General features: G+C 58.6%; 195 protein-coding genes, 2 tRNA genes and 2 pseudogenes. 108 read left to right on the forward strand and 91 right to left on the reverse strand.

Features of this window, described 5'->3' with window-relative positions; genetic code table 11:
- Window positions 1-301 (forward strand): hypothetical protein (locus Q1W15_RS02560; protein WP_300720017.1); only part of this gene is annotated, 301 nt, incomplete at its 5' end.
- A gap of 21 nt (window positions 302-322) precedes the next feature.
- Window positions 323-451 (forward strand): hypothetical protein, encoded by a 129-nt coding sequence (locus tag Q1W15_RS02565; protein WP_300720018.1) that lies wholly within the window; start codon window positions 323-325, stop codon window positions 449-451.
- Window positions 452-524: 73 nt separating this feature from the next.
- On the opposite strand, the gene Q1W15_RS02570 is transcribed toward Q1W15_RS02565, so the two are convergent.
- Complete coding sequence (locus tag Q1W15_RS02570) at window positions 525-2,072, reverse strand: TerC family protein (RefSeq protein ID WP_300720019.1); 1,548 nt, start codon at window positions 2,070-2,072, stop codon at window positions 525-527.
- Between the two features lie 310 nt (window positions 2,073-2,382).
- Between Q1W15_RS02570 and Q1W15_RS02575 the strand changes: the two genes are divergently transcribed.
- Entirely contained in the window at window positions 2,383-2,844 is a 462-nt protein-coding gene (locus Q1W15_RS02575) for a GNAT family N-acetyltransferase (protein ID WP_300720020.1), read from the forward strand.
- 51 nt (window positions 2,845-2,895) lie between these two features.
- On the opposite strand, the gene Q1W15_RS02580 is transcribed toward Q1W15_RS02575, so the two are convergent.
- Together Q1W15_RS02580 and xerC are read right to left on the reverse strand one after the other, a co-directional pair.
- Window positions 2,896-3,090 (reverse strand): PLDc N-terminal domain-containing protein, encoded by a 195-nt coding sequence (locus Q1W15_RS02580; RefSeq protein ID WP_300720021.1) that lies wholly within the window; start codon window positions 3,088-3,090, stop codon window positions 2,896-2,898.
- Window positions 3,091-3,174: 84 nt separating this feature from the next.
- Entirely contained in the window at window positions 3,175-4,020 is an 846-nt protein-coding gene (gene xerC / locus Q1W15_RS02585; protein ID WP_300720233.1) for a tyrosine-type recombinase/integrase, read from the reverse strand.
- 600 nt (window positions 4,021-4,620) lie between these two features.
- Between xerC and Q1W15_RS02590 the strand changes: the two genes are divergently transcribed.
- The 4 genes from Q1W15_RS02590 (at window position 4,621) to Q1W15_RS02605 (ending at window position 9,991) form a co-directional block, all read left to right on the forward strand.
- A complete protein-coding gene (locus Q1W15_RS02590) occupies window positions 4,621-4,911 on the forward strand; it encodes a hypothetical protein (RefSeq protein ID WP_300720022.1) in 291 nt (96 codons plus the stop codon).
- A 281-nt stretch (window positions 4,912-5,192) separates the two neighbouring features.
- The gene (gene mgtA, locus Q1W15_RS02595; protein ID WP_300720023.1) at window positions 5,193-7,907 is read left to right on the forward strand and encodes a magnesium-translocating P-type ATPase; all 2,715 of its coding nucleotides are present in this window, start codon (window positions 5,193-5,195) and stop codon (window positions 7,905-7,907) included.
- 78 nt (window positions 7,908-7,985) lie between these two features.
- Window positions 7,986-9,650: a Na/Pi cotransporter family protein gene (locus tag Q1W15_RS02600; RefSeq protein ID WP_300720024.1), complete on the forward strand. Its 1,665-nt coding sequence runs from the start codon at window positions 7,986-7,988 to the stop codon at window positions 9,648-9,650.
- The gene (locus tag Q1W15_RS02605) at window positions 9,638-9,991 is read left to right on the forward strand and encodes a DUF2493 domain-containing protein (RefSeq protein WP_300720025.1); all 354 of its coding nucleotides are present in this window, start codon (window positions 9,638-9,640) and stop codon (window positions 9,989-9,991) included. Before Q1W15_RS02600 ends, Q1W15_RS02605 begins: the two co-directional genes overlap by 13 nt.
- 60 nt (window positions 9,992-10,051) lie before the next feature.
- Here the strand turns inward: Q1W15_RS02605 and Q1W15_RS02610 are convergent, their stop codons facing one another.
- Window positions 10,052-10,684 (reverse strand): LysE family translocator, encoded by a 633-nt coding sequence (locus Q1W15_RS02610; protein ID WP_300720026.1) that lies wholly within the window; start codon window positions 10,682-10,684, stop codon window positions 10,052-10,054.
- A 148-nt stretch (window positions 10,685-10,832) separates the two neighbouring features.
- Here Q1W15_RS02610 and Q1W15_RS02615 point away from each other — a divergent pair, with 148 nt between their 5' ends.
- Window positions 10,833-12,227: a PLP-dependent aminotransferase family protein gene (locus Q1W15_RS02615; protein WP_300720027.1), complete on the forward strand. Its 1,395-nt coding sequence runs from the start codon at window positions 10,833-10,835 to the stop codon at window positions 12,225-12,227.
- Window positions 12,228-12,434: 207 nt separating this feature from the next.
- Window positions 12,435-14,057 carry an acyl-CoA synthetase gene (locus Q1W15_RS02620; RefSeq protein ID WP_300720028.1) on the forward strand — a complete coding sequence of 541 codons (1,623 nt, stop codon included), beginning with the start codon at window positions 12,435-12,437 and terminating at the stop codon, window positions 14,055-14,057.
- A 42-nt stretch (window positions 14,058-14,099) separates the two neighbouring features.
- Here the strand turns inward: Q1W15_RS02620 and Q1W15_RS02625 are convergent, their stop codons facing one another.
- The 4 genes from Q1W15_RS02625 to galU form a co-directional block, all read right to left on the reverse strand.
- Window positions 14,100-14,390 carry a putative quinol monooxygenase gene (locus Q1W15_RS02625; RefSeq protein ID WP_300720029.1) on the reverse strand — a complete coding sequence of 97 codons (291 nt, stop codon included), beginning with the start codon at window positions 14,388-14,390 and terminating at the stop codon, window positions 14,100-14,102.
- 30 nt (window positions 14,391-14,420) lie between these two features.
- Window positions 14,421-14,663 (reverse strand): DUF465 domain-containing protein, encoded by a 243-nt coding sequence (locus tag Q1W15_RS02630; protein WP_300720030.1) that lies wholly within the window; start codon window positions 14,661-14,663, stop codon window positions 14,421-14,423.
- Between the two features lie 158 nt (window positions 14,664-14,821).
- A complete protein-coding gene (gene gorA / locus Q1W15_RS02635; RefSeq protein WP_300720031.1) occupies window positions 14,822-16,180 on the reverse strand; it encodes a glutathione-disulfide reductase in 1,359 nt (452 codons plus the stop codon).
- A 133-nt stretch (window positions 16,181-16,313) separates the two neighbouring features.
- A complete protein-coding gene (gene galU, locus Q1W15_RS02640) occupies window positions 16,314-17,153 on the reverse strand; it encodes a UTP--glucose-1-phosphate uridylyltransferase GalU (protein ID WP_300720032.1) in 840 nt (279 codons plus the stop codon).
- 205 nt (window positions 17,154-17,358) lie between these two features.
- Here galU and Q1W15_RS02645 point away from each other — a divergent pair, with 205 nt between their 5' ends.
- From Q1W15_RS02645 to Q1W15_RS02655, 3 genes are read left to right on the forward strand one after another with little or no spacing between them, the layout of a single operon-like run.
- A complete protein-coding gene (locus Q1W15_RS02645; RefSeq protein ID WP_300720033.1) occupies window positions 17,359-17,547 on the forward strand; it encodes a hypothetical protein in 189 nt (62 codons plus the stop codon).
- Between the two features lie 26 nt (window positions 17,548-17,573).
- Complete coding sequence (locus Q1W15_RS02650; RefSeq protein ID WP_300720034.1) at window positions 17,574-17,855, forward strand: hypothetical protein; 282 nt, start codon at window positions 17,574-17,576, stop codon at window positions 17,853-17,855.
- A 24-nt stretch (window positions 17,856-17,879) separates the two neighbouring features.
- Window positions 17,880-18,287 (forward strand): SgcJ/EcaC family oxidoreductase, encoded by a 408-nt coding sequence (locus tag Q1W15_RS02655; protein ID WP_300720035.1) that lies wholly within the window; start codon window positions 17,880-17,882, stop codon window positions 18,285-18,287.
- Window positions 18,288-18,330: 43 nt separating this feature from the next.
- Here Q1W15_RS02655 and Q1W15_RS02660 read toward each other — a convergent pair whose 3' ends face one another.
- The 3 genes from Q1W15_RS02660 to Q1W15_RS02670 form a co-directional block, all read right to left on the reverse strand.
- The gene (locus Q1W15_RS02660) at window positions 18,331-19,257 is read right to left on the reverse strand and encodes a c-type cytochrome (protein ID WP_300720036.1); all 927 of its coding nucleotides are present in this window, start codon (window positions 19,255-19,257) and stop codon (window positions 18,331-18,333) included.
- Window positions 19,254-19,904, reverse strand: a complete 651-nt coding sequence (locus Q1W15_RS02665) for a c-type cytochrome (protein ID WP_300720037.1) — start codon at window positions 19,902-19,904, stop codon at window positions 19,254-19,256. The genes Q1W15_RS02660 and Q1W15_RS02665 overlap by 4 nt, the downstream gene beginning before the upstream one ends.
- 187 nt (window positions 19,905-20,091) lie before the next feature.
- On the reverse strand, window positions 20,092-20,442 hold the full coding sequence (locus tag Q1W15_RS02670) for a hypothetical protein (protein ID WP_300720038.1): 351 nt from the start codon (window positions 20,440-20,442) through the stop codon (window positions 20,092-20,094).
- A gap of 204 nt (window positions 20,443-20,646) precedes the next feature.
- Here Q1W15_RS02670 and Q1W15_RS02675 point away from each other — a divergent pair, with 204 nt between their 5' ends.
- The 7 genes from Q1W15_RS02675 (at window position 20,647) to Q1W15_RS02705 (ending at window position 25,499) form a co-directional block, all read left to right on the forward strand.
- Window positions 20,647-20,949 carry a DUF1883 domain-containing protein gene (locus Q1W15_RS02675; protein ID WP_300720039.1) on the forward strand — a complete coding sequence of 101 codons (303 nt, stop codon included), beginning with the start codon at window positions 20,647-20,649 and terminating at the stop codon, window positions 20,947-20,949.
- 34 nt (window positions 20,950-20,983) lie between these two features.
- Entirely contained in the window at window positions 20,984-21,157 is a 174-nt protein-coding gene (locus tag Q1W15_RS02680) for a hypothetical protein (protein ID WP_300720040.1), read from the forward strand.
- Window positions 21,158-21,168: 11 nt separating this feature from the next.
- Complete coding sequence (alkB, locus tag Q1W15_RS02685; RefSeq protein WP_300720041.1) at window positions 21,169-21,822, forward strand: DNA oxidative demethylase AlkB; 654 nt, start codon at window positions 21,169-21,171, stop codon at window positions 21,820-21,822.
- A gap of 119 nt (window positions 21,823-21,941) precedes the next feature.
- Complete coding sequence (modA, locus tag Q1W15_RS02690) at window positions 21,942-22,709, forward strand: molybdate ABC transporter substrate-binding protein (RefSeq protein WP_300720042.1); 768 nt, start codon at window positions 21,942-21,944, stop codon at window positions 22,707-22,709.
- Window positions 22,710-23,390 carry a molybdate ABC transporter permease subunit gene (gene modB, locus Q1W15_RS02695; protein WP_300720043.1) on the forward strand — a complete coding sequence of 227 codons (681 nt, stop codon included), beginning with the start codon at window positions 22,710-22,712 and terminating at the stop codon, window positions 23,388-23,390. It begins immediately after the preceding gene.
- A 2-nt stretch (window positions 23,391-23,392) separates the two neighbouring features.
- Window positions 23,393-24,481 (forward strand): molybdenum ABC transporter ATP-binding protein, encoded by a 1,089-nt coding sequence (gene modC / locus Q1W15_RS02700; RefSeq protein ID WP_300720044.1) that lies wholly within the window; start codon window positions 23,393-23,395, stop codon window positions 24,479-24,481.
- An 82-nt stretch (window positions 24,482-24,563) separates the two neighbouring features.
- Entirely contained in the window at window positions 24,564-25,499 is a 936-nt protein-coding gene (locus tag Q1W15_RS02705; RefSeq protein WP_300720045.1) for a LysR family transcriptional regulator, read from the forward strand.
- Between the two features lie 3 nt (window positions 25,500-25,502).
- On the opposite strand, the gene surE is transcribed toward Q1W15_RS02705, so the two are convergent.
- Window positions 25,503-26,279: a 5'/3'-nucleotidase SurE gene (gene surE, locus Q1W15_RS02710; protein ID WP_300720046.1), complete on the reverse strand. Its 777-nt coding sequence runs from the start codon at window positions 26,277-26,279 to the stop codon at window positions 25,503-25,505.
- Window positions 26,280-26,385: 106 nt separating this feature from the next.
- Window positions 26,386-27,360, reverse strand: a complete 975-nt coding sequence (hemB, locus tag Q1W15_RS02715; protein ID WP_300720047.1) for a porphobilinogen synthase — start codon at window positions 27,358-27,360, stop codon at window positions 26,386-26,388.
- Between the two features lie 193 nt (window positions 27,361-27,553).
- Here hemB and Q1W15_RS02720 point away from each other — a divergent pair, with 193 nt between their 5' ends.
- The 4 genes from Q1W15_RS02720 (at window position 27,554) to Q1W15_RS02735 (ending at window position 31,507) form a co-directional block, all read left to right on the forward strand.
- Window positions 27,554-27,850: a helix-turn-helix transcriptional regulator gene (locus Q1W15_RS02720; protein ID WP_300720048.1), complete on the forward strand. Its 297-nt coding sequence runs from the start codon at window positions 27,554-27,556 to the stop codon at window positions 27,848-27,850.
- Window positions 27,851-27,904: 54 nt separating this feature from the next.
- Entirely contained in the window at window positions 27,905-28,915 is a 1,011-nt protein-coding gene (locus Q1W15_RS02725; protein ID WP_300720049.1) for an NAD(P)-dependent alcohol dehydrogenase, read from the forward strand.
- Window positions 28,916-28,995: 80 nt separating this feature from the next.
- Window positions 28,996-29,478 carry a YbaK/EbsC family protein gene (locus tag Q1W15_RS02730; protein ID WP_300720050.1) on the forward strand — a complete coding sequence of 161 codons (483 nt, stop codon included), beginning with the start codon at window positions 28,996-28,998 and terminating at the stop codon, window positions 29,476-29,478.
- A gap of 157 nt (window positions 29,479-29,635) precedes the next feature.
- Complete coding sequence (locus Q1W15_RS02735; protein ID WP_300720235.1) at window positions 29,636-31,507, forward strand: DUF3857 domain-containing protein; 1,872 nt, start codon at window positions 29,636-29,638, stop codon at window positions 31,505-31,507.
- Between the two features lie 86 nt (window positions 31,508-31,593).
- Here Q1W15_RS02735 and pgm read toward each other — a convergent pair whose 3' ends face one another.
- On the reverse strand, window positions 31,594-33,234 hold the full coding sequence (gene pgm / locus Q1W15_RS02740) for a phosphoglucomutase (alpha-D-glucose-1,6-bisphosphate-dependent) (RefSeq protein ID WP_300720051.1): 1,641 nt from the start codon (window positions 33,232-33,234) through the stop codon (window positions 31,594-31,596).
- Window positions 33,235-33,487: 253 nt separating this feature from the next.
- Here pgm and eco point away from each other — a divergent pair, with 253 nt between their 5' ends.
- Window positions 33,488-33,973, forward strand: a complete 486-nt coding sequence (eco, locus tag Q1W15_RS02745) for a serine protease inhibitor ecotin (protein ID WP_300720052.1) — start codon at window positions 33,488-33,490, stop codon at window positions 33,971-33,973.
- Between the two features lie 54 nt (window positions 33,974-34,027).
- Here eco and Q1W15_RS02750 read toward each other — a convergent pair whose 3' ends face one another.
- From Q1W15_RS02750 to Q1W15_RS02765, 4 genes are all read right to left on the reverse strand, one after another.
- Window positions 34,028-35,179: a PQQ-dependent sugar dehydrogenase gene (locus tag Q1W15_RS02750; protein WP_300720053.1), complete on the reverse strand. Its 1,152-nt coding sequence runs from the start codon at window positions 35,177-35,179 to the stop codon at window positions 34,028-34,030.
- Window positions 35,180-35,707: 528 nt separating this feature from the next.
- Window positions 35,708-36,160: a hypothetical protein gene (locus Q1W15_RS02755; RefSeq protein WP_300720054.1), complete on the reverse strand. Its 453-nt coding sequence runs from the start codon at window positions 36,158-36,160 to the stop codon at window positions 35,708-35,710.
- Between the two features lie 248 nt (window positions 36,161-36,408).
- Window positions 36,409-36,723, reverse strand: a complete 315-nt coding sequence (gene hdeA, locus Q1W15_RS02760; protein WP_300720055.1) for an acid-activated periplasmic chaperone HdeA — start codon at window positions 36,721-36,723, stop codon at window positions 36,409-36,411.
- Window positions 36,724-36,860: 137 nt separating this feature from the next.
- Window positions 36,861-37,136, reverse strand: a complete 276-nt coding sequence (locus Q1W15_RS02765) for a DUF2798 domain-containing protein (RefSeq protein WP_300720056.1) — start codon at window positions 37,134-37,136, stop codon at window positions 36,861-36,863.
- Between the two features lie 129 nt (window positions 37,137-37,265).
- Here Q1W15_RS02765 and Q1W15_RS02770 point away from each other — a divergent pair, with 129 nt between their 5' ends.
- Window positions 37,266-38,186 (forward strand): LysR family transcriptional regulator, encoded by a 921-nt coding sequence (locus Q1W15_RS02770; protein WP_300720057.1) that lies wholly within the window; start codon window positions 37,266-37,268, stop codon window positions 38,184-38,186.
- Between the two features lie 39 nt (window positions 38,187-38,225).
- Here Q1W15_RS02770 and Q1W15_RS02775 read toward each other — a convergent pair whose 3' ends face one another.
- Together Q1W15_RS02775 and Q1W15_RS02780 are read right to left on the reverse strand one after the other, a co-directional pair.
- Window positions 38,226-42,473 (reverse strand): DUF6543 domain-containing protein, encoded by a 4,248-nt coding sequence (locus Q1W15_RS02775; protein WP_300720058.1) that lies wholly within the window; start codon window positions 42,471-42,473, stop codon window positions 38,226-38,228.
- A gap of 257 nt (window positions 42,474-42,730) precedes the next feature.
- A complete protein-coding gene (locus Q1W15_RS02780) occupies window positions 42,731-43,183 on the reverse strand; it encodes a hypothetical protein (protein WP_300720059.1) in 453 nt (150 codons plus the stop codon).
- Window positions 43,184-43,389: 206 nt separating this feature from the next.
- Between Q1W15_RS02780 and Q1W15_RS02785 the strand changes: the two are divergent.
- From Q1W15_RS02785 to Q1W15_RS02795, 3 genes and pseudogenes are all read left to right on the forward strand, one after another.
- Window positions 43,390-43,608 (forward strand): annotated as a pseudogene (locus Q1W15_RS02785) (site-specific integrase); the annotation flags it as partial.
- A 20-nt stretch (window positions 43,609-43,628) separates the two neighbouring features.
- Window positions 43,629-45,215, forward strand: a complete 1,587-nt coding sequence (locus tag Q1W15_RS02790) for an ABC-F family ATPase (protein WP_300720060.1) — start codon at window positions 43,629-43,631, stop codon at window positions 45,213-45,215.
- 139 nt (window positions 45,216-45,354) lie between these two features.
- Window positions 45,355-46,539: an MFS transporter gene (locus tag Q1W15_RS02795; RefSeq protein ID WP_300720061.1), complete on the forward strand. Its 1,185-nt coding sequence runs from the start codon at window positions 45,355-45,357 to the stop codon at window positions 46,537-46,539.
- 1 nt (window position 46,540) lies between these two features.
- Here the strand turns inward: Q1W15_RS02795 and Q1W15_RS02800 are convergent, their stop codons facing one another.
- A complete protein-coding gene (locus Q1W15_RS02800; protein WP_300720062.1) occupies window positions 46,541-47,572 on the reverse strand; it encodes a dienelactone hydrolase family protein in 1,032 nt (343 codons plus the stop codon).
- A gap of 161 nt (window positions 47,573-47,733) precedes the next feature.
- A complete protein-coding gene (locus Q1W15_RS02805; RefSeq protein ID WP_300720063.1) occupies window positions 47,734-48,345 on the reverse strand; it encodes an FMN-dependent NADH-azoreductase in 612 nt (203 codons plus the stop codon).
- A gap of 128 nt (window positions 48,346-48,473) precedes the next feature.
- Here Q1W15_RS02805 and Q1W15_RS02810 point away from each other — a divergent pair, with 128 nt between their 5' ends.
- Together Q1W15_RS02810 and Q1W15_RS02815 are read left to right on the forward strand one after the other, a co-directional pair.
- Complete coding sequence (locus Q1W15_RS02810) at window positions 48,474-49,382, forward strand: LysR substrate-binding domain-containing protein (protein WP_300720064.1); 909 nt, start codon at window positions 48,474-48,476, stop codon at window positions 49,380-49,382.
- Complete coding sequence (locus Q1W15_RS02815) at window positions 49,379-49,738, forward strand: MmcQ/YjbR family DNA-binding protein (protein ID WP_300720065.1); 360 nt, start codon at window positions 49,379-49,381, stop codon at window positions 49,736-49,738. The genes Q1W15_RS02810 and Q1W15_RS02815 overlap by 4 nt, the downstream gene beginning before the upstream one ends.
- A 4-nt stretch (window positions 49,739-49,742) precedes the next feature.
- Here the strand turns inward: Q1W15_RS02815 and Q1W15_RS02820 are convergent, their stop codons facing one another.
- Window positions 49,743-50,141, reverse strand: coding sequence for a DUF1294 domain-containing protein (locus Q1W15_RS02820; protein ID WP_300720066.1), 399 nt, complete (start codon window positions 50,139-50,141; stop codon window positions 49,743-49,745).
- Window positions 50,142-50,176: 35 nt separating this feature from the next.
- Window positions 50,177-51,007: an undecaprenyl-diphosphate phosphatase gene (locus Q1W15_RS02825; protein ID WP_300720067.1), complete on the reverse strand. Its 831-nt coding sequence runs from the start codon at window positions 51,005-51,007 to the stop codon at window positions 50,177-50,179.
- Between the two features lie 257 nt (window positions 51,008-51,264).
- Between Q1W15_RS02825 and Q1W15_RS02830 the strand changes: the two genes are divergently transcribed.
- From Q1W15_RS02830 to Q1W15_RS02860, 7 genes are all read left to right on the forward strand, one after another.
- The gene (locus Q1W15_RS02830; RefSeq protein WP_300720068.1) at window positions 51,265-52,899 is read left to right on the forward strand and encodes a methyl-accepting chemotaxis protein; all 1,635 of its coding nucleotides are present in this window, start codon (window positions 51,265-51,267) and stop codon (window positions 52,897-52,899) included.
- Between the two features lie 218 nt (window positions 52,900-53,117).
- Window positions 53,118-54,143 carry a LacI family DNA-binding transcriptional regulator gene (locus Q1W15_RS02835; RefSeq protein ID WP_300720069.1) on the forward strand — a complete coding sequence of 342 codons (1,026 nt, stop codon included), beginning with the start codon at window positions 53,118-53,120 and terminating at the stop codon, window positions 54,141-54,143.
- A gap of 80 nt (window positions 54,144-54,223) precedes the next feature.
- Entirely contained in the window at window positions 54,224-55,006 is a 783-nt protein-coding gene (locus Q1W15_RS02840) for a TIM barrel protein (RefSeq protein ID WP_300720070.1), read from the forward strand.
- Window positions 54,999-55,952, forward strand: coding sequence for a sugar kinase (locus Q1W15_RS02845; RefSeq protein ID WP_300720071.1), 954 nt, complete (start codon window positions 54,999-55,001; stop codon window positions 55,950-55,952). Before Q1W15_RS02840 ends, Q1W15_RS02845 begins: the two co-directional genes overlap by 8 nt.
- A gap of 66 nt (window positions 55,953-56,018) precedes the next feature.
- Window positions 56,019-57,314 (forward strand): MFS transporter, encoded by a 1,296-nt coding sequence (locus tag Q1W15_RS02850; RefSeq protein WP_300720072.1) that lies wholly within the window; start codon window positions 56,019-56,021, stop codon window positions 57,312-57,314.
- Between the two features lie 20 nt (window positions 57,315-57,334).
- Window positions 57,335-58,336, forward strand: coding sequence for an NAD(P)-dependent oxidoreductase (locus Q1W15_RS02855; RefSeq protein WP_300720073.1), 1,002 nt, complete (start codon window positions 57,335-57,337; stop codon window positions 58,334-58,336).
- A 256-nt stretch (window positions 58,337-58,592) separates the two neighbouring features.
- Window positions 58,593-58,871, forward strand: a complete 279-nt coding sequence (locus Q1W15_RS02860) for a DUF1652 domain-containing protein (RefSeq protein ID WP_300720074.1) — start codon at window positions 58,593-58,595, stop codon at window positions 58,869-58,871.
- 80 nt (window positions 58,872-58,951) lie between these two features.
- Here the strand turns inward: Q1W15_RS02860 and Q1W15_RS02865 are convergent, their stop codons facing one another.
- A complete protein-coding gene (locus tag Q1W15_RS02865) occupies window positions 58,952-61,426 on the reverse strand; it encodes a UvrD-helicase domain-containing protein (protein ID WP_300720075.1) in 2,475 nt (824 codons plus the stop codon).
- A 259-nt stretch (window positions 61,427-61,685) separates the two neighbouring features.
- Here Q1W15_RS02865 and Q1W15_RS02870 point away from each other — a divergent pair, with 259 nt between their 5' ends.
- Window positions 61,686-62,381, forward strand: a complete 696-nt coding sequence (locus Q1W15_RS02870; RefSeq protein WP_300720076.1) for a pirin family protein — start codon at window positions 61,686-61,688, stop codon at window positions 62,379-62,381.
- 19 nt (window positions 62,382-62,400) lie between these two features.
- Here Q1W15_RS02870 and punC read toward each other — a convergent pair whose 3' ends face one another.
- Window positions 62,401-63,582, reverse strand: coding sequence for a purine nucleoside transporter PunC (gene punC / locus Q1W15_RS02875; RefSeq protein ID WP_300720077.1), 1,182 nt, complete (start codon window positions 63,580-63,582; stop codon window positions 62,401-62,403).
- A gap of 118 nt (window positions 63,583-63,700) precedes the next feature.
- Between punC and punR the strand changes: the two genes are divergently transcribed.
- The gene (gene punR, locus Q1W15_RS02880) at window positions 63,701-64,633 is read left to right on the forward strand and encodes a DNA-binding transcriptional activator PunR (RefSeq protein ID WP_300720078.1); all 933 of its coding nucleotides are present in this window, start codon (window positions 63,701-63,703) and stop codon (window positions 64,631-64,633) included.
- A 55-nt stretch (window positions 64,634-64,688) separates the two neighbouring features.
- On the opposite strand, the gene Q1W15_RS02885 is transcribed toward punR, so the two are convergent.
- The 5 genes from Q1W15_RS02885 to Q1W15_RS02905 form a co-directional block, all read right to left on the reverse strand.
- Window positions 64,689-65,717, reverse strand: coding sequence for a hypothetical protein (locus Q1W15_RS02885; protein ID WP_300720079.1), 1,029 nt, complete (start codon window positions 65,715-65,717; stop codon window positions 64,689-64,691).
- The gene (locus Q1W15_RS02890; RefSeq protein ID WP_300720080.1) at window positions 65,714-66,706 is read right to left on the reverse strand and encodes a hypothetical protein; all 993 of its coding nucleotides are present in this window, start codon (window positions 66,704-66,706) and stop codon (window positions 65,714-65,716) included. The genes Q1W15_RS02885 and Q1W15_RS02890 overlap by 4 nt, the downstream gene beginning before the upstream one ends.
- Before the next feature lie 832 nt (window positions 66,707-67,538).
- A complete protein-coding gene (locus Q1W15_RS02895) occupies window positions 67,539-68,054 on the reverse strand; it encodes a DUF4174 domain-containing protein (protein WP_300720081.1) in 516 nt (171 codons plus the stop codon).
- Between the two features lie 200 nt (window positions 68,055-68,254).
- The gene (locus tag Q1W15_RS02900; RefSeq protein ID WP_300720082.1) at window positions 68,255-68,836 is read right to left on the reverse strand and encodes a DedA family protein; all 582 of its coding nucleotides are present in this window, start codon (window positions 68,834-68,836) and stop codon (window positions 68,255-68,257) included.
- 44 nt (window positions 68,837-68,880) lie between these two features.
- The gene (locus Q1W15_RS02905) at window positions 68,881-69,927 is read right to left on the reverse strand and encodes a DMT family transporter (protein ID WP_300720083.1); all 1,047 of its coding nucleotides are present in this window, start codon (window positions 69,925-69,927) and stop codon (window positions 68,881-68,883) included.
- Window positions 69,928-70,208: 281 nt separating this feature from the next.
- Between Q1W15_RS02905 and Q1W15_RS02910 the strand changes: the two genes are divergently transcribed.
- Window positions 70,209-70,295 (forward strand) — tRNA-Leu (locus tag Q1W15_RS02910).
- A 446-nt stretch (window positions 70,296-70,741) separates the two neighbouring features.
- Entirely contained in the window at window positions 70,742-71,323 is a 582-nt protein-coding gene (locus tag Q1W15_RS02915; RefSeq protein WP_300720084.1) for a hypothetical protein, read from the forward strand.
- Between the two features lie 34 nt (window positions 71,324-71,357).
- Here Q1W15_RS02915 and Q1W15_RS02920 read toward each other — a convergent pair whose 3' ends face one another.
- Together Q1W15_RS02920 and Q1W15_RS02925 are read right to left on the reverse strand one after the other, a co-directional pair.
- Entirely contained in the window at window positions 71,358-71,723 is a 366-nt protein-coding gene (locus Q1W15_RS02920; protein WP_300720085.1) for a hypothetical protein, read from the reverse strand.
- Between the two features lie 98 nt (window positions 71,724-71,821).
- Window positions 71,822-72,409, reverse strand: coding sequence for a YfbU family protein (locus Q1W15_RS02925; protein WP_300720086.1), 588 nt, complete (start codon window positions 72,407-72,409; stop codon window positions 71,822-71,824).
- Between the two features lie 572 nt (window positions 72,410-72,981).
- On the opposite strand from Q1W15_RS02925, the gene Q1W15_RS02930 reads away from it, so the two are divergent.
- Window positions 72,982-73,572 carry an SDR family NAD(P)-dependent oxidoreductase gene (locus Q1W15_RS02930; protein WP_300720087.1) on the forward strand — a complete coding sequence of 197 codons (591 nt, stop codon included), beginning with the start codon at window positions 72,982-72,984 and terminating at the stop codon, window positions 73,570-73,572.
- A 339-nt stretch (window positions 73,573-73,911) separates the two neighbouring features.
- On the opposite strand, the gene Q1W15_RS02935 is transcribed toward Q1W15_RS02930, so the two are convergent.
- On the reverse strand, window positions 73,912-74,211 hold the full coding sequence (locus Q1W15_RS02935; RefSeq protein WP_300720088.1) for an RcnB family protein: 300 nt from the start codon (window positions 74,209-74,211) through the stop codon (window positions 73,912-73,914).
- Between the two features lie 445 nt (window positions 74,212-74,656).
- On the opposite strand from Q1W15_RS02935, the gene Q1W15_RS02940 reads away from it, so the two are divergent.
- From Q1W15_RS02940 to Q1W15_RS02970, 7 genes are all read left to right on the forward strand, one after another.
- On the forward strand, window positions 74,657-75,130 hold the full coding sequence (locus Q1W15_RS02940) for a hemerythrin domain-containing protein (protein ID WP_300720089.1): 474 nt from the start codon (window positions 74,657-74,659) through the stop codon (window positions 75,128-75,130).
- A 400-nt stretch (window positions 75,131-75,530) separates the two neighbouring features.
- The gene (locus Q1W15_RS02945; protein WP_300720090.1) at window positions 75,531-75,953 is read left to right on the forward strand and encodes a nuclear transport factor 2 family protein; all 423 of its coding nucleotides are present in this window, start codon (window positions 75,531-75,533) and stop codon (window positions 75,951-75,953) included.
- Window positions 75,950-76,711: an SDR family oxidoreductase gene (locus tag Q1W15_RS02950; RefSeq protein ID WP_300720091.1), complete on the forward strand. Its 762-nt coding sequence runs from the start codon at window positions 75,950-75,952 to the stop codon at window positions 76,709-76,711. The genes Q1W15_RS02945 and Q1W15_RS02950 overlap by 4 nt, the downstream gene beginning before the upstream one ends.
- A complete protein-coding gene (locus Q1W15_RS02955) occupies window positions 76,708-77,955 on the forward strand; it encodes an NAD(P)/FAD-dependent oxidoreductase (RefSeq protein WP_300720092.1) in 1,248 nt (415 codons plus the stop codon). Before Q1W15_RS02950 ends, Q1W15_RS02955 begins: the two co-directional genes overlap by 4 nt.
- Complete coding sequence (locus Q1W15_RS02960; protein ID WP_300720093.1) at window positions 77,952-78,743, forward strand: DUF1365 domain-containing protein; 792 nt, start codon at window positions 77,952-77,954, stop codon at window positions 78,741-78,743. The genes Q1W15_RS02955 and Q1W15_RS02960 overlap by 4 nt, the downstream gene beginning before the upstream one ends.
- On the forward strand, window positions 78,730-79,998 hold the full coding sequence (locus Q1W15_RS02965; protein ID WP_300720094.1) for a cyclopropane-fatty-acyl-phospholipid synthase family protein: 1,269 nt from the start codon (window positions 78,730-78,732) through the stop codon (window positions 79,996-79,998). Before Q1W15_RS02960 ends, Q1W15_RS02965 begins: the two co-directional genes overlap by 14 nt.
- Window positions 79,995-80,498 carry a DUF2878 domain-containing protein gene (locus tag Q1W15_RS02970; protein ID WP_300720237.1) on the forward strand — a complete coding sequence of 168 codons (504 nt, stop codon included), beginning with the start codon at window positions 79,995-79,997 and terminating at the stop codon, window positions 80,496-80,498. Before Q1W15_RS02965 ends, Q1W15_RS02970 begins: the two co-directional genes overlap by 4 nt.
- A gap of 1 nt (window position 80,499) precedes the next feature.
- On the opposite strand, the gene Q1W15_RS02975 is transcribed toward Q1W15_RS02970, so the two are convergent.
- The 3 genes from Q1W15_RS02975 to Q1W15_RS02985 all read right to left on the reverse strand — a co-directional run bounded on the left by Q1W15_RS02975 (window position 80,500) and on the right by Q1W15_RS02985 (window position 82,589).
- Window positions 80,500-81,024: a DUF3833 domain-containing protein gene (locus Q1W15_RS02975; RefSeq protein WP_300720095.1), complete on the reverse strand. Its 525-nt coding sequence runs from the start codon at window positions 81,022-81,024 to the stop codon at window positions 80,500-80,502.
- A gap of 19 nt (window positions 81,025-81,043) precedes the next feature.
- Entirely contained in the window at window positions 81,044-81,595 is a 552-nt protein-coding gene (locus Q1W15_RS02980; protein WP_300720096.1) for a chalcone isomerase family protein, read from the reverse strand.
- 124 nt (window positions 81,596-81,719) lie between these two features.
- Window positions 81,720-82,589 (reverse strand): LysR family transcriptional regulator, encoded by an 870-nt coding sequence (locus Q1W15_RS02985; RefSeq protein WP_300720097.1) that lies wholly within the window; start codon window positions 82,587-82,589, stop codon window positions 81,720-81,722.
- A gap of 122 nt (window positions 82,590-82,711) precedes the next feature.
- On the opposite strand from Q1W15_RS02985, the gene Q1W15_RS02990 reads away from it, so the two are divergent.
- On the forward strand, window positions 82,712-83,710 hold the full coding sequence (locus Q1W15_RS02990) for an NAD(P)H-quinone oxidoreductase (protein WP_300720098.1): 999 nt from the start codon (window positions 82,712-82,714) through the stop codon (window positions 83,708-83,710).
- A gap of 85 nt (window positions 83,711-83,795) precedes the next feature.
- Here the strand turns inward: Q1W15_RS02990 and Q1W15_RS02995 are convergent, their stop codons facing one another.
- The 7 genes from Q1W15_RS02995 to Q1W15_RS03025 all read right to left on the reverse strand — a co-directional run bounded on the left by Q1W15_RS02995 (window position 83,796) and on the right by Q1W15_RS03025 (window position 91,159).
- A complete protein-coding gene (locus tag Q1W15_RS02995; RefSeq protein WP_300720099.1) occupies window positions 83,796-84,818 on the reverse strand; it encodes a substrate-binding domain-containing protein in 1,023 nt (340 codons plus the stop codon).
- A 294-nt stretch (window positions 84,819-85,112) separates the two neighbouring features.
- The gene (locus Q1W15_RS03000) at window positions 85,113-85,883 is read right to left on the reverse strand and encodes an SDR family NAD(P)-dependent oxidoreductase (RefSeq protein ID WP_300720100.1); all 771 of its coding nucleotides are present in this window, start codon (window positions 85,881-85,883) and stop codon (window positions 85,113-85,115) included.
- A 45-nt stretch (window positions 85,884-85,928) separates the two neighbouring features.
- Window positions 85,929-86,633 carry an ABC transporter ATP-binding protein gene (locus Q1W15_RS03005; protein ID WP_300720101.1) on the reverse strand — a complete coding sequence of 235 codons (705 nt, stop codon included), beginning with the start codon at window positions 86,631-86,633 and terminating at the stop codon, window positions 85,929-85,931.
- Window positions 86,626-88,407, reverse strand: coding sequence for an ATP-binding cassette domain-containing protein (locus Q1W15_RS03010; RefSeq protein ID WP_300720102.1), 1,782 nt, complete (start codon window positions 88,405-88,407; stop codon window positions 86,626-86,628). Before Q1W15_RS03010 ends, Q1W15_RS03005 begins: the two co-directional genes overlap by 8 nt.
- A gap of 11 nt (window positions 88,408-88,418) precedes the next feature.
- Window positions 88,419-89,294, reverse strand: coding sequence for a branched-chain amino acid ABC transporter permease (locus Q1W15_RS03015; protein WP_300720103.1), 876 nt, complete (start codon window positions 89,292-89,294; stop codon window positions 88,419-88,421).
- Between the two features lie 65 nt (window positions 89,295-89,359).
- Window positions 89,360-90,571, reverse strand: coding sequence for an ABC transporter substrate-binding protein (locus Q1W15_RS03020; RefSeq protein ID WP_300720104.1), 1,212 nt, complete (start codon window positions 90,569-90,571; stop codon window positions 89,360-89,362).
- Window positions 90,572-90,814: 243 nt separating this feature from the next.
- Window positions 90,815-91,159: a DUF2834 domain-containing protein gene (locus Q1W15_RS03025; RefSeq protein WP_300720105.1), complete on the reverse strand. Its 345-nt coding sequence runs from the start codon at window positions 91,157-91,159 to the stop codon at window positions 90,815-90,817.
- 118 nt (window positions 91,160-91,277) lie between these two features.
- Between Q1W15_RS03025 and Q1W15_RS03030 the strand changes: the two genes are divergently transcribed.
- Entirely contained in the window at window positions 91,278-92,084 is an 807-nt protein-coding gene (locus Q1W15_RS03030) for a helix-turn-helix domain-containing protein (protein ID WP_300720106.1), read from the forward strand.
- 499 nt (window positions 92,085-92,583) lie between these two features.
- On the opposite strand, the gene Q1W15_RS03035 is transcribed toward Q1W15_RS03030, so the two are convergent.
- From Q1W15_RS03035 to Q1W15_RS03055, 5 genes are all read right to left on the reverse strand, one after another.
- A complete protein-coding gene (locus Q1W15_RS03035; protein WP_300720107.1) occupies window positions 92,584-93,855 on the reverse strand; it encodes a phosphatidylserine decarboxylase family protein in 1,272 nt (423 codons plus the stop codon).
- A 60-nt stretch (window positions 93,856-93,915) separates the two neighbouring features.
- Entirely contained in the window at window positions 93,916-95,277 is a 1,362-nt protein-coding gene (potE, locus tag Q1W15_RS03040) for a putrescine-ornithine antiporter (protein WP_300720108.1), read from the reverse strand.
- Between the two features lie 224 nt (window positions 95,278-95,501).
- Window positions 95,502-96,413 (reverse strand): N-carbamoylputrescine amidase, encoded by a 912-nt coding sequence (gene aguB, locus Q1W15_RS03045; protein WP_300720109.1) that lies wholly within the window; start codon window positions 96,411-96,413, stop codon window positions 95,502-95,504.
- 342 nt (window positions 96,414-96,755) lie between these two features.
- The gene (gene umuC / locus Q1W15_RS03050; protein ID WP_300720110.1) at window positions 96,756-98,036 is read right to left on the reverse strand and encodes a translesion error-prone DNA polymerase V subunit UmuC; all 1,281 of its coding nucleotides are present in this window, start codon (window positions 98,034-98,036) and stop codon (window positions 96,756-96,758) included.
- A complete protein-coding gene (locus Q1W15_RS03055) occupies window positions 98,026-98,454 on the reverse strand; it encodes a LexA family transcriptional regulator (RefSeq protein ID WP_300720111.1) in 429 nt (142 codons plus the stop codon). Before Q1W15_RS03055 ends, umuC begins: the two co-directional genes overlap by 11 nt.
- 290 nt (window positions 98,455-98,744) lie before the next feature.
- Here Q1W15_RS03055 and Q1W15_RS03060 point away from each other — a divergent pair, with 290 nt between their 5' ends.
- Entirely contained in the window at window positions 98,745-99,305 is a 561-nt protein-coding gene (locus Q1W15_RS03060; protein ID WP_300720112.1) for an acyltransferase, read from the forward strand.
- Window positions 99,306-99,334: 29 nt separating this feature from the next.
- On the opposite strand, the gene Q1W15_RS03065 is transcribed toward Q1W15_RS03060, so the two are convergent.
- The gene (locus tag Q1W15_RS03065; protein ID WP_300720113.1) at window positions 99,335-99,961 is read right to left on the reverse strand and encodes a hypothetical protein; all 627 of its coding nucleotides are present in this window, start codon (window positions 99,959-99,961) and stop codon (window positions 99,335-99,337) included.
- A 184-nt stretch (window positions 99,962-100,145) separates the two neighbouring features.
- On the opposite strand from Q1W15_RS03065, the gene Q1W15_RS03070 reads away from it, so the two are divergent.
- Window positions 100,146-100,499, forward strand: coding sequence for a VOC family protein (locus tag Q1W15_RS03070; protein ID WP_300720114.1), 354 nt, complete (start codon window positions 100,146-100,148; stop codon window positions 100,497-100,499).
- Between the two features lie 81 nt (window positions 100,500-100,580).
- Here Q1W15_RS03070 and Q1W15_RS03075 read toward each other — a convergent pair whose 3' ends face one another.
- The gene (locus tag Q1W15_RS03075) at window positions 100,581-102,140 is read right to left on the reverse strand and encodes a L,D-transpeptidase family protein (protein WP_300720115.1); all 1,560 of its coding nucleotides are present in this window, start codon (window positions 102,138-102,140) and stop codon (window positions 100,581-100,583) included.
- Between the two features lie 141 nt (window positions 102,141-102,281).
- Between Q1W15_RS03075 and Q1W15_RS03080 the strand changes: the two genes are divergently transcribed.
- Window positions 102,282-102,995 carry a murein L,D-transpeptidase catalytic domain family protein gene (locus Q1W15_RS03080; RefSeq protein WP_300720116.1) on the forward strand — a complete coding sequence of 238 codons (714 nt, stop codon included), beginning with the start codon at window positions 102,282-102,284 and terminating at the stop codon, window positions 102,993-102,995.
- A 41-nt stretch (window positions 102,996-103,036) separates the two neighbouring features.
- Here Q1W15_RS03080 and ggt read toward each other — a convergent pair whose 3' ends face one another.
- Window positions 103,037-104,812 carry a gamma-glutamyltransferase gene (ggt, locus tag Q1W15_RS03085; protein ID WP_300720239.1) on the reverse strand — a complete coding sequence of 592 codons (1,776 nt, stop codon included), beginning with the start codon at window positions 104,810-104,812 and terminating at the stop codon, window positions 103,037-103,039.
- 312 nt (window positions 104,813-105,124) lie between these two features.
- Between ggt and Q1W15_RS03090 the strand changes: the two genes are divergently transcribed.
- From Q1W15_RS03090 to alr, 4 genes are all read left to right on the forward strand, one after another.
- Window positions 105,125-105,634, forward strand: coding sequence for a sigma-70 family RNA polymerase sigma factor (locus Q1W15_RS03090; protein ID WP_300720117.1), 510 nt, complete (start codon window positions 105,125-105,127; stop codon window positions 105,632-105,634).
- The gene (locus tag Q1W15_RS03095) at window positions 105,631-106,611 is read left to right on the forward strand and encodes a DUF4880 domain-containing protein (RefSeq protein ID WP_300720118.1); all 981 of its coding nucleotides are present in this window, start codon (window positions 105,631-105,633) and stop codon (window positions 106,609-106,611) included. The genes Q1W15_RS03090 and Q1W15_RS03095 overlap by 4 nt, the downstream gene beginning before the upstream one ends.
- Before the next feature lie 111 nt (window positions 106,612-106,722).
- The gene (locus Q1W15_RS03100; protein ID WP_300720119.1) at window positions 106,723-109,131 is read left to right on the forward strand and encodes a TonB-dependent siderophore receptor; all 2,409 of its coding nucleotides are present in this window, start codon (window positions 106,723-106,725) and stop codon (window positions 109,129-109,131) included.
- Window positions 109,132-109,608: 477 nt separating this feature from the next.
- The gene (gene alr / locus Q1W15_RS03105) at window positions 109,609-110,838 is read left to right on the forward strand and encodes an alanine racemase (RefSeq protein WP_300720240.1); all 1,230 of its coding nucleotides are present in this window, start codon (window positions 109,609-109,611) and stop codon (window positions 110,836-110,838) included.
- Between the two features lie 115 nt (window positions 110,839-110,953).
- On the opposite strand, the gene Q1W15_RS03110 is transcribed toward alr, so the two are convergent.
- The 5 genes from Q1W15_RS03110 to Q1W15_RS03130 are packed head-to-tail and all read right to left on the reverse strand — an operon-like array spanning window position 110,954 to window position 116,341.
- Window positions 110,954-111,865, reverse strand: coding sequence for an SMP-30/gluconolactonase/LRE family protein (locus tag Q1W15_RS03110; RefSeq protein ID WP_300720120.1), 912 nt, complete (start codon window positions 111,863-111,865; stop codon window positions 110,954-110,956).
- 14 nt (window positions 111,866-111,879) lie between these two features.
- Complete coding sequence (locus Q1W15_RS03115) at window positions 111,880-112,842, reverse strand: ABC transporter permease (RefSeq protein WP_300720121.1); 963 nt, start codon at window positions 112,840-112,842, stop codon at window positions 111,880-111,882.
- A complete protein-coding gene (locus tag Q1W15_RS03120; protein ID WP_300720122.1) occupies window positions 112,839-113,843 on the reverse strand; it encodes an ABC transporter permease in 1,005 nt (334 codons plus the stop codon). Before Q1W15_RS03120 ends, Q1W15_RS03115 begins: the two co-directional genes overlap by 4 nt.
- Complete coding sequence (locus tag Q1W15_RS03125; protein ID WP_300720123.1) at window positions 113,840-115,294, reverse strand: sugar ABC transporter ATP-binding protein; 1,455 nt, start codon at window positions 115,292-115,294, stop codon at window positions 113,840-113,842. The genes Q1W15_RS03120 and Q1W15_RS03125 overlap by 4 nt, the downstream gene beginning before the upstream one ends.
- A gap of 24 nt (window positions 115,295-115,318) precedes the next feature.
- Window positions 115,319-116,341: an ABC transporter substrate-binding protein gene (locus Q1W15_RS03130; RefSeq protein ID WP_300720124.1), complete on the reverse strand. Its 1,023-nt coding sequence runs from the start codon at window positions 116,339-116,341 to the stop codon at window positions 115,319-115,321.
- A 270-nt stretch (window positions 116,342-116,611) separates the two neighbouring features.
- Here Q1W15_RS03130 and Q1W15_RS03135 point away from each other — a divergent pair, with 270 nt between their 5' ends.
- Together Q1W15_RS03135 and Q1W15_RS03140 are read left to right on the forward strand one after the other, a co-directional pair.
- Window positions 116,612-117,886 (forward strand): GAF domain-containing sensor histidine kinase, encoded by a 1,275-nt coding sequence (locus Q1W15_RS03135; RefSeq protein ID WP_300720125.1) that lies wholly within the window; start codon window positions 116,612-116,614, stop codon window positions 117,884-117,886.
- Window positions 117,867-118,610, forward strand: coding sequence for a response regulator transcription factor (locus tag Q1W15_RS03140; RefSeq protein ID WP_300720126.1), 744 nt, complete (start codon window positions 117,867-117,869; stop codon window positions 118,608-118,610). The genes Q1W15_RS03135 and Q1W15_RS03140 overlap by 20 nt, the downstream gene beginning before the upstream one ends.
- Window positions 118,611-118,817: 207 nt before the next feature.
- On the opposite strand, the gene Q1W15_RS03145 is transcribed toward Q1W15_RS03140, so the two are convergent.
- On the reverse strand, window positions 118,818-121,613 hold the full coding sequence (locus tag Q1W15_RS03145) for an RHS repeat-associated core domain-containing protein (RefSeq protein ID WP_300720127.1): 2,796 nt from the start codon (window positions 121,611-121,613) through the stop codon (window positions 118,818-118,820).
- A gap of 395 nt (window positions 121,614-122,008) precedes the next feature.
- Between Q1W15_RS03145 and Q1W15_RS03150 the strand changes: the two genes are divergently transcribed.
- Window positions 122,009-122,320, forward strand: a complete 312-nt coding sequence (locus Q1W15_RS03150; RefSeq protein WP_300720128.1) for a hypothetical protein — start codon at window positions 122,009-122,011, stop codon at window positions 122,318-122,320.
- A gap of 83 nt (window positions 122,321-122,403) precedes the next feature.
- Here Q1W15_RS03150 and Q1W15_RS03155 read toward each other — a convergent pair whose 3' ends face one another.
- The gene (locus Q1W15_RS03155) at window positions 122,404-123,297 is read right to left on the reverse strand and encodes a LysR family transcriptional regulator (RefSeq protein WP_300720129.1); all 894 of its coding nucleotides are present in this window, start codon (window positions 123,295-123,297) and stop codon (window positions 122,404-122,406) included.
- Between the two features lie 127 nt (window positions 123,298-123,424).
- Between Q1W15_RS03155 and Q1W15_RS03160 the strand changes: the two genes are divergently transcribed.
- Window positions 123,425-124,123 (forward strand): CoA transferase subunit A, encoded by a 699-nt coding sequence (locus tag Q1W15_RS03160; RefSeq protein ID WP_300720130.1) that lies wholly within the window; start codon window positions 123,425-123,427, stop codon window positions 124,121-124,123.
- A 34-nt stretch (window positions 124,124-124,157) separates the two neighbouring features.
- Complete coding sequence (locus Q1W15_RS03165) at window positions 124,158-124,817, forward strand: CoA transferase subunit B (RefSeq protein WP_300720131.1); 660 nt, start codon at window positions 124,158-124,160, stop codon at window positions 124,815-124,817.
- A gap of 115 nt (window positions 124,818-124,932) precedes the next feature.
- Here Q1W15_RS03165 and Q1W15_RS03170 read toward each other — a convergent pair whose 3' ends face one another.
- Window positions 124,933-125,481: a cysteine hydrolase family protein gene (locus Q1W15_RS03170; RefSeq protein WP_300720132.1), complete on the reverse strand. Its 549-nt coding sequence runs from the start codon at window positions 125,479-125,481 to the stop codon at window positions 124,933-124,935.
- A gap of 103 nt (window positions 125,482-125,584) precedes the next feature.
- On the opposite strand from Q1W15_RS03170, the gene Q1W15_RS03175 reads away from it, so the two are divergent.
- Window positions 125,585-126,559 carry a GlxA family transcriptional regulator gene (locus Q1W15_RS03175; RefSeq protein WP_300720133.1) on the forward strand — a complete coding sequence of 325 codons (975 nt, stop codon included), beginning with the start codon at window positions 125,585-125,587 and terminating at the stop codon, window positions 126,557-126,559.
- Window positions 126,560-126,640: 81 nt separating this feature from the next.
- Here Q1W15_RS03175 and Q1W15_RS03180 read toward each other — a convergent pair whose 3' ends face one another.
- On the reverse strand, window positions 126,641-127,690 hold the full coding sequence (locus Q1W15_RS03180; protein ID WP_300720134.1) for an ABC transporter substrate-binding protein: 1,050 nt from the start codon (window positions 127,688-127,690) through the stop codon (window positions 126,641-126,643).
- A 215-nt stretch (window positions 127,691-127,905) separates the two neighbouring features.
- Here Q1W15_RS03180 and Q1W15_RS03185 point away from each other — a divergent pair, with 215 nt between their 5' ends.
- The 5 genes from Q1W15_RS03185 (at window position 127,906) to vgrG (ending at window position 133,382) form a co-directional block, all read left to right on the forward strand.
- The gene (locus tag Q1W15_RS03185; protein WP_300720135.1) at window positions 127,906-129,867 is read left to right on the forward strand and encodes an FAD-dependent oxidoreductase; all 1,962 of its coding nucleotides are present in this window, start codon (window positions 127,906-127,908) and stop codon (window positions 129,865-129,867) included.
- A 102-nt stretch (window positions 129,868-129,969) separates the two neighbouring features.
- Window positions 129,970-130,587: a cupin domain-containing protein gene (locus Q1W15_RS03190; RefSeq protein WP_300720136.1), complete on the forward strand. Its 618-nt coding sequence runs from the start codon at window positions 129,970-129,972 to the stop codon at window positions 130,585-130,587.
- 182 nt (window positions 130,588-130,769) lie between these two features.
- On the forward strand, window positions 130,770-131,510 hold the full coding sequence (locus tag Q1W15_RS03195; RefSeq protein WP_300720137.1) for a M12 family metallopeptidase: 741 nt from the start codon (window positions 130,770-130,772) through the stop codon (window positions 131,508-131,510).
- A gap of 302 nt (window positions 131,511-131,812) precedes the next feature.
- Entirely contained in the window at window positions 131,813-132,250 is a 438-nt protein-coding gene (locus tag Q1W15_RS03200) for a YqaA family protein (RefSeq protein WP_300720138.1), read from the forward strand.
- A gap of 163 nt (window positions 132,251-132,413) precedes the next feature.
- Entirely contained in the window at window positions 132,414-133,382 is a 969-nt protein-coding gene (gene vgrG, locus Q1W15_RS03205) for a type VI secretion system tip protein VgrG (RefSeq protein ID WP_300720139.1), read from the forward strand.
- Between the two features lie 7 nt (window positions 133,383-133,389).
- Here vgrG and Q1W15_RS03210 read toward each other — a convergent pair whose 3' ends face one another.
- Window positions 133,390-134,574, reverse strand: a complete 1,185-nt coding sequence (locus Q1W15_RS03210; RefSeq protein WP_300720140.1) for a sugar transporter — start codon at window positions 134,572-134,574, stop codon at window positions 133,390-133,392.
- Window positions 134,575-134,904: 330 nt separating this feature from the next.
- On the opposite strand from Q1W15_RS03210, the gene Q1W15_RS03215 reads away from it, so the two are divergent.
- Complete coding sequence (locus Q1W15_RS03215; RefSeq protein ID WP_300720141.1) at window positions 134,905-135,963, forward strand: aromatic ring-hydroxylating dioxygenase subunit alpha; 1,059 nt, start codon at window positions 134,905-134,907, stop codon at window positions 135,961-135,963.
- 88 nt (window positions 135,964-136,051) lie between these two features.
- Window positions 136,052-137,002: a PDR/VanB family oxidoreductase gene (locus Q1W15_RS03220; protein ID WP_300720142.1), complete on the forward strand. Its 951-nt coding sequence runs from the start codon at window positions 136,052-136,054 to the stop codon at window positions 137,000-137,002.
- A 4-nt stretch (window positions 137,003-137,006) separates the two neighbouring features.
- Here Q1W15_RS03220 and Q1W15_RS03225 read toward each other — a convergent pair whose 3' ends face one another.
- The 3 genes from Q1W15_RS03225 to Q1W15_RS03235 all read right to left on the reverse strand — a co-directional run bounded on the left by Q1W15_RS03225 (window position 137,007) and on the right by Q1W15_RS03235 (window position 140,552).
- Complete coding sequence (locus Q1W15_RS03225) at window positions 137,007-137,720, reverse strand: GntR family transcriptional regulator (protein WP_300720143.1); 714 nt, start codon at window positions 137,718-137,720, stop codon at window positions 137,007-137,009.
- Window positions 137,721-137,875: 155 nt separating this feature from the next.
- On the reverse strand, window positions 137,876-139,108 hold the full coding sequence (locus Q1W15_RS03230) for an OprD family porin (protein WP_300720144.1): 1,233 nt from the start codon (window positions 139,106-139,108) through the stop codon (window positions 137,876-137,878).
- Between the two features lie 112 nt (window positions 139,109-139,220).
- Window positions 139,221-140,552, reverse strand: a complete 1,332-nt coding sequence (locus Q1W15_RS03235) for an MFS transporter (RefSeq protein WP_300720145.1) — start codon at window positions 140,550-140,552, stop codon at window positions 139,221-139,223.
- Window positions 140,553-141,125: 573 nt separating this feature from the next.
- Here Q1W15_RS03235 and Q1W15_RS03240 point away from each other — a divergent pair.
- Window positions 141,126-142,355: an MFS transporter gene (locus Q1W15_RS03240; RefSeq protein ID WP_300720146.1), complete on the forward strand. Its 1,230-nt coding sequence runs from the start codon at window positions 141,126-141,128 to the stop codon at window positions 142,353-142,355.
- Here the strand turns inward: Q1W15_RS03240 and nikR are convergent.
- Window positions 142,276-142,737, reverse strand: a complete 462-nt coding sequence (gene nikR, locus Q1W15_RS03245) for a nickel-responsive transcriptional regulator NikR (RefSeq protein WP_300720147.1) — start codon at window positions 142,735-142,737, stop codon at window positions 142,276-142,278. The genes Q1W15_RS03240 and nikR overlap by 80 nt on opposite strands.
- A gap of 105 nt (window positions 142,738-142,842) precedes the next feature.
- Between nikR and nikA the strand changes: the two genes are divergently transcribed.
- The 7 genes from nikA (at window position 142,843) to Q1W15_RS03280 (ending at window position 149,744) form a co-directional block, all read left to right on the forward strand.
- Window positions 142,843-144,405 (forward strand): nickel ABC transporter substrate-binding protein, encoded by a 1,563-nt coding sequence (gene nikA, locus Q1W15_RS03250; protein WP_300720148.1) that lies wholly within the window; start codon window positions 142,843-142,845, stop codon window positions 144,403-144,405.
- 3 nt (window positions 144,406-144,408) lie between these two features.
- Window positions 144,409-145,350 carry a nickel ABC transporter permease subunit NikB gene (gene nikB / locus Q1W15_RS03255; RefSeq protein ID WP_300720149.1) on the forward strand — a complete coding sequence of 314 codons (942 nt, stop codon included), beginning with the start codon at window positions 144,409-144,411 and terminating at the stop codon, window positions 145,348-145,350.
- The gene (gene nikC, locus Q1W15_RS03260; RefSeq protein WP_300720150.1) at window positions 145,347-146,192 is read left to right on the forward strand and encodes a nickel ABC transporter permease subunit NikC; all 846 of its coding nucleotides are present in this window, start codon (window positions 145,347-145,349) and stop codon (window positions 146,190-146,192) included. Before nikB ends, nikC begins: the two co-directional genes overlap by 4 nt.
- A complete protein-coding gene (locus Q1W15_RS03265) occupies window positions 146,189-146,962 on the forward strand; it encodes an ATP-binding cassette domain-containing protein (RefSeq protein ID WP_300720151.1) in 774 nt (257 codons plus the stop codon). Before nikC ends, Q1W15_RS03265 begins: the two co-directional genes overlap by 4 nt.
- Window positions 146,959-147,768, forward strand: coding sequence for a nickel import ATP-binding protein NikE (nikE, locus tag Q1W15_RS03270; protein ID WP_300720152.1), 810 nt, complete (start codon window positions 146,959-146,961; stop codon window positions 147,766-147,768). Before Q1W15_RS03265 ends, nikE begins: the two co-directional genes overlap by 4 nt.
- Before the next feature lie 55 nt (window positions 147,769-147,823).
- The gene (locus Q1W15_RS03275; RefSeq protein WP_300720153.1) at window positions 147,824-148,240 is read left to right on the forward strand and encodes an Ivy family c-type lysozyme inhibitor; all 417 of its coding nucleotides are present in this window, start codon (window positions 147,824-147,826) and stop codon (window positions 148,238-148,240) included.
- A 136-nt stretch (window positions 148,241-148,376) separates the two neighbouring features.
- Window positions 148,377-149,744, forward strand: coding sequence for a CoA transferase (locus Q1W15_RS03280; RefSeq protein ID WP_300720154.1), 1,368 nt, complete (start codon window positions 148,377-148,379; stop codon window positions 149,742-149,744).
- A gap of 57 nt (window positions 149,745-149,801) precedes the next feature.
- Here Q1W15_RS03280 and Q1W15_RS03285 read toward each other — a convergent pair whose 3' ends face one another.
- Window positions 149,802-150,902 (reverse strand): polyamine ABC transporter substrate-binding protein, encoded by a 1,101-nt coding sequence (locus Q1W15_RS03285; RefSeq protein WP_300720155.1) that lies wholly within the window; start codon window positions 150,900-150,902, stop codon window positions 149,802-149,804.
- 506 nt (window positions 150,903-151,408) lie between these two features.
- On the opposite strand from Q1W15_RS03285, the gene ssuD reads away from it, so the two are divergent.
- From ssuD to mgrA, 4 genes are all read left to right on the forward strand, one after another.
- Complete coding sequence (ssuD, locus tag Q1W15_RS03290) at window positions 151,409-152,554, forward strand: FMNH2-dependent alkanesulfonate monooxygenase (RefSeq protein ID WP_300720156.1); 1,146 nt, start codon at window positions 151,409-151,411, stop codon at window positions 152,552-152,554.
- Between the two features lie 88 nt (window positions 152,555-152,642).
- Window positions 152,643-153,821, forward strand: coding sequence for an acyl-CoA dehydrogenase family protein (locus Q1W15_RS03295; RefSeq protein WP_300720157.1), 1,179 nt, complete (start codon window positions 152,643-152,645; stop codon window positions 153,819-153,821).
- 8 nt (window positions 153,822-153,829) lie between these two features.
- A complete protein-coding gene (locus Q1W15_RS03300) occupies window positions 153,830-154,930 on the forward strand; it encodes a sigma-54-dependent Fis family transcriptional regulator (RefSeq protein ID WP_300720158.1) in 1,101 nt (366 codons plus the stop codon).
- A 39-nt stretch (window positions 154,931-154,969) separates the two neighbouring features.
- Window positions 154,970-156,007 carry an L-glyceraldehyde 3-phosphate reductase gene (mgrA, locus tag Q1W15_RS03305; protein WP_300720159.1) on the forward strand — a complete coding sequence of 346 codons (1,038 nt, stop codon included), beginning with the start codon at window positions 154,970-154,972 and terminating at the stop codon, window positions 156,005-156,007.
- Window positions 156,008-156,167: 160 nt separating this feature from the next.
- Here mgrA and Q1W15_RS03310 read toward each other — a convergent pair whose 3' ends face one another.
- From Q1W15_RS03310 to Q1W15_RS03325, 4 genes are read right to left on the reverse strand one after another with little or no spacing between them, the layout of a single operon-like run.
- A complete protein-coding gene (locus tag Q1W15_RS03310; protein ID WP_300720160.1) occupies window positions 156,168-157,598 on the reverse strand; it encodes an FAD/NAD(P)-binding protein in 1,431 nt (476 codons plus the stop codon).
- Window positions 157,599-157,624: 26 nt separating this feature from the next.
- Window positions 157,625-158,998: an LLM class flavin-dependent oxidoreductase gene (locus Q1W15_RS03315; RefSeq protein WP_300720161.1), complete on the reverse strand. Its 1,374-nt coding sequence runs from the start codon at window positions 158,996-158,998 to the stop codon at window positions 157,625-157,627.
- Entirely contained in the window at window positions 158,988-159,449 is a 462-nt protein-coding gene (locus Q1W15_RS03320) for an acyl-CoA dehydrogenase (protein WP_300720162.1), read from the reverse strand. The genes Q1W15_RS03315 and Q1W15_RS03320 overlap by 11 nt, the downstream gene beginning before the upstream one ends.
- Before the next feature lie 16 nt (window positions 159,450-159,465).
- On the reverse strand, window positions 159,466-160,668 hold the full coding sequence (locus tag Q1W15_RS03325) for an SfnB family sulfur acquisition oxidoreductase (protein ID WP_300720163.1): 1,203 nt from the start codon (window positions 160,666-160,668) through the stop codon (window positions 159,466-159,468).
- Window positions 160,669-161,062: 394 nt separating this feature from the next.
- On the opposite strand from Q1W15_RS03325, the gene Q1W15_RS03330 reads away from it, so the two are divergent.
- Window positions 161,063-162,289, forward strand: a complete 1,227-nt coding sequence (locus Q1W15_RS03330; RefSeq protein WP_300720164.1) for an acyl-CoA dehydrogenase family protein — start codon at window positions 161,063-161,065, stop codon at window positions 162,287-162,289.
- 558 nt (window positions 162,290-162,847) lie between these two features.
- Here Q1W15_RS03330 and Q1W15_RS03335 read toward each other — a convergent pair.
- From Q1W15_RS03335 to Q1W15_RS03360, 6 genes and pseudogenes are all read right to left on the reverse strand, one after another.
- Window positions 162,848-163,033 (reverse strand): annotated as a pseudogene (locus Q1W15_RS03335) (Arm DNA-binding domain-containing protein); the annotation flags it as partial.
- A gap of 217 nt (window positions 163,034-163,250) precedes the next feature.
- A tRNA-Gly gene (locus Q1W15_RS03340) sits at window positions 163,251-163,326 on the reverse strand.
- Between the two features lie 65 nt (window positions 163,327-163,391).
- Window positions 163,392-163,949, reverse strand: a complete 558-nt coding sequence (pgsA, locus tag Q1W15_RS03345; protein WP_300720165.1) for a CDP-diacylglycerol--glycerol-3-phosphate 3-phosphatidyltransferase — start codon at window positions 163,947-163,949, stop codon at window positions 163,392-163,394.
- 32 nt (window positions 163,950-163,981) lie between these two features.
- Entirely contained in the window at window positions 163,982-165,805 is a 1,824-nt protein-coding gene (gene uvrC, locus Q1W15_RS03350; RefSeq protein WP_300720166.1) for an excinuclease ABC subunit UvrC, read from the reverse strand.
- Between the two features lie 2 nt (window positions 165,806-165,807).
- Window positions 165,808-166,446, reverse strand: a complete 639-nt coding sequence (gene uvrY / locus Q1W15_RS03355) for a UvrY/SirA/GacA family response regulator transcription factor (RefSeq protein ID WP_300720167.1) — start codon at window positions 166,444-166,446, stop codon at window positions 165,808-165,810.
- A gap of 131 nt (window positions 166,447-166,577) precedes the next feature.
- Window positions 166,578-166,943 (reverse strand): helix-turn-helix transcriptional regulator, encoded by a 366-nt coding sequence (locus tag Q1W15_RS03360; protein WP_300720242.1) that lies wholly within the window; start codon window positions 166,941-166,943, stop codon window positions 166,578-166,580.
- Window positions 166,944-167,024: 81 nt separating this feature from the next.
- Here Q1W15_RS03360 and Q1W15_RS03365 point away from each other — a divergent pair, with 81 nt between their 5' ends.
- From Q1W15_RS03365 to Q1W15_RS03390, 6 genes are all read left to right on the forward strand, one after another.
- Window positions 167,025-167,267 carry a DNA-binding protein gene (locus tag Q1W15_RS03365; protein WP_300720168.1) on the forward strand — a complete coding sequence of 81 codons (243 nt, stop codon included), beginning with the start codon at window positions 167,025-167,027 and terminating at the stop codon, window positions 167,265-167,267.
- A 659-nt stretch (window positions 167,268-167,926) separates the two neighbouring features.
- Complete coding sequence (locus tag Q1W15_RS03370) at window positions 167,927-169,015, forward strand: 3-deoxy-7-phosphoheptulonate synthase (protein WP_300720169.1); 1,089 nt, start codon at window positions 167,927-167,929, stop codon at window positions 169,013-169,015.
- Window positions 169,016-169,245: 230 nt separating this feature from the next.
- Complete coding sequence (locus Q1W15_RS03375; protein WP_008150918.1) at window positions 169,246-169,527, forward strand: peptidylprolyl isomerase; 282 nt, start codon at window positions 169,246-169,248, stop codon at window positions 169,525-169,527.
- A 119-nt stretch (window positions 169,528-169,646) separates the two neighbouring features.
- On the forward strand, window positions 169,647-170,417 hold the full coding sequence (locus Q1W15_RS03380; RefSeq protein WP_300720174.1) for a 3-hydroxybutyrate dehydrogenase: 771 nt from the start codon (window positions 169,647-169,649) through the stop codon (window positions 170,415-170,417).
- 148 nt (window positions 170,418-170,565) lie between these two features.
- The gene (locus Q1W15_RS03385) at window positions 170,566-171,672 is read left to right on the forward strand and encodes an enoyl-CoA hydratase/isomerase family protein (RefSeq protein WP_300720176.1); all 1,107 of its coding nucleotides are present in this window, start codon (window positions 170,566-170,568) and stop codon (window positions 171,670-171,672) included.
- A 3-nt stretch (window positions 171,673-171,675) separates the two neighbouring features.
- The gene (locus tag Q1W15_RS03390) at window positions 171,676-172,827 is read left to right on the forward strand and encodes an acyl-CoA dehydrogenase family protein (RefSeq protein WP_300720178.1); all 1,152 of its coding nucleotides are present in this window, start codon (window positions 171,676-171,678) and stop codon (window positions 172,825-172,827) included.
- Window positions 172,828-172,908: 81 nt separating this feature from the next.
- On the opposite strand, the gene Q1W15_RS03395 is transcribed toward Q1W15_RS03390, so the two are convergent.
- From Q1W15_RS03395 to Q1W15_RS03415, 5 genes are read right to left on the reverse strand one after another with little or no spacing between them, the layout of a single operon-like run.
- Window positions 172,909-173,682 (reverse strand): enoyl-CoA hydratase, encoded by a 774-nt coding sequence (locus Q1W15_RS03395; RefSeq protein WP_300720180.1) that lies wholly within the window; start codon window positions 173,680-173,682, stop codon window positions 172,909-172,911.
- 16 nt (window positions 173,683-173,698) lie between these two features.
- On the reverse strand, window positions 173,699-174,826 hold the full coding sequence (locus Q1W15_RS03400; protein WP_300720181.1) for an acyl-CoA dehydrogenase: 1,128 nt from the start codon (window positions 174,824-174,826) through the stop codon (window positions 173,699-173,701).
- 9 nt (window positions 174,827-174,835) lie between these two features.
- The gene (locus Q1W15_RS03405) at window positions 174,836-176,029 is read right to left on the reverse strand and encodes an acetyl-CoA C-acyltransferase (RefSeq protein WP_300720182.1); all 1,194 of its coding nucleotides are present in this window, start codon (window positions 176,027-176,029) and stop codon (window positions 174,836-174,838) included.
- 10 nt (window positions 176,030-176,039) lie between these two features.
- Complete coding sequence (locus tag Q1W15_RS03410) at window positions 176,040-176,807, reverse strand: SDR family NAD(P)-dependent oxidoreductase (RefSeq protein WP_300720184.1); 768 nt, start codon at window positions 176,805-176,807, stop codon at window positions 176,040-176,042.
- Between the two features lie 27 nt (window positions 176,808-176,834).
- A complete protein-coding gene (locus Q1W15_RS03415; protein WP_300720186.1) occupies window positions 176,835-178,499 on the reverse strand; it encodes an AMP-binding protein in 1,665 nt (554 codons plus the stop codon).
- Window positions 178,500-179,215: 716 nt separating this feature from the next.
- Here Q1W15_RS03415 and Q1W15_RS03420 point away from each other — a divergent pair.
- Entirely contained in the window at window positions 179,216-179,545 is a 330-nt protein-coding gene (locus Q1W15_RS03420) for a hypothetical protein (protein WP_300720187.1), read from the forward strand.
- Window positions 179,546-179,627: 82 nt separating this feature from the next.
- Here the strand turns inward: Q1W15_RS03420 and Q1W15_RS03425 are convergent, their stop codons facing one another.
- Window positions 179,628-180,332, reverse strand: coding sequence for a YoaK family protein (locus Q1W15_RS03425; RefSeq protein WP_300720188.1), 705 nt, complete (start codon window positions 180,330-180,332; stop codon window positions 179,628-179,630).
- A 182-nt stretch (window positions 180,333-180,514) separates the two neighbouring features.
- Here Q1W15_RS03425 and Q1W15_RS03430 point away from each other — a divergent pair, with 182 nt between their 5' ends.
- Together Q1W15_RS03430 and Q1W15_RS03435 are read left to right on the forward strand one after the other, a co-directional pair.
- Entirely contained in the window at window positions 180,515-181,189 is a 675-nt protein-coding gene (locus Q1W15_RS03430) for a histidine phosphatase family protein (protein WP_300720190.1), read from the forward strand.
- Window positions 181,190-181,357: 168 nt separating this feature from the next.
- Entirely contained in the window at window positions 181,358-181,582 is a 225-nt protein-coding gene (locus Q1W15_RS03435; RefSeq protein WP_300720192.1) for a YgdI/YgdR family lipoprotein, read from the forward strand.
- A 38-nt stretch (window positions 181,583-181,620) separates the two neighbouring features.
- Here Q1W15_RS03435 and Q1W15_RS03440 read toward each other — a convergent pair whose 3' ends face one another.
- A complete protein-coding gene (locus Q1W15_RS03440) occupies window positions 181,621-182,634 on the reverse strand; it encodes an AraC family transcriptional regulator (protein WP_300720193.1) in 1,014 nt (337 codons plus the stop codon).
- A gap of 187 nt (window positions 182,635-182,821) precedes the next feature.
- Between Q1W15_RS03440 and Q1W15_RS03445 the strand changes: the two genes are divergently transcribed.
- From Q1W15_RS03445 to Q1W15_RS03465, 5 genes are all read left to right on the forward strand, one after another.
- Window positions 182,822-183,505, forward strand: coding sequence for a response regulator transcription factor (locus tag Q1W15_RS03445; protein ID WP_300720195.1), 684 nt, complete (start codon window positions 182,822-182,824; stop codon window positions 183,503-183,505).
- The gene (locus Q1W15_RS03450) at window positions 183,483-184,889 is read left to right on the forward strand and encodes a HAMP domain-containing sensor histidine kinase (RefSeq protein WP_300720197.1); all 1,407 of its coding nucleotides are present in this window, start codon (window positions 183,483-183,485) and stop codon (window positions 184,887-184,889) included. The genes Q1W15_RS03445 and Q1W15_RS03450 overlap by 23 nt, the downstream gene beginning before the upstream one ends.
- 144 nt (window positions 184,890-185,033) lie before the next feature.
- Window positions 185,034-185,840: an ABC transporter substrate-binding protein gene (locus Q1W15_RS03455; protein ID WP_300720199.1), complete on the forward strand. Its 807-nt coding sequence runs from the start codon at window positions 185,034-185,036 to the stop codon at window positions 185,838-185,840.
- A gap of 74 nt (window positions 185,841-185,914) precedes the next feature.
- Entirely contained in the window at window positions 185,915-186,643 is a 729-nt protein-coding gene (locus Q1W15_RS03460) for an amino acid ABC transporter permease (RefSeq protein ID WP_300720200.1), read from the forward strand.
- A gap of 3 nt (window positions 186,644-186,646) precedes the next feature.
- On the forward strand, window positions 186,647-187,330 hold the full coding sequence (locus Q1W15_RS03465) for an amino acid ABC transporter permease (protein ID WP_300720201.1): 684 nt from the start codon (window positions 186,647-186,649) through the stop codon (window positions 187,328-187,330).
- 72 nt (window positions 187,331-187,402) lie between these two features.
- Here the strand turns inward: Q1W15_RS03465 and Q1W15_RS03470 are convergent, their stop codons facing one another.
- The 4 genes from Q1W15_RS03470 to Q1W15_RS03485 are packed head-to-tail and all read right to left on the reverse strand — an operon-like array spanning window position 187,403 to window position 190,915.
- A complete protein-coding gene (locus Q1W15_RS03470) occupies window positions 187,403-188,074 on the reverse strand; it encodes a methionine ABC transporter permease (protein WP_300720203.1) in 672 nt (223 codons plus the stop codon).
- Window positions 188,071-189,051: a methionine ABC transporter ATP-binding protein gene (locus tag Q1W15_RS03475; protein WP_300720205.1), complete on the reverse strand. Its 981-nt coding sequence runs from the start codon at window positions 189,049-189,051 to the stop codon at window positions 188,071-188,073. The genes Q1W15_RS03470 and Q1W15_RS03475 overlap by 4 nt, the downstream gene beginning before the upstream one ends.
- Window positions 189,048-189,863, reverse strand: a complete 816-nt coding sequence (locus tag Q1W15_RS03480) for a MetQ/NlpA family ABC transporter substrate-binding protein (RefSeq protein ID WP_300720207.1) — start codon at window positions 189,861-189,863, stop codon at window positions 189,048-189,050. Before Q1W15_RS03480 ends, Q1W15_RS03475 begins: the two co-directional genes overlap by 4 nt.
- Window positions 189,864-189,877: 14 nt before the next feature.
- Entirely contained in the window at window positions 189,878-190,915 is a 1,038-nt protein-coding gene (locus tag Q1W15_RS03485) for an isopenicillin N synthase family oxygenase (RefSeq protein WP_300720209.1), read from the reverse strand.
- Window positions 190,916-191,332: 417 nt separating this feature from the next.
- Here Q1W15_RS03485 and Q1W15_RS03490 point away from each other — a divergent pair, with 417 nt between their 5' ends.
- From Q1W15_RS03490 to Q1W15_RS03525, 8 genes are all read left to right on the forward strand, one after another.
- Entirely contained in the window at window positions 191,333-192,151 is an 819-nt protein-coding gene (locus tag Q1W15_RS03490) for a transporter substrate-binding domain-containing protein (RefSeq protein WP_300720210.1), read from the forward strand.
- 10 nt (window positions 192,152-192,161) lie between these two features.
- Complete coding sequence (locus Q1W15_RS03495; RefSeq protein WP_300720212.1) at window positions 192,162-193,934, forward strand: aconitase family protein; 1,773 nt, start codon at window positions 192,162-192,164, stop codon at window positions 193,932-193,934.
- Window positions 193,927-194,592, forward strand: coding sequence for an amino acid ABC transporter permease (locus Q1W15_RS03500; RefSeq protein WP_300720214.1), 666 nt, complete (start codon window positions 193,927-193,929; stop codon window positions 194,590-194,592). Before Q1W15_RS03495 ends, Q1W15_RS03500 begins: the two co-directional genes overlap by 8 nt.
- A 10-nt stretch (window positions 194,593-194,602) precedes the next feature.
- The gene (locus Q1W15_RS03505; protein WP_300720216.1) at window positions 194,603-195,253 is read left to right on the forward strand and encodes an amino acid ABC transporter permease; all 651 of its coding nucleotides are present in this window, start codon (window positions 194,603-194,605) and stop codon (window positions 195,251-195,253) included.
- Window positions 195,246-195,968 carry an amino acid ABC transporter ATP-binding protein gene (locus Q1W15_RS03510; RefSeq protein ID WP_300720218.1) on the forward strand — a complete coding sequence of 241 codons (723 nt, stop codon included), beginning with the start codon at window positions 195,246-195,248 and terminating at the stop codon, window positions 195,966-195,968. The genes Q1W15_RS03505 and Q1W15_RS03510 overlap by 8 nt, the downstream gene beginning before the upstream one ends.
- 9 nt (window positions 195,969-195,977) lie before the next feature.
- Window positions 195,978-197,006, forward strand: coding sequence for a proline racemase family protein (locus tag Q1W15_RS03515; protein ID WP_300720220.1), 1,029 nt, complete (start codon window positions 195,978-195,980; stop codon window positions 197,004-197,006).
- Window positions 197,007-197,206: 200 nt separating this feature from the next.
- A complete protein-coding gene (locus tag Q1W15_RS03520; protein WP_300720222.1) occupies window positions 197,207-198,124 on the forward strand; it encodes a dihydrodipicolinate synthase family protein in 918 nt (305 codons plus the stop codon).
- Between the two features lie 90 nt (window positions 198,125-198,214).
- On the forward strand, window positions 198,215-199,789 hold the full coding sequence (locus Q1W15_RS03525; RefSeq protein ID WP_300720224.1) for an aldehyde dehydrogenase (NADP(+)): 1,575 nt from the start codon (window positions 198,215-198,217) through the stop codon (window positions 199,787-199,789).
- Between the two features lie 106 nt (window positions 199,790-199,895).
- Here the strand turns inward: Q1W15_RS03525 and Q1W15_RS03530 are convergent, their stop codons facing one another.
- Window positions 199,896-200,903: an Ldh family oxidoreductase gene (locus tag Q1W15_RS03530; RefSeq protein WP_300720226.1), complete on the reverse strand. Its 1,008-nt coding sequence runs from the start codon at window positions 200,901-200,903 to the stop codon at window positions 199,896-199,898.
- Window positions 200,904-201,008: 105 nt separating this feature from the next.
- A complete protein-coding gene (locus Q1W15_RS03535; protein WP_300720228.1) occupies window positions 201,009-202,364 on the reverse strand; it encodes an NAD(P)/FAD-dependent oxidoreductase in 1,356 nt (451 codons plus the stop codon).
- Between the two features lie 118 nt (window positions 202,365-202,482).
- Between Q1W15_RS03535 and idi the strand changes: the two genes are divergently transcribed.
- Complete coding sequence (gene idi / locus Q1W15_RS03540) at window positions 202,483-204,198, forward strand: isopentenyl-diphosphate Delta-isomerase (RefSeq protein ID WP_300720229.1); 1,716 nt, start codon at window positions 202,483-202,485, stop codon at window positions 204,196-204,198.
- On the opposite strand, the gene mtlD is transcribed toward idi, so the two are convergent.
- Window positions 204,182-206,311, reverse strand: a complete 2,130-nt coding sequence (mtlD, locus tag Q1W15_RS03545; RefSeq protein WP_300720230.1) for a bifunctional mannitol-1-phosphate dehydrogenase/phosphatase — start codon at window positions 206,309-206,311, stop codon at window positions 204,182-204,184. The two genes, idi and mtlD, sit on opposite strands and share 17 nt — an antisense overlap.
- A gap of 541 nt (window positions 206,312-206,852) precedes the next feature.
- Here mtlD and Q1W15_RS03550 point away from each other — a divergent pair.
- On the forward strand, window positions 206,853-209,042 hold the full coding sequence (locus Q1W15_RS03550) for a TonB-dependent siderophore receptor (RefSeq protein WP_300720232.1): 2,190 nt from the start codon (window positions 206,853-206,855) through the stop codon (window positions 209,040-209,042).
- Window positions 209,043-209,235 lie beyond the last annotated feature (193 nt).

Raw genomic sequence — 209,235 nt, forward strand, 5'->3', positions numbered from 1 at the left:
AGGTCAATCGACCTTTGTCGAAATAACCCGCCGCACACGTTCATCCAAAGACCAATGTTCCTGGGACGATAAATACTTCTCCAAAGCCGAGAAAAAAGAAGCGGGCTGTTTGCCGCAAACGAAGGACTACGGCTATATCGCCTATGTCAAAGGCGACCCTGATGCCAAGGAAGACACGCCCAACCTGCTGCTCTACGTGATGCAAGACTCGCAGAACGCGCCTGACGGTAAGCCAACCATTGGCAAGGATGAACTTCGCAAGATGGCCGATACCATCGCTGCGTCGATCAAGCGCCGTTGAGTTCACTGGAGTGCAACAAACATGAATCTGCTGCGCATTGGCCAAGGGTTGAAGGTCATCTCGTTCAATGTGCAAACGGGAATGGCGGCAGTGACATCCACTTTTACCAAGCAGTTAAGCGGTCAACTCTACACATCGGGCGCGTATTGACGGTTTACGGCGATGGCAGCGTGGCTACGACACATCCTTTATAGGGGCGTAGGATGTGTCGCACGCGCCGGGTTTAGACCTTGGCCAGCAACACCCGTGTCACACGTCGGTCTTCCACCTCGACGACCTTCATGCTCCACCCTTCCCACTTGAGTGTGTCACCGATCACCGGCAGGCGATCCAACAAGCTCATGACCATGCCGGACAAGGTTTGATAGTCCTCGGTAGGCTTGGCCGGGAAACCCGTGTGCTGACGAATCTGGCTGAGGTTCAAGGCACCGCTGACCAGGTAGCCGTCACCTTGAGGGACAATGTTCGGGCCTTCGATTTCACTGGCGTCGGGCAATTCACCGGCAATGGATTCCAGAATGTCGGTCATGGTGAGCAGGCCGATAAAATCACCAAATTCGTTCACGACAAAGGCAATGTGGGTCGATTCTTTGCGCATCTGTTCCAGCGCATTGAGTATCGAAAAGCTGTCGAGCAGGTTGATCGCCTTGCGTGCCATCGCCTCCATATCCGGCTCATGCCCCGCCAACAGCTCTTTGAGCAACTCCTTTTTATGGATAAAACCCAACGGTTCATCGATGCGGCCTTCACGAATCAGCGGCAGGCGCGAGTACGGCGAGTGCATCAGCACCCTGCGTATGGTGTCGGGGGTGTCGGCCAAGTCGATATGGTCGATCTCGGCCCGTGGGGTCATCACGGTACGGATCGGTTTTTCGGCCAGTTGCAGTACCCCGCTGATCATCACGCGTTCGCGGCGGTGAAACACCTGGGCCTCATCGTCGCCATCCAGCATGTCGGCAATTTCTTCACCGACTTCGTCGGCGCTCAGTTTTCGACCGCCCAGCAGGCGCATCACGGCATGGGCGGTGCGGTCACGCATGGGGCGCACACCTTGCAGGCTGCGTTTGCGTCGCGAACGAGCAATCTGGTTGAACAGTTCCACCAGAATCGAGAAGCCAATCGCGGCGTACAGGTAGCCTTTGGGAATATGGAAGCCCAGGCCCTCCGCCGTGAGGTTGAAGCCGATCATCATCAAAAAGCCCAGGCACAGCATGATCACGGTCGGGTGGCTGTTGACGAACCGGGTCAGCGGTTTGCTGGCGATGATCATCAGGCCGATGGACACAATCACTGCAATCATCATCACCGCAAGGTGTTCGACCATGCCCACCGCGGTGATAACGGCGTCCAGTGAGAACACGGCGTCCAGCACCACGATTTGCGCGACGATGGGCCAGAACATGGCGTAGCTGGTGGACGAGGTGCGTTCGGCCACGTGCCCTTCCAGGCGTTCATGCAACTCCATCGTTGCCTTGAACAACAGAAACAGACCACCGAACAGCATGATCAGGTCTCGGCCTGAGAAGGTTTTACTGAAGACTTCGAACAACGGTTCGGTGAGCGTGACCATCCACGAGATACTGGCCAGCAGGCCCAGCCGCATCAACAGTGCCAGGGTCAGGCCGATGACGCGGGCGCGGTCGCGCTGCTCGGGTGGCAATTTATCGGCCAGGATGGCGATAAACACCAGGTTATCGATGCCCAGCACCAGTTCCAGCACAATCAGGGTCAACAGGCCAAGCCAGGCCGTAGGATCTGCAATCCATTCCATAAAGGTTATTCAAACTCTCGAAAGGTCAGGGGGAACGAATAGCGCGCACAGATACGCCGAGCAACGGGCAAAATGCCGGGCTCTGACTGAAATGAATGGGGCGACGCGGGTTCAGATAATGCGGCTGAGCGCAGGGTTAACGCAGGAAGCGAGAAGCGACTGGGAGGCTCCAGGAGGGTGTTCATATAAGCCTTTATAAAATACGGGAGGTAATCCTACAGTGATTTCGGCTACTTTCTATGAGGATAGTTATTACAAAGATTTACATCAATTCGCTAAGATCAGCGGAGCCATTTCCCAGGACACCCTTATGACCGTTCAGGTTCGAGCCGCACTCCCCGAGGATGCCGTCGCGATCAGCCAGGTGATTATCGCGGCTCTGCGCCAATCCAATGCGCAGGATTACCCGCCCGAAGTGATCGCTCAAGTGGCGCAGCATTTCGCACCCTCCCACGTGCTGAGCCTGATAAACGGACGCCGCGTGTATGTCGCCACCGTCAACGATCGCGTGATAGGCACCGCCAGTCTCGATCAGAGCGTGGTGCGCAGTGTGTTTGTTGACCCTGCGCTTCAAGGCATCGGTATTGGCAAGCAACTGATGGCCACACTCGAACGCGCGGCGGCGTGCGAGGGCGTCTGTTTGCTGCAGGTGCCCTCCTCGATCACGGCCGAGGGGTTTTATGAAGCTTTGGGGTTTCGCAAAGTGCGCGATGAATTCCACGGTGCCGAACGCACCATCATCATGGATAAACCGCTGGACCCTGCGAACTAGCGGCTTTTTAACGCGACTTTGCGAAATACGCCCTAAATAAGGGGGGGATTTTCAGCGCGCCGAGACGCGCTTGGGGCCGAACCCCAGCCAGGCCAGCATGCCGAACAGCGGCAGGAAAATCACAATGGCCAGCCACATACCCCGCGTGCTGGACGATGCGCCGCTGCGCAAAATGCCTCTTATAGCCCATAGCTCCAGCAGTACAAGAATGACGGCAAGCGCGATCCAGACATGTTCAATTTGCATACATCACCTCCAGGTAGTCAGTCTTTAGGCGAGTGTGAGGGCTGAGGGTTCAGTCTTTTTTCAAAAGGCTTGCCAGGCGGATACTTACAATTCGAACCGATCCGTCGCGTTGCGCCGTTCGTTGTCGTCGCGCATGTCGTAGCTGACAGTGGTGGCGATATTGGCGTGATGCGCGAGTTTTTGTGCAATCGAGACGTCGTATTCCTCAATGACGCGGGTGATAAACGAACGGCGGAAATCGTGGGGCATGATGTTTACGCCCACCTGCTGGCCGCGCTGTTTGGCGATGTAGTAGATGGCATGCTTGGTAATGCGCTCGCGGGTGATGTGATGGCCACGGCGGATACGGTTAAACAGGAACACGTCGTCGCTGCTCCCCTGCGGCAGGTTGGCCCGGCGAAAGTCCAGCCAGGCTTGCAGTTTTTCAAAGGCCCAGGCGGGAGCAAACTTGATCAGTTCCTTATTACCCTTGCCCATGACCCGCAAGCTGCGCTCGGCCACATTCACCTGGTTAAGGTCCATGTTCACCGACTCGGACTTGCGCATGCCCGAGCCATACAGAATCGCGATGATCGCCGCATCACGCAACCCTTGCGGGCGCGGGTCGGCGGCGCATACGTCCATCAACTCACGAATCAGGCTACGGCGCAGGTTGCGCCCCTTGGTCAGGCGCGAACCCCCGCCGGCATGCACCGCGCGGATTTTCAGCAGGTGATCCTGTGTGATCAGGCTTTGCTGCCAGGCCTGGTTCATCACACCACGAATGGCATTGACGTACAGCGATGAGGTGTTGGGCGCGTAGCCATCTGTGCGCAGGGCGGCCACCAGTGCGGTGATGTGGCCAGGTTGCAGATGGTGCCAGGGGAAATCTTCGATGGCGATGTCTTCTACCCCCAGCCGATCAGCTGCGTCCTGCAATACATAACGCATAGTCTGACGGCTCGACGGAGCCAGTCGCTCAAGGTAAAGCGCTACAGGCGTGTGAACCTGGGCGAGCTGAAGCGGTGAAATCTGCGTTGCTGCGGGGTCAATCGTTGACACAACCACTCTCGATACGGGCTGAAACAGCGCTTAATATAACCCAGTCCACTCAAATATCCGTGCAGTGATAACGGCCGATTACACATCACGTGGTTTTTCATGCCGCTGTTGCTGGACAGAACTCTTCGCGGGGAGGGTGATGTCTTATGATTGTCATTATTACGTCGGGCCCTATCGAAGTTGGAACAGTTCAACTTCCCTCTTCCTGAACCATGGCTGTATGAGGGGCACTTTAATGGCATTTAACGTTGACTTAAGTTGCTGTTTTAAGTAGATTGCGCAGGCCGAACACTTCGGCCTTTTTTAAACCTCACAAAAGAAGCCAATGGACACAGTATCTAGACGCTGTCCGGTCACCGTGTATACGGAGATCCGGGCGCTTAACCCTGACATTGACGGGACTCGCCTGCACGGCGAGGTCAATTGCGCTAGAGCTTGACGCTCCAACGTAACGGCCTCCCCGGCACCGGTCCGGTCGCGAGGTGTGTTATGACCTTTAAAGCATTTGTTCTACCCGGCGTTCGCGCTTTCAGCGCCCGCATGCGTGTGAAACTGGCCCGCGAGCCTGCATTCGCTGCCCGTACACCCTTCTCTACTCACGTTCTCGCCGCAAAACCTGCGCAGCGTCATGTGCATTGGCGCGTCAGCCCGGCCACCGGCCAGCTGGAGCAGCGCTGGAGCCTGAGCGATTCCCAGGACCCTCAGAGTTGTGGCTTTTCAAGCCTGCTTGCCCGCGCACGCCTGTTGTTGAGCCTCAACAACAACGCCCGCGCGGCCTGATAATCGGATAATTGAAGCCAGAGCTTTTGATGCTTGAAAGTTCCGACAACGGTTAAGGTTCGATTTAAACATTGTTTATAAAACTGGAGTTCTTTATGAACCATTCCAGCTGTTTCCCGCTGCCCGCCGAATAAATAGCGTTGTTGTAACGCAGTATCAACCCGGCCTTAACAACTTATAGAACCGATCGCCAAGTGTGCAACTGGGCCCGCTGAAACTCGCCTTTGCAAAAGCCAGTTTTCGGCGCGCCTTGTTCCGTTAAGCGACAGGAGCATCACCCCATGAGCGCACTAAAAAACAGCAATGCACGGAATAAAAACAGCGCCAGCGACAGTGCCACATTGTCCATGCGTGCCGCCAGGGAAGCACAAAACGGCTTGTCGGCAACCCTGGCCAATGTGCGGGCGACCACCGATGGCCTGACCGCCTCGGATGCCCAAGAACGCCTGCAGCGTGAAGGCTACAACGAAGTGGCCCACGACAAGCCGCCCCACGCCCTTGTGCAATTCATGCTGGCCCTGCATAACCCCTTTATCTACGTGTTGTTGACCCTGGGCATTATCAGTTTTGTGACGGATTACTGGCTGCCGGAGCGCGACGGTGAAGAAGGCGATTTGACCAAAGTCATCATCATTGGCCTGATGGTCAGCCTTAGCAGCTTGCTGCGGTTCTGGCAGGAACACCGCTCGGCGAAATCTGCTGAGGCCCTTAAAGCCATGGTACGCACCACGGCTACCGTGTTGCGTCGCGAGCGCGCCGGGGTCAAGGCTCAAGTGCTTGAGGTCCCGATGCGTGAGCTGGTAGCGGGAGATGTGGTGCAGCTATCGGCCGGTGACATGATTCCAGCCGATATTCGCCTGATTGAGTCCCGCGATTTGTTTATCAGCCAGGCTGTGCTGACAGGCGAAGCCTTGCCCGTGGAGAAGTACGACACTTTGGGGGATGTGACGCAAAAATCCGCCTCGGGCAAGGCGACCGATCAGAGCAACCTGCTGGACCTGCCCAATATCTGTTTTATGGGTACCAACGTGGTCAGTGGTACGGCCCGAGCCGTAGTGGTTGCCACCGGGCCGCGTACCTACTTTGGTTCGTTGGCCAAAGCCATTGTTGGCTCACGCACGCAAACCGCGTTCGATCGGGGGGTGAACAGCGTCAGTTGGTTACTGATCCGCTTCATGCTGGTGATGGTACCGATTGTGTTTTTCCTCAATGGGTTCTCCAAGGGCGATTGGGGCGATGCTTTTCTGTTTGCCCTCGCCGTAGCGGTCGGCTTGACCCCCGAAATGCTACCCATGATTGTCAGTGCCAACCTGGCCAAAGGGGCCACGGCCATGGCCAGGCGCAAAGTGGTGGTCAAGCGTCTGAATGCCATTCAGAACCTGGGCTCGATGGACGTGTTGTGCACCGACAAGACCGGCACCCTGACGCAGGACCACATCATCCTGGAGCACCACGTCAATGCGCACGGGCAGCGAGATGAATCAGTACTGGCCCTGGCCTGGCTCAACAGCCATCACCAAAGCGGTATCCGCAACCTGATGGATCAGGCCGTGGTGCGGTTCTCCGAGCTGGACCGCACCTTCAAGGTGCCCTTTGCCTACAGCAAGGTCGATGAATTGCCTTTTGACTTTGTGCGTCGTCGCCTGTCGATCGTGGTCAAAGACAGCCGCGGCGATCACCTGCTGGTGTGCAAGGGGGCCGTGGAAGAGATGCTCGACATCTCGACCCATGTAATGGAAGGCACCAGCGCAGTTGCTCTTGACCCGGTACGCCGCCAGCAATTACTGGCGATGGCCACTGAATACAACGAAGACGGATTTCGCGTGTTGGTGGTGGCCACACGGGATATCCCCCGGGCGCAATCGCAGCAGCAATACACCCCGAGCGATGAGCGAGATCTGGTCATCCGCGGGTTTCTGACGTTTCTGGACCCACCAAAGGAAACCGCAGGCCCGGCGATTGCTGCGCTGCAGGACATCGGAGTAGCGGTCAAAGTGTTGACCGGGGATAACGCTGTGGTCACAGCCAAAATCTGCCGCCAGGTAGGGTTGGCACCTGGCACACCGTTGCTGGGCCCGGACATTGAAGCGATGGACGACGCTACCCTGCAACGTGAAGTCGAGCAGCGCACGGTATTCGCCAAACTCACTCCGCTGCAAAAATCCCGTGTGCTCAAGGCGCTGCAAGCCAATGGCCACACCGTTGGCTTTCTCGGCGACGGCATTAACGACGCCCCGGCCCTGCGTGATGCTGACGTCGGTATCTCGGTGGACAGCGGTACGGACATTGCCAAGGAATCGGCCGACATCATCCTCCTGGAAAAAAGCCTGATGGTGCTGGAGGAAGGTGTGCTCAAAGGCCGCGAAACCTTCGGCAACATCATGAAGTACCTGAACATGACGGCCAGTTCAAACTTCGGCAACGTGTTCTCCGTACTGGTGGCCAGTGCTTTTATCCCGTTTTTGCCGATGCTGTCGATCCACCTGTTGCTGCAAAACCTGATGTATGACCTCTCTCAGTTGGCCTTGCCCTGGGACAAGATGGACAAGGAGTACCTGCAAAAACCGCGTAAGTGGGACGCCAAAAACATCGGGCGCTTCATGATCTGGATCGGGCCAACGTCGTCGATCTTCGATATCACCACATTTGCCCTGATGTGGTACGTGTTCTCGGCCAACAGCGTTGAAATGCAAACCCTGTTCCAGTCGGGTTGGTTTGTTGAGGGGCTGCTGTCGCAAACCCTGGTGGTGCACATGCTGCGGACCCGCAAGATCCCGTTCTTCCAAAGTACTGCGGCTTGGCCCGTAACCCTGATGACGTTGATGGTGATGGTGCTGGGGATCTACGTGCCCTTCTCCCCGCTCGGCACGATGGTGGGCCTGGAGCCGCTACCGCTGGCGTATTTCCCTTGGCTGGTCGCGACGCTGTTCAGCTACTGCTGCGTGGCACAACTGATGAAAACGCTGTACATCCGCCGCTTCAAGCAGTGGTTCTGATCTGATTCGGCTGTGCGGGTGCCTTGGGGTGCCTGCATGGCGCGTTCTACATAAATGTTTGTTCCGTGGAGATTCCTTATGTCGGGAACCACTCTCTTGCTCAACCTCGCGGGGGCCATCGCACTGTTGCTGTGGGGCACCCATATGATTTCGACCGCACTGCTGCGCGGGTTTGGCACCCAATTGCGTCACTGGATGGGCCGTCATTTAAGTAACCGTTGGATGGCATTGATGAGCGGCATCGGTATTACCGGCGTGCTGCAAAGCAGTACGGCAGTCAGCCTGATGGCCACCTCGTTTACCGCTGCGGGCACCCTGAGCCTGGCCCCAGCCCTGGCCGTGATGCTGGGGGCCAATATCGGCTCCACCCTGGTGGTGCAACTGCTGAGTTTCGACACGTCGCTGGCAATGCCAGTGATGCTGCTGGTGGGCGTGGTGGTATTTCGGCTGCGCGATGACGACCGCTTTGAAAGCGTGGGCTGTGCCCTGATCGGCCTGGGGCTGATGTTGCTCGCACTGGGCTTGCTCAGCGCCAGCCTGGCGCATATGGAAGCGACGCCGGTGTTTGCTGCCGTGATGCAAAGCCTTGAGGGCGACCTGATTATCGCGGTGCTCAGTGCCGTGCTGCTCACCTGGGTCTGCCATTCCAGCGTGGCCGTGGTGCTGTTGATCGCCTCGTTGGCCGGTGCCCACATGATGACGCCGGTCACCGCCATTGCCTTGATGCTCGGTGCCAATATCGGCGGTGCCTTGCCTTCGGTGCTCAGTGCGGGTTCAACAATGGCGCGACGCTTGCCCGTGGGTAACCTGCTGGTGCGGGTGTTTGGCGCGTTGCTCGTACTGCCGTTCGTGGGATTGATCGCGCAAAAAATGGCCTTGACCGGTATCGGCCCAGCGTATCAGGTGGTGTACCTGCATACCGCGTTTAACGTGGCGCTGGCTGTGCTGTTTATCGGCTTGACCGAACCGATGGCGCGCCTGTTGAGCCGTCTGTTTCCCCAGCAGGAACGTCCGGCAGATCCCGGCATGCCGCAGTACCTGGATGAAGCCGGGCTGGAGGTGGCCAATATCGGGCTGTCCAATGCGGTGCGCGAAAGCTTGCGCCTGGCCGACATGGCGCTGCTGATGCTTAATCAAGTGCTGCAGCTGTTTGAAAAAACCGAGCAAAGCAGCTTTGATAAAGTCCGCCAGCTGGATCACTCCGTAGACCTGTTGAGTGCGGCCATTCGCGCCTACCTCGCAGACATCGGCCAGGATGGCTTGAGCGATGCCGACGCTGATCGTGCTCAGGAAATTCTGATGTTCGTGATTAACCTGGAGCATGCCGGCGACATTCTTAACAACCTGGCACACCTGGCCATCCGCCGGGCCCGTCGCGGCGAACACTTCAGCGCGTTTGAATTACGGCATATCCAGGCGATGCACCTGGCGTTACTGGACAGCCTGAACCTGGCGATTACCGCGTTTCTGCGCGAGGACGCGCAAGCCGCCAGTGCATTGGTTGGCCATAAGGAAACGGTACGCAAACTGGAAGCCAGCGCCAGCCGCGAGCACTTCCGAGCCTTGCAGAGCGACAAGAGCGCATGGGCCGAGTCCGGTGACATCTTCCAGCGCGTACTGCGCGACTACCGGCGCGTGCATCACCACGTGGCGGCGCTGGGTTACCCGGTGCTGGAGCGCTGCGCCGAACACAATGGCTTTATCGCCCAAGGTGCACGGGATACGACCGAATGCGCCTCTTGATTTGTGCGGGGCGCTATTACGCTGACACGCGCAGGTGTCATCGCGTGCTGGATGCGTACTTGCGTATCCGCCCCGTGACCGTGCTGATTCACGGCGGCAGCCAGTTTTTGGGCAGTGCGCTGGAAGACTGGGCCCGGGACGCAGGGGTCGACGTGGTGCGCTACCCGCCAAACTGGAAGCTTCACGGCAAACAAGCCGAGCGCCAGCGCAATCACTTTATGCTCAAGGACAGTCGCCCCGAGGTGGTCATTGCCCTGCCCGGCGCAGAAGACACCCGCGAACTGGTCGCCCAGGCCCGGGCGGCCGGGGTGCATGTGTTGACCGTTGATACAGAGGCTTAGGTAATGTAAGAACTGTAGATTTACCCAGTGATACGGCGCTGAAAGCCTTTCATACAGCCCCTAAAACCCGCGAGCCAACAACACCGCCACGGCCAATAACATGATTGCAGTCGCCCGTTGCAACACACGCTGACGCGACGGGCTCTGCAGCAGCCGTCGAATCCGCTGACCGAAATAGCAATACAGGCAACCGCTGGCAAACTGTAGCAGCAAAAACGCCAGCCCCAGCGCGGCCAGGTCCAGCGCCCGGGCATCGCTGCCCTGCCCGGCGAACTGCGGAAACACGGCACTGAACATCACTATGGCTTTGGGGTTGGAAAAACCGGTGAGCAGCCCCTTGGAGAAACGGCCCCTGAAATCGTTGTCCAGAGGCGTAGTGGGGGCTTCCAGCACCAGCGTCTGACGCGTCCACTGCTTATAGGCCAAATACAGCAAGTACCCCACGCCGACCAACTGAATGGCGCGGCTGATCATTGGGTTGCCCTTGATCAGTTCGGCAAACCCCACCGCAAAAATCAGAATCGATAACAAATACGCCGTGCTGGCCCCCAGTTGCACCGGTAAGGAGCGCTTCAAGCCTTCCTGCATGCCAAAGCCCATCAGCAACAAGGTCATGGGGCCTGGGCTGAAGGTGATCGTGGCGCAGAAGAATAGAAAGTAGAGGAAGGAAGTGAGTGTCAGTTGTGTTGCCATTGCCTTGATTGCATCCCGTAGCCCGTGCTCGAACACTTGCGAGCGGTGCGCCAGTTTAGGCGGGCTGACACGAGAAAAGGCAGATGAACATCGGGCTAACTTGACCGTACTTTACTGGTAGCATGACCGGTAAAGTGCGAGGTCATTGATGCCCATTCCCCTTATCGAGTTTCAGACCGGCCTGCCTAAAGTCCAGCAAATCGTCAGCGCCCTGTGTGCCGCCATGGACCAGGGCCAACTGGCCCCGGGTAGCCAATTGCCGTCGGCCCGGGAAATGACCCAGGCTTGGGGGGTTAGCAAGTTCACCGTTGTCGAAGCCCTGGATCGCTTGCGTGGGCTGGGTCGCATCACTTCGAGCCAAGGGCTGGGCTACTTTATTGCCGCCCAGGCCCCTTCGGCCGCACGGGCCATTGCCCGGGACCTGCTGCCGCAAGATTTGACCAGTGTGTTGCGTCGTTCATTGACCGGCGCCAGCGGCGCGTTGCGGCCGGGCAGCGGCCACTTGCCCGAGCACTGGCTGGAGCCCAGCACCCTGCGTACTCACCTGCGCCAACTCAGCCGCTCACAAGCGCTGCGCCTCACCGCGTATGGCGACCCGGCAGGGTATTTGCCCCTGCGCCTGGCACTGCAACAAAAGCTGCTGGCCCAAGGCATGGATGTGGCCGTCGAGCAAATCATCACCACCGCCAACACCGTGCTGGCACTGGACATGCTGCTGCGCTTGCGCATTCGCTCCGGCGACACCGTACTGCTGGACATGCCCTGCTACTTTAACTTTCACAGCAATCTGGCGTTGCACGGCGCGCGGGTTGTGACCCTTGCCCGCGACCAGCAGGGTCTGGACCTGCAGGCGCTGGAAGCGCTGTTTCACACCCATCGCCCCACCCTCTATTTGACCACTGGCCTGCTGCAAAACCCCACCGGGCATTCTTTTACGCCGAGTCAGGCCTATGGGTTGCTGGAACTGGCCAAGCGATACGCTTGCCACATCATTGAAGATGACCTGTATGGCGATTTACACCCCAACCCGCCGCCCCGGCTGGCAGCACTGGCAGGGGTTGAGCACGTCACCTACCTCAGCGGCTTTTCCAAGACCCTGAGTGCCAACCTGCGGGTGAGCTATGTGGTGGCCCCGCCACAGACCGCCGCCAACCTCAGCCATATGAAGCTCATGTGTGGCGGCATGACGTCGCAAATGCTCGAACAACTGGTGTGCACGATGCTCACCGATGGCAGCTACCACAAGCATCGAAAACGCGTGGTGCAAGGCTTGCTGGCCAGCGGTGTGCGGGTCGCCCGCGAATTGCAGGCGCTGGGCTTTACCTTGAGCGCGCCCTACACCGGCGGCATGTTTATCTGGGCGACCCTGCCGCCAGGGCTGGACGCCGAAGCCCTGGCACAACGTGCGCTGGTTCAGGGCCTTGTGCTTGCACCGGGAATTTTGTTCGGGTTCGACCCCAGCTTGCATCGCCTCATGCGATTTAATGTGGCCCACACCGACACACCTGAAGTGTGGAGCGCGCTGCAAACACTGCTGGCCTGACGCCAACGGTGTTCCCGGCGCGTGTCGATATCAAGCACCAGCCCCTGCGCATCGCGGGTTAAAACACGCTGCCTATAGTGCTTAGGTATAACTTCCCCATTAATTGCCGGGTGGGCTATAACTCAGGCCGGACATCAAGCTGCCCCCCTTCGCCACCAGCAGAGCGGACAGTTACAGAGCTAACAATCAGCCACCGGAATGACCTCCATGTCTATTTTTGAACACGGCCTTGAGCCGGCTGCGGTTAACCACAGCGCCCTGACGCCCCTGAGCTTTATCGAGCGCACCGCCAGCGTCTACCCCGATTACCCCGCCGTTATCCATGGCTCTATTCGCCGTACATGGGCGCAGACATACAGCCGTTGCCGACGTCTGGCCAGCGCCCTGGCGGCGCGCGGTATCGGCAAAAATGACACCGTTGCGGTGATGCTGCCCAATATTCCAGCCATGTTGGAAGCGCATTTTGCAGTGCCCATGATCGGTGCCGTGCTCAATGCCCTTAACGTGCGTCTGGATGCCGAAGCCATCGCCTTTATGCTGGCTCACGGCGAAGCGAAGGTCCTGATTGCCGACCGCGAGTTCCATGATGTGATCCACGCCGCGCTGGCCATGCTCGACCATCCGCCGCTGGTGATTGACGTGGATGACCCGCAATACGCGCAAGGCCAGCCCGTCAGTGCGTTGGACTACGAAGCGCTACTGGCCGAAGGCGACCCCGAATTCGATTGGCAGTGGCCTACAGACGAATGGCAGGCCATTGCCCTCAACTACACCTCCGGCACCACGGGCAACCCCAAGGGCGTGGTGTACCACCATCGGGGTGCCTACCTCAGTTCGCTGGGTAACCAGATGGTCTGGGCCATCGGCAATCACCCGGTGTACCTCTGGACCCTGCCGATGTTTCACTGCAACGGCTGGTGCTACCCGTGGATCATCACTGCCTTGGCGGGCGTGCACGTGTTCTTGCGCCGGGTGGACCCGCACACAATCCTCACGCTGATAAACGAGCATCAGGTCACTCACCTGTGCGGTGCACCCATCGTGCTGAACGCGCTGGTCAACCTGCCCGCCTCGGCCAAAGCCACTATCGACCACCCGGTGCATGCAATGGTCGCGGGCGCGGCACCTCCGGCCAAGGTGATTGGTGCGGTGGAAGAAATGGGCATCAAGGTGACGCATGTGTATGGCCTGACCGAAGTGTATGGCCCGGTGACCATCTGTGCCTGGCATGACACCTGGGACGCCCACGACCTCGACCAGCGCGCCCGCATCAAATCCCGCCAAGGTGTGCGTTACCCGACACTGGAAGGTGTGATGGTGGCCGACCCGAAAACGTTGCAGCCCACGCCGCGTGATGGCGAGACCATGGGTGAGATTTTTATGCGCGGTAATACAGTGATGAAGGGTTACCTGAAGAACCCCAGCGCCACCGCTGAAGCGTTCTCGGGGGGTTGGTTCCACACGGGCGATCTGGCGGTGTGCCACCCGGATGGCTACATCGAAATACGCGACCGCTTGAAAGACATCATCATTTCCGGAGGCGAGAACATATCGACCATTGAAGTGGAAGGCGTGTTGTATCGCCACCCTGCGGTGCTGGAGGCGGCGGTAGTGGCGCGGCCGGATGAGAAATGGGGAGAAACCCCGTGTGCCTTTGTCACGCTCAAGGCCGATCACCCGACCGTGCACGAAACTGACATCATCGCGTTTTGCCGTGACCATCTGGCAGGGTTCAAGGTGCCACGCACTGTGGTTTTCACCGCGTTGCCCAAGACATCGACGGGTAAAGTGCAAAAGTTTGTGCTGCGAGACAGGGCCAAAGCGCTGTAAACCCTGAATAAAAAACGGCGGCCGTGGCAGGCCGCCGTACAGTTACACTTCGTTCAGCACCAGCACTTCGCGGTGGTCCAGCAGCTCACCCACCGCGGTGACCATGGCCTGGTAATGCGCAGTGGTCTTGTGAAACTCGATGGCCGCGAGGTCCTTCCAGCCTTCAATAAAGACAAACCGCAGCGGCTCGCTGGGGTCAACGTGCAAGTCGTAAAACACGCAGCCTTCTTCTTTGCGCGAGTTTTCTACGCAAGCCAGCAGCGCTTGTTTGACCACTTCCCCTTGGCCGGGCTTGGCCCGCAGGATGGCGACAATTTTGATAACGTTGGACATTTAGACTTCCTGGTAAAGGTACGACACGTACTACAACGATCTTTTTACACGCTCAGCGATTTCGTCTTTGACGGTCAATCGAGTTTCTTTGAGTTTATTCAGCGTTTCGTCTGATACGCCAATAGCATTGTTGGCTTCAGCCTTTAGAACTTCTTGATCGGCCAGTGTGTACTTGGCAATCAGTGCGGCCAAGTGCGGATCTTTGTTTTTAAGTGCTTCGACTTCGTCTTTGGCGACGCCCAGGTCCTGAAACAGATCGTGTTTAACTGGCATATCTGCACCTCATTAAAATGGCGGTGTCGGCTTTAGACTCTCAGGATGAGTCCGCTGTAGGAAATCGCCTTGCGATAACCTCCCCTTAGCAATAGCACGCAACCGCTCATGCATCAACGCGGCCTGGTGGATAGGCCGCGTTGAAGACCGATGCAGGCCTAGCGTTTGGCCGGGGTACGCATCGTAACGAACTCTTCAGCGGCCGTTGGGTGCACCCCAATGGTCTCGTCAAAATGCTGCTTGGTTGCCCCGGCTTTCAACGCAATGGCCAGGCCCTGCACGATCTCGCCTGCTTCTGGCCCCACCATATGGCAGCCCAGCACCTTGTCGGTGTCAGCATCGACCACCAGTTTCATCAGGGTGCGCTCCTGGCAGCCGGTCAGGGTGAGTTTCATGGGGCGAAAGCGGCTTTCGAATATCTGCACGCGGTGCCCGTCTTCGATGGCCTGCTCCTCGCTCAAGCCCACGGTGCCGATGTTGGGCAGGCTGAACACGGCGGTCGGGATCATGCGGTAATCCACCGGGCGGTACTGCTCAGGCTTGAACAAACGCCGGGCAACCGCCATGCCTTCAGCCAACGCCACCGGAGTGAGTTGCACGCGGCCAATCACGTCACCAATGGCCAGAATCGACGGTTCGGCACTTTGGTACAGGTCATCGACTTCGACAAACCCGCGCTTGTCCAGTTTTACGCCGGTATTTTCCAGGCCCAGGTTATCCAGCATCGGGCGCCGACCGGTGGCATAGAACACACAATCAGCAATCAGCTCACGGCCATCCTTAAGCGTGGCTTTGAGGCTGCCGTCGGCCTGCTGGTCGATACGGGCGATGTCGGCATTGAATTGCACGTCCAGGCCGCGCTGGGTCAGTTCCTGATGCAAGTGCTTGCGCACCGCCCCGTCGAAGCCGCGCAGGAACATATCGCCGCGGTACAGCAGCGATGTTTGCGCGCCCAGGCCGTGGAAAATGCCGGCGAACTCAACGGCAATATAGCCGCCGCCCACCACCAGTACGCGCTTGGGCAGTTCCTTGAGGAAGAACGCCTCGTTGGAACTGATGGCGTGTTCATGGCCAGGGATGTCCGGGATTTGTGGCCAGCCGCCTGTGGCGATCAGAATGTGTTTAGCCGTGTGGCGCTGGCCGTTGACGTCCACTTCATTGGGCCCGGTCAGACGGGCATGGCCTTCGATCAGGGTCACACCGCTGTTGACCAGCAAGTTGCGATAAATCCCGTTGAGGCGGTTGATCTCGCGGTCCTTGTTGGCAATCAGGGTGGCCCAGTCAAACTCAGCTTCGCCCAGGCTCCAACCAAACCCTGAGGCCTGTTCGAAGTCTTCAGCGAAGTGCGCGCCGTACACCAGCAGCTTTTTAGGGACACACCCGACGTTGACGCAGGTGCCACCCAGGTAGCGGCTTTCAGCAACGGCCACCTTGGCACCAAACCCGGCAGCAAACCGTGCCGCACGCACACCGCCAGAGCCTGCACCTATTACAAACAAATCAAAATCGTAGGCCATTTCTTTCTCCTAAGCAGGACGTCAGCATAATCGTTCCCGCGTGATTGGCCAGCGCGAGCGTGAACCAAAGTAAAAAAACAAAAAAGCCACCCTGGGGTGGCTTTCTGTTGAAGCGGGCTACAACGCGGCAGAATTAATACGCTTTGCCGGTTTTGTAGAAGTTCTCGAAGCAGAAGTTGGTCGCTTCGATGTAACCTTCAGCGCCGCCGCAGTCAAAGCGCTTGCCTTTGAATTTGTAGGCAATTACACAACCGTCCTGGGCTTGCTTGAGCAGAGCGTCGGTGATCTGAATTTCGCCGCCCTTGCCTGGCGCGGTTTCTTCGATCAGCTTGAAGATGTCCGGCGTCAGGATGTAACGGCCGATGATCGCCAGGTTCGACGGGGCATCTTCCGGCGCCGGCTTTTCAACCATGTCACGTACACGGATCAGGCCATCGCCGATCTCGTCACCGGCAATCACGCCGTACTTGTTGGTTTCAGCCGGGTCTACTTCCTGGACCGCGATGATGGTGCAACGGTACTTTTTGTACAGGTTGACCATCTGGGTCAGCACGCCGTCGCCTTCGAGGTTGACGCACAGGTCATCCGCCAGCACCACAGCAAAAGGTTCGTCACCGATCAGCGGGCGGCCGGTCAGAATGGCGTGCCCCAGGCCTTTCATTTCGGTCTGACGGGTGTAAGAGAACGAGCAGTTATCCAGCAACTTGCGGATGCCTACCAGGTATTTCTCTTTATCAGTGCCCTTGATCTGGTTTTCCAGTTCATAGCTGATGTCAAAATGGTCTTCCAGTGCGCGCTTGCCACGTCCAGTCACGATGGAAATTTCGCTTAAGCCAGCATCCAGTGCTTCTTCAACGCCGTACTGGATCAGTGGCTTGTTCACCACCGGCAGCATTTCCTTGGGCATGGCTTTAGTCGCTGGCAAAAAGCGAGTGCCGTAACCGGCTGCAGGGAACAAGCATTTCTTGATCATATGAGTCCTTAACAGGGCTGTACGTTCGAATTTGGCGCAGTCTAATGAGGCGGCATCAACGTTACAATGCCCCCAATAGCAAACTGATGCCAACGTAGATAAAATTTGTGCCAGTTAGTTCATTTCTAACATTTTTTTCACATTTATCACGGTTTTTTCAAGGTTGTGATTAACTCATCCGCCCTTTCTACAAGGTCCTAACTCGATGTTGGCCACACAGAACACTCACGGTTTTTTGATAAAAAAGGTCAGCCCGGATGAATGGTGGATTATCGATGCCACTGACACCCGTCTAGCGGGGCCCTTTCCTACTGAACTTATGGCCACCGAAGTCGCCTCAGTATTGGTGGATCAACCGGCTCCCCCTGCGCGCCGGCGTAACAGCAAACCCTGACCTTTCCTTTACAGAAGACGCCTTCGATGAATAAGTCAGTGCTCTTGATAACCGTTTTGGGCCTTGGCGGTTGCGCCTCGACATCCCCCACTTATCTGGCTGATGGCCAACAGGGGCTGAGCATAGACTGTTCCGGTGAAGCCATGTCGTGGGCCAAGTGCTACGAGCAAGCGGATGAATCCTGTGCGGCCAAGGGATATACGCTTGTAGGCACCGATGGAACCCCTGCCCCCCGCGAGGCTGACAAGACCTTGAACATGGACATTGGCAATTTCAATAGCCGGTCGATAGTGGTGAAGTGCAAGTAACTTTCAATATTCAGGAGATCAGCCATGGACACGCTTGCTCACACGCTACAACAGACGATCGCTGCGGCTGACCGAGCCATTACCGCGCAAGACTACGACGCCCTCATGGCGTTTTATACCGACGATGCGACCCTGGTGGTCAAGCCGGGCTTGAATGCCAGCGGCAAGGAAAGCATTCGTCGTGCGTTCGTCGCGATTGCGGAGTACTTCAACCACAGCATCGTTGTTACGCAGGGCAAGATGCAGGTTATCCCGGGCGGTGATACGGCCCTGGTCATCATGGAAACCTTATTGGAAGTCACCGGCAAAGACGGTACAAAAACACAGATAGCGCGCCGTGCCACCTACGTGTTCCGGCAGATATCAGGGCAATGGTTGTGCGCAGTCGACAACTCCTATGGCACAACGCTGCTTGACGACCCTGTCGAATAAAGATGTAACCGCTGAAGTAATGCTCCAGCGGCTACAGGTGCACTTATTGGGTACCCACCCCGATCATCACCCCATTAACCTTCTGACCGTACACGTTAACGCCATCATTGGCGTGAAACTTAACGCGTGTTTTCTCAACAGAGCCGTCGATCAGGCGTGGATCCTGCGGCCGCTCATGGGTGTTGATATACGCTGCCACATCCCAGGCCTGTTCATCGGTCAAAGTGTTGGCCTTACCCAGCGGCATGTTGTGTTTGATGAAAGAGGCGGCCGTGTTGATACGGTGCATACCCGCCCCCCAGTTGTAGGAGTCTTTGCCCCACAGCGGTGGCATCACGTAATCCTCGCCGGCCTTTTGCCCTTGGCCGCTGTCACCATGGCAGATGGCACATTGGTTTTTGTACACGTCCGCCCCGCGCACCAGATTGTAGCCGCCCTTGGGCTCTGGTACATCGGGATAGCCGCGCCCGGGTAACTCGACCCCCACCGGTGCCTGAGTAGACAGCCAGTAGGCATACACCGACAGCGCTGTAATCTCGCGACTGTCCGCAGCCGGTGGCGTGCCGCCGTTCATACTGAACTGAAAGCAGCCCTGCAGACGTTCAGCAAAGGTGTTGACCTTGTCGTTTTTCTTGCGGTACGCCGGGTACATCGGATAGGCCCCCCACAGCGGGGCCGAGTTGGCCATGCGCCCCTGATCCAGGTGGCAGTTGGTGCAGTTCAACCCGTTGCCCACGAACTGGGGTGCCTGGCGTTTGGTGTCCACAAACAGGGCGTAACCGTCCATGACCATTTTGCCGTAAGCGTTGTCAGGCAAGTCACTTTGTAACGGGGGCTGAAAGTAGGTCGTGCCGTGAGTATCCGCGGCGGGGGTTTTGATTTGGCTCTGGTCTTCCATCGCGATTTTGGTCGCGTAGGCCATGGGGCTCAACAATAAGGAAACGGCCAGGGTCGGCAGCAGAATTTTCATGGGGTGACCTCCTTATGGCCGACCGTAGAGAAGTAATCGGCCACCGCCTTGATTTCGTCCTCGGTCATGGACTTGGCGATATGGCCCATCAAATCGTTGGGGTCGTTTTGACGCGAGCCGTCACGCCAGGCGTTGAGTTGTGCCACCAGGTACATCGAAGGCTGGTTGGCCAGTGGCGGAAATGCACTGCCTACGCCCACGCCACCCGGGCCGTGGCAACTGACGCACTCGGGGATATCGCGTTCCCAGGCTCCACGCAGGGCCAGCTTTTCGCCGAGCCCTTCAGGCATGCGACTGCGGTTGATCGCGGGTACCGCAGGCACAGGCATAGCGGCAATCGCCGCTGTGACCGAAGCGATCTCTTCGTGGGTCAATGACTTGGCCAAAGGCTGCATCACGGGGCTCGCCCGCTTGCCGCTTTGAAAGTCGTGCAGTTGTTTACTCAAGTAATCGGCAGAAATACCGGCTAATCGCGGAAAACCGGCCGGTGCCAGGCCCATTCCGTCCATACCGTGACACGCCACGCAAGCGGTCGCACCCGGTTGGGCGCCGCCTTGCAGGTAAATGTTAGGGGCAGGTTGGGCGTTTACGCTGGTTAGCGTAAACAGCATCAGGCCGCTCAAAAGCGTTCGGTTAAGTGGAATCATGACCAACTCCATTATTGTTATATGCTTAGGCCTATAAAATATAAGCACACAAATCGTAGGCTAAGCGGTGGATCGTCACAACAAAGGATTGCGCAGGTCGGCACGGCGGGCACAAAAAAACCTGATGCTTCAGGGGTAAGCATCAGGTTTCGGTGGGTGCCACGGCGGAGTGAAGCGGTAAAAAAAATCAGCCTGAAATACAATGCACGGCAGCTTTACGAATGTCGGTGGGGCGAATCGGGACGTTGGACATACTTTCGTAAACCTTGATGCTGCTGCCACCGGATCGCTCTTCAATATCGATCACCGCCGTTGGCCCTGACGTGACTTTCTGCAGAACAATAATGCGTAAACCGTCTTTGTGCGGTTCGATCTGCGGCGCTTTTCGAGTGAGGGACAATTGCTGCACCAAGCATTGTGCATAAGCCTCAGGTTTCTTTCCTGAAATCACACTCAAGGTGGGCAGTGTTTGTTGAATATCCGTGACCGATGCGCAGCCACCCAGTGCCAGCATCGCGACCAAAACGCCCCACTTCATACACAATCTCCGTTAAAGAACCCTACGACAGCAAATATGCAGGTTATCTCCCCAGCCAGTAGGAAAAAACTGTCAGGCAATTTGTCCGGCTTTTGCGCCAGACAGGCCTGTACCACGGCATAATAGACACCTTTAGCCTCAGCCTGGATTTTAAGTGCATGCTATCGTGCTGATTTTCAAGCAAAAGCCACCTTCGGAGCAGCCATGAAGTTTATTCACCAGCGTGAGCACCTGAACGAAGATGACATCGTCGTCATCGAGTGCTCCCAGCCTTGTAACATCCGCCTGATGAGCGATGCGCACTTTCGCAGCTTCAAGAACGGCGGGCGTCACTCCTACCACGGCGGTGCGTTCAAGGACTTCCCGGCCCGTATCACTGCACCGAGCACCGGGTTCTGGAACATTACCATCGATACGGTGACCAGCCGGGCAATTAGCGTCACTCGCAAGCCCAGCTTCACGCCGACCATCAAAATCGTGCGTCGCTCCAGCTCCAAACTTCGTTAACACAGGCTGCGCAGCCTCAGACCCAGGAATTATTGTGGACACTACCCTCACCAAGTACGTCATCAAGTACACCCTCAACGGCGAGCGCCGTTTCGAGTTCGCGTACCTGGCGAATGACACGACCGAAGCTGCCCGGGAGGCACTGGAAAAAATTCACGGCCCCGGCGATGACGTGATTGCGGATATCAAAGTCAGCAAGGCGCTCTAAGGCGTCATGCCATGACCCTCGACCTGTTTGCCGACGAGCAGTTGCAGCAGCCCGCCCGGGCCGACAGCCTGGGTGCTCAGGCCTGGGTGCTGCGCGGTTTTGCCTTGCCCGAGGTGGATGCGCTACTCAGCGCCCTCAAGGCCCTGCTGCGGCAGTCGCCCCTGCGACAATTGCAAACGCCCGGCGGTTTCACGATGTCTGCCCTGACCAGCAGTTGCGGCGACCTGGGCTGGATCAGCGACCGCTACGGCTACCGCTACAGCCCGGTCGATCCGTTGAGTGCTGCGCCTTGGCCGGCCATGCCCGATGTCTTTAGCCGCCTCGCGGCGGCGGCAGCGAGTGCAGCAGGCTTCGAGGGCTTTGTTCCGGACGCCGGTCTGATCAATACCTATACGCCCGGCGCAAAAATGTCATTGCATCAAGACAAGGATGAGCGCTCTAACGCGCCCATTGTCTCAGTCTCGCTGGGCCTGCCCGCGATATTTCAATTTGGCGGGTTCCAGCGCAGCGACCCGACACAGCGGGTATCCCTGTTCCACGGGGACGTGGTGGTGTGGGGTGGCGTCGATCGCTTGCGCTTTCACGGGGTGCTGCCCATCAAGCCGGGGCATCACCCGCAGTTGGGTGAGAAACGGGTGAATATCACCCTGCGAAAAGCAGGCTAGAGCCTTCAGGCATCCCATGGTAGCAAATGGCTGTATCTTTTTTTACAGACCGTCTATCTTCCCTGTGCCCAACAATCACTCAATAACGATGGGCGTCCTTGCCTTTTTGGAGCTTCGCCATGCACGTTCGCGTTCGAACTTTTGCCCCCGCCACCCTTGCCGTCCTGATCGGCAGTTTTGTCTTTAGCGCTGCCCAGGCCGATGAGGTCCAGGTCGCAGTGGCTGCCAACTTCACCGCACCTATCCAAGCCATTGCCGCCGATTTTGAAAAAGACACGGGGCATAAATTGATCGCCGCGTATGGCGCCACGGGGCAGTTCTATACGCAAATCAAAAACGGTGCGCCGTTCGAAGTGTTCCTGGCAGCGGATGACAGCACGCCGCAAAAGCTTGAAAAAGAAGGCGATATAGTTCCTGGGTCGCGCTTCACCTACGCCATTGGCACACTGGCGCTGTGGTCCGCCAAAGAAGGCTATGTCGACGACAAGGGCGAAGTGCTCAAGAAAAATGACTACAAGCATTTGTCGATTGCTAACCCCAAAACAGCCCCTTACGGCCTGGCAGCCACGCAAGTGCTGGCCAAGGAAGGTTTGACCGAGAAGGTCAAGGCCAAGCTGGTTGAAGGCCAGAACATTACTCAGGCCTACCAGTTTATTTCCACGGGCAACGCTGAACTGGGCTTTGTGGCGCTGTCGCAAATCTACAAGGATGGCAAGGTTACTGAAGGCTCGGCGTGGATCATTCCTGAAAGCCTGCATGACCCGATCAAGCAAGATGCCGTGATCCTCAAAAAAGGTGAAAACAACCCCGCTGCCAAGGCTTTGGCGGACTACCTTAAAGGCCCGAAAGCCACCGAAATCATCAAATCTTACGGTTATCACCTGTAAATGCCGCTCTCGAGTGCTGATTTTGCCGCCATCTGGCTGACGTTCAAGCTGGCCTCGCTGACCACGGTCATTTTGCTGTTGATCGGCACTCCCATCGCGCTGTGGCTGGCTCATACCCGGTCACGGCTACGGGGGCCGATAGGTGCCATCGTGGCCTTGCCGCTGGTGTTGCCGCCAACAGTGATCGGCTTCTATCTGCTGCTGGCCATGGGTCCGCACGGGTATGTCGGGCAACTCACACAAGCGATGGGCTTGGGTACCTTGACCTTCAGCTTTGCCGGGCTGGTCATTGGCTCGGTGATTTATTCCCTGCCCTTCGTGGTACAACCCCTGCAGAACGCATTTACCGCCATTGGCACCCGTCCGCTTGAAGTCGCTGCCACCTTGCGGGCCAACCCGTGGGACTGTTTTTTCAGTGTGGTATTGCCGTTGGCCAGGCCGGGGTTTATCACCGCTGCCATTTTGGGCTTTGCCCACACGGTCGGTGAGTTTGGGGTGGTGCTGATGATCGGCGGTAATATTCCTGAAAAAACCCGTGTGGTGTCGGTGCAAATCTACGATCACGTCGAAGCGCTGGAATATGCGCAGGCGCATTGGCTGGCCGGTGCGATGCTGGTGTTCTCATTCCTGGTACTGCTGGCGTTGTATTCCAGCCGTAAAGCCCAAAACAGTTGGAGCTGAGCATGACCGCGCAGATCAACGTTCAGTTGCAACTCGCCTACCCCGGCTTTTCCCTCGACGTCGACGTGGCATTGCCCGGCAAAGGCGTGACCGCACTCTTTGGTCATTCCGGCTCGGGCAAAACCACCTGTTTGCGCTGCATTGCCGGGTTGGAACGGGCCGACCAGGCCTTTGTAAAAATCAACGACGACGTCTGGCAAGACAGCCAGCGCAGCGTGTTTGTGCCCGTGCACAAGCGCGCGTTGGGTTATATCTTTCAGGAAGCCAGCCTGTTCCCTCACCTCACGGTCCAGGCCAACCTTGAGTTCGGCCTGCGGCGCATTGCTCGCACTGAGCGCCGAGTCGATTTGGCTCAGGCGGCTCAATTGCTGGGCATTACCCACCTGCTGGAACGCTCCCCACCGCACCTTTCCGGGGGGGAACGCCAGCGCGTGGGCATCGCCCGTGCACTGCTGACCAGCCCCCGCTTATTGCTGATGGATGAGCCGCTGGCCGCACTGGACAGCCAGCGCAAGAAAGAAATTCTGCCGTACCTGGAGCGCCTGCACGCCGAGCTGGACATTCCAGTGCTGTATGTCAGCCACTCTCAGGACGAAGTCGCCCGCCTGGCCGACCATATTGTGCTGTTGAGCGAAGGCAAAGTACTGGCCAGCGGGGCCATAGGCGAAACCCTGGCCAGGCTGGACTTGCCGCTGGCCCAGGGTGATGAGGCCGGCGTGGTCATCGAGGGCGAAGTGGCGGCTTACGATGCGCCCTACCACTTGCTCAGCCTGCAACTGCCGCGCAGCGCTCAACATCTGCGGGTCGCACACGCGCCGTTGGCCGTAGGCAAGCGATTGCGGGTCAAGGTGCAAGCCCGCGATGTCAGCCTCAACCTGGACCCTGGTAGGCACAGCAGCATCCTCAACAGCTTGCAAGCCACGGTCATCAGCGAAGCACCCGCCGATAATCAGGCCCATGTGCTGGTGCATCTGGAGGTGGCGGGCACCCCGTTGCTAGCCCGCATTACCCGCTACTCACGCGACCAGTTAAACCTGCACCCGGGGCAAACCCTTTGGGCACAGATCAAGGCCGTGGCGGTGTTGGCCTGAAAGCGCCATAGTGGTTTTTTTACAACCTGTGTAATTATTCCCTCCACCAACAGGCACGATTACGCGTGAGGTAATAATCGACATGGATATTTTTCAGGCAATGCGCGTGTTTGTGCGTGTTGTCGACACCGGCAGCTTTACCGCAGCGGCGCAGGCGTTGGGGTATTCAACCGCGCAAACCTCGCGGTTGCTGTCTGAACTGGAATCTTCATTGCAAGCCCGCTTACTGCAACGCAGCACACGACGCTTGGCGCTGACCGAAGTGGGCGCGCGCTACCTGGAGCGCTGCCGGTTAATCCTTGGCGAAATTGAAGAGGCCAATGCTGAAGCTGGCGGCGCGCACCTCACGCCCCGCGGGCATTTGCGGGTGCAGTCCACCACAGGGCTGGGCATACAATTATTGGCCCCCTTGATTGCCCGTTATGCCGAGCGGTACCCGCAGGTCAATGTCGATTTAACGCTGTCGCAACGCCCGCCCGACCTGCTCGAAGAGGGCCATGACGTGGTCATTACCCTGTCGGCCAATTTGCCCGACTCAGAAATGATTGGTCAGCGCCTGGGCGGTATCTCCAGTGTGATCAGCGCAGCCCCCGCCTACCTTGAACGACACGGCACCCCGCAAACCCCTGGCGATCTCGCTCAGCACCGCTGCCTGCACTTGGTCGACCCGTTGTTCACCGACAGCTGGGCATTTCTCGATGAGCACGGCGAACAATTTGTACGCCCTGGCGAAGTGTTCAAAGTGAATGTGGCGGAAGCGATGGCGCAGGCAGCCGAAGCGGGGTTGGGCGTGTGTCTGCTACCGGATTACGTCGCGGTAGGCTCTTATGAGCGCGGGGCCTTGGTGCGGTTGCTGCCGCACTATCGGCTGCATGAAAAAAGCATTTATGCGCTCTACCCTTCGCGCCGATTTCTGGACGCCAAGGTCAAAACCTGGGTGGAATTTTTGAAGCAGGAAATACCCCTCGTGCTCGAAAAGCACCAGGCCATCGTCGATGACCCGGCGCACTGGGCCTGAGCCTTACACGGGCTGAACCGCTGTCTCCAGTTGTTCACGCAGAGCCATCGCGGTGCGATCAAACGCCAGCGGTGTGACCGAAATGCCCCCTTGGGTCACCACCTGGGTTTCGGTGTCTGGGGCTTCAGCGTGTGCATGGCGGGTGATGTTGAGCCAGTAATAGTTGGCTTCGCGATAATCGGTGCGCTCATTGACGTTGATCCCGTTCATGCGGCCCGGCCCCTGACGAGTAATCTGAACCGGCCCCGCCTGATCCGCCGGTACATCCGGAAAGTTGATATTCAGGCACGCCGACTGCTCCCACCCCTTGCCTAATAACTGGCGAATCACACCGGGGGCCAAAGCGCGGGCGGTTTCCCAACGGACTGAATCGCGGCGGCTGAAGTACTGGCTCAAGGCGATGGACGGAACGCCCATCAGCAGGCCTGTCATGGCAGCCCCCACAGTGCCGGAGTACAGGGTTTCCACCCCAAGGTTTGCACCTTTGTTGATGCCGGACAGCAGCAATTGTGGCGGAGCACCCATCAACTGCTGCAAGGCGATTGCGACGCAGTCGGCCGGCGTCCCGGACACGGAAAAGCGCCGCTCGCCCCTTGCGGTGATGCGTAAAGGATGGTGAATGCTGATCGCTGTCGAAATACCGCTTTGATCGTGATCCGGTGCCACTACCCAGACCTCGTCAGCCAATTCCCGCGCCACAGCTTCCAGTACCGCGAGGCCTGGTGCATCAATGCCGTCGTCGTTGGTGATCAAGATTCGTTCGAGTCGAGCGCCCTGCATGCCTAAGCTCCTTTTTATGGCGTACCGGGGTATGGACCCCGGCACTTTTGGAAGCTCAGACTACCCCGTAAGTGGAAAAGGATTAAGCCCGTTTCGGACAAATCCTTCAGATCCCTTGCAGTGCCAAGTCCATCGCGAAGTACGTGAGGATCATGTCCGCACCCGCCCGCTTGATGGAGCCCAGGGTCTCACGCACCACGCGGGCTTCATCGATGGCACCGGCCTGCGCGCCAAACTTGATCATCGCGTATTCACCGCTCACCTGATAAGCCGCCAACGGCAGGCGCGAGGCTTCGCGCACGTCGCGGATGATGTCCAGATAAGCACCGGCCGGCTTGACCATCAGCACATCAGCGCCTTCCTGTTCGTCCAGCAACGACTCGCGAATGGCTTCACGGCGGTTCATCGGGTTCATCTGGTAAGACTTGCGGTCGCCTTTGAGCGCGCTGCCGCCGGCTTCACGGAAGGGGCCGTAGAGTGCCGAAGCAAATTTGGTCGAATAGGCCATGATCGAGGTGTCGATGAAACCGGCGGCATCCAGCGCACTGCGAATGGCCTGGACCTGGCCGTCCATTGCGGCAGACGGCGAAATAAAGTCCGCCCCTGCCGCTGCGGCGGCCACGGCTTGTTTGCCCAGGTTGATCAAGGTGGCATCGTTATCGACGCCGTGGTCGTGCATCACACCGCAATGGCCGTGGGAGGTGTATTCGCAAAAGCAGGTGTCGCTCATCACGATCATCTCGGGCGCGGCGTCTTTGCAGATACGCGCCATGCGCGACACCAGCCCGTCTTCGCGCCACGAATCGCTGCCGGTGGCGTCCAGGTGGTGGGACACACCAAACGCCATCACCGACTTGATGCCCGCACGGGCATAACGCTCAATTTCCCCCGCCAATTTCGACTCGGGAATACGGTTCACGCCGGGCATGCTGGTAATCGGCACAAAATCGTCGATTTCTTCTTCAACGAAAATCGGCAGCACCAGGTCATTGAGGCTGAATTCGGTTTCCTGGAACAGGTCACGCAGGGTTTGTGAGCGGCGCAGGCGACGTGGGCGAACGGAGGGGAACTGGTTAGGCATCATGGTTCCTGATAAGCAGGTTCATAAGACAAGCACGCCTTGGGCCAGGCGTGATGGCGCAACAAATACAGGAATGGTCCTGCAAATGCAAAAGATCCGCCCCACCTGCGGCGGCTTGTCGCGGGGTGTTATTACTGAAACAAGTCAGGATACGAGCTTGAACATTTCGTAAAAAAACGTAACATCGCTGACCATGATACTCGAACAGCTCAAAGCTTTGGGTAATGACACCCGCATGCAAATGATGGCGTGGCTTAAAGACCCGCTCACGCATTTCCCACCCCAGGACCATGGCGATCCTGCGATCGGTGTGTGTGTCACCCATTTGCAGCACAAGGCCGGTTTGTCGCCTTCCACCGCGTCTGCGCATCTGGCTATTTTGCAACGGGCAGGCTTTGTGCTGACCACGCGCATTGGCAAATGGACGTATTACCGCCGCAATGAGCCGTCAATCAGTGACTTTGCGGCTAGGCTGAAAATCGAGTTGTAATTTTTACCTTTACATTTCGTTATTTTGCGTAATGTCTAAACATGAGGAAATCCCATGAGCACTAAAACTATCTTCGTCCAACCCGGTGGCGGTTATCAGAATGTCGTCGTGGGTGAGCACGAAGTGGCCGCGCCTGCCAATGGTGAAATTACTGTACGTTTGCACGCCAACTCGTTGAACTACCATGACTTTGCTGTCGTAAGCGGTATGTGGGGGCCCACTGAAAAACGTATCCCCATGGCGGACGGTGCCGGTGAAGTCATCGCGGTCGGCGCTGATGTAACGGAGTTCAAGGTTGGTGATGCCGTGGTCAGCACCTTCTTCCCCGAGTGGATCGACGGCACACCGCAGGTAGAAGGCTTTGCCACAGTGCCAGGGGATGGCATTGATGGCTACGCCCGTGAGCAAGTGACCGCCAAAGCCACTTCGTTCACCCTGGCCCCCGCCGGTTACAGCCACGCTGAAGCGGCCACCCTGACCACGGCCGGCCTGACCGCCTGGCGCGCCTTGATGGCCGATGGCGGCCTGAAGCCGGGTGACACCGTGCTGATACAAGGCACCGGTGGGGTGTCCATTTTTGCCCTGCAGTTCGCCAAAATGGCCGGTGCCACCGTGATCGCCACGTCCTCCAGCGATGCAAAACTGGAGCGCCTCAAGGCATTGGGCGCAGACCACCTGATCAATTACCGCAAGGACACGAACTGGGGCGAGACCGCCCGCGGCCTCACCGGCGGCCGTGGCGTCGATCATGTGATCGAAGTGGGCGGCCCGTCGACCCTGGAACAATCGATGATTGCCGTGCGCGTTGCAGGGCATATCTCGATTATCGGCATTCTTAGCGGCGTGTCCGGGGCGATGAACTTCGTGCCTGCACTGGTCAAACAAGTGCGCCTGCAGGGTGTTCTAGTGGGTAGCCGTGCCCAACAACAGGACATGATTCGCGCCATCAATGCCAACGGCATGCGCCCGATCATCGACCGCCACTTCCCGCTCTGCGACATCGTTGAAGCGTTCAAATACCAGGAAACCAACCAGCACTTCGGCAAGATCGTGCTGGATATCTAACCCCCGCATCACCGATGGCGCATTGACAGTGCGCCATCGGCTTCTCTAGATTCAAGGTTTTGCCCAAAGAGCCTTGCCCTATGAGCCTTGAGTCTGTCCGCGCGTTTTTCAGCGCCCATGCACCTGACCTGCACATCATCGAACTGGCCACCAGCACGGCCACCGTGGCCCTGGCCGCACACGCCCATGGCGTTGAACCGGGGCAAATCGCCAAGACCCTGGCCTTCAGGGTGGGTGAGCGCAATGTGCTGCTGGTCGCACGGGGGGATGCCCGCATCGATAACAAGAAGATCAAGCAGGCCCTCGGTGCCAAAGCCAAGATGCTCGATGCTGACACTGTCGTGGCCTTGACCAGCCACCCGGTAGGCGGCGTGTGCCCATTTGGGCTGGCGACGGACCTGCAGGTGTATTGCGATATTTCCTTGCAGGGCTTCGATGAGGTCATGCCGGCAGCCGGGGCCACCCACACTGCCGTGCGTATTTCCCCTACTCGCATGGCCGAACTGGTTAAGGCTGAGTGGGTGGATGTCTGTCAGGCCATCGAAACGGCTGACGCCATCTAGCCTGGGCTACGACGGTTTTTTCAGACTCATTAAGGACGCCATGGCATAGCGCAGCGCGCGGCATTCCTTATCATGATTCGCCTCATCAGCACTCGGCAGCGCCTGTTCTCCATACAGGCTACCCGGGTGTTTTTAAATGGATAAACCTGAGGCGTCCATGCACCGCTTTTCCTTGAGTTTGCTGGGGTGTATTCCCGTTCTGCTGCTGGCAAGCCTGCCCGCGCTGGCGGCCTTGCAGCCCGTGTCCGAAGCAGCCCTGGCGGCTGAAATCGACAGCCGTTGCCATTTCAACCTGGACACCAGTTCCGACTGCAGCACGACGTTGCGCTACACCATTCTCACGCAAGCTGGCCGCGAAATGATCTCGCGCATTGACTTCAACTTCCCTGAGGTCGACCGCCTGGAAATTCGCAATGCCGAATCCACCCAGCCCGGCGGTGAACCCATCGCCCTGGCCAGCACACAGATCGACACACGCATGGCCCCCAACCCCGACCTGGGGTTCCTGCGTGACAGGCAGACCTCGCTCGCATTCCCCAACCTGCGGGTTGGCAGCGTGATCCGCTACACAGTGCTTCAGCACACGGCGGCCAAGCCTCTGAGCCGCGATTTTCACTATGTCCTGATGTTTGCGCCGAACGCCGTGCGACTGGACCGCTTCAACAGCCGCTTTACGGCCGAAAAGCCCATCATATGGCGCAGCGACAGGATGAATGACTTCAGCTTCACCGCCTCGGCCGACTCTAAAAGCCTGGACATCACGCTGATGCAGCCGCGTTTTGAGCACTACATCAATGAAGCCAGTCATGGTTTTATTCGCAGAATCCCCCGGGTTGAACTCAGCAGCTCCAGCCTGTTGCAGCAGCACTTCGGCGGTTTTGCCAGGCGTTACAATGCGATTGTCGAGGCCCGGCTGCCGGGGTCGGGGGCCAAGGCCGTGGCAGCTGTCGGTGCCTTACCCGCGCCACAGCGGGTCGCCGGGCTGCTCCAGCACCTGCATGACACCTACCGCTATTTGGGCGACTGGCGCGCCAGTGAGCGTGGCTACATGCCCTTCTCCCTGGCCGAAATCGAAGCGCGCGGCTACGGCGACTGCAAGGACCTTGCGGTGTTGCTGGCCGCCCTGCTCAAGGCCAGCGGCATTCGCGCTGAACCCGCCTGGGTCAGCCGCGGTGATATGGCGCTAGCGCTGCTGATACCGGGCACGTCGGCCCCTAATCACGCCATTGTGCGAGCCGAAGTAGATGGCCAGGTCTGGTGGCTCGACCCTACCAACCCGGTGTTTTCGCCAGGGCGAACCCCGGCCGATATCCAGGACCGCTGGGCGCTGGTCATCGGCCCTGAAGGCCATGTGCGCCAAACGCATATTCCCAGCGAGGCCCCCGCCGTCAGCTTGCGAGTGAGCAAGCAAGAACACTTGCATCCCGACGGTACCGCGCGCACGACCGCACACATTGAAATGAGCCATACGCCCCTGATGCACCTGCGTGTTTCCGACGCTCAAACCGGCGTATCGGGCACCAATCAAGCCCTGTGCGAGAGCTTCAGCCGGGAAGTTTCCGAGTGCCACATCAGTCGCGCCGAGAGCGGGTTTGTGCTACCCGAACGCTATCAGGTCCAGGCCACATTGACGGACCTGCACCCTCTGCAAAATTTTTCCGGGCAACAGGTGTACGCACCGGCCTTTCTATCGGAGCACTGGAACGAGCTGGCCAATTACCGCCGAACCGGGCAATTGGCGGATCTGTACCAGGGCGACCCGCAAATCACGGAATATGACATTACCCTGGCCGGGGTCACGATTGAGCCGCACGTGATGGACTGTACGGTGCGGTCGGCGTGGTTTGACATGGACTTAAGTGGTCAGCACCAGAAGGGTCAATACCGTTATCAGTATCGGCTTGCGCAAAAGCAGAGCTGGTTAAGCCATGACGACATCATGAGCGCACCGTTCGAGGCGATGCTGCAAGAGGCCCGGCGTTGCAACGATCAGATGCAACGGGTGGTGCAGTTGAACCCGCTGGGTTGAAACATCGCGTGCAGCTCGCCCCCTACAGATGCAGTGCCTCATAGAGGGGCGAGCTTGCCCGCGATCTTTTCTGCGCGGAGCAGTGGTTACGCGATAGCCGTGTCTACCAGCACTTGCGCCTCTTCAACCAGGCGGCTGAGGTGGTCATCGCCAATAAAGCTTTCAGCATAGATTTTGTAGATGTCTTCGGTGCCCGATGGCCGTGCAGCAAACCAGCCGTTCTCGGTCATCACCTTGAGCCCGCCAATCGCCTGTTGGTTGCCGGGTGCGTGGCTGAGAATCGCGGTGATAGGTTCGCCCGCCAGGGTCGTTGAACTCACCTGGTCCGGCGACAGTTTGCCGAGCAGGGCTTTCTGTTGCGGGGTGGCTTTGGCGTCGACGCGGGTGGAGAATGGCAAGCCCAGTTCTTCCGTCATTTTCTGGTACAGCTGCGAAGGGTCGCGCCCCGTACGGGCGGTCATTTCAGCGGCCAACAACGACGGAATGAGGCCGTCCTTGTCGGTTGACCAGACGCTGCCGTCAAGACGCAGGAACGACGCCCCGGCGCTTTCTTCACCACCAAAGCCCAGTGAACCCTCAAACAAACCGTCAGCAAACCACTTAAAGCCCACAGGCACTTCGTACAGGCGTCGGCCCAGGCGTGCGCTGACACGATCAATCAGGCCGCTGCTGACCACGGTTTTGCCAACAGCCGCATCGGTGCGCCAGTGCGGACGGTTCTGAAACAGGTAATCAATCGACACGGCCAGGTAGTTGTTGGGGGCCAACAACCCGCCCGATGGCGTGACAATGCCGTGGCGGTCATGGTCCGGGTCGCAGGCAAAGGCCACGTCAAAGCGTTCTTTAAGGCCGATCAGGCCTTGCATGGCATGGCTGGACGACGGGTCCATGCGAATACGGCCATCCCAATCCACGCACATAAACCGGAACGTCGGGTCGACGGAGGTGTTCACCACGTCGAGGTTAAGGCCGTAGTGCTCGCCAATCGCGGACCAGTAGCGCACACCGGCACCGCCCAACGGGTCAACGCCCAGCCGCAGATTGGCACCGCGCAGGGTGTCCATGTCGATGACATTCTTCAGGTCCGCGACATAGGTGTTCAGGTAGTCATGACGGTGCGTGGTGTCGGCCTTCAAAGCCTGTTCGTAGCTGATGCGTTTTACCCCGACGAGCCGGGCAGCCAGCAGCTCGTTGGCCTTGGCTTCAATCCACTTGGTGACATCGGTATCTGCCGGGCCACCGTTAGGCGGGTTGTATTTGAAGCCACCGCTTTCCGGCGGGTTGTGCGACGGGGTAATCACGACGCCATCGGCCAAGCCCGAGGTGCGGCCACGGTTGTAGCAAATAATGGCGTGGGAAATGGCCGGAGTCGGGGTGTATTCATCATTCGCTGCGATCATGGTTTCAACACCATTGGCCGCGAACACTTCCAGAGCGCTCGCCCCGGCCGGCGTTGACAGGGCGTGGGTATCAATGCCGACAAACAGCGGGCCATTGATGCCCTTCGACTGACGGTACAGGCAGATGGCCTGACTGATGGCCAGCACATGCCACTCATTAAAGCTCAACTCAAACGAACTGCCCCGGTGGCCAGATGTCCCAAAGGCGACACGCTGAGTCGCGATGGCTGCGTCAGGCTGACCGGTGTAATAGGCGGTCACCAGTCGCGGTATATCGACCAACAGTTGCGCTGGTGCCGGCTTGCCCGCAAGAGGACTGAGTGTCATGCAAAACCTCGGGAAATAAATGATTCGGAGGAAAAAAACGCAGTTTACTGGCACTTCGACATTCGTGCGACGCAATCTATCCCTGCGCAAGCGTCTGTTTGACAGATTAATCAAGGTTTTGCGGCCCTGCCTTGATCCAGATTAACGCCGTGGTTTGCATCCGGCCAAAAGCCATGATCACAATACGGCAGTGTCCCCGCGTGACATCCGGTCAGCGGGGGCTGCCATTTTTAGCACTGAAAAAGGAAGCAGCATGAAACCACTCGTGATCAGCGCGGCCCTGTTATTGTCGTTGAGTGCGCTGTGCAACGCCGCCAATGCCGCCGCCAAACCGGACGACCTGGCGCACTACCCCAAAGCTGAAGCGGGCTTTAGCCGACAAGTGATTCACCTGCCCAAACAAAAGAATGAAGACGACTACAAAGTCCAGATCATCGCCGGCAAAACACTGCAGGTCGATTGCAACAAACAACACCTGAGCGGCAAGCTCGAAGAGAAAACCCTCAAAGGCTGGGGTTACCCGATGTATCGCCTGAACAAGGTTAGCGGGCCAGTGAGCACCCTGATGGCCTGCCCCGAAGGCAAGGCGCACCCAGACTTTGTGCCCGTGGTGGGTGATGGCTTCATGCTGCGTTACAACAGCCGGTTACCGATCGTGGTGTACGTGCCCAAAGACGTCGAGGTGCGTTACCGGATCTGGTCTGCCTCCAAGCAAGTCAAACAAGCCGTCAACGAATAGACGCCGGTGATGCCTGTCATCGTCCGGGTTGCAACAACGGTGACAGGCGAACACTTATTGCAAGCCCACGCGGTACAACACGCCATTGCTGCCCTCAGTCAGCACATACACATACCCATCCGGCCCTTGGCGAACATCGCGAATACGGGCGTTAAGGTCGCCCAGCAAGCGCTCTTCGTGAATAACCTTGTCGCCGTCCAGTTGCAGCCGCAACAACGATTTGTCGGCCAGCGCGCCGATAAACAGGTTGTGCTGCCACGGTTTGAAGCGTTCGGCGCTATAGAAGGCCATGCCGCTGATACCGGGGGATTTTTCCCAGACGTAATGTGGGCTGACGGTGCCCTGTACCGTTTTGCCCTTGGCTTCCGGGATGGGCAGCGATGAGTAGTTGACGCCATGGGTGGCCAATGGCCAACCGTAGTTTTTGCCGGGCTCGATCAGGTTGATTTCATCCCCGCCTTTAGGCCCGTGTTCATGAGTCCACAGTGTGCCGGTCCACGGGTTAAGCGTTGCACCCTGCGGGTTGCGGTGCCCGTAGGACCAAATCTGGGGCTGCGCGCCTTTCTGGCCGACAAAGGGGTTGTCATCCGGAATGCGCCCGTCCGGGTAAATGCGCACGATTTTGCCTTGCAGCTTATCGAGATCCTGAGACGTCGAACGCTGATTGTTCTCACCTAGGGCAATAAACAGATAGCCGTCACGATCGAACACCAACCGCGAGCCAAAGTGATTGCCGGTGGACAGTTTGGGGGTTTGGCGAAAAATGACGGTGAAGTCGTTTACGCGGGTCAAATCTTCAGAAAGCCGACCGCGCCCCACCGCGGTTCCGGCCTTTCCATCTGCACCGCCGCCTTCGGCGTAGGACACATACACCCACCGATCCTTGGCAAAGTCCGGGGACAGCACCACATCCAGCAGCCCGCCCTGGCCTTTGGCCCACACCTCGGGAAGCCCCTTCAGCGGTGCCGATAATTTGCCTTCAGGGCTCACCACACGCAGCGTGCCGGGCCGTTCGGTAATAAGAATGCCCTGTTTGTCGGGTAGGAAGGCCAGCGCCCACGGCGAATCGAGCCCTTCTACCACAGGGGTGATTTGCAGCGTGCCCGTTTCAGTGGCAAATGTTTGGGGTTGCGCAGCCAAGGCATGCCACGACAGTGGGAGCAAGGCCGTGGCGCAAAGCGTGGCCAGCAGGTTAGTTCTAAGCATGGGGGGCTTCCTTGTGCGTCTAGCGTCCATCCCCGCGTTGGAGGGACGGCGCGGTCGGTTTTAGGGTGTCCGGCAGAGGACGGCTGCGGGGGTAGCCATTGCCGATCTCACCGTTTTCCAGAGAGGGTTGCCGTACCCTCGGCACCGTTGAAGGGCCTGGCCTCGCTGGCGCAAGGGGGACAGTGCCCTGGCGAGTAGTGGGATTGATACGCCGTAAGGTGTTGTCACCTGACGCATTCGAGGGCTGAACGGTGTTTTGAGCCACGGTCAAAGGGGCCATCACTTGCGGCATGTCAGGGCTCGGGGATGCCTGCACCTGGGTAGCCGCCAGCGCTATCAGCCCTGCCCATAAGAAATGGGTGTTAGGCGTACTCATCACATGCTCCGTTTTTGATCGACCGTCCACCTTTGAGCGCGTGTGCACTCGCAGGTTCGGTTTTACGGTCAAAAAAACGGCACGGCACGGGTTAAAATGTCACCGCGTATTACCTGTACGTCTGCCAGCGGTTTACTGGTGTCCTACACGCATCACTCCTCAGAACCCAGCACAATGACAGTCGATTCCTTTGCCTGTTCAAGTAAAGCCTGACGGCACACTTGGTAACAGTCCTCAATATGATCGTTGCCAACCATTTTCATCACACCAAAACTGATGCCCGCCGCCACCGCTTGCCCCACAAACGGCACAAAACGAACCACCGATTTGGTTGCTACCTTGGTGCCCATTTTTTTCAGCAGCGACATGACCAGGGTTCGGCTAATGAACTTGCCGATCACCTCACTGCCAATGCTGGTGACAGCCACCACAATCAAGCGCCTGGACCGTGTATCCATCTGCGCAATCTGTTGGGGTGTAAGGCCAAACTTGCTGTTGATGGCTGGCAGCATTTCCACCAGCAGCGCTACATCGGTGCCGATATCCAGCCCAGGCAGCGGAATGGCCGCCGCCCCCGCAGACACCGCCGAGCGCTTGGTGACCATTGACTTGCATTCATTACGAATGCGATCAAGTTCAGCTAAAGACGTGATTAACATAATGCTCCCCCACAGTACGAGATAAATCCCACGCAGCTTACTACGCGTTTTAGATCAACACGTCAGATCCGCCAGTATGTAGAGGGCTAATTGAGGAGGAAATTCAGACTCAGGCAATAAGGTATCGCTGACAGCCCACAGGGCTGGAAAGGAAGCAGCCTGTACTCGCAAGAAGTACAGGCCTGCAGGTTGGCTTACACGTCTTTTTTGACCTTGGCCCACTCATCCTTGAGTTTTTTCACGAAACTGGCTTTTTTGTCCTGTTCACAGGCCGTCACGATCAACGGGGTAATTTTCTCGACACCTGCCACGTCTACCACGGCATCTTCAACTTTGTCGTTCTTGTTCACGACTTCGCCAACACCGACGACGGCTGGGCGAAAGGACTCATTGACGGCCAGAAAGTCTTCGCACGTCCACTGCGACACAGGCGGTTTGCTATCGGCGTGCGCCAGCGAAGACAGTGCAACCAGACCTGCAGCGCCAATGATCAGCAAATGCTTCTTCATATTGAATATCTCCCTATTATCAAAGAGGCAGCGATCTAGACCCTGCCGCCAAGGAACATAGTTGCGACCCGGTGAGCTGTCAAAAAATGAGCGTTGTTGCGGATATCCCACGGGGGGCAATGACTGCTTGGCAATGCTTAACGCGCAGGATGAACCGTCAGGGACACCAGCCTGGTCACGATAGGACGTACAACCAAAATGCACACAAACGCCGCAGGCATGGCCAACTGGTAAGCATTCAACACATTGCTTAGATAATCCGGTCCAATTCCGGCATTGGCGGCGGTAATCACCAGCGTCATCAGAAAGGCCATGATGGTCGACATATACAGCGCAAACACATACGGCGTTGCGCGTGCGGAAAGCCTGATACGCTTTGAAAGCAGTGCATTACGCGAGGTTTCTTGATTCATGATTAACCTTTATGGCCTGGAGTTGAGCGTGAGAGGCACCTTATCAAGATCGAAGTTCGACAACTAGACGGTTATCTCTAGGTACTTTATAAAGTAAAAATTACGAATTAACCCTGTACAGGCCCCGATATGGACTTGCTGGCTGCCATCACCTGCTTTACTAAAGTGGTCGAAACCGGCTCCCTTGTAGGCGCAGCCAAACCATTGGGCGTGAGTGCCGCCGCCGTCAGTCAAACCCTCAACCGACTGGAAACCCACCTGGGCACACGGTTGCTGCAACGCACCACGCGCAGCATGGCCCTGACCGAACACGGCGCGCTGTACTACGAAAAAGTTCGGAGCATCCACGCGGAACTGGAATCGGCGCAGCGTGCAATCAGCCAGCCCGATGCCGAACTGCAAGGACAATTGAGCATTGCCTCCACCGCAGCGTTCGGGCGTCATGTGCTGGCTCCCCTGATCGCAGGGTTTGCCGCCCGCTACCCACGCCTTACCCTCGAACTGAGCACTACTGATAGCAAAATCAACCACATACAGAGTGGTATTGATGTCAGTTTGAGGATCAAGCCACAGTTGGAAGAAGGCATCGTTGCCCGCAAGGTGGCCTCCGTCCCGTTTATGGTCTGCGCATCGCCCGCTTATCTGCTGCGCGCGGGTTGGCCCCGCTCACCGGATGAACTGGAGCAGCATGCGTGCCTGGGGTTTCGCTACCCGCTGGACGGGCGTTTTCTGCGCTGGGGGTTTATTCGTGACGGCCAGCACCACTACGCGGCGCTCAATGTGACGGCCATCAGCGACGACATTGACGCCCTCGCCCAGATGGCCGCCCATGGTGCAGGCATTGCCCGCCTGGCGGAGTTTATAGCGGCCCCTTATGTTGCATCGGGTCAACTCGTGCCCTTGTTCGAAGGCAGCCATGCCTCGGCTGAGTCCTTCACTGAGCCCTTGGACATCTATGCCTGCGTACAGCACCGCGCGGCCATGACGCCAAAGGTCAAAGCGTTTCTTGCTTACCTGACTGAACACCTTGAACAGCGCTGGCCACGATAAACGATGTTAGCCACCGGCTAGTCGGCCGCCTGGTGGGCTTTACACCCGGTAAATAAACCCTTGAGCGATGCCGAACGGGGGGGTGTCCTGTACCCCTCCTAGCAAGGTAACCAGCTTACCCTCTGCTTTTGCATTGGTGAGCGCCAGTGACAAGGGAGACAGCGGATTCTTGCTGATCATCAGCGTGACCGCATCGTTCAACTCGGTCACGAGCGTCAACTGCGTACCACTCACTCTGTGCAGTTGCATAAAGTTAAGCGTTTGAGCGCCCTTTCGCCTGAACACCAGTTCGCTAAACCCGGGAATGTCGGGGTAAATAATGTAATCGAGCTTCTGTAGAAAGCTGCGCATAACCGCATTCAGGCCATTGGCATCGGTCAGCTTTAAAAAATCGCCGGTTTTGAGCACAAAATCAATCCGGTCAAACCAGGCGGATGTTGCACGCGCTCGAAGATGCAGGGTTTTAGTGCCAATGCGCAGGCCTGGCGTCAACATGGCCAAGGGATCGCTCAATAATGCAGAAGCATGTACCAGATGACCAAAAATCCAACCATGCAGTGTGTGGGCAATGGTGCGCATGCGGGCCTGGCTAAGTGCTGACGTCGTACGGTCGGCGAGTACATAAAGGCGTTTGGCCAATACCTGGGCGGACTCAGGCGTCAGTGATGGCAGAATACTGCCAATGTAGTGCCAAATAGGCTTTTGCAGCAGCGGCTCCCTGACCACCCACGCGCCTTTCTCAAATTCGGCCAGGCGCGGCTGCAGGTATTTATTTTTGAAAATCAGCAATTCCAGTTGCTCATAGCGCGGGCTCGGCCGCCCCGGGTTTTTCAAGTACACCTGATTATCCAGCGCCAGGTTGCCCTGAGGCAAAATCTCGAACAGCTTGCCCTCTTTCTCGATCACTCGCAGATGAGGATTGTCACCCAACTTATAAATGGGCGGGCTTAGGCTGACCGGTGTGAACGGATGGTCCAGGCTGGCTCGCCCCCAGTTTTGCCACTCCGTGCTGGTGGCGGCAACCTGCGTAATGGTGCTTGTGGGAGGAATGGGTTGTACCGGCTTTGACCGCGCCGGCTCTTCATCCAGGATGGGGCGCTTGCGCTTGTTGCTCAATGCACTTGCAGGCGTCGTGCCCGCCTCGGGTGCAGTGACTGGTAAGCCGGAGCCATCAAGGCCAGGTTTCAGATAACGTTGTGACCACAACGGAAACGTCTTGTGCTTGACCAGGTAATCCGCAAGATCAATTTCCAAACGGTCTCGGACTGCTGCGGGAAACACGTATTGATCAAGCAGTTTTCTGGCTTCTTCAAGGCTAAGGTTCGGCAAGGCGACTCTCACCCGGAAGGCGGCCAACGATATTTTTCCGCCTCCCAGCACGCTCAGTTCTGGCGTGCCAATGCGCCACAATCCGTCAGAACCCAGAAGAATCGGGTCACGGTACCAGGCCCGCGGGCGACGCATATCGATCACCCGCCACGTCTGGCGTGTTTTGTCATACACCACCTGAAACCAGTGTTTTTGCTGGTAGATGAAGTATTGGGAAAAGCCGCCGCGCTTTGCCGGCCGTTCGAATACGCCGGCATAAACACCATCAGTACGCTGAATGAGGCCTTCGAGGTTTCGCGCGTAAGCCATTTTTGGATCCAGGGCTGGCACTACACGAGTCACGCCTTTGACTGGCAGCTTGGCAATGGCGATACCAATATCCACTCCTGCATCCACCCAGCGCTCAATCATCCCGACGAAGTGTCCCAGGGCCTCCTGTTGGTTCCCTCGCTTGACGGCGTCAAAGCCGTGCCATATTTCGATCAAACTGCGCCCCAAGGCAATCATCGCGGTGACCTTGAATGGCAAGACCATCGTGGCAATATCGACGGCCGTTTCAATACTGCTCCATACCGCCAAGCGGTTGCTTTCAGTCGTCGACAGACTCAAGGCATCTGCGCTGGTCAGTGCGTATCCGATCTCGGCAAGGCACGCCTGCTCAATAAAGTTGCCGGCGATTTCGACATCTCGCACATCAGCGCCTCTGAGCCCTTCGTCCACGAGTTGCTTCACACGTGCCTGAGCGCCTTCGCTAACACGACTCACCAGATACTCAGCCATCGCAGGATCATTCAGAAAGCGGCTAGCCATGTGCGAGCGGTTTTCGTACTCGCGAAAACGTCTTCCGTCAGGGGCTTCAGGGGTGTAAACCACCATGGCACTGACACTCGGCTGAGGCTGAGGTGTAATGATATCCAGGCGTTCGGGCGACGGTATGAATGTGCCTGAAGGTGGGGCCAGAATGATCAGTACGCCACGCACGGTGGCTTCACTAATCAATAATTGATGAACCTTGAGTTGATGGCCTTCAAACGTCGCCGGTTGCTGCGGATCTTGCGCCGCCTTGATAACCGCCTGTACCCAGCGATAGCCTCGGTCCACACGGTCTGGCGAAAAGTCCCCGGAGATCTTGGCTTCCAGCGCATCAACCTGCATTTGCGCATTCAGCAAATCGGTGGCGGTTTCGAGGCGGGCAACCGCTTGAGGGGAGTCGATAAACCGGTCGCGCAAGAAGGCCTGATAGTTGTCCCCTATATTGACTGTGCGAATGATGTGTTTGATTTGTGCCGGGTTCAGATCCTCCATGCGTGGCCCTTGCGGGCTGCCGGTTGTTAGCGTGGCGGTCAAGGCGTAATCAACGTCGAGTGCACTGATGTTTTCCAGCGCCAATTGGGACAGCGACCGGGATGTACTCACCAGCCGGATGGTCGGCCCGGTGCGTGACAGGCTGTTAACAGCGGTGTAGGACGACGTGCCATAGGGACTGATCGGAATAACGGGCCCTGTACCGCGCTCCGCTGCCGTGGTGGTGACATACACCGTGTCGGGGTCAATGATCAGGCCATATTCCGTTTGAATAGCGTCTTGTATCTGGTCGCGGGCATAGCTCAATAAAAAGGCCCTACTCCCGTACTGGTAGGCGGATGGCTCGCCATTTTCCCGGGCAATGAGGCTCAATGAGCGATAATGCAAAGAAGCCTCAAACCAAGCCTGGCGGTCACTGTCGCTGGCTTTTCGCAACCACTCACGGGTTTTTTTCGCCAGCGCCTTGGCCACGCGCGCGCTGAGAGCAAGTGCCTGGTTAAAGCGTGGTGTGTAATCCAATACGTGATCCAGGTGTTCATGCAGCCTGGCTGGCGAGACCGTGTTGGCTAAAGACAAGGCGTGTTTTAGATTGGCTTGACGCTGCTCGTCATGCACGGTGAACCAATACTCGAATACCGACTCATGCACCTCTCGAAAGGTGAAGTCAAAAGAGGCTGTAGTGCTTTCAGCCATTGCCTGAACACGCGTCAGGTCAGTGGGAGACAACAGCTCCAGTAATGATTCGAACTCAGTGACGGCTAACTGGCGACGGTTCAGTTCAACCTGCAGTGCCTGCAGGGAATCAAACCCCTGCAGGCCGCCTGAAGGGGTATAAAGCACAACCTCGCCGGCATTGGCGTGCGCATTGATTTCCAGTTCTGTCGTCTTGGGTGCAATACGGGCCAGGCCTGAAGCATCGATGGTTGACGATCCATCACGAGCCGACATAACCCAGGCACCGGCAAAAATAATCGGTGGCTGTGCTGAATGGTCTTTTAACGTCAGTGCATAAACGGCCGGGCGGGAATGGGCCGGCAACGCAGCACGAGTGGCCAACGTCGGGTAGAGCACGACGTAATTGACCAGTTGCACCTGGCCCGGTGTCAGTGTGGTGTCGTAATTCAATAACTCGACTTCGGCCTTCAGCAGGTCGCGCAGTTTGTCGAGCAACCAGGACTTACGGGTTTGAGTGCCTGCCTGGCTGTGCATGTGCTGCCAAAACTGCGCGGTGTGAGACTCGCAGTCACTGATGAAGAAACGCTGTGCGCGGGATATAAAGCTTTGTAACTCCCCCACACTCACTGAGGCCGCCGAGGTCTCGCCCGCGACCTCAAGGGTTGTGTGCAACAGGTTGTACGCTGGGGGCTGCCCGCTGCACAGCGCCTGTAAAAGGGTGTCGAGTACGTGCGCAGACTGCGCGCCGTCTTCTTCACGAATAAACACGCGTGCCGGGTCGAGGGGCTGCGCAGCGTGCGGGAACGTAGCCTTCAGTTCACTGTGTACAAACGAGTGAAAAGTGGGTTGCTCGGTGAGCAACGTCTGGATCTGATTGCCGATCTGCGTCCATTTCCTGATTAGGGCCTGTTCCTGTTCGCCACTGATCGCGATCAGGTCGGCACTCAGGTCTTGCGATAAATGAAATACATCACTCATGGGTTATGCCTCACGTAGAAAGTCGTGAAGCAGTGTCCGCCCGGATTCAACCTTGTATGACATACATAGCTAATACGGCGTTAAGCGTTCCGGGCAGGTCTCGCCACGCTTGCGCCACAAAATGCCTGAGCCAAAGAGGTGGTCTGGATGGCGGTGCCCCCGTGGTATTCCCGGTCGGCCACATGCAAAAAAGCCCGGCGCAAGGGCCGGGCGTTCGAAACCTGCCAGGCCCGTTGCAAAGGGGCCCTAAGCTGAAATTACCAGACGCCTGTCCCGCACGGGTTTTCCTTCGAGCCATACGGTTTGGTCAATTGGCTTAGTCCTTGGGTCGGGATCGAACTGGTCAACCCCTCAGCCTTCAACTCAATGCGCTTGGCCTTGCGCAGGGCAGCCCAAAACGCCGGGAAGTACCCCGAGCAAGCATTGCACTCGACATAAAACGGGTTGCTGTACTCAACCCCATCGACAATCACATCAAAACCGCCTTTGTCGTTGTGTGAGTCAAACGCCTTGCCGGCAATAATTGCAGAGGCACTCACCGGGCTCATCTCATCATCGGCGTCGCAGGCGAAATTCAAGTAACTTTTGCCCTCATCACCGACATAAAATTCAGTCTTGCCCTGCCCCCAACCCGATTGCCACGCTTGGGGAGCCGCGAATGCGCAAGCGCTTGCCAATGACAGAAAAATCGAAAATGTAACCCTTTTCATGCCCATGTCCCTTTGGTCGTTGCCGAATTGAGTGATGTCAAAATAATACTATTTGAATGCCCTGGGAAATCTTTTGTGGGCTGGGTGCGGGCGTTGGTAGTTTTGGCAGGTTGCATCCTGCAGGAGTGTTTGCAGAACGTAATTGGGCGTGTTCAGCAGAGGCTGACCTGCTCGCGCCGGGGAGGCCTGCCCTTCTGGCGTGGGTTATCCGTGTTCGTCCGCCGTACAACTGCTGTCACACCTATGCGACAATAGGCCCAATGTCCGGTTTAAATCCTTCGTTCATCGCCCAGCAGCTTGGCCATAGCGTGCACATGCTGCTGACGACTTCTGCGCGTTGGATTAACTCAAGTTCAGATTGGAGCGAGCTGGAAACACTGCAACTTGGTATCAAAATGGTATCAGCCGCAATCAGCGCAACGTAAGTTATTGATAGGTAAAGCAATTGATCTCCACAGCTAACATCACCATGCAGTTCGGCGCAAAGCCACTATTTGAGAACGTTTCAGTAAAATTTGGTGCCGGTAACCGCTATGGTTTGATCGGTGCCAATGGTTGCGGCAAGTCCACGTTCATGAAAATTCTCGGCAGCGATCTTGAACCGTCCGGCGGTCAGGTGATGCTGGAGCCGAACGTGCGCCTGGGCAAGTTGCGCCAGGATCAGTTCGCTTACGAAGAGTTCACCGTAATCGACACTGTGATCATGGGCCACGAGGAGCTGTGGAAGGTCAAGGCTGAGCGCGATCGCATCTACTCGCTGCCGGAAATGACCGAAGAAGACGGCATGGCCGTGGCCGAACTCGAAACCGAGTTCGCTGAAATGGACGGCTACACCGCTGAATCCCGCGCCGGCGAGTTGCTGCTGGGCCTGGGCATTGGCATCGAACAACATTTTGGCCCGATGAGCGAAGTGTCCCCTGGCTGGAAGCTGCGTGTATTGCTGGCCCAGGCGCTGTTCTCCGACCCTGAAGTGCTGCTGCTCGACGAGCCGACCAACCACCTGGATATCAACACCATCCGCTGGCTGGAAAACGTGCTGACCCAGCGCAACAGCCTGATGATCATCATCTCTCACGACCGTCACTTCCTGAACAGTGTGTGTACCCACATGGCTGACCTGGACTACGGCGAGCTGCGCCTGTTCCCGGGCAACTACGACGAGTACATGACCGTGGCCACGCAGTCGCGCGAGCAACTGCTGTCGGACAACGCCAAGAAGAAAGCGCAGATTTCCGAGCTGCAATCGTTCGTCAGCCGCTTCTCGGCCAACGCCTCGAAAGCCAAGCAGGCCACTTCCCGTGCCAAGGCAATCGACAAAATCCAGCTGGCCGAGGTCAAGCCTTCCAGCCGTGTGAGCCCGTTCATCCGCTTCGAGCAGACCAAAAAACTGCACCGCCAGGCGGTCATCGTGGAAGGCATGGCAAAAGGTTTCGACGGCAAAACCCTGTTCAAGGACTTCAGCTTCCAGATTGAAGCCGGCGAGCGCGTGGCGATCATCGGGCCGAACGGTATTGGTAAAACCACCCTGCTGCGCACCCTGGTCAATGAACTGACCCCGGATGCCGGTACCGTCAAATGGACCGAGTCCGCCGAGTTGGGTTACTACGCTCAGGACCACGCCCACGATTTCGAAGACGACATGACCCTGTTCGACTGGATGGGTCAATGGACCCAGGGCGAGCAAATGGTGCGTGGCACCCTGGGCCGCATGCTGTTCTCCAACGACGAGATCCTCAAGTCGGTCAAGGTGATTTCCGGTGGTGAGCAGGGCCGTATGCTGTTCGGCAAGCTGATCCTGCAAAAGCCGAACGTGCTGGTGATGGATGAGCCGACCAACCACTTGGACATGGAATCCATCGAAGCGCTGAACCTGGCATTGGAAAACTACCCGGGCACCCTGGTGTTCGTCAGCCACGACCGCGAGTTCGTGTCTTCGCTGGCCACCCGCATTATCGAGCTGAGCCCAAGCGGTGTGATCGACTTCAGCGGCACCTACGATGACTACTTGCGCAGCCAAGGCGTGCTGATCTGATTTCACGCGACTGACTCCTGTAGGCGCTCGCGCCTACAGGTTTAGAACAGGTTCACAAAGCTGATCGTTAGCCTGCTTTCTTTTAGTCCGGTGCCACGCCATCATACGGGCCATCGATTGTTGGCCGGACGCCACGCACATGCCTCAACACCCCGCCTCTCCCCGCGCTCTACCGATTACCCTGCAAATCCTGTCCATTGTGTTCTACACCTTCATTGCCTTTATCTGCATTGGCTTGCCGATTGCGGTGTTGCCGGGGTATGTCCACGATCAACTGGGCTTCAGCGCAGTGGTTGCCGGCCTGACCATTGCTTCGCAATACCTGGCCACGTTGTTGAGCCGACCTGCCGCCGGGCGGATCGCCGATAAGCAGGGCACCAAGCCTGCTGTGGTCTACGGCCTGATCGGCATTGTCATCAGCGGTGTGCTGACCTGTATCGCCGTCTGGACGCAAGCCTGGCCCGTGTTAAGCCTGTGTGTTCTGATTGTCGGCCGCTTGTTTTTGGGCGTCGCCCAAGGCTTGATCGGCGTCGGCACCATCAGTTGGGGCATTGCCCAAGTGGGCTCGGCCCACACCGCGCGCACCATCGGCTGGAATGGCATCGCGTCCTATGGCGCTATCGCCATCGGCGCGCCGCTGGGGGTTGTGATGGTCGACGCGCTGGGGTTTGTCAGCCTGGGGTTTGCCCTGCTGTTGCTGGCGGTGATGGCACTGCTGCTGATCCGTAATAAAACGTCATGCCCTGTCATCAGTGGCGTCAGGCTGCCGTTCTGGTCGGTGTTTGGCCTGATTGCGCCCTACGGCATCAGCTTGACCCTGGCCTCCATCGGTTACGGCACCCTGACCACCTTTATCACCCTGTTCTATATCGACCGGGGCTGGACGGGAGCGGCGTACTGCCTGACGGTATTTGGTGTGTGCTTTATTCTGGCGCGCTTGCTCTTCACCTCTACCATTGGCCGCCTGGGCGGCTTTACCGTGTCCATCGCCTGCATGGGGCTGGAAGCCCTGGGCCTGGTGCTGCTGTGGCTTGCGCCTTCCAGCCTGTATGCCCTGATCGGCGCAGGTCTGACAGGGGTTGGCCTGTCGCTGGTGTACCCGGCCCTGGGGGTTGAGGCGGTCAAACAGGTGCCGGTGAGCAGCCGAGGGGCCGGTTTGGGGGCCTACGCGGTGTTTTTCGACCTGGCCTTGGCCATTTCGGGCCCGCTGATGGGCGTCATTGCCCTGAATATGGGCTACCCGTGGATATTCTTCAGTGCGGCGCTGTTCTGTGTGTTGGGCCTGTTGTTGACCGTCGGCCTCTCACGGCGAAAAGCGCTTTAGCTCATTGGCGGGCCGTGCTCAACCCCGAATGAGGGCTGGCTTGCAGGGTTTTGCTGAAAAAACGCCTGGCCTCGTCAATCAGGTCCCGGTGAATGTCCTCGCGGTCCACGCCGTCGGCATCGGTGCACAACCCTGGCATGGCCGCCAATTGCTCATCGGTGCACGGTGCCATAAACACAAAATGGCCGGCACCCGGAATCAATTTGAACTCGGGAGCTACGGGCAGCTTACGAGCCAGTTGATCGGCATTTTGCTCGGGGTAAACCAGCGTGTCCCCTTCGCCGCTGTATAGCAGCACCGGCACATGCACCTGGGCAAGTGTTTGGCGACCGAACATCAAGCTTAGAGGTGCCATTAACAACAGCGCCTTCACGCGTGTGTCGGCGACTGGCTCCAGGTCATCGCGGTCGGCAATCAGCTCACCTTTTTGCGTGCACGCATCATGGTCATCCGGGCGTTCTTGGCAGTAACGCCGCAAACGGTCTAGGTCCGGCTCGGCACCCGCCAGAATCAACGCCGTTTCACCCCCGGCCGAATAGCCAATCACCCCCACGTGTTTGGGGTGCACATAAGGCGAGAGGTCTGGGTCGGCCAGCGTTGCGCTGATCGCGGCTGAAATTTGCATCGGCCGCCCATACAGGTTGCTCAAGGTTCCAAGGCGGCTTTGATCTTTATAGTTGTCGCCCGGGTGCAACACGGCGACCACCACAAACCCCTTGCTGGCCAACGAGGTCACCAGATCATGCAGAGCCAGCGATGTGCCGGTGTTGCCGTGGGACAGCACCAGCAATGGATAACGGCCCATGGCCACAGGCGCATTTTCGGTGGCATCGACATCAAAGGTGCCGATGCGGCTGATACCGGCCTTGGCCGTGGAGGGATAAAAGGCGATGGCATGCATGGGTTGATCGTCCAGCGGGTCCGGGAACGTCAGGCGATGGAAGCCTGTGCTCCAGTGAATGGCCGGTTCGGCCTGCACCCCTATGGGGCAGGCCGACAGAAACAACAGCACGACAGCGCACAAACGCATCATGGCGGCTTACCTTGTGTAGCGTGGAGAACGATGCCGGAGCGACTTTCACGCTCTGCATAACCCAAGCCAGTGTCGTAAGCCAGATGCAAAAAACGCCGTACTCTGGCTTGTCAATGACAAGCAGAATACAGCGTTTCGCAGGTAGGGCGTTGCGAGAAGGCTTACGCGGCGCTGAACAAACCGTCGGTAATTTGCGCCTGAGCACCGCTCATGGCCGCACTGCGGGCTTCATCGCCATACGCCAGGCCGTGAGCGCGCACGAACTCAACATCGGTAATACCGAGAAAGCCCAGCATCACTTTCAAGTAGTCTTCGTGGGCCACACCGGTGGCTTGACCGACGTGCAACCCACCGGAGGTGGAAACCACAATCACTTTCTTGTTACCACACAACCCTTCAGGCCCGTTTTCGGTGTAACGGAACGTCTGGCCCGCCACCGCAATGCGGTCGATCCAGGCTTTGAGCTGGGTGGGAATGGTGAAGTTGTACATCGGGGCCGCAATCACCACGGCATCTGCCGCCAGGAACTGCGCCAGGGTGTCAGCGCTCAGCCGGGCCTCCTGTTCCTGGGCTGCATCGCGCAATTCGGCCGGGGTTCCTGCGGCCACTAACGTGGCGCTCGAAAAATGCTCAATACCTTCTGCCGCCAGGTCACGGTAGCTGACCTCAATACCTTCATCAGCCGCCTGCCAGGCTTTGACCACTTCACGGCTCAACTGACGCGAAGCCGAGTTGTCGCCCAGAATGCTCGAATCGATATGCAACAGTTTCATGCTGAACTCCAGAGATGACGATCGCCGTCAAGCGATCAAGTGGAGGGGATACTACCGGGCAAATTAATCGACGATAAGTCAGCCATTGTGCAATAGTTCGTCCCACCTGTAGGACAATGAGAATTCACATGCAGGATCTTAACGATCTGTATTACTTCGCCAAAGTGGTTGAAGCCGGTGGTTTTGCCGCCGCCGGGCGCGCGCTGGGCATCCCCAAGTCCCGCCTGTCCCGGCGGGTAGCCGAGCTTGAAGAGCGCCTCGGGGCCCGCTTGCTACAGCGCACCACTCGGCAATTGAAGTTAACGGCCGTGGGCGAGCGCTATCTGAGCCATTGCCAAGCCATGTTGTTGCAGGCCGAAATGGCCGACGAAGCCGTGGCCAGCATGTCCAGCGAACCCCGGGGGCGCTTGCGCGTGTCTTGCCCGGTGGGCCTGGCACACGAGTTTATGCCGCAAGTGATTCGCTCATTTCTGCAGGCCTATCCCCAAGTGCAACTGGAAGTCATCTTGCTCAACCGGCGGGTCGACCTGGTCACCGAAGGCATTGATGTGGCCTTGCGCGTGCGCGAACTGGGGGATGAAGACCCGCTACTGGTCACACGACGGTTGCGCGAGGCGCAAACCGTGATGGTGGCCAGCCCTGCGTTCGCCCGACAATGGCCGGTGAACAGCCCGGATGACCTGAAACATATTCCCTTGCTGGGTGCCCTTGAGGCCGATCGCATGGTGCATCTGCGCATGCTCGACGAGCAGGGTCACGCCTATAACCTGGTGCAGGAAGCCCGCCTGGGCATTGATGATTTTGTCGTGCGCAAAGCCTGCACCCTGGCAGGCCTTGGCTTTACGGTACTGCCGATGATGTACTGCGAACAGGAACTGCAAGAGGGCCAATTGGTGCAATTGCTGCCCAAATGGTCATTGCCCGGTGGTTTGTTGCATGCGGTGTACCCCCATCGACGCGGGGTGATGCCTGCCGTACGTGCCTGGATTGAGCACTTGGCACACTCTTTTGAGCAGTGTGGAGACAGACGTCTATGACCCGAAAAATCATGAATAAAGCTGACGTAGCGGCCTTCTGCAATACCTTGCCGGGCGCGCAGTACGCCGTGAAATGGGGCGGGGTTGAAGTGTTTTATGTCGATCAGAGCAAAATGTTTGCCCTGTTCAACCTCACCCACGGTGGTCTCTCGTTCAAGGTCGAAAAGGATCTGTTTCTGGGCTATATAGACCGGCCGGGAATACGCCCGTCGCCTTATTTGGCGCGGGCGTACTGGATCAATATGCAAGCGCCCTACCCCATGAGCGCTGAAGAACTACAAGACCTGCTGCAACGCTCTCACCAACTGGTGGTCGGCAAACTGCCGAAAAAGCGTCAGATCGGCTTGTTGCTCTAAACGATCAGAGGCTGATGAAGGTCGTCTTCAAAAACAACACATCCATCCAGACGGCCTGATGCACGGCCACAATCAGCCAGAACACAACCTGAAAGGACACCTTGCGGGTTTTGTGACGAAACACCTGTTGGGCCAGCAACGCACCCGGCCAGCCGCCCAACAGTTCAACCCCGTGCAAGGCCTTTTCGGGGGTGCGCCACTGGCCGGTTTTGGCCTGATGCTTGTCGTACCAGTACACACCAAACGCCACAGCGCTGGCGACCCCATACGTGACCAGCGGGATACGCGTGATGCCCGTGAGCCACAGGCTCACGGAACCGCCCACGGGCAACGCACACAGCAGCGTGAACACCAGCAGTTTGAGTTTTACCCCGCGAACCGGCGCGCTGTGGGGCACCGCCATGGCGACCTCGTCACGCCGTTCTCTTGCCGGTTTTCTCACGCCGAAGCCGCCATCCAGTCGATCCAGCCAAACTTCCAGGTGGCCAGGATCAGCATGCCGAACGCAATGCGGTACCAGGCGAAGACCGCGTAGCTGTGGTTGGAAATGAACTTGAGCAAGGCCCGTACAGCAATCATGGCGAAGATAAACGACGTCACAAAACCGATCGCGAACACCGGCACATCATCTGGCTGAAACAGGTCACGGTATTTGTAACCCGAGTACACCGCCGCGCCGACCATCGTCGGCATGGCCAGAAAGAACGAAAACTCGGTGGCCGCTTTACGGGACAAACCAAAGAGCAGGCCGCCGATAATGGTGGAACCCGAACGCGATGTGCCGGGAATCATGGCCAGGCACTGCGCAAAACCGATTTTCACGGCGTCTTTCCACGTCATGTCATCCACTGTTTCGGCGCGGATCACATGGTCACGACGCTCGGCCCACAACATGATCACACCGCCCACTACCAGCGCCGTGGCCACGGTAATCGGGTTGAACAGGTATTCATGAATCACGTCAGCGAAAATCACCCCCAGTACCACGGCCGGCATCACGGCGATGATCAGGTTGGCGGTGAAGCGGCGCGCCTGGGGTTGTGTAGGCAACCCGATGACAACATCGAGGATTTTGCGGCGAAATTCCCAGACAACGGCCAGAATCGCACCCAGTTGGATAATGATGTTGAACGCCATTGCGCGTTCGCCGCCAAAGTTGAGTTGGTCCGCCACAATAATCTGGTGGCCGGTGCTGGAGATCGGCAAGAACTCCGTCAGGCCTTCCACGATACCCAGTATCAACGCCTGTGCGGCTGTCCAAAGATCCATTGTTCCCCCATAAAGCTCCACCTCATGCAGAGCTGATTGATTAGTAGTCGATGTCAGCAACCGCAGCCGCGGGGTGGGTTGCTGATAAGAAAGGTTTACCCAAGCAGTGTGAAATAACTGTCGGAAATCAATAAAGATTCAGCTTTCCCATTTTCGGCCGAGATCCTATCAGACAGATTGCACTTTCGCTGCTATGAAGCACGGGTGGTGGTTGTTTGTAGATCACAAAAAAAAGAAAAACCGGGAGTGACCGCTCTATGAATACCTTACGCAGATTGTCTATCAGCCAACGCTTGTGGCTGATGCTGATCGTGCCCCTGGTCATGCTGTTGGCATTGGGTTTGTTGATGCTAAAGCAGTTACATGACGATTTGTATCAAGGCAAGGCGCAAAAAACCCGGCATGTGGTAGAGGCCGCCAGCGGCATTCTCACCTACTACCACGGCCTGGAAACGGCCGGAGCGCTCAGCCGCGAAGCGGCGCAACAGCAAGCGCTTACAGTGGTTAGCCAATTGCGCTACGACCATGACGACTATTTCTGGATCAATGACCTGCGCCCTTTTATGGTCATGCACCCTACCAACCCCAAGCTCAACGGTCAGGACCTGTCCAGCATTAAGGACCCTGATGGCTATGCAATTTTTAACGAGATGGTTGCGCTCGCCAAAGACCGGGGCGCGGGCATGATGGATTACCGCTGGCCGAAACCGGGTGCCCAGGACCCGGTACAAAAGACGTCCTATGTGCAGTTATTCCAGCCTTGGGGCTGGGTGATCGGTTCTGGTGTGTACATAGATGACATGCAGGCCGAGTTTCAAGCTCAGGTCTGGCGGGCCAGTTGGGCAGGCCTGGCGATTGCGCTGATATTGGCCGCCTTGGTCACCCTGATCGCCCGCAGCATTGCCCGCCCGCTGAACGAGGCCGTACAGGCCATGGCCAATATTGCCAGCGGCGAAAGCGACCTGACCCGTACCCTCGATACCCACGGCAAGGACGAAGTCACGCAACTGGCCCAGCACTTCAATGCTTTTATCGCCAAACTGCGCCATGTCATCAGCCACCTGCAAACTACGGCCACGGCGCTGGACCAATCCTCGACGCAACTGGGTAGCGACGCGGCTCACTCCCGCCAGCGCTGCCAGCAGCAGGCCCTGCAAATGGACCAGGTGGCAACGGCGATTAATGAAGTCACCTACGCCGTGCAAGAAGTGGCAAAAAATGCCGAGCATGCAGCCAGCGAAATGCGGGGCGCACGCACACAAGCCGGGCAAGGTCAGCAGTGCATCGACAGCAGCCTGCAACAGATCGATCACCTGTCGGGCACCATCAATGAAGCCGTTGAGGTCATTCGCACGCTGGCCGGCCAAAGCAGTGAAATTGGCAGCGTGCTTGAAGTGATCCGCTCAATTGCCGACCAGACCAACCTGCTGGCCCTCAACGCGGCCATTGAAGCAGCCCGCGCCGGTGAACAGGGACGCGGCTTTGCCGTGGTGGCCGATGAGGTGCGCCTGCTTGCGCAGCGCACGCAAAAGTCGACCGCCGAAATCCAGACCATGATCGAAGGCTTGCAGCAGCACTCCGACGCGGCCGTTGACGTCATCGCCAGCAGCAGCCGTGCCTCATTGCTGACGGTTGAGCAAGCCACTCAAGCCGGTACCAGTCTGGCCAGCATTGGCTTGGCCCTCAGCAACCTCAACGACTTGAACACCTCCATTGCCAGCGCCACCCTGCAACAGGCCCTCGCCGTGGAAAACATCAACCAGAACGTCACCGAGGCCGCCGGGTTGTCCCAAGACACGGCCCAGGCCGCGGAACAATCGAGCACCGACAGCCTTCACCTCAAGGACTTGAGCGTGCAACTCAATGAGTTGCTGCGCCAGTTCAAGGTGTAAACGCGCCTGGCGCTAACATCAACACGGTTCAAGCCCGTGTTGATGCCTAAAGCGGGCGGCGTTTGTGGTGTCGGTAGCACGTTGTCGAGCCTGTGTGAGCCGTCGCAATGACAAACAGCACTTGACGAACAGCGGTGATTTGGGTTTTCCTGAAACCGGTTTCAGCTCCCTGAGAGCGAACCGCCTGTGAATACTCAAACAATAAAAGGTTTCAGGCCGTGAACAGCTTTTCAGCCGCCCAGCGCACCCGCGTCACCATGCTTGATGTTGCCCAACGTGCCGGCGTGTCCAAAGCCAGCGTGTCGCGCTTTATCGGAGATGACCGCGCCTTGCTCTCCGACGTCATTGCCGAGCGGATCGAGCGGGCCATCAGCGAACTGGGCTATCGCCCTAACCAGATGGCACGCGGACTCAAACGCGGGCGCACCCGGTTGATCGGCATGCTGGTGGCCGATATTCGCAACCCCTATTCCATTGCCGTGATGCACGGCGTCGAAACCGCTTGCCGTCAACATGGCTACAACCTCGTGGTGTGCAACACCGACCGCAACGACGAGCAAGAGCATCAGCACCTTGCTGCACTTCGGTCCTACAACATCGAAGGTCTTATCCTTAACACACTGGGTCATCACCCTGACGCGCTGCAAGCGCTGCACCAGGAAATGCCCATTGTGCTGATTGACCGGAAGGTCGAGCAATTGAAAGCCGACCTGGTGGGCCTGGACAACAGCGGTGCCGTGCGCATGGCACTGGACCATCTGGAGCAGCAAGGCTTTCGCGAGATATTAATGGTCAGCGAGCCCGTTGATGGCACCAGTTCGCGCGCCGAGCGCATCAACAGTTTCAACGCGCAACTGGCGCTGCGACCCACCCTGCGGGGCGCGGTGACTCAAACCGGGCCAACCCTTCGCACGTACCTGCAAACCTTTCTGGCTACCCCAAGTCACGGCCCCAAGGCGTTGTTCTGTAGCAACGGCGTAGCGACCCTGGCGTGCACCCACGTGCTACGCGAACTGGGCTGCAACCTGTTCAGCGACGTGGGCCTGATTGCACTGGATGACCTGGAATGGTTTGCGCTGGTGGGCAGCGGCATCACGGCCCTCGCACAACCCACCCAGCAGATTGGGGCCAGTGCCTTTGATTGCCTGCTCAAGCGTTTACGCGGCGACAAAGCCAACCCTCGTGCGCTGGACTTCGCCGCACAGCTGATTGTTCGCGGTTCGACACAACGCCCTAACGTCTGACGCTCGACAGGCCGGGCCACCCTACAGTGCCCGGCCTTTTAAAACCAACAAAATGAAACCGGTTTCAGAGAGTAATCACCATGACCACATTCCCCGTTTCAATCAGCTTGTCGAGCTACGGTGCCGACCTGGTTCGCCAGCGCGGTCAGGGCAGTTTTGTCGAGGTACTGGCTAAAGCCGGGGCGACACGTATTGAGCTGCGTGAAGAGCTGTTGACCCACGAAGACCCCGCCAGCATTCAGCAAGCCGTGCAAGAGCACGCGCTTGAATGCGTGTTCTCATCGCCTCTGGAACTGTGGGAAGCCGGCCAATCACGTCCCAACCCGCAACTGCTCGCCACGCTGAAACGCGCTCAGGCCTTTGGTGCCCGGTGGTTAAAGGTTTCGCTGGGCTATTACACCGAACACTGTGACTTGAACACCTTGGCGGCCAGCCTGAATCAGCAACCGGTGCAACTGCTGGTAGAAAACGATCAGACCTCCCAAGGCGGGCGCATTGAGCCGATGCAACGTTTCTTTGACCGTGTAGAGCAACAACAAGCACCGATCAGCATGACCTTCGACATTGGCAACTGGCACTGGCAAGACCAGTCGGCCAGCACCGCCGCCCGCTTGCTGGGCCGCCATGTCACCTACCTGCACTGCAAGGGCGTGGCACGCCGCCCGGACGGCAAACTCGTTGCCACCCCGCCCACGGCTACCGACTTGCAACACTGGGAACGCTTGATGATGCACATGCCCCACGGCCTGACGCGCGCTATCGAATACCCGCTGCAAGGCTCGGACCTGCACAACTTGACCTGTGAGCACGTTGCCGTATTGGCTGGCCTGAGCCAACAACAGCGGGCGGTGAGCCATGTCTAAGGTGGATGTGCTGTCCTTCGGTGAAACCATGGCCATGTGGGTGGCTGAACACACCGGCGACCTGGCCGATGTGCAACAGTTTCACAAGCGTATCGCAGGTGCCGACAGTAACGTGGCCATTGGCCTGTCCCGCCTGGGTTTCTCCGTCAAGTGGCTCAGCCGTGTCGGTGCCGATTCGCTGGGACGCTTTGTGCTCAACACCCTGCAAGCCGAAGGTCTGGACTGTCAGCACGTTGAAAGCGACCCGCAGCACCCCACCGGCTTTCAACTCAAGTCGCGGGTGGACGATGGCAGCGACCCGCAGGTGGAGTATTTCCGGCGGGGCTCGGCTGCCAGCCACCTGAGCCGTACCGTCATTAGCCCTGCTCTACTAAACGCTCGCCACCTGCACGCCACCGGCATACCTGCGGCCCTGTCGGCCAGTTGCAATGAACTGTCCTTTGAGTTGATGAGGGCTATGCGCGCGTCAGGCAACACGGTGTCGTTCGATCCCAACCTGCGGCCATCGCTGTGGCGCAGTGAGCAACAGATGATTCGCGACATCAATGCCCTTGCATCCTACGCACAGTGGGTATTGCCCGGCCTAAGCGAAGGCCAGTTACTGACCGGCTTTAGCGAACCGGCCGATATTGCTGCGTTCTACCTGGATCAAGGTGCCGAGGCAGTCATTATCAAGCTGGGTGCCAAGGGTGCCTACTTTCGTACCGCCACTGCTGAAAACTTCGTACCGGCCGTGCCCGTTACCCGCGTGGTGGACACCGTGGGCGCTGGCGACGGTTTTGCGGTGGGCGTGATCAGCGCGCTGCTGGAAAACCTCGACATGGCCGGCGCAGTGCAGCGTGGCAACTGGATCGGCAGCCGGGCCGTGCAAAGCCGCGGCGACATGGAAGGCTTACCGACCCGTGCCGAACTCAATGAATACCGCGCCTCAGCCGCGCCCCATTAACCCCCGTGACGTTTGTGTGACCCGTTACCTGCTGCGAAAAACAACAACAAGCTCAGGAGCACTACTATGCAACCGCTAAAACTTGCCGCCCGTCGCTGGTGGTACATCATGCCGATCGTTTTTATCACCTACAGCCTGGCCTACCTGGACCGTGCCAACTACGGCTTCGCCGCAGCTTCCGGCATGGCGGAGGACCTCAATATCACCCCCGGACTGTCCTCACTGTTGGGCGCTCTGTTTTTCCTGGGGTACTTCTTTTTTCAAGTCCCGGGCGCGATCTACGCCCAACGTAACAGCGTCAAAAAACTGATTTTTGTCAGCCTGATCCTGTGGGGCAGCCTCGCCACCCTGACGGGTGTGGTATCCAGCGCCTATTGGCTGGTGGTCATCCGCTTTATGCTGGGGGTGGTGGAAGCCGCCGTCATGCCCGCCATGCTGGTGTACCTGTGCCATTGGTTCACCCGTGCCGAACGCTCGCGCGCGAACACCTTTCTGATCTTGGGCAACCCGGTGACCATGCTTTGGATGTCCGTGGTGTCAGGCTATCTGATAGAGCATTACAGTTGGCGCTGGATGTTTATCGTCGAGGGTCTGCCGGCGGTGCTGTGGGCCTTTATCTGGTGGCGGCTGGCCGATGACCGTCCAAGCGACGCCAAATGGCTTAGCGCTACGGAAAAACGTGACCTGCAAAACGCGCTGGATGCCGAGCAAGTGGGCATGGCCCCGGTGAAGAACTACGCGGCGGCTTTCCGCTCGCCCAAAGTGATCCTGCTCGCCCTTCAGTTTTTTTGCTGGAGCATCGGCGTATACGGGTTTGTGCTGTGGCTGCCGTCGATCCTCAAGCAAGGCGCACAGATGGACATGATCGAAGCCGGCTGGCTCTCGGCCCTGCCTTATCTGGCGGCGGTGATCGCCATGCTCGTGGTGTCCTGGGGGTCGGACAAACTGCAAAAGCGCAAACGTTTCGTGTGGCCTCCTCTGTTGATTGCCTCAATCGCTTTCTACGGTTCTTACGCTCTGGGGGCCGAACACTTCTGGTGGTCCTACGCCTTGTTGGTCATTGCCGGGGCCTGCATGTATGCGCCCTATGGCCCGTTCTTCGCCATCATCCCGGAGATTTTGCCGTCCAACGTGGCTGGTGGTGCGATGGCATTGATTAACAGCATGGGGGCCTTGGGCTCATTTGGCGGCTCCTATCTGGTGGGCTACTTGAACAGCGAAACCGGCTCTCCAGGGGCTTCGTACCTGTTAATGAGCGGGGCACTGCTGATTTCAGTGGTGCTGACGCTGATGTTAACGCCTACCGCCAAGCACCCGGCCGCCTTAGACGTCGGCGGCGCAGCGCGTCACGTCCATTCTTGAGTTCAACCTTGGAGACTCCCGTGAAAAAACATGTCGTGCTATACAAAGAGCTGTCCGAACCCCTGATGCAGCGCCTTGAAGCCCAGGCGCACGTCACGCTCATCAAGCGTCTGGATGAAGCCGGCCTGCAACACCTGCGCGCCGCCTTGCCGCACGCCCAGGGCCTGCTGGGCGCGAGCCTCAAGCTCGATGCTGACCTGCTGGATCAGGCCCCGCACCTTGAGGCTGTGGCCAGTGTGTCGGTGGGTGTCGACAACTATGACATCGACTACCTGAGCAAAAGAAAAATCCTGCTCACCAACACCCCGGACGTGCTCACTGAAACCACTGCCGATACCGGTTTTGCACTTATTCTGGCCACCGCCCGGCGGGTGGTGGAGCTGGCCAACCGGGTGCGTAATGGCCAATGGAATAAAAACGTTGGTCCCGAACATTTTGGCACCGACGTGCATGGCAAGACCTTGGGCATTATCGGCATGGGGCGCATCGGCGAAGCGCTCGCCCAACGTGGCCATTTTGGCTTCGGGATGCCGGTGATCTACCACAGCAACGCACCCAAACCGGCCGTTGAAGCGCGTTTCAATGCCCAGTACCGCACCCTGAACGAGTTGTTGCAGCAAGCTGATTTTATCTGCCTGACCCTGCCGCTGACGGCTCGCACTGAAGGCCTGATCGGGGCCGAGCAATTCGCGCTGATGCAGCCTTCGAGCATCTTTATCAATATCTCACGGGGCAAAGTGGTCGACGAAGCAGCGCTGATTCGCGCGTTGCAAGACGGCCAGATTCGTGCAGCCGGGCTGGATGTGTTCGAGCGCGAACCGCTTGAGTTAACGTCGCCGTTGCGGCATTTGGATAACGTGGTAGCCACTCCGCACATCGGCTCGGCAACGTACGAGACCCGCGAGGCGATGGCTCGCTGCGCGGTGGACAACCTGCTGACCGCGCTGGCGGGAGAACGGCCTGCCAATCTGGTCAATCCAAGTGCGTGGGGTACCCTCTTGTCGCCTCAGCAGGAGCAATAGGCCTGGTGTATCGCTGCCGGTCGCAATACCCGGAATGCACACACTGGCAGGGCTTAAGTGCACTTTCTATTCCGTTGTACCCCAAACCCCGGCGCTCATACTTCGGCGCAACGTGTGATTTGCATCAACTGTCGAACATACTCTTGCCCGTGACTGAAAATAACGCTTACCACCTGCACACAGGGGTGCTAGGTTTAAACACGAAACACTCGCAAACACACCCATGATCCTTACATTGAGCTAAAGGAATTGCTCCATGGACCTGCCAGGACACATCAATAAAGTATCTTTCCCCAATGCCTGCCAACTGATGCGCTGGCATTTTCACCCCATCGGCTTCGAGGCGAGCATGGACGCGCCCAAAAGCATGATTGCCCGGCTGTTCGACCGGGCCAGTGGCGAAACCATGCTGGCAATTGCTGGCATCCCCTGCGCAACCAGCATGAGCACAGGTGAAGTGGCGCGCATTATTCAGGCCGTGGAGGATGAGCTGGAAAGCTTTATCCCGCCACGGGCCTGGGCAGCGCTGGCCTGATCTGCAACCCCCTTAGCCGCAACCTGCTCGCGAATCCAGCACTGCCAAAGCAGTACTGGATTCACGAGCGCACAGGGTGACTACCCCTGAACGTGGTCCCCTCGCTGGTCCTCAAAAAACGCTTTGCCCGCAGGAATCCGCTCGGAGGCCTTGGGCACATTCGGCCCGTGGGCCTCCGGGTTTTCCAGGTACCAATAGCAGTGCGTGACGGCACGGGTAATACCGACGTAGGCCAGTCGCAGGATTTCGTCCTTTTGTGCGGTGTCATAAGGCTCGGGGTCACCCTCTTTACCCAGACCGGCCATTCGGTACACCTGATTCTTGTACGGCGAAGACGTCAGATGCTGGCAGTCACCCAACAGGAAAACGGCATCCGCCTGCAAGCCTTTTGCGCTGTGATAGGTCAGTTGCTTGAGCCTGCGTTCGGCAATCGGCAAACTAGAATCCACATTAACTACTGACTGAATATCCTTTTCTATCAATAGTCTATCGCTGCTTTTTCGATACAACATTAATATGCGATCGCCCGCATGGTAGTGCTCGGCCAGGCGCTTGGCCAAATCCTGGTCATCACGTTGCAACACCTTGACCGGCACTGGCACCTTGGGTTCGCCACAGGCCTTGGCGCGCTTACCGGGAATGGACGGTGCTGCGCGTACGATATGTTCAGCGGCATCAATGATGTACTGATGGCTGCGGAAGTTATCGCTGAGCATCACCCGCGTGTGGGCGGGCGACGGGAAGTTGGCAGTGAACGCCATAAAGTACGTGGGCGAACTGCCGCGCCAACCGTAAATCGATTGCCAGTCATCGCCCACGCACAACAGCGATGAGCGCTGAGCACCGCGGCCCACATGCATCTGCGGGCCACGGCTGCGAATTTCGGCCAGGCTGGCCCGTAACCATGAGACGATTTGCGGTGAAACGTCCTGAAATTCGTCAATCATCAAATGCGACAGCGGCCGCAACTGTTCATGGCTGAGCAACTTGAAGTTTTGCGGGGTGTTCTCGCTAAACAGCGAAAACATGCGGTTATAGGTCATGACCGGCGGGGTTTGAGCCAGCAAGTGATCTTCCAGTGCCCGCCAGTACAGGCTCAGGGCTTCGAAAAAGAAGCGGTCCGGGTCATCCTTGGCGAACCGCATCTCACCCACGGCCGCCGCAACATCAAGCCCCAGGTTCTCAATAAAACTGGCGGCCGCTACAAAACTGTCCAGCAAGGGGGCCGCGCCCAATTCGCCCTTTAGCTTGTAATCAAACCCCGGCCCGGCCGTCGCATCCCCTGCCAGCGAGGTAATGACACGCCTTGCGTCGTCATAGTTTTCTAGCCATATCAGTGGCTTATCACAGAAAGCTCGAAACAGAGTTCTCTTTACAGCCCACTCGGCGCGCACTGTCAGTTTGGCTCCCGGGCGGCTGATTTGCGGGTTTTCCCGAGGGTCGAAGCCCAGTACCACCCAAGCGTCCAATTGTGCGATATAGCCGTGGCAGTGAAACGACGCGCCGTTGATCTGCAACGGCTCGCGGTTGGGTTCGATGCCTTCGATGGGCCAGGCCCCGGCCGCAAACCACAAGTCTTCGAGGGCGTCACACAGTTCTTCGTCGCGTTTGGCCGCCAATTCCGTGACCGCCATGCGCTTTTGCACATCAGGGTGATCGCGCTCCAGCGCCTTGAGTTGCAAGGCATGGCGACAAAGCGGTGCCACGACGTCACGAAACCGCTCATTGCGCGTGTACAACCCGTGATAACAGGCATTGAGCTGCTGACGCTGGGCATCGTTGATGCGCAGGTCAAAGGGGTTGCTGTCGGCGTCATCATCGGCCGTCTGGCTGCGCGTGCTCAGGGTCTCGAACGCCTGCAACTGGCCGAAGCCGGGCAAACTGCGCACCAGCGGCAGGATGCGTGAATGAAAGGTACGCACCACTTCGCGCGCTTCCTTGGCGCTCAGGGCGCGCCCCCACAGGGCAAAAACCTGCTGGAGCTTGTGAATAAAGTCCTTGCGCGACTCACGAGTGAAGGTCACCACGGTCATCGAACCGAGTTCAAAGCCCAGGTAGTGGTTGAGCAAAAGGATGCGCAACACCAGCGATGTCGACTTGCCCGCCCCCGCCCCGGCGACAACCGAAGTGGACGGTGTATCACTGAAGATCATCTTCCACTGTGCCGCACTGGGCTGTGCGTACGCCGGCAACAGGGCTGCCACATCGGCTTTTATTTGTTTCTTCAGCTCGGCCGTCAGCGGCAGGCGCCAGTCATCGAACAAATGGTCATCAATACCGGGGGCCCGGTGCTCCTGAGGACGCGTATCGCTGATTACCAGCACTTGGCGACCTTCCTCAAGCCCTTCGGCGTGGCCCTCTTTAAAGCCGTAATCAACACCGGCGCTGTGCCCGCTGCGAAAACCGTCCGCTTGCCCGTGTAGCCAGGAAGTCACATGTTGAGCGCGCAGGCGATTCAAACCGCCCCCCAACAACCGAGCTGCCAGGCGCTTGAACAAGGGCAATTGAGCAACAGGGGCAAGTTCTTCAAACGAATCGGGATTGTGTTGCGGCACGCTGACTCCAGGGTGTGAGGCTGTTCGGCTATGGTCGCTGCATTGGCCGTAGAGTGCCAGCGAATTGCTTGAGCATCAGCTGTTTAGACTCGGTTATGAAAGTAAAAGCAGACGCATTAAAGACTAGAAACATCAAATTATCCGATTGCTTTGACGTAAAAATTACGCTTTTTGCCGATAGGTTCTGCGTAGAGAATAGTGGCCATTATCGACCGGGCACCGTTGGTCGTTCACGGGCCGCCTCTACAGGAGCATCATCATGCTAGAACTCAGACCCTTCGCCACCTTGGGCGGCGCTAACCACGGCTGGCTGGATGCACACCATCATTTTTCCTTCGCGCACTACCATGACCCCAAACGCATGAACTGGGGCAACCTGCGGGTGTGGAATGATGATGTTATCGCCCCTGGCACAGGCTTCCCTCCTCACCCACACCGCGACATGGAAATCATCACCTACGTGCGTGAAGGCGCGATTTCCCATGAGGACAACCTGGGCAACAAAGGCCGCACTGAAGCGGGCGATGTGCAAGTCATGAGCGCAGGCACCGGCATCGCCCACAGCGAGTACAACCTGGAGCCGACTGCGACCAAAATCTTCCAGATCTGGATTATCCCCAATCAGGAAGGCGACGCACCTTCCTGGGGAGCAAAGCCGTTTCCCCAGGGGCAGCGCGAAGGCTTTGTGACCTTGGCCAGCGGTAAGGACGGTGACAACGAAAGCCTGCGCATTCGCGCCGATGCCCGGCTGGTTGCGGCTAACCTGAAGGCCGGAGAAACCGCCGAATACCTGCTGGACAGCGGTCGCCGCGCTTATCTGGTGCCCGCCACCGGCACCATTGAGGTCAATGGCCTGCGCGCTGAAGCCCGAGACGGGGTCGCTGTCGTCGATGAGCGTGTGTTGCGTGTCACAGCGCTGCACGACAGCGAAATCGTACTGGTCGACATCGCCTAGAAGCGGCTACAGCGTGCAGTTACGACGTCGCAAGAGCAGGTGCCGGTCGCTTGCGACGTTGAATCCAGTACCCGAGCATGGCAATAGGAGCGGTGGCCAGCATCGTCTGTACGGTAATCTCCAGCGGATGGCTGATCATGCTCGACACCAGAATGCTCGACACAAAGCACAAGCCCAGTTGCAAGGTATTTTGCAGCGCGGCGGCCTTGCCTGAGTGCTGTGAAAACGGCACCAGCGCGTTGGCCACCACAATGGGGTAACTCGCGCCGTTAACCAGCGCCATCAGGCAAAACGGAATCAGCAGCGTGGCCAGCGTTGGCTCAGTCTGAGTTGCCACTGCGTACAGCCCCGCCATGCTTGCGCAGTACGCCACCAGTAACCACGGCAACAGCGTACGGCCCTGTATGCGCTGCAGCGCCCATCGGCAACTGTAACCGCCCACCAGAAAAGCCAGGGTCGGAAAGGCGTAGCTCAAACCAATATCACTCGGGCTGTAACCCATGTCACCGAGGATAAATGGCGAGGCGGTCAACCACGCGAAGAAACTGGCCGAACAGGCGGCAAAGATCATCACGTTACCGCTGAACACCGGTGTGCGCAGGATGTGCCAGTAACTGATGTGCGGTGCCTGCTGGCGATCCGCAGTGCGGCGTTGCTCCTTGAGCAGCAACGTCGGCACAATCAACAGCACCCCCAGCCCCAACAGCACGCCAAAAATCGCCTGCCAGCCCCAGTGATTCAACATGGCAGCCCCCAACAATGGTGCCAGCGCAGGTGACAGGCCCATTAGTGGCATGATCCCGGCGAACACGCGATTGGCCTTGTCGGCGGGGTAACGATCAATCACCAGCGCTTGCCAAGTCACCGCTGCCGCACAAATGCCGACCGCCTGCACAAACCGCAGGCTCAACAGCCCTACCGTGTTATTGACCCACAGCATGCCCAGGCAACCCAGCACAAACAAAAACAACCCGGCCAGCAGCACTGGCTTGCGCCCCAAGCGATCCGAGAGTGGCCCCCAGAGCAATTGACCAAAGGCAAAACCGGCCAGGAAAATACTCAGGCTGGCCCCCACAGCGCCGGCAGACAACTGCAGGTCGGCGCGTAGCGTATCAAAGGCGGGCAGGTACATATCCATAGCCAGGTAGCCCAACATGCTGAGCCCGGCCAAGTAGCAGGTAAAACCGAAAGAGTTCTTCATGGAGCCCCAAAAAACTTGCCATCAAACAATTTGTTGACTGGCGGCTATTATCCGCCTGATGATTTCGTTGTGAAGCGATAATAATTGCCGCCAAGCATCAATTTTTTTGAAGGTAGCTATGTGGTCTGAATACTCGCTGGATGTAATCGATGCTGTGGCCCGCCATGGCAGTTTCACTGGGGCCGCCCAGGAACTGCACCGCGTCCCGTCGGCCATCAGCTACACCGTGCGTCAGCTGGAACAATGGCTCGCCGTGCCACTGTTCGTACGCCGCCACCGGGATGTCGAACTCACACCGGCGGGCCATATGTTTATCAAAGAAGCCCGGGATGTGATGAAAAAGATGCTGGGCACCCGCCGCCTCTGCCAGCAAGTGGCCAATGGCTGGAGCGGCCAGTTGCGCGTTGGCGTCGACGCCATCGTCAAGCACCCGCGCTGCCGGCAAATGGTGACCGATTTCTACCGGCACTTTCCCGACGTCGAGTTACTGGTGCACTACGAGGTGTACAACGGCGTGTGGGATGCGTTGGTCGACGGGCGCACTGACATGGTCATCGGCGCAACGCGGGCTGTACCGGTCACGGGCAGTTTTGCTTTTCGCGATATGGGTTCGTTGCACTGGTTGTGCGTGGCCAGCCCTCGTCACCCGCTGGCTGTATTGCAGGGGCTGCTCAACGATGACCAAATGCGCCCCTACCCTTCGCTGTGCATGGATGACACCTCGCGCAGCTTGCCCAAGCGCGACACCTGGACCCTGGACAACCAGCGCCGCATGATGGTGCCGGACTGGTCTACCGGCCTGGCGTGCCTGAGTGACGGGCTTTGCGTCGGCATGGTGCCTGCGCACCTGGCCCACCCTCTGATAGAACAGGGGCAATTGACCGCGCTGCGTCTGCAACGCCCGTTCCCGGCCAGCCCTTCCTGCATTGCCTGGGCCCAGAACCATCACTCACCGGCCATGAGCTGGTTGCTGGATTACTTGGGAGACACCGCGACCTTAAGCCTGGAGTGGCTCAACGACGCGCCGGATGAGAGGGTGGCCCAAGGGTAGTGGCTTGCATTCCATTTAACGGCAACTGACCAATCCCTGTGCCTTTGCGGTCAACTCAGGCTTGGGCAACCGCCGCTCGACGCTTCTGACGCTGCGACTCCAGCCAGATCACCAGGGCCAGCAAACCAGCGCCGGCGATCAGCAAGCTGAGCAGCCAGCCCAGGGTTTCGGCCAGTTGGGTGAAGAACAGGGTGTACAACTGGATGATCAAAAACGTTATGCCATACCCCACTAACATGCCGAACCGCTGACGCAGCCCTACCGCTAACACACTGAGGCTAACCAGCGCCCAAAGCCCGTTGAATATCAGCAGCTCACCTTCCTCGGCAAAATGCCACGGCCCGTCGATCAAATCGTAACTGCCAAACAGAGACAACAGCCACAAGGACATTTCGCCGACAAACAGACCACAGGAAATCCACACCTTGGCAAACCCACTGTAGCGGGCAAGCAACCCGGCCTCACAGCGCAGATGCAACGCCCCCGCGGCCACCAGCACCGCCGCAGCAGCGAGAAACCGTAACGGATAGTTCATGCCAAACCAGTAGGCACCCCAGCCGGACACATAGCCGCTGCGACCACCAAACCAGACAAAAAACAAGACACTGCACAACGTCAGCAGGTACACATTGCCCAAGGCATAGCTAAGCACCAGCAGGACCAGGAGATCGATCAGCAGCAGCGCCGGCCAGTTGCCAGAGCCGTCCGAATAGATCATCCCCAGCACAAAACTCACGCCGATCAGGGCAAAGCCGCCGAGCAGTTCGGCGGTGCTGCCCAGCATCCTCAAGCCCTTCTCGGGCAACCAGCGCCCAACGACGAACAGGCCCAAGGTCAGCACTGACAAGCTGAGCGCCAATTTTGGCAGGGTGAACGTCATGTACTCACGTAAAAACAACAGCAGACCGGCCGCCAGGCTGATGGCACCGAACGTCAGAAACCAGCGCCCGAGTGAGCGCCAGTCCCATTGGGTCAAGGGGTACCGTTCACCAATACGGTTGTGGGTGACGGCATCGATCTGCCCCTCGCGAAGCCATTGATCAAGGACATCGTGGATCTGTCGATTGCGGCGACCCGGGCTCATGGCCGATCCTCCTTGGCACGTAGCGCCGCGTACTCAAACAACCAGCCCAACACAATACCCGCCACACCGGCCACCGCGAAAAAAGCCGCGACACTCAGGCGATCCCAGGCGTATTCGTAAAAACGCGTATAAAGGTCGATGCTCAGAAACACGACGCCAAACCCGGTGAAGCTGGGGTGTTTGAAACGAGCCCCGATGATCAACTGGCTGATGGCCCCGACGGTGAATAGCACGATCGCGAGCCCCGATGGGGACGCGCTGTAAGCGTCAAGGCTGAGAAACCACAGCGAGCAGTTGAAATAGAGCAGCCCGAAAATCACATACAAACGCCCGAAACCGCTGAAGTGGCGGAGCGGCTTTTCTTCCGCCTGTTGGTGCCAAAGCCCCAGAAGCGCTGCCAAGCCGGCAATCACTGCCATGGCTCGCGGGTCCTGGATATCGAACACATATGACCCGCCACCGTCATAACTCTCCCAGGAGCCAAGGCCGTGAAAGGTACACAGCAGCCCTAGAAACAATGGCCAGCGCAGGTGATAACGATAGGCTGTGGCCACACTCAGCAAGGCAGTGACCAGCAGTGCCAAAGGGGGGCTATCAAACGGGACCTCGTCGGAGCCCATGCCACTGAGTAACAGACTGCCACCGATCATCATCAGGCCGATGGTCAAAATGGCCACACCCGCCACCGGCATACGCCCGGCTGGATCACGCGCCAGGCGTACACCCACCCACCACAATGCCCCACCGGCGGTAAAAAACAGCACAACGCCAAGGGCGGCCGATTCGCTGAGATAACTCACACCCCCCAGGATTGCCATACCCATCAGTAACACTGCGCCGATACCCAGCCAATGCAACACCGTGGATAACAGTTGGTTGGGACGTTGATAAGGCGCGCTCAGCCGCTCCTGTGTGTGCGGGTCGATCAAACCTTGGTGCTGCCAGGCAGCAATGTCGTTAAGCATTAGCTGCTGTGTGGTTTTTGTCATGGGTTTCAGGCACCACGCTGTTGTTTGGATGATGGGTGTGGAGCATAGACGTAAACACATAGGCATCCCGTCTTGCATAACTCATTCGGTTGCCACCAATGCGTCAGCAGTTCCTGAACTTGACTGCCCATTGCTTGGGCGGGCGGCTGGTTTCGGGGGTTGTGGTGCAGGGCTTCTTGGCCAATTAAGGCAACCTGCTGAGCCAGAACTCAATCTGCTCGAACACCTGCGCAGCCAAGCGGCACAGGTGTTCAGTATTGAGTTGACTGAGGATGGTGGTAAGCGTCCTGGGGCTGACTTTGACTGATCTTCATCTCGATATCTGTCAGCTATGTCCTCAAAAGCAGACGGACTGCTCCGTTTCATCCAAGTCGCTATCAGAAAAGTCCGATGATCAGCGCCTGAAGCCGCTCGGAACTGAATTGCATTTGGGTGCCATGTCGACTGCTGGGTGCGGTAAAACTTGCCTTGAGTCAGTCTGCGAGCCACCAGTCAAACGCCCAATCCATCATGTGGCTGTTGCAGCCCTCACAAGGACAAGTCGTGATAGAGGGCGCGACGGGTAGATAAGTGCCGTGCCTATTGATTCGGCGTAGCGCTCAAACTCGGCGGGCTCTAATACCTTCGGCTTTCGTTGGAATGTGTTACGGGACACAGAAAAACACCCACAACGGGGCTTTATTTTTATCCTGAGAACGACTCGCGTTTTGACGACATCCTTTTCACACCACTTTCACATCGAAGCCCTTACATTGGATCCACTCCTTTAGTGAAATCCCATTTGGCCTGCCTCCCCAGCAGGCCATTTTTTTTGGGTGCGACGCGGCGGTGTTCAGTCTTCAAGCGCCTTGGCCGGCTTGGCGTTTTTACCGGGTGCGGCCGCTTTGCCTGGTGTTGCGGCCACTGCAGGCTCGGCCTGCTTTTCGGCCGCAGGCAGCGCGTCGATGGTTTTGAACAGCGCTTGCACGTCGACTTCACCCTCGCCTTCGAACTTCTTCTCGCCATCTTTGCCGATCAGAATCACTTTGGCCTTGTCAATGATCATTCCCGGCTTGAGCCCGCGAATCAGCGACATCGTGCCCTGCGTTTCCAGCGCTTCGTTGTCCCGTTTGCCAGCAATTCCAACAATCGTATAAAGCACCATATTGCGCTCGCTGAAGCCCTGTTTGTTGGCCGGTTCTTCCAGCGCTTTCTTCAGCGCCACCAGCGTCGGGTCAGCGTCTTCGCGGGCAACAATCACCAAGGGACGAAACTTTCCGCGGTCCTGTTCCAGCGGGCTTTTGACTTCTATTGCCTGCGCGGTGCCAGCGATCAATACAGTGGCGAGCATCAATAAACGGACAAACATCCAGACCTCCTTATCATTATCGGGCCGGATCCGTGAACGTAACGCTAATACCTTGAAACACTTCAGGTTTAGCTTGCCATTCTGAAGCCTTGGCCAAGAGGCCATCACGCAACCGGGTACCCGGACTTTGCCTTTCGCGTTTATTTTTTGCAACCATCACCCCGCTGCCGGCCTGCAGGTAAGCCGGCACACGGTAACGCTCACTTGAGCGCCAGGTTCTTTTTCGCCCGGTAATGGCGCGCAACAGCCACGACCACCATCAGCGCAACCACGACCACCACAATCGGCAAGCGATAGGGTTTGAGGTCGCCCAATATGCCCTCCAGAAACTCCCCGACCCAATACCCGGCACTGGCAAACAGCGTGGCCCACACCACGGCTCCGGCAAAATTGATGCACGTAAATTTCAAAGGCGAAACCTTGCACGCCCCTATCACCATCGGCCCGACCAGCCGCATGCCATACAAAAACCGTACAGAGAAAATCGACACCGTGGGGTATTGATTAATCAACCCGGTGACACGATCGATAGTGGCTTGTTGCTTGTGCAAACGCGGCAATAACCGAGCACCGAAGTAGCGACCGATCCAGAACAGTAACTGGTCCCCGAACATCCCCGCCAGGCTGGCATAGCCGATCACGGGCAACAGCTTCAGCACATGCTGATGAGCCGCCATCCCGCCCAGAATCAGAATGGTTTCACCTTCCAGCAAACACCCGATAAAAATGGCCAGATAGCCATAGGTGGCCAGCAAGTGGTTGACATCAATGTGTTCAAACATGGGCAGTTATTCGCTCCAAAACAAAACAAGGGGCAGGCAAACATTCAGTGGCGGTGCCGGTGATGAATGTCCGGAAAGTGCGGGTGGTTATGACGAACCGGTAAATGCACATGGGGGTGGCTGTGAGGGGCCTCACTCGATTCGCCATCGGCATGCACATGCTGGTGGTGCTCGTCATGGGTGTGGCGATGGGTATGTTCCTGGCGATGATGCTCATGGCTATGATCATGGGACTCTGTCAGATGCAACCACACGCCCACGCCCATACACGCTGCGGCCAGCCAGAACAGCGGTGAGACCGACTCCCCCAGCACCAGAATCGAAAGAGCCGCCCCTAAAAACGGCGCTGTGGAGAAATACGCTCCGGTACGCGCCGCGCCCAGGCCGCGCAAGGCCAGCACAAACAACACCAGGCTCACACCGTACCCCAAAAAACCGATCAGCAGCGTCGGCGTCAAGATCGGCAGCGGCACCCATGTTGCCCCCAGGGTCAGCGCAATCGTGCAATTCACCAGCCCGGCGAACAGTCCTTTGGCACCGGCGATATACAGTGCGTCTGAGGCCGACACCTTGCGCGTCAGGTTGTTATCCACCGCCCAGCATAAACAAGCAAACGCCACCGCCAATGGCCCGAGCCAGGAATGCGTTTCACCCGGTACCTCCCCTGTCGGCCACGACAACACAATGCCGCCGACAATAATGGCCAGCATACCCAGCACAATCCTGCGATCAGCGTTTTCCTTGAACACCGCCCACGCCAGCAGCGCGGTCAGTACGGGTTCCAGGTTAAGCATCAACGAGGCGGTTGCCCCGCTGGTGAGCGTCAACCCGGCCATCAGCGCAACGGGCCCCAACACCCCGCCAAACACAATCGCCCCCACCAACCAGGGCCACTCCCCCGCACTCAACCCGGACGCCTTCCAGCCCCGGTCGCGGATACAGCGCACCCCTAACAGCCCCAGCCCGCTGCCCAGATACAACAGCCCGGCCAGCATCACCGGCGGAATTTCAGTCCCCAGCCACTTGGCCAACGGCGTACTGGCACCAAACAACGCCGCTGCCACCAATGCATACAGCACACTTGTATTCATCTCGCCCACTTGCAAACCGATCCTGCAAGCAGACTAGACCAGGTGCTGTGCGAAATGCATCCCTCGTGCGCCCTACCGCCCCGAAAACCCGGGCACGCACCCTAGCTCCATGATTTTTCAAGTGTTTTGGCCAACGGCAGGATAAAAAAATATCTGCCGATAACGGCTATCCAACTTGCCTCACGCGCGCGGGCTCTATATATTCGTCCACCTGTCACGCAGGCACCTGAGTACTTCAACCTTAAAGCACTCGCCTGAATGACGCGCAACACCGCGCTACCGCCCGAATGGCGAAATTGGTAGACGCATGGGACTTAAAATCCCCCGTTCGAAAGGACGTGCCGGTTCGATTCCGGCTTCGGGCACCAAACACATCAAGGGCTTGCACGTGATTCGCGTGCAGGCCCTTTGTTTTTTTGTTCCGCAAAAATGGACTGCCTCCCGCCGCCATAGACAATTTCCAGCCTCACAATGAGGCGTTTTCAAAGGCTTCAGTGCTAACGCCGCCCAGATGACTGTGTCGCGGTATCGAGCAAAGGCTTGTAGTAGTTGGCAGCGAGCCAGGCTCCGCCAGGGGCACCCAGCCCCAGCAAAAGAGTCAAGACGAGACCTATATAAGCGTGTTATCAGCTATTCATTTTCAATGAGCACAACAGGGTATCTTAATATTTTTTCTCGCCAAATCGAGCAGACATAAGCGCACCGCTTGAAAATTAAGCTATAAAACAAATTGTATCTGCGTGTTTGAATGCGATTCACATTAACCTATTCGCCTACTTACGTTTAGGCTCGATCCACGACTGGGCATTTATCTATGTTTAAATTTTTTTGTGAAATTGATTGGCCAACCCTGCTTGCTTTTGCAATAACCGCACTAACAATTATATGCACAACGATTGTCACAATCAAACACCAAAAACGCGCACTCGACGCTCAAATTTCGATATCAACAGAAGCTGCTGATAGAGACAGAGAAAAATCAAGATTAGAATTTATTGCTAACAGTCGACAGGCTTGGATTAACTCGTTGCGCGATGAAGTGGCATCCTTCATCTCGGAAACATCGTCGATCTGGGATCTATTTCAACAAAAAACAGGCCGGGCCAAAACGCTGGAAGAAATGAATGCCCCGGAATACGCAATGTCGGAACTGGCAAATTGGTCGATTGCTTATGGGTCAGCTATCGCACGAGCGGAAAAAAGTCGGGCCAAAATTCGACTCTTATTGAATCCATCTGAATCAGCCTCGAAAAATCTAATGAAGGAACTCGACGAGGCATATAGCACAGCGATCTTCAAGGAAGATCCAAAGGAGAAAAATATTAAAGCGATTTCAGCACTACAGCCAATACTTAAGAAGGAGTGGGAGCGCGTGAAGAACCAAGACGGTGCCTAAAGCGCTCTCAGTCCATATCGTGATATAGCTTGGTTTAACACTCGCCTTCCAGGCATATGGCATCCAGGGTAGACATCACCTCATCAACCTCTCTGCAACTCAAGTGCAGCGCACCCTCCAGCGCGAGCGAGCCAAACAGCGTGGTCCCGGCAATCGTGGACGAGAAGAACATCTGCTCGCTGCGAGGCTCATCAATTCCGAAGTACGCGCTTACAAGGCTGGCCAGGTAATGAACGCAGACAGCACCCAAAAAAATGAACACCGCCCAAGCCTTGCGGCTAATTAAGTCATCCCGGTGCCACACAGCAGCAGCTACTGAGCCGAGGAGCCCGGCTATTGACCAATCGAGTTTTTCGAGCAAGCGGCGAAAGAACTCGATGCGCTCGACTCTGCGGGGCATGATTGAAGAAAAATGGCCAGTGCAGGCCGGGCATAGCCTAAAAACGAAAACGCCTCTGCATTTGCAGAGGCTCGGAAGAAAACTTCAGAAAACAGCAATCAGAAAATAACTGCTTTCACGTCAGGATATGGGATACCGACAAGCTCTGGCCCCCTCCAAGCTCGAAACAAGGTTACGAGCTGCTCAATGCTTAACCGGTGATCTATTTCCATATCCCCATAGACATTCAACATTTCCCGGTACTGTGGGACCCAAGAACTGCAGGGATCGAGTGAGCGCCCACCAAAGTTCGGCACTTCACCCAAGAAGCTCATTAGAACATGCAGGACACGATGCTCCGCTGGGTCATGCTTCTTCGAGAAACCAACAAACCAGCCTGGCGCGTCAACTCTTGTCATTCCTAACTGCTGTGAGACCTCGTACTTCTGCCGCTCGGAAAGCTCATCGTAAGCCACCTCAACATCGTGCCACATGTACAGTGTATCTCTTACAAACCCTAAACAGTCTGGAGCCTCAACTTCGCTAGACCGGAAGTACTGAGGATAAGCTTCGGCGATAGCCCATAGCTCGCCCGACATGACCATCTCTCGTACAAACGCAGGGTCGACGCTGTACTGAATCTCGAGCTTTTCATGAATGTCGGCAAGCATCAGTAAAGTGAGTTGCTGACTAAATTTATCAAACATCCTGTTTTCCCCAATGTAAGCCAACCGAATTGGGGAATGATGCCCAGAAATGCAGCCGCAGAAAAGCACAGTAGGACACCGCCTAAGGCTTGCACCCCGTGAATATGTGCTCAGTCTTTCCCGCTGCCCGCCAAAGACCTTATCAGCGTCGACGCCCCATCGCATCGATCTCGCCGCTCCAATCTCCCGCCGCTTTACACGCGTGTGAGGTTAGATGTGCTCAGCGTGCATGAATAGGCATGAGCATGTTTGTCTCGTCGGTGTACTGACGCGCCTGCCGACGCAGCGGGCTAGTCAGATATGACGAACCCACTATCGCATGGCTAGTCGGTGGGTTTGACAACCATGACGTGGAAGCTCTCTTACCATTGGATCACTCGTACAAAGACAGAATTCTGCGGTGGTACTATGTCAGCTAGAATGCTCGCAGAAGCCCAGCGCTCAGGGATTTTTGTACAAGAGAATCTGCGATCTGCCGATTCCTGATCATCTCAGGCGGCTTACACAGGCGCGGCAGGTACCGCCACAAAGACCTTATCAATTACTGATCAAAGAGCATTAGTTACTTCCATATGAATAGCCTTAGAAAGATTGCGCTTGTTACCGGGGCGGGACGGAGTATCGGGAGGGGAATCGCCATTCGCCTGGCCAAGCAAGGGGCCGATATCGTACTGGTCGATAATGACGAAACGCTGCTGCGGCATACGGCCGATGAGATCAAGACAGTTGGACGTCGCGTGTCAGTTTTTCTGAGCGACCTGAGTCGACAGGAGCAGTTTTGTGAGGCCGTCGATTATGCGGAAAAAACATTCGGCAGCTTGGACATCATGGTGAATAACCCTAACGTTGAGAGAGAACCCGCAAAAGCTGAAATTAGCTATAACGAGGTTGCACGGTTGATCCATCACAGTGTTCAAAGCACGCACTGGGGAATTCAAGCAGCTGCTGATAAGTTTCGTCAGCGCAGCCAAAAAGGCACGATCATCAACGTATCGTCCAGTGCCGGGCATGAAAACCCGACGCTGATAGATATCCATACCGCCTCCAAAATGGCGATACGGGTGCTGACTCAGGCCGCATCTAAAGATCTGGCACCCGATGGAATCGTAGTGACTCTGCAATGTTTCGGATCCATCATTCCAACGGCTAGATACGTGTCGTAACAAAAGGCGTGCTTCGCCGCTTGAAAAGAGCAACGAAGCTCAAGCCCTTACCTTATCGATTCGCACCGGGATATCTCGCAACCACTCACTATTACTCGTCATCCTGCCTGCGTCATGACGGTAACGTGTAACCGCCCTGAGGCAAGTGCTTCATTGGTACATGGAAGCGGGTGATCACGGCCACTACACACGCCATCGCGTCCTTAATGCTGGCGTTCGCAAGGTATGTAGCCCGCCGCCGAGCGGGCTTTTCTTGGGGTGGCAGGCACAGTACTTGGCCTGCCGAGAAAGTCATGCGTTCTGAAAGAAACGCAGGACTTCGGGCTACGAGCTATTTCATTACTGGTTGACCATTTCTTTAATCGCCCCAGTAGGTACGCTAATCAACAGGTACTTGCCCTCGATCTCTACCCACTGCTCATGCTGCCCAGGTGCTTGAAGCTTGTGACTTTTCCAGTCTTTGACTTCCAAGCTCTCACGCTGGTACTCAGTTGGGACTATATCCCCAATTTTCAGTTCCACTGCTCCGGCACCAGGCCGATCCAGGGTCACGCTAGGCCCATCGGAGGCAAAGGTAAGGCTGGACAGCGCGCAAAGCAGCCCGATGGTTAAAGCGGCAAATGGTTTCTTGTAAGTCATCATTTTTCCCTCGTTAGGCGTAGCGCAGCGATTGTATTGATCAAGCCTCTGCCAGACCGGGTAGTGCCAAGACAGGGCTTTCAGAATGCTTTAGCCCACTCATCGCGAAGACGTCACTTACCCAGTCAAGCAGGCTTTATGGAGGCCTCACCACAGCAATGTGTCTGCTGAAGTGGTATGAGGTTGACCCGCCTGCGCGGGAAGCGTTCATTAAAATGACGGCTAACTGAGGTGCAATCCCAGTTGAGCAATTCAGCAGGGTTTTATGCATCGTCCAAAAGAAAGATTCGGGCATGCTGCATGAATGCAAATAGCCACCCTGCCTCCAACCGATTGAATTTATGCGGAAAAATTTTCCCAGCAAACTGGCACGGCAGATGCGATAGCTATGGAGACATCGCCGGCAAAGATCGGCACCAGCCATCTGTGATAGTGAGGGAATACCATGAACGCCATCGACCTTCTAAAAGCCGACCACGAAAAAGTAAAAGGCATTCTTGCCCAGTTAAGCGAGTCGACTGACCGGGCCGTAAAGAAACGCACGGAGCTTTTAGAAAAACTTGAACTGGAAGTGAGCATTCACACCCAACTCGAGGAGGAAATCCTCTATCCAGCCTATAAAGCTGCAGGCGGTAAAGCAGAGGCTGAAATGTACTATGAAGCTAAAGAGGAGCATCGCACAGTCGACTCTTTGGTACTGCCTGACCTGAAAGGCACAGATCCAACAAGCCCTGAGTTCGCCGGGCGCGTGAAAGTGATCAAAGAACTCTTGGAACATCACATTGAAGAAGAGGAAACTGACATGTTCCCTCACGCGAAAAAGATTTTGGGAAAAGCCAAACTGGATGAGCTCGGGGATCAAATGCTGACTCTCAAAACAAGCTTGAAGAAAAGTTTGACCCCATCGAAAGCTGCTTGATTGACCTCTTCCACTCACAACCCAAGCCCGCTATTCAGCGGGCTTTCAGTGTTCTCTATTCTGCCTCTGCGTGACATTTAACTGGCCAGAAAGAGTCTGTTTGATGCCCACCGGCACCGGCTTTCCCATCAACCAAAAGCCCAAATGCTGTCATTCCGCGCCCCCCCTCCCACTAAATACTTATACAAAAATATTGACTTGTACAACTTAGCCTTTATGCTCATAAAGCTATACAAGAACGATATTTTGTACAAGAAAATAAGGGGGCTCCATGCTGGATATTTCAAGCGCCACCCCTCGTGGGGCCAGCCCTCAAGCAATAAAAATGCCCTGTGTGGCCTTACAAATGGCCAGAGACAGACGCCGTGCTTTGCCTCAAGTCCCCAACAGGTGGATTAACATGTCTGACTTTCTACGATCTTTTGCCTCCGAATTTGCTGCACTGGACGCCAGCAATTTAGACAAGCTCAACGAGCTTTATAGTCACGATGTCCACTTCAGTGACCCGCTCCACGACATTCAGGGCATCACGGCGCTGCAAGACTATTTCGCGCAGTTGTACGCAAACGTTAGCGAGTTGGGCTTTACGCTCCATAGCTATGACCAGGTACAAGATGGCAGCGGCTATCTTCGCTGGACCCTGAGTTTTCGACACCCTCGCCTGCACCGTGGCCAAATGATTAACGCCGATGGCTGCTCTTATATTCAGTGGCACGAGAAGGTGTATCGGCACCGCGATTACTTTGATGCCGGGGCCATGCTTTATGAGCACCTGCCGTTGATGGGCTGTGCTATTGGCTGGTTAAAAGGAAGGCTGGTATGAAGCGCATCTGGCTCACGGGTGCCAGCAGCGGTATAGGTGCCGCCTTAGCGCAGATTCTGCTGAGCCAAGGACATTTTTTGGCCGTCACTGCGCGTAATGCCGAGGCCTTGGAAAAATTACTCAGCGCGTTCCCCCAACAGGTACTTCTACTGCCCGGCGACCTGACCGACCCTCGCCAAGTGCAAGGCATGGGCGTGCAAATAGCGCACGCCTGGGGCCATCTGGATCAGGTGATACTTAACGCTGGAACCTGCGAGTATTTAGAGGCTGGACACTTCGAAGCCGGCCTCATTGAACGCGTAATACGCGCCAATGTGTTTTCTGCAGCCTATTGCGTAGAAGCCGCCCTGCCACTCTTGCGCAAGTCTCTACGACCGCACCTGGTCGCCGTGTGCAGCGCCGTCACTTATCTGCCGCTCCCCCGTGCTGAGGCTTATGGCGCTTCCAAAGCGGCAATGCGCTACCTCTTTCAATCGCTGCGCATCGATTTGGCCCACGAGGGCATCGACGTCACGCTTGTGAGCCCAGGCTTTGTCGATACTCCGCTCACGCAACAGAACAACTTTGCAATGCCTATGCGTTGGCCTGTAAACAAAGCGGCCACCTACATCACCTCTCGGCTTGAACGGCGACCGCTGGAAATAGCCTTTCCCGGGCCATTTATCGTTGTATTGCGTCTATTGGCGGCAATGCCTCAACGCCTGCAAGTGTTAATAGGCAAGCGCATGGCTCGCCCCGCCAAAGAAGAGTCTTTATGAAAATAGCAATCATCGGGAGTGGCATCTCCGGCCTGACCTGCGCCTACCTGCTGAATCGCAAGCACGACATCACCGTATTTGAGGCGAGTGACTGGGTCGGCGGCCATACCCATACGGTTGACGTAGAGGTGAAGGGGCAAAGCTTTGCCATTGATACAGGTTTCATCGTCTTCAATGATTGGACTTACCCCAACTTTATCCGCCTGTTGGACCAGCTAGGCGTGACCTCGAACCCTACCGAGATGAGTTTTTCGGTACGGGACCCGAGTACTGGCATTGAATACAACGGTAACAGCCTCAACAGTTTGTTTGCGCAGCGGCGTAACCTGCTATCGATCAGTTTCTGGGGGATGTTGCGAGACATCTTGCGCTTCAACCGTGAAGCCGTGCGTGATCTGGATCAAGCGCGTATCGCCGCGGACACTACGCTGGGTGCCTACCTGCTGCAAAAAGGCTACGGCCCGCGCTTTATAGACCATTACATCGTGCCCATGGGGTCGGCTATCTGGTCGATGTCTCTGGCCGACATGCAACGCTTCCCCCTGCAGTTCTTCGTGCGTTTCTTTAAAAATCACGGGCTCCTGTCGGCGACCCATCGACCGCAGTGGCGGGTGGTCAGCGGCGGCTCTCGCAGTTATATCGCGCCGTTAAGTGCCGGTTTTGTCGAGCGTATTCGCTTGAACTGCCCGGTGCAGCGAGTGGAACGTGACGCATGTGGGGTGACCGTGCACAGTCGCGCGGGCAGTGAACATTTTGACAGCGTGGTCTTCGCCTGCCATAGCGATCAGGCCTTACGCCTGCTATCGGCTCCCAGCCAAGCCGAGCAAGAGATACTCGGGGCATTGCACTACGCCGAGAATGACGTGGTGCTGCACACCGACACGCGCGTGCTGCCCGACCGCCGCCTGGCGTGGGCAAGCTGGAATTACCGGCTTGGCGGTACCCCCCAGCAACCCGCCGCCCTGACCTACAACATGAATATCCTGCAAGGGATCAAGAGCCATACCACCTTCTGCGTTAGCCTCAACCAAACCGAGGCCATAGCCCCTGGCAAAATCATTGAGCGCTTTCGCTACGCCCATCCGCAGTACAGCCTGGAAGGCGTGGCGGCTCAAGCCCGCTGGGGGGAGCTGCAAGGTGCTCAACACAGCTACTACTGCGGTGCCTATTGGGCCAACGGTTTTCATGAGGACGGCGTAGTCAGTGCCTTGCGCGTAGCCGCAGCTTTCGGTGAGCACTTATGAACAGCGCACTTTACCAGGGTTGGGTCAGTCATCGTCGGTTGCTGCCGCGCGCCCATGGCTTTCACTATCAAATGGGTATGCTTTACCTGGATCTTGCCGAACAAGAGCAGGTGCTGGGCTTGTCCTGGCTGGCCGGGCGGTCGCGCTGGGGGGCCTTTACCTTCCGAGAAACCGACTACTTGCCACACGCCACGCGCAAGGGCGTGATGCTGAGCGATGCTGTGCGTCAGTTGGTGGAACAGGCCTTGGGGTACGCTCCCCAAGGCCGAATCTGTTTGCTGACCCAGCCCCGCAGTTGGGGGTTGTCTTTTAATCCGATCAGCCTGTTTTATTGCTTCGAAACCGACGGCAGACTCGCCGCCATACTGTGCGAAGTCAGCAATACCCCTTGGCGAGAGCGCTATCAGTACGTGTTGCCGACCCACGCCAGCGGTGAGTCACGTCATCGGGTGCCCAAGAGCTTTCACGTCTCCCCCTTTCTGCCGCGTGACCTGGAATACCGCATGCGTTTCTCTGGGCCTGAGCAACGCTTGAACGTGACCATGCAGGATTGGCAGGGCGAGCAAAAATTCTTTGAGGCGAGCATGGGCCTGGAGCGGGTTGAACTGACGCGCCAAAGCCTGAGACGCCATCTGATAGCGTTCCCTTGGGTCACCGGTAAAACCGTACTTGCCATTTACTGGCAGGCTCTGCGGCTACTGCTCAAGCGGATGCCACTGTTTTCTCATGAAGCCGCCAACGGCGAATACCGCACAGGCACTCTGGAGTCGCGCCATGACAAACCCTAGCCTGAACCCCACCAATACGGGTGATTCTGCCACCAACGGGCTAAGCGCTCGTCTGCTCAAGAAAGGTGTTCTGCGTAAGCTGGCACAACTGCGCCACGGGCATTTAGAGATTATTGGCGACGGTGAGCCCTTGAGCTTTGGCCAACCCGGCGATGGGCTCCACGGAAAAATCGAAGTGCATGATGAGGCCTTTTGGTCAATGGCTGCACTCAATGGTTCCATTGGCGCGGGTGAAGCTTATATCCACGGGTATTGGAGCAGCCCAGACCTGACGGCAGTGATCCGTATTTTCGTTGCCAACCTTGAGGTGCTGGATGAAATGGAGCGCGGCTTGGCACGGATACGCCGCCCAATAGCCAAAGCCTTGCACTGGCTCAACCGCAACACCCGAAACGGTTCACAACGTAACATTTCAGCGCACTACGATCTGGGTAACGCGTTATTCGAAAAGTTGCTGGACCCCACCATGATGTATTCAGCGGCCATGTTCCGCTCCGCCAGCGACAGCCTCGAGCAAGCCCAAATCAACAAGCTTGCGCGCATCTGCGAAAAGCTCGATCTGAAACCTGAAGACCATCTACTGGAAATCGGTACGGGCTGGGGCAGCATGGCACTTTATGCGGCCACTCACTACGGCTGCAAGGTCACCACAACCACGCTGTCTCATGAGCAATTTGCATACACGCAACGCCGCATTGAGGAAGCAGGCCTGCAAGACCGCGTTACCCTGCTCTTGCAGGATTATCGCGATCTGACAGGAACCTACGACAAGCTCGTCTCAATCGAGATGATCGAGGCCGTTGGCCACCGCTTCCTGAGCACCTACTTCAAACAGTGCGCCCACCTGCTTAAAGACCATGGACTGATGCTTTTACAAGCGATCACCATACGGGACCAGCGCTATGAGCAAGCCAAAAAAACCGTCGATTTCATCCAGCGTTATATTTTCCCCGGGGGAGCCTTGCCCTCGGTGACGGCCATGCTCAACACCATCAGTCGCGACACTGATTTGAACCTTCATCATATGGAAGACTTCGGCCTTCATTACGCACGCACGCTGCGCCTGTGGCACGACAACCTGCGTTCAAGCCAACAGAGCCTGGAAGCAATAGGCTACGACCTGACGTTCTATCGCTTGTGGGAGTTTTACCTGTGCTATTGCGAAGGGGGGTTCTTGGAGCGAAGCATTGGCACTGCCCATCTATTGCTCGCCAAACCCGGAGCAAAACCGCAGCCATTGGAGCTAACCGCCTGAGCGGGCAAGGCCGGCTGTTTCTGAATGCCGGGCTTTTCCAGCTGGGCTGGTTCGCCTGTGTATTGGGCGCTCACCGGCCTTGGCTGCTGCTGATTGCAATTGCCTGCTTGGCGTTACACCTGTTTTGGGTAGCAGACACGTTCAATGAGTGGCGCAACCTGCTCCGTGTGGCCGCCTGCGGCTGGGTTCTGGACAGCGCGCTGTTGCATCTGGGGCTATTCGATTTTTCAGGGTCCACTTTTGTTTTGCCGTTTTGGTTGGCACTCGTTTGGCTGCTGTTCGCCAGCACCTTGGCGTACAGCCTGAAATGGACCAGGCGACCTTGGTGGATGAGCAGCCTGCTGGGTGCCGTGGCCGGGCCTCTTTCGTATTGGGGCGGGGCCAAGCTGGCAGGCGTAGGGATGCCGCTAGGCCTATGGCCCAGCCTTCTAGTGCTCGCCTTGATCTGGGCGATAGTGATGCCTGCGGCGCACGGGTTGGCAGCACAGCAGGCTCGTTGACTCAAGGCTGCTTGCGAAAGAACAAGGTAACCTGACCGACCTCCACGCCGAACTTGGTCATGTACGAGCGATTGATCAGCGTGTTTTCGTCAATCAGGTACATCCAATCGTCCAACTGAACCTCATACTCCTTGCCATCCACCGGAAGGTTCAGCACATAGTTCCAGCGCAACGCATTGCCTGCCACTTCGCCACGCGCCTCGCCCACCACATCGCCAGCCACCCCACGCCATTGTCCTGGGCCATCAGGTGTTAGCGTCCACACGCGTTTCTGCCGGGTGCCATCACTGTAGGTAAATGACTCGTCGAGGATCAACCGATTGCCCTCAGCCGTTCCCTTGATGTCCACGTGGAAGCGTTTGACGACCTCACCTGAACGCTTTTGAAACATCCCCCAAGCCTCGACCCGACCTTCGAAGAACGCTCGCAACTGAAGCGTGGGCGTTTCCTGACTGTAGGTCTGCACATCGACCTTGGTGCAACTCGCAAGACCAAAGCAGAACAGCAGCATCCATACTCTACACATGGGGCATTCCTCGATGGCATTAAGGTTCAGCGGTGCCTAACAATCGGGCCCGCAGCTCTGGACTGCGTGTGCGGGGATCAAACCAAATCGCAAAAAAGGCATTGACGAATGCCTCATCCTTTACAACGTATTGCAGTTTATCGCCGACGTAAAAACGGGCACCTTCGCCGGGAACATTGACGCCGGTGATGCGATCTCCTGGGCCCACATCGACAAATGCACGCTGCATTTCGCTCTTGCCGCGAGCGATCAGCTCCGGGCTCATGGGGTTGGGCGAAAGGCGACGGATTTCCTTGAGGCTTGCCTCAACCAGATCATCACGACCAATAGCCCGACTGTAGGTCAGCTCCAGAGCAAAAGGCACGTCGGCTCCTGGCGACTCACCGTTCATCGGGCGGGGGCTCCATAGCTTGGCGTTGTAAATCGAGAAGCCGAAGAGGCGCATCTCGCCACTTCCCGACAGTCGAGCATCCGGTAAAGCCTCACGCCAATCAGCCAATAGCACTGCACTCTGGAGCATCAGGACAAGGCAGATGACACCGCGGATCAAGCGACCTATAAGCGCAGCCATGTGAGCCCTCCGAAAAACCAATGAACGCTCCAAAAACTTATACTAAATTGGTAGCTTGTACAGCTTTTATCAACACGGATTTTGGTCACGCGATCGGATGGCCAGGGGCTTGCGAATAGCCAGGTCACGCCTGGGCAAACACCTCCACGATCTGATCAATCACGGCACGCACGCGAGCGGTATGCCGCAGGTCTGCGTGGGTGACCAGCCAAACGTCATAGGGTGCCGGGCGCGTTCGCTCTGGCCATAGCCTGACCAGCCCGTCTCTGTCCCCCATATACACGGGTACTTCACCGATACCGATCCCTGCCGCTATCGATCGGCGCACCAATAAACTGGAGCTCACACTCGAAACAATCCGCCCGCGAGTGATGGATTCCGAGACCAGCGTCATCTCGTTGTTGCGCTGCAAGTACGGTTGATACACCACCAGGTCATGCCCTTCAAACAATGAGCCGGGGGCCGGCACCCCGCGAGCGTCGATATAACCTTGGGACGCAAACAGCCCAACGGGCCAGCGGGCTATACGTCGGGCAATCAGATCAGGGTTCTCGGGCCGGGTGTTACGCACGGCAATATCCGCTTCGCGCTTGGACAGGCTGATCATTTGGGTGGAAGCGTCCAGTTGCACGCGCACATCCGGATGCTGTTCGTGCAAGCGAGCCATCGCAGGAATGAGAAAATCAATGGCCAGAGAATCGGTGGTACTCACCCGCACAGTGCCGGTCAGCCGGTCGTCAAGGCCCTGCGTCTGGCGCTCCAGTTCCAGTGCGAACTGCTCCATCTTTTCCACGGCTCGCAGCGCAGATTCACCGACCGTCGTGAGGGTGTAGCCTTCGGAGGTGCGCAAGAACAACGTTGCACCCAAGGACTTCTCCAAGGCGCTAACCCGTCGCCCTACGGTGGCCTGATCCACCCCCAGCACGCGGGCTGCCCCGCGCAGCGTCGACTCGCGGCAGACGCTGAGAAACATCCGTGCATCGTCCCAATTCATCCTGCCCTCTTTCGATGCAATTCTGCATCAGTGGTATGTGAAATCGCAGCATTATTGCATCAATAAATCTCGGTATGCTGTATCGCCTCGTCAATCGACAGGACACTCAACAGGTACCCCGCATGAATCTGCCCCACGAGATGACCCTTATTGAAATCACCGAGCCCGGCGGCCCGAATGTGTTACAGCCGCGACAGGTGGCGGTTCCAACTGCCGCGGCAGGCGAAGTGCTGATTCGCGTAATGGCCGCTGGCGTCAATCGCCCGGACGTCATCCAGCGCACGGGGAAATACCCCATGAAACCCGGCATGAGCCTGATCCCGGGGTTGGAAGTGTCCGGTGTCGTCGTCGCCGTGGGTGACGACGTCAGTGAGTTTGTCGTCGGCGATAAGGTCTGTGCGCTGACCAATGGCGGTGGCTATGCGCAATATTGCGTCACTCCTGCCAGCCAGACGCTGCCGATCCCTGAAGGCATGGATTGGAATCAGGCGGCGGCGATTCCCGAAACCTTCTTCACCGTCTGGGCCAATTTGTTTGACATGGGCGGTGCGGTCAAAGGCCAACGGGTACTTATCCACGGCGGTACCAGTGGCATCGGCACCACTGCGCTCATGCTCTGCCAAGCGTTTGGCATCGAAGCGTTCGCCACAGCGGGTAGCGAGAAAAAGTGTGCCGCCATTCAAGCGTTAGGGGCGCACGCCATCAACTATCGCGAGCAGGACTTTGCGCACGTCATCGCGCAGACAACGGCCAACAAAGGCGTCGATGTCATTCTGGATATAATGGGCGCGTCGTACCTGAATCAAAATATCTCAGCCCTGAGCATGGAGGGCCGACTGGTCTTGTTGGGTTTCCTGGGGGGTGCCCACGCCAATGATGTCGACTTATTGGCGATAATGGCCAAGCGCGCCACCATTACCGGCTCACTGATGCGCTCGCGAACCCAGGCCGAAAAAGCCGTGATTGCACAACACCTGCGCGAGCATGTTTGGCCGCTGCTCACGGCCGGGCGCTGTTTACCGATCATCGACAGGGTGTACCGATTGACTGACGCCGCCCAGGCCCATGCCCGGATGGAAGGTGGCGATCACATCGGGAAAATTGTGCTGCAGATGACGTGACCTTCAATCACGGGTAAAGACTGAATGCTGCGTTTTCGAATGCGGCATTTCCAGTCCTTGGCAACTGCCGCGAAGCGCAAGGCGCTCACTCGCGTGCGCGAGGGGCCGTGCTCTGCCGAACAATCAATTCAATCTGAACGCGTTCTCGGCGGGCTATTGGGCGCCCCTCAATGAGGGCAACAATATTATCAGCACTGTTCACCCCGATTTTTGAAGAGGGCACATTAACCGTCGTCAATGCAGGCACTGAAACAGCCGCGAAATCAATATCATCAAAACCTGTTATAGACAGTTCCTGTGGAACTTTGATGCCCATGGCGCGGGCCTCGGCAATGGCTCCCATACACGTGACATCGGTACTGCAAACAATCGCGGTGGGGCGGGGCGTCATCTCCATCGCCATTCGAAGCCCCGCTCGCCCGCCTTCCAGGGTAAACGGCTGTTGAATAATTCGCGAGGCAGCCAATTCAATGCCATCTTGCAAGAGTTCATCGACAACACCGATCCTTCTGTAGTGTGCCCGTTCGTTATAGGCAACTACGCCGTTAATCATGGCGATATCCGTGTGACCCAGGCTTATTAAATGCCGTGCAATCATCCGGCCCCCTTCCTCATTACTAAAACCAACGCAATGGTGAGGGTGCGCGCCATCAAGAGACCACATCAGAATAAACGGGCACTTTGAGCTATTTAACGCTTCATAGACTGACTGACTATGATCGGTACCGACCAACAACAACCCCTCCACCCCTTTCTCAATCATGTTTCGCACGTTGATCAGTTCTTGATCCTGATCATATTCGTGTGACGAGATGATCAAGTGGTAGCCAAGTTCACTCAACCGCTGCTGAAGCGCTTGAACCGCTTCGGCAAACGCCGGGTTGTTAAATGTCGGGAAAATAGCCCCGATACTATGCGTTCGCCGTGACGCCAGCGCGCGCGCGGCACCGTCTCTCACATAGCCCAGCTTCAAAACAGCTGCGCAGACCTTCTCCAAAGTAGCTGGCTTTACCAGGTGAGGCACTGAAAGCGCTCGGGAAGCACTGCCAATAGAAACACCCGCCAACTCAGCAACGTCCTTGAGCTTCGGCTTTTCGTTGTTTTTCATCGAAGGATCTGTATTCCCGGGTCATGACATTTGAAAAGGTTTACTGCGGTAAAAGAGGCCACAACGCGTACAGGCCGGATCATCCAATATGCTAACAATATCTGGTCATTTATTCATTCAAGCTCAAGAACCGGAACACGGCACCCGAGAAAGCTCTTCGGTCATGTAATAACGCCAGGGCTTACCGGGTGCCGGCAACTTTCAGGACTTTAAATGGGCCTCAGGTGTACACAACGTTCACCGGCCCTCCGTTAAGCCGTCAGCATGACCCCATGCAGCATTTCCTGCCCCCCCTTAACGCATCAGCCAACCACCTGCTACATCGACGACCTGGCCCGTCACAAAATCGCTTTCGCCGGAGGTCAGGAAACAGGCAGCCTTTGCCACCTCCCGGGGTGTGCCGAGTCGACGCAGGGGCGTTTCATCCACAACAGCCTGATTCGCCACAGCGGAAACCGTCTTCAGCAACGGCGTTTCTATGCGCCCCGGAGCCAGCGCATTGGCGGTAATGCCGTAGGGCCCCAGCTCACCGGCCAAATGCCGTGTGAAACCGATAATCGCTGACTTGGTGGCGCTGTAATGGGCGGCTACAATCGGTAAATAAGCACTGCCTGCAACCGATGACATGTTGACAATACGACCGAAGCGGCGCTCTACCATCGACGGTGTCAGTGCGCGCACAAGGTTGAAAGAGCCCGTGAGGTTGACCCCCACGACCCTCTCCCACTCATCCGGGCTCATTTCCCAGATAGGCACCGGCGCGCCATTGTGCTTGGGCGACACACCCGCATTGTTGATCAGCGTATCGATGGGCCCAAGGGCCCTGACAAACTGATCGCACACCCTTACGCACTCGTCAAACTGTGCAACATCCGCCTTGGCCCATTCAACCGTGTGCCCGGCAGCGCGGAGCAAGGCCGCTTGCTCCTTGACCTTCGCTTCATCAAAGTCCACTAACGCGACCCGAGCACCTTCCTCGCAATACAGCTGCGCAAGGGCTGCTCCAATGCCTCCACCGGCACCCGTCACCAGAACCACGCGCCCAGAATGTCGGAGACTCTTCATCACTAACCTCACCTTCAAATAATCGTAAATAGCGCAAGCAATGGCCTACAACCCCAAATAAGCCCGCTTTACATGGGGGTTATCGAGTAGCTCCTGCCCCGTTCCACTGAGCACCACTTCGCCGTTCTCGAGCACGTATCCACGGTCGGCAATTCGAAGGGTATGAACGATGTTCTGCTCGACGATCAGGACGGTGGTGCCGAGCGCCAGGATCTTGTTGATGATGTCAAAGACCTGGGACACCAACAGGGGCGACAGGCCCAGCGACGGCTCATCGAACATCAACAGTTTGGGTTCAGCCATGAGGCCACGTGCGATGGCGACCATCTGCTGCTCACCGCCTGAAAGCGTCCCGGCATTCTGCTCAAGGCGCTCACGCACGCGCGGAAACAGATCCAACACCTCATCCAGGCGCTTCTTGTAGTGTTTGCGGGCGCTGCGCTTGTAGGCCCCCATCAGCAGGTTGTCGCGGATACTCAAATACGGGAACAACTGACGCCCCTCTGGAATCAGCGTCAGGCCGGCATCGACGATTTGATCAGGGCGCCATTTATCGATTCGCTCGCCCTCAAATTCGATAGTGCCTTGTGTTGGCTCGACGAGCCCACACAGGCTTCGAAGCGTGGTGGTCTTGCCTGCACCGTTGGCACCGACGATGGTGATCACCTCACCGGCATTCACTTCAAATGAAACGCCCCGCAGGATCTCCGTGCCGTCGTAACCGGCATGCACATTGTTCAGCTTAAGCATGGCTGTACTCCTTACCGAGGTAAGCCTCAATCACTTGAGGGTCACTGATGACATCCTGAGGCGCACCCTGAACCAGCACTGAACCTGAACTAATGACGATAATTCGATCAGACAGACTCATCGTGGCCTGCATCAAGTGCTCAATCATCAGCACGCTCACCCCGGTGTCGCGCACCCGCCGAATGACTTCGATCGCCTTGACCACATCGGTCGGGTTAAGCCCGGCCATGACCTCATCGAGCAACAGGATCCGCGGACGAGTGGCCAGTGCCCGCGCCATTTCCAGGCGTTTCATTCCCCCTACGGTCAGGTTGCGTGCCTGCGTGTCGAGCATGGCCGTCAACTCGGTCAGTTCCGCTACCTGGGTGGCGATAGCCCTTGCTTCATTGGCATCGGCGGTGTGCATGAAGGCCCCGAGCATGATGTTTTCGCACACACTCAGGTCGGCGAACGGTTGCACGATCTGGAACGTGCGGCCGATACCGGCTTTGGCAAATTCCGCCGGGCTACCGGGTGTCACCCACTCTCCATCAGGCAGGCGAACCTTGACACTCCCCCGGGACGGCAAGAGAAAGCCGGAAAGCTGGTTGAACACAGTGGTTTTACCCGCTCCGTTCGGGCCGATTACCCCAACAATCTCACCTTCAGCCAAGCTGAGTGATACATCGTTAGTGGCATGCAAACCGCCGAAAAACTTATGCAGATGCTCTGCCACCAGAATGGGCTGACCTTGGGTGACGGCGTGATGAGTGGCGACGGAGGCCTGGGTGGGAGGTACGACTTTGCGCAACGCGGTGTTGCCACCCGGCAACGAATCGATCCAGCCAAAGACGCGCCCGCCGAACCGCCCTACCAGGCCTTGCGGAATGGTGAGTACCACAACAACCAGAACGATGCCGTACACCAAGCCGTGAACACCGCTGCCCATATCGCCCAGCCAACCGCGCGCCAGTTCGGCCAGAGGGAGCACCAGAATTGTGCCAATCAACGGCCCCGAGACAGTCCCCAGGCCACCGATAAGCGCGAACATTGCAATCTGAATAGACAGGTCCAGGGAAAACATCGAGCCAGGCTCGATAAACGTTAGATACATCGCGTGAAAACTGCCGACCAGGCTGGTCAGAAAGGCAGATAAGACAACGGCAATCAGTTTCACTTTTACCGAGTTGACGCCTACAGCATGGGCGGCATCTTCGCGTTCACGTACAGCAATCAGGTAATAGCCCAAACGCGATGTCTTGATTTTCCACGACACGGCCAACGTGATGATCAGGAAGCCGAATGCGATTAACAGATAGGGCCAGCGTGGCCGGAAAAGCATCCACTCGAAACCCAGTTTAAGCGGCACGCCGAGCCCGGCAGCGCCACCGGTAATATCATGCTGGTTAATTGCCACAAGCCGGAATACTTCAAGCACGGCAATGGTTGCCAGAGCAAAGAATGGCCCACGAAGCCTGAAGCAAGGCCAACTAATGACGATTGCCACGAGCGACGATAACAGTGCGCCCGCGAACATGCCGATCCATGGGCTTATGCCAAAGTTGATCATCAGCAGGGTCGTTGTGTAAGCGCCCACGCCGTAGAAAACAGCATGCCCCAGGGATAACTGCCCGGCGAAGCCGCCCACTATATTCCAGGCAGTGGCGAGCGCGGCATAACTGCACACCAGAATAAAAAGGTGGTACACGAACGGTGACCCAACACTGAACGGAATGATCAGTAAGAGGGCTAAAAGCACAATGCTTACGTAGACGCGAGGATGCAAAATACTCATGTCCATAATCCCTATTCAGATCCGCGACCGGCACCGAAGAGCCCGGTCGGTCGGAAAACAAGAATGGCCAGGAAGATCGAGAAGTAAACGACCTCTTTCAGGTCCGGAGCGATGTAATAACCCGCCAGACTGTCCACCACACCAATGACCATTGACCCCATCAGCGCCCCCCACAGACTTCCCAGCCCGCCCAGAACAACGATGACGAAGGCGGTCAACACGAAGAAGGTGCCGACGGTTGGAAATACCGGGTATTGCGGAGCAATCAGGCCAGAAGCCACGCCCAGGCAAGCGCAGCCCAGACCGAAGGCGAAAATGTAGATTTTTTTGACGTCCACACCCATCAACTGGGCAGCGTTTCGATTCTGTGCCGTTGCGCGTACCGCCCGCCCCAGGAATGTGTGATGCAAAAACCAATGCAGGCCCGCCACCATCCCCATTGAGGCGGCAAAGGTAATCAACTGCCCGCTGCTGGCCCGGAACGGCCCAAAGGCTAAGGTCTCAGTACCCAGCGTGATGCCCTGTACCGTCTTCACGTCAGCGCCGAAGACAAGCAAGGCACCATTCATCAGCGCGATGGAAACGCCCACGGTCGCGAATATCTGAATGTGGCCTTCAGCGCTCAACAACGGTTGAATAATGAACCGTTGCATCGCCGCACCCGCCGCAAACAACAAGAGTGTTGCTGGAATGATTGCAATATAAGGATGAATCCCGAATTTGGCATTCATCAAATAAACGGCATACAACCCGATCATCAAAAATTCACCGTGCGCAAAGTTAACAACACGCACGATGCCAAATATTAAAGTCAGGCCAATACTGATAATCGCTAATGTTCCACCCAGCAATAAGCCGTTCAGAACCAGCTGCAGGAAAATATCCACGAAGCCCCCTCGTGTCGAGCGCACGAATTCACGAAACTAACTATGATTCAGATGTTTCACTGCGTTTATTGATGCTCGACAAAACGCGCTTGGGTGACAGCAGCCGACTCCGGGTAGACCGTTTTCAACGTGCCATCTTGCCACTGCATGATGGCGGTATTGGCACGCTCGTTTTGCCCGTTAGCCGCAAATTTGGCACCAATACCAGCAGCGGTTTGACCTTCTGGAATGTCGACTTTATAGACCGAACTCAGAATCGCATCAGCGTCTAGCGAGTCACTGGCTTCCATGGCGTCCAGGAAAATCTTGGCACCTACATAGTTAATCAAACTATGGCCTGAGCGAGGTTCAGTGCCGTAGCGCTCTTTATAAGCCGCGGCGAATGCACCAATGCCAGGCGCACCCGCCTCGTTGGTTTGATACTGGGCAAAGTCGACATCCAATACGCCTTCCATGTTTTCAGCCCCCACCACCTTGAGGGTATCCTGCATGGAATAACCGCCCCCGGCACCGACTACCGCTTTAGGCTTGTACCCGGCCTCGCGGATCTGGCGGAAAAACAAGGTTGTATCGTTCTGGTAACTGGTTTGTAGAACGACATCGGCCTCAGACCCTTTAAGGCGCAGAATCAGCGACGACAGGTCCACCGCTTTGGCGGAGTAAGGCAGCACTTCAACCACGTTCAAGCCTTGTTCTTGCGCCAATTTCTTCTGGAAGGTCGCAATGGTCGTGCCGTACAGCGCATCTTCATGGATGATTGCGATTTTCAACTGTTTAGGGTCGATGTTGAGGGTGGGAGCCAACACTTTGGTGATTGCATCAATGGTCCCTTCAGCGAAGTTCTTGGCTGTTGGGTTACTGCGCACCACGTATTTAAGGTCGCGTTCAGTGATGCTATCCGACACGGCACCCAGTTCGAAGTAAGGGACACCGGCCAACTCGGTTACTTGGGTCGCGGCAAAAGCCAGTGCTGAAGAGTAACTACCAAATACAGCGGTCACATTCTCAACGGACGTCAGCTTACGCGCGGCGCCGACTGCCTGGCCAGCATCCACGGCGTCGGCTTTGAGCAATTTAATCTGTTCGCCTTTCAAGCCCCCCGCCGCATTGCGTTCGGCGACGGCCACTTCTAATCCGCGATAGCTTTCGTCTCCGAGCAGCGCCAAAGAACCGCTGAAGGGATAGAGGGCACCCAGCTTCACATCGGCGTGGGCCGCCAGGGATGTGCTTATGGACAACGCAACGCAGGCAGAGGTGATCCAGTGTTTTGTACTCATTATTATCTCCTGGTTCAGCGCCAATGAATCGGCACCAAATGAATCGCTTCAGATATGCACTCGTTTTCGTTAGCCAACAAAAACGTGCTTCTTAACGAGACATATTATTAGATTTATTTTTTTCCAAGCATATTTATGAAGCGCTTCATATTTATCCCGCCAGGTGCCCCTGTGTCAAGTAAAACGGCGGGATAAACCCACGGCCCCAGACATGTGGCAGTGATGATTACGCCGCCCTCCGCGCTATGGCTGGGCCCGTGAATCGCTGCTGCCGGCCGGCCGTGCTTCGCGGGCGAAGCCGTTTATGACGATGTAAAGCAATGGGCCGATTGATACAAACACTGCCGTGATCAGAAAATAGGGCAGCAACGAGGCCAAGGATCGGCCTTTGGCGCGCGAGTCCTGGTACATCCAGACGCACGCAAGGATGCCAAGCAGGTACAGATCAACCACCACTTGAGCGGTGTCCGGGCTCGACAGGAGTCCAATGCCGAAATCGATGAGCGATTGATCGGCGAACAACAGGGTACCCGCTGTATATAAGGAAAAAACCACCAGAGTAGCCAGTGAGAGATAGGGTTTCTTCATTTGCCCTCCCAGGACATCAAGTCACGTTCACTACCGGCACGTTAATGATAGGGTCGCCACGAGATCAATGACCTCACAGGTCATGGACTCAACCCATGCGCACTGCCAGAGTCCTGCAATGAACAGCCAACCTTTTTCTCGAACGACCTCCGCGACCAGTGCCGGCGCACAATTGCGCGCGTTACGTCGACAGGCCAAATTGAGCCAGTTGGACCTGGCGCTGCTATCAGGCATCTCCCAGCGTCATCTCAGTTGTATCGAGACCGGACGCGCCACGCCAAGCCCCGGAACGCTGCACAACGTGTTGATGGCACTGGAAGTCCCTCTGGAACACTGCAACAGCGTGTTTCTGGCGAGCGGTTATGCCCCGCGCTACGAAGCCACCCCTCTCACCTCCCCAGGCATGGAGGGCGTTCGCGAGGCCATCACTCACTTACTGGAGGCCAACAATCCTGCGCCAGCGATTGTGTTGGGCAGTCAGTGGCAGGTTCTGGCCGCCAATGCCAGCACGGGCGTGCTGTTCGATCTGGTGGGGCTCAAGCCCGACGCGGCAGAGGGGCTGAACCTGCTGGTCACCCTACTACGGCCCGGCGGCTTGGGCGATCATTTGAGCAATGTCGAGGAAATACGATTAGTGGCTTGGCAAAGAGCAACGCGAGAGGCTTTAAGCAACCCTGAGCTTGCCGAGCTTCTGAAAAGCCTCCCCTCCCCGCACGGGTCATCAACCCTGACCGACGCGCTGCCTCCGCTAGTTCTGACACGCCTCAACTCAAGGCATGGGGAACTAACTTTCATGTCCACCTTCACCACGTTCGGCATGCCGCTCGATATCACAATGGCGTCACTGCGTATCGAACACCTGATTCCTGCTGACGCGAAAACCTGGGAAATCATGACCCAAGCCTATGGTGCCAATGAGACTTAGCCAAGCCCTGACTTTAAGGTTTCTGCACTGTTATACGCCTGTAGCCGATGGCTGGTTTATACCGTAAAAGGTCAAAAAACAGGCGTCAGTTAGTAGTCACTTCACCCGTAATCACCAGGACTGGTGTCGGGTTAAAGTCCTGTCAGTTGACAATTTATATCATTGGCCGCTCAGGTATAGCGTTCTGGAATAACTCTCTGATAACCTCGCTCAAACAGTAATGGCTTAATGATGGCATCCATATGAGCAAAACTCTTAAGCGTGGCTGGGCGTGGGCATATTATAAAATGCGCGAACTGTATTGCTCTCGACTCACAGCCGGGTACAGGGCAACCCGGTATGCCCTGTTGGGTGATACGGGTACTTTTTATAATGATCTGACAGGCAGAAAAATCCGTATTTATCGTTGATCAGGCACCCTGCCTTAACGCTCACCCAGTTTTATAGGTGGTGCTGAATCGCCAGTTAACGAAGCAGCACCTTTCACACATAAACTCACTCAGCGTTTGCGGGTATTAACCGTCGCAATTCTCGAGTTGATCGGGATATTGCTACTGCCGTGCCCCGGCACTTGTTGATGGGTATCGAACTCAATATCGACATCGGGGCCAAAGAACAAACAATGAGTCGAGCCTCCAAAGTGGAACATCCCCAGTTGATCGCCCTTTTTTACATACTGCCCTTCAAAAGCAGTAATGTCACAGGTTGAAACTTCCGCCATCCCTATCGCCATAAAGCACATCAAACCAATATCTTTATTATCTGCCTCAATGAACACCAGCCCGCGGGTGGCTATTTCAGCAATATAGGCTTGTGACAAATCGGGCCCCGAGGCATCGTCACGGATACTCAACGTTTGAGAATAATAGGTGCCTTCAATCATGCGTGTTTTCACAACCCGCCCAGACACCGGTGAGTGCCAGCGGTGATAACTTAACGCGCTGAGGAACGCCTGGTAAATCGTGCCACCGACAAACTGAGAAACAAAAGGGTCATTATCCATCATAAACTGCAACGCATAGGGTTGCGCTTTAATCCAGAACTCATCACGCAGTTTGACATCGCGGGCAATTCGAAACGGTGCCGATTCACACGCATTAATCACCACTGCATCATTATCGGGCTCAGCAACAGGTCGAGCGCCGTCACGTAAATTGCGTGTGAAAAAATCATCCCAGGACTTGAACCCGTAGCCAGGCAGATCCGGGTCGCATTGGAACTCGCTGGCGAAGTTCGGCATCGCGGCCATCGCATCTGCTCCGAACCAGCCGGATTTCGGGTCATCGCTCAAGACGTAAGCGCTGTCAGGTGAGCTTAGAAACTTGCCCCACTCATTAAGCACCTCTTTCAAGTGAGCATTGACCTTTTGATCCAGAAAACCTGCCCAACCACCTTTGGTGGCCATGGACCAGTCAAAAATGGCATTAAAGGGGCAGCCGACCAAACCGCTTTTATTAAAGTCCGGGGCGTGAGTCATGATGACATTCATCAGTTGCAGCATATGATGATAGTCACGCACCTGAGGTAGCCCGCCGGGCGACAAGGCCTTATCTCTGGACACTTGGCTGAACATCTGGTTAAAGAACATATACGCCTTGGGATCCGTTTCAATAAACTGTTTGAAACGCTCTACCGCGGGCAGCAGTGGACTTTTATTGTTCTCGGCTTTGGACATGATCAACAAGAGCCAGTCTGAGAGTGTTTTTTGGTCGGAGGGCATCCATTTACCGATCATAAACGTGGTGTCACAGGGCTTTAATTGAGTCGTCATTTCCAACCTCACTGTATTAAATAATTGATCCAGATCAAAATTAACCGCAGCCCCACCTTCTTATTCAGGCGTGACGCTCTTCTGCGGTGATGGATGACTGATGTTCAACTGGCTCGACATATAACGGCCAAATATAATCCAGCCGGCAAAGGTCACCAGTGCGCCATAAATAAGCGCTTCGCTTCCTGCGCTGTACATGGCATAGAGGGTGTAAGCATTGGCCAGGAAGCAGACAACGCCAATCAACATCAACTTGCCGTGGCTGATCTTGCCGGCCTTGTACTCATCAGATGATTTAATGATTGTCGAACACGCTGACATGGACAGAATGTAAGGCACCAGGTCCACCACCACAGAGAAGTCAACAATGACATTGAACTCTCGGTTGAAGCTTGGGGTTATGGACATCAGCAGGAATACCGATTGAATCACACAGATGATGATCAGCCCTACTACAGGCGCTCCGCGTTTGGTCACCCGACCAAATATTTTGAAGAAATACCCCACGTCTGCGCAGGATTTAAAGACCTGCCCCGTTGTGAACTGCCAGGTCAACAAAGAACCCAGGCATGCAATGCACATGATGACTTCAATAAATTTGCCGACGCCACCCCCAAACATATGCGAGTACACCAGCCCAAAAGGTGCTGATGACACAGCCAGTGTTTCATAAGGAATGATCCCGCCAATAACGGCCGTAGACAGGATGTAGATGACTGCCGTAAACAATGTGCCCCCCAAGACGGCAATCGGCACCGATTTTTCGGGGTTCTCTACAGCGTCCGAGTTGGCGCTGGCCGACTCGAGCCCTAGAAAAGCCCACATGGTCAGCGCCAATGCTTGAGGCAGTGCATCGAAGAAACCCAAGTGGTGAGGGTTCCATCCATCTATATAGATATCGGACTTGAACCAGAACCAGCCTATAAAGATGATCCCGATCACAGGAATGATCACGCCCCATACCGTGACCGTGCCAATTTTCCCGGTGATCTTGGAACTCCAGAAGTTAGGCAGCGTGGTCAACCATATAAAGAACATGGTCCACAGTGCCGTGGCCATTCCGCCGATCTCGATTTCAACCACTTTACAGAAGTAACCCACTGCCGAAATGGCCACCCCCACGTTGGCAATCACAATGGCAATAGCATACGTATAGTTTGCCAACATATTACCCGACTTGCCGAAGGCATATTGCGCATACCCGCCCATGCCACCAATGTTCTTGCTGTACCGGCCACACTTGGCAAACCCATAGGCCAATGCCATTGCGCCCATGGACGTCAGAACCCAGGAGATAATGGTGATATTACCCACGCCTGCCAACTGAGCAGGCAGCATAATAATGCCTGAGCCCATCATGTTGACAACCGTTATTATCGTTAACTGCAACGTACCCATCTTGTGTTTCTGAGGACTTTCCATAGCAACCTCAATACTTTAATAGTTAACTACACGAGAGGGATTATTCCGAACCCATATGACAGGCAGCACGAGGCTCATCAGTTACCATAAAAACCGGGAGCCTGCTGAGCACGGCATGTTATATAACCGTCAAATACAATTGCTCAAGCAGGCGTCACCATGGCAGATGATCAGCTCAATGTGCCAGTTGGCACTCAGTTGTGCGGGTGCAATCCCGTGGGTTGCTATTTATCGGCGATGGCACAAAACGGGTGTTTACCATCGGATGTCATCAGCACACCATACATTTCAGGACGCCGGTCTCGAAACAGCCCCCACCAACTGCGCTGTGTTTCAATGGCATCAAGATCGAACGTATGAACCAGCACACAATCGGAAACCTTGTCGGCTTGAGCAACCAGTTGACCGGTCTGGTCGGCAATAAAAGAACTGCCATAGAACGACATATTCAAGCTGCTCGTGTATTTACCCTGTTCAGTTCCCACGCGATTGGAGGCAATGACCGGGACCATATTGGCCGCCGCGGCACCGCATTGAACGTGGGTCCAGTGAGCTTGACTGTCATAGTCTTGTACGCCCTCCCCCGGTTCACTGCCAATGGCCGTTGGGTGAAAAATAAGTTCAGCCCCCAGCAGCGCCAGAGAACGTTGCGTTTCTGGAAACCACTGATCCCAGCAAATGCCCACGCCAATTCTACCGAACCGGGTGTTCCACACTTTGAACCCTGTATCTCCGGGGGTGAAATACTGTTTTTCCTGATACCCGATGTCATTCGGTATATGGGTCTTACGATAGAACCCAAGCACACTGCCGTCTGCATCGATAACGACCAGCGTGTTGAAGTAGGCCGTATTGGCTTTTTCAAAAAATGACAGGGGCAACACTACGCCGAGGGATTTGGCCAGCGCCTGAAAATGTTTGATCAACGGGCTGTCATCAATAGGCTGCGCGAGTGTTAAATGGCGCATGTCCTGTTCAATACAGAAATAAGGGGCCATGAACAACTCTTGCAGCAGGATTATATTGGCACCTTTGGCATGAGCTTCCCGAACCAGTTTTTCTGCGCGAGCTATATTGCCTTCTATATCCCAAGTGCAGTGCATCTGTGTTGCCCCGACAGTCACCATCCGTGCCATATCAAACTCCTTCAGATCAATTAACGATAAAAAACAATGCCCCGCTCTATCCGAAATCCACTCTAGACCATATCCGGCCGTTTAAAGGATGGGCGAATACTGGCTTGCCCTCAGCTACGTACCGCCACCCCGAGGTCATTATTTGACTGCATGGTCTAATTCGTTCTCATTCGATAACTGATTGTATTAAAAAGGAATTACAGATTTAGCGTGATCTCGAATCAAGGCCCAACAGCGTGTCAAGCTAAACGGAAGTATTTTCTTATGCCTTTTTAGCTCAATACTTATACTGTCAATTTCGAAATATTATCAATTGGCCGACAGGGTTTTTATGCCTTACGGCTACCGGCACGACACCCGCCACAACTGGTCCAGTTGCGTTGTATACCGCTGGCTCATCATGTCTCTGCGCATTCCCCAGTCGGGTTGGCCGGGCACACTGCCAACGCGCAACGTGCCACGCCCCCAACGCCCGTTGATTTCATCCAGCACCGCCATGACCCGGGTCGCTTTTTCGGGTTGATTAACGGCAAAAAGATCATCTGAAAACTCACCCGGTTGCCGCAGGTCCAGCAGTAGCACCTCGGCTTTGCTGTATTTGTATCCGGGCTGGAACACGTGTTCCAGTGCATCCACAGCGGCTTTGGTCAGTAGCCGCACATCGTCTGTCGGGTAAGGCAAAGTCACCACCACCCCTTTCGCATATTTGGCTTCATCCGGGTTGAACATGCCTGTACGGATGCTGACTCTGATTTTCTTGCAGTAGGACTGCTGCGCTCGCAGCTTTTCCGAGGCGCGCATCATATAGGTGGCCACGGCCTCTTTGATTGGCTCCAGTTCAGTCAGCCTTCTGCCAAACATACGGCTGCAGCAGATTTCCTGCTTGGGAGGGTCGGGCTCATCCAGTTCCAGGCACGGCGTGCCTGCGAGTTCACGAGCCGTTTTCTCGATCACCACACTGAATTTTTTGCGCAGTGTCCACGGGTCAGCACGGGCCAGGTCCATCGCAGTCAAAATACCCAGCCCGGCAAGGTGAGCCGTCATCCGGCGGCCCACGCCCCAGACTTCAGATACCTGCGTGTTACGCAGCACCCAGTTGCGCTCATGCTCACCGCACAGGTTCACAACACCTCCCGTGTGCGCCAGCAAGCGCTTGGCGGTGTGATTCGCCAGTTTGGCCAGGGTTTTGGTCGGTGCGATACCGACACCCACCGGAATGGCGGTGCACTTGAGAATTTTTGCGCGCAACGCCCTGCCCAGAGCGCTGGCATCCGGCATGCCGGTCAGGTCCGCAAACGACTCATCAATGCTGTACACCTCAACGGCCGGCACCATGGACTCAATCACGCTCATCACCCGCTCACTCATGTCACCGTACAGCGCGTAATTTGATGAAAACGCAACTATTCCCAGCGCTTCGAGACGGTGTTTGACCTGGTAATAAGGCTCGCCCATTTTCACGTAGGGCTTGGCGTCATAACTGCGTGCGATCACGCAACCATCATTGTTGCTCAGCACCACAATCGGGACGTTGCTCAAGTCAGGCCTGAACACGCGTTCGCAGCTGGCGTAAAAACAGTTGCAGTCGATCAGAGCAAACACGGGCTCGGGTTTAATGACCATGGCTGCGCACGCTATGAGTAATCACGCCCCAAATAGACAAATCGTCACCCTCCATGACGTACCGATCGGGGTAACGAGGGTTTTCAGACTGCAGGATGATGTCTTTCCCACGGATGCACAGGCGCTTGCAGATGGGATCGTTGTTGAGCAGCGCCACCACCACATGGCCGTTGACGGCTTCAATCGAACGATCAATCACCGCCAGGTCACCCGAGAAAATACCAATGCCTTGCATGCTGTCGCCATCGATTGACGCAAGGAACACATGCGGCGCGCGCACGTTGAGCACCTGGTCCAGCGAGATGACCTTGTCCATATGATCTGCCGCCGGTGACGGAAAACCGGCCGGGACCTTGAACGACCATAGCGCCAGCCCAACCCCGCCCTCAGCCAGCGGGCCCAATAGTGTGAAGCTCATGACGTGGACTTCTCGTTAACTGTATGAATATACAGTTAACTGTGTAGGAAGATTCTGGTCAATAACTCCTTCAGGTATTTCGACGAGAGGGTCGTCGCCACCCGGTAGCGGCCTGCCAATTGCCCGCTAACCGGGCAATCACCCGCGATGATGACAATCAACCCATCGCCTGCGTTTAATTAACGCCTATCATGCCCTCCTCAAATGAGCCTTATCGCAACAGCCCACTCTTTGCTGGCAGGGCTTTACCGATTGATCGGCACTCATCAACAGCACAAGGAAACAGACGCATGGCATTTCTGACGGCACACGCACTGAAAGAAATGGGCTTCAAGAAGCTCGGTAACAACGTGAAAATCAGCGATAAAGCCGCGATTTATAACTGCGACCGAATTTCAATAGGCGACAACACCCGCATTGACGATTTCTGCGTGATTTCGGGAACCGTCACATTGGGCCGAAATGTGCACATTGCTATTTTCAACAATGTGGCTGGAGGGGAATTGGGCGTCACCCTTGATGATTTTTCCGGGCTCGCCTACGGTTGCCATGTGTTTACACAGTCCGACGACTATTCGGGTAAAACCCTGACAAACCCGACCGTTCCAGCCGCCTATAAAAACGAGGCTAAAGCAGCTGTCTATATAGGCCGGCATGTAATTGTAGGGACTTCGTCACTGGTGCTGCCCGGTGTGAACCTGGCGGAAGGCTGTTCAGTGGGGGCCATGTCAATGGTGACCAAATCGACCGACCCTTGGGGTATCTATTTCGGCATACCGGCCAAGCGCATCAAGAACCGTAAACAGGACCTTCTTGAGCTTGAACACGCCTACTTGGCCGCAGAGCAATAACCCTTACGGCGGGCGGAACATGCAAGCGCTTACGCCCGCCCGCCGGGCATTTCCCGCCAATGCGGTCGTTTGAACGCCTGTTCAGCACCCGACAGGGAGGTGGCAACGTGGTTAAGCATACCTTCGGCTGACAGTTTAGGGGCCTGGCTGCATATCAGCATGACGGCTAACCCGACCATCAGCGCGGGCTGGGGAATTTTGCCGATGGGGCGGTTCTCCAGTTTGAACAGGAACACGCACGCCGCCGCCGACCCCACCAACGCCCCCGCAATGGCTTCGGGCAAAGGGTGAATGGTCTGGCCTACATACTTGACACTGAACCACCACGTGGCCAGCAGCCCGACCGCCAGGGCCGGCCAGCGCCAACGGGCGTCAAACTGTCGCAATAACAGGTTCAGCATGACGGTAAACACCAGGCAGGCATTCATCGCATGGCCGCTGATCACAGCAATATCCATGCTTTCCAGGCCAAACCCCCAACCTTTGAAAATCACTTTGCTGGTCGCCACGACGACGTAAGCCGCAGCGACTACGCACAGCCACCAAAAAGCGGCTTTTCTCGATGCCCCTGACCACAACCAGGCCGCCACGACCAAGGCCGTCGGAAACATGACGGAGATACTCGCGTATTGCGTGACATACATCTTTACGTCCATGTGTTCCTCTTGAAGAATGTAGGCAATCTGTCGCAGGGCACGCAGCTTACCCTATGAAACTCGTATGAAAAATCCGATTGAATACATTGGACGGGGCTTGGCGGAGGATGTTCCCTGCAAGGGTCGGGTGAAAGGTCCTTGTCACAAGCCTTCACACTCTTTCACGACTATTAAGGAGATACCGGTGACCCACGACAACCGTCACTTCAAAATCGACAATCTCGAATTCAATGTCCACGATATCGCGCGCAGCAAAGCCTTCTACGGTGCGGTGTTCAAGTGGGCATTCACAGACTATGGCCCTACCTACACCGAGTTCAGCGACGGCCGCTTGACGGGCGGGTTTACCACTGGCGAAGCGGTTCGCCCCGGTGGGCCGTTGATTATTGTGTACGCCGACGACCTGGGGCTGGCGCAACAGGCCATCATTGCGGCAGGCGGCAAGGTGACCCGGCCCGAGTTTGCCTTCCCGGGTGGGCGGCGCTTTCACTTCACCGACCTGGACGGCTATGAGCTGGCTGTCTGGACAGCAGCATAAGAAGCGACGGCACAAAAGCATGTAGCAGAAAGCCCACGACCGTTTAAGCCGCAAAAGGTCGCGAGCCTGCCTACCCGCGTTTCAGTGTGTGTCGACCAGCGCCTTGATCAAGGCCGGGTCATGGTTATAGATGTCTGGTGCGTAGGTGACTTTGCCATCCGTGCTGGCTTGGGCAGTCCAATAGCTCATCAGGATGGGCATGGGGCTGCTCAGCGGGAACTCGCGGGTTACGCCGGTGCTGAGCAAGGCTTCGGACCGGGCTTTTTCCGCCGGGCTGAGCAGCCAGTCACGCAACTGGAACACCGATTCAACCCGCACACACCCCGAACTGAACGCCCGTGGGCCTTTGCTGAACAGCGCCTGGCTCGGCGTGTCATGCAGGTAAACCGAAAACGGGTTGGGGAAGCGAATCACAATCTTGCCCAAAGGGTTTCTCGGCCCTGCTCCCTGGCGCAACAGAATATTACCGGGGCGATCCCAGTCGATAGTCTGTGCCGCCAGAGGGTTGCCGTTGCTGTCGAGCACTTGCAGGTCATGGCGGCTCAGAAACGATTGGTCACGGCGTATTTGCGGCAGTTTGTCTTCTTTGAAAATGGTCGGCGGAATGGTCCAGGTCGGGTTGAGGGTCAGGCGCGTCACCCGCGACTTGAGCAACGGCGTTTGACGGTCGGCGCGCCCCACTTGGGTGCGGGTCTGCCACACCGGTACGCCATCCTGATAAACGATCAGTAAGGCGGCGGGCACATTGACCAGCAGGCTGGTGGGCTCGAAATCCTGGGCCAGCCAGCGGAAGCGCTCAAGGTTGATGCGCAATTGATCACGGCGCATTTGCGGGCTGACGTTGATTTGCGCCAGGGTGCCCGCACCGATCACTCCGTCGGCTTGCAGCGAGTGGTCCAACTGAAAGCTTTTGACCGCCGATACCAGCTCCGGGCCGTAGGTATTACCGGAGGTTTTGGGCAATTGGCTCAGGTAGCCTTCACTGAGCAATCGCTGGGCCAGCACCGGTACGCGCCCATCCTGCATGCCGGGCTTGAGCACCGGCCCGCTGCTCATCGGCTGCCATTGAGGCAGCGGTTTGACGCGTTCCTGGGCATATACACGGCGCAAGTTTTGGTAAAGCGCAAGCGACGGGCGTGCCTGTTCGAAGGCTACGGCGACGTTCTGCACCCCCGGCCCGGCCATGGCCAATAGCGTGGCCTGACGATCAGGCTTCACCTCGTTGGCATGCCAGACCGGTTCGTAGCGTGACTGCGCCAAGCGACCGTAGTGCAGGTCCTCAAGGGCTTTGAGGTAGTGGTGAGAGGTTTCGATGTCGGCACACAGGTCGCGGGCGTCGGGCAACCGGTAGCTCTGCGGGTTCAGGCCATCATCGGCCAAGGTGGCCAAAGCGCTCTGCAAGTCGCTCACTCGCCCCGGCTCGGCCCACACCGGCTGATAGTGTTGCCCGGCATAGAAGGCCTGCAGCAGCCCCTGCCTGGCAGGGCTCAGGGCGGGGGCCAGCGTTGGGCACGCCTGCGGCAGTTGATTGAGCGCTACTTGCATAAGGGTGGCCGGGTCCACCGGCACCTCGTCGGCCAGCGCGACCAGTGGCGATGCGAGCAAGGCAAGGCTCAAGTAATATGCGTGTTTTTTGATCAACTGCTTAACTCCAATCCATGGTCATACGGTTGAGGTCAACCGAGTTACCCGTCGCTCGCTTAAGGCTAGCCGCTCAGTTCAGGCGTGCCATTAATTCGACGGTATGTCAGGTATTCATTCAACAGTGGAAATTCTTTATCTATGCTGATCTTTCTGCGACGGTTTTTTCTGGCCGCCGCGACCCTGGGTGCAGTCTCAAGCCCCGTGTTCGCCGCCACTGCTGCACAACCGGTGTTATTCAAGCGCCTTACCCATGCCGCTCCCCAACTCAACCCTCTGGTGCTGCAAAACGCCCTTGCCGCCATGCAATGTGCCGTGAACAACGGCGCGGCCCAGGCCCGTCACCTCGCGGTGATCGATTACTCACAACCCTCCACGGCACGGCGCCTGTGGATTTTCGACCTGAACAAAAAAACCCTGGTGTTGCGCGACCTGGTGGCCCATGGGCAAAACTCCGGCGAAAATTTCGCCACCCAGTTTTCCAACAGTGAAGGCAGTTTCCAGTCCAGCCTGGGCCTGTTCCGCACTCAGGAAAGTTATCAGGGCAGCAACGGTTATTCGTTGCGCATGGACGGCCTGGAGCCGGGCATCAATGACCGCGCCCGTGACCGCGCCATCGTGGTTCACGGGGCCAGCTATGTAAATCCGTTGTGGAGCCAGACCCAAGGCCGCATTGGCCGCAGCCAGGGCTGCCCGGCCGTGCGGCCGCAAGTGGCGCGCCAAGTGGTAGACAAGCTTAAGGACGGTCAGTTCATGTTTGCCTGGTACCCCGACCAGCGCTGGCTCAAATCTTCGGCTTACCTCAACTGCCAACCCCGTCTGGTGGCGAGCATCGTGACGCCCAAGGGGCGCTGAGACGCGCCCGCCAAGGCCGAGCCCCCGTGCCGGGGGGCAGCTCAATCGCCCAGTGCGCTGCCTTCGCGCCGAGGATCCGCACCGGCCGCCCAACCGTTGGGGTCGCGCACAATCAGTTGGGTGCCGCTGGTCATGTCGATCACCGACACCTCGTGGCCACGCGCTTTCAATTGCTGGATCAGCAAGGGGCTGACGCGCCCGGCCTCTACCTCGGTTCCCACATTGCGGCTGCCAAAATTCAGCAGCCCGATGCTGTCCTGAGGGTTGAGCTTCCAGTCCAGCAGCCCGATCAGCGCCTTGTTGACGTAAGGAATAATGTGCGAGCCGCCCGGCGAGCCCAGGGTGGCTAGCAGCGCACCGCTCTCACGATCAAACACCAGGGTCGGGGCCATTGAAGAGCGTGGCCGCTTGCCGGGCTCGATCCGGTTGGCGACAGGCTTGCCCTGCTCTTCGGGCACAAAGGAAAAGTCGGTGAGTTGGTTGTTCAGAATAAAACCGTTGACCATCACATGTGAACCGAAAGCGGCCTCCACGGAGGTGGTCATCGACAGCGCACCGCCCTGGTCATCGACGGCGGCGATCTGAGACGTTGAAATGCGCAGCCCGGACCGGTCCGGGGCCAACGCCACGGCCGTGCCCGGCGGCGTGCCGGCCTGGGCACGGCCCATGCTGCGCTCACTGATCAATGCAGCCCGGCGCTGAAGATACGTGGCATCCAGCAGGCCTTTGACATTGACCGGCACGTAATCGCTGTCCGCCAGGTACATCGCACGGTCGGCATACGCCAGCCGCTCGGCTTCAGCAATCAGGTGCACGGCCTGGGCAGAAGGCTCCAGGTTATCGCCCATGGCGCTCTTCACGGGTCCCAGGCTGGCCAGGTCATGGGCGGGCGACACCTGTTGCAGAGCGTGCAGAATGCCTAGTGTCTGCAGCACCGCAACCCCGCCAGAAGACGGCGGTGGCATGCCGCAGACCGTCCACTGCTTATAGTCGCCACACACCGGCTGACGCTCCTTGGCCCGGTAGCCGTTGAGATCGCTCAGCGACAGTGAGCCGGGCTTGGCATGGCCATTGACCTGCTCAACCATCGCCTGCGCCACCGGCCCTTGGTAGAACGCATCAGCGCCCTGGTGAGCAATGGCCTCCAGGGTGTTCGCCAGGGCCGGGTTTTTCAGCCGCGTGCCCTCCGGCAACGGTTGCCCATCAGGGGTTAACAGGTACGGGGCCAGGGTTGCAGACAGAGCGATAGAGGGGTCGGCAGCGATCTGGGTGTGCAAACGCCGGGACACCGGAAAACCCTCTTTGGCTAATTCAATGGCCGGCTGGAACAGGTCGCGCCAAGGCAGCTTGCCATGCTGCTGATGGGCCATTTCCAGCGCCCTCAACACCCCCGGTACGCCCACCGAGCGCCCCCCTGTTTGAGCGTCGGCAAATGCAATCGGCTGGCCTTTAGCATCGAGGAACATGCGCGGGTCAACCCCCGCCGGGGCGGTTTCACGACCGTCAAAGGCCTGCGCCCGCTCACCGTCCCAGTACACAATGAACGCCCCGCCGCCAATGCCGCTGGACTGAGGTTCAACCAGCGTCAACACGGCTTGCATGGCGATGGCGGCATCAATGGCAGACCCGCCTTTTTGCAGCATGGCCTGGCCCGCTGCGGTGGACAGCGGGTTGGCCGCAGCCGCCATATGGCGCTTGGCATGCACCGGTGCCATGCCTGAGCGGTACCCGGAAGCAATTTCGGGGGCCGGGGGTAATACGCCCGAGTTATCCGAGGATCGGGGTTCGCTACTGCACCCCGCAAGCCACAAGGCCAACGCTGACAGGCCGATCACGTACGGGAGGTTCTTTTGAAAAGACAGGATGGTGGTCAAATAATGTCCCTTGTGTCGGGTCGCACGCATGACAATAAACACGTCAGGCGTCACGTGCAGCACACGCCTGAGAGCACCGGACCGCTTCCGGGTATGCAGTAAAAGCCGTTTTTGCCCGCAGAGGCAACCGCCTGCGCCGGCACAAAGCGACAGAAATTTGATTAAGAGAAGTGAGAAGTGTACCAGTCGAGACAACGTTAATGAGAAGCGCTATCATTGCGATCCTTGTCAGTGCCCGTCCTGGAAGTGCAACCCATGGTCCCCTCTTCGACTACACACGGCGCGGTAGATGAACTCTACCGCCAGCATCATGGCTGGGTGGTGCAGTTACTGCGCCGCAAGCTGGGCAATCAGGAGCAGGCGCTGGACCTGGCCCAAGACACCTTTGTGCGCATGCTGCGCAGCGAAATACCTGCGCCGTTGCGTGAGCCGCGTGCGTACCTGACCACCCTGGCCAGTCGCTTGTGCGGCCAGCATTTCCGGCGCCAGGCGCTGGAGCGGGCGTACCTGGAATCACTGGCGCTGCTGGAGCCCCGGCACATGCCTTCACCGGAGGCACGCCTGCTGGTGCTCGAAGCGCTGGACGCCGTGGGGCAAGTGCTAGACGGCCTGGGGAGCAAGGTTCGCGAGGTGTTTCTACTCTCGCAACTGGACGGGCTGACGTACCCGCAAATCGCCGACCGCATGGGGCTGACGGTCAATGTGGTGCAAAAAGCCATGCTCAGAGCGTATCGCCATTGTTACAGCGCTGTGTATCTGCCATGAGCCGGTTCCAGGCCACTTCGGCGCAGCCGCTGGACCAGGACGTGATCGACCAGGCCATGCTGTGGATGGTGACGTTGCAGTCCGGCATCAGCACTGAAGCCGAACGGTTGGCGTGTCAGCAGTGGCGCACGCAGTCGCTGGCCCATGAAATGGCTTGGCAACGGCTGACCGGGCTTAACCGCGATATTCGCGAAAGCACGCATTCACTGGCACCTGCCGGGGTGCGCGGCCTGCTGCACGCCCGTACGGGTAGCTCACGGCGCACGGTGCTCAAGGGGTTCGCTGGCCTGGGCATCGCCTTGGCCACGGGCCTTGCCGTGCGCGAGCGGGTGCTGCTGCCCACGCTGTTCAGTGATTACCGCACGGCAACGGGCGAGCGCCAGCAATTGCAAGTGGCAAGCGGCGTGGGCCTGACGCTGGACACCCATACCGCCCTCGATGCTCGAACCACCGCCCACGGCGTCAACTTGAGCCTGAGCCTGGGCCGCGTGCTGTTGACCAGCAGTACCACCGTGCCCGTCACCGTTGCCACGGCTAACGGCGTGATCCGCCCGACACCCCATGCCCGGTTGATCATCAGCCATGACCTGCCCGGTCTGCCCGCCACACAGGTACAGATGCTAGCCGGAAACGCGTCGGTTGAATTGACCCAGGGTGATCACTTTCAGGTGAACACCGGCCAACAAGTGACGTTCGACCGCCGCGTGGCCGCCGCGCCGAGCCCGGTAACGGCCACGGACCAGGCCTGGGTTTCGGGCCAGTTGATCGCCGACCGCATGCCGTTGGCGCAAGTGATTGCCCAACTCAACCGTTATCGCCCCGGCCTGTTGCGCTGCGACCCCACCGTGGCCGCCTTGCAAGTTTCGGGAGCGTTCTCCCTCGACCATCCCGACGCCAGCCTTGACCTGCTCACCCGGGTGTTGCCAGTCCGCGTGCAACGGGTGTTCGGCTACTGGGCCACGGTCGTGGCCGCCTAGGCCAAAAAAGTTTTCACCCGCCTGGCAGTTTTTTCCGTCTCGAGCATCAGGTTCAAGGAAGACGCTGAATAACAGCGCACCGCCGAGCCTTTTCACTCATGGACCGCTTCTATGCATAACCGACTTACCCCCCTTGCCAGCGCTTTGCGTCACGTCGTGCTGGGTCTCACCCTGGCCACGGCCAGCCACGGTGCATTCGCCGCCGCTGACGATCATGTCTACCAGATTGCCCCCGGTAGCCTGGACCGCGTGTTGGGCACTTTTGGTCAACAATCCGGCGTGATGATCGCGGTGGATTCAGCGCTGACCACAGGTATCCAGAGCAAGGGCCTGAACGGCCACTTCGCCGTGACCGAAGGGCTTGAGCACCTGCTCGCCCCATTGGGGCTACAAGCGGTCAGCGACGGTGATGGTTACCGGGTCATGGCCAGGCCGTCGTCCCCGGGCGGCCCGCTGGAGCTGCAATCCACCCAGGTCAATGCCAACCAGTTGGGGACCATCACCGAAGGCAGCGGCTCTTATACGCCGGGCACTATCGCCACTGCCACGCGCATGGTGCTGTCGCCCCGTGAAACGCCGCAGTCAATCACCGTGATCACCCGTCAGCACATGGATGACTTTGGCCTTAACTCCATCGACGATGTCATGCGGCACACGCCGGGCATCACGGTGTCCACCTTCGACAGCGAGCGCAATAACTACTACGCCCGCGGTTTCTCGGTCGAAAACTTCCAGTACGATGGCATTCCAACGCTGCGCAATTCAGCCTATTCCTCGGGGCAAACCCTCAGTGATATGGCCATCTATGACCGGGTGGAAATCCTCAAGGGGGCGACCGGCCTGTTGACCGGTGCCGGGGCCCCCGGCGCGACCCTCAACCTGATCCGTAAAAAGCCGACCCGCGACTTCAAGGCCAGCCTTGAACTGGGCGCCGGAAGCTGGGACAACTACCGCTCGCAAGTCGACGTCAGCGGCCCACTCACCGACAGCGGCAACGTGCGCGGCCGCGGGGTGGTGGCGTATCAGGACAAACGCTCGTTTATGGAGCGTTATGAACGCAAGACCGCTGTTTACTTCGGCTCCCTGGAAGCCGACCTGACCGAGGACACGCTGCTCACCGTAGGCTTTGACTATCAAAACAACGACCCACACGCTTCCGGCTGGTCGGGCAGCCGCCCGCTGTTCGACCGCAAAGGCGACCGCATCGACGTCAAGCGCAGCTACAACAACGGGGCAAACTGGAGCCGCTGGGAGCAGACCACCCAAAGCGTGTTTTCAACCCTGGAGCACAGTTTCGCCAACGGCTGGGTCGGCAAGGCGCAGTTAACCCATCAGATCAACAGTTATAACGCGCCCTTGGGCTCTGTGATGGACGGGCCTTTCACGGCCACCGGGCTGTCCACGCTGTATGCCAACAAATTCACCGGCAAGACCCGCACCGACGCCGCCGACGCTTACCTCAGCGGCCCGTTCAGCCTGGCGGGCAGTGAACATGAACTGGTGATCGGTGCATCGGCCTCCAATGCCCACTGGACCGGCAAAGACTACGGCAACCCGACATTTCCGGGCAGCAAAGTCATCGATTTCTGGAACTTTGACGGCCACATCGCCGAACCGGACTGGGGCGCGCCCACGCAATACAACGACACCACCACGCGGCAAACCTCAAGCTATATCACCGCACGCTTCAACCTGACCGATGACTTGAACCTGCTGCTGGGCACCCGCATCGCCAATTACAAACTGACCGGCGACTACCAGTCTACCGAGACCGGGCGCGTGGTGCCTTACGTGGGCGTGACCTACGACCTGAACGACCACTTCACGGCGTATGCCAGCTACACCGATATTTTTATGCCACAAACCTACAACCGGGACCGCAACAACAAGGTGCTGGAACCGGACGAAGGCAAAAACTACGAAGTGGGCCTCAAGGGCGAGTTCTACGGGGGCAAGCTCAACACCAGCCTGGCCTATTTCGAAGTGCATGAAGACAACCGTGCCGAGCCCGACGCCGAATACAACGCCGACCCGACCAACCCGTCGATCCTTTACGCTTCGATTGGTACCAAAGCCAAGGCCAAGGGCTTCGAAGCCGAAATGTCCGGTGAACTGGCTCCTGGCTGGCAAGCCCAGGCGGGCTACACCCACAAAATCATCCGCGACAGCGAAGACAAGAAAATCTCCACCTGGGAGCCCGAAGACCAGTTGAGCCTGTACACCACCTACGCGCTCAAGGGCCCACTGGACCGCCTGACCGTGGGCGGCGGCGCGCGCTGGCAAAGTCGCAGTTGGCAGAACCTCTACAACCGGGTCAAAGCCCAGAACCAAGAGTTCTCACAAGACGCCTACTGGCTGGTTGACGTGATGGCACGCTACCAGATCACCGACAACCTGTCCGCGACCCTGAACGCCAACAACCTGTTCGACAAGAAGTACTACACCAACATCGGCTTCTACAACACCGCCTATTACGGCGACCCGCGCAACGTCATGCTCAGCACCCGCTGGGATTTCTAAACGGCCTACACGTGTTGCTCTTTTAAAAAGATCGCGAGCACGCTCGCTCCTACAACCTCAATAACGCGTATCAAAACCGGGCTTGGGCCTGCTGCTTTGTGACGGTGCCTTCGGCTACCCCTTGTCATCTGCTGTAGGAGCGAGCTTGCTCGCGATCTTTGGCTTTTAAAGATCAAAGGATCGCGAGCAAGCTCGTTCCTACAGAATGTCTACACGCTTTTGTAAACCACGCTGGCCGATCGCGGCCGGCCCACGGCGTAAAGCCGGAACCTTAAGTGGCCGTGACCGCAGCAATGGATATGCACTCAAATCAAGAGTCACCCTCAGGTCCCTTGATTTTTTTAACGCTCACGGCTGCGTCTTACAATGCGACACATTCAGTCAGATCAGCGGCCAGGGGCGTGACTTTGCGGCGGGCCGCTCCTAGTATCGCCCGCGCTTGTCCCTACCAAAAAAAAATGAATGGAAACTCAGATGATGCCCTTCTCTCGCACCCTGCTCGCCCTCTCTTTGGGCATGGCTCTGCTGCACAACCCGGCCTTCGCCGCCCCGCCTCTGTCCATGACCAGCGGCGTGGCCCAGGTCACCACGCAAGACAGCAACGCTTGGGTCGAAATCAACAAGGCCGCCTTCGAAAATAATGTGCGCGCCCTGCAAACCACGCTGGATGGCAAATCCAAGCTCTGCGCCGTGTTCAAGGCCGATGCCTACGGCCACGGGATCGGCTTGCTGATGCCCTCTGTGATCGCCATGGGCGTGCCCTGCATCGGTGTTGCCAGCAACGAAGAAGCCCGCGTGGTCCGTGAAAGCGGCTTCAAGGGCCAGTTGATCCGCGTGCGCACCGCCGCCCTGAGCGAGCTGGAAGCCGCACTGCCGTACAACATGGAAGAACTGGTGGGCAACCTCGATTTCGCCAAACAGGCCGCCAGCATTGCCGAAAAACACGGCCGACCATTGGTGGTGCACCTGGGCCTGAATTCCAGCGGCATGAGCCGCAACGGGATAGAAATGGCCACCGAACAGGGCCGCCGTGATGCAGTAGCGATCACTCAAGTACCTAACTTGCAGGTGCGGGCGATCATGACCCACTTCGCCGTTGAAGACGCTGACGATGTACGCGCCGGTCTCAAGGCCTTCAACGAACAGGCGCAATGGCTGATGAAAGAAGCCAAACTGGACCGCAGTAAAATCACCCTGCACGCGGCCAACTCGTTCGCCACCCTGGAGGTGCCCGAGTCGCATCTGGACATGGTCCGCCCTGGCGGCGCGCTGTTCGGTGACACCGTGCCATCGCACACCCAATACAAACGCGTGATGCAGTTCAAGTCCCATGTGGCGTCGGTCAACGACTACCCCAAGGGCAACACGGTCGGGTATGACCGCACCTTCACCCTGGACCGCGACTCCAAACTGGCCAACATCACCGTGGGCTACTCTGACGGTTACCGCCGCGCCTTCACCAACAAAGGCATCGTGCTGATCAACGGCCACCGCGTGCCGGTGGTGGGTAAAGTGTCGATGAACACCCTGATGGTGGACGTCACCGATGCGCCGGACGTGAAAAGCGGCGATGAAGTGGTGCTGTTCGGCCAACAGGGCAACGCCCAGATCAGCCAGGCCGAAGTGGAAGACATCAACGGCGCACTGCTGGCCGACCTGTACACCGTCTGGGGTAACTCCAACCCGAAAATCCTGATCGAAAAATAACCCCCGCTCGTATCAGCCTTTTACCCGCCTGCACGCCCGTGCAGGCTGTTGCTCCGGCCCCTTGTTGCGGGGGCCGGGCACCTTGCGCGAACCGGCGGCCTGGGTGGCCCCGGCCTTATGGGAATTGCGCCCCCGCCACAGCCACGTGGATCATGTAGAGCGAGGTGTTGGCGGCGATAAACAGCCGATTGCGCCGTGGGCCGCCGAACGTCAGGTTGGCCACTTTTTCGGGCAGTTTGATTTTGCCCAGCAGCACGCCTTGATCATCGAAACACTGGATACCGTCACCGGCACTGGTCCAGATATTGCCCTGCACATCCACCCGAAAACCGTCGGGAATGCCCGGGTCAATGTGCGCCAGTACCCGCGACGCACCCAGCCGACATTGATCGATCACCTCAATGGCACGAATATGGTGCGCGGCGTCAGGGTCGTGGGAGCGCGCGGAATCGGCCACATACAAGGTGTTGCCGTCGGGCGAGAACGCCAGGCCGTTGGGTTGTTCAAAATCGTCCGCCACACAGGTGAGGACCAGCGTGTGCGGGTCGATGCGAAACACGTTACGCCCGCTCTGTTCCGGTTCGGCCTGGTAACCTTCGTAATCGCTGAGAATCCCGTAGGTCGGGTCGGTGAACCAAATGCCGCCATCACGGTGCACCACCACGTCATTGGGTGAGTTCAAGCGTTTGCCTTCGAACCGGTCGGCCAAGGTGGTGATCGTGCCGTCTGGCTCGGTGCGCGTCACACTGCGGCTGCCGTGCTCGCAGGTGATCAAGCGGCCTTGCAAGTCGCGGGTGTTGCCGTTGGCGAAGTTGGAGGGTTGGCGAAATACCGACACGCCCTGCCCTTCGGTCCAGCGCAAAATGCGCTGGTTGGGGATGTCACTCCACAACAGGTAGCCGCCGTCGTTGAACCACACCGGGCCTTCAGCCCAGCGGCACTGGCCGTACAGGTGCTCCAGTTGGGTGTTGGGCAGGGTCAGGCTGTAGAAACGCTTATCGTGAAATTCGTAAATATCGTCGCTCATGGTCAAACCCTGGTTCAAAGGCTGCGCAGGCTTTTGCGCCCGCTAACGGCGGCTATCACCGCAATAATGATCACACCGGTCAGAATCAGCCGTACACCGGCGCTCGCGCCAAAGGTGTTAAGCATGCTCACCAGCAAATAAAGAAACAGTGCCGCACCCCACAGGCCTGGTACGTTGGAAAAGCCGCCGGCCACTGAGGTGCCGCCAATCACCACCACGGCAATTGAAGCCAACAGGTATTCATCGCCCATGCTCAGCGACGCGCCACCGGAAAAACCGGCCAGTAACACGCCGCACACGCTGGCAAACACCGCACTCAGCACATAAGTGGCCCAGCGCACACGCTCAACCCGCACGCCCGCCAATTCGGCCGCGCGCATGTTCTGGCCGATGGCCAGGGTCCAGCGCCCGTACAGGCTGCGGCTCAGCACATAGCCGGCAAGCACGGTGAGCGCCACGACAGCCAACGCCAGGTAGGGAATGCCCAGCACGTGGCCGGTGGAGAACTGATAGAACAGCTCCGGCGGCGCAATGCGCACACTGCGGCCATAAGCAATGGCCAACGACTGCAACAGGAAGCTGGCCGATAAGGTGGCAATGATCGGCGGAATGCGCAGTACACGGATCAACGCGTAGTTGGCGCACCCGATCACCACGCCCACCGCCAGTACCCCGGCCACCCCCAGCGCGATGAGGCTGTCCTGGCCGTCCATCAATTTCATGCCCACCGCCCCGCTCAGGGCAATGTTGGCCGGAATCGACAGGTCGATATTGCCGGGGCCGGTGGTGATGACAAACATCTGCCCCACCCCGACGATCACAAAGAACGCCGAAAAAGCCAACGCGCTGGTGGTCAGGGCACCCGCGCCCTCGCCGCCGGTAAACGCCAGCGTGGCCAGCCATACCAGTAACGCGGCCAGAAACGACCAGAGCCAGGGCTTGCTGCGCACCCGGTTAACATGCAAGGACAGGTTCATGCGGGGCGTACCTCCAGGCGGTTAACGGCGGTGCGCAAGGCCAGCACCAGAATCAAAATGGCCCCCTGGGCACCGATCTGCCAATCGGGCGAGATTCGGATAAACGACAACAGCGAACCCGCCAACACCAGGGTCAACGCCCCCAGTACCGCACCGATGGGCGATACCCGGCCGCCGGTGAACTCGCCGCCGCCCAGAATCACCCCGGCAATCGACAGCAAGGTGTAACGCAACGCCATATTGGCGTCAGCCGACGTGGTCAGCCCCACCAGAAACAGCCCCGACAGCACACCAAAACTTCCGGCCAGTGCGTACATCGTGACTTTGATCTTGAGCAACGACCAACCGGCCTTGGCAATCGCCAGCGGGTTACCCCCGGCACCGCGCAGTACCACGCCCAGGGTGGAGCGCATCAAAAACAGGTGCACCACAACGGCCAGCACCACGCAGGCCACCACCGCAAAGGGCAACAGCGGGGTCTTGATTTTGACCAGCGCCTGCAACCATTGCGGCGCACTGCCGCCCGGCGCGGGCAGCAACAGCACGGCACCGCCCATCCAGATAAACGACATGCCCAGCGTCACCACAATCGACGGCAACTGGCGCAAGTGAATCAGCGCGCCGAGCAAGGCATACACGCCCACGCAGCCCAGCAGCGCCAGGCAGCCCAGCACCGGGTGATCGTTGAGCAGGGTCGCGGCCACACAGGCCACGAAGCTGATAAAGCTGCCCAGCGACAGGTCCAGGTCATTGACCGTGATGATCAGCATCTGCGCAATGGTTGCCAGCGCAATCGGCACCGCGAGGTTGAGCATCAGGTTCATGCCCATGTAGCTCATGGCCCGTGGTTGCATGATAAAAATGGTGGCCAGCAGCACCACCAGTGAAAGGGCTGGCAAGGCATTGCGTAACAACCGCGCACGGTTGACGGCTGCCGCGCCGGTGTGGGTGGCGGTGAGCATGGGTTGAGGTTTTAGGGTCATGGGTTGAGGCGCGTTCATGCCACCTCCTCCTGAAAGGAACTGCGCAGAATTTGCGCTTCACTGAGGTCGTTGCGCGGCAGGTCGGCCACCGCCTGACCGCCGCGAAACACGTAGATGTGGTCGCAGTGGTCCAGTTCTTCAAGTTCGGTGGTGTACCAGATAAACGTGCGCCCCCGGGCCGCCTCTTCTTTGATGATGGCGTACACCTCGCGCTTGGTACCCACGTCGACACCGCGCATCGGGTCGTCCATTAGAATCAGCTCACTGTCACTGCCCAAGGCACGGGCAAACAGGGCTTTCTGTTGGTTGCCACCGGAGAGCGAGAGGATCGGGTTGTTCATGTCGGGTGTGCGAATGCCCATGCGCTGTTGCCACTTGGCCGCCATGGCCTGCTCGGCTTGCGGGTCGATCAAGGCACCTTGCTTGAGGGCCGCCAGGGAACTGATGGTGATGTTTTCGGCGATGGACCACAGGCTAAACACCCCATCGGTCTGCCGGTCGCCCGCCACCAGCGCCACCCTCTGACCTTTGGCCACCCGCTCGCGCAGCAACTGCACCAGCCATTGGCTTTGCCCCTGGCCCGCCAGCCCGGCCAAGCCGACAATTTCGCCGGGCCAGGCTGCGACTACCCGGTCGTTTTGCTGGCGCGCCGGGCGCTGTGAAACCCGCGGCGTGCCCGTGGCCCGCCGCGACACAAACACTTCATGCTCACTGTGGGGTTTGGCCATGGTGCCCATGGCTTCCACCAACGATGCGTGGTTAAAGGCACTGGCGGCGCGCACGTCCACCACACAGCCGTCGCTCATCACCGCGATGCGGTCACAGGTGGCGAGCATCTCGCCCAGAATATGACTGATCAGCACCACACAACCGCCACTGGCCACGTAGCGACGCACGTGTTGCAGCAGTTGTTCGGCCACCCGCGCGTCCAGCGAAGACGTCGGTTCATCGAGAATCACCAGCGCCAGGTGTTCATCAACACAGGTAAAAGCGCGGGCAATTTCGACCATCTGCCGCTGCCCGATCGGCAAGTCGGCCACCACTTCACCGGGGCTGATGCCATGCCCCGGGAAGATGCTGTCCAGGCTCGCCACAATCAACGCACCGGCCTTGCGCCGCCAGCCAAAACCGCGCAGGCCGGGGCACATCAGCCGGGTGTTTTCAGCCACGCTCAGGTTGGGGCACAGCGACAACTCCTGAAACACGCAGCGGATACCGTGCTGGCGTGCCACCTGCACCGAGTAGCCACTGCGCACGTCCTGCCCGGCCATAAACAGCTGGCCGTCATCGGCCCGCAAGGTCCCTGCCAGAATGTGCATCAGCGTCGATTTACCCGCGCCGTTATGCCCGATCAAGCCCAGGCACTCCCCGGCCTGGCATGTCAGGTTGACGTCATTTAATGCGCGCACGGCGCCAAAACGCTTGCCGACCCCTTTCAGGTCAACCAGCGCTGGTTGAGTCACAGTCATGACACTCTCCTTGGCTGGCCGTGCTTACTTCGCTTTGGCTTCGGTCAGTTTGGCCACGTCATCGACGCTGTACACCTGGCTGACGATGCTGCCTTTCTCAAGGCCCTGAAGCGAGCTTTCCAGCGTGTCCTGGGTCACGCTCAGCGCGGGCGACAACAGGTCGTGAGGCATTTGCTTGCCGTCCAGCAACTGCTGGGCGACCCAAAAGGCCAAGCTGGCAATGCTCGGAGCGCTGGAGATCGAGAACGCCTGATAACCGTTGGCGTCTTTCTGTTTTTTCCAGAAGGCGAGTTCTTCTTCGCGGTTACCAAACACGATCACCGGCAACGGCCGCCCGGCGGTCTGGAACGCTTGCGCTACGCCAAAGCCATCATCGCCCTGAGTGACCACCGCATCGATTTTCGGCAGCCCCGGCAAGATCCCGGCCACGGCTTTTTGCGCCACCGTTTGCGACCAGTTGCCGTTGACCGAGCCAACGATTTTCAGGTTCGGGTACTTCTTCGTCCCTTCCACCACACCGGCATGAATCAGCTCATCCACCGACACCCCGGCCAGGCCGCGCACTTGCAGCACATTGGCCCCCTCAGGGAAGCGCTTGGCCAGGTAATCCATACCGTCCAGGCCGCTTTGCTTGAAGTCCATCGAGATGCGGTACGCGCACGGTTCAGTCACCACGCCGTCGAACGACACCACAATAATGCCGGCATCACAGGCCTGCTTAACGGCACCGTTCAGCGCCGTGGGCGACGCCGCGTTGATCACAATCGCGTCATAGCCCTGAAGGATCAGGTTCTGAATTTGTGCGGCCTGCTCGGTGGCCTGGTTTTCGCCCGTGGTGAACGAGTCGGCACCTTTAATGGTGCCCGCCTTGACGGCGTGGTCCGTGGTCTGCTGCCAGCTGCTCAGCATGCTTTGGCGCCAGGAGTTACCGGCGTAGTTATTGGACAGGGCAATGGTTTTATCAGCCGTGTCGGCCTGGGCGTGCATAAAGGGGGTAAGCAGCAATGCAGAAGACAGCAAAGCGCAACGCAGCGTGAGACGTTCCATGGCAAAACCCTTTTTATTATTGTGGGCATCGGCCGCCGAATGATTCGGTCGTACCTGTAACTGAACTACGCCATCAGTCTGCTTGGGCCGGGGGGCTGCTGTCTGGGGCGTTAGTGCACACTTGATACCCTTTACTCGCAAATAACCTGCGGGATCCCGCAAAAGAAACGCGCATCCGTGCAGCATTCAGCATGCGGCGGCGGCCCCACTTTGGGTCATACTGGCCCCTCGGCACCGCCAGCGGGCGGGCCTCTGGATGGATCGCAGGCCATGACACAACGAATCCCCCTCGCCGCTGAACACGTGCTGCACCACTTTTTGGGCATTTCCCGAGCCTTGGCCGGGCGTCTGGATTTTCAATCCATGATTGAAGCGGTGTCCGAAGAAATCCGCTTTATCCTGCCCCACGATCACCTCGATGTGAGCCTGCTGCTGGACGACCACAGTCACTTGTCTGCCTACGAAACCGGTGTGCACACGTCGTGGAGCGACTTTGCGATCCACCCGCTGGAAATCGCCCGCAGCCCGATCCGCACGCTGCTGTTGGGGCAAGCGCCGTACATCCTCAGTGACGACGCCATGAACGATGAGCGCTTTCAGTTCCCCGGCGCTCTGAACCACCCGATTTTCGACGCAAACTTGCGCAGCCGCCTGCACGTGCCCTTGCGCGCCCGGGGTGAAGTCATCGGTGCGCTGAGTTGCTCTACCCACGCGGCGCACTTCTACACCCTGGACGACGTGCGCCACACCCAGCACGTGGCCGACCTGCTGGCCTCCTACCTGTACGCCCTGAACCAGACCGAACAGGCCAAGCAATTGGCAATTGCCGAGGCGCAAATCCGTGCCCGCGAAGAAGGCCTGCGCCTGGGGGTGTTGCGCCTGACCGAAGAGCTGGAAAACGAGCGTCAGCGCATCGGCATGGACCTGCACGACCAGACGCTGGCCGACATGACCCGCCTGCACCGGCGCATTGCGCGCCTGCAATTGCTCGACAGCATCGCGCCCGCCGAACTGGCCCCGGTGGGGCTGGCCTTGCAGGAAAGCATGCAGGAGTTGCGCTTGATCATCGACGCTGTCAAACCGACCATTTTGCAGTTGTTCGGGTTTGTCGAGGGGCTGGAAGACCTGCTGCTACGCAGCGTGCGCAACAGCGGCCTGAGCATTGTCACCCAACTGCGCGACTACACCGACGGGCTGGCCAACGACTTGGCCGAACCGCAAAAAATTGCCCTGTTCCGGATCATTCAAGAAGCCGTGAACAACGCCATCAAACACGCCGCGCCGCACGCAATCATTGTCGAAATTACCGCCACCATCAGCCATTTACGGTTGACCATTCTCGATGATGGTCCGGGGCTGGACACCGCTGGCCGCCCGGACACCGGCGGCCTGAAAAACATGCACGTGCGTGCGCAACTGCTCGGTGCCCAGGTGCAAATCGACAAAGGCCCGGACGGCAAAGGCACCTGCGTGCAAATCAGCCTGCCGCTGCCCGCGCACCCGTATACCGCACAAGGAACATTCGATGCATATTCTGCTGATTGAAGACGACCCGGTGCACCGCGCCTTTTTCAAGGAGGTGATCGAAGGTGCCCTCCCGGAATGCGAGCGCCTGTACGAAGCCGAAGACGGGCTGGCCGGCGAGCGACTGGCCCAGGAATTTGCCATCACCTCGGTGGTCATGGACTTGCAGATGCCCCGCCGTACTGGGGTTGAAGCGGCACGGGCGATTTGGCGCGAGCGCCCGCACACCTCAATCATGTTTTGGTCCAACTACGCCGACGAAGCCTACGTACGCGGGATATCACGCATCGTTCCAGAGGGCGCAGCCTACGGGTACATCCTCAAGACCGCCTCGGAAGACCGCCTGCGGCTGGCCTTGCGCAGCCTGTTTATCGAGCAGCAATGCGTGATCGACCGGGAAGTGCGCGGGGTGCAGCAAAAAAGCCAGAACCAGTTACTGGGGCTGACTGACACCGAGTATGAGGTGCTGCAAGACATTGCGCTGGGGCTGACGGATCGCATCATCGCGCAACGTCGCAACCTGTCATTGCGCAGCGTGCAAAACCGCTTGCAGCAGCTCTACGAAAAACTGGGGGTACGCCAGCCCACGGATGACGGCGACAGCGCCCCGGCGTTTAACCTGCGGGCCCGCGCGGTGAACGTAGCGCTGCTGCGCAAGTTGCTCAACCGCACCGCCCTGGAACAGGCTGAAATCGAATTACAGGAATGGCTCAAGGACCCGCGCTTCAACTACCCACGCCAATAACCCCCAAGCGGGCTATCGCCTCAACTGGCGGATGTCGCGCGGGCAGCGGGTAATGGGGTGGGATGGCGGGTAACGCCCTTTCACCGCCTGGAGCGTCAACACCTTTAACCCCAAAAAGTCCAGGGCCAAAAATCTGGGGCAATCCTGCCCTCTTCTGTTGTGTGCCAGATTTATGACCTCAGTCATAATTCTTATAGAGCAAGCCCATTATCTAAGCCCCAGAAATCTCATAGCCCTGTGCTTTAGAGGCTCTTGCTGTCTCATGCCCTCAAATGCGCGGCGCACCAACTGTTTTAATTCATCTGGAAGTTGCGTCACGCGTTCCTGCTGCTGCTGTCGTGACCCATTATGTCCCACAAGAGATACATCAAGCATCTTGGTGGCCGGATTCCGAATAAAACTTATCTGTTCTTTAGGCAGTAAAATATTGGGGCCATTCAACTGTGCAGATTTGAAATTGAATTCAATCTCATGCGTGCGGCTATCAACGTGGATAAAAAACCCCAGCCAATCAGCCGAAACAGTCTGCGTTTCTTTCCATATACCATAAGCATCCTCGGTCGTGCTGAGCGCGACCTCCTTACCCTCTAGATAAAAAGCGGCGCGACCGTGATCTATATTACGCAACTTACTATTAGTATAAGGCGATAAATTCCCTTCAGCCAAATGCCGGTCTTTACTGAACCACTGCTTTTTTAAAGCGCTCATTACCCAAGGCACTTGCCCGGTTATGCCGTGATGCTCATTTCGATGAGTGGCCGGAATCAAGTAAATCTTATGTGTTCTCGTATCAATCATTCCGGAAAATGGATTACCTGGAGTCGCATACTTCCAATTATGCCTAGCCTGTTTTGACAAACCAAGTTCAGTCGGCGGGTTATTAGCCCATAACCGTGCGGCACCTTCTGCTCGAGAATCCTTATAAAGTTCCAGTGCTTCAACTGCCTGCTGTTCTTTGAGCCTCTCCCAAGGCGTGCCAAACACTGCACCACCTGTCATGGGGGGTAAAAAACCGGCCGTGGCATTGCGGTAGAATTTTTCCTGCTGCGGGTCTTCACCTGCATACCCAGTGAAGTCTCTAAGCGTTAATGGATTATTCCGCACCATCCTGAATAGATTGAACCCATCCACATCCCCTGCCGGATCCGGATTCAACCACCGGCACAACCACGGCGCGTAATAGCGGAACCCATAGTAATAAAGCCCCGTGGCATCACGCTCCTTGCCGGAATAGCGCACGGTTTTATCATTCGCCTCGGTGTCACTGTTTGCCGCCCACCACGCCGTGTTACCGAACGGTGTGTAGCCTTCTTCTGTGAGCAGCGCGGCGTGTGCGTCCAGCTCCAGGGTGCTGGAGCCCAGGTGGTCGGTCAGGCTATAGCGCCATTGATCGGCCCGCAGGCCGCGCTCCCAATGCAGTAGCCGCACGCCATGTGCGGTGATGACATGCAGGGTTTGGCCACCGGCCACGGCGCTGTCGCAGCGGATTTCCAACCCCGGCAAATAGCGCACATCCGCGTGATGCTCCACGTTCGCCGCCTGGCTAACCCGCAGTTTTCGTACGCGCTGGCCGTCACTGTCATACAGGTAGTGTTCGCTGTCGTGGGCGGCAGTGCTGCGTTGCACCGGGCTGACCTGTTGCAGTTGGTTACGCAGACTCCAGGTCAACCCTTGCCCCGGTTGCAGGGCGCGCAAGTTGCCGTTGTGATCAAACCCGGCGGCAATTTCAGGCTCGCCCGGTATTTCACCGTTGCGGGCTTCAAGGCTGCGGTTGCTGTGGCGGGCGGTGGCCATGCGCAAGGTCCAGGCCTGGCCGCCCCTGTGCTGCAACTGCTGCAAATTGCCCGCGCTGTCGTAGCGGTAGGTCTCGTGGTAATTGACCAGGTTGTTGGCGTCTGGCGTCGCGGGCAGGCCAGGGCCGTAGGTGACGCTGGCGACTTCGCGGCCGGTGGCGGCAATCAGTTGATACAGGGTGTCGTAGGTGTAAGTGCTGGTGGGGTCAGTGCGCTGGTTACGAAAAAAACGGGTCGGCTTGGACCTGTCGTCGATCTGCACCACATTGCCCACCGGGTCGTAGCGGTAGTGCAGGTCTTGCAACAGCGTGTTGTCAGCTGTATGGGCACTGCGCCGTGACAGACGCCCCGTTGCCGGCTCGTAGGTATTGCGGCTGATCACGCCATTCCCGGCGGTTTGTGCCACTAGTTGGCCAGATGCGTCATACACACAGCGTTGCAATATGGTGTAAGGCTGGGTGCCCGGCTGCTCCACGTGGCTGAGGCTCAGTTGCCCCGCGATATCATGACGCCAGCGCTGCTGATTGCCCAGGGCATCGGTCTGTTGGAGCCTGCCGCCGAGGGCATCGTACTGCCAGGCAGTCAGAAAGCGCTGTTCTTCCAGTGCTGCACTCGGCCAGTCAGGGGGCGACAAATCGTTCAGAAACTGGCGGCTTTGTTCCAGTATTTGCCCGGCCAGTGAGTAAGACGGCATCAATAGACGGCCCGCACTGTCATCGTGCCGTATCCGTTGCCCGCAACGGTTATGGGCGTGATCGTCGGCGCTATTGCCGCCGTAGAACAGACGTTCGCGGCACTGTTCAACGTCGCCATCGCCCCGCTCAAACATCGCCGTTGGCCGCAGCAACGCGTCGTACTCAATGCGAGTGCGGGTCAAGCGGCTGTCCCACAGCGTCAGCGCTTGCGCGGCGTCGCCCTGCAACTGCACGCGCCACCCGGCATCGACACTGTCGGTGGCCAGCACCTGACCACCCAGTGCGTAAATAGCCGACTGGTTAGGTGGCGTCGAAGCATCGTCCTGCCACAACGCGAACAAACGCGGGTCCCATTGCCCAGCGGAGCGCCCAGCCGCGTCGTAGCACTGGCGCGTCACCTGCACCTGCGCGGTGTGTTGCGCCTCGCGCCGGTAAAAAGCCACCGTGCGCACGGGTAAACCACGCGGGTCAATCACACTGAGGCCGGGCGTGTGTCGATGGGTAGACAGGTCCATAACAGCCTCAGTGGTGACACCATTCAGATCGTAAGTTAAGTGTATTCGCGAGTAGGCATTTTTCCAGTACTGATGAGAGATTCTGCCAACCGGTCAGGCCCCTGAGTCAATCGCGCAACCCGCTTGTAATGGGCCAATAATGGCTTGCGAGGTACTTATATATCGTCCGTTATATTCAACCAGATCTCGCACTATAAAAATACTTACAAAACCCATTCTAAAAAACAGGCAACCCCACAAGCAAAGCAATAATCCCATGCTATAAAAAGACCTTATCATCGACATTAAAACTTACGAATACCGCAGAATTTAATGTTGTTTTAAACCCTCAAAAGGCGCAACTTTAACGGGCAGCAAACAACCCATTAGCGTTCAACCAAAAGGAAATATTCAATATGGATATTGAAAACAAAAGCTGGGCAGCACAGATCAACCGCATGCCTGGCGATGAGTTTTTCCGGGTCGATGGCGTTATTACGCTACCGAACTCAGGGTTCCAAACCACACTGACTGTCAGTAAAATCCAGGACAAATCGTTCAACTTACGGCTTGATCTGGAAGTGCAGCCAGGCTGCTGGGATTTACCTGTCGCCTCTGACCACAAAGTCAGTTATAAACAGTACGGCCCTTCCAGTGTCAACGGCGTGACCATTATGTATAACGGCCGCGTACTGTACTCAATTGATGAAGTATTAATCACTCATTAATGGCATTAACATAAATCCGTTGCCCGTCAGTTTAACTGTCGGGTAACGGCCTTTTTAATTTCCAGAACCTGCTGGCGAGTTCATTAAAAACGCTGATCAAGGCGTTCATCGATCAAGCTCTCAAACATGGCTTGGGCTGCGGCGGACAATTCATGGCCCGGTTTGGTCAATACGCCCATGGCTCGCTCCACCACCGGCTCGTGCAGGGTGATACAGCACGCACCCAATTCACGCATCTGCTCGGCGCACAGGGCTGGCACCACACTCACGCCCAAGCCACTGGCAACCATGCGGCCCACCGTCGCCAACTGATGGCTCTCGAAGGCCACCGGCAATTTCATCTGTTGCGCCTGCAAGTGCTCTTCCAGCAATACCCGAACCGCAGAGGGCCGCTGCAACGTAATAAAGGGTTGTTCGAGCAATGTCTTCCAGTCAATCACCGCACGCCCGGCCAAGGCTGAATCGCTGGGCACCACGGCAACAAAACGGTCGAGGTACAACCGGGTGAAATTCAGCCCGTCACCGGTGGCAGGCTCGAAGGCCACGCCCAACTCGACCTGGCGGTCACGGACCATTTCCAGTACGTGTTCATTCAGTACGTCATTGACCGTGACGTTGACCCTGGGGTAGCGCCCGCGAAAATGTTTCAAAATCAACGGCAACAAGTTGCCTGCAAAAGACGGTATGGCCGCCACGGTCACACGGCCACGCTGCAAGGTGAAGCGCTGGCGCAACTCGTCCTCGGCGTTGTCCCAGTCGGCAATCAGTCGGCGCGCCAAAGGCAGCAAGGCTTCGCCCTCGGGCGTCAGGGCGACATTACGGGTATTACGGCTGAACAAACGGCCGCCAAGGCCCTCCTCCAACGCTTTGATGGTCAGGCTCAGGGCTGATTGCGACAAGTGCAAGCGCTCGCAGGCCACCGCAAAGCTCAGGCTTTGGGCCACGGCGAGAAAGGCACGGATCTGTTTCACCGTCATCGGGGTATCGCCTTATTGTTTGGTTTTATCAATTAATCAATCTTAAAAATTAACTTAACAAATTAATCACGCGGAGTAACACTCGCGTAACGATTTATCACCGCCCACTAATAACAACGAGGTGCATATGGCAGGTTTCGACAAATGCGTGGCGTCCTACGAGGAGGCCCTGGCCGGTCTCACTGATGGCATGACCGTGATTGCCGGCGGCTTTGGCCTGTGCGGTATCCCTGAGAACCTGATCAACGAAATCAAGCGCAAAGGCACGCGTGACCTGACGGTGGTTTCGAACAATTGTGGCGTTGATGGCTTCGGCCTTGGCGTATTGCTCGAAGACCGCCAGATCAGCAAGGTGATCGCCTCGTATGTGGGCGAGAACGCGCTGTTCGAGAAACAACTGCTCAGCGGTGAAATCGAGGTCGAATTGACCCCGCAAGGCACGCTGGCCGAAAAAATGCGTGCCGGCGGTGCCGGTATCCCCGCCTTCTTCACCGCCACCGGCGTGGGCACCCCCGTGGCTGACGGCAAGGAACTGCGCGAGTTCAAGGGCCGTACCTACTTGATGGAAGAGTCCATCACCGGCGACTTTGCCATCGTCAAAGGCTGGAAAGCCGACCGCTACGGCAACGTGATCTACCGCCACACGGCGCAAAACTTCAACCCGCTGGCCGCCACGGCAGGCAAGATCACCGTGGTTGAAGTCGAAGAAATTGTTGAACCCGGCGAGCTGGACCCGACACAGATCCACACCCCTGGTATCTACGTCGACCGGGTCATTTGCGGCACGTTTGAAAAACGCATTGAACAACGCACCGTGCGCAAATAATCCGCCACTGGCCCGAACAAGAAGGACACACCCCATGGCTTTAACCCGCGAACAAATGGCTCAGCGCGTCGCCCGCGAAATGCAGGACGGCTTTTACGTCAACCTCGGCATCGGCATCCCGACCCTGGTGGCCAACTACATTCCCGACGGCATGGAAGTCATGCTGCAATCCGAGAACGGCCTGCTGGGCATGGGCCCGTTTCCCCATGACGATGAAGTCGACGCCGACATGATCAATGCCGGCAAGCAAACCGTTACGGCTCGCACCGGCGCGTCGATTTTTTCCTCGGCCGAGTCCTTCGCGATGATTCGCGGTGGCCATATCGACCTGACCGTACTGGGTGCGTTTGAAGTCGATGTGCAAGGCAACATCGCGTCCTGGATGATTCCCGGCAAATTGGTCAAGGGCATGGGCGGCGCAATGGACCTGGTGGCAGGCGCGGATAATATCATCGTGACCATGACCCACGCGTCCAAGGACGGCGAATCCAAGTTGCTGTCCCGTTGCAGCCTGCCACTCACCGGCGCGGGCTGCATCAAGCGCGTCTTGACGGACCTGGCTTACCTGGAAATCGAGGACGGTGCGTTTATCCTCAAGGAGCGCGCACCGGGCGTGAGCGTGGAAGAAATCGTCAGCAAAACCGCTGGCAAATTGATCGTCCCTGACCACGTGCCGGAAATGCAATTCGCGTAACCGGCACGTTAACTGTCGGCCTCAGTCGAAACGAAACGAGGCACCGTAAGCGGATGCGGGCAAATGACTGGCACCGTCCGCCCGCAACCGCGAACGGACGGTACCGTGCTGTTGTTCAAGCCGCCACGTATTCCTGCGTGCTGACCACTTCGGCGTAAGCGAACGCCAAGGCAGCCATTAGCGTGTTGTGCACGTGGGCTGCCGGGATGGTGTGGCCTTTGAATTCCAGGTCAAGGGTTGCGCACGCGTCGTGCACCACCGTGACCTTGTAACCCAGATCAGACGCCGCCCGGGTCGTTGCATCGATGCACATATGGCTCATGGCACCGACGATGGTGACGTCGGTGATGCCGTGTTTATCGAGGATGGACGAAAGGTCGGTCTTCAAAAACGAGTTGGGGAAGTGCTTGACGATGACAGGCTCGTCGCCCTGCGGCAGTACGGCGTCCATAAACTGCACGCCCGGGGTGCTGGCGTTGAACAAGGGCGAATCAGGGTCGCTGGATTCATGCCTGATGTTGATCACCAGGTCCCCCGCACGCCGTGCACTGTCGATCACCCGCACGGCATTGGCCACCGCCTCCTCAATGCCAACCAACGGCAGATTGCCGGTGGGCAGGTACTCGTTTTCCAGATCCACTACGATCACTGCATGCTTAGCCATCGTTCACCTCGTCATTGCGAATGGGAGTTGCCAGGCCATTCTGGCGCGTTTAACGTGCAGATTCGAGTGTCGTAATCGACACCAATCACGCCGGAACCGACATATGACACCCCAGCCGCACCTCGACATTGGCATTCTCCTCTACCCTTCGGCACAGCAGGCCGCTGTGCTCGGCATCACGGACTTGCTGTGCCTGGCCGGACGCCTCGCCGCCGGGCAACAAGGCTTGGCGGTGAACCCCGTAAGGGTCAGCCATTGGTGCCTGCCCCAACACGGCGACCTGCCTGAATGCGTGTTTGACACACAGCCGCAAGCGACAGGCCACTTGGCCGCGCTAATTGTGCCACCCACACTCGACCCGCCGCTGGATAAGCCCCTGGCTGCCCGGTTGGCCCCTTGGCTGCAGGTTATCCACGGCCAGGGAACGCTGCTGGGCTCGGTGTGTGCCGGCACGTTCTTATTGGCCGACAGCGGTTTGCTCGACGGACGTAAGGTGTCTATTCATTGGGCACTGGAAGCGCTGTTTGCGGCGCGATTTGGCCACATTGCCCGAGACACCGACCAACTGCTGATTGATGACGCCGATATCATCACGGCCAGTGGTTTGATGGGCTGGACCGATCTGAGCCTGCGCCTGGTGGACCGTTTGCTGGGTTCGGCCGCCATGGTGGCGACCGCACAAATGCTGCTCATCGACGTACCGGGCCGCGAACAGCGTCACTACAGCGGGTTTGCCCCGCGCCTGAACCACGGCGACACGGCTATTCTCAAGGTGCAGCACTGGTTACAGGCCACCAATGCGCTGGATGTTGCATTGCCCAGGCTTGCCGATGAAGCCAACCTTGAACAACGCACCTTTCTTCGTCGCTTTCAAAAAGCCACCGGCATGACCTCCTCCGAATACTGCCAGCGACTGCGCGTAGGTCGGGCCCGCGCCATCCTGCAACAGGGTGCTCACCCCATCGAGCAAATAGCCTGGGATGTCGGTTACGCCGACCCCAGTGCCTTTCGCAAGGTGTTTACCCGCATCGTCGGCCTTTCACCAGGGGCTTACCGACGCCGTTTCAACCGGTCGTGATGGGCATCACAGCGCTTGAGCGTTAATGGACCGCGAGTAAGCTCGCGACCCATTAACGCCGAAGCTGCCCGCGATAGTGAGCTATTTAGTCGCCCAGGCGTTGAAGCGCTCTTCGAGTTCTTCACCGTGATCCACCCAGAAAGCCACATCCATGGACAGTGCCCCTTCCAGGTTTTGAGGGGTGGTGGGCACCCATTGCGCCAGCTTGGGGTCTAGCTTTGCCGCCGCTTGGGTATTGGTGGGGCCGTAAGGGATCTGTTCGACGTACTTGACCTGAGCGTCGGGTTGGTTGGTATACGCAATAAACCGCTTGGCCTGATCGACGTGTTTGGAGCCCTTGATGATTGCCCAGTAGTCCATGCCATACAGGCTGCCGGGCCAGACCACGCCCAAGTGGCTGCCGCTTTGCGCCGCCGCTGCAATACGCCCGCTGTAGGTCGAGGTCATGACCACATCCCCGACCGTGAGCCATTGCGCCGGTTGTGCACCCGCCTCCCACCACTGGATGTAAGGCTTGAGTTCGGTCAGTTTGGCAAAAGCACGGTCAACCCCCTGCGGGGTGCTTAACACCGAATACACGTCCTCGACCTTTACCCCGTCGGCCAGCAAGGCGAACTCCAGGTTGTACACCGCACGTTTGCGCAGGCCACGCTTGCCGGGGATGTTCTTCACATCCCAAAAATCGGCCCAGGAGGTCGGTGCCCGGGCGAGTTTGTCGGTGTCGTACGCGATGGCCACGCTCCACACCAGCGCGGCAGAACCGCACTCCTGCGCCGCATCGGGAATCAACTGCGCATCACCGCCCAGGGTGTTCCAGTCGAGCCGCTCGTACATGCCCTCTTCACAGCCGCGCATCAGGTCCGGGCCTTCGATCTGCACCACGTCCCAATCGACATTGCCGGTGTCGACCATCACCTTGATTCTGGCCATTTCACCGTTGTATTCACTCTGGATCAGCTTCGTGCCGTCTGCTGCGCTGAACGGCTGGAAGAACGCCACATCCTGGGCTTTTTGACCCGCCCCGCCATACCCGACGACAACCATGTCCGGTGCGGCCTGCGCGCTACCCAGGCCGCAGGCCAAGGATAAGATCAACGGATAAAAGCCATGCTTGAGCGTATTGGACTTCATCAGTGGTTCCTCTTGCAGGTATCACCGAGCAAGGGCTGCGGTGATCCTTTTTTATTGTTAGTGAGGGGTGCCCCAGGTGTGGGTGCAGGTCGAAATTACGCAAGGCTCATTAAAAAAACAAGTTGATTTTTTACTGAGGGTAAATTTCTATAGCGCAATAATAACAACGCCGATCGGGCTTTTTTCTCGCCACGGCTAGCCTGGAGCACCGCACCATGCCCACATCCCCCGCCGGGTTCACGCACCTGTTCGAACCGCTGCACATCCGTGGCAAACGCCTCAAGAACCGCATCATGTCCAGTGGGCATGACACCTCGATGCCCACCGACAACCGGGTCAACGAGCAACTGATTGCCTACCACCGGGCACGCGCAGAAGGCGGCGTAGGCCTGATCGTGCTGCAAGTGGCCGGGGTGCATGACAGTGCGCGCTACACCTCCCATGTACTGATGGCCACCGACGACGCCTGCATCGAGGGTTACCGAAAACTGGCTGACACCTGCCACGCTCACGGCACCGTCGTGCTGTCGCAGATTTTCCACCCTGGGCGGGAGATCATGGAGTCCAGCGATGGCTTGCTGGCCGTCGCCTACGCGCCGTCATCGGTGCCCAATGAGCGCTTTCGGGTTATGCCCCGTACGCTTGACCAAAGCATGATCGACGAGATCGTCGCCGGTTATGGCGCTGCCGCCCGGCGCTTGCATCAAGCCGGGCTCGATGGCGTTGAAGTGGTGGCCAGCCACGGTTACTTGCCGGCGCAATTCCTGAACCCGCGGGTCAACCTGCGAACCGACGGTTACAATGGCGATGTGCAGCAGCGCCTGCGGTTTTTGCGCGAGGTGATTGCTGAAGTACGGGCGAACACGGACGACACCTTCATCATTGGCTTACGCATCAGCGCCGATGAGCGCGACGCTCAGGGGCTCACTGAAGATGAGTCACTGGCGGCCGTCACCGCCCTGCAGCAAGACCTGGATTACGTGCATATCGTTGCCGGTACGTCGGCCTCCCTGGGCGGCGCGGTGCACATCGTGCCGCCCATGGCCATCGACGCGGCGTACCTGGCGAAAGAGGCCGGTACGTTCAAGGCCAGCCTGTCGATTCCGTTGTTCGTTACCGGGCGCATTAACCAGCCGCAGGAAGCCGAATTGATTCTCGCGCGCGGCCAGGCCGATGTGTGCGGCATGACCCGCGCACTCATCTGCGACCCGCAAATGCCCAACAAGACCGATGCCGGGCGCAGTGAAGATGTACGCGCCTGCATTGCCTGCAATCAGGCGTGCATCGGGCATTTCCATAAAGGCTTGCCGATTTCCTGCATTCAGCACCCCGAAACGGGCCGTGAGTTGCTATTCGGCACGGTGCAACCCACCACCACCCGCAAGCGCATCATGATCGCCGGAGGTGGCCCGGCCGGGATGAAAGCGGCCGCCGTTGCCGCCCAGCGTGGTCATGATGTGACCCTCTACGAAGCCAGTTCACAGCTCGGCGGGCAGGTGCTGCTGGCCCAGTTACTGCCCCGGCGCAGTGAGTTCGGGGGGGCCAGCACCAATTTGCAGCGGGAAATGACATTGGCAGGCGTGAAGGTGGTGCGTAACACGCGGGTTGACCTTGCGCTGGTTGAACGGGAAAAGCCGGATGTGGTGATCGTCGCCACTGGGGCCGAACCTTATTGGCCGGCGTTTGAGCGCGGCGGCGATTTACAGGTGGTGGATGCCTGGCAGGTGCTGCGCGACGAGGTCAAACTTGGCCGCTCCGTGCTGGTGGTGGACTGGCGCAGCGACTGGATCGGCCCGGGCATTGCCGAGCGTTTGGTGCGCGCCGGCCATCAGGTGCAACTGGCGGTCAACGGTACACATTGTGGCGAAAGCCTACCGCTTTACGTGCGCGACCATCTGGTGGGTGAGTTGCACCGCCTGGCCATTACCGTCACGCCCTATGCCCGCCTTTACGGCTGCGATGACAGCACGGTGTATATGCAGCATACCGCCAGTGGTGAGCCGATCCTGTTCGAAGACATCGACACCCTGGTGCTGTGTCAGGGGCATCAGTCCGTGGACACCTTGGGCGACGAATTGCACGGGCGGGTGGCGTTCCACCGCATTGGTGACTGTTTGGCACCGCGCACGGCCGAAGAAGCGATTTATGAGGGGTTGAAGGTTGCCTGGGCGCTTTGAGGCTGCTTTATACTCCGGGCCTTGGTCAGCACCGCGCTGACGACCACCTTCAGGCGTCAGCGTGCCCGGCACGCGACGCCAGCATCCGGTTCGGAGCACGTCATGAGCAACCGCAGCAACCCGTCTCCAGACAGCGCCACGCCCGCTCGGCAGAGCGGCGCAACCGAGTCGCACTTTCTCGGCACACGCATTCGCGGCCTGCGCAAACGCCGGGGCATGACCCTGGCCACACTGGCCGCCATGAGCGAGTTGACGGCGGGTTATATCAGCCAACTCGAACGTAACCTGGCCTACCCGTCCATTGCCGCCCTGTTCAATATTGCCCGTAGCCTGGGAGTGACCATTCAATGGTTTTTCGCCAGCGAAGCCAGCGCCACTCCCGAAGACAGCGGCTATGTGGTGCGCAAGAACAACCGCATGAGCGTGCATTACGAAGACGGCATCGTCGACCAACTGCTGACCCCACAGCCCAATCGCCAGCTGGAAATGCTGCATTCGCGTTTCCCGCCGGGAACCTACAGCCAACAGAGCTACAGCCATGAAGGTGAAGAAGCCGGGTATGTGCTGTCCGGTTGTTTTGAGCTGTGGGTCAGCGACCGCCATTTCCAGTTGGGTGAAGGCGACAGCTTCAGTTTTTCCAGCCAGGAACCCCATCGCTACGGCAACCCCGGCGAGGTGGATGCCGTGGTGGTCTGGGTGATTACCCCGCCGACCTTCTAACGCCCTGGGTTCTGTACGGGGCGGCATCGTTCAAGCGTCTTCCGAGCGATGCCTTCATAAATATTTACTCATAAACCAGTGTCATTAATGACCGCTCAGACGCCCTGAAACTTCTATCCTGTCATTAACCATGCAAGTGGTTACACCTAAATTTTTAAAGTTTCACAACAAGGACGTTACTGATGGACACGCTAATAACATGCTGCCAACGCGCAAGCATTGATCCTTCGGCTTCTTATGAAACAGCCATTCAGGAAAATCCGCTGAATGATCACAGTCGTTCAGGCGAGCGTAAAAAAATATCAACCGGCCACTTCTCTAACTATTGGGCACGTGATCGAACCTTGACGATAGGTTTTTATGACTCCGTGACACAGGAAAACAAAGAACTGATTAAAACAGCGGCATTGGACTGGCAACCTCATATCAGCCTTACCCTGAGCTTTATTGAGGGTACCCGGGCCGATATCCGTATCGCAATGCTAGCGCAATCGAGTACTTCACAGTTGGGAACCGATGCATTATTGATACCCTACGAAGAACCCACGCTAATTATAAAAAACTCATTGAGCGGTGATCGATTGAGCGCAATAGCCAGGCATGAATTCGGTCATGTATTGGGGCTACGCCACGAACACCAACACCCGGACTCAAATATCCCTTGGGACCTTACAAAAATTTATGACTACTATTTAAATCATGCCAACTGGGATAGACAAACCGTTAACTTCAACATGCTTGACAAATGGCAACCCCACCCGCTGTTTCGCACCGTGTACGACACCACTTCAATCATGCACTACCCCATCCTTAACGCTGTCACCCTCGGTGATTTTAGTGTGGCTCGCAACTTTAACCTTAGTGCGCGGGATATCATGAAAGTCTCGCGAATTTACCCCAAGCCCAAACCTGCGGTTTTATAAGAGTAGCGGCTGTCCGAATGATGCCTGCAACCGCCTGACACAACAAAAACAGCCATGACGGTCTCTGCTGACAGACTGAGGCCGTCAAGCACAAGACTACTGACCTTTCGAACTTAAGCACCAGAACGGTCGCCCTGGCGTTACCCCACCACTGCCCTGCTTTGCGCTTGGCTCTCGGTATGTTTCAGCCAGCCGATCATCCGTTCACCCCAAGCGATATCCGATGCGTCCCGTAAGGTTGGCGCTTCAGGCCCGTCAGGCTTTAGAGTAGCGGCCTCTTTAAAACCGCGGGCGACCCTTGAGTGTTCGAGTTCACCAGCTATTTGGGGCTGTTTCTGGCCGCCTTCGGGGCCGCCTCCCTACTGCCCATGCAGTCGGAAGCCGTGCTGGTGGCGATGCTGCTGTCCGAGCGTTACGCCGTTATGGTTCTGCTGGTGGTGGCCACCCTGGGCAATGTGCTGGGCTCGGCCCTGAACTGGTGGCTGGGGCGTTCGGTCGAACGTTTCCGACATAAGCGCTGGTTTCCTGTCAGCCCCAAAAAACTCGATAAAGCCCAACAGTTTTACGGGCGTTATGGCCGCTGGTCACTGCTGCTCAGTTGGATGCCCGTGATCGGCGATCCCCTGACCCTGATCGCCGGCATCATGGGTGAACCGCTGTGGCGCTTTCTGTTAATCGTGACGGTGGCGAAAGCCGCCCGCTATTTGGTGTTGGCGGCGATCACACTTGGCTTGGCATAAATGCCTGACATGCAATTCTGCTAAATTCCCACGCCAATTTAATGTCTTGCACAGACCAGAACGGATACGTACTACATCCTCGTTTCATACAAACTTGCACACTAGCGCGACCAATGCCCTTACGTTTTGTTACATCAAAACAGCCGTTGCGCAAGGAGCTTCCATGCCACGCCGCCCCCCGCACTTCTGCCCTACGCTCACAGGCTTGAACGGCCTGTTTCATGTGCATTCGTTCAGCGGTCGCGAGAGACCGAGCCAGCCGTATGCGTTTGAGTTGGTACTGCTCAGCGAGCAGGCCGACCTGGACATGGCAGCGCTACTGCATCAACCGGTATTTGTGACCGTCAACCCCGACGGCACGGGGGTTCATGGGCATGTGTACGGTATCAGCCAAGGCCCGGCCACCGCACACGGCACCCCTTACACGCTGACCCTGGTGCCCCGACTGGCCTACCTGGAGCACCGCACCAACCAGCGGGTGTTCCAGCAGCGCACGGTCAGGCACATCATTGCCCGCCTCCTGAAAGAGCACGGCATGGCCGAGGGCGACGTCGAGTTCAGGCTGAGCAACGTGCACCGCACCCGCACCTACTGCGTGCAATATCACGAAACCGACCTGCATTTTGTGCAGCGCCTGTGTGAAGAAGAAGGCCTCAATTACCATTTCGAACACTCGGTACACGGCCACAGGCTGGTGTTCGAAGACGGCCGCAGAGTCAGCGTCAAACACTCACGCCCCTGCATTTCCGGCGTGCAGGTCGCCCATGTCATCGGGCATGGGCAAGGGCAAGGTGCAACGCGTTGCGACCGGCACGGCCGCATCAAGGTGCGGTTTCACTGGCATCACGCCAGCCAGAAAGACGCACAGCGCTGTTGCTGGCTGCCGCTCGCAGCGGGCATCGGATTACCGCACGAGGGCATGGATGTGCTGGTGACCTTCCTTGATGGCAACCCGGACCGGCCGCTCATTGCAGGTTACCTGCCCGTTGCGCTTGGAGCCCCCACGGTTGAATTCCATACGGTGCTGCGCCGACGCAGTACGGCACACGGCACCGTGCTCAACGAAGTGTTCCTGGCTTCCGACAAGCCGGGGGGCGACGAGCCCCCGGTCGATTATTTAAAGGCAGGCTGAGCCGGCTTCAGGTCGGCTTGCCCTGTCGTTGCAGGCGCAACATGGTCCAGCCATACCCGGCCAGCGCCAGGCCCGCCAGCGTGCCCCCCACCAGCCCGACCCAGGCAAAACCGAAGTGGCTGCCGACCGTACTGCCCAGCAGCGCTCCGCCACCGATACCTATGTTGTAAATGCCCGAAAACATGGCCATCGCCACATCGGTGGCGTCCGGGGCCAGGCTCAGCACCTTGGATTGCAACGCCAGGCCAAACCCCATGATCGCCATGCCCCATACAATGCTCAGCACACTCAGCGATTCGATCCAGCCACTGGCCGGCAACAGCAGCAACAGGCACAGGCTGAGCAGCCCCACGGCCGTCAGCAGGAAACCCAGCGGGCTGTATTTGTGAAACCAGCTAAAGCACAGGGAACCGATAATCCCGGCTCCGCCAAACAGCAGCAGCACCAGCGTCACGGCGCTGCCACTCATGCCCGCCACCCCTTGCACAAAAGGTTCGACATAGCTGTAAGCCGTGAACTGGGCGGTCACCACCAGAGCGGTCAGCACATAGACCGCCACCAGGGCGGGCCGCTTGAACAGCACCGGCAGGCTGCGCAGGGAGCCTGAATTCTGGCTTGGCAGCAACGGCAAGGTACGGGCCAACCAAAGCACCAGCAGCCCCGCTAACCCCGCGATCACCAAAAAAGTGGTGCGCCACCCCATGGCCTCACCCAGCAAGCGACCGAGTGGAACGCCCAACACCATCGCCAGCGAAGTGCCGGTGGCCAGCAAACCCAGTGCTTGCACCTGTTTGCCCTCGGGGGCCAGGCGTACCGCCAGCGACGCGGTGATCGACCAGAACAGGGCATGAGACAACGCTACCCCTATGCGGCTGAGCAACAGAATGCCGAAGTTACTGGCCAGGCTCGACACCAGGTGGCTGGCAATAAACAACCCGAAGAGCACCAGCAATAACCTGCGCCGCTCGACGTTGCGGGTTACCAGCATGATCGGCAATGACGCCAGCGACACCACCCACGCATAAATGGTGAGCATCAGCCCGACCTTGGCCGTGGTCATGTCAAAACTGGCCCCGATCGCGCTTAACAGCCCGACCGGCACAAATTCAGTGGTATTGAACACAAAGGCCGCCAATGCCAATGCAATGACTGGCTGCCAGTGTGTGACGGGGGAAGACGTGGGGTTACTCATCTAAAGGCTGCACTGCTCGCTATCGATAAACTGACAGGCCCGGCGCTCGGTTCACGAGGCTGAACCACATAAGGCCGCATTCTATAGAGATCTCAAACGGCCGCTAGTGAACATCTGCACCTGTTTTTATTGCCCCTCGCCCACCGTTTTGTTTGCTCAGGCCTGGGCCCGGTGCATCGCGCCTTGGGTGAATACCGGATCAATGGATCCATTAACATCCAATTTAGCGTTCGATAATCGCCAAATCCTCGATTTCATTCTTGACCCGCCCGATGAGGATCACGCCTAATGGATCCATAAAAGCAATAACATCTGATCTGGAGATTGGTCATGTACCCAAAAAATACCTGGTACGTCGCGTGCACCCCCGATGAAATTGAAGCCAAGCCATTGGGCCGGCAAATCTGCGGCGAGAAAATCGTGTTCTACCGTGGCCAACACAATCAGGTGGCGGCGGTCGAGGACTTCTGCCCGCACCGTGGTGCCCCCTTGTCGCTGGGCTACGTCGAAAACGGCCACCTGGTGTGCGGCTATCACGGCCTGGTGATGGGCGGCGACGGCAAGACCGTGGAAATGCCCGGCCAGCGTGTTCGCGGCTTTCCCTGCAACAAAACCTATGCCGTGGTTGAACGCTACGGGTTTATCTGGGTATGGCCGGGCGATCAGGAGAAAGCCGACCCGGCACTGATTCATCACCTGGAATGGGCCGTGAGCGATGAGTGGGCCTACGGCGGCGGGCTGTTTCATATCGGTTGCGATTACCGCTTGATGATCGACAACCTGATGGACCTGACCCACGAAACCTACGTGCACGCTTCCAGCATCGGCCAGAAAGAAATCGACGAAGTGGCCCCCACCACCACCGTCGAAGGCCAGGAAGTGGTCACGGCTCGCCATATGCAAAACATCATGCCCCCGCCGTTCTGGCGCATGGCGCTGCGCGGCAACCACCTGGCCGACGATGTGCCGGTGGACCGCTGGCAGATCTGCCGCTTCACACCGCCCAGCCATGTACTGATCGAAGTGGGCGTGGCGCATGCAGGCCACGGCGGTTATCACGCTGACCCGGCGGTCAAGGCCTCCAGCATCGTGGTCGACTTCATCACCCCCGAAACCGACACATCGATTTGGTACTTCTGGGGCATGGCGCGCAACTTCAACCCCCATGATCAGGCACTGACCGAGACCATCCGCGAAGGCCAGGGGAAGATTTTCAGCGAAGACCTGGAAATGCTCGAGCGCCAACAACAGAACCTGCTCGACCACCCGCACCGCGCCCTGCTCAAGCTCAATATCGACTCGGGCGGCGTGCAATCGCGGCGCGTGCTGGAGCGCATCATCGCCAGCGAACGGCCACCTGAACCGCAACTGATCGCCACGGCGCAGTAACCCTGGGGCACGGCACCGCTTGCCGTGCCTGTACTCACCGACAATAACCAGAAGCAGCCCCTGCGGGGTAATGCTCCAAGGACCCGGCATGATTGATGTGGTGGTGGTATCGCGCAACACCGAAGCGCACGGTATTTGCAGTTTTGAATTGGCCGCCCACGACGGCGGCCCCCTGCCCGCGTTCAGCGCGGGCGCGCACATTGACGTGCACCTGGACGACGGGCTGATCCGCCAGTACTCGCTGTGCAATCACCCCGACGAACGCCACCGTTATGTGATTGCCGTGCTGCACGACCCCGCGTCGCGGGGCGGCTCGCAACACCTGCACGAGCAGATCAACACCGGCGCGCCCTTGCGCATCAGCGAGCCGCGCAATTTGTTCCCGCTGGTGCACGAAGCACGGCGCAGCCTGCTGTTTGCCGGAGGGATCGGCATCACCCCTATCTTGTGCATGGCCGAACGGCTGGCCCACAGCGGGGCCGATTTCCAACTGCATTACTGCGCCCGCTCCAGCGAGCGCGCGGCCTTTGTCGAACGCCTGCGCCAGTGCGCCTTTAGCGACCGGGTGCACCTGCACTTTGACGAACAGCCCGATACCGTGATGCAAGCGGCGCATGTGCTCGCCGAGCCACAGCACGATGTGCACCTGTACGTGTGCGGCCCTGCCGGCTTCATGCAGCACGTACTCGACACCGCCCGCACCCAGGGCTGGCACGAAGACACGCTGCACCGTGAATACTTTGCGGCGGCACCCGTGGACACGCGCAACGACGGCCGCTTCAGCGTAAAGGTCAACAGCACCGGGCAAGTGTTCGAGATCGCCGCCGACCAGACCGTGGTTCAGGTGCTGGAGCGCCATGGCATCGACATTCCCATGTCTTGCGAACAAGGCGTGTGCGGCACCTGCCTGACCCGCGTACTGGAAGGCACGCCAGAGCATCGCGACATGTTTCTGACGGAAGAAGAGCAAGCCTGCAACGATCAATTCACGCCGTGTTGCTCACGGTCAAAAACGCCGTTGCTGGTGCTGGACATCTGAGGCCTTACTCGGCGCGGTGAATCACTTTCATCCGCTCCTGAGCCGCGGCCGAACCAAAAGTCTCGGCATAGCGCAGGGTGGCGTTGGCGTGTTCGCGCATGATGGCTTCGGCGCGCGCGCCCTGGCCGCTGACCAGCGCATCGAAGACGGAATGGTGCTGCATATGGGCGTAATTGAAGCGCCGGTATTCACGCACCATGTCCTTGCGGTCGACGGCCAGCGCCGTGACCGAGGCAAACGGCAAATGATCATTGCGGGCCAACGCATCGGCAATGGCCGGGTTGTGGCTGCCCTCAACAATCACTTCATGAAAACGCATATTGAGGTCGTGGTAGACCTCCAGATCGTCTTCAGTGACATAGCCCTTGTCGAACAGTTCATCGCCCTCTTGCAGGCAGCGCTCGAGGATCACCCGGCCTTCGGCAGACAACCCGCGCTCAGCGGTAAGGCGAGCCGCCAGCCCTTCGAGTACACCGCGCACTTCCACCGCACCGGCAATATCGTTGGCACTGACCGACCGCACCTGAAACCCGCGCCCGCCAAACCGCACCAACAAGCCTTCCTGCTCCAGGGTGCGAAAGGCCATGCGCACCGGCATGCGCGACACACCGAACAACTCGGCCGTCGGGGTTTCCATCAGGCGCTCACCGGCGGCGAGTTCGCCCGAGGCGATCATTTTTCGCAGTGCAATCAGCACCAATTGGCCGGGCTTGCTCATCCAGACAGCTTCCAGAAAATATGGACAAGCATAGTAACCCTCGCGCCGCGCGATACAAACGGCTGAGCTCACAGCGACATCACAGACACGTCGCCCAGGCCCACTCCCACACTGTTCACCCTGAACAGGCAGGCGCGGGCTTGAGCGCGATGGCGTTACATCGACAACGGGTAGCTGACGATTACGCGCGTCTGGTCAAAATCGCTGTTGAAACTGCGACGGTTGGTGGCGTTGTTGACGCGCAGACTGAGGTTTTTCAACGTGCCGCTCTGGAAGGTGTACCCCACTTCAGTATCCCGCTCCCATTGCTTGCCATTCGTGCCGCTTTTGGTGGTGGCGTTGTCGCCATGGCCATAACGCACCATTGCCAGCAAACCCGGGACACCCAGCGCCGCAAAGTTGTAGTCGTAACGGGCCTGCCACGAGCGTTCGTCGGCGTTACTGAAGTTACCGTTGAACATGTCGTTGCCCAGCGTGCGGCCGCTGCTGCCATACACCGACATCCAGGCCGTGTCGCCGTTCACCCGCTGCAAGCCCAGGTACACGGTGTGCCCGCCCGTGGCAGCCGAGAACAAGCCATAGCCCGTTTGGCTGCTGACATGGCCGATGCGTTTGCTGCCGTCGCCGCGGTCAATGAAGTAACCAATGTTGGCCCCCAGCACCCAGTCGCCCACCGGCTGTTTGTGCTGCACATTAAAGAAGCTCTGCTGGTAGATGTCTTTGAGCTGTGAATGCCAGGCCCCCACCAGGGTACGCTGGTCGTTAAAACGGTAGTCAGCACCGGCGTAGTTGAAACGATCGGACATGACACCCGGCGCGGCCCACGCCGACAGGTCTTGCATGTTCGATGAGTTGCGCAAGCTCACGGCCCGATACTGGCCGGCCTGCACCCCGAGGCCTTCGATCTCTTTGGACACCAGCATGGCCCCACGAAAGGTCTGCGGCAGCAGGCGGCCATCGTCGTAACGCAACACCGGCACATCCGGCATCAACTCACCCACTTTCACTTCAGTGGCCGAAAAGCGCGCTTTGGCCGCCACACCGGCACGGCCAAAGTTGTTCGCCGCGTGGCCGTCACCGTGCACGGGCAGTAACTCCGAACCGCTGACCTGGCGGCTGCTGTCGAGTTTGACCCCCAGCATCGCGATGGCGTCCAGACCAAAACCCACAGGCCCTGGGGTGTAACCCGAGGTGAATTTAAGGATGAACCCCTGCGCCCATTCCTCGGCCTTGCTTTTACTGGCACCGGAATCACGGAAATCGCGGTTGAAGTAGTAATTGCGCAGCAGCAGGTCGGTACTGGCCCCCTCAAAAAAGCCCTCCTCTTGCGCCATGACCGGCAGGCACACCGTCAGCGACAACAAACCCAAAGTGCTCTTGTTCTTCATTGTTATTCTCCTTTTTGTGGGCGCAGCCGCTCCCCGCGACTGAACAACTCGCCCAATGGTGCGTAGGGAAAATGCCCGGCCTGGCCGGGCATGGGTAAAGCGAAAGGTCGTATCAGGCCGGTGAGAGCACCGGTTGCGCCTGGGGTTTCGACGGTTTAAGCAACAGCAGGCAAGCGGCTGCAATCACAAACACAACGGCAAACACCCCGTACAAGTGCAGCGGTTGCCAGCCGGCGTCCAGCAGGAACCCGGCCACGATGGGTGACAGGATGGCGCCGATCCGGCCGATACCGATGCCCCAACCCACCCCGGTGGTCCGCACCGAAGCGTCGTACACCATGGGCGACAGGGCATACAGCCCGGCAACGCAGCCGTTGGAAAACAGCCCGATCAACAGGCCCAGCCCCAGGGCTGCCATGGCTGATGACGCCGAACCGACAAACAACACCAGCAACCCGGCCGTCACCAACATAAACAAGGAGAGCACCCGCGTCAGCGGCCAGCGCGATGACAGACCGCCCACCAGCGCCGCGCCAAAAATCCCGCCCACGCTCAACAGCACACCGCCGGTGATGCCTTGCTGCGCCGACAAACCCGCCGAGACCAACAGCTTGGGGGTCCAGCTCATCACAAAATAGAAACCGAACATCACCAAGAAAAACAGCAGCCAGATCAACAAAGTGGTGCGCCGCAGCGGCGGTGCCAGCAGTTGCGCCAGGCTGCTACGCGACCCTTGCGTGCTCACCTCCAGCGCCGGCATCTGGCTCAGGGCCGGTTGCCCCAAACGCCGGGCCAGGCGATTGATGCGGTGCAGGGCGTTGGCCGGCCGACGCGCCAGCAGGAAGTCCAGCGACTCGGGCAACCACAGCAGCACCAGCGGGATCACCGCAAAGGTCGCCAGGCCGCCGAACAAAAACACCGAACGCCAGCCCCAGTGCGTCAGCAACCAGACCGCCAGCAAACCGCCCAGGGTCGCGCCAAGGGCATAGCCCGTCGACTGCAAGCTGACCGCCAACCCGCGCCAGCGCTTGCTGGCGTATTCACTGGCAATCACGTTGCTGCTGGCAAGAATGCCGCCAATGCCCAACCCCGTAAGGCCGCGCAACAGCGCCAGTTGCAGCGGGGTTTGGCTCAGGGCCGACAGCAGCATGCCGGTGCCGGAAATCACCAGGCACAACAAAATCAACGGGCGACGGCCAATACGGTCGGCCCACGGGGCGATAAACAGCGAACCTGCGGCCATGCCGAACAACCCGGCGCTGAGCAGCATGCCGATTTGCGCGCCGGTCAACGCCCACTCGGCCGACACCGATGCGGCCGTGAACGCCATCACCAGCACGTCAAATCCATCGATCATGTTCAAGACGATGCAAATACCGATGGCGAGGCACTGAAAGCGGCTCATCGGGCCATTGTCTACGGTGGCTTTCAGATCGACAGACATGGCAGCGCCTCCGCACTGGACACGGCCACCTGACACATGCAGATAACGCCCGGCGCAGGCAGGCGCACAAGCATAAAGCGGGCAGAACTCAGACCGTTCTGTGCCTTGGATAAGCCTTTCATGACGAGACCCTTTTTTTTGTATTTTTTATGAGTAACGGTCAGGTACAGGGGCCTGCCGTCACAGGGCGCTAGTCAACCCGTTAATGGATCCACAGGCAAGATAAGGGGGCCCCGACAGAGGCGTAAAACGGCCTTAAAAGCTGATTTTACGAATCAGTAAAATATAATAAATACTTATATTTCAATGACTTACAATCATTGCATAACAGCATTTTTACTGTGCGATTATCGATCAACATCGCCATGCAGACTCCGCCCGCGCGCCACTACCACTCCTTCGGTCATCCGCGAGCGGCTCATTGGATCCACACCCCCCGCAAAAAACCACGTCCCCGTGCGGCCTTTTGTTTAGCCCGCCCCCCTCTCAGGATTCAGAGGTTTGCATCGTGCCTCACCGGCGTTCTCTGTTATCAAGGGCGTGCAGTGCCTCAAGCCACCCAGGAAACCTTCCATGCCCGCCTCTTGCGCCCAACCGACCACCAGTACCTTTGGTTGGTTCTGCCTGTGCAGTTACCTGCTGTCGCTGTCCTACGGAGCGACTTTTTTGCTGTCCACGATGTTCCAGGCCCATGGCGGGAGCGAGTCAGACGCAGGCACCGTGATTTCTGCCGCCATGCTTAGCACCTTTGTGGCGGTGATTTTTTCCGGCCACCTGACCGACCGGTTCGGTGCTCCCAAGGCCATCGCCGGGGCTTCACTGTTGCTGGCGGCGGCATGCCTGGGGTTTGCGGCGGCACCCTCATTTGGCCTGGCCGTGCTGGCTTGCGGGTTGCTGCTGGGGCTTGGCTGGGGCGTGTTTTACACCCTGGGGCCGATCATCGTGGCCATGATTGTCGCGCCAGCCCAGCGAATGAAATACTTCGCCCTGTTGTCGGGCAGCATGATGAGCGGCATTGGCACCGGCCCGCTGCTGGGGCGCGCGGCCGAGGGGCTGGGTTATCCGGTGCAATCGGCCTTTGTGCTGGCGGCACTGGCCAGCCTGTTGGGCGGGGTGGGTTTTGCACGGCTCAACCGGCGAATCCAACGCCAGCACGCCACTCTTGGCCCGATCAGCGTGTGCACCATCACCCCGCGCGCCGCGTGTACGGTGCTGCGCTCCAAAGCCGTGTTTTCGATTCTCATGGTTGGCCTGGGCGGGGCGATATTCGGCGGGCTGTCCAGCTTCCAAACGTCCTATGCCACGCTCAATCACCTGGATTATTCGCTGTTCTTTCTGGGCTTCATGAGTGCGGCCATCGCCTGCCGCTTGTTGGTCGCAGGGGTTATTGTCAGGCACGATCCGTACTGGATGGCCTGCGGGCTCAGCGCGCTGACAGTGGTGTCCGTGCTGCTGTTTATGTTTGGGGTTAACTCCAGCGCCACCTATGTTCTGGCCGCCATGGTGCTGGGGGTCGGCTATGGCCTCACGTATTCCGTGATCAACGGGCTAGCCGCCAACGAAGCCCCGCCCGGGCACACGCCGCAGTCGTTGGTGCTGTTCAGCCTGGCCTATTTTGTGGGGGTATTCGGGTTTCCGTGGCTCGCCGGGCATGTGATTGTCGCGTGGGGCATCCCGGCCCTGCTCTCCATCATCCTGTTGATTGCGCTGGGCAATTGGTCAATCACCGTGGCTCGCTTGATAGCGCGACGTCTGCGGGCGATAACCCATCCGGCCGTTCATGGGGCACGCCCAGCGGAATGATCTGTGCGTTGCCGTGGCGCACACCGCGCTCGGCCATGACCTGGCGGGTCAGCGCTGTGACCTCGGCGACACGGCCCTTAAGCACCGACACTTCCATGCACTTGCCCTGATCCAGGTGCACATGCAGCGTCGACAGGGTCAGGTCATGGTGGTCGTGAAACGCGTTGTTGAGGCGCTTGGACAATTCGCGGGTACCGTGATCGTAAACATAACTGAGGGTGGCCACACAGCTGCCCTGCGGGTCGACGCTTTCCGGTTCCAGCAGCCCGGCACGCAATAAATCACGGATTGCCTCGGAACGCCCCTGGTACCCGTGAGTGCCCACCCGCGCATCTATCGCGGCCAGCAGCGCGTCATCCAGCGCAATCGTAACTCTCTGCATACATTTGCCTCGCAGTTATGAACTTTTGACATAGACTTCATACCCATCGCCAGATCCGGCCCAGTGCCATCAACGTGTGGGAGACGCAGTGTGAAGCAGCCGAAGATGAAAAAACAGCTGACCTTATGGATGTTGGCCGCCTGTTTAAGCGCAGGTCTATCGACCGCTCAGGCCAGCGGGGAAGCCGCCCCGACCCTCACTTACTCCTGGCCGACCAACGCGGGCCCACTCGACCCCCGCGGTTATTCCCCCAACCAAATGTACGCCCAGGCCATGGTCTATGAGCCGTTGGTACGTTACACCCCCGAAGGCACACTGGAGCCCTGGCTGGCCACTGGCTGGACCGTATCGCCGGATGGCAAGACATATACCTTCACCCTGCGTGAAGGGGTGAAATTCAGCGATGGCAGCCCGTTCACGGCGGCGGCGGCCAAAGCCAACCTAGACGCAGTCTTGGCCAACAGCAAACGCCATCAGTGGATGGAACTGGTCTCAACCCTGGACCGTGTTGACGCGCCAGACGAGCACACGTTGGTGCTGCACCTCAAGCACCCTTACTACCCGACCCTGATGGAACTGGCGCAAGTGCGCCCGCTGCGCTTCGCCGCACCCGATGCCAAGCCCGGTTCGCCGGTGGGCACCGGGCCGTGGGTGCTGGCACAAACCCGACGCGGTGAATACGACCGCTTTGATCGCAACCCGCATTACTGGGGCCCGGCACCGGCCTACGGTTCGGTACTGGTCAAAGTCATCTCCGACCCCGACAGCCGGGCCATTGCCTTGCAAACCGGTGAAATCGACCTGATCCAGGGGGCCGACGGTGAAATCTCCCCCGGCACGTTTGCGCGCCTGCGGGACGCCGGCTTCAAGGCCGCCACCTCCGCACCGCTGGCCACCCGCACCGTGGCCATGAACACGGGGCTGGCACCGACCAACGAACGCGTGGTGCGTGAAGCCATCAATCAGGCCGTGGACAAAGACACCGTCATCGCCAAAGTGCTGCACGGCCAGGAACCACGGGCCGATGCACTGTTCGCCAGCAATATGCCCTACGCCAATCTGGGCCTCAAAGCCCTGCCCTATGACCCCGAGCAAGCGCGCAAAAACCTCGATGCCGCGGGCTGGAAACTTGAACCGGGTAAAAGCATTCGCGAAAAGGATGGCCAACCGCTGAGCACCGAACTGGTATTTCTGGGCAGCAGCGCCCTGCAAAAAAGCCTGGCCGAGGTCATTCAGGGCGAACTGGCGAAGGTCGGCATGGAGGTCAAATTGCGCGGTGAAGAAGACGGCTCGCTGGTGCAACGCCAACGGGAAGGTCGCTTTGGCATGATCTTCGCGGACACCTGGGGCGCACCGTACGACCCGCACTCTTTCGTCAGTTCCATGCGCTATGCCGGCCACGCCGACTACATGGCCCAGCGTGGTTTGCCGATGAAAGACGCCATCGATCGCAAAATTGCTGAAGTATTGGCTGAAACAGACGAAGCCCGTCGCGCCGAGGATTACCGCGAGATCCTCACCACCCTGCACGACGAGTCCGTGTACCTGCCCATTTCTCACCTCACCGCCATCAGTGTCAGCGGCAACAACGTCGATAACGTGCAGTTCGGCAGCACGCTGTTCGATGTGCCGTTTGAACGGATGCGCCCCGCCGCCGGGAAACCTTGAGCCATGATGCGCTATATCGCGTTGCGGCTTTTGCTGCTGATCCCGGTGCTGCTGGGTGTGTCCCTTATCGTGTTTATTCTGTTGCACCTGGGCAACGGCGACCCGGCGCTGGATTACCTGCGCCTGTCGCAAATCCCGCCCACCGACGCCGCGCTGGCTGAGGCGCGCCACGCCCTGGGGCTCGACCGGCCCCTGGCGGAGCAATACCTGACCTGGCTCTGGAATGCGTTGCACCTTGACTTCGGCACCTCCTATGTCACCGGGCGCCCGGTGCTCGACGATTTGCTCTACTACCTGCCCGCGACCTTGCAACTGGGCGGGCTGGCGTTGCTCACCACCCTGGTGATGAGCATCCCGTTGGGCCTGGCCGCTGCCCGCTGGAAAGGCCGCTGGCCCGACCAGGTGGTGCGTTTCGTGACGTTTATCGGCGTATCGATGCCCAACTTCTGGCTGGCCTTCCTGCTGATTGCCCTGTTTTCGCTGTGGCTGGGCTGGTTACCACCGATGGGGCGTGGCGGTGCCGGGCACCTGCTGATGCCGGTACTGGCGATAGCGCTGATGTCGATGTCAATCAACGCCCGGTTGTTGCGGGCCAGCCTGCTGGACGTGCGCCAGCACCGGCATGTGTTCTACGCCCGAGCCCGTGGCCTGAACGAGCGCCATGTGTGGCGCGACCATATCCTGCGCAATGCCTGGATGCCGCTGGTGACGGCCACCGGCATGCACATCGGTGAACTGCTGGGCGGTGCGCTGGTGATCGAAACCATCTTCGCGTGGCCCGGCGTCGGGCGCTTTGCAGTGAGTGCGGTGCTCAACCGCGATTTCCCGGTGATGCAATGCTTCACCTTGCTGCTGACCACGCTGTTGGTGCTGTGCAACCTGGTGGTAGACATCTGTTACGCGTGGCTCGACCCGCGCACGCGCTTCTCGGGGGTGATGGCATGAGTACGTTAACGGCAGCCGTTGAGGTCAAAAAACACGGCCTGCGCGTCGGCTATGTGCTGGTTGGCGTGCTGCTGATTCTGGCGCTGTTCGGCCCGTGGCTGGCCCCGCATGACCCCACGCTGGTAAACCTCAACGACCGCTTGCTGCCTGCCAGCGCCAGCCACTGGCTGGGCACCGACCACTTGGGGCGCGATGTGCTGTCACGCCTGATGGTGGGCACGCAGTGGTCCTTGGGCAGTGTGGTGCTGGTACTCGGGCTGGTGTTGGTGCTGGGCGTGACCATCGGCGGCATCGCCGGGGTAGTCGGCGGCAAGGTCGACATGTTTCTGATGCGCCTGTGCGACATGTTCCTGACCTTCCCGACCCTGGTGCTGGCGTTTTTCCTGATCGCCCTGCTGGGCACTGGCCTGACCAACGTGATCATTGCCATCGCGTTGTCTCACTGGGCCTGGTATGCGCGCATGGTGCGCGGCATGGTCCTGGCGCAACGTAACCGCGACTATGTGCTGGCCTCGCGCCTGGCCGGTGCCTCGCGCCTGACACGTTTGCGCCAGCACATCATGCCCAACGTCGTGGGGCAATTGCTGGTGCTGGCATCGATGGACATTGGCCACATGATGCTGCACGTCTCGGGGCTGTCGTTCCTCGGCCTGGGTGTGAGCCCGCCCACCCCGGAATGGGGCGTGATGATCAATGACTCCAAGGAGTTTCTGTGGAGCCACCCGCAACTGCTGCTGTGGCCGGGGCTGATGATATTTATCTCGGTGATGGCCTTTAACCTGCTGGGCGATGCCTTGCGCGACCGGCTTGACCCCAGTGTGCTGGCGGAGATCAAGGAATGAACCACGTGCTGACCCTCAAGGGCCTGACCCTCCACCACCAGCAGCGCCTGCTGGTAGACCGGCTTGACCTGACGCTGCAAGCCGGGCAAGTGCACGCGCTGGTCGGTGCCAGCGGCTCGGGCAAATCCCTGACCTGCATGGGCATTCTCGACTTGCTGCCGCCCGGCGTTCACGGCCGTTGTGCTTCCCTGCTGCTCAATGGGCAGGCGGTGCAGGCCAGCCACCTGCGCGGGCGCGAAGTCGCGCTGGTGCTGCAAAACCCGCGCAGTGCATTCAACCCGGTGCGTTCGTTGCGCCAGCACGCCCTGGAAACCCTGCACACGCGGGGCGTGCAAGGCCGCGAGGCGGAGCACTTGATTCGCGATACCCTGCATGAGGTCGGCCTGAGCGATGACCAGCGCGTGCTGGATTCCTTTGCCTTTCAACTCAGCGGCGGCATGCTGCAGCGCATGATGATTGCCCTGGCGCTGTTGGCCGACAGTCACTTTCTGCTGGCTGACGAACCCACCAGCGACCTGGATGTGGTGGCACAGGCGCGTTTTCTCGACCTGCTGGAGCGCCTGGTGCAACAGCGCAACCTCGGCGTGCTGCTGATCACCCATGACATGGGCGTCGTGGCACGTTGCGCCGATGCGGTGTCGGTCATGGCCCACGGCCGCATCGTCGAGCACGCCGACGTGCACACCCTGTTCACCGCCCCCCGCAGCGAAGAAGCGCGCACGCTGCTGGCGGCGCACCACGCCTTGACAATGGAAGCCTGCACACCATGACGTTTATGCATGTCAGCCAACTAAGCCACGGTTACAGCACCGGCGGCCTGTTCAGCAAACGGCACCGGGTCGAGGTGTTACGCGGCCTGAATCTGGACCTGCAAGAAGGCCAGAGCCTGGGCTTGCTGGGGGCCAGCGGCAGTGGCAAAAGCACCCTGGCCCGCCTGCTGATGGGCCTGGAAACACCCGAGCATGGCCGTATCGATTTCGAGGGCCAGCCCCTCAAAGCCCTTGATCCGCATTTTTTGCAGCGGGTGCAGATGGTTTTTCAGGACGCCATCAGTGCCTTCAACCCGCAACGCAGCATTGGCTGGAGCATCGCCGAACCCTTGCGCCACCTCAGCGCCATGGACAGTGAAGCCTGCACGGCGCGCGTGGCGCAGCTGTTGCAGCAGGTCAAACTCGACCCACGCGACAGCGAAAAACTGCCCGCGCAACTGAGCGGCGGACAGTTGCAACGGGCGGGTATCGCCCGCGCGCTGGCAGTAGGACCCAAACTGGTCATCCTCGATGAAGCCCTGTCCAACCTTGACCGGGTATTGCAGGTGCAAATACTGGCGTTACTGGCCGAGGTGCGCCGTGAGTCCGGCACCGCGTTTTTGCTGATCACCCACGACCTGAGCCTGGTCCAGCACTTTTGCCAGCGGGTGGTGGTACTGGCCGACGGCAACGTGGTTGAAGACCGCAGCGTCACGCCACAGATGCGCTTCGATCACCCGGCCGCTCGCACCTTACAAGATGCCGTGCTGCCGGCCATGCCGGTGGAAAAACACGCACCGCGCAAGCACACCGAAAAAATCGTGTAGCCCATCTATACTCCCCGGCGATTCGGGAACCTCTTCAAACAAGGAATTTTGATCGATGAACAGACTTTGCCTCAACGCCTTGGCCGGACTGACCCTTACGGTGTTGTCCAGCCACAGTTTTGCCGAACAGTACCTGTTCGACCTGGCCACTCAGGCCCCGTACAAAAAAGCCTATGAACAGATGCTCGCCTACCCGGGCTGGGTCACCAAAGCCCAGGGCGTTTCAACCCCCATGCAAACCGTAGAGGCCCAAGGCAAGCGTTACACCGTAGGGATCATGTGCGAGCCGCATAATTGCGGCAATCACCAAATGGCCGTGGCCTTCAGCGCCGATGGCAAACAGTCCTGGGGGTTGCTCGCCAACCGCGCATCGGCCGACGAGGACTTCAACAAACAATGGCTGGGCGAACCCGACACCGCCGTACAACAACTGCTGAACAACGCGTTTGCCGACAACAACCCGCAAGACTAAATACTGCGCGGCTGGCCTCGCGCTGCACGCACCGTTCTTCCACGATGTGTGCAGCCCGGCCACACACGGCTCGTTTTCCCACGGGAACACTTGATCTGTTTTACCGACGGCTTGATGCACCGGAGTTAAAGTGACCATGACACAGCCCACGCTTCTTCACGCTGTATGGACCGCACTGGGCGGCACTATTGAGGATTGCAACCGGGTCACGCTGACCACCGAGGGTGCACTGCCCTCGGCCTACCCGGTGACCGAACTGGCCAGCGCCTCCATCGCGGCGGTGGGTCTGGCCATTACCCAACTGCGCGCACAAGCCAGCGGCCAGCCGGCCGGTGCCGTGACCGTTGACCGGCGCTTGGCTTCATTCTGGTTTGCCACCTCGCTGCGCCCCATTGGCTGGACACTGGCCAGTTTGTGGGACCCCCTCGCTGGCGACTACCGCACAAAGGATGGCTGGATCCGTTTGCACACCAACGCGCCCCATCACCGCCTGGCCGCAGAGCGCATTCTGGGCACGCACCGCGACACAGCCGGGATGGCCAACGCCGTGGCAGGTTGGGACGCACAATCACTTGAAACGGCCATCGTCGACGCTGGCGGCTGCGCGGCACAGATGCGCTCTGCCCACGCCTGGGCAGCGCACCCGCAGGGCCATGCGGTTGCCGGCGAACCGTTGATTCATCAGCACACCCGAGCACTGGCAAACGCCATGCCGCTGGTTGTCGACCCGGCCCGCCCCTTGGCCGGTATCAAAGTGCTGGACCTGACACGGGTACTCGCCGGCCCCGTGGCCAGCCGTTGCCTGGCCGCCTATGGCGCACACGTACTGCGCATTGATCCACCGGACTGGAACGAGCCTGCCGTGGTCCCGGAAATGACCCTCGGCAAACGCCTCGCCCGGCTGAACGCCCATGACCCCGCTGCCCTGACCACACTCAAAGCGCTGATCGCATCGGCCGATGTGATCTTGCACGGTTACCGACCTGGCGCGCTGGAGCATCTGGGGCTGGGCAGCGCCGAGCGCCAGCAACTCAACCCCTCTTTAATCGATATCAGCCTGAACGCTTACGGCTGGACCGGCCCCTGGCGCGAGCGGCGCGGGTTTGACAGCCTGGTGCAAATGAGCGGCGGTATTGCCGAGGCCGGCATGCACCATTTTCAGGCCGACAAGCCCGTGCCAATGCCCGTTCAGGCACTGGACCAGGCCACGGGCTACCTGATGGCGGCGGCCGCCATTGTCGGCCTCACCGAGCGCCTGCACGCGCGCACCGTGCTTCAGGCCAGACTGTCCCTGGCCCGCACAGCGCTCTTATTACAGGATCACCCCACGCCACTCTCTGCCCCGGCATTCGCCCCTGAAACCGCGGCCGACCTCTGCGACACCCTTGAGCACACGTCCTGGGGCGATGCCCAACGCCTGCGTTGGCCCCTCCAGATCCAGGGTTGCGCCGCCAGTTGGGCCCTTCCGGCGCGGGCACTGGGCACCGACGCACCTGGCTGGTAGTGCCGTGCCGGCCGCCACCTGCCCGGCCATGCGGCACGGCAGGTGGCCGGCAGCGGGTTATTTATCTGACTTGATGCTGGTCCATACACGGGTGCGCACACGCTCCAGCTTCTGCGGTAACGGCTGCACCACATACAGGCTTTCCAGCGCCTCAGGGGTGGGTGTCAGGTTGGGGTTGCCGGTGATCTCCTTGCTGATTAACGGCAGGGAGTCCTTGTTGGCATTGGGGTAGCCAAGGAAGTCGCTGATGGGCGCAATCACTGCCGGATCCATCAGGTTGTTCAGAAATTCGTGGGCTTCTTCCACGTTTTTTGCGCTTTTAGGGATGGCGAACGTATCAAACCAGATCGGCGCACCTTCTTTGGGCAAGCGCCAGTCGACCACCACACCGTTGCCCGCCTCCTTGGCGCGATTGCCGAACTGATAAAAACTGCCCGAGTAACCAATGGCCACGCAAATATCGCCATTGGCAATGTCGGTCATGTACTTGGCCGAGTTGAAATAGGTGATGTAGGGGCGAACCTTGAGCATGAGCGCTTTGGCTTTTTCATAGTCGGCGGGGTTCTGGCTGTTGGGGTCCAGGCCCAGGTAATGCAAGGCCAGCGGAAGGATTTCCGAGGCTGAATCGAGCATGGCCACGCCGCAGGATTTGAGCTTTGCCATGTTCTCGGGCTTGAACACCAGGTCCCAACTGTCTACGGGAGCATCCTCGCCCAGCGCGGCCTTGACCTTCGCCGGGTTGAAACCGATCAACACCGTGCCGTACATGTAAGGCACCGCGTACTGATTGCCGGGGTCGTTGGTTTCCAGCAATTTCAAGAGGGCCGGGTCCTGGTGTTGCCAGTTGGGCAGTTTGGATTTGTCCAGCTTCTGGAACACACCGGCCTTGATCTGGGTATCGAGAAACTGATTGGACGGCACCACCAGGTCATACCCCGAGTTCCCGGTCAGCAGCTTGGCTTCAAGGGCTTCGTTGGTATCGAACGAATCCCAGGTCACTTTGATGCCGGTGTTTTTGGCGAAATCCTTGGGCACGGACGGCAGGATGTAATCCGCCCAGTTGTACACGCGCAACTCGCGCTGTGCGGCCTGTGTGGCACCGGCCAGCAGCGTCACGCCACACAGCGTGACGCCCAGTAAGCGTTTCATGGTGCTCATCAATGAAATCCCCTTCGGTGGCGTGAGATCGATAGTTGTTATGTTCTGTACACGGCAGCGGCCTGCAAAAGGCCAAGGGCAAGGCGCACACATCTTGTTGTGGTGTGTTGACGATTCTGATTCTTGCCGACGACTTAACCGGTTCACAGGTGGCGACAGGCCAAAAGGGGATGGATATGGCCAATGTGTGTGACCTGAAAAATATCTGCGCCTGTTAAACCCGCCAGGCAGCGACTACCGAATCGCGCCCTTAAATCTGTGTCGCCGTGACTGAACTGTCCGCCCAGCAACTGTTGCTCAGCCAACACCTGATCAGCAACGCTCTGCCTCAGCAGCAACACACACTGTTTTACTCGGCAATAACTCCTTGATTAACAAGACTTTTACGGGTTGGTACGGAGTTTGCTCAAGGGTATGAACTGTCTCTGCCCCTTGGCGTGTACGCCGTGGAAGCCGATTTCCCCCACTCTCAAATCATCTGCTTAAAACGGTTTAAGGAAACGCTCATGGATGTGTTCTGGTTTCTCCCCACACACGGCGACGGTCACTACCTGGGTACTACCCAGGGCGCGCGCCCGGTCACGCTCAACTACCTGAAACAGGTGGCACAGGCTGCCGATGATCTGGGGTATCACGGCGTGCTGATCCCCACCGGGCGCTCGTGTGAAGACTCGTGGGTCATCGCGTCGGCGCTGGTACCGCTGACCGAGCGCTTGCGTTACCTGGTCGCGATTCGCCCCGGCATTATTTCGCCTACCGTGTCAGCACGCATGGCCGCCACGCTGGACCGGCTGTCCGGCGGTCGTCTGCTGATTAACGTGGTTACCGGTGGCGATCCCGATGAAAATCGCGGCGACGGCAGCTTCCTGACCCACAGCGAGCGCTATGAAGTCACCGACGAATTCCTGAAAATCTGGCGCCGCGTCCTCCAGGGCGAGGCCGTGGATTTCGAAGGCAAACACCTGCACGTCAAAAACGCCAAGGCCTTGTACCCTCCCGTGCAAAAACCCTACCCGCCGCTGTACTTCGGTGGCTCGTCGGAAGCCGCCCACGCGTTGGCCGCCGAACAAGTAGACGTGTACCTGACCTGGGGCGAGCCGCCGGCTGCGGTGGCTGAAAAACTCGCTGATATTCGTGAGCGCGCCGCGCGCCTGGGCCGCACCGTGCGCTTCGGGATTCGCTTACACGTGATTGTGCGCGACACCGAGCAAGAAGCCTGGGCCGCTGCCGACAAACTGATCGAGCACATCAGCGACGACACCATTGCCGCTGCGCAACAGTCGTTCGCGCGCTTTGACTCCGAAGGGCAACGGCGCATGGCCGCCTTGCACGGCGGGCGCCGTGACAACCTGGAGATTGCCCCCAACCTGTGGGCCGGCGTCGGCCTGGTGCGCGGCGGGGCCGGCACTGCGCTGGTGGGCGACCCGCAGCAAGTCGCGGCGCGTATCAAGGAATACGCTGACCTGGGCATTGAGAGTTTTATCTTCTCGGGTTACCCGCATCTGGAAGAAGCCTATCGCTTTGCCGAACTGGTGTTCCCGCTGCTGCCTGAGCCTTATGCCAGCCTGGCCGGGCGCGGCGTGACCAACCTCACCGGGCCGTTTGGCGAAATGATCGCCAATGATGTGTTGCCCACTCAAACCAAAGCCTGATCCCGGACTGTAGGCGCGATCTTTTAAAGATCAAAAGATCGCGAGCAAGCGCCTGCACGGGCATTTATTTAAACGGAGGCTTTGACGCGTGACTGACCCTCTGCAAGCTTCACCCCTCGATATAGCCCGCGAGCTGGCAAGCGAGTTCGCCCACAGCGCCGTTGAGCGTGATGAACGGGGCGGCACGCCCACCGCTCAACGTGATGCCTTGCGCGCCAGCGGCTTGCTGGCCTTGAGCATCCCCGCGGCCTTCGGCGGGCTGGGCGCGTCCTGGCGCGAGACCTTTGACGTGGTGCGCGAATTCGCCCGCGTCGACAGTTCCATCGCTCACGTTTTCGGTTTCCACCACCTGATGCTCGCCACCGTGCGGCTTTTCGCTCGCCCCGAACAGTGGCAGCCCTGGTTCGAATTCACTGCCCGACAAAACTGGTTTTGGGGCAACGCCCTCAACCCGCTGGACACCCGTACCACCGTGCGCAACCTGGGCGGCTGGTATGAATTTTCCGGCAAAAAGAGCTTCTGCACCGGTGCCAACGATTCGCAAATGCTGATCGCTTCAGCGGTCGACGAAAGCGCCGGCGGCCAGCTGCTGATCGCGGCCATCCCCAGCGCCCGCTCCGGCATTACCTTGCACGGCGACTGGCAAAACATCGGTCAGCGCCAGACTGACAGCGGCAGCGCCACCTTTGAGCGGGTGCGCGTTGAATTCGACGATTTGCTGCTCGATCCCGGCCCGTTGAGCACACCGTTTGCCTGTTTGCGGCCGCTGATTGCGCAACTGCATTTCGCCAATATCTTCCTCGGCATTGCCCAGGGCGCATTTGAGGAAGCCCGCCACTACACCCTCAAAGAAACCCGCCCGTGGTTTAAATCCGACGCGCAGCACACCCATCAGGATGCGTACGTACTGGGCCATTACGGTGACTTCTGGGTGGCGCTGGAAAGTGCGCGCCTGCTGGTTGATCACGCCGCCCGACAACTGGATCTGGCCTGGGCTAAAGGCGCGAAGCTGACCCACCAGGAACGCGGCCAACTGGCCGTGACCATTGCCACCGCCAAAGTGGCCGCCAGCCGCAATGGTCTGGACATTTGCAGCAAAGTTTTTGAGGTCACGGGAGCCCGTGCCACCCACGCGGCGGTCGGTCTCGACCGGCACTGGCGCAACCTGCGCACCCAGAGCCTGCACGATCCGCTCGACTACAAGCGTCATGAACTGGGTGACTGGGCGCTGAACCAGAACCTGCCCACCCCCACCTTTTATTCGTAGAGAAGCCCATGCAGCTGCTGACCTTACCGCCCTCGCCCGCGCTGGCCACCTCGATCCGCGCCACCGCACAAGTGTTCGAAGACCCCAAGTCCAAGGCCCTGCTCGCCCATTTGCAGCAAGTCGCACCCAGTGAGGCCAGCGTGCTGATCATTGGCGAAACCGGTACCGGTAAGGAACTGGTCGCCCGCCATGTGCACAACCTCAGCCCACGGCGCAACCGCCCGTTTATAGCGGTCAACTGCGGCGCGTTTTCAGAGTCGCTGGTGGAAGCCGAGCTGTTCGGCCACGAGAAAGGGGCCTTTACCGGAGCCCTCAGTGCCAAGGCCGGCTGGTTTGAAGAGGCCAGCGGCGGTACCTTGTTCCTCGATGAAATCGGTGATTTGCCGATGGCCATCCAGGTCAAATTGTTGCGGGTGCTGCAAGAGCGCGAAGTGGTACGGCTGGGCTCACGCAAAAGCATTCCCATCGACGTCCGGGTACTGGCCGCCACCAACGTGCAACTGGAGAAAGCCATCAATGCCGGGCACTTTCGCGAAGACCTGTTTTACCGCCTTGACGTCGTCAACCTCGAACTAAGCCCGCTGCGCGAGCGCCCCGGGGATATCCTCCCGCTGATCCGTCACTTTATCGAGGCCTACAGCAAACGCTTGGGCTATGGTGAGATTCGTCTCACGCCCGAGGCCGAACACAAACTGCAGCACTACAGCTGGCCGGGCAATATCCGCGAGCTGGAAAACGTGATCCATCACACCTTGCTGATCTGCCGCGACGGCCTGATCCAGAGCGACGATCTGCGTTTATCCAATCTGCGCATCGAGCGCCAGGACAATGCGCCGGCGGACGGCACCTCTGCCGAAGCCTTGCTGGAACGCGCCTTTCATCAATTTTTTGAAGAACAGCCCGGGGCCTTGCATCAAACTGTCGAAGACGCGCTGTTTCGGGCGGCTTACCGATTTTGCCACTACAACCAGGTGCACACTGCCCATTTGCTGGGCCTGAGCCGCAACATCACCCGCACCCGACTGATCAGCATTGGCGAACTGGCCGTTAACAAACGCCGCCCGCCACAAACCCTACAAAACGAACGCCTGCTTCAAGTGTGCATCTAAACGCTTCGTGCTTCACTCACCTACAGCCGAGTACTGCTCATGACTTACCTTGCTGCCGATAACCGCTATGACGTTCTTCCTTACCGCCGTGTTGGCCGCAGCGGCCTGGTATTGCCGGCGCTGTCCTTGGGCCTGTGGCACAACTTTGGCGACAGCACGCCCATCGACACCCAACGCGCCCTGCTGCGCACCGCTTTCGACCGAGGCATCAACCACTTCGACCTGGCCAACAACTACGGCCCTCCCTATGGCAGCGCAGAAACCAACTTCGGCCGCTTGCTGCGCGAAGATTTCAAGGCATACCGCGATGAACTGATCATCTCCACCAAAGCCGGCTGGGACATGTGGCCCGGGCCTTACGGTCAGGGCGGCGGTTCGCGCAAATACGTACTGGCCAGCCTGGACCAAAGCCTGCAACGCTTGGGGCTGGACTATGTGGATATTTTCTACTCCCACCGATTCGATGCCGACACCCCACTGGAAGAAACTGCCAGTGCACTGGCCACCGCGGTGCAACAGGGCAAGGCCCTGTACATCGGTATTTCATCGTATTCAGGGGTGAAAACCCGGGAAATCGCGGCGTTGCTCAACGACTGGAAAGTGCCGTTGCTGATCCACCAGCCAGCCTACAACCTGCTCAACCGCTGGGTTGAAAAAGACCTGCTGGACACCACCGAGCAATTGGGGGCCGGGGTGATCGCCTTTACGCCATTGGCACAGGGTTTGTTGACGGACAAATACCTCAATGGCATCCCTGAAGATGCGCGGGTCAACCGCCCGGGCGGTGGTTCGCTGCGGGCGTCGCACTTGTCCGAGGCCAACATTGCCCATGTTCGGGCGCTTAACGAAATTGCCCAGCGTCGGGGTCAAAGCCTGGCCCAAATGGCGCTGGCCTGGACCCTGCGCGACCCGCGCGTGACCTCGGCGCTGATCGGTGCCAGCCGCCCGGAGCAAATCATCGAAAACGTCGCCGCGTTGCAAAACCTGAGCTTTAGCCAGGAAGAACTGGACGCCATCGACCGCTTTGCCCTGGAAGGCGGCATCAACCTGTGGGAGAAACCGTCGACGGCGGAATAAGCTTTTTAAAGTGGCACGGCGCAAAGCCGGTCGACGCTCGATTGCTCGTGATCTTTAAAAGATCGCGAGCAAGCTCGCTCCTACAGAATGCCTACACGCTTTTGATCTAAGGGCCCCCTCCTACGCTGTAGGAGCGAGCTTGCTCGCGATCTGTTCCAGGCTACAAAGCCGCCAACCGCAGTGCCAATGCCTTGGCCTGCAAAGCCACATCTGTCACAGCAGTACTTTCCCACCACTCGCCACGCAACGGCGGGCCCATCGCAAACAAGCGAGTCGACGGTTGCAAGCGTGCATCCACCACCGCGCCATTTACTGCCGCCGCAATACCCAATCCCAGATTCCCCGGCTGGATCAACCCGCGCTGCAACAGGTTGCGCGGCAAGGCTTTGTCCACCCGCCGCCAGTCGTACTCGATACCCGTGGAGTTGATCAGGCCATCACCCTCGACCTCACGCACCGCCGCTTGCCCTCGGTCACGCAGGCGAATCTTCGGCCGCTGGCCCGGCTGCGCGTCGACCCCTTGCAGCGACGCCGCCCGAATACTCAGGCGCCCTTCCTTGATCAATCGCTGCAACAAAGCATCGCCCTGGGGCGGGGAACGGTGATGATGGCTTTCCCACCACGGCCGCACATGGCGCACAAACTGGCGGCGTTGTACGTCGCTGGCCTGGCTCCACAACCGCCCGATATGCCCCCGCACAGTGTCCAGCGGCGCTTGCCAGTCAACGCCAGCGGCCGCGGCCAACCGGCACTGTTGGCGCAAAGCGCGGAGCAATTGCAATGGGCTGCGCACCTCGGGCGACTGGCTCAAAAAGTCGTCCCAGGCCGGTGGCTGGCGGCGTACCTGGGGCAGTAATCCGTGGCGCGAATACACCTCAATCGGCCCGCGATGCCCGGCCTGTTCCAGCGACACCAACGCGTCCACCATGGTCAGCCCCGAGCCGATAATCAGCACCCGCGCCGCCTCCGGCAAAGCGCGCAAGGCGTCAACATCCCACGGGTCCAGCGCGGCGGCATTGAGCCCGCTGGACTGACGTTGCGCGGTACGGGCCGCCGGGAACATGCCGGTGGCCAACACGACGGCCCCGGCCTGCCACTGGCTAGCGCCCTTGAGTGTGACCTGTACCCCGTTGTCATGGGGCACCAGGTCGGTCACTTCATCGCGCACATGGGTCAGGCTCGACCCTTGCGCCTGGCCGATAGCAAGGGCTTGGGCCAGACGCTGCTGGGCATAGCGGCCGAACAGCCCGCGCGGCGGGAACAACTCTGCCACCGGCACTGGCTGGCGGGCCGACTCAGGCCAGCCGCCCTCGGCAATATGCGCCTGCAACCAGCGGGTCAGGTCGTCGGCATCGTCCGCCTCTACGCTCATGCGCGCCGCATTGCCGTTCAGCGTATGCCCCAGTTCCGTGGCGCTGTAGGCTTCACCACGACCCAGTTCGGCCCGTGGTTCAACCAGCACCAGCCGCCGCGCCCCTGGCAGGCGCAGCAGGTGCATGGCCAGCAAGGTGCCGCTCAGCCCCCCGCCAATAATCAGCACATCGGCCTCGCGGATGGCCGGGGTGGCCTGCCCGTGTTGTGGCTCAGTCATGGTTGTTTACTCACTCGTCGAGACATTCAGCGTTGGCCCAGATGGCGGTACTGCGCCCCCGGATGGCCGTCAGGCAACCGTGGACCTTCACCGAACAGCTTTTCGCGCAAGGTACCCGGGGCGTATTCCTTTTTGTACACGCCACGCTTTTGCAACTCGGGCACCAGCAATTCCACCGCATCAATAAAGGTTTCATGGGTCACGGCGTAGGCCAGATTAAAACCGTCGACGTCGGTGTCTGCAACCCATTCCTCCAGCAGATCGGCCACGGTTTCAGGGCTGCCTACAAACAGCGGGCCGAAACCGCCGATGCCCACCCAGTCGGCCAGCGCATTGGGGGTCCAGATGGTATCCGGGTCGGCCGTGGAGAAGGCTTCAACCGCTGACTGAATAGCATTGGTGTGCACATTTTTCAGCGGTTCATCGGGTTTGAACTGGCTGAAATCAATGCCGGTCCAGCCCGAGATCAATGCCATGGCCCCTTCGTAGCTGACGTAGCTTTTGTAGTCGTCAAACTTGGCCTTGGCCAATGCGTCGGTCTCGCCGAGGATCACCGTTTGCAGGTTAAAAATCAGAATTTTCGACGGGTCGCGCCCGGCCTCGGCGGTACGACGACGAATGTCGGCCACCGTTTTTTTCAACAGCACTTTAGACGGTGCCGCCACAAACACGCACTCGGCCTGTTCAGCAGCAAACTGCTTGCCACGGCTGGACGAGCCCGCTTGGTACAACACCGGCGTGCGCTGTGGCGAGGGCTCGCACAGGTGAATGCCCGGCACCTGGAAGTGTTTGCCAACGTGGCGGATTTCATGAATTTTGCTGGGGTCACTGAACACCCGGCGCTGGCGGTCGCGCAGAATGGCACCCTCCTCCCAACTGCCTTCCCAGAGTTTGAAACACACCTCCAGGTATTCCTCGGCGTAATCGTAGCGGGCGTCGTGCTCGGTCAAGGCCTGCTGCCCCATGTTCTTGGCACCACTTTCCAGGTACGACGTGACGATGTTCCAGCCGGCGCGGCCCTTGGTCAGGTGGTCGAGGGTCGACAGGCGACGGGCAAACGGGTACGGGTGTTCAAACGACAACGACGCCGTCAGGCCAAACCCCAGATGCTCGGTCACCATCGCCATGGGCGGGATCAACTGCAGCGGATCATTGACCGGCACTTGCGCACCCTGGCGTATCGCCGCGTCGCCACTCCCCTGGTACACGTCATAAATGCCCAGCACGTCGGCAATAAACAGGCCGTCGAACTTGCCGCGTTCAAGAATCTTCGCCAAATCAGTCCAGTATTCCAGGTCTTTGTATTGCCACGAGCGGTCGCGCGGGTGTGCCCACAGGCCGGGTGACTGATGGCCCACGCAGTTCATGTCAAACGCGTTAAGACGGATTTCACGGGGCATCGGGCGACTCCTTGAGCTGGGGCGGTTGCACGCCGTTCAGGCGCACATTGCCAATGATCTGGTACTGCCAACGCAAGGGCTCGCGCCCCGCCAGCACCGGCTGTGCGGCACGGCTGCCGGTGAGTTCTTGCTGCACATTGCCCACGGCCTGCAAGGCATCGGCACTGGCGATCACCGCTTCGGCCGTGGCCACCAGCGTCTCTGCCGGCGTGCCGACCCAGGTGTCCGCACGTTCATACAACGCGTCGGCCACGTCGATGCGCAGTTGCAAATCACCGATTTTGGCGATGATGTAAGGGTCATCCACCGCCTGGGCCAGGCCACTGAGCGCCCATGGTCGGGCCTGTTCACGCACGAAGGCCAAGGTGTGCGCCAGGCCTTCGCGGGCAAGGCGCAAGTCTTGGGCGGCAGCCACCAATTGGCTGGGTAAAGCGATTAGCGGGCTGTTCATTGTCGGGGCTCCTTGTTCAGTTCCAGGCATGGCGTGGCGGCGCAATGCCGTTGAGCACGCGGTTGCCGATCAGGTGGTATTTCCAGCGGGCCGGGTCATGCAGGGTGTGGGTGCGGGCGTTGCGCCAGAAGCGATCGAGGTTGTGCTTGCCCAACACCGAACGCGTGCCGGCCAGCTCAAATAACTTGCTGCTGGCGAGCAAGGCGATTTCGGCAGACAGCACCTTGGCCTGAGCCACGATCACCGACGCCTCGGCGACGCTCTCTTCACTGGGTGCCGCCAGGGCATGGTCGATGGCACGTCCGGCTTTGGCCAGAATCGCGTCAGTGCCGTGTAGGCGCCATTGCAAATCACCGATAGCGGCGATGGTGTACGGGTCTTGCCAGCCATGCTCTTGCTGGCTGTCGACCCAAGGCCGGGCCAGACGCGCATGGATCAGCGCCTGCTCGAAAGCACCATGGGCAATGCCGGTGTCGACAGCGGCCTGAATGATTTGCGAAATCGGGCCATCGGCGGTGGGCTCATCGAACGCACGGTGCGCCGGGATCACCGCACTCAACGGCACCCGCACTCCGTCGAGCAGCGCTCCGCCACTGGCGGTGGTGCGCTGGCCGAAGCCGTCCCAACTGTCGATGATGGTCAGCCCCGGGTTACCACGCTCAATAAAACCGATAAACGCACGGTTCTGCTCATCCACACCCACTGCCGGCACGATATGGGCGAACAGCGCGCCGGTGCAGTAGAACTTCTCGCCGTCGATCACCGCTTCATCGCCGTCAAAGCGAATACGGGTCTGGAACGCACCGACGTTTTTACTTTTAGACTCTGAAAACGCATTGCCAAAACGCCAGCCCGCCAGCGCTTTGCCGAAGTAGTACTGCTTCTGCGCCTCGGTGCCGGTGTGCAACAGAATATCCAGCACGCCGAGGTGGTTCTGCGGGATTTGCCCGAGGGACGAATCGGCCGCTGAAATAATCTTGATCACCTCGGCCACCGTCACATACGACACACCCGCGCCGCCGTATGCCTTGGGCACGGTGATGCCCCATAAACCGCTGGCCGCGAACTCATCCAGCTCGGCCACGGGCAAACGACGATCGCGGTCGCGTATCGACGCCTCTTCGGCAAACCGTACGGCCAACGCCTTGGCCACCTCGATAGCTTCGGCGTCTGTGGCAATGACATGGGCCACGGCCGGGGTTGAAACAGCGATGCTCATGGGCAGACTCCAATGCAATGAAAACACTGAAGTGGCCATTGCACAGGTCGTGCCGGTTTTTAATTCCCTTAAAAATCAATTAGTTATGAAATAAATAGCCAAAGCAATACACGGGCAGACAACACAATCTGTCGGCCTGCTGTTGCACAGCCAACAGTTGCCTGGGCAACAGAGCGTGTTCGCGGTGTATCACGATCAAAAGATCGTGAGCCCGCTCGCGCCTACAGACGGTTCACCCTGTGCGATTTGCGCACAGCCTGTCATCGTACTGTTGGCAGGCCAACACATCGACCGTGAGTGGCGGCCTATTTTCGCTGTTTTTCAAGCCGTTGGTTAACGGCACAGACTGTGCAATGCCTGCAGTAGACCCGTTCTTTTCTGCAGGAGCATTGCCATGAACTCACCCATTCTGTCCGTCGGCACTGATTACGAAGCGCTGGCCCAGCGTTTTCGCCCCTTGTTCCGCCAGATAGCCGCAGGCACCGTCGAGCGCGAACAGGCGCGACAGTTACCCTACGAACCCATTCGCTGGCTCAAACAGGCCGGTTTTGGGGCCGTGCGCGTGCCCGTGGAATACGGTGGCGCAGGCGCTTCGATCAGCCAGTTGTTCCAATTGTTAATCGAGTTGGCCGAGGCCGACTCCAATATCGTGCAATCCCTGCGCGGTCACTTTGCCTTTGTCGAGGACCGCCTTAATGCGCCACCCGGCCCGGCACGGGACGCCTGGTTTGCGCGCTTCGTCGCCGGGGACCTGGTGGGCAACGCCTGGACCGAAGTGGGCGCGGTAAAACTTGGCGAGGTCATCACCCGGGTCCGCCCCGAAGGTGAAGGCTTTGTGTTGAACGGGGCCAAGTACTACAGCACCGGCAGCATCTTTGCCGACTGGGTGGACGTTTACGCCCAGCGTTCAGACAACGGTGCCGATGTGATTGCCATCGTCAACGCCCGTGATCCTGGCGTGACCCACAGCGATGACTGGGACGGCTTTGGCCAACGCACCACCGGCAGCGGCACCTCGGTGTACGTCGACGTACCACTGCCGGCCGAACACCTCATTGCCTTCGACACCCGGTTCAAATACCAGACCGCGTTCTACCAATTGGTCCTGTTGGCGGTACTGAGCGGGATTGGCCGCGCCGTAGAGCGGGACGTGGCGCAACACGTGCGTGAGCGCACGCGCGTGTTCAGCCATGGCAATGCCCCGACAACCCGTGACGATGCCCAAGTCCAGCAAGTGGTGGGGCAAATCGCGGCCCAGGTCTATGCTGCCGAAGCAGCGACCCTGCGCTCGGCCGAACCGTTGCAACGCGCCTACACCGCCCGGTTCGGCCACGACGCCGAAGCCGAGCGCCAGGCCAACATCGACGCCGAAATCGAGACCGCCAAGGCGCAAGTGGTCGTCTCGACGTTGATCTTGCAGGCCACCAGCGACCTGTTCAATGCACTGGGAGCCTCGGGCATCAGCGTCAACAAGGCCCTCGACCGCCACTGGCGCAACGCCCGCACAGCGGCCTCGCATAACCCATGGATCTACAAGGCACGCATCGTCGGAGACTGGACAATCAATGGCACCGAACCGCTGTATGTGTGGCAGATAGGCAATAGCGTGAAAGCGGGTTAACGCGACAACGCGTGGATGATGGCAGGTTTACGGCAGCCGCAGACACACGTCGATCCGTTGAACGTTATGGTTGATTTAAGATCATGGCATTCACAGGTCAGCGTGTGATCACCGCCCGTGCGGTGGGCTGTCACTGAAGGTAGAGACTGGCGGACGTTATGATATCCCTGTCATTCTTGAATATAAGACCCCTCTCGAAATTTAGACGTGAAAATCACGCATCAATCCGGGATGCTCTGGTGTTTGTCCAAAATCACTGGGTTATATACGGCATGCTCTTTCCTTATCGATACCCACCCATGGGATAGTCCAAATCTCGTGGCGGCAGAACCTTACGCGACACTAACCATGTTGCAGTGAGACAACCCAGGCTGCCGCTTTCAATGGGCACCTTGATAGAGCAAAACGGTTGAACTCTTGGCCCCGCTCGCCCGCATCATCGCCTTCTCAGATGAAGTTCAGGTTACTCAGCACCACACAACCGATTTGGCATTCAGTCGCCCCGAGTCACTATCGTCTTGCACCCATCGAGAGCAGTAAGCGCTGCGCCTGACATCAACGCAGAGTGATTTCGGGGTAGGTGCCGAGCGACATGCGTTTTTGCTTGCCCGCCCAACAGAAGCGCAAGTGCCACGAACGCCCACCCGTCGCCGATACCGCTAACGACAGGGGGTCAACATCACCAAGGGTGTAGTTCTTGCCAATGGGCCTAGCATGCCGGACGGCAGTCTCTGTAAGAGCCATAGGTCTAGCCTCCTGAAGGTTGAGTTCAGGGCCAGATGCTCAGTGAATGGCTCGCAGGCTTCGCGCAACAATCCGATCTCGAAGGCTTCCCACAAATGGACTAATTTAGTCCAGATGCCCGTAGCTTTCGGTGGCTGTTGGCGGAACGAAAAAAGACGCCGAAGCGTCTATTTTCAGTAATCTGAAGAATTCCTTGGAACTCTGCAGATCAACAATTTGGAGCGGGAAACGAGACTCGAACTCGCGACCCCGACCTTGGCAAGGTCGTGCTCTACCAACTGAGCTATTCCCGCGTCTTGGTGTGGGCATTCTATAGGATTCAAAGAATGCGTCAACCCCTTGATTCAAAAAGTTTTATTTATTTTGTCGAGGTGTTCTTCAGGTGCGGCCAGGCTGCCCGCAAATACTGAAGCATCGACCACAGCGTCAATCCCGCCGCCACTAATAACAGCGCGTAACCCACTAACACCCAGAAACTGAAGTCAGACGGATTGGCCAATAGAATAACCAGAGCCAGCATTTGAGCAGCCGTTTTCCATTTGCCCATATTGGATACGGCTACCTGCGCTCGCGCGCCCAGCTCAGCCATCCATTCGCGCAAGGCGGAAATAACGATTTCACGACCAATAATGACGGCCGCCGGCAAGGTCAGCCAGACGTTGTGATGCTCTTGAACCAGCAAGACCAGCGCCACTGCCACCATCAGTTTATCGGCCACCGGGTCCAGAAAAGCACCAAACGGGGTGCTCTGCTCCAGACGTCTGGCCAAGTAGCCGTCAAGCCAATCGGTGGCTGCCGCAAAGGCAAAAACCGAGCTGGCCGCTACATAACTCCAGCTATAGGGCACATAAAACAGCAAAATAAAGAAAGGGATGAGTAGAACGCGTAGAACGGTGATCAAATTAGGGATATTCATCGGCACAACTGGCTACGAGGTGAAGGGGCATTCTACTCGCTGTGTAGGTTTGCATAAATCAACTCTGCGAGCTTTTTACTGATACCGGGTGCTTTGGCAATTTCTTCGATGCTGGCACGAGTCAGCTCCTGTAATCCACCAAAATGTTTCAACAGGTCACGCCGACGGGTCGGCCCTACCCCCGCAATGCCCTCCAGGGTTGAGGTTCGCCGCGTTTTCCCGCGCCGCGCGCGATGGCCGGTAATTGCAAAGCGGTGCGCTTCGTCACGGATTTGCTGGATAAGGTGCAAGGCCGGGGAGTCGCCTTTCAAGGTAAATTCATGCGCAGCATCATTCAGGTACAGGGTCTCGAAACCGGCTTTGCGCGTTGCGCCTTTGGCCACACCCAACAGAATCAGGTCAGGAACAGCCAATTCGTTAAGCACGTCACGCGCCATTGAAAGCTGGCCCTTGCCACCATCCACCAACAGAATATCGGGCAACTTGCCCTCGCCTTCTTTCAAGCGGCTGAAACGGCGCATCAGCGCCTGGTGCATGGCCGCATAGTCGTCGCCCGGCGTGACGCCTTCAATATTAAAACGCCTGTAGTCCGACTTGATCGGGCCTTCAGGGCCGAAGACCACGCAAGAAGCAACAGTGGCTTCACCACTGGAATGGCTGATGTCATAGCATTCAAGGCGTTGCGGTATCTCATCGAGGTTCAGCACCTGCGCCAGCGCCTCAAAACGCGCCGCGACATGCAGGCGGTTGGCCAGACGAGCGGTGAGCGCTTGCTCAGCATTGGTCACGGCCAATTGTTGCCAGCGGGCCCGAGTGCCGCGAACGCGGTAGCTGATAGCCATTTCTCGACCACGCAACGCTTCAATGGCATCGGTGATCGCGCCGAAACTCTCATGCTCTACGTTAACGATCAATTCGCTGGGCAGGTCGCGTTCTGGGCTGCTGATGTAATACTGACCAAGGAAGGCGGCCATGACTTCTGCTACGTCTTCTTCGATGCCTACCTGCGGGAAGAAATTCTTGCTGCCCAACACACGGCCGCCACGCACATTGATTAAATGCACGCAGGCCCCACCCGGGTTCACAAACGCTGCGATGACATCCACATCACCCGTGCCACCTTCCATGCTTTGCTGGTCCTGGACCCTTCGCAGCAACGATATCTGATCTCGCAGTTCCGCCGCCTGTTCAAAATCCAGGGTGCTGGCGGCCTGCTCCATGGCGCTGTTCAGTTCATCCGTCAGCGCGTTGCTGCGACCCTCCAGAAACATCACCGAATGGCGCACATCTTCAGCGTACACCTGAGGCTCAACCAGCCCGACACACGGCGCTTTGCAACGCTTGATCTGGTACTGCAGGCAAGGTCGTGTCCGGTTTTTAAAATAACTGTCCTCGCACTGACGAACCAGAAATGTCTTCTGCAGCAGGCTCAGGCTTTCACGAATGGCCCCGGCGCTGGGGTACGGGCCAAAATACTTACCCTTGGGCTTCTTGGCCCCACGATGAATGCTTAGCCGCGGGTACTGCCCATCGGAAAGCAACACGTAAGGATAGGATTTATCGTCGCGCAACAGGATGTTATAGGGCGGGCGCCACTCTTTGATCAGCGTCTGCTCAAGCAGCAAGGCTTCGGTTTCGTTGGCGGTAATCGTGGTTTCTATTTGTGCGATACGCCCAACCAGCGCCGCCGTTTTGGGTGCCAGGCCCGTTTTACGGAAATAACTGGCCAGGCGCTTTTTGAGGTTTTTGGCCTTGCCCACATACAGCAACCGCGCATCGCTATCAAACATGCGATACACACCTGGGCGACTGCTGCAGGTCGACAGGAATGCGCTCGAATCAAACAAGTCAGTCATGTTCAACCAGCATCAACCATGCCGTGGCGAACAGCCAACAGTGCCAGTTCAACATCACTCTTGACCGAGAGCTTCTCGTAAATGCGATAACGATAGGTATTAACCGTCTTGGGTGACAAACACAACTTATCGGAAATGACCTGAACCTTTTGGCAACCCACGATCATGAGTGCAATCTGGATTTCTCGCTCGGACAACGCGTCGAACGGCGAGTCGCTGGCCGGCTGGAAAGACTTGAGGGCCAATTGTTGGGCGACTTGCGGGCTGATATAGCGCTGACCGGAAAATACCAGGCGAATGGCCTGAACCATCTCGGCCAGGCCCGCACCTTTGGTCATGTAACCCGCGGCACCGGCCTGCAACAAACGCGTTGGAAACGGGTCCTCTTCACACACGGTGACCGCGACGACTTTTATGTCCGGGTGGCTTCGCATGATTTTTCGCGTGGCTTCCAGACCGCCAATGCCCGGCATTTTGACATCCATCAAAATAACATCAGGCTTCAGCTCTCGGGCCTTGAGGAGCGACTCCTCACCGGATTCGGCTTGCCCCACCACCTGGAGCCCCTCGATATCGGCCAGCATTCGTGTGATGCCTGTACGCACAAGATCATGGTCATCGACCACCAGAACCCGAATCAAGTCGACACCTCGCAAATTGGTCTTAGTCGGATGCCGACACCTTAGCAAAAAAACACCTGAGTCAACCGACCAATCATGCGCACTCCCCCTGCAAAACTCGAAAACTGTGGAATACCGGCATTAGGGAAGATTCAGACATCATTCGGCTCAAAACGACCCTTGGTCACGTGGGAGGCCGACAATTCAGCCAGCGTGGTGGTCAACTGTCGAATGGCGTCCTGATCGTCCTTGTGAAGCACGCGGTAACTGACCAGCACTTTCTCTTCCAATTGGCTGAGGTTATCGAGCAAGGTGGGCGTAGGGCTGCCCGTCAGTACAAACAGCACATCCACACCGCGGGCGGCGACGCGCGACAAATAATCTGCTTTGGGAACACGCTCGCCACTCTCATATTTACCTTGCGCATTTGCTTCAACACCACCGATCTCACCAAAAGCTTTCTGGGACAGCCCAAGCCGCTCTCTTTCCTGCCTTAAACGTGAACCAATTCCACTCATTTGGATGTACGATCCCATTTTAAACACCCACAAGGGTGATATAATAAAAAAATATTAAACTCTTTTGAACGGACTTGAACTATGGCCGTAATTCGTACTGCCGCACAAGCTAAGGCCTGGTTAGAACATCAAGGAAAATCAGTGCAGGCGTTCGCTCGGGAACACGGTGTTGATCCTGCAACGACCTATCAGGTGCTCGCTGGGCGTAAAAAAGGGAAACGTGGGGAGGCCCACAAGATAGCGGTTCTTCTGGGCATGAAAGACGGCGTCATCCTTGATCCGGTCGACCAGGCCACCGAGCCGAAAGAGGATGCGCTGACTTGAGCATGCGCTTAATGCGCCGTGACTGCAGGTTTACTCTCAATTCAATGACGAGCAGCAGGCCAATCCTCGCGGCCATAGTGGCCACGTCCAGGCTGTAGCACGCATGCCTGACAGGTGTAGGCCTGCACATCCTTAAATATTTTTGATTGAATATTCCTGCACGCCTCAAGTAAGCTCTGAACCACTCATCGGAGACAGCTCATGTTGCATCACGCCATCCACTGCACAGTTTCTACCCAAAGCGACTCGCTTGGGGCAGACAGTGCGCGCGTGAACAGCACTCTGTGCGCTGCACGATTTTATTTTGGGTATTGGTTTAGCCACTGGCGCGCCTGATACCCACTCGGCGCCCACTACTTAGGGTCGCCCACCAGAGAATTCTCACCCCCGGTCGGCTTCCCGACCGGGGGTTTTGTTTTTTCAGGCCCCAACACTTTTTTGAACTTGAGGAATGACGCAATGAACTACGCCACTTATTACCGCTTCGACCTGTGCACCGCATGGCGATTTATCAGCCGCCGCTCGGGACAGCCTGCCGCCTCCGAACGGACCCGCCTTGGTGGCACGCACGCACTCACAGCCAGTCAGGCCAATTGTCGAACACCCCACTAGGGCTGAGCGCGCGGGAGAACCCGCGGCCTGCCCAGGAAGCATTTACCATGAACGCATCGATTTCCGCTCTGCCAGCTACACGCTCCGTTCCATCGGCGGCGTTGACCCACCGCCTGCCCACCGCCGCGCAACTCAAACAGCAACTGCCCCTGAGCGATGAGCTTCGTAACCGGGTCAGCAGCCAACGCCAGGCCATTCGGGCCATTTTAAACGGTGAAGACTCCCGTTTACTGATTGTCGTCGGCCCCTGCTCCATCCACGATCCCCACGCAGCCCTTGAGTACGCCAGCCACCTGGCGGCCCTGTCTCACGACCTGCAAGACGATCTGCTGCTGGTCATGCGCGCCTATATCGAAAAGCCCCGCACCACCGTCGGCTGGAAAGGCCTGGCCTATGACCCACACTTGGATGGCAGCGATGACATGGCTCATGGCCTGACCCTGTCACGGGAACTGATGCTGGAAATGTTGCGTATGGGCTTGCCGATTGCCACCGAGTTGCTGCAGCCCATCGCTGCCGGCTACTTCGATGACCTGCTCGGCTGGGCAGCCATTGGTGCCCGCACGACCGAGTCACAAATTCATCGAGAAATGGCCAGCGGCCTGGACCTGCCCATCGGGTTCAAAAACGGCACCGACGGTGGCACGGCAATCGCCTGCGATGCCATGCGTTCTGCAGCCCACAGCCACCGCCACTTCGGCGTCGACAGCCAAGGGCACCCGGCAATCATTCAAACGGCGGGCAACCCGGATACCCACCTGGTGTTACGTGGCGGGCACAGCGGGCCAAACTTCGACCGTGACAGTGTGACCAAGGCCCGCGCAAGCCTTGAGAAGAACAGCCTCCCGGCCCGCCTGATGGTCGACTGCAGCCATGCCAACAGCGGCAAGGACCCTTTGCGCCAGCCGCATGCTTTCAATCAGGTACTGGCACAACGCCTTGACGGCGATCACTCGCTGATCGGCATGATGCTCGAAAGTCATTTGTTTGAAGGCGCTCAGGCCTTGTGCCCGCCCCTGCGCTACGGGGTCTCCGTCACCGATGCCTGCCTGGGTTGGGAGGCCACCGAGCAGTTACTGCGCGAGGCGGCGGCGCACCTGCACGCGCGGCGCAGGGCCGGCAAAGCCATCGCCTGACAGGCAGACCGACGCCGCGCAACCCGGGGCTGGCCAATGCGCCCCACGGTTGCGCGGCAGCAGGCGTGTATGAGCTATTCAGGAAAACGCTGATAATCAATGAGTTATCCAAAAAAAACGCGCTGTATCAGTGAGCATAAAAATACGCTGAACCTAACTTTTACCACCCTCAAACCCATCGAATCCGGTAGGCTGGGCACTTTACTGATCACTGAAAAGAGTACTTACCCATGGCCAAAGCCACTGCACGTCACATCCTTGTTGCCAGCGAAGCCAAGTGCAACGAACTCAAAGCACAAATCGAAGGCGGCGCTGATTTCGCCGAAGTCGCAAAAGCCAACTCCACCTGCCCATCCAGCCGCCAAGGTGGTGACCTGGGTTCTTTCGGCCCTGGCCAGATGGTTAAAGAATTCGACACCGTCGTCTTCAGCGCCCCGATCAACGTGGTGCAAGGCCCGGTTAAAACCCAGTTCGGTTACCACCTGCTGGAAGTCACCAGCCGCCAGGACTAAAAGTCCAGCGCTGTATGAAACGGCCCGCCTTTTGGTGGGCCGTTTCATTTCCGCAAAAGCCATCGCATGCTACGTTTCCTCAGTCACACACTCATCGTGCCTCACTGGAGAAAATGATCATGAGTCTCAAGGGTAAAATTGCATTGGTGACCGGTTCCACCAGCGGCATTGGCCTGGGCATTGCGCAAAGTCTGGCCAAAGCGGGTGCGGACTTGATACTCAACGGCTTTGGCGACGCCAGCAAAGTCATCGCCGAGCTGGAGCAATGGGGGGGCCGGGTCGGGCACCACCCTGCGGACGTGAGTGACCCGGCGCAGATCGAGGAGATGATCGGCTATGCCGAACGCGAATTCGGCGGCATCGATATTTTGGTCAATAACGCCGGCATTCAGCATGTGGCCAGCGTTGAAGCGTTCCCGATCGAACGCTGGAACGCCATCATTGCCATCAACCTGTCGGCAGTGTTCCACAGCACCCGACTGGTGTTACCAGGCATGCGCAAACGCAACTGGGGTCGCATCGTCAATATCGCGTCGGTTCACGGGTTGGTAGGTTCTGTCGGCAAATCCGCTTACGTCGCCGCCAAACACGGTGTCATCGGTCTGACCAAGGTCGTGGGGCTTGAAACAGCCGCCAGCAATATCACCTGTAACGCCATCTGCCCCGGCTGGGTGCTGACACCGCTGGTGCAACAACAGATTGATCAACGCATCAGTCAGGGCATTGACCCCTACCAGGCCCAACATGACCTGCTGGCCGAAAAACAACCCTCGCTGGAATTCGTCACCCCGCCGCAACTGGGAGAGTTGGTGCTGTTTTTGTGCAGCGAAGCCGGCAGCCAGGTGCGTGGCGCAGCCTGGAATGTCGATGGCGGATGGTTGGCGCAATAACGCCGCTGACGCCTGCTTGCCGAGCCTGCAAAAATGCACACCAACCCTGCACTAATCAGGGTTGTAATTGGCAAATTTGCACTGTTAGCATCGAACCATGTTTGCCCGCGAACACCTTCTAATAACAAGACAAAGCAGGGAGTTAGTGATGACTGCTCAGGTTTCATCCTCACCGACACAGGATGTCGAGCCGACTCAAAACACGGTACTGGCCGAGGTCCGCAACCACATCGGCCACCTGACCCTGAACCGTCCCGGTGGCCTCAATGCCATCGACCTCGACATGGTGCGCAGCCTGCAGCACCACCTCGATGCATGGGCCGTAGCCCCGCAGATCAAAGCCGTCACACTGCGCGGTGCCGGGGAGAAAGCCTTCTGCGCCGGTGGTGATATTCGTGCCTTGTACGACAGCTACAAGCGCCAGGACACCCTGCATACCACCTTTTTCGAAGAAGAATATGCCCTCGACCTGACCTTGCATCACTACCCGAAACCCGTACTCGCCTTGATGGACGGTTATGTATTGGGCGGCGGCATGGGGCTGGCGCAAGGCGCAACTTTGCGACTGGTGACAGAACGCAGTCGGCTAGCAATGCCTGAGGTGGCCATCGGTTATTTCCCTGACGTGGGTGCCAGCTACTTTCTGACCCGTACACCCGGCCAACTGGGCACCTACCTGGGCGTCAGCGGCGTGCAAATCCGCGCCAGTGATGCGTTGTATTGCGGCCTGGCCAACTGGTACGCCGACAGCCAGCAACTGCCTGTGCTGGATCAGCTACTCGACACCCTCACCTGGCGGCAAACGCCGCTGCAAGACCTGCAAGCAGTACTCGCCACCCTCGCCGTTCAGACCTTGCCCGACGCGCCGCTGGCCAGGCACCGCACACTGATCGACGACGTGTTCGCCGAACAGGACGTGCCCACCCTCGTCGCCCGACTGCAAACGGTCACAGCCGTCGAGCATCAGGAATGGGCGCTCGAAACCGCCCACCTGCTGCACACCCGCTCCCCCCTCGGCATGGCGGTCACGCTAAAAATGCTGCAATGCGCCCGTACCCTCACGCTGGAACAGTGTTTTGCGCTGGAACTGCACGTAGACCGCCAATGGTTTGATCGCGGTGACCTGATTGAAGGCGTGCGTGCCCTGATCATCGACAAAGACAAAAACCCGCGCTGGAACCCGCCCACCTTGAGTGCGCTGGAGGCGGCCCAGGTCGACAGTTTCTTCACCCATTTCACACCCGGCGGAGCCTGAGCCATGCAAGACCTCGAACTGACGGAAGAACAGGTGATGATTCGCGACATGGCCCGCGAGTTTGCCCGCCGCGAAATAGCCCCCCATGCCCAGCGCTGGGAAAAAGCCGGCTGGATAGACGATGCGCTGGTGGCCAAAATGGGCGAACTGGGCCTGCTCGGCATGGTCGTGCCGGAAGAATGGGGCGGCACGTATGTGGATTATGTGGCCTACGCCCTGGCGGTCGAAGAGATCTCCGCAGGTGACGGTGCCACCGGCGCGCTGATGAGCATTCACAACTCGGTCGGCTGCGGGCCTATCCTCAAATACGGCAGCGAAGCGCAGAAAGAAACCTGGCTGGCCGAACTGGCCAGCGGCCAGGCCATCGGCTGCTTCTGCTTGACCGAACCCCAGGCGGGCTCCGAAGCCCATAACCTGCGCACACGCGCTGAACTGCGCGACGGCCAATGGGTGATCAACGGGGCCAAACAGTTTGTCAGCAACGGAAAACGTGCTCAATTGGCCATCGTTTTTGCAGTGACGGACCCGGAGCTGGGCAAAAAAGGGATTTCGGCCTTTTTGGTGCCAACCGATACACCGGGCTTTATCGTCGACCGCACTGAACACAAAATGGGCATTCGTGCGTCGGACACCTGCGCCGTCACTCTAAACAACTGCACCGTGCCTGAAGCCAACTTACTGGGTGAGCGCGGCAAAGGGCTGGCGATCGCGCTGTCCAACCTGGAAGGCGGGCGCATCGGCATTGCTGCCCAGGCCTTGGGCATCGCCCGCGCCGCCTTTGAAGCCGCCCTGGGGTATGCCCGGGACCGTGTGCAGTTCGATAAAGCAATCATTGAACACCAAAGCATTGCCAACATGCTGGCCGACATGCAAACCCGGCTCAATGCTGCGCGCTTGCTGATCCTGCATGCTGCCCGGCTGCGCAGCGCGGGTAAACCGTGCCTGTCGGAAGCCTCGCAAGCCAAGCTATTTGCCTCGGAAATCGCTGAATACGTGTGTTCCAAGGCCATCCAGGTTCACGGCGGCTATGGCTACCTTGAAGACTACCCGGTGGAGCGTTACTACCGCGATGCGCGCATCACACAGATCTATGAAGGATCGAGTGAAATTCAACGCATGGTGATTGCTCGAGAGCTGAAGAACTACTTGATCTAAACCCTCGATTGCTCGTGATCTTTTGATAGTTAAAAGATCGCGAGCAAGCTCACTCCTACAGGTGCAACGATGCGCCTGACGTCACTGGTTTTTAAACTGGGCTTCGCGCTTGCCGACAAACGCCGCCATGCCCTCTTTCTGGTCATGAGTGGCGAACAGTGAATGGAATACGCGGCGCTCAAAGCGCACACCTTCCGACAGGCTCACTTCAAATGCGCGGTTGACGCTTTCTTTGGTCAACATCAACACCGGCAACGATTTCTTCGCAATCAGCGCCGCGACCTTCAGGGCTTCTTCCAGCAATTCATCCACCGGCACAACACGGGCGACCAGGCCTGAGCGCTCGGCTTCTTCAGCACCCATCAAGCGCCCGCTCAGGCACATTTCCATCGCTTTGGCCTTGCCCACGGCGCGGGTCAGGCGCTGGGTGCCGCCCATGCCCGGCAGCACGCCCAGGTTGATTTCAGGCTGGCCAAATTTGGCGTTGTCACCCGCCAGAATAAAGTCGCACATCATCGCCAGCTCACAGCCGCCGCCCAGAGCAAAGCCGGCCACGGCCGCAATAATCGGCTTGCGCCGCGTCGACACGCGATCACTGTCCGAGAACAGGTCTTCAAGGTAGATTTGCGGGTAGGTCAGTTCCGCCATTTCCTTGATGTCTGCACCGGCAGCAAAGGCTTTTTTCGAGCCGGTGATGACGATACAACCAATGGCATTGTCTGCCTCAAGTTGGTCCAGCGCGTGATTCACTTCGCTGACCAGTTGTGCATTCAGCGCATTCAGCGCTTGTGGCCGATTCAGGGTAATCAGGCCGACTTGCCCGTGAATGTCCAACAGAATGGTTTCGTAGCTCATCGATAACGTCCTCAATTCAAAGATTGCGCGAAATGACCATGCGCTGAATATCGCTGGTGCCTTCATAGATCTGACACACCCGCACATCGCGATAGATTCGCTCCAGCGGGAAGTCGCTCAAATAGCCATAACCGCCCAGGGTTTGCAACGCCTTGGAACACACGCGCTCGGCCATTTCCGAAGCAAACAGTTTGGCCTGGGAGGCTTCGACCAGGGCCGACTGGCCACTGTCGCGCAGGGCGGCCGCATAGCGCACCATTTGCCGGGCGACGGCAATTTCAGTGGACATGTCCGCCAGGCGAAATGCCACAGCCTGATGTTCCACCAGCGGCTGGCCAAAAGTCACCCGCTCGCGGGCATAGTCGCGTGCCGCCTCATACGCTGCCCGCGCCATGCCCACGGCCTGGGAGGCAATGCCGATGCGGCCGCCTTCCAGATTGCCCAAGGCAATTTTGTAGCCCTGCCCTTCTTCGCCCAAGCGGTTGCCCACCGGAATTTTCAGATCGGTAAAGAGGATCTGGCAGGTGTCTGACGCGTGCTGCCCCAGTTTCTCTTCAACCCGCGCCACGCTGTAACCCGGCGTATCGGTCGGCACAATAAAGGCGCTGATGCCGCGCTTGCCCGCCGATGGGTCTGTTACGGCGAACACAATCACCACGCCCGCGTTCTGGCCAGACGTGATGAATTGTTTGCACCCATTAAGTACGTAGTAATCGCCTTCACGGCGGGCGCGGGTTTTCAGGTCGCTGGCGTCAGATCCTGCCTGCGGTTCCGTCAGCGCAAACGCGCCCAACATCTCACCACTGGCCAGCGGTACCAGGAAATCGCGTTTTTGCTGCTCGGTTCCGTATTTCAGAATTGGCACGCAACCGACCGAGTTGTGCACGCTCATGATGGTTGAGCAGGCACCGTCGCCTGCCGCTATTTCTTCAAGGGCCATGGCGTAGGCCTGGTACCCCGTGTCGCAACCGCCCCACTCTTCAGGCACCAGCATGCCAAAAAAACCCAACTCGGCCATTTCACCGATGGCTTCGCGGGGGAAGCGGTGCTGTTTGTCCCACTCAGCCGCAAAGGGCTTCAAGCGCTCTTGTGCAAATTGCCGGGCCGCTTCACGAATTTGTAGGTGTTCAGGTGTGGGCAGCATAAAAACTCCTCAGTACAGGCATTCAACGGCAATCGCCGTGGCTTCGCCGCCGCCGATGCAAATGGCGGCAACGCCGCGTTTCAGATGGCTTTGGCGCAAGGCCGACAGCAGTGTCACCAGGATCCGCGCACCTGAGGCACCAATCGGGTGACCCAAGGCACAAGCACCGCCGTATATATTCACCTTGGCGTGGGGGATCTCCAGTTCACGCATGGCCACCAATGTGACCACGGCAAAAGCTTCGTTGATCTCGAACAGGTCAACGTCGTTGAGCGCCCAGCCGGTGCGGGCCATCAGCCGCTTGATGGCACCCACCGGAGCGGTTGTAAACAGCCCGGGCTCGCCCGCATAGGCCGCATGGCCGTGAATCACCGCTAATGGCTTGAGGCCGCGCTTTTGCGCCTGCGAACGACGCATCAGTACCAGCGCCACGGCACCATCGGAAATCGAGCTTGAGTTGGCCGCGGTGACCGTACCGCCCTCGCGGAATGCCGCTTTCAAGGTCGGAATTTTTGCCAGGTTAGCCTTGGGCGGCTGTTCGTCATCGCTGATCAGGCGCTGTTCCTTGCCGACGGTGACCGTTACCGGCACGATTTCGGCGCTGAAGTGGCCATCCTTGATTGCCTGCTGGGCACGCGTCAGCGAGGCCACGGCAAACTCATCCTGGGTTTCACGGCTGAAACCGTGGGTCTGGGCGCAGTCTTCGGCAAAGGTGCCCATCAGGCTGCCACGCTCATAGGCATCCTCGAGGCCGTCGAGGAACATATGGTCCAGAACCCGGCCGTGGCCCATGCGATAACCGCTGCGCGCGCGGTCCAGCAAATACGGCGCGTTGGACATGCTTTCCATGCCGCCCGCCACCACCACGTCCACGCCACCCGCCAGCAAGCGGTCATGGCCCAGAATGGCCGCTTCCATGCCCGAGCCGCACATCTTGTTCAACGTGGTACAGCGCGTGGACTTATCCAGCCCGGCTCCCAGCGCAGCCTGGCGCGCAGGGGCTTGGCCCAGCCCGGCCGTCAGCACGCAACCAAACAGCACTTCGTCGACCTCGCTGGCCTCAACCCCTGCCCGCTCAACGGCGGCACGGATCGCTGCGGCACCCAATTGCGGGGCGGTCAGGCCTTTGAAATCGCCCTGAAAACCACCCATGGGGGTGCGGGCAACGTTCACTATCACAACAGGATCATGGGTCATCGTCATCTCACACCTCTCAGTTCGCCGCCATACGCAAGGCACCGTCCAGACGGATGACCTCGCCGTTGAGCATGCTGTTTTCAATAATGTGCCGCACCAACGACGCGTATTCGTCCGGTTTGCCCAGCCGCGGCGGGAACGGCACCCCGGCGGCCAGCGAGTCGCGCACCTCAGGCGTCATGCCGGCCATCATGGGCGTTTCAAAAATACCGGGGGCGATGGTCATCACGCGGATGCCGAAACGCGCCAGTTCGCGGGCCGCCGGTAAGGTCAGGCTGGCAATTGCACCTTTGGAAGCGGCGTAAGCCGCCTGGCCGATTTGCCCGTCGAATGCCGCCACCGAGGCCGTGTTGATGATCACACCGCGTTCGCCATCGGCATCAGCAGCGCCGTCAGCTATGGCGGCGGCGGCCAGGCGCATCATATTGAAGCTGCCAATCAGGTTGACGTTAATCACCTGACTGAAACTGTCGAGGGCATGCGGGCCTTTTCTGCCGAGGATCTTTTCGCCGCGCACAATGCCGGCACAATTGACCAGGCCGTGAACCCCGCCAAATGCCGCCACGGTGGCATCAATGGCCACCTGAGCGGCGTCCGCCTGGCTGATGTCGGCCACGGCACTGCGCGCCTGCTCCCCCAGGCTGGCCGCTTGCTGCGCCACGGCCTGGGCATTCATGTCCACCAGCATGACCTTCGCACCGGCCTTGACCAGCATCTGCGCCGTAGCGGCACCCAACCCGGATGCACCCCCGGTCACGATAAATACTTTATTAACGATTTGCATGGTTGCTCCTGAACGTAAACCTGAGGGTTAAGCCGTGGCTCTGGTGTTGGCGGCCAGTTCAGCCTTGGCAATTTCCTGATTGCGCAAAATAAAGCGCTGCAATTTGCCGCTTGGGGTTTTCGGCAACTCGCTGACAAATTCGATTTCCCGGGGGTAGGCATGCGCGGCCAATCGTTGGCGCACATGCAGACGCAGGGTTTCAGCCAACTGTGCATCGTGGGGGAATCGCGGGTTGAGCACGACAAACGCTTTGATCAGCTCTGTGCGTTCCGGGTCCGGTTTACCGACCACGGCGGCCTCAATCACTGCCGGGTGTTCAATCAGGGCGCTTTCGACATCGAAGGGCCCTACGCGATAGCCGGAGGTGGTGATCACGTCGTCGCTGCGCCCGACAAAGCTGATGCTGCCATCGGGGTTCAATTCAACCGTGTCGCCGCTGAGGTAGTACTGGCCGACAAAGGCCTTGGTGGGGAGGCCTTCATAGCCGGCGAACCAGCACATCGGGGACTGGCTGAGGTCAACGGCCAAAATACCCGGTTGGCCCACCGGCAACTCTTGATGATTGTCATCGAGTACCACAATACGGTGGCCCGGCGAGGCAAACCCCGCCGCCCCCATGTGCACCGGGTGGTCGAGACCGTGGTGGTTGCACAGCACCATGCCGAGCTCGGTCTGGCCGTAGTGATCGTGAATGGTCACGTCAAGGTGCTCAGCGAACCAACGGATGACCTCCGGGTTCAGCGGCTCGCCCGCACTGCTGACCACCCGCAACCGGCCCTTGATCTGGCTGGAGAACGTATCGCCTGCCGCAATCAGCAAACGATAAGCGGTAGGTGAACCGGTGAGGTTGGTAATGCCGTATTTCTTGATCACACGGCACGTGCTTTCAACCGTGAAAGGCCCGTCATAGAACGTAATCGGGTGCCCCATCGACAACGGTCCTGTCACACCAAAGTAAACCCCGTAGGCCCAACCCGGATCAGCCAGGTTCCAGAACGCATCCTCGGGGCGCAGGTCAACCGCATCGCGGGTGTAGCCCTGGAACGCGACAATGGCTTTGAGGGGTACGTACAACGGTTTGGCGGGGCCCGTAGTGCCTGAAGTGAACATCAACAGAAACGGGTCTTCTCCGGTCAGCAGCACCGGCTCACAGACCGCCGGGTAGTTGGCCAACTCGGCCCAAAAACTGAAATCACCCCGCACCAGGCCCTGCCCCTTGGCTCCCGCCACCGTGACAATTGCAGGGCAATGTTCGACTTCGTTGAGCTTGGGGCGGTTGGTCGTGTCGGTGATCACGATGACGGCTTGGGCGTTCTGCAGGCGGTAATCGATGGCCTTGGGGCCGAAGGCCGTAAACAAGGGCTGATAGACGGCCCCGATGCGCCAGGTGGCCAGTACCACAATCAGCAATTCAGCCGTTCGGGGCAGCAGCCCGGCCACTCTGTCACCGGGCTTCACGCCCTGGGCCAGAAGGAAGTTGGCAAACCGGGCAGCCTGCTCCTGCAACTGAACAAAGGTCCAGGTTTCGCTGCTGGCATCGCGGCCTTCCCAAAACAGTGCAATGCGCCCCGGCAAGGCGTGACGGTCACAACACTCGACACAGGCATTGAGTGCCGTCAGATTGCCGTCCAGCACACCGCTTGCAGTGCGCGAGTAGTCAAAGTCATTTATCGCGGTCAAATAATCGCGCATCAGTACACTCCCTAGGTCTTTATTTTTAGAAATGGAGGCCGTCGAACAGCGTGCTGATAATCGCCCTGCAAAGGCTCTGCGACAATGGTCAAACCGCTCAAGCTGGTTGACTGTTTTGGCCAATGACGAAACCACCTGTACCCGCGCCAACGCTAGGCGAGAACGGCGCTCAGGCGACCCGGCATTTCAGCCCGGCACGCCGACCGAAGGCCGGATTCGGGCACTACCAACACCCTAGGCATGGATGACCGGCCTGTTGAAAACAGACCCGCCAGTCACATATGTAGCGCACGAAAATATTCACTACATATGTGTTGACGGCGCGAATTTCCCCCAGCATTATGCAGACGTCTTCCCCACCGGGAGCGCTGGAAAGGGTTGTTGCAAGCATGCTCGACGAGCTGTCGGGCTGTTCCGGGATAGGTACTGCCCACAAGGCAGAATTGATGAAGCTGACCTGGCTTGATCGTCCGGTTTTAGGGCGTGAGGGGCTAGCGAAACGTCTTCAAGAGGCTTGTGGTTGATATGACATGTCACACAGGCATCCTGGTTCGCGTTGCTCTCCCTCGCTGCACACTAAATGTTGTAGTGCTTTATCTGACTACTACATATGACCGACTTCAAGACCCGATCTGCTTTGGATGGACACACGTAGCGCTGCATAGGCAGTTGCGCGAATCAATTAGACAGATCAACGCGTGGTCAAGGAGTTAGCTATGAACCTGAATGAAAAACCGTGTGTTAACGAGCTGGCTCGACTGTTCGCTGCTCAGAAAGACTCGCTGAATGATCACATTCTGTGGATCAGCGATGCCGGTGATGTTCGGATTGAACCCGTTACAGCCTGCAAGGAAGAAACCCAATTCGAGAAGGACCGCCCACAGATGCGCGCCCATCTCAAGATGTACCGCCGTGGCCAGGGCTACGTAGGGAAAAAGGCCGCCGCCGATAAAGACTTCATGGCGCGCGTGCTACAAACCCTCACCCTGACGTGGGAAAAGGCGCAAACCGCGCCTGCCCTGGTCAAAGTTAACAGCTACAGCTGATAACCCAACTTAGTGCGTTATAAAACCCGGATAACCTCCGGGTTTTTTAGGTGGCATGACTGACGCGCGCCTGATTACTCACCTACCTCGGCATGTAATCGCGTTGCCAGCGGCGCGGAATGATTAACGACAGCCCGCCCAGCACCGCAGCAAACCCCGCGCTGAACAGTAACGCCTGCAACCCGAACCAGCTTTGCAGCAAAGCCCCCAACACGGCCCCCAGCAACATACCGGCCCACGGCACCAGTTGCACCGACCAGCCTGTACGGCGCTCGCCCAATAACCAACGCCCCAGGCCACGGCCAAAGCGTGACAGGGCACCGGTCACATACGTTAGCCCCACCGATTGTCCGTTCACTTGCTCCACCGCCGCATTCAGCATGCCCATCGCCACCACCGACGCCAGCATGATCGGTATGGGCGATGCAAACGGCATCAGGGCAGCGGCGCACAACAACCCCGAGACAATCAACATCAACGGTAACGCTCGGTGCCCACCCCAGCGCGCCAGCACAATGCCCAGAGCGTTACCGACAACAAACGCCAGCACGGCCAAAGACAACCGTACCACCACTGACACGTCCCACTCGCTGATCGCCACGGCCAGCCTTGTCGTGTTACCGCTCATAAAAGACACATAGTCGCCAGTGGACAGGAACCCGATGGCATCGGTCATACCGGCCAACACGGACAGGCACGCGACAAACCCCATGCCCACCCGACTGCGCCAGGCGCGAATGCGCCGGCGAGCGGGATTGTCCGGTTGAGTGATGGGTTCAGACCGCATGGCAGGACTCCTTGTCGAAAAAAAAACCGAATGAAGATAATCCTTGTCACATAAAAAGAACATAATTCGCCGAATTATGTAGGGCAATTCATAAAAAATTGTCAGTAATATCGAACCTATAGCGTATGAACTCTCTAATAAGAAACTTCTCATCCATGAGAAACCCAATAAAGAAGCCCTTCATGACCCATCCGTTTTGGCACTCGTCGCGACGTAAACCCTTCGTGCTGGCGAGTGTGACCCTCTTACTGACCGCTGGCACAGTCGCTCTCGTTTCCTACGTAGACGACGTGCTAGCCGCACCGTTCGACGGCGTACAAACCCTGATTTTCTTACGGCATGCCGAGAAACCCGAAGGTGGCCTTGGCCAACTGACCTGCCAGGGCTTGAACCGGGCCATCGATCTGGCAACCTTGCTGCCCCAGCGTTACGGCAACGCCAACTACGTGTTTGCGGCCGACCCGTCACGGCAAGTCGCTGAAGGTGACAATAATGATGCCTACAGCTACGTACGGCCGTTGATGACCATCAATCCCAGCGCAATCAAATTGGGACTGCCCATCAACCTGACGTTTTCGGCCAATGACACCCGCGCCCTCGCCAAAGAGCTGGCCGGCAACAAATACCGCAATGCCACTGTTTATACCGCCTGGTCCAACGGCTATTTGCCCGACCTTATAAACAACGTGGCCGGCAAGGCGCTGGACAAAAAAACCACCCTGATTGACGACTGGCCCAGCTCGGACTTTGACTCGCTCTATGTGCTGACCGTGACGCGTAAAGACGGCAAAACCACGCTGGTCAGCCGCGTTGAAAAGCAAGGCCTCAATAATGGCACCCGCGACTGCCCGTCCTGATCTGTTCATGCCCTCTGCGCACGGGCATTTGAACTTATCTTCATCAATGCCAACCTTGTAGCGCACTAATGGCCTAAAACGCTGTCCTATGCCGCAACTACTTTTTGTTCAGCGCGGTCACAGCCCGCGCTACCCACTTCTGTGGTGTCAACGCCTCAAGGTACTTGCATGAAGATCAAAGCTATTCGTTTGCCCCTCGTGATCATGGCGGTACTGGCACTGGCGGGCTGCGCAACGCCCAGCCTGGTGACCCTGCAAAACGGTACCCAATACCTCACGAAAGACCGCCCCACCACCACCAATAAAGACGGCTTTTATGAGTTCGTCGATATCGCTGGCAAGCACATCAAAGTCCGCGCCGAAGACGTTTCCACGATTAACACCGATAGCTGAACAGGCCCTGCCGGGCGTCGCACGCGCGCAGTCCGCAGTTAACCACCTGCCATTATCAGGCTGCGATAATGGCCAGGATTGGTGCCCGACCATTTACGGAACGCCTTGTAAAACGAGCTGGTGTCGGCAAAGCCCAGTTGCAGGGCAATGTCCGCAAAACTGTGGTCCGGGTCAGCCAGCCAGCCGATGGCCAGTTCCTTGCGCACACCATCTTTGAGCCCTTGCCAAGTGTGCCCTTCTTCAGCCAACCGTCGCCGCAGCGTTGAGGCTGACATGCACAAGCCTTGCGCCACCCCTTGGGTTTCCGGCCACTGCGTGGCAGGCAGTTGGCGCAACACCTGCTTGATCTGGCTGGCCAGGCTTTGCGGGTCGCGGTATTTGACCAAAATATTGGCCGGTGCCTTGGCCAAAAAGCGTTGCAGTTCTGCGGGGCTGCGCCTGATCGGTGAGTCAAGGCAGTCAGCCGCAAAAATCATCCGGGTGCTGGGGCGATCAAAGCGCAGGTTTTGCGAAAACATCACTTCATAGTCTTCGCAATACAGCGGTTGGCTTGCGCGCAACTCAATGGCCAGAATCGGTATCCGTCGGCCGGCCAACCAACATGCCACACCGTGCACAATCATCCAGTACGTGAAATACGTAAAAGCGCGACGGGGCTGGGCTTCTGGCTCCTGCAAGACAATTTGCGCCAGGCTTTGCTGGCGCACCAAGCGGGCGGGCACGCACTGCAACATCAACGACAAAAAGCCCAGTACCGACTCAATGCCTTGCGCCAGGGTGGGCTGAACCATCGCCGAGCGGCACATATACGCCAGGCTACCTGCCCGCAACGGGCGCGGGTCCATGCCAAAAAACTCATCATCGAGACGCCGCGCCAATAGCCGCCACATGCGCGCATACGCCAGGGCAGGCACCCGGACATCCTCCCTGTCGAGCAACAGCGGATCAATGCCCACCTTGACCAACACGTCGTCCATCACGCTGCGCGAATCACAGCTCTGTCGCAATGCTTCGCGTACCAGATGGATAGAGATGGTGTCCTTGTTCAACATTAACCTTCGCCTACGCTGCCGTTAAAGAGACGGCCATCTTAAGCAGCGCAGATCAAAAAGCCAGTGGCTGACAGGCCTGCCCCTTTTTTCCTGACATTTAGCTGAACATGAAACATTATTAAGAAACGTTTCAGCTTTTTGCGGGCAAACTGTGATCTCTGCACAAAAGCCTTATTCAGGTGACGGTATGACCCGCATTTTGACCATCGAAGACGATGCCGTAACAGCAAAAGAAATCGTGGCTGAACTCAGCAGTCACGGGCTGGAAGTGGATTGGGTGGCCAATGGCCGCGAAGGCTTGGTTCGCGCGGTCAGCGGCGACTATGACCTGATCACCCTGGACCGGATGCTCCCCGAGCTGGACGGTTTGGCCATTGTCACCACGCTGCGCACCATTGGGGTCAGCACGCCGATTCTGATGATCAGCGCCCTGTCCGATGTCGACGAGCGGGTGCGCGGCCTGCGCGCCGGCGGCGATGATTATTTGACCAAGCCCTTCGCCAGCGATGAAATGGCCGCCCGGGTCGAAGTCCTGCTGCGGCGCAAAAACCCCGTCGACAAGCATAAAACTTCGTTGCGCGTCGCCGACCTCGAACTCAATGTGATGACCCGTGAAGCCAGCCGTGCTGCGCAGCCACTGAGCCTGTTGCCCACCGAATACAAACTGCTGGAATTTCTGATGCGCAACACCGGGCAAATTCTCTCGCGGATGATGATTTTCGAAGAGGTCTGGGGGTATCACTTTGACCCGGGTACCAACCTGATTGATGTGCACATCGGCCGCCTGCGCAAGAAAATCGACCCGGCGGGTCAAGTACCGCTGATTCGCACCGTTCGAGGCTCGGGTTATGTCATTGCCGAACCCCTCTAAGGGCTGGCGTTCTTCCAGCAGCCGTCTGCTGGCGCTGTACAGTTTTTTGTTCGTGGCCTGGAGCTGCATCCTGGTGGGGGTACTGTATTACGAAGTCTCGGATTACCTGGGCAACCTGGCCAAGCACTCGTTGATGCAACGCCAACACCTGTTTGCACGCTTTCAGGGCGAGCAACTGGATGAAGCGCTGGCCACCAGCATGACCTTCGATATGCGTGCTGTAGACGCCTACGGCCTGTTCGATGCACAACAGCGGCCCATCAGCGGCCCGATCCAGAGCATCCCTGCCGAGCTGCCGCTTGATGGCAACATTCATGAACTGAGCACCTGCATCACCTCCAACGACCCCAACCTGCCGCAGGACAGCTGCGATGCCGTGGCCACCCAAACCCTCGATGGGCGCTGGCTGGTGTTGGTGCGCGACAACGGTTCGCTGTTTGCTGTAAACCGCCTCATTGTGCATGCGCTGCTGTGGGGCCTGTCGCTGACCATCATTCCTGGTTTTATCGGCTGGCATTTGTTGCGCCGCCGGCCGCTGCGGCGCATCCGGGCCATTCAGGCCAGCGCCGAAGCCATTGTCGCGGGCGACTTGACGTACCGCTTGCCGTTGTCCGATCGCCGTGACGAACTGGACATGCTGGCCGCCATCGTCAACGCCATGCTCGACCGTATCGAGCGGCTGATGCACGAAGTCAAAGGTGTGTGCGACAACATCGCCCACGATCTGCGCACGCCCCTCACCCGCTTGCGCGCGCAGTTGTATCGCATGCAGCAGCACGCACGGGAAGGCTCGCCCGAAGCCCTGCAACTGGATCAGGTGCTCAACGAAACCGACACCTTGATGGCGCGCTTTCGCGGCCTGCTACGCATCTCTGAACTGGAAGACCATCAGCGTCGCTCGGGTTTCCTGCCCCTCGACCCGGTGGCGCTGCTGCAAGAGCTGTATGATTTTTACCTGCCCCTGGCCGAGGAAGGCCAGGTCACGCTCACACTGCAAACCCCCGCCAGCCTGCCCGGCATGACGGGCGATCGTGCGTTGCTGTTCGAGGCATTGGCCAACCTGCTGAGCAACTCCATCAAGTTCACCCCGCCGGGGGGCCAAGTGATTCTGCTGGCAAGCCAGGAAGACGGTGGCCCGTGCATTGAGGTGCTCGACACCGGCCCGGGCATTCCCGAAGCCGAGCGAGAGGCCGTGTTCCAACGCTTCTATCGCTGCGATGAAACACACGCCGGCTTTGGCCTGGGCCTGTCGATCGTGGCGGCCATCGTTAACCTGCATGGCTTTACCCTGAAGGTCAGCAACCGTGAAGGCGGTGGCGCGCGGCTGACCCTGCATTGCCAACAAAGCCTGATCCCCACAGGCTCTTCGCGCGGGCAGGTCTGACACGGTCTTATCGCCGGTACGGCGGCAAGCGCCACATCTACATATAATCATTAGGAATATATAAATCGTTTTATATTCTTTTTTAAAACAAAAAAATCCTGCAAGACTCTCGTCATAGCCCTTCCAACTCATGATGAGAACCCCATGAAAAAGCTCACTGCCCTCACCGCTCTGACCCTGGCTGTTTTGTCGGGCCTGGCCCACGCCGACCGTCTGGACGACATCAAAAAATCCGGTGTGCTGCGGGTAGCCTCGTTCGACAGCAACCCACCGTTCGGTTTTATTGATGCCAAAAGCAAACAGATTGAAGGCCTGGACGTTGATTACGCCAAAGCCATCGCCGATAAACTGGGCGTAAAGCTGCAACTGCTGCCGACCAACCCGGCCAACCGCGTGCCGTTGCTGGTGGCCAATAAAGTCGACCTGGTACTGGCCAACTTCACCATCACCCCTGAACGCGCCGAACAAGTGAATTTCAGCATCCCCTACTTCGCGTCGGGCCAGCAGTTCATCGTCAAGAAAGGCACGCTCAAGTCGCAAGACGACCTGAACACCTGGCGCGTGGGGGTCGACAAGGGCACGGTCAACGAAGGCGTGCTGCGTGAGAAATTCCCGGGTGCCAAAGTGATCGCCTACGACGATACCCCGTTCGCGTTCACCGCACTGCGTAACGGCAACGTGCAAGCGATCACCCAGGACGGCCCCAAGTTGATCGGCCTGCTGGCCAATGTGCCCGACAACGACAAGTACGAAGTGCCGCCGTTCACCATTTCCAACGACCTGATCGGCGTGGGCATCCCTAAAGGCGAAACCGCGCTGACCGAGGTGGTCAACGAAACCCTGACCGAGCTGGAAGCCCAGGGCAAGGCACAATCCATTTATGACGCCTGGTTCGGCCCGACCACCAAGACCCCGCTGACCCGCCTGTACAAGATCGGCGACAAGAGCTAGGGCTCTCGCTTTAACATCAAGCCCGTCACGGTCTACCGGACGGGTTTTGTTCGTTTCTGGATGGACGCTGTTTTATGTTCGGTGAACTGCTTGCCCCGCGTTACCTGCACTGGCTGCTGGATGGTTTTGTACTGACGTTGTTTCTTTCACTGGTGACCTGCGTCGCCGCGACCGGGCTGGGGTTTTTACTGTGCCTGGCTCGCCTCTCGCCTTCACGGCTGTGGTCCTGGCCCGCCCGGGCTTACCTGGCCGTGTTTCGCAATACACCGCTGCTGGTTCAGCTGTTTTTCTGGTATTTCGGGGTGACAGCGATGCTGCCTGAAGGGCTGGTGATATGGCTCAATCAGCCCCGTAGCCTGTCGCTGGGGCTGTTTGATATTGAATGGCCGTCGTTTGAATTTCTGGCCGGGTTCTGGGGGCTGATGCTCTACACCACGGCGTTTATCGGTGAGGAATTCAGGGCCGGCGTCCATTCGGTGCGCCCCGAACAGCGTGCGGCAGGCCTGGCGATGGGTTTTACCTCGGCACAGGTGTGGCGCTTTATCGTGTTCCCGCAAGCGTTGCGCACTGCGTTGGGGCCTTTATTGGGGCAATACATGAACGCGCTGAAAAACTCGTCGTTGACCATGGCCATTGGCTTGGCGGAGCTGTCGTACGCCTCGCGCCAGGTCGAGACCGAAACCTTTAAAACCTTTCAGGCTTTTGGCTTCGCCACCCTGCTGTATGTGGCGAGCATTGCTCTGATTGAGGTCGTCGGCCAGCTCATTGCCCGTAGCAAGTGGTACAAACAGGGAGTGGTGTAAACCATGGACTTTTCGGTTATCAGCGACAACCTGTCGTACTTTTTACTGGGTGCCTGGCCCAACGGCCCGCTGGGCGGTGCCGCGCTGACCCTGCTGTTGAGCGCGCTGTCGGGCGTCATCTCGGCCCTGCTGGGCCTGGCCCTGGGTGTCACTCTGGTGCTGATACGGGGTTGGGCCCGCTGGGCAGTGCTGGGGGTATTGGGCTTTCTGCGGGCCATCCCGGTGGTGATGCTGATTTTCTGGAGCTACTTTCTGCTGCCCATCGTGTTCAACGTCGATGTGCCGGCGCTGGCCACCGTGGTGTGCGCCCTGTCATTGATTGGCGGTGCATACCTGGCGCATTCGGTGTATGCCGGCATCAGCAGTTTGCCTCCCGGCCAGTGGGCTGCCGGCAAAGCCCTGGGGCTGAGCACGGCTCAGGTGTTGCGCCTGATCATTCTGCCGCAAGCCTTGCCGATGATGCTGCCGTCGTTCCTGAACCAGTGGATCTCGCTGATCAAAGACACGTCACTGGCCTATGTGATTGGCGTGGGTGAATTGTCATTTGTCGCCACTCAGGTCAGCAACCGGGTGATGGTGCACCCCACCGAAATCTTCCTGTTTGTGGCGCTGGTGTACTTCGTGTTTTGCAGCACCTTGGACCTGATTGCCAACCGCTGGGTCAAGCCCAAGGCACCGGCCCGCTGAGGGTCGCCGCTACCGCAGGCTGCGATCGACTTACCCGCCTCGCAGCCTCGTGCCTTCGTCAGCGACAACAGGTCAACGCCGGTGCGCCAGTGAGTGCACCAGGCGGTCGCCCAGGCTTTGCACGCCCTGCACCAAAACCACCAAAACCACCACCGTGGCCACCATCACCTGGTTATTGAAGCGTTGGTAACCGTAGCGAATCGCCAGGTCTCCCAACCCGCCGCCGCCAATCACGCCAGCCATGGAGGAAAAGCCGATCAGCATCACCAGCGTCAGGGTTACGCCAGCCAACAGGGCTGGCAGCGCCTCGGGCAGCAACACTTTAAAGATCACATGGCCAATGTCGCCGCCCATCGCCAGAATGGCTTCGATGCGGCCTTTATCAACTTCGTCCAAGGCGTTTTCGACGATGCGCGCAAAAAACGGAAACGCCCCGATGGTGATCGGCACCACCGCAGCCGTGCTGCCCAACGTGGTGCCCACGATCAAGCGCGTCAGCGGAATCAGGGCGATCAGCATCACCACAAAGGGCAACGAGCGGCCCAGGTTCACCACTGCGCCCAGCGCCGCGTTGAGCCGAGGCATCGGGTACACGCCCTTGCTGCGGCTGATAAACAGCAACACGCCCAGTGGCAAACCGATCAACAGGGTAAAAAAACCGGCCAGCAGCACCATGTACAGGGTCTCACCCGTGGCCGTGAGCACCAGTTGCAAAATGTCATTCCAATCGACGTTCCGGTTCATAAGCGCTCTACCCTGACCCCGCGCTGGTTAAGAAAAGCCACCACCTGGCTCAGTTTCGGCTCAGTGCCAGCGGGTTGCAGCGCCACACGCAAACGCCCGACCTGCCGCCCACCGACGGCTTCAACGCCACTGGCCAGTAATGTCACCTGCACGCCCTGTGATTGCGCCAGCGCCTCAATCACCGGTGTTGCGCGTTGCGCATCGAAGAAACTCAAGTCCAGCACCTGGCTGTTATCGCCCAGGGCCGTGCTGAAGCCCGGCAACAAGGAGCGCCCCAACGCCGAATCCGGGTTGGCCAACAGGTGCGCAATCGGGCCGGCTTCCACCACCCGGCCGTTAGCCAGCGACGCGGCGTGATCGCAAATGGACTTCACCACGTCCAGTTCATGGGTGATCAGCACGATGGTCAGCCCCAGTTGGCGGTTGATATCGCGTAGCAGCTCCAGAATGGAAGCGGTGGTTTCGGGGTCCAACGCGCTGGTGGCTTCGTCCGACAGCAAATAGGCCGGGTGCGCCGCCAGCGCGCGGGCGATGCCCACCCGCTGTTTTTGCCCGCCCGACAATTGCGAGGGAAAGGCCTGTGCCTTGTCGCTCAACCCCACCAGGTCGAGCAGCTCTCGTACGCGCGCATGCCGTTGTGCCTTGCCGACCCGGGCAATTTCCAGAGGCACGGCGACGTTGTCGAACACATTGCGCGAATGCAGCAGGTTGAAGCCCTGAAAAATCATACCGATGCGCTGGCGCTGGCGGCGCAGGTCCAGGTCGGACAGCGCGGTCAGGTCCGCGCCATCCAGCACAATGCGCCCGCTGCTGGGGCGCTCCAGCAGGTTAAGGCAGCGCAGCAGGGTTGACTTGCCCGCACCGCTGCGCCCCAGAATGCCATACACCGCGCCGTCGGGAATGCTCAGCGACACCCGGTCCAGCGCTGGCGCAGTCGCACCGTCATAGGTTTTGCTCAACTGCTCGACGGCGATCATGGTGCCTTGTCCGCCGTCGCCACCGGGATCACCGACCCCGAGTAACGCTCATTGATAAACGTGGCCACTTCTGGCGACAGCAAGTCCTTGGCCAACCGCTGAATCCGCGGGTCGTTCTGCAATGCCGGCGTGGTCACCAGGATATTGGCGTAAGGGTTGTTGGTGGCGGTTTCCAGCCCCAGCGCATCCTTGGCCGGAACCAGGCCGGCATCCAGTGCATAGTTACCGTTGATCACCGCCAGGTCGACGTCATCCAGCGATCGGGGGATTTGCGGCGATTCGATCTCCAGAATCTTCAACTGCTTGGGGTTTTCAGCGATGTCTTTGGGCGTGGCCTGGTCGGTGGCCGGGTTATTGAAACCCGGCTTGAGCTTGATCAACCCGTTGTCCTGTAACAAGTACAAGGCACGGCTCAGGTTGGTGGTGTTGTTGGGCACCGCCACCGTGCCTTTTTGTGGCACTTGGTCCAGGGTTTGGTGGCGGCGCGAGTAAATGCCCAAGGGCTCGATATGCACGGTCGCGGCCACGGCAAACGGTTTGCCCAGCGCTTGCTCCTGAGACTTGAGGTACGGCAGGTGCTGGAAGTAGTTGGCGTCGACATCGCCGTGAATCAACAGCTCATTGGAGTTCACGCCATTGGGGATCTCGATGATTTTGAACGTCAACTGCGGGTCGATTTTTTGCACGTAAGCCAAAATTTCGGCATGGGGCACCGGGTCAGCAGCAATGCGCAAAGGCTCCTGTGCCAGCGCACTTAAAGAAGCGAGCAACCCACCCAGTACCGCCAGCGTCAATCCAGTTTTCTTGAACATGGTGCAATCCTTTTTCAGGCGCTGAGCGCAGAGGGAATCAAAGCATCGGCGTAAAAACGCTGGGCCACATCGGGGTGCGAACGCAGGCGACCTTTGAGGTAATTCCAGCCCACGTCTCTGAACAACGGGTTATCCGGATCGCTGGCCGGGCCACGGGCTTCACGCAGCAACGCGGCGGGCAATGGGTACAGCGGCACTACCGTATCCAGTTGGGCCCCCAGGAAAAACGCAATTGACAGCCGCTCTTGCCCTTTGGGCGGCGAAACCACACGGTGCACCGTGGCGCGCAAGTAGCCGTTGGTGGCCAGTTCCAGCAACTCGCCGATATTCACCACCAGGGTGTCGGGCAATGGCGACGCATCAATCCAGCGCCCCTCTTCAATTTCGACCTGCAGGCCCGCCTGTACGTCCTGCAACAGAAAGCTCAAAAACCCTGAATCCTTATGGGCACCCACACCTTGGTTGCTTTCGTCAGGACCTTGGCCCGGGTAACGCATCAGTTTGATGTGCTCATTGGGTTGATCACCGTACAACGGGTCGAACGCGTCGGGTGCCAGCGACAGTGCTTCGGCAAACGCGCGCAATAGGCGCAGCGACATCACCGTCATGGCTTGCTGCCATTCCAGCAGCAAGGGCTTGAACGCAGGCAAGGCTTCAGGCCACTGGTTGGGCCCTTGCAGGCGGGTCCAGTACGGGCTGTTGTCCGTCTGAGGCACGGTTGCCCGCTCCGCCCCGAGGTCGAATTGCTCGCGCAAATCGGGCTTGCCACGGGTGATTTCCGAGGCGGCGGTGTTGTAGCCACGAAAGTGCGGCGAATGGATCATGCCGACAGCGGCTTTTTCGGCGTCCGGCAAGGCGAAGAACTGACGGGCGTTGTGTTGCACCTGCTTGAGCACCTCGCTGTCGATGCCATGCCCCGTCAGGTAGAAGAACCCTACGTCCCGAGCGGCATGGCGCAGTGCTTCCAGAAAACCCTGGCGCTGGGCTTGCGTGCCGTCCAGCAATGACAAATCCAGAATGGGTAAGGCGGTGATGTCCCTTGTATGCGGCATGGCTCACTCCCGTGTGAATCAACGAAAAGGCAGCGGGACAGTGAAGTGTCCGGCGTTTCGTTAAATCTAAACGATCTTAAAAAAAGTAAACCAATACCTTTTTAGAATTAGCTTAGGCGCAAACACCACTGCCGTCGGGAGGGCTCGGTCTTCAGGGGCGACGGCTGGCAGCGACGGCGATGTGTCGTCAGGGTGTTCCCTAATGGGGCATCGCACACCGCAATGCTCCCTTCTGTAACACACCCACCCGACCCAGCCTTTAACAGCCCCTGCCCTGCCATCGCCCCGCAACCCAGAAAAAACCTCAAGCCAAGCCCGGATTCAATGCGTGTAGGAAAAGTCGGCACACGGATTGCAATATCGTATACGAAATTCTTGAACACCTTTAAATAGCCCACCCACGATGCCGAGGTTTCCATGAAAAACCCTGTTCTTGCCGTAGCTATCAGCGCTGTTCTCAGTACTTCCTTTGTCGCCACGGCCCAGGCCGACAAGCTGGACGACATCATCGGTTCAGGCAAACTGCGCTGCGCCGTGACCCTGGACTTCCCACCGATGGGCTCACGGGACGCCGCCAATAAACCAATCGGCTTCGATGTGGACTACTGCAACGACCTGGCGAAAGTGCTCGGCGTCGATGCTGAAATCGTGGAAACCCCGTTCCCTGACCGTATTCCGGCCCTCGTCTCCGGGCGCGCTGACGTGATTGTGGCATCGACCTCCGACACCCTGGAACGCGCCAAAACCGTCGGTTTGAGCATCCCTTACTTCGCGTTCCAGATGGTGGTGCTGACCCGCGATAACACGGGCATCAACAGCTTTGAAGACCTCAAGGGCAAAGCCCTGGGTAACACCAGCGGCACCTATGAAGCCATTGCCCTGGAAAAAGACGTGAAAAACTGGGGATCGGGCTCGTTCCGCGCCTATCAGTCGCAAAACGACACCCTGCTCGCGGTAGCCCAAGGGCACATCGAAGCCACTGTCGTGACCAACACCGTGGCCGCCGCCACCCTCAAGTCGGGCAAGTACAAGAACCTCAAAATCGCCGGTAACGCACCGTACGTGGTCGACTACGTATCGCTGGGGGCCAAGCGCAACGAGTACGGCCTGCTCAACTACCTCAACCTGTTCGTCAACCAACAAGTGCGTACCGGGCGTTACAACGAGCTGTGGACCAAGTGGGTCGGCAGTGACATTCCACCGGCCAACCTGACTGTTCCGCACGTTTACTACTGAGGTGGCCCGCATGCTCAGGACCACGTCTCTTGATGGCCGCAGCCTGGTCTGCGGCGCCGCCCAAGGGCCCTTGTTATTCGCTGATGTCGGGCTGAGTTTCTGGGGCGGGGTTGACCCGTTTACGGGTGAGGTCATTGACCGTCACCACCCGCTGAGCGGCGAATGCCTGGCAGGCCGGGTGTTGGCTATCCCCAGCGGTCGCGGCTCGTGTACCGGCAGTAGCGTGATGATGGAACTGATCAGCAATGGTCATGCCCCCGCCGCGCTGGTGCTGGCCGAAGCAGATGAGATTTTGACCCTGGGCGTGCTGGTGGCACAGACCCTGTTTGAGCGTTCATTGCCGGTGCTGTGCATCGGCAAGGAGGCCTTTGGTGCCTTGAGCGGCCAGGCCTTTGCGCGGGTCGACGGCCCTCGTGTGAGCCTGTTTGATGCCCTGCCCGACGATGGCTGGACGCCGCCGCTCACGCCGGTGAGCAGCGACGACGTCGGTGGTTCGATTGCACTGACTGCACTCGATCAGGCACTGCTGAACGGCGCGCATGGCAAGGCCGCGCAAGTGGCCATGCAGATCGTGCTGCGCATGGCCCGCTTGCAAGGGGCCGAGCAACTGCTCGACATCACTCAGGCGCATATCGACGGCTGTATTTATACAGGCCCGGCGAGTTTGCGTTTTGCTCAACAACTGGTGACGTGGGGCGCGAAAGTGCGCGTGCCCACCACCCTGAATTCGATTTCGGTAGACCAGCGCCGCTGGCGCGAACTGGGCATCAACCCGGCACTCGGTGTACCGGCCAGCGCCTTGGGCGATGCCTATATGGCCATGGGCGCACAACTGAGCTTTACCTGCGCGCCTTACCTGCTGGACACCGCACCCGTCGCTGGCGAGCAGATTGTCTGGGCCGAGTCCAATGCGGTGGTGTACGCCAACAGCGTATTGGGGGCACGGACGCTCAAGTACCCGGACTATCTGGACATCTGCATCGCCCTGACCGGCCGCGCGCCGCTGATTGGTTGCCACCTGGACGATCAGCGCAAGGCCGCCCTGCACATTGCGGTGGCCCCCGTGGGCCAACTGGATGATGCCTTTTACCCTTTGCTCGGCTATCACGTCGGAGCCTTGGCCGGCAGCCGCATCCCGCTGGTCTCGGGCCTGGAGCACCTGGCCCCCGACACCGATGACCTGAAAGCCTTCGGCGCAGCGTTTGCGACCACTTCGGGCGCACCGCTGTTCCACATTGCCGGGGTCACCCCTGAAGCCCTCGACCCTGCACAGGTGCTGCAAGGCCCGGTGCCGACGATCACCGTCAGCCAGGCCGATTTGCTGCACAGTTGGCAGGAACTGAACAGCGCCACCGACCCTGAAGTAACCATGGTGTCACTGGGCAACCCGCACTTTTCGCTGACCGAGTTCGGCCGGCTGGCGCAGTTGTGCCAAGGGCAGCATAAACACCCTGACGTGGTAATGGCCATTACCTGCGGCCGCGCGGTGCTGGAGCAAGCTCGCAACGCCGGGTACCTGGCCCCGATCGAAGCCTTTGGGGCCACGCTGGTCACGGACACCTGCTGGTGCATGCTCGGCGAGCCGGTCATCCCGCTCGCAGCCAAAACCTTGATGACCAACTCAGGCAAATTCGCCCATTACGCCCCCGGCCTGGTGGGGCGCAAAGTCCATTTCTCCAGCCTTGCCGAGTGCGTGCATGCAGCCTGCAACGCCAAGGCCAGTGGGCACCTGCCCGACTGGCTGAGCCCAGGCAACTTACCGGAGACGCCAGCCCATGTTTGATTACACGTTCCAATGGCGCTCAGCGATGCGCGCCTTGCCCGACATGCTGGCCGGTGCGCTAGTGACCTTCGAGACCGCCGTGCTGTCGATGATTTTCGGCGTCGTCATCGCCCTGGCCCTGACCGTGATGCGCGAAGCGAAAAACCCGGTGTTACGCGGTTTCGGTAACACGTGGGTGTCCATCGCCCGCAACACACCATCGCTGTTCCAGATCTACGTGTTGTATTTCGGCCTGGGCTCCATGGGCTGGCACGTCAGCTCCTGGGTGGCCTTGCTCGCGGGCATTACCTTCAACAACGCCGGTTACCTGGCCGAAAACTTTCGCGGCGGCCTCAAGGCCGTGCCCGACACCCAAGTGCGGGCCGCACGCTCGCTGGGCATGAGTGCCTTTCAGACCTACCGCATGATCGTCGTCCCGCAGTTGCTGCGCATCGTCTACTACCCGCTGACCAACCAGATGGTGTGGGCGGTGCTGATGACCTCACTGGGGGTCATCGTAGGGCTCAACAACGACCTGACCGGCGTGACCCAGGACCTCAACGTCAAAACGTTCCGCACCTTCGAGTATTTCGCGATGGCCGCGGTGCTGTATTACCTGATTGCCAAAGCGATCGTCGCGGTAGCCCGGCTGATGGCCTGGCGCCTGTTCCGCTACTGAGGACGTGACCATGTTTTCGACCAGTTTTACCTGGAATGACTTTGTGTTTTTGCTGGAGGGTGCCTGGGTCACCCTGCAACTGACGGGCTGGGCCATTTTGCTGGGCACGTTTGCCGGCCTGATCTTCGGCCTGCTCCGGGCGCTGTTGCCAAGGGCCAGCCTGCCGCTGTCCTGGGTGCTCGATGTGTTTCGCAGCGTGCCGTTGCTGATTCAGTTTGTGCTGTTCAACTCGCTCAAGAGCATTGCCGGGCTGAACATCAGCGCGTTCACCGTGGGCTGCATCGTGCTCGGAGTGTACGCCGCCGCGTACTTCACCGAAATCGTGCGCAGCGGCGTCTTGGCGGTGCCGTTCACGGTGCGCCGGGCCAGCCGTTCGCTGGGCCTGAGCTACCTGCAGGACTTGCGCTACATCGTGCTGCCCATCGCCACCCGCGTGGCCTTCCCGGGCTGGCTCAACCTGGTGCTCAGCGTGATGAAAGACACCGCGCTGGTGATGTGGATCGGCATTGTCGAACTGCTGCGCGCCTCGCAGATTATCGTCACCCGTATTCAGGAACCGTTGCTCGTGCTGCTGGTCGCGGGCCTTATCTATTACGTCATGAGCCTGGTGGTAGCCCGCCTCGGCGCTCGTCTGGAAAGAAGGTGGCAAGAAAATGATTGAGATCGACAACGTCTATAAATCCTTCGGCGACCTGGAAGTGGTCAAGGGCGTGAGCCTGACCGTCAACAAGGGTGAAGTGGTCTCGATTATCGGTGGCTCGGGCTCGGGGAAATCGACCCTGCTGATGTGCATCAACGGCCTGGAACCCATCCAGCGTGGCAGCATCCGGGTGGACGGCCTTGAAGTGCATGACCGCGCCACCGACCTCAACCGCTTGCGGCAGAAAATCGGCATTGTGTTCCAGCAATGGAACGCCTTCCCACACCTGACCGTGCTCGAAAACGTCATGCTCGCCCCGCGCAAGGTGCTGGGCAAAAGCAAGGCCGAGGCAGAAGCCCTGGCCGTGCAGCAGCTCACCCACGTGGGCCTGGGCGACAAGCTCAAGACCTTTCCCGGCAAGCTGTCCGGCGGCCAGCAACAGCGCATGGCGATTGCTCGCGCCCTGGCCATGTCGCCGGACTACATGCTGTTCGACGAAGCCACGTCGGCCCTTGACCCGCAGTTGGTGGGCGAAGTGCTGGACACCATGCGCATGCTCGCCGAAGACGGCATGACGATGGTGCTGGTGACCCATGAAATTCGCTTTGCGCGGGATGTGTCCGACCGCGTGGCGTTCTTTCGTAACGGCCTGGTGCACGAAATCGGCACGCCCGATCAAGTCATCGGCAACCCTGTGCACGCGGAAACCGCGGCCTTCCTCAAGTCGGTCAAATAGGAGCAAAGCATGCGTTCATCGAAAATCATCCATGTGGTCAGCTGTCACGCCGAAGGTGAGGTCGGGGACGTGATTGTCGGCGGTGTGGCTCCGCCCCCCGGGGCCACGGTGTGGGAGCAGTCACGCTGGATTGCCCAGGACGACGTGCTGCGCAATTTTGTCCTCAACGAGCCCCGTGGCGGCGTGTTCCGTCACGTCAACCTGCTGGTGCCGGCCAAAGACCCGCGCGCGCAAATGGGCTGGATCATCATGGAGCCGGCCGACACGCCGCCGATGTCCGGGTCCAATTCGCTGTGCGTGTCCACGGTGCTGCTCGACAGCGGCATTTTGCCGATGACCGAACCGCAAACCCGGCTGGTGCTCGAAGCGCCGGGCGGGCTGATCGAAGCCGTGGCCGAATGCCGGGACGGCAAGGTTGAGCGGGTCGAAATCAAGAACGTGCCCTCCTTCGCAGACCGCCTGGATGCGTGGATCGAGGTCGAAGGCCTGGGCTCGATCAAGGTTGATACCGCCTATGGCGGTGACAGTTTCGCCCTTGTCGATGCACACACTTTGGGCTTTTCGATTACCCCCGACGAAGCCGCCGACCTGGTGGCCATCGGCTTGAAAATCACCCGGGCGGCCAACGACCAGTTGGGCTTTGTGCACCCGTTAAACCCGGACTGGTCGCATATCTCGTTCTGTCAGATTGCCGCACCCGTGGTGTACGAAAACGGCATCGCCACCGGAGCTAACGCCGTGGTGATCCGCCCCGGCAAGATCGACCGCTCACCCTGTGGCACCGGCTGTTCGGCGCGCATGGCGGTGTTGCAGGCCAAAGGGTTACTCAACGTGGGGGACCGGTTTATCGGCCGCTCGATTATCGGCTCCGAGTTTCACTGCCGCATCGACTCCATGACCGAAGTGGCCGGGCGCACCGCCATTTACCCGTGCGTTTCAGGGCGGGCCTGGATTACCGGCACCCACCAACACCTGCTGGACCCGAGCGACCCGTGGCCCGAGGGCTATCGCCTGTCCGACACCTGGCCGGGGGCGTAGAAGAAACTTGCCTGGAACATGTAGGAACGAGCTTGCTCGCGATCGTTTAAAGCACAACCGATAGCGAGCCATCGAACGTGGACCGGCTCCCCCGACTAAGCGACCGAGCGTAGTAAGCGTGTGTAAATAACACTGGCCCATTATTGGCACATAACATATCGTATACGAAATACAATCAAAGCAACCGGAGGCAACAAACAATGAGCAAGCGCATAAACTGGAGTGGTGTCTTCCCAGCGGTGACCACTCAATTCAACGACGACTTCACCATCAACCTGGACAAGACCCACGAAGTGATTTCCAACGTCATCCGTGACGGCGTTTCAGGCCTTGTGGTGTGCGGCTCGGTGGGTGAAAACACCTCGCTGACCGCTGAAGAGAAAATCGCCGTGACCGAAGTGGCCGTGGCCGCCTCGGCGGGTCGTGTGCCAGTGATCTGCGGCGTAGCCGAATTCACCAGCGTGCAGGCTGCCAAAGTCGCCAATGCCGTGCGCAAAGTGGGTGTTGACGGCGTGATGCTGATGCCCGCGCTGGTGTATGGCTCCAAGCCGTTCGAAACCGCCGAGCACTACCGCTACGTGGCTAAAAACGCTGACGTACCGTTGATGGTGTACAACAACCCGCCCATCTACAAAAACGATGTGACCCCGCAAATCCTGATCTCCCTGGCCGACTGCGACAACGTGGTGTGCTTCAAGGACTCCTCCGGCGACACCCGTCGCTTTATCGACATTCGCAACGAAGTCGGTGACCGTTTCGTGCTGTTCGCTGGCCTCGATGACGTGGTGCTGGAAAGCATCGCGGTAGGCGCTGAAGGCTGGGTGTCGGGCATGTCCAACGTGTTCCCGAAAGAAGGCGAAACCATCTTCCGCCTGGCCAAAGCGGGCCGTTTTGCTGAAGCCATGCCGATCTACGAGTGGCTGATGCCGATCCTGCACCTCGATGCCCGCGCCGATCTGGTGCAGTGCATTAAGTTATGCGAAGCTCTCGCCGGCCGTGGCAGCGCCCTGACCCGTCCACCGCGACTGGCACTGCCTAAAGAAGACCGTGAATTTGTCGAACGCATCATGGCCAAAGCCCTGGCCAACCGCCCACAGCTTCCCGATGTCGGTCTCTGAGTAACTGCCGGGCGGGCCTTTAGCGCCCGCCCCGGCGACTCGCCGTACTGATTCACTGGCCCGGGCCACTTATTAATACGGAGGTTCTGCATGTCCGAAATCACCGGCCATAACTACATCGGCGGCTCGCGCAGTGCCGCTGGCACCACCACCCTGCACAGCCACGATGCCAGCAGCGGTGAACCCCTTCCCTACACGTTCAGCCAAGCCACCCCCGAAGAAGTCAATGATGCCGCCCGTGCGGCCGCAGCGGCTTACCCGATTTTTCGTAACCTGGCCGCCACCCGGCGGGCAGCCTTTCTCGACGCCATTGCGGACCAACTGGACGCCTTGGGCGATGATTTCATCTCGCTGGTGAGCCGTGAAACCGCCCTGCCCGGTGGCCGTATCCAGGGCGAGCGCAGCCGCACCAGCGGGCAAATGCGTTTGTTTGCCAACGTACTGCGCCGTGGCGATTTCTATGGCGCGCGCATCGATCACCCGCTACAGGATCGCCTGCCCCAACCGCGTCCCGACTTGCGCCAATGCCGGCTTGGCATTGGCCCGGTGGCTGTGTTCGGTGCCAGCAATTTCCCGCTGGCCTTCTCCACAGCGGGCGGCGATACCGCAGCCGCCTTGGCGGCCGGTTGCCCGGTGGTATTCAAGGCGCACAGCGGGCATATGGCGACAGCCGAGTGCGTGGCCAATGCCATCCTGCGCGCCGCCGACCTCACCGACATGCCCAAGGGTGTGTTCAATATGATCTACGGTGCCGGTGTCGGCGCAGCGCTGGTCAAGCACCCAGCCATTCAGGCGGTGGGCTTCACCGGCTCGCTCAAAGGCGGGCGCGCCCTGTGTGACATGGCCGCCGCCCGGCCGCAGCCGATCCCGGTGTTTGCCGAGATGAGCAGCATCAACCCGGTGGTGGTGTTGCCGGGGGCCTTGCATGCGCGGGGCGAACAGATCGCCAGCGAACTGGTGAACTCGGTGGTGCTGGGCTGTGGCCAGTTTTGCACCAACCCCGGGTTGATCATAGGCATCAGCTCGCCGCGTTTTACCGCCTTTACCGCCCTGCTCAGCTCACTGATGGCCGCGCAACCGGCGCAAACCATGCTCAATGCCGACACCCTCGCCAGCTACCGTAAAGGCCTTGGGGCACTGCTTGATCACCCGGGCGTATACCGCCTGGCGGGCAAACCCGTGGAAGGCAATCAGGCCCAACCGCACCTGTTCAAGGCGGATGTAAGCCTGCTGCTCGCCGGCGATGTGCTGTTGCAGGAAGAGGTGTTCGGCCCGGCGACCCTGCTGGTGGAAGTGGCCGACGAAGAGCAACTGCAGGCTGCGCTCAACAGCCTGCATGGCCAACTCACCGCCACGCTGATCGGTGAACCACAAGACCTTCAAGCCTATGCCGGGTTGTTGCCGCTGCTGGAGCAAAAAGCCGGGCGGGTGCTGTTCAACGGCTACCCGACCGGGGTTGAGGTCTGTGATGCCATGGTGCATGGCGGGCCGTACCCGGCGACGTCTGACGCCCGTGGGACATCGGTCGGCACCCTGGCCATCGACCGCTTCCTGCGGCCGGTGTGCTACCAGAACTGCCCCGATGCCTTGCTGCCCGATGCGCTGAAAGAAGCCAACCCGTTGGGTATCAATCGGTTGGTGGATGGCCGGTTCACAAAAGGCTGAAACAGTGGCACCCCTCTTGCTCGCGATCGTTCAAGAACGGCGTTTCAATCAAGCCACGACTAAAACCATCGCAAGCAAGCGGGCCTCAACCCGCTGCACCTTTTCGTCACGCCAGCAGCGCTTGCAAATCGTTGTACAGCGCCTTGGGGATCTGCACACCCTCCTTCTCACTGCGCGCACGGGCGTCGTAGCGGCGTTGCGACGGCAAGCGGGCCCCCTGGCCTTCGATGCTTTCGAACAACACCTCGGCCCGGGCCAAATGCTGCTCGGTGGCGGCCCCCAGGAAACGCTGCGGGTCGAACGCAATGATCAGTTCGCCGTGGTAGGGCGAAGACTTGCTGCCTGCGTCGTACGCCAGTGATTCGGCGCTGGTGAGGTCGCCGATCAAGGGGCCGGCAATCAATTCAACCATCGCCGCCAGGGCCGAGCCTTTATGCCCGCCAAAGGTCAACATCGCGCCGCTATCGAGCACCACGTTGGCATCGGTGCTTGGCTCGCCGTGGGCGTCAACGCCCCACCCCTCGGGAATCGCTTTGCCGGCGCGGCGATGCAGTTCGATGTCGCCACGGGCAATGGCGCTGGTGGCAAAATCGAATACAAACGGGTCACGCCCCGCACGGGGCCAACCGAAAGCAATCGGGTTGGTGCCAAACACTGGCTGGCTGCCACCCGCCGGTGCCACCCAGGCGTGGCTAGGGTTACAGGCCAGCGCCACCAGCCCGGCCGCGGTCAATTGCTCGATCTCCACCCACAAGGCGGAAAAGTGCACACAGTGGTTAATGGCCAACGCGGCAATGCCGTTGGCTCGGGTTTTTTCTTGCAGCAAGGGCAACCCCGCCTGGAAAGCCAACTGCGAAAACCCGCCCGCCGCATCCACCCGCACAATCGACGGTGCCTGGTCGATCACCTGCGGTACGGCATCGGCAGATACCTTTCCGGCGCGCAGGGAGTTGACGCAGCCCAGCACACGGTACAACCCGTGGGAGGCGCAGCCATCACGCTCCCCCGCCAATACCGTATCGCTTACCGCGCGGGCATGGGCCGCGTTGAAACCGTTATGCAACAGGATGGATTCGGCCAGCTGATGTGCTTGGGCCAGGGTCAGTCGGATCATGGTCAGCTCCTTGAACAGACCGTCCAGACTGGCTTATCGGTCGCCCTGAGGCTTGATCGCTTTAGCCACCCCGCATGACGAATATGGCACAGCCGACGCCATGCTTCAGTCCACCGGCTTCACCGACCACCGTGAACGGAACCATTGCTGTGCCGCACGCGCCAACGGGCGCGCAGAGAACATGCACAACGGGTGGCGCACCTGATGGAACACTTGCAAAAAAAGCCGGTAAAGCACCGGGTCATGCATCACCGCCCGGTACAGCAGGGCTTTGTACGCGTTAAAAGCCCTTGCCGACAGCGGGCCTTGGCGCTGATTGAGGCGGGCCTGCCACAGCACATCGTCGCTGACGGCGAGGCGCCAGGGCCAGGCCGTCACCTGTTGTTGAGCGCGCTGAAAACGGCGGGCGGTGCCGGGCCCCGCACGCGCACCGCTGAACAATTCACCCAGCATGAGTGCCTGCTTCACGGCCAGCGTCATGCCTTGCCCATACACCGGGTTAAACGCACAGGCCGCATCCCCCACGACCACCAGGCGCTGCGGCCAATCGCTCATAGTGGCGTAAGCCCGACGCTGGTTCTCGGTTCGCCCGTAGCGCGTGACTGACGACAGGCACACCGCCTTGTCAAGCAAGGTATCAAGGTCAGGGTTACCCAGCGTGGCCGCAAAGTCACGGAACGCCCGCTCATCCACACCGGGTTTGTCCCCCATGGCACCGTACAGCGTCACCAGCCATTCGCCGCGTTCGGTGTACACGGCATAAACCCCGCGCGGCTGATCCGGCACTCGGTTGAGCTGGTAAAGGGCCCCCCACGGCTGCGATGCAGTCTTGAATGTACAACTGGCATACACCACGCCCGCGTCCACAACTTCAACTGCGGGCGGTTCAAGCCCCAGTTGTTGCAGCCAATGCGCCATGTTCGAGAACCGGCCGCTGGCATCCACCACCCAATCCGCTGCCAACGGCGTAGGCAGTGCTGTGCCATCTGGGGTGCAGCGGCGCACCATGACCCCGCTGGCTTCGCGTCCAGTCATCAGTAACTGCACCACTTCATGCCCCTCAAGGCACTTCACCCCGTGCAAGGCCATGACACGCCGCCGGATGCTCGCTTCCAGCAAAGGCCGCGTGCACATCTGCAATGTCAACCCGACGGGGTTGAAAGGGATTCGTCCAGCGCTGCCCCAGGTACTGATGGACTCACCCTGATCGATCACTGCCGCCCCCGCCTGTTCCAGTTCGAGCCTGAGGCCGGGGAACAAGCTTTCAAGCATTGCTGCGCCGCAGGTGGTCAAGCCATGGGCGTGCCGTGCCTGGGGCACCCCTTTACGAAATTCCCGGGCATGACTGAGCGTGTCCCGCTCCACCAGTGTCACGCGCGTAAAGTATTTGGCCAGTACGCAAGCCGACGCCAAACCTGCAAGGCTCGCGCCGATGACGACTGCATGGTTGCGTGAATCCACAAGCGCACCTCCTGTCGGTAATTTGACACTTGAGCAACGAGCAGTCTCAAGCCATTGGATTTAATTGAATTCACCTTCTAGCCTCTAATAACCCTAGTCCAAAAAAGAATTTTCCCACATGACATCGTCTGAAGAGGAAAGGCTCATTCTGGTGGATGAGCATGATCAAGAAGTGGGGACCGGATCAAAATTGAGCGTCCATCAGGACGGTCTGCTGCATCGCGCCTTTTCCATCTTTATCTTCAATGGCCAAGGTCAATTGATGCTGCAACAAAGAGCGTGGGGCAAATACCACTCGGGTGGGTTATGGACCAATACGTGCTGCGGCCACCCACGACCGGGTGAAACGGTGGCGCAGGCCGCCCGACGCCGGTTGCAGGAGGAAATGGGCTTCGAGTGCGCGCTGCGCGAAGTCAGCCAACTGACGTACAAGGCTCAGGTATCCAGCACGTTGATCGAGCATGAGTTTGACCATGTGTTTGTCGGCCACTATGACGGCCCGGTACGGCCTGACAGCCAGGAAGCCCACGATTGGGAATGGATCGACCTTGAGGCGTTGCACCGCCAGCTCAAGCACACGCCGTCCTTGTTTACCGTCTGGTTCAAAGCCATTCTTGAGCAGCCCGGGGCTCAGCTTGAAAGTCTCAGGGCACACGCCTTGGGTCAAACAGGGGCCTGCCCGGCCAAGCCCGCGCCGCTGGCATCTCGACTCGAAGAGGCACTCGCCTATCAGCACGCGATTCTGCCCCAGGTTTCGCGCACGTTTGCCCTGACCATCCCGCAATTGCCCGCGCCGCTGAGTGACGTGGTGGGCCATGCCTATTTACTGTGCCGCATGGCCGACACCATTGAAGACGAACCGACCATGAGCGCTGAACTCAAGCACCACTATCAACAGGCGTTTGTGGAGGTGATTGCCGACCGCCAAGAGGCGCAGGCCTTTTGTGATGCGTTAAAGCCGTTGCTGTCGACCCAAACGCTGGCCGCCGAACGGGAGCTGATGGATCACTTGCCGTTGATGCTGCAGGTCAATCGTTCGCTTACAACGGCCCAGCGGGTCATCCTGCTCAATTGCCTGAAAGTGATGAGCCGGGGCATGCGTGAATTCCAGTACACCGTGGGTCTGGACGGCATGCCCAGCCGTCATGAGCTGGACCGCTACTGTTACTGCGTGGCGGGGGTGGTTGGGGAGATGCTGACCGATCTGTTTATTGATTTTGCGCCAGAACTGGCCAGCCAACGTGCCACGCTGTTGCGCTTGTCGATATCGTTCGGTACAGGGCTGCAACTGACCAATATTCTCAAGGACCAATGGGAAGATCGTCAGCATGGCGTTTGCTGGTTACCCCGCGACCTGTTTGCCGAACACGGTGTGGTGCTCCATACCCTGCAACCCGGCCTGCCAACGCCGGGGTTTATTCAAGGTTTGAATGAACTGCTGGGCACCGCCCATGCCCACTTGCAGCAAGGGCTGGAGTTCGCCTGCCTGATGCCGCAAAGACACACCGGCATACGGCTTTTTATTGCGTGGAGCCTGGGGCTGGCCGTGCTGACCTTAAGGCATGTGCACGCCCGGCCCAGCTTTCGCGGGGGTGCAGAGGTCAAAGCCAGCCACGCCGAACTGTGGGCCACCCAGCACCTCTCGCGCCTCTGTCAGCGTTCACCCAACGGCCTGCGTCTGTTGTTCAAAGGGGCTGCCCGCTCCTTGCCACTGACGCCGTTGAGCGCCGAATGGCAACAAGCCGCTGAGCCACACGCGTGGCCCAAACCGGGCATTGCCTTTTTGTCCGAGATCACCTGGGCCACGGAAGAGGATTTCAGGCCCGGTGCATAAGTACCTGTGAACCCTCATCGAACAGATGAAAGTGCTCGGCCACCCTCTCGATCAACGCCGCATCGCTGACCGGATTCAACCCCGGATACGCTCGCCCGTTGTAAGGGCCGCCGTATGTGAGCAGCGCTTCAATGTTGCCGCTGTGTTGGTACACCGAGCGCATCAACTGCCCCTCCAGATCCTGGCGGTCGAGGGCGCTCAGGGCGTAATGCAGGCCCAGCGCGCAACCGAACTCCAGCGCGCGGCTGTCGATACCGTGCTTTTTGGCCAGGTCGATGCTGCGAAAAATGCGTTCGTTGCGTTGCAACTTGCGCAAGGGATCTCGACCTACACGGGCGCACGGGTCCTTGAAAGAGTTCTTGCAGCGCTCCAGAAAGGTGGTGGCAAAATCCGTCACCGCCTGAGCCATGTGCGGGTACTCGGCCACCAGCGCCGGGCCCACCTCGTGGCGGATCAAACGCTCGGCCAGTGCGCTGACCCGCGCATCGCCCATGCCCTGGCCGACCCACGAATACCCCAGCAAACCGGCGTACCAGGCAATGATCGCGTGGGGGCCATTCCACAACAGGTTTTTCATGACCTGTATCTGGGTGATGTCGTCGACGGTTTTAACCTGACGCAAGCGCTCCAGCAGGTTGCTGCCGCGTTCGGCATACAGCGGCATGTCCGGCTCACTGTTGAACACAATCAGGTGTAACTGACTCAGGGCGTGGCTGGACTGGGCAAACGGCCGGAACCGTGCAATCAGCCGTTCGTATTCGGGCACAGGGGTTTTCGCTGAGCGCTTGGGGGGCGTGACGCCGTCGTTCAGGCTGTTCTGGAAAATCGTCGATTTGATGCGCAACTGCCGCACCAGCGCTTCACTGGAGATTTTCGAGACAATGCGGCTGACCACGGTCTCGGTAAAGTGGGTGTTATCCAGAATGGTCTGGCACAGCGCAGGCGAGACCTGTTGCAGTAACCGGCCTTGCACCTGGCGACGCACGAAATCCGCACCGCCGACCTTGTTCAGTACAATCAAAATCGTCAACGCTCGCCCTCGGCGCTGGAAACGACGGATCAACCCCTTGGCAATCACCTCGGCCTGTTTTCGGATCGCAGGTTCCGGCAGGCTCAGCCCGACAATCTCTGCGACGTCGTACATGCGGATCACCGCTTCGTCGTCATCCAGGTCGATCATGCGCAGGTTGTCCAGGGTCTGGTCGAAGGACGTAGCGCCATAACGCACGCTGTATCGGCCAAACGCCTGAATGGTTTCACGCAGCATGCGCGAGCGGGTCGCGGCAATGATTTCGCAAGGCCGGGTGTAGCCGTCCCAGTGCGAAAAAATCTGCGTCAGATAACCGCCACCCATTGCACCGAAGCCGTGGATACCCACGCTGAACTGGTTGAGTGTCTGCGGGAAAGGCTCGGTCAGTTCCGGGGTGCCAAGGTCGGGCATGCACTCATTCAGGTCACCCAGAAAGCCGTGCATGCTCGCGTACACCTTCAAGGCCCCCGCCTTGACCTGCGGTGCCGGGGGCTTGATGTCTTCCACCAAAATGGGTTGGCCGCCCGCACAAATAGCTGACAGCAGGCCATTTTCAGAGTCTTCGAGCATCAGGCAATGGTCCGGCAGGCAGTTGAGCGCACGGGCGGCGTCGAGGAAAATCTGGGGGTGAGGCTTGCCCTGGCTGACCTCGTCACCGCAGACGGTGACGTCGAAGTACTTCAGCACATTGGCATTAATCAAGTATTCCTCGGCAATCGCGCGGCGGCTGGACGTGGCCACCGCCAGGGTCAGGCCGTATTTGCGCAAGCGTTCGAGCACTTCCAGCAAACCGTCCTTGATCGGCACGCCATGGGCGCGCACATGGGCCAGTTCCAGCTCATCGGCGCGCTGACGAACCTGAGCATAAGGAAAGTCTTCACCGTGATTGGCCTTGGCCAGCGCTTCGGCCTTTTTGGCACTCAGGCCCAGTGAGCCGATCAGTGTGTCTTCACTCAGGGAGGTGCCGAAGACTTCGAGCGCGGCCTGCTTGAGGGTTTTGAAGCGCAGGCGCTCGGTGTCGAACATGGTGCCATCCATGTCAAAAATGGCACTGAAAATACGTTTGCCCTGGAAATAAATCATGGGGGTTACTCCTTGTCGCACTGATGGGTCATCGCAGACGGGGTGCGAACGACATCGAATGTTGCATCCAGATAAATAGCCGGGCAGCAGAGCACGCCATCAAAACGAGCGGCCGTGCGCCGGGTCGGCTGGCAATCGGAAAGGATCAGGCGTTGGGAGGGTAACCCTGAGGCCACAAACAGGACCGAGGGCAGGATAAAGCGAGGAGAGAGGTGAGGCAGAACACAAACCCTGTCGCTGCGCCAGGGCAGCTTTTGTCGTGAGGCCCACACGGCGCAATCAGGGAGGCGCCATGTGAGCCGTAGGGGCGATTGATACGTGTGATTCCATCCATAAGGGTTTTAATTGTCCTGTTAACCAAGAGTGACCTTTTTAGCTATACCCCATGCAAAGGCTCTAAATCAAGGCCGTAGCCCCTACCATGACCGATGGGCAGTGCACGGCAACTGCGCCAAGGCGGCCTGCACCTGTATGATGGGCGGTTTGAGAAAAGGCCTCGCAAGCGAGCTTGCACAAGGTTGCCATCATTCAGGAGCGTTGCATGGACAGGCTTTACCGGACTTTCAAGCAGGCAGAGTCCGCCCCCGAGTTTGCACTTAATCTGCTGACCTTCGGCCTGTTGCTGGCCACCGCCATGCCAACCGCCCACGCCGCGCCCACCGAGTTGCCGAGCACGGCGGTAACCGCCGATGACAGCCTCGGCTACGCGGCCGACAGTGCCTCAGTCGCAGGCTTTGAAGCCGCCCCGCTGCTCGACACGCCCGCAGCGATTTCAGTGTTTACCCAAGCCCTGATCGAAGACCAGCAAGCGCGCCTGCTCAGCGATGTGCTGAAGAACGACGCCTCAGTGGGCGAAAGCTATGCCCCCATCGGTTACTACGAAAACTTTGTGGTGCGTGGCTTCTCGCTGAACGCGGCCAGCAGCTACAAGATCAATGGCCGGACGATCACCGGCGAACAAAACGTCGGCTTGGAAAACAAGCAGCAGGTTGAGCTGCTTAAAGGCCTGGCGGGCTTGCAAAGTGGCGTATCCGAACCCGGTGGCGTGGTCAATTACGTGACCAAGCGCGCAGCCGACGTGCGCTCCGTGACGGTGGCCACCGATGATCGCGGCAGCGGCTACCTGGCCACCGATGTGGGGGGCTGGTTCGGCAGCGAGCAACAGTTCGGGGTGCGGGTCAACCTGGCCCATGAAGATATTCACACCTGGGTCGAGCATGCCAATGGCCAGCGCGATTTTGCCGCTGTGGCCTTCGACTGGAACATCAGCCCCGATGCGCTGCTACAACTGGACGTGGAATACCAGAACAAAGAACAACGCTCAGTACCGGGTTATCAATTACTCGGCGGCACCGAGTTGCCGCACCACGCCTCACCGAAGAAGCGCCTGGCGCACCAAAGCGGCTCCAAACCCGTCACGATTGACGCACTCAACCTTAACGGCAACTTTGAATACCGCTTCAGCGAGGCCTGGAAAGGCTCCCTCAGCGCATCGCGCAGCCGCGTGGTGATTGATGACTACAGCGCGTTTGCCTGGGGCTGCTTCTACCTGACCGAATGCGCAGGCGTAGACGTTGCCAACTCTTTCAGCCCCAGTGGCGAATACGACATCTACGACTTCCGCAGCCCTGATGACACCCGGCGCAATGACGAAGTGCAAGCGGTCTTGAGCGGCCAGTTCTCAATCGCCAACCTTGACCACGAACTGACCGTGGGCACCAGCGCGTTTCGCCGAGTGGTGGATCAGCGAACGTTGATCAACGAGCAGATCGGCACCGGCCAAATCGACCGCGAACCCGACACCTTTGCGCCCTCCGCATTGGCGCTGCAGGACAGTTACCGACGCCTGGACAGCCGCCAGTACGGCGTGTTCTTCAATGATCGCATCCGCTTCAACGAGCAGTGGCAAACCGTGCTGGGCGGGCGTGAGGTGCGGCTGGATGAACGCACGTTCGACGAGCAGGGCGACACCACCCGCCATACCCGACGCTATGAGTTCTTGCCCCAGGCTGCGCTGATCTACACACCCGTGCAGAACCTGTCGCTGTATACGCGTTACAGCAAGGGGCTGTCGTTGGGCGGGGAAGCGCCGTGGTTTGCGAAAAATGAGTCTGAAATCCTGCCGCCCACCGTGTCACGGCAAATCGAGGCCGGGATCAAGTATGACTGGCAGCGCCTCAGCCTGAGCGCCACGGTGTTCCAGATCCGTCAGGCTTATCAATACTCGCAACCCGATGGCGCAGGCCATTTCACTTACGTGCAGCAAGGCGAACAGAAAAACACCGGGCTGGAACTGGCCGCCAATGGCTGGGCCACCGAGCGCTTGCAAGTGGTGGCCAGTGTCGCGGCGATTCGCGCCCGGGTCACGGGCAGCGGCACCCCCGACTACGAAGGTCACCAAACCCTCAATGTGCCCACCCTGCGCGCCAGCCTGTACGGTGACTATGCCCTGCCCTGGGTGGAGGGCCTGGCCCTGCTCGGTGGCGTCCAGTACAGCGGCAAAAAGTACGCCAACCCGCAAGGCGCAACCGAAGTTGCTTCCTACGCCGTGTTCAACATCGGCAGCCGCTACAGCACCCGCATCGAGGGTTACGACACGGTGTTCCGGCTGACCGTCGACAACCTTTTCGACAAGCGCTACTGGCGCGATGTGGGCGAATACATGGGCGACAACTACCTGTTTCAGGGTGCGCCACTCAACGCTCGCTTAAGCGCGTCGATCAACTTCTAAACCCTGCCCGCCAGCCCCTGACATCCCGCCTGGGGTGTCAGGGCTGTGAGTCCTAGGCTCTGTACGAAATGTATCTGCGCTCGGTTATGCGGCGTTGAAAACAGGCTCGGAATGCTCATTTACAACCCGTAAACTCCGCTTCCTCGCCTGTTTTCGCCTTGCCTAACCTTCGCTCGAAAACATTTCGTACAGA

It is taken from the genome of Pseudomonas sp. (assembly GCF_030150285.1).
Classification (GTDB): domain Bacteria; phylum Pseudomonadota; class Gammaproteobacteria; order Pseudomonadales; family Pseudomonadaceae; genus Aquipseudomonas.

What these genes read in the sequence shown, in the direction of transcription:
- Q1W15_RS03365 (WP_300720168.1), top strand. Translation starts at nt 167,025, where the DNA reads ATGGCCGTAATTCGTACTGCCGCACAAGCTAAGGCCTGGTTAGAACAT.
- nikE (WP_300720152.1), top strand. Translation starts at nt 146,959, where the DNA reads ATGACGTTTATGCATGTCAGCCAACTAAGCCACGGTTACAGCACCGGC.
- Q1W15_RS02665 (WP_300720037.1), bottom strand. Translation starts at nt 19,904, where the DNA reads ATGATTCCACTTAACCGAACGCTTTTGAGCGGCCTGATGCTGTTTACG.
- Q1W15_RS03220 (WP_300720142.1), top strand. Translation starts at nt 136,052, where the DNA reads ATGATTGATGTGGTGGTGGTATCGCGCAACACCGAAGCGCACGGTATT.
- Q1W15_RS03210 (WP_300720140.1), bottom strand. Translation starts at nt 134,574, where the DNA reads ATGAGTAACCCCACGTCTTCCCCCGTCACACACTGGCAGCCAGTCATT.
- Q1W15_RS03485 (WP_300720209.1), bottom strand. Translation starts at nt 190,915, where the DNA reads ATGCCGCATACAAGGGACATCACCGCCTTACCCATTCTGGATTTGTCA.
- Q1W15_RS02720 (WP_300720048.1), top strand. Translation starts at nt 27,554, where the DNA reads ATGATACTCGAACAGCTCAAAGCTTTGGGTAATGACACCCGCATGCAA.
- Q1W15_RS03155 (WP_300720129.1), bottom strand. Translation starts at nt 123,297, where the DNA reads ATGACGGTGAAACAGATCCGTGCCTTTCTCGCCGTGGCCCAAAGCCTG.
- Q1W15_RS03280 (WP_300720154.1), top strand. Translation starts at nt 148,377, where the DNA reads ATGACACAGCCCACGCTTCTTCACGCTGTATGGACCGCACTGGGCGGC.
- Q1W15_RS03130 (WP_300720124.1), bottom strand. Translation starts at nt 116,341, where the DNA reads ATGGAACGTCTCACGCTGCGTTGCGCTTTGCTGTCTTCTGCATTGCTG.
- Q1W15_RS03310 (WP_300720160.1), bottom strand. Translation starts at nt 157,598, where the DNA reads ATGACTGAGCCACAACACGGGCAGGCCACCCCGGCCATCCGCGAGGCC.
- Q1W15_RS03380 (WP_300720174.1), top strand. Translation starts at nt 169,647, where the DNA reads ATGAGTCTCAAGGGTAAAATTGCATTGGTGACCGGTTCCACCAGCGGC.
- Q1W15_RS03120 (WP_300720122.1), bottom strand. Translation starts at nt 113,843, where the DNA reads ATGAACGCGCCTCAACCCATGACCCTAAAACCTCAACCCATGCTCACC.
- Q1W15_RS02985 (WP_300720097.1), bottom strand. Translation starts at nt 82,589, where the DNA reads ATGAATTGGGACGATGCACGGATGTTTCTCAGCGTCTGCCGCGAGTCG.
- Q1W15_RS02905 (WP_300720083.1), bottom strand. Translation starts at nt 69,927, where the DNA reads ATGAATACAAGTGTGCTGTATGCATTGGTGGCAGCGGCGTTGTTTGGT.
- Q1W15_RS02645 (WP_300720033.1), top strand. Translation starts at nt 17,359, where the DNA reads ATGTTGGCCACACAGAACACTCACGGTTTTTTGATAAAAAAGGTCAGC.
- Q1W15_RS03265 (WP_300720151.1), top strand. Translation starts at nt 146,189, where the DNA reads ATGAACCACGTGCTGACCCTCAAGGGCCTGACCCTCCACCACCAGCAG.
- mtlD (WP_300720230.1), bottom strand. Translation starts at nt 206,311, where the DNA reads ATGATTTATTTCCAGGGCAAACGTATTTTCAGTGCCATTTTTGACATG.
- Q1W15_RS02935 (WP_300720088.1), bottom strand. Translation starts at nt 74,211, where the DNA reads ATGACTTACAAGAAACCATTTGCCGCTTTAACCATCGGGCTGCTTTGC.
- xerC (WP_300720233.1), bottom strand. Translation starts at nt 4,020, where the DNA reads ATGCGTTATGTATTGCAGGACGCAGCTGATCGGCTGGGGGTAGAAGAC.
- galU (WP_300720032.1), bottom strand. Translation starts at nt 17,153, where the DNA reads ATGATCAAGAAATGCTTGTTCCCTGCAGCCGGTTACGGCACTCGCTTT.
- Q1W15_RS03415 (WP_300720186.1), bottom strand. Translation starts at nt 178,499, where the DNA reads ATGCGCGATTATTTGACCGCGATAAATGACTTTGACTACTCGCGCACT.
- nikC (WP_300720150.1), top strand. Translation starts at nt 145,347, where the DNA reads ATGAGTACGTTAACGGCAGCCGTTGAGGTCAAAAAACACGGCCTGCGC.
- Q1W15_RS02795 (WP_300720061.1), top strand. Translation starts at nt 45,355, where the DNA reads ATGCCTCAACACCCCGCCTCTCCCCGCGCTCTACCGATTACCCTGCAA.
- Q1W15_RS02590 (WP_300720022.1), top strand. Translation starts at nt 4,621, where the DNA reads ATGACCTTTAAAGCATTTGTTCTACCCGGCGTTCGCGCTTTCAGCGCC.
- Q1W15_RS03460 (WP_300720200.1), top strand. Translation starts at nt 185,915, where the DNA reads ATGTTCGGTGAACTGCTTGCCCCGCGTTACCTGCACTGGCTGCTGGAT.
- Q1W15_RS02870 (WP_300720076.1), top strand. Translation starts at nt 61,686, where the DNA reads ATGCTAGAACTCAGACCCTTCGCCACCTTGGGCGGCGCTAACCACGGC.
- Q1W15_RS03225 (WP_300720143.1), bottom strand. Translation starts at nt 137,720, where the DNA reads ATGAGCAAGCCCGGCCAATTGGTGCTGATTGCACTGCGAAAAATGATC.
- Q1W15_RS02930 (WP_300720087.1), top strand. Translation starts at nt 72,982, where the DNA reads ATGAATAGCCTTAGAAAGATTGCGCTTGTTACCGGGGCGGGACGGAGT.
- alkB (WP_300720041.1), top strand. Translation starts at nt 21,169, where the DNA reads ATGACCCTCGACCTGTTTGCCGACGAGCAGTTGCAGCAGCCCGCCCGG.
- Q1W15_RS02845 (WP_300720071.1), top strand. Translation starts at nt 54,999, where the DNA reads ATGTCTAAGGTGGATGTGCTGTCCTTCGGTGAAACCATGGCCATGTGG.
- Q1W15_RS02980 (WP_300720096.1), bottom strand. Translation starts at nt 81,595, where the DNA reads ATGGCTGCGCTTATAGGTCGCTTGATCCGCGGTGTCATCTGCCTTGTC.
- Q1W15_RS02765 (WP_300720056.1), bottom strand. Translation starts at nt 37,136, where the DNA reads ATGAATCAAGAAACCTCGCGTAATGCACTGCTTTCAAAGCGTATCAGG.
- punR (WP_300720078.1), top strand. Translation starts at nt 63,701, where the DNA reads ATGTGGTCTGAATACTCGCTGGATGTAATCGATGCTGTGGCCCGCCAT.
- Q1W15_RS03330 (WP_300720164.1), top strand. Translation starts at nt 161,063, where the DNA reads ATGAACTCACCCATTCTGTCCGTCGGCACTGATTACGAAGCGCTGGCC.
- hemB (WP_300720047.1), bottom strand. Translation starts at nt 27,360, where the DNA reads ATGCCTAACCAGTTCCCCTCCGTTCGCCCACGTCGCCTGCGCCGCTCA.
- Q1W15_RS02955 (WP_300720092.1), top strand. Translation starts at nt 76,708, where the DNA reads ATGAAAATAGCAATCATCGGGAGTGGCATCTCCGGCCTGACCTGCGCC.
- Q1W15_RS03195 (WP_300720137.1), top strand. Translation starts at nt 130,770, where the DNA reads ATGGACACGCTAATAACATGCTGCCAACGCGCAAGCATTGATCCTTCG.
- Q1W15_RS03275 (WP_300720153.1), top strand. Translation starts at nt 147,824, where the DNA reads ATGAACAGACTTTGCCTCAACGCCTTGGCCGGACTGACCCTTACGGTG.
- modB (WP_300720043.1), top strand. Translation starts at nt 22,710, where the DNA reads ATGCCGCTCTCGAGTGCTGATTTTGCCGCCATCTGGCTGACGTTCAAG.
- Q1W15_RS03375 (WP_008150918.1), top strand. Translation starts at nt 169,246, where the DNA reads ATGGCCAAAGCCACTGCACGTCACATCCTTGTTGCCAGCGAAGCCAAG.
- Q1W15_RS03300 (WP_300720158.1), top strand. Translation starts at nt 153,830, where the DNA reads ATGCAGCTGCTGACCTTACCGCCCTCGCCCGCGCTGGCCACCTCGATC.
- uvrC (WP_300720166.1), bottom strand. Translation starts at nt 165,805, where the DNA reads ATGACTGACTTGTTTGATTCGAGCGCATTCCTGTCGACCTGCAGCAGT.
- Q1W15_RS03385 (WP_300720176.1), top strand. Translation starts at nt 170,566, where the DNA reads ATGACTGCTCAGGTTTCATCCTCACCGACACAGGATGTCGAGCCGACT.
- Q1W15_RS03100 (WP_300720119.1), top strand. Translation starts at nt 106,723, where the DNA reads ATGCATAACCGACTTACCCCCCTTGCCAGCGCTTTGCGTCACGTCGTG.
- Q1W15_RS03005 (WP_300720101.1), bottom strand. Translation starts at nt 86,633, where the DNA reads ATGCTTAAGCTGAACAATGTGCATGCCGGTTACGACGGCACGGAGATC.
- Q1W15_RS02600 (WP_300720024.1), top strand. Translation starts at nt 7,986, where the DNA reads ATGTCGGGAACCACTCTCTTGCTCAACCTCGCGGGGGCCATCGCACTG.
- Q1W15_RS03390 (WP_300720178.1), top strand. Translation starts at nt 171,676, where the DNA reads ATGCAAGACCTCGAACTGACGGAAGAACAGGTGATGATTCGCGACATG.
- Q1W15_RS03470 (WP_300720203.1), bottom strand. Translation starts at nt 188,074, where the DNA reads ATGAACCGGAACGTCGATTGGAATGACATTTTGCAACTGGTGCTCACG.
- Q1W15_RS03520 (WP_300720222.1), top strand. Translation starts at nt 197,207, where the DNA reads ATGAGCAAGCGCATAAACTGGAGTGGTGTCTTCCCAGCGGTGACCACT.
- Q1W15_RS02890 (WP_300720080.1), bottom strand. Translation starts at nt 66,706, where the DNA reads ATGACAAAAACCACACAGCAGCTAATGCTTAACGACATTGCTGCCTGG.
- Q1W15_RS03525 (WP_300720224.1), top strand. Translation starts at nt 198,215, where the DNA reads ATGTCCGAAATCACCGGCCATAACTACATCGGCGGCTCGCGCAGTGCC.
- ssuD (WP_300720156.1), top strand. Translation starts at nt 151,409, where the DNA reads ATGGATGTGTTCTGGTTTCTCCCCACACACGGCGACGGTCACTACCTG.
- Q1W15_RS03080 (WP_300720116.1), top strand. Translation starts at nt 102,282, where the DNA reads ATGCTGATCTTTCTGCGACGGTTTTTTCTGGCCGCCGCGACCCTGGGT.
- Q1W15_RS02825 (WP_300720067.1), bottom strand. Translation starts at nt 51,007, where the DNA reads ATGGATCTTTGGACAGCCGCACAGGCGTTGATACTGGGTATCGTGGAA.
- Q1W15_RS02885 (WP_300720079.1), bottom strand. Translation starts at nt 65,717, where the DNA reads ATGAGCCCGGGTCGCCGCAATCGACAGATCCACGATGTCCTTGATCAA.
- Q1W15_RS02895 (WP_300720081.1), bottom strand. Translation starts at nt 68,054, where the DNA reads ATGTTTGTCCGTTTATTGATGCTCGCCACTGTATTGATCGCTGGCACC.
- Q1W15_RS02860 (WP_300720074.1), top strand. Translation starts at nt 58,593, where the DNA reads ATGGACCTGCCAGGACACATCAATAAAGTATCTTTCCCCAATGCCTGC.
- aguB (WP_300720109.1), bottom strand. Translation starts at nt 96,413, where the DNA reads ATGGCACGGATGGTGACTGTCGGGGCAACACAGATGCACTGCACTTGG.
- Q1W15_RS02620 (WP_300720028.1), top strand. Translation starts at nt 12,435, where the DNA reads ATGTCTATTTTTGAACACGGCCTTGAGCCGGCTGCGGTTAACCACAGC.
- Q1W15_RS02960 (WP_300720093.1), top strand. Translation starts at nt 77,952, where the DNA reads ATGAACAGCGCACTTTACCAGGGTTGGGTCAGTCATCGTCGGTTGCTG.
- Q1W15_RS03145 (WP_300720127.1), bottom strand. Translation starts at nt 121,613, where the DNA reads ATGGACCTGTCTACCCATCGACACACGCCCGGCCTCAGTGTGATTGAC.
- Q1W15_RS03065 (WP_300720113.1), bottom strand. Translation starts at nt 99,961, where the DNA reads ATGGACGTAAAGATGTATGTCACGCAATACGCGAGTATCTCCGTCATG.
- Q1W15_RS03165 (WP_300720131.1), top strand. Translation starts at nt 124,158, where the DNA reads ATGGCTTTAACCCGCGAACAAATGGCTCAGCGCGTCGCCCGCGAAATG.
- Q1W15_RS02750 (WP_300720053.1), bottom strand. Translation starts at nt 35,179, where the DNA reads ATGCTTAGAACTAACCTGCTGGCCACGCTTTGCGCCACGGCCTTGCTC.
- Q1W15_RS03505 (WP_300720216.1), top strand. Translation starts at nt 194,603, where the DNA reads ATGTTTTCGACCAGTTTTACCTGGAATGACTTTGTGTTTTTGCTGGAG.
- Q1W15_RS03400 (WP_300720181.1), bottom strand. Translation starts at nt 174,826, where the DNA reads ATGCTGCCCACACCTGAACACCTACAAATTCGTGAAGCGGCCCGGCAA.
- Q1W15_RS02815 (WP_300720065.1), top strand. Translation starts at nt 49,379, where the DNA reads ATGACCCGAAAAATCATGAATAAAGCTGACGTAGCGGCCTTCTGCAAT.
- Q1W15_RS02995 (WP_300720099.1), bottom strand. Translation starts at nt 84,818, where the DNA reads ATGAAAAACAACGAAAAGCCGAAGCTCAAGGACGTTGCTGAGTTGGCG.
- Q1W15_RS03530 (WP_300720226.1), bottom strand. Translation starts at nt 200,903, where the DNA reads ATGATCCGACTGACCCTGGCCCAAGCACATCAGCTGGCCGAATCCATC.
- Q1W15_RS03450 (WP_300720197.1), top strand. Translation starts at nt 183,483, where the DNA reads ATGTCATTGCCGAACCCCTCTAAGGGCTGGCGTTCTTCCAGCAGCCGT.
- Q1W15_RS02820 (WP_300720066.1), bottom strand. Translation starts at nt 50,141, where the DNA reads ATGGCGGTGCCCCACAGCGCGCCGGTTCGCGGGGTAAAACTCAAACTG.
- Q1W15_RS02900 (WP_300720082.1), bottom strand. Translation starts at nt 68,836, where the DNA reads ATGTTTGAACACATTGATGTCAACCACTTGCTGGCCACCTATGGCTAT.
- Q1W15_RS02920 (WP_300720085.1), bottom strand. Translation starts at nt 71,723, where the DNA reads ATGCCCCGCAGAGTCGAGCGCATCGAGTTCTTTCGCCGCTTGCTCGAA.
- Q1W15_RS02945 (WP_300720090.1), top strand. Translation starts at nt 75,531, where the DNA reads ATGTCTGACTTTCTACGATCTTTTGCCTCCGAATTTGCTGCACTGGAC.
- Q1W15_RS02580 (WP_300720021.1), bottom strand. Translation starts at nt 3,090, where the DNA reads ATGCAAATTGAACATGTCTGGATCGCGCTTGCCGTCATTCTTGTACTG.
- Q1W15_RS02775 (WP_300720058.1), bottom strand. Translation starts at nt 42,473, where the DNA reads ATGAGTGATGTATTTCATTTATCGCAAGACCTGAGTGCCGACCTGATC.
- Q1W15_RS02670 (WP_300720038.1), bottom strand. Translation starts at nt 20,442, where the DNA reads ATGAAGTGGGGCGTTTTGGTCGCGATGCTGGCACTGGGTGGCTGCGCA.
- Q1W15_RS02990 (WP_300720098.1), top strand. Translation starts at nt 82,712, where the DNA reads ATGAATCTGCCCCACGAGATGACCCTTATTGAAATCACCGAGCCCGGC.
- Q1W15_RS03230 (WP_300720144.1), bottom strand. Translation starts at nt 139,108, where the DNA reads ATGAAGAACAAGAGCACTTTGGGTTTGTTGTCGCTGACGGTGTGCCTG.
- Q1W15_RS02925 (WP_300720086.1), bottom strand. Translation starts at nt 72,409, where the DNA reads ATGTTTGATAAATTTAGTCAGCAACTCACTTTACTGATGCTTGCCGAC.
- Q1W15_RS02965 (WP_300720094.1), top strand. Translation starts at nt 78,730, where the DNA reads ATGACAAACCCTAGCCTGAACCCCACCAATACGGGTGATTCTGCCACC.
- nikA (WP_300720148.1), top strand. Translation starts at nt 142,843, where the DNA reads ATGAAAAAACAGCTGACCTTATGGATGTTGGCCGCCTGTTTAAGCGCA.
- Q1W15_RS03125 (WP_300720123.1), bottom strand. Translation starts at nt 115,294, where the DNA reads ATGACTGTGACTCAACCAGCGCTGGTTGACCTGAAAGGGGTCGGCAAG.
- Q1W15_RS02915 (WP_300720084.1), top strand. Translation starts at nt 70,742, where the DNA reads ATGTTTAAATTTTTTTGTGAAATTGATTGGCCAACCCTGCTTGCTTTT.
- Q1W15_RS03235 (WP_300720145.1), bottom strand. Translation starts at nt 140,552, where the DNA reads ATGTCTGTCGATCTGAAAGCCACCGTAGACAATGGCCCGATGAGCCGC.
- Q1W15_RS03115 (WP_300720121.1), bottom strand. Translation starts at nt 112,842, where the DNA reads ATGAACCTGTCCTTGCATGTTAACCGGGTGCGCAGCAAGCCCTGGCTC.
- Q1W15_RS03055 (WP_300720111.1), bottom strand. Translation starts at nt 98,454, where the DNA reads ATGAGCTTCACACTATTGGGCCCGCTGGCTGAGGGCGGGGTTGGGCTG.
- Q1W15_RS03480 (WP_300720207.1), bottom strand. Translation starts at nt 189,863, where the DNA reads ATGTTCAAGAAAACTGGATTGACGCTGGCGGTACTGGGTGGGTTGCTC.
- Q1W15_RS03465 (WP_300720201.1), top strand. Translation starts at nt 186,647, where the DNA reads ATGGACTTTTCGGTTATCAGCGACAACCTGTCGTACTTTTTACTGGGT.
- Q1W15_RS02940 (WP_300720089.1), top strand. Translation starts at nt 74,657, where the DNA reads ATGAACGCCATCGACCTTCTAAAAGCCGACCACGAAAAAGTAAAAGGC.
- Q1W15_RS02660 (WP_300720036.1), bottom strand. Translation starts at nt 19,257, where the DNA reads ATGAAAATTCTGCTGCCGACCCTGGCCGTTTCCTTATTGTTGAGCCCC.
- Q1W15_RS02630 (WP_300720030.1), bottom strand. Translation starts at nt 14,663, where the DNA reads ATGCCAGTTAAACACGATCTGTTTCAGGACCTGGGCGTCGCCAAAGAC.
- nikB (WP_300720149.1), top strand. Translation starts at nt 144,409, where the DNA reads ATGATGCGCTATATCGCGTTGCGGCTTTTGCTGCTGATCCCGGTGCTG.
- Q1W15_RS02805 (WP_300720063.1), bottom strand. Translation starts at nt 48,345, where the DNA reads ATGAAACTGTTGCATATCGATTCGAGCATTCTGGGCGACAACTCGGCT.
- Q1W15_RS03410 (WP_300720184.1), bottom strand. Translation starts at nt 176,807, where the DNA reads ATGCAAATCGTTAATAAAGTATTTATCGTGACCGGGGGTGCATCCGGG.
- Q1W15_RS02575 (WP_300720020.1), top strand. Translation starts at nt 2,383, where the DNA reads ATGACCGTTCAGGTTCGAGCCGCACTCCCCGAGGATGCCGTCGCGATC.
- Q1W15_RS02610 (WP_300720026.1), bottom strand. Translation starts at nt 10,684, where the DNA reads ATGGCAACACAACTGACACTCACTTCCTTCCTCTACTTTCTATTCTTC.
- Q1W15_RS03135 (WP_300720125.1), top strand. Translation starts at nt 116,612, where the DNA reads ATGACACAACGAATCCCCCTCGCCGCTGAACACGTGCTGCACCACTTT.
- mgrA (WP_300720159.1), top strand. Translation starts at nt 154,970, where the DNA reads ATGACTTACCTTGCTGCCGATAACCGCTATGACGTTCTTCCTTACCGC.
- Q1W15_RS03090 (WP_300720117.1), top strand. Translation starts at nt 105,125, where the DNA reads ATGGTCCCCTCTTCGACTACACACGGCGCGGTAGATGAACTCTACCGC.
- Q1W15_RS02725 (WP_300720049.1), top strand. Translation starts at nt 27,905, where the DNA reads ATGAGCACTAAAACTATCTTCGTCCAACCCGGTGGCGGTTATCAGAAT.
- Q1W15_RS03095 (WP_300720118.1), top strand. Translation starts at nt 105,631, where the DNA reads ATGAGCCGGTTCCAGGCCACTTCGGCGCAGCCGCTGGACCAGGACGTG.
- Q1W15_RS03360 (WP_300720242.1), bottom strand. Translation starts at nt 166,943, where the DNA reads ATGAGTGGAATTGGTTCACGTTTAAGGCAGGAAAGAGAGCGGCTTGGG.
- hdeA (WP_300720055.1), bottom strand. Translation starts at nt 36,723, where the DNA reads ATGAAGAAGCATTTGCTGATCATTGGCGCTGCAGGTCTGGTTGCACTG.
- Q1W15_RS02850 (WP_300720072.1), top strand. Translation starts at nt 56,019, where the DNA reads ATGCAACCGCTAAAACTTGCCGCCCGTCGCTGGTGGTACATCATGCCG.
- Q1W15_RS02840 (WP_300720070.1), top strand. Translation starts at nt 54,224, where the DNA reads ATGACCACATTCCCCGTTTCAATCAGCTTGTCGAGCTACGGTGCCGAC.
- Q1W15_RS02625 (WP_300720029.1), bottom strand. Translation starts at nt 14,390, where the DNA reads ATGTCCAACGTTATCAAAATTGTCGCCATCCTGCGGGCCAAGCCCGGC.
- Q1W15_RS03000 (WP_300720100.1), bottom strand. Translation starts at nt 85,883, where the DNA reads ATGAAGAGTCTCCGACATTCTGGGCGCGTGGTTCTGGTGACGGGTGCC.
- Q1W15_RS02950 (WP_300720091.1), top strand. Translation starts at nt 75,950, where the DNA reads ATGAAGCGCATCTGGCTCACGGGTGCCAGCAGCGGTATAGGTGCCGCC.
- Q1W15_RS03215 (WP_300720141.1), top strand. Translation starts at nt 134,905, where the DNA reads ATGTACCCAAAAAATACCTGGTACGTCGCGTGCACCCCCGATGAAATT.
- Q1W15_RS03550 (WP_300720232.1), top strand. Translation starts at nt 206,853, where the DNA reads ATGGACAGGCTTTACCGGACTTTCAAGCAGGCAGAGTCCGCCCCCGAG.
- Q1W15_RS02615 (WP_300720027.1), top strand. Translation starts at nt 10,833, where the DNA reads ATGCCCATTCCCCTTATCGAGTTTCAGACCGGCCTGCCTAAAGTCCAG.
- Q1W15_RS02655 (WP_300720035.1), top strand. Translation starts at nt 17,880, where the DNA reads ATGGACACGCTTGCTCACACGCTACAACAGACGATCGCTGCGGCTGAC.
- Q1W15_RS03140 (WP_300720126.1), top strand. Translation starts at nt 117,867, where the DNA reads ATGCATATTCTGCTGATTGAAGACGACCCGGTGCACCGCGCCTTTTTC.
- Q1W15_RS03510 (WP_300720218.1), top strand. Translation starts at nt 195,246, where the DNA reads ATGATTGAGATCGACAACGTCTATAAATCCTTCGGCGACCTGGAAGTG.
- mgtA (WP_300720023.1), top strand. Translation starts at nt 5,193, where the DNA reads ATGAGCGCACTAAAAAACAGCAATGCACGGAATAAAAACAGCGCCAGC.
- Q1W15_RS02570 (WP_300720019.1), bottom strand. Translation starts at nt 2,072, where the DNA reads ATGGAATGGATTGCAGATCCTACGGCCTGGCTTGGCCTGTTGACCCTG.
- Q1W15_RS03455 (WP_300720199.1), top strand. Translation starts at nt 185,034, where the DNA reads ATGAAAAAGCTCACTGCCCTCACCGCTCTGACCCTGGCTGTTTTGTCG.
- Q1W15_RS03515 (WP_300720220.1), top strand. Translation starts at nt 195,978, where the DNA reads ATGCGTTCATCGAAAATCATCCATGTGGTCAGCTGTCACGCCGAAGGT.
- pgm (WP_300720051.1), bottom strand. Translation starts at nt 33,234, where the DNA reads ATGACACTCAGTCCTCTTGCGGGCAAGCCGGCACCAGCGCAACTGTTG.
- Q1W15_RS02605 (WP_300720025.1), top strand. Translation starts at nt 9,638, where the DNA reads ATGCGCCTCTTGATTTGTGCGGGGCGCTATTACGCTGACACGCGCAGG.
- modC (WP_300720044.1), top strand. Translation starts at nt 23,393, where the DNA reads ATGACCGCGCAGATCAACGTTCAGTTGCAACTCGCCTACCCCGGCTTT.
- umuC (WP_300720110.1), bottom strand. Translation starts at nt 98,036, where the DNA reads ATGGTCATTAAACCCGAGCCCGTGTTTGCTCTGATCGACTGCAACTGT.
- Q1W15_RS03060 (WP_300720112.1), top strand. Translation starts at nt 98,745, where the DNA reads ATGGCATTTCTGACGGCACACGCACTGAAAGAAATGGGCTTCAAGAAG.
- idi (WP_300720229.1), top strand. Translation starts at nt 202,483, where the DNA reads ATGACATCGTCTGAAGAGGAAAGGCTCATTCTGGTGGATGAGCATGAT.
- potE (WP_300720108.1), bottom strand. Translation starts at nt 95,277, where the DNA reads ATGGAAAGTCCTCAGAAACACAAGATGGGTACGTTGCAGTTAACGATA.
- Q1W15_RS03370 (WP_300720169.1), top strand. Translation starts at nt 167,927, where the DNA reads ATGAACGCATCGATTTCCGCTCTGCCAGCTACACGCTCCGTTCCATCG.
- Q1W15_RS03175 (WP_300720133.1), top strand. Translation starts at nt 125,585, where the DNA reads ATGACACCCCAGCCGCACCTCGACATTGGCATTCTCCTCTACCCTTCG.
- Q1W15_RS03320 (WP_300720162.1), bottom strand. Translation starts at nt 159,449, where the DNA reads ATGAACAGCCCGCTAATCGCTTTACCCAGCCAATTGGTGGCTGCCGCC.
- Q1W15_RS02800 (WP_300720062.1), bottom strand. Translation starts at nt 47,572, where the DNA reads ATGATGCGTTTGTGCGCTGTCGTGCTGTTGTTTCTGTCGGCCTGCCCC.
- Q1W15_RS03240 (WP_300720146.1), top strand. Translation starts at nt 141,126, where the DNA reads ATGCCCGCCTCTTGCGCCCAACCGACCACCAGTACCTTTGGTTGGTTC.
- gorA (WP_300720031.1), bottom strand. Translation starts at nt 16,180, where the DNA reads ATGGCCTACGATTTTGATTTGTTTGTAATAGGTGCAGGCTCTGGCGGT.
- Q1W15_RS02770 (WP_300720057.1), top strand. Translation starts at nt 37,266, where the DNA reads ATGGACTTGCTGGCTGCCATCACCTGCTTTACTAAAGTGGTCGAAACC.
- Q1W15_RS03010 (WP_300720102.1), bottom strand. Translation starts at nt 88,407, where the DNA reads ATGAGTATTTTGCATCCTCGCGTCTACGTAAGCATTGTGCTTTTAGCC.
- Q1W15_RS03190 (WP_300720136.1), top strand. Translation starts at nt 129,970, where the DNA reads ATGAGCAACCGCAGCAACCCGTCTCCAGACAGCGCCACGCCCGCTCGG.
- Q1W15_RS02705 (WP_300720045.1), top strand. Translation starts at nt 24,564, where the DNA reads ATGGATATTTTTCAGGCAATGCGCGTGTTTGTGCGTGTTGTCGACACC.
- Q1W15_RS02730 (WP_300720050.1), top strand. Translation starts at nt 28,996, where the DNA reads ATGAGCCTTGAGTCTGTCCGCGCGTTTTTCAGCGCCCATGCACCTGAC.
- Q1W15_RS03110 (WP_300720120.1), bottom strand. Translation starts at nt 111,865, where the DNA reads ATGAGCGACGATATTTACGAATTTCACGATAAGCGTTTCTACAGCCTG.
- Q1W15_RS03420 (WP_300720187.1), top strand. Translation starts at nt 179,216, where the DNA reads ATGAACCTGAATGAAAAACCGTGTGTTAACGAGCTGGCTCGACTGTTC.
- Q1W15_RS03150 (WP_300720128.1), top strand. Translation starts at nt 122,009, where the DNA reads ATGGATATTGAAAACAAAAGCTGGGCAGCACAGATCAACCGCATGCCT.
- Q1W15_RS03490 (WP_300720210.1), top strand. Translation starts at nt 191,333, where the DNA reads ATGAAAAACCCTGTTCTTGCCGTAGCTATCAGCGCTGTTCTCAGTACT.
- Q1W15_RS02755 (WP_300720054.1), bottom strand. Translation starts at nt 36,160, where the DNA reads ATGGTCACCAAGCGCTCGGCGGTGTCTGCGGGGGCGGCGGCCATTCCG.
- Q1W15_RS03170 (WP_300720132.1), bottom strand. Translation starts at nt 125,481, where the DNA reads ATGGCTAAGCATGCAGTGATCGTAGTGGATCTGGAAAACGAGTACCTG.
- Q1W15_RS03395 (WP_300720180.1), bottom strand. Translation starts at nt 173,682, where the DNA reads ATGAGCTACGAAACCATTCTGTTGGACATTCACGGGCAAGTCGGCCTG.
- pgsA (WP_300720165.1), bottom strand. Translation starts at nt 163,949, where the DNA reads ATGAATATCCCTAATTTGATCACCGTTCTACGCGTTCTACTCATCCCT.
- eco (WP_300720052.1), top strand. Translation starts at nt 33,488, where the DNA reads ATGAAACCACTCGTGATCAGCGCGGCCCTGTTATTGTCGTTGAGTGCG.
- Q1W15_RS03495 (WP_300720212.1), top strand. Translation starts at nt 192,162, where the DNA reads ATGCTCAGGACCACGTCTCTTGATGGCCGCAGCCTGGTCTGCGGCGCC.
- Q1W15_RS03035 (WP_300720107.1), bottom strand. Translation starts at nt 93,855, where the DNA reads ATGACGACTCAATTAAAGCCCTGTGACACCACGTTTATGATCGGTAAA.
- modA (WP_300720042.1), top strand. Translation starts at nt 21,942, where the DNA reads ATGCACGTTCGCGTTCGAACTTTTGCCCCCGCCACCCTTGCCGTCCTG.
- Q1W15_RS03020 (WP_300720104.1), bottom strand. Translation starts at nt 90,571, where the DNA reads ATGAGTACAAAACACTGGATCACCTCTGCCTGCGTTGCGTTGTCCATA.
- punC (WP_300720077.1), bottom strand. Translation starts at nt 63,582, where the DNA reads ATGAAGAACTCTTTCGGTTTTACCTGCTACTTGGCCGGGCTCAGCATG.
- Q1W15_RS02810 (WP_300720064.1), top strand. Translation starts at nt 48,474, where the DNA reads ATGCAGGATCTTAACGATCTGTATTACTTCGCCAAAGTGGTTGAAGCC.
- Q1W15_RS03440 (WP_300720193.1), bottom strand. Translation starts at nt 182,634, where the DNA reads ATGTTGAACAAGGACACCATCTCTATCCATCTGGTACGCGAAGCATTG.
- nikR (WP_300720147.1), bottom strand. Translation starts at nt 142,737, where the DNA reads ATGCAGAGAGTTACGATTGCGCTGGATGACGCGCTGCTGGCCGCGATA.
- Q1W15_RS03445 (WP_300720195.1), top strand. Translation starts at nt 182,822, where the DNA reads ATGACCCGCATTTTGACCATCGAAGACGATGCCGTAACAGCAAAAGAA.
- Q1W15_RS03180 (WP_300720134.1), bottom strand. Translation starts at nt 127,690, where the DNA reads ATGAAGTCCAATACGCTCAAGCATGGCTTTTATCCGTTGATCTTATCC.
- Q1W15_RS03475 (WP_300720205.1), bottom strand. Translation starts at nt 189,051, where the DNA reads ATGATCGCCGTCGAGCAGTTGAGCAAAACCTATGACGGTGCGACTGCG.
- Q1W15_RS03325 (WP_300720163.1), bottom strand. Translation starts at nt 160,668, where the DNA reads ATGAGCATCGCTGTTTCAACCCCGGCCGTGGCCCATGTCATTGCCACA.
- Q1W15_RS03185 (WP_300720135.1), top strand. Translation starts at nt 127,906, where the DNA reads ATGCCCACATCCCCCGCCGGGTTCACGCACCTGTTCGAACCGCTGCAC.
- Q1W15_RS03160 (WP_300720130.1), top strand. Translation starts at nt 123,425, where the DNA reads ATGGCAGGTTTCGACAAATGCGTGGCGTCCTACGAGGAGGCCCTGGCC.
- Q1W15_RS03425 (WP_300720188.1), bottom strand. Translation starts at nt 180,332, where the DNA reads ATGCGGTCTGAACCCATCACTCAACCGGACAATCCCGCTCGCCGGCGC.
- Q1W15_RS02975 (WP_300720095.1), bottom strand. Translation starts at nt 81,024, where the DNA reads ATGTGTAGAGTATGGATGCTGCTGTTCTGCTTTGGTCTTGCGAGTTGC.
- Q1W15_RS03285 (WP_300720155.1), bottom strand. Translation starts at nt 150,902, where the DNA reads ATGAGCACCATGAAACGCTTACTGGGCGTCACGCTGTGTGGCGTGACG.
- Q1W15_RS03430 (WP_300720190.1), top strand. Translation starts at nt 180,515, where the DNA reads ATGACCCATCCGTTTTGGCACTCGTCGCGACGTAAACCCTTCGTGCTG.
- Q1W15_RS03500 (WP_300720214.1), top strand. Translation starts at nt 193,927, where the DNA reads ATGTTTGATTACACGTTCCAATGGCGCTCAGCGATGCGCGCCTTGCCC.
- Q1W15_RS03405 (WP_300720182.1), bottom strand. Translation starts at nt 176,029, where the DNA reads ATGACGATGACCCATGATCCTGTTGTGATAGTGAACGTTGCCCGCACC.
- Q1W15_RS02650 (WP_300720034.1), top strand. Translation starts at nt 17,574, where the DNA reads ATGAATAAGTCAGTGCTCTTGATAACCGTTTTGGGCCTTGGCGGTTGC.
- Q1W15_RS02780 (WP_300720059.1), bottom strand. Translation starts at nt 43,183, where the DNA reads ATGAAAAGGGTTACATTTTCGATTTTTCTGTCATTGGCAAGCGCTTGC.
- surE (WP_300720046.1), bottom strand. Translation starts at nt 26,279, where the DNA reads ATGCAGGGCGCTCGACTCGAACGAATCTTGATCACCAACGACGACGGC.
- Q1W15_RS02565 (WP_300720018.1), top strand. Translation starts at nt 323, where the DNA reads ATGAATCTGCTGCGCATTGGCCAAGGGTTGAAGGTCATCTCGTTCAAT.
- Q1W15_RS03025 (WP_300720105.1), bottom strand. Translation starts at nt 91,159, where the DNA reads ATGAAGAAACCCTATCTCTCACTGGCTACTCTGGTGGTTTTTTCCTTA.
- Q1W15_RS03435 (WP_300720192.1), top strand. Translation starts at nt 181,358, where the DNA reads ATGAAGATCAAAGCTATTCGTTTGCCCCTCGTGATCATGGCGGTACTG.
- Q1W15_RS02675 (WP_300720039.1), top strand. Translation starts at nt 20,647, where the DNA reads ATGAAGTTTATTCACCAGCGTGAGCACCTGAACGAAGATGACATCGTC.
- Q1W15_RS02735 (WP_300720235.1), top strand. Translation starts at nt 29,636, where the DNA reads ATGCACCGCTTTTCCTTGAGTTTGCTGGGGTGTATTCCCGTTCTGCTG.
- Q1W15_RS02830 (WP_300720068.1), top strand. Translation starts at nt 51,265, where the DNA reads ATGAATACCTTACGCAGATTGTCTATCAGCCAACGCTTGTGGCTGATG.
- vgrG (WP_300720139.1), top strand. Translation starts at nt 132,414, where the DNA reads ATGCCACGCCGCCCCCCGCACTTCTGCCCTACGCTCACAGGCTTGAAC.
- alr (WP_300720240.1), top strand. Translation starts at nt 109,609, where the DNA reads ATGCCCTTCTCTCGCACCCTGCTCGCCCTCTCTTTGGGCATGGCTCTG.
- Q1W15_RS03315 (WP_300720161.1), bottom strand. Translation starts at nt 158,998, where the DNA reads ATGCCCCGTGAAATCCGTCTTAACGCGTTTGACATGAACTGCGTGGGC.
- Q1W15_RS03030 (WP_300720106.1), top strand. Translation starts at nt 91,278, where the DNA reads ATGAACAGCCAACCTTTTTCTCGAACGACCTCCGCGACCAGTGCCGGC.